The organism is Streptomyces sp. NPDC088762, assembly GCF_044750905.1.
GTDB lineage: Bacteria > Actinomycetota > Actinomycetes > Streptomycetales > Streptomycetaceae > Streptomyces.
Genome location: NZ_JBIVKT010000005.1, coordinates 108,886 through 335,682, shown reverse-complemented (window position 1 = coordinate 335,682; position 226,797 = coordinate 108,886). Strand labels below are relative to the sequence as shown.

At 73.0% G+C, this 226,797-nt stretch carries 190 protein-coding genes and 3 pseudogenes (2 of these 193 cut by a window edge); 88 read left to right on the top strand and 105 right to left on the bottom strand.

Annotated features, from left to right (window positions below):
- Window positions 1-201, bottom strand: the 5' portion of a protein-coding gene (locus ACIP5M_RS15730) for an FHA domain-containing protein (RefSeq protein WP_401197016.1). 2,172 nt of this gene lie to the left of the window's left edge; 201 of the gene's 2,373 nt are visible here — the first part of the coding sequence; the start codon lies at window positions 199-201; its stop codon lies off the left edge, out of view.
- A gap of 151 nt (window positions 202-352) precedes the next feature.
- Here ACIP5M_RS15730 and ACIP5M_RS15725 point away from each other — a divergent pair, with 151 nt between their 5' ends.
- The 5 genes from ACIP5M_RS15725 (at window position 353) to ACIP5M_RS15705 (ending at window position 5,604) form a co-directional block, all read left to right on the top strand.
- Window positions 353-1,375, top strand: coding sequence for a cation diffusion facilitator family transporter (locus ACIP5M_RS15725; RefSeq protein WP_401197013.1), 1,023 nt, complete (start codon window positions 353-355; stop codon window positions 1,373-1,375).
- A 129-nt stretch (window positions 1,376-1,504) separates the two neighbouring features.
- Window positions 1,505-1,984 carry an NUDIX domain-containing protein gene (locus ACIP5M_RS15720; protein ID WP_401197012.1) on the top strand — a complete coding sequence of 160 codons (480 nt, stop codon included), beginning with the start codon at window positions 1,505-1,507 and terminating at the stop codon, window positions 1,982-1,984.
- Window positions 1,985-2,032: 48 nt separating this feature from the next.
- Complete coding sequence (locus ACIP5M_RS15715) at window positions 2,033-3,289, top strand: Tm-1-like ATP-binding domain-containing protein (RefSeq protein WP_401197010.1); 1,257 nt, start codon at window positions 2,033-2,035, stop codon at window positions 3,287-3,289.
- Between the two features lie 126 nt (window positions 3,290-3,415).
- On the top strand, window positions 3,416-5,029 hold the full coding sequence (locus tag ACIP5M_RS15710) for a protein kinase (protein WP_401197008.1): 1,614 nt from the start codon (window positions 3,416-3,418) through the stop codon (window positions 5,027-5,029).
- Window positions 5,026-5,604, top strand: coding sequence for a hypothetical protein (locus ACIP5M_RS15705; RefSeq protein ID WP_401197006.1), 579 nt, complete (start codon window positions 5,026-5,028; stop codon window positions 5,602-5,604). Before ACIP5M_RS15710 ends, ACIP5M_RS15705 begins: the two co-directional genes overlap by 4 nt.
- 387 nt (window positions 5,605-5,991) lie before the next feature.
- On the opposite strand, the gene ACIP5M_RS15700 is transcribed toward ACIP5M_RS15705, so the two are convergent.
- Window positions 5,992-7,281: an ATP-binding protein gene (locus ACIP5M_RS15700; protein ID WP_401197004.1), complete on the bottom strand. Its 1,290-nt coding sequence runs from the start codon at window positions 7,279-7,281 to the stop codon at window positions 5,992-5,994.
- A 160-nt stretch (window positions 7,282-7,441) separates the two neighbouring features.
- Here ACIP5M_RS15700 and ACIP5M_RS15695 point away from each other — a divergent pair, with 160 nt between their 5' ends.
- Complete coding sequence (locus ACIP5M_RS15695) at window positions 7,442-8,905, top strand: hypothetical protein (protein WP_401197003.1); 1,464 nt, start codon at window positions 7,442-7,444, stop codon at window positions 8,903-8,905.
- Window positions 8,906-9,020: 115 nt separating this feature from the next.
- The gene (locus ACIP5M_RS15690) at window positions 9,021-9,803 is read left to right on the top strand and encodes a trypsin-like serine peptidase (RefSeq protein WP_401197001.1); all 783 of its coding nucleotides are present in this window, start codon (window positions 9,021-9,023) and stop codon (window positions 9,801-9,803) included.
- A 10-nt stretch (window positions 9,804-9,813) separates the two neighbouring features.
- Here the strand turns inward: ACIP5M_RS15690 and ACIP5M_RS15685 are convergent, their stop codons facing one another.
- The 5 genes from ACIP5M_RS15685 to ACIP5M_RS15665 all read right to left on the bottom strand — a co-directional run bounded on the left by ACIP5M_RS15685 (window position 9,814) and on the right by ACIP5M_RS15665 (window position 15,141).
- Window positions 9,814-11,019, bottom strand: coding sequence for an acyltransferase family protein (locus ACIP5M_RS15685; RefSeq protein WP_401196998.1), 1,206 nt, complete (start codon window positions 11,017-11,019; stop codon window positions 9,814-9,816).
- 150 nt (window positions 11,020-11,169) lie between these two features.
- Entirely contained in the window at window positions 11,170-11,655 is a 486-nt protein-coding gene (locus tag ACIP5M_RS15680; RefSeq protein WP_401196996.1) for an NUDIX hydrolase, read from the bottom strand.
- A 55-nt stretch (window positions 11,656-11,710) separates the two neighbouring features.
- On the bottom strand, window positions 11,711-13,327 hold the full coding sequence (lnt, locus tag ACIP5M_RS15675; protein WP_401196994.1) for an apolipoprotein N-acyltransferase: 1,617 nt from the start codon (window positions 13,325-13,327) through the stop codon (window positions 11,711-11,713).
- A gap of 79 nt (window positions 13,328-13,406) precedes the next feature.
- Window positions 13,407-13,922: a hypothetical protein gene (locus tag ACIP5M_RS15670; RefSeq protein ID WP_401196992.1), complete on the bottom strand. Its 516-nt coding sequence runs from the start codon at window positions 13,920-13,922 to the stop codon at window positions 13,407-13,409.
- A 151-nt stretch (window positions 13,923-14,073) separates the two neighbouring features.
- On the bottom strand, window positions 14,074-15,141 hold the full coding sequence (locus tag ACIP5M_RS15665) for an FAD-dependent oxidoreductase (protein ID WP_401196990.1): 1,068 nt from the start codon (window positions 15,139-15,141) through the stop codon (window positions 14,074-14,076).
- Between the two features lie 83 nt (window positions 15,142-15,224).
- Between ACIP5M_RS15665 and ACIP5M_RS15660 the strand changes: the two genes are divergently transcribed.
- Both ACIP5M_RS15660 and ACIP5M_RS15655 read left to right on the top strand, forming a co-directional pair.
- A complete protein-coding gene (locus tag ACIP5M_RS15660) occupies window positions 15,225-15,815 on the top strand; it encodes a TetR/AcrR family transcriptional regulator (protein WP_401196987.1) in 591 nt (196 codons plus the stop codon).
- Entirely contained in the window at window positions 15,812-16,738 is a 927-nt protein-coding gene (locus ACIP5M_RS15655; RefSeq protein ID WP_401196985.1) for an ADP-ribosylglycohydrolase family protein, read from the top strand. The genes ACIP5M_RS15660 and ACIP5M_RS15655 overlap by 4 nt, the downstream gene beginning before the upstream one ends.
- A 23-nt stretch (window positions 16,739-16,761) precedes the next feature.
- On the opposite strand, the gene ACIP5M_RS15650 is transcribed toward ACIP5M_RS15655, so the two are convergent.
- The 3 genes from ACIP5M_RS15650 to ACIP5M_RS15640 all read right to left on the bottom strand — a co-directional run bounded on the left by ACIP5M_RS15650 (window position 16,762) and on the right by ACIP5M_RS15640 (window position 20,286).
- The gene (locus tag ACIP5M_RS15650) at window positions 16,762-18,525 is read right to left on the bottom strand and encodes an ABC-F family ATP-binding cassette domain-containing protein (RefSeq protein ID WP_401196983.1); all 1,764 of its coding nucleotides are present in this window, start codon (window positions 18,523-18,525) and stop codon (window positions 16,762-16,764) included.
- Between the two features lie 132 nt (window positions 18,526-18,657).
- Complete coding sequence (locus ACIP5M_RS15645) at window positions 18,658-19,353, bottom strand: hypothetical protein (RefSeq protein WP_401196980.1); 696 nt, start codon at window positions 19,351-19,353, stop codon at window positions 18,658-18,660.
- Between the two features lie 138 nt (window positions 19,354-19,491).
- The gene (locus ACIP5M_RS15640) at window positions 19,492-20,286 is read right to left on the bottom strand and encodes a glutamate racemase (protein WP_401196978.1); all 795 of its coding nucleotides are present in this window, start codon (window positions 20,284-20,286) and stop codon (window positions 19,492-19,494) included.
- Between the two features lie 1,167 nt (window positions 20,287-21,453).
- Between ACIP5M_RS15640 and ACIP5M_RS15635 the strand changes: the two genes are divergently transcribed.
- The 5 genes from ACIP5M_RS15635 to ACIP5M_RS15615 all read left to right on the top strand — a co-directional run bounded on the left by ACIP5M_RS15635 (window position 21,454) and on the right by ACIP5M_RS15615 (window position 27,654).
- Window positions 21,454-22,632 (top strand): glycosyltransferase, encoded by a 1,179-nt coding sequence (locus ACIP5M_RS15635; RefSeq protein WP_401196975.1) that lies wholly within the window; start codon window positions 21,454-21,456, stop codon window positions 22,630-22,632.
- 245 nt (window positions 22,633-22,877) lie between these two features.
- Window positions 22,878-23,390 carry a DUF6643 family protein gene (locus ACIP5M_RS15630; protein WP_401196973.1) on the top strand — a complete coding sequence of 171 codons (513 nt, stop codon included), beginning with the start codon at window positions 22,878-22,880 and terminating at the stop codon, window positions 23,388-23,390.
- Between the two features lie 55 nt (window positions 23,391-23,445).
- On the top strand, window positions 23,446-24,270 hold the full coding sequence (locus ACIP5M_RS15625; protein ID WP_401196970.1) for an MOSC domain-containing protein: 825 nt from the start codon (window positions 23,446-23,448) through the stop codon (window positions 24,268-24,270).
- A gap of 239 nt (window positions 24,271-24,509) precedes the next feature.
- A complete protein-coding gene (locus tag ACIP5M_RS15620) occupies window positions 24,510-25,121 on the top strand; it encodes a hypothetical protein (RefSeq protein WP_401196967.1) in 612 nt (203 codons plus the stop codon).
- Between the two features lie 79 nt (window positions 25,122-25,200).
- On the top strand, window positions 25,201-27,654 hold the full coding sequence (locus tag ACIP5M_RS15615) for a right-handed parallel beta-helix repeat-containing protein (protein ID WP_401196965.1): 2,454 nt from the start codon (window positions 25,201-25,203) through the stop codon (window positions 27,652-27,654).
- On the opposite strand, the gene ACIP5M_RS15610 is transcribed toward ACIP5M_RS15615, so the two are convergent.
- Window positions 27,605-30,100 carry a hypothetical protein gene (locus ACIP5M_RS15610; protein WP_401196962.1) on the bottom strand — a complete coding sequence of 832 codons (2,496 nt, stop codon included), beginning with the start codon at window positions 30,098-30,100 and terminating at the stop codon, window positions 27,605-27,607. The two genes, ACIP5M_RS15615 and ACIP5M_RS15610, sit on opposite strands and share 50 nt — an antisense overlap.
- A 65-nt stretch (window positions 30,101-30,165) precedes the next feature.
- Here ACIP5M_RS15610 and ACIP5M_RS15605 point away from each other — a divergent pair, with 65 nt between their 5' ends.
- Window positions 30,166-30,654, top strand: a complete 489-nt coding sequence (locus ACIP5M_RS15605) for an SRPBCC family protein (RefSeq protein ID WP_401196960.1) — start codon at window positions 30,166-30,168, stop codon at window positions 30,652-30,654.
- A gap of 109 nt (window positions 30,655-30,763) precedes the next feature.
- On the opposite strand, the gene ACIP5M_RS15600 is transcribed toward ACIP5M_RS15605, so the two are convergent.
- Complete coding sequence (locus tag ACIP5M_RS15600) at window positions 30,764-31,927, bottom strand: PLP-dependent cysteine synthase family protein (protein ID WP_401196957.1); 1,164 nt, start codon at window positions 31,925-31,927, stop codon at window positions 30,764-30,766.
- Between the two features lie 198 nt (window positions 31,928-32,125).
- Between ACIP5M_RS15600 and ACIP5M_RS15595 the strand changes: the two genes are divergently transcribed.
- A complete protein-coding gene (locus ACIP5M_RS15595; RefSeq protein WP_401196954.1) occupies window positions 32,126-32,674 on the top strand; it encodes an ATP-binding protein in 549 nt (182 codons plus the stop codon).
- Window positions 32,675-32,871: 197 nt separating this feature from the next.
- Here ACIP5M_RS15595 and ACIP5M_RS15590 read toward each other — a convergent pair.
- The 3 genes and pseudogenes from ACIP5M_RS15590 to ACIP5M_RS15580 form a co-directional block, all read right to left on the bottom strand.
- Window positions 32,872-33,362: pseudogene (locus ACIP5M_RS15590) on the bottom strand (transposase family protein); the annotation flags it as partial.
- Between the two features lie 36 nt (window positions 33,363-33,398).
- Window positions 33,399-34,763, bottom strand: a complete 1,365-nt coding sequence (locus tag ACIP5M_RS15585) for an ROK family protein (RefSeq protein WP_401196952.1) — start codon at window positions 34,761-34,763, stop codon at window positions 33,399-33,401.
- 121 nt (window positions 34,764-34,884) lie between these two features.
- Window positions 34,885-35,538, bottom strand: coding sequence for an alpha-ketoglutarate-dependent dioxygenase AlkB family protein (locus tag ACIP5M_RS15580; RefSeq protein WP_401196949.1), 654 nt, complete (start codon window positions 35,536-35,538; stop codon window positions 34,885-34,887).
- Window positions 35,539-35,587: 49 nt separating this feature from the next.
- Between ACIP5M_RS15580 and ACIP5M_RS15575 the strand changes: the two genes are divergently transcribed.
- Window positions 35,588-36,331 (top strand): maleylpyruvate isomerase family mycothiol-dependent enzyme, encoded by a 744-nt coding sequence (locus ACIP5M_RS15575; RefSeq protein ID WP_401196946.1) that lies wholly within the window; start codon window positions 35,588-35,590, stop codon window positions 36,329-36,331.
- 32 nt (window positions 36,332-36,363) lie between these two features.
- Here ACIP5M_RS15575 and ACIP5M_RS15570 read toward each other — a convergent pair whose 3' ends face one another.
- Together ACIP5M_RS15570 and ACIP5M_RS15565 are read right to left on the bottom strand one after the other, a co-directional pair.
- The gene (locus ACIP5M_RS15570; protein WP_401196943.1) at window positions 36,364-37,323 is read right to left on the bottom strand and encodes a spherulation-specific family 4 protein; all 960 of its coding nucleotides are present in this window, start codon (window positions 37,321-37,323) and stop codon (window positions 36,364-36,366) included.
- A gap of 168 nt (window positions 37,324-37,491) precedes the next feature.
- Window positions 37,492-38,190: a TetR/AcrR family transcriptional regulator gene (locus tag ACIP5M_RS15565; protein ID WP_401196940.1), complete on the bottom strand. Its 699-nt coding sequence runs from the start codon at window positions 38,188-38,190 to the stop codon at window positions 37,492-37,494.
- Between the two features lie 149 nt (window positions 38,191-38,339).
- Here ACIP5M_RS15565 and ACIP5M_RS15560 point away from each other — a divergent pair, with 149 nt between their 5' ends.
- Window positions 38,340-38,822 (top strand): nitroreductase/quinone reductase family protein, encoded by a 483-nt coding sequence (locus tag ACIP5M_RS15560; protein ID WP_401196938.1) that lies wholly within the window; start codon window positions 38,340-38,342, stop codon window positions 38,820-38,822.
- A 445-nt stretch (window positions 38,823-39,267) separates the two neighbouring features.
- Here ACIP5M_RS15560 and ACIP5M_RS15555 read toward each other — a convergent pair whose 3' ends face one another.
- Complete coding sequence (locus ACIP5M_RS15555; protein ID WP_401196935.1) at window positions 39,268-40,611, bottom strand: geranylgeranyl reductase family protein; 1,344 nt, start codon at window positions 40,609-40,611, stop codon at window positions 39,268-39,270.
- 179 nt (window positions 40,612-40,790) lie between these two features.
- On the opposite strand from ACIP5M_RS15555, the gene ACIP5M_RS15550 reads away from it, so the two are divergent.
- Both ACIP5M_RS15550 and ACIP5M_RS15545 read left to right on the top strand, forming a co-directional pair.
- Window positions 40,791-42,155: a dipeptidase gene (locus ACIP5M_RS15550; protein WP_401196933.1), complete on the top strand. Its 1,365-nt coding sequence runs from the start codon at window positions 40,791-40,793 to the stop codon at window positions 42,153-42,155.
- Between the two features lie 185 nt (window positions 42,156-42,340).
- Window positions 42,341-43,045 carry an MBL fold metallo-hydrolase gene (locus ACIP5M_RS15545; RefSeq protein WP_401196930.1) on the top strand — a complete coding sequence of 235 codons (705 nt, stop codon included), beginning with the start codon at window positions 42,341-42,343 and terminating at the stop codon, window positions 43,043-43,045.
- Window position 43,046: 1 nt separating this feature from the next.
- Here ACIP5M_RS15545 and ACIP5M_RS15540 read toward each other — a convergent pair whose 3' ends face one another.
- Window positions 43,047-44,084 carry an NUDIX domain-containing protein gene (locus tag ACIP5M_RS15540; RefSeq protein WP_401196927.1) on the bottom strand — a complete coding sequence of 346 codons (1,038 nt, stop codon included), beginning with the start codon at window positions 44,082-44,084 and terminating at the stop codon, window positions 43,047-43,049.
- 188 nt (window positions 44,085-44,272) lie between these two features.
- On the opposite strand from ACIP5M_RS15540, the gene ACIP5M_RS15535 reads away from it, so the two are divergent.
- On the top strand, window positions 44,273-45,262 hold the full coding sequence (locus ACIP5M_RS15535; RefSeq protein ID WP_401197220.1) for a LacI family DNA-binding transcriptional regulator: 990 nt from the start codon (window positions 44,273-44,275) through the stop codon (window positions 45,260-45,262).
- On the opposite strand, the gene ACIP5M_RS15530 is transcribed toward ACIP5M_RS15535, so the two are convergent.
- On the bottom strand, window positions 45,252-45,506 hold the full coding sequence (locus ACIP5M_RS15530) for a hypothetical protein (protein WP_401196925.1): 255 nt from the start codon (window positions 45,504-45,506) through the stop codon (window positions 45,252-45,254). The genes ACIP5M_RS15535 and ACIP5M_RS15530 overlap by 11 nt on opposite strands.
- Before the next feature lie 189 nt (window positions 45,507-45,695).
- Here ACIP5M_RS15530 and ACIP5M_RS15525 point away from each other — a divergent pair, with 189 nt between their 5' ends.
- Complete coding sequence (locus ACIP5M_RS15525) at window positions 45,696-48,083, top strand: WD40 repeat domain-containing protein (RefSeq protein ID WP_401196923.1); 2,388 nt, start codon at window positions 45,696-45,698, stop codon at window positions 48,081-48,083.
- A gap of 45 nt (window positions 48,084-48,128) precedes the next feature.
- On the opposite strand, the gene ACIP5M_RS15520 is transcribed toward ACIP5M_RS15525, so the two are convergent.
- From ACIP5M_RS15520 to ACIP5M_RS15495, 6 genes are all read right to left on the bottom strand, one after another.
- Window positions 48,129-49,427, bottom strand: a complete 1,299-nt coding sequence (locus ACIP5M_RS15520; RefSeq protein WP_401196920.1) for a DUF6986 family protein — start codon at window positions 49,425-49,427, stop codon at window positions 48,129-48,131.
- 174 nt (window positions 49,428-49,601) lie between these two features.
- Window positions 49,602-50,564: an electron transfer flavoprotein subunit alpha/FixB family protein gene (locus ACIP5M_RS15515; RefSeq protein WP_401196918.1), complete on the bottom strand. Its 963-nt coding sequence runs from the start codon at window positions 50,562-50,564 to the stop codon at window positions 49,602-49,604.
- 60 nt (window positions 50,565-50,624) lie between these two features.
- On the bottom strand, window positions 50,625-51,410 hold the full coding sequence (locus tag ACIP5M_RS15510; RefSeq protein ID WP_401196915.1) for an electron transfer flavoprotein subunit beta/FixA family protein: 786 nt from the start codon (window positions 51,408-51,410) through the stop codon (window positions 50,625-50,627).
- Between the two features lie 201 nt (window positions 51,411-51,611).
- Window positions 51,612-52,142 carry a flavin reductase family protein gene (locus tag ACIP5M_RS15505; RefSeq protein ID WP_401196913.1) on the bottom strand — a complete coding sequence of 177 codons (531 nt, stop codon included), beginning with the start codon at window positions 52,140-52,142 and terminating at the stop codon, window positions 51,612-51,614.
- Between the two features lie 61 nt (window positions 52,143-52,203).
- Entirely contained in the window at window positions 52,204-52,284 is an 81-nt protein-coding gene (locus tag ACIP5M_RS15500; protein WP_356870695.1) for a putative leader peptide, read from the bottom strand.
- Between the two features lie 122 nt (window positions 52,285-52,406).
- Window positions 52,407-52,736 carry a TlpA family protein disulfide reductase gene (locus ACIP5M_RS15495; RefSeq protein WP_401196910.1) on the bottom strand — a complete coding sequence of 110 codons (330 nt, stop codon included), beginning with the start codon at window positions 52,734-52,736 and terminating at the stop codon, window positions 52,407-52,409.
- 234 nt (window positions 52,737-52,970) lie between these two features.
- Between ACIP5M_RS15495 and ACIP5M_RS15490 the strand changes: the two genes are divergently transcribed.
- Complete coding sequence (locus tag ACIP5M_RS15490) at window positions 52,971-53,693, top strand: lysophospholipid acyltransferase family protein (protein ID WP_401196906.1); 723 nt, start codon at window positions 52,971-52,973, stop codon at window positions 53,691-53,693.
- 122 nt (window positions 53,694-53,815) lie between these two features.
- Here the strand turns inward: ACIP5M_RS15490 and ACIP5M_RS15485 are convergent, their stop codons facing one another.
- Window positions 53,816-54,340, bottom strand: a complete 525-nt coding sequence (locus tag ACIP5M_RS15485; protein WP_401196903.1) for a hypothetical protein — start codon at window positions 54,338-54,340, stop codon at window positions 53,816-53,818.
- A 136-nt stretch (window positions 54,341-54,476) separates the two neighbouring features.
- Window positions 54,477-55,679, bottom strand: coding sequence for an alginate lyase family protein (locus ACIP5M_RS15480; RefSeq protein WP_401196900.1), 1,203 nt, complete (start codon window positions 55,677-55,679; stop codon window positions 54,477-54,479).
- A 178-nt stretch (window positions 55,680-55,857) separates the two neighbouring features.
- On the opposite strand from ACIP5M_RS15480, the gene ACIP5M_RS15475 reads away from it, so the two are divergent.
- On the top strand, window positions 55,858-57,093 hold the full coding sequence (locus ACIP5M_RS15475) for an MFS transporter (RefSeq protein WP_401196898.1): 1,236 nt from the start codon (window positions 55,858-55,860) through the stop codon (window positions 57,091-57,093).
- Here the strand turns inward: ACIP5M_RS15475 and ACIP5M_RS15470 are convergent.
- The 5 genes from ACIP5M_RS15470 to ACIP5M_RS15450 form a co-directional block, all read right to left on the bottom strand.
- Window positions 57,038-57,637 carry a transglutaminase family protein gene (locus ACIP5M_RS15470; RefSeq protein ID WP_401196895.1) on the bottom strand — a complete coding sequence of 200 codons (600 nt, stop codon included), beginning with the start codon at window positions 57,635-57,637 and terminating at the stop codon, window positions 57,038-57,040. The two genes, ACIP5M_RS15475 and ACIP5M_RS15470, sit on opposite strands and share 56 nt — an antisense overlap.
- An 85-nt stretch (window positions 57,638-57,722) precedes the next feature.
- A complete protein-coding gene (locus ACIP5M_RS15465) occupies window positions 57,723-58,817 on the bottom strand; it encodes a threonine aldolase family protein (protein ID WP_401196892.1) in 1,095 nt (364 codons plus the stop codon).
- Window positions 58,796-59,557, bottom strand: a complete 762-nt coding sequence (locus tag ACIP5M_RS15460) for an SDR family NAD(P)-dependent oxidoreductase (protein WP_401196890.1) — start codon at window positions 59,555-59,557, stop codon at window positions 58,796-58,798. Before ACIP5M_RS15460 ends, ACIP5M_RS15465 begins: the two co-directional genes overlap by 22 nt.
- A gap of 26 nt (window positions 59,558-59,583) precedes the next feature.
- Window positions 59,584-60,981, bottom strand: coding sequence for a DUF6421 family protein (locus tag ACIP5M_RS15455; protein ID WP_401196888.1), 1,398 nt, complete (start codon window positions 60,979-60,981; stop codon window positions 59,584-59,586).
- A gap of 236 nt (window positions 60,982-61,217) precedes the next feature.
- Complete coding sequence (locus ACIP5M_RS15450) at window positions 61,218-62,339, bottom strand: LLM class flavin-dependent oxidoreductase (protein ID WP_401196885.1); 1,122 nt, start codon at window positions 62,337-62,339, stop codon at window positions 61,218-61,220.
- Window positions 62,340-62,397: 58 nt separating this feature from the next.
- Here ACIP5M_RS15450 and ACIP5M_RS15445 point away from each other — a divergent pair, with 58 nt between their 5' ends.
- Complete coding sequence (locus tag ACIP5M_RS15445) at window positions 62,398-63,045, top strand: PadR family transcriptional regulator (protein WP_401196883.1); 648 nt, start codon at window positions 62,398-62,400, stop codon at window positions 63,043-63,045.
- A gap of 180 nt (window positions 63,046-63,225) precedes the next feature.
- Window positions 63,226-63,909, top strand: a complete 684-nt coding sequence (locus ACIP5M_RS15440; protein ID WP_401196881.1) for a glycerophosphodiester phosphodiesterase — start codon at window positions 63,226-63,228, stop codon at window positions 63,907-63,909.
- 9 nt (window positions 63,910-63,918) lie between these two features.
- Here ACIP5M_RS15440 and ACIP5M_RS15435 read toward each other — a convergent pair whose 3' ends face one another.
- On the bottom strand, window positions 63,919-64,461 hold the full coding sequence (locus ACIP5M_RS15435; RefSeq protein ID WP_401196878.1) for a GNAT family N-acetyltransferase: 543 nt from the start codon (window positions 64,459-64,461) through the stop codon (window positions 63,919-63,921).
- A 146-nt stretch (window positions 64,462-64,607) separates the two neighbouring features.
- Between ACIP5M_RS15435 and ACIP5M_RS15430 the strand changes: the two genes are divergently transcribed.
- The 5 genes from ACIP5M_RS15430 (at window position 64,608) to ACIP5M_RS15410 (ending at window position 69,083) form a co-directional block, all read left to right on the top strand.
- Window positions 64,608-65,144, top strand: coding sequence for a DUF5134 domain-containing protein (locus tag ACIP5M_RS15430; RefSeq protein WP_401196875.1), 537 nt, complete (start codon window positions 64,608-64,610; stop codon window positions 65,142-65,144).
- Between the two features lie 81 nt (window positions 65,145-65,225).
- A complete protein-coding gene (locus ACIP5M_RS15425) occupies window positions 65,226-66,164 on the top strand; it encodes a M56 family metallopeptidase (protein ID WP_401196872.1) in 939 nt (312 codons plus the stop codon).
- A gap of 95 nt (window positions 66,165-66,259) precedes the next feature.
- Complete coding sequence (locus ACIP5M_RS15420) at window positions 66,260-66,907, top strand: phosphatase PAP2 family protein (protein ID WP_401196869.1); 648 nt, start codon at window positions 66,260-66,262, stop codon at window positions 66,905-66,907.
- A 103-nt stretch (window positions 66,908-67,010) separates the two neighbouring features.
- Window positions 67,011-67,640, top strand: coding sequence for a TetR/AcrR family transcriptional regulator (locus tag ACIP5M_RS15415; RefSeq protein ID WP_401196867.1), 630 nt, complete (start codon window positions 67,011-67,013; stop codon window positions 67,638-67,640).
- 84 nt (window positions 67,641-67,724) lie between these two features.
- Window positions 67,725-69,083, top strand: a complete 1,359-nt coding sequence (locus ACIP5M_RS15410) for an FAD-dependent oxidoreductase (RefSeq protein WP_401196865.1) — start codon at window positions 67,725-67,727, stop codon at window positions 69,081-69,083.
- Between the two features lie 78 nt (window positions 69,084-69,161).
- Here the strand turns inward: ACIP5M_RS15410 and ACIP5M_RS15405 are convergent, their stop codons facing one another.
- The 3 genes from ACIP5M_RS15405 to ACIP5M_RS15395 all read right to left on the bottom strand — a co-directional run bounded on the left by ACIP5M_RS15405 (window position 69,162) and on the right by ACIP5M_RS15395 (window position 72,165).
- The gene (locus ACIP5M_RS15405; RefSeq protein WP_401196863.1) at window positions 69,162-69,518 is read right to left on the bottom strand and encodes an ArsR/SmtB family transcription factor; all 357 of its coding nucleotides are present in this window, start codon (window positions 69,516-69,518) and stop codon (window positions 69,162-69,164) included.
- Window positions 69,519-69,629: 111 nt separating this feature from the next.
- A complete protein-coding gene (locus ACIP5M_RS15400) occupies window positions 69,630-70,739 on the bottom strand; it encodes an NADH:flavin oxidoreductase/NADH oxidase (protein WP_401196860.1) in 1,110 nt (369 codons plus the stop codon).
- Between the two features lie 82 nt (window positions 70,740-70,821).
- The gene (locus ACIP5M_RS15395; RefSeq protein WP_401196857.1) at window positions 70,822-72,165 is read right to left on the bottom strand and encodes a wax ester/triacylglycerol synthase family O-acyltransferase; all 1,344 of its coding nucleotides are present in this window, start codon (window positions 72,163-72,165) and stop codon (window positions 70,822-70,824) included.
- Between the two features lie 210 nt (window positions 72,166-72,375).
- On the opposite strand from ACIP5M_RS15395, the gene ACIP5M_RS15390 reads away from it, so the two are divergent.
- Both ACIP5M_RS15390 and ACIP5M_RS15385 read left to right on the top strand, forming a co-directional pair.
- Window positions 72,376-73,467 carry a WD40/YVTN/BNR-like repeat-containing protein gene (locus tag ACIP5M_RS15390; protein WP_401196855.1) on the top strand — a complete coding sequence of 364 codons (1,092 nt, stop codon included), beginning with the start codon at window positions 72,376-72,378 and terminating at the stop codon, window positions 73,465-73,467.
- A 37-nt stretch (window positions 73,468-73,504) separates the two neighbouring features.
- Window positions 73,505-74,467: a MerR family transcriptional regulator gene (locus tag ACIP5M_RS15385; RefSeq protein ID WP_401196853.1), complete on the top strand. Its 963-nt coding sequence runs from the start codon at window positions 73,505-73,507 to the stop codon at window positions 74,465-74,467.
- Window positions 74,468-74,479: 12 nt separating this feature from the next.
- Here ACIP5M_RS15385 and ACIP5M_RS15380 read toward each other — a convergent pair.
- The 3 genes and pseudogenes from ACIP5M_RS15380 to ACIP5M_RS15370 all read right to left on the bottom strand — a co-directional run.
- Window positions 74,480-75,016: pseudogene (locus tag ACIP5M_RS15380) on the bottom strand (RNA polymerase sigma factor); the annotation flags it as partial.
- A 142-nt stretch (window positions 75,017-75,158) separates the two neighbouring features.
- Window positions 75,159-76,529 (bottom strand): cryptochrome/photolyase family protein, encoded by a 1,371-nt coding sequence (locus ACIP5M_RS15375; RefSeq protein ID WP_401196850.1) that lies wholly within the window; start codon window positions 76,527-76,529, stop codon window positions 75,159-75,161.
- A gap of 152 nt (window positions 76,530-76,681) precedes the next feature.
- Window positions 76,682-78,298 (bottom strand): SDR family oxidoreductase, encoded by a 1,617-nt coding sequence (locus ACIP5M_RS15370; protein WP_401196848.1) that lies wholly within the window; start codon window positions 78,296-78,298, stop codon window positions 76,682-76,684.
- A 330-nt stretch (window positions 78,299-78,628) separates the two neighbouring features.
- On the opposite strand from ACIP5M_RS15370, the gene ACIP5M_RS15365 reads away from it, so the two are divergent.
- The gene (locus ACIP5M_RS15365) at window positions 78,629-79,177 is read left to right on the top strand and encodes a DUF1062 domain-containing protein (RefSeq protein WP_401196845.1); all 549 of its coding nucleotides are present in this window, start codon (window positions 78,629-78,631) and stop codon (window positions 79,175-79,177) included.
- A 57-nt stretch (window positions 79,178-79,234) separates the two neighbouring features.
- On the opposite strand, the gene ACIP5M_RS15360 is transcribed toward ACIP5M_RS15365, so the two are convergent.
- Window positions 79,235-79,912, bottom strand: coding sequence for a uracil-DNA glycosylase (locus tag ACIP5M_RS15360; protein WP_401196841.1), 678 nt, complete (start codon window positions 79,910-79,912; stop codon window positions 79,235-79,237).
- 221 nt (window positions 79,913-80,133) lie between these two features.
- Between ACIP5M_RS15360 and ACIP5M_RS15355 the strand changes: the two genes are divergently transcribed.
- Entirely contained in the window at window positions 80,134-81,048 is a 915-nt protein-coding gene (locus ACIP5M_RS15355) for a sirohydrochlorin chelatase (protein ID WP_401196838.1), read from the top strand.
- 74 nt (window positions 81,049-81,122) lie between these two features.
- Here ACIP5M_RS15355 and ACIP5M_RS15350 read toward each other — a convergent pair whose 3' ends face one another.
- The 3 genes from ACIP5M_RS15350 to ACIP5M_RS15340 all read right to left on the bottom strand — a co-directional run bounded on the left by ACIP5M_RS15350 (window position 81,123) and on the right by ACIP5M_RS15340 (window position 84,209).
- Window positions 81,123-82,202: a lactonase family protein gene (locus ACIP5M_RS15350; protein WP_401196835.1), complete on the bottom strand. Its 1,080-nt coding sequence runs from the start codon at window positions 82,200-82,202 to the stop codon at window positions 81,123-81,125.
- A 54-nt stretch (window positions 82,203-82,256) separates the two neighbouring features.
- The gene (locus tag ACIP5M_RS15345) at window positions 82,257-83,405 is read right to left on the bottom strand and encodes a nitric oxide synthase oxygenase (protein WP_401196832.1); all 1,149 of its coding nucleotides are present in this window, start codon (window positions 83,403-83,405) and stop codon (window positions 82,257-82,259) included.
- Window positions 83,406-83,633: 228 nt separating this feature from the next.
- Window positions 83,634-84,209 carry a GNAT family N-acetyltransferase gene (locus tag ACIP5M_RS15340; RefSeq protein ID WP_401196830.1) on the bottom strand — a complete coding sequence of 192 codons (576 nt, stop codon included), beginning with the start codon at window positions 84,207-84,209 and terminating at the stop codon, window positions 83,634-83,636.
- Window positions 84,210-84,350: 141 nt separating this feature from the next.
- On the opposite strand from ACIP5M_RS15340, the gene ACIP5M_RS15335 reads away from it, so the two are divergent.
- Entirely contained in the window at window positions 84,351-86,642 is a 2,292-nt protein-coding gene (locus ACIP5M_RS15335) for a HelD family protein (RefSeq protein WP_401196827.1), read from the top strand.
- On the opposite strand, the gene ACIP5M_RS15330 is transcribed toward ACIP5M_RS15335, so the two are convergent.
- From ACIP5M_RS15330 to ACIP5M_RS15310, 5 genes are all read right to left on the bottom strand, one after another.
- On the bottom strand, window positions 86,632-88,125 hold the full coding sequence (locus tag ACIP5M_RS15330) for an FUSC family protein (protein ID WP_401197218.1): 1,494 nt from the start codon (window positions 88,123-88,125) through the stop codon (window positions 86,632-86,634). The two genes, ACIP5M_RS15335 and ACIP5M_RS15330, sit on opposite strands and share 11 nt — an antisense overlap.
- A gap of 289 nt (window positions 88,126-88,414) precedes the next feature.
- Entirely contained in the window at window positions 88,415-90,493 is a 2,079-nt protein-coding gene (locus tag ACIP5M_RS15325) for a SpoIIE family protein phosphatase (RefSeq protein WP_401196824.1), read from the bottom strand.
- Between the two features lie 82 nt (window positions 90,494-90,575).
- Entirely contained in the window at window positions 90,576-91,001 is a 426-nt protein-coding gene (locus tag ACIP5M_RS15320; RefSeq protein ID WP_401196821.1) for a universal stress protein, read from the bottom strand.
- A gap of 12 nt (window positions 91,002-91,013) precedes the next feature.
- Window positions 91,014-92,543, bottom strand: coding sequence for an APC family permease (locus ACIP5M_RS15315; RefSeq protein WP_401196819.1), 1,530 nt, complete (start codon window positions 92,541-92,543; stop codon window positions 91,014-91,016).
- 92 nt (window positions 92,544-92,635) lie between these two features.
- Window positions 92,636-93,229: a histidine phosphatase family protein gene (locus tag ACIP5M_RS15310; RefSeq protein WP_401196817.1), complete on the bottom strand. Its 594-nt coding sequence runs from the start codon at window positions 93,227-93,229 to the stop codon at window positions 92,636-92,638.
- A gap of 104 nt (window positions 93,230-93,333) precedes the next feature.
- Between ACIP5M_RS15310 and ACIP5M_RS15305 the strand changes: the two genes are divergently transcribed.
- Genes ACIP5M_RS15305 through ACIP5M_RS15285 form a run of 5 tightly spaced genes read left to right on the top strand, consistent with a single transcriptional unit; the run spans window position 93,334 to window position 97,830 of the window.
- Complete coding sequence (locus tag ACIP5M_RS15305) at window positions 93,334-94,023, top strand: YoaK family protein (protein ID WP_401196815.1); 690 nt, start codon at window positions 93,334-93,336, stop codon at window positions 94,021-94,023.
- Window positions 94,024-94,065: 42 nt separating this feature from the next.
- A complete protein-coding gene (locus ACIP5M_RS15300) occupies window positions 94,066-94,545 on the top strand; it encodes an Lrp/AsnC family transcriptional regulator (protein WP_401196813.1) in 480 nt (159 codons plus the stop codon).
- A gap of 46 nt (window positions 94,546-94,591) precedes the next feature.
- Window positions 94,592-95,269: an HAD family hydrolase gene (locus tag ACIP5M_RS15295; RefSeq protein ID WP_401196810.1), complete on the top strand. Its 678-nt coding sequence runs from the start codon at window positions 94,592-94,594 to the stop codon at window positions 95,267-95,269.
- Window positions 95,270-95,319: 50 nt separating this feature from the next.
- The gene (locus ACIP5M_RS15290) at window positions 95,320-96,690 is read left to right on the top strand and encodes a cytochrome P450 (RefSeq protein ID WP_401196809.1); all 1,371 of its coding nucleotides are present in this window, start codon (window positions 95,320-95,322) and stop codon (window positions 96,688-96,690) included.
- 45 nt (window positions 96,691-96,735) lie between these two features.
- Window positions 96,736-97,830 carry an FAD-dependent oxidoreductase gene (locus ACIP5M_RS15285; RefSeq protein ID WP_401197216.1) on the top strand — a complete coding sequence of 365 codons (1,095 nt, stop codon included), beginning with the start codon at window positions 96,736-96,738 and terminating at the stop codon, window positions 97,828-97,830.
- Between the two features lie 28 nt (window positions 97,831-97,858).
- On the opposite strand, the gene ACIP5M_RS15280 is transcribed toward ACIP5M_RS15285, so the two are convergent.
- Both ACIP5M_RS15280 and ACIP5M_RS15275 read right to left on the bottom strand, forming a co-directional pair.
- Complete coding sequence (locus tag ACIP5M_RS15280; protein WP_401196807.1) at window positions 97,859-98,677, bottom strand: hypothetical protein; 819 nt, start codon at window positions 98,675-98,677, stop codon at window positions 97,859-97,861.
- 197 nt (window positions 98,678-98,874) lie between these two features.
- Window positions 98,875-100,737 (bottom strand): ABC transporter ATP-binding protein, encoded by a 1,863-nt coding sequence (locus ACIP5M_RS15275; protein ID WP_401196804.1) that lies wholly within the window; start codon window positions 100,735-100,737, stop codon window positions 98,875-98,877.
- 86 nt (window positions 100,738-100,823) lie between these two features.
- On the opposite strand from ACIP5M_RS15275, the gene ACIP5M_RS15270 reads away from it, so the two are divergent.
- The 4 genes from ACIP5M_RS15270 to ACIP5M_RS15255 all read left to right on the top strand — a co-directional run bounded on the left by ACIP5M_RS15270 (window position 100,824) and on the right by ACIP5M_RS15255 (window position 108,035).
- Complete coding sequence (locus tag ACIP5M_RS15270; RefSeq protein WP_401196802.1) at window positions 100,824-101,285, top strand: MarR family winged helix-turn-helix transcriptional regulator; 462 nt, start codon at window positions 100,824-100,826, stop codon at window positions 101,283-101,285.
- 48 nt (window positions 101,286-101,333) lie between these two features.
- Entirely contained in the window at window positions 101,334-104,270 is a 2,937-nt protein-coding gene (locus ACIP5M_RS15265; RefSeq protein ID WP_401196799.1) for an FAD-binding and (Fe-S)-binding domain-containing protein, read from the top strand.
- Window positions 104,271-104,418: 148 nt separating this feature from the next.
- Window positions 104,419-106,257 carry an ABC transporter ATP-binding protein gene (locus ACIP5M_RS15260; RefSeq protein WP_401196798.1) on the top strand — a complete coding sequence of 613 codons (1,839 nt, stop codon included), beginning with the start codon at window positions 104,419-104,421 and terminating at the stop codon, window positions 106,255-106,257.
- Entirely contained in the window at window positions 106,254-108,035 is a 1,782-nt protein-coding gene (locus ACIP5M_RS15255; RefSeq protein ID WP_401196795.1) for an ABC transporter ATP-binding protein, read from the top strand. The genes ACIP5M_RS15260 and ACIP5M_RS15255 overlap by 4 nt, the downstream gene beginning before the upstream one ends.
- Here the strand turns inward: ACIP5M_RS15255 and ACIP5M_RS15250 are convergent.
- Together ACIP5M_RS15250 and ACIP5M_RS15245 are read right to left on the bottom strand one after the other, a co-directional pair.
- Entirely contained in the window at window positions 108,032-108,817 is a 786-nt protein-coding gene (locus tag ACIP5M_RS15250) for a hypothetical protein (RefSeq protein WP_401196793.1), read from the bottom strand. The genes ACIP5M_RS15255 and ACIP5M_RS15250 overlap by 4 nt on opposite strands.
- Window positions 108,818-108,880: 63 nt before the next feature.
- Window positions 108,881-109,672 carry a metal-dependent hydrolase gene (locus ACIP5M_RS15245; RefSeq protein ID WP_401196790.1) on the bottom strand — a complete coding sequence of 264 codons (792 nt, stop codon included), beginning with the start codon at window positions 109,670-109,672 and terminating at the stop codon, window positions 108,881-108,883.
- A gap of 145 nt (window positions 109,673-109,817) precedes the next feature.
- Between ACIP5M_RS15245 and ACIP5M_RS15240 the strand changes: the two genes are divergently transcribed.
- The 3 genes from ACIP5M_RS15240 to ACIP5M_RS15230 all read left to right on the top strand — a co-directional run bounded on the left by ACIP5M_RS15240 (window position 109,818) and on the right by ACIP5M_RS15230 (window position 113,735).
- On the top strand, window positions 109,818-112,340 hold the full coding sequence (locus tag ACIP5M_RS15240) for a DEAD/DEAH box helicase (RefSeq protein ID WP_401196789.1): 2,523 nt from the start codon (window positions 109,818-109,820) through the stop codon (window positions 112,338-112,340).
- Between the two features lie 79 nt (window positions 112,341-112,419).
- Entirely contained in the window at window positions 112,420-113,325 is a 906-nt protein-coding gene (locus ACIP5M_RS15235; protein ID WP_401196787.1) for an acyl-CoA thioesterase, read from the top strand.
- A gap of 8 nt (window positions 113,326-113,333) precedes the next feature.
- The gene (locus ACIP5M_RS15230; RefSeq protein WP_401196785.1) at window positions 113,334-113,735 is read left to right on the top strand and encodes a YchJ family protein; all 402 of its coding nucleotides are present in this window, start codon (window positions 113,334-113,336) and stop codon (window positions 113,733-113,735) included.
- Here the strand turns inward: ACIP5M_RS15230 and ACIP5M_RS15225 are convergent.
- The 7 genes from ACIP5M_RS15225 to ACIP5M_RS15195 all read right to left on the bottom strand — a co-directional run bounded on the left by ACIP5M_RS15225 (window position 113,699) and on the right by ACIP5M_RS15195 (window position 120,290).
- Entirely contained in the window at window positions 113,699-114,577 is an 879-nt protein-coding gene (locus ACIP5M_RS15225) for a DUF6397 family protein (RefSeq protein ID WP_401196783.1), read from the bottom strand. The genes ACIP5M_RS15230 and ACIP5M_RS15225 overlap by 37 nt on opposite strands.
- Window positions 114,578-114,669: 92 nt before the next feature.
- A complete protein-coding gene (locus ACIP5M_RS15220; protein ID WP_401196781.1) occupies window positions 114,670-115,068 on the bottom strand; it encodes a roadblock/LC7 domain-containing protein in 399 nt (132 codons plus the stop codon).
- A 143-nt stretch (window positions 115,069-115,211) separates the two neighbouring features.
- Entirely contained in the window at window positions 115,212-115,871 is a 660-nt protein-coding gene (locus ACIP5M_RS15215) for a GTP-binding protein (protein WP_401196778.1), read from the bottom strand.
- Window positions 115,871-116,251: a DUF742 domain-containing protein gene (locus ACIP5M_RS15210; protein WP_069919003.1), complete on the bottom strand. Its 381-nt coding sequence runs from the start codon at window positions 116,249-116,251 to the stop codon at window positions 115,871-115,873. Before ACIP5M_RS15210 ends, ACIP5M_RS15215 begins: the two co-directional genes overlap by 1 nt.
- 17 nt (window positions 116,252-116,268) lie before the next feature.
- A complete protein-coding gene (locus ACIP5M_RS15205) occupies window positions 116,269-116,712 on the bottom strand; it encodes a roadblock/LC7 domain-containing protein (RefSeq protein ID WP_401196776.1) in 444 nt (147 codons plus the stop codon).
- On the bottom strand, window positions 116,709-119,384 hold the full coding sequence (locus tag ACIP5M_RS15200) for a nitrate- and nitrite sensing domain-containing protein (protein ID WP_401196774.1): 2,676 nt from the start codon (window positions 119,382-119,384) through the stop codon (window positions 116,709-116,711). Before ACIP5M_RS15200 ends, ACIP5M_RS15205 begins: the two co-directional genes overlap by 4 nt.
- Window positions 119,385-119,510: 126 nt before the next feature.
- A complete protein-coding gene (locus ACIP5M_RS15195) occupies window positions 119,511-120,290 on the bottom strand; it encodes an MHYT domain-containing protein (protein ID WP_401196771.1) in 780 nt (259 codons plus the stop codon).
- A 168-nt stretch (window positions 120,291-120,458) separates the two neighbouring features.
- Between ACIP5M_RS15195 and ACIP5M_RS15190 the strand changes: the two genes are divergently transcribed.
- Complete coding sequence (locus ACIP5M_RS15190; protein WP_401196769.1) at window positions 120,459-121,058, top strand: class I SAM-dependent methyltransferase; 600 nt, start codon at window positions 120,459-120,461, stop codon at window positions 121,056-121,058.
- A 63-nt stretch (window positions 121,059-121,121) separates the two neighbouring features.
- On the opposite strand, the gene ACIP5M_RS15185 is transcribed toward ACIP5M_RS15190, so the two are convergent.
- Entirely contained in the window at window positions 121,122-122,036 is a 915-nt protein-coding gene (locus ACIP5M_RS15185; RefSeq protein ID WP_401196767.1) for an oxygenase MpaB family protein, read from the bottom strand.
- Between the two features lie 135 nt (window positions 122,037-122,171).
- Between ACIP5M_RS15185 and ACIP5M_RS15180 the strand changes: the two genes are divergently transcribed.
- Window positions 122,172-122,951: a hypothetical protein gene (locus ACIP5M_RS15180; RefSeq protein WP_401196765.1), complete on the top strand. Its 780-nt coding sequence runs from the start codon at window positions 122,172-122,174 to the stop codon at window positions 122,949-122,951.
- A 49-nt stretch (window positions 122,952-123,000) separates the two neighbouring features.
- Window positions 123,001-123,456, top strand: coding sequence for an SAM-dependent methyltransferase (locus ACIP5M_RS15175; RefSeq protein WP_401197214.1), 456 nt, complete (start codon window positions 123,001-123,003; stop codon window positions 123,454-123,456).
- A 52-nt stretch (window positions 123,457-123,508) separates the two neighbouring features.
- On the opposite strand, the gene ACIP5M_RS15170 is transcribed toward ACIP5M_RS15175, so the two are convergent.
- Window positions 123,509-123,691 (bottom strand): hypothetical protein, encoded by a 183-nt coding sequence (locus tag ACIP5M_RS15170; protein ID WP_401196763.1) that lies wholly within the window; start codon window positions 123,689-123,691, stop codon window positions 123,509-123,511.
- 198 nt (window positions 123,692-123,889) lie between these two features.
- Between ACIP5M_RS15170 and ACIP5M_RS15165 the strand changes: the two genes are divergently transcribed.
- On the top strand, window positions 123,890-125,227 hold the full coding sequence (locus tag ACIP5M_RS15165) for a flavin-containing monooxygenase (RefSeq protein ID WP_401196761.1): 1,338 nt from the start codon (window positions 123,890-123,892) through the stop codon (window positions 125,225-125,227).
- Between the two features lie 15 nt (window positions 125,228-125,242).
- Here the strand turns inward: ACIP5M_RS15165 and ACIP5M_RS15160 are convergent, their stop codons facing one another.
- From ACIP5M_RS15160 to ACIP5M_RS15125, 8 genes are all read right to left on the bottom strand, one after another.
- Window positions 125,243-126,424, bottom strand: a complete 1,182-nt coding sequence (locus ACIP5M_RS15160) for a tryptophan dimethylallyltransferase family protein (RefSeq protein ID WP_401196759.1) — start codon at window positions 126,422-126,424, stop codon at window positions 125,243-125,245.
- Window positions 126,425-126,649: 225 nt separating this feature from the next.
- Window positions 126,650-127,999: a cytochrome P450 gene (locus tag ACIP5M_RS15155; RefSeq protein ID WP_401196756.1), complete on the bottom strand. Its 1,350-nt coding sequence runs from the start codon at window positions 127,997-127,999 to the stop codon at window positions 126,650-126,652.
- Between the two features lie 9 nt (window positions 128,000-128,008).
- Window positions 128,009-128,602 (bottom strand): GTP-binding protein, encoded by a 594-nt coding sequence (locus ACIP5M_RS15150; protein WP_401196753.1) that lies wholly within the window; start codon window positions 128,600-128,602, stop codon window positions 128,009-128,011.
- Window positions 128,577-128,954, bottom strand: a complete 378-nt coding sequence (locus ACIP5M_RS15145; RefSeq protein ID WP_401196751.1) for a DUF742 domain-containing protein — start codon at window positions 128,952-128,954, stop codon at window positions 128,577-128,579. Before ACIP5M_RS15145 ends, ACIP5M_RS15150 begins: the two co-directional genes overlap by 26 nt.
- Entirely contained in the window at window positions 128,951-129,352 is a 402-nt protein-coding gene (locus tag ACIP5M_RS15140) for a roadblock/LC7 domain-containing protein (RefSeq protein WP_401196748.1), read from the bottom strand. Before ACIP5M_RS15140 ends, ACIP5M_RS15145 begins: the two co-directional genes overlap by 4 nt.
- Window positions 129,349-130,566: an ATP-binding protein gene (locus ACIP5M_RS15135; protein WP_401196745.1), complete on the bottom strand. Its 1,218-nt coding sequence runs from the start codon at window positions 130,564-130,566 to the stop codon at window positions 129,349-129,351. Before ACIP5M_RS15135 ends, ACIP5M_RS15140 begins: the two co-directional genes overlap by 4 nt.
- A 447-nt stretch (window positions 130,567-131,013) precedes the next feature.
- Window positions 131,014-133,446, bottom strand: coding sequence for a SpoIIE family protein phosphatase (locus ACIP5M_RS15130; RefSeq protein WP_401196743.1), 2,433 nt, complete (start codon window positions 133,444-133,446; stop codon window positions 131,014-131,016).
- 118 nt (window positions 133,447-133,564) lie between these two features.
- A complete protein-coding gene (locus ACIP5M_RS15125; RefSeq protein WP_401196740.1) occupies window positions 133,565-134,224 on the bottom strand; it encodes an HAD family hydrolase in 660 nt (219 codons plus the stop codon).
- Between the two features lie 164 nt (window positions 134,225-134,388).
- Here ACIP5M_RS15125 and ACIP5M_RS15120 point away from each other — a divergent pair, with 164 nt between their 5' ends.
- The 7 genes and pseudogenes from ACIP5M_RS15120 to ACIP5M_RS15090 all read left to right on the top strand — a co-directional run bounded on the left by ACIP5M_RS15120 (window position 134,389) and on the right by ACIP5M_RS15090 (window position 139,237).
- Window positions 134,389-135,054, top strand: coding sequence for a nucleotidyltransferase family protein (locus ACIP5M_RS15120; RefSeq protein ID WP_401196738.1), 666 nt, complete (start codon window positions 134,389-134,391; stop codon window positions 135,052-135,054).
- Window positions 135,051-135,305, top strand: a complete 255-nt coding sequence (locus ACIP5M_RS15115; RefSeq protein WP_401196735.1) for a hypothetical protein — start codon at window positions 135,051-135,053, stop codon at window positions 135,303-135,305. The genes ACIP5M_RS15120 and ACIP5M_RS15115 overlap by 4 nt, the downstream gene beginning before the upstream one ends.
- On the top strand, window positions 135,302-136,066 hold the full coding sequence (locus tag ACIP5M_RS15110) for a metallophosphoesterase (protein ID WP_401196733.1): 765 nt from the start codon (window positions 135,302-135,304) through the stop codon (window positions 136,064-136,066). The genes ACIP5M_RS15115 and ACIP5M_RS15110 overlap by 4 nt, the downstream gene beginning before the upstream one ends.
- A 9-nt stretch (window positions 136,067-136,075) precedes the next feature.
- On the top strand, window positions 136,076-137,086 hold the full coding sequence (locus ACIP5M_RS15105; protein ID WP_401196732.1) for a glutathione S-transferase family protein: 1,011 nt from the start codon (window positions 136,076-136,078) through the stop codon (window positions 137,084-137,086).
- A 72-nt stretch (window positions 137,087-137,158) separates the two neighbouring features.
- Window positions 137,159-137,683, top strand: a pseudogene (locus ACIP5M_RS15100) (type 1 glutamine amidotransferase domain-containing protein); the annotation flags it as partial.
- A 376-nt stretch (window positions 137,684-138,059) separates the two neighbouring features.
- Window positions 138,060-138,602 carry a hypothetical protein gene (locus ACIP5M_RS15095; protein ID WP_401196730.1) on the top strand — a complete coding sequence of 181 codons (543 nt, stop codon included), beginning with the start codon at window positions 138,060-138,062 and terminating at the stop codon, window positions 138,600-138,602.
- 5 nt (window positions 138,603-138,607) lie between these two features.
- Window positions 138,608-139,237, top strand: a complete 630-nt coding sequence (locus ACIP5M_RS15090) for a hypothetical protein (protein ID WP_401197211.1) — start codon at window positions 138,608-138,610, stop codon at window positions 139,235-139,237.
- 131 nt (window positions 139,238-139,368) lie between these two features.
- Here the strand turns inward: ACIP5M_RS15090 and ACIP5M_RS15085 are convergent, their stop codons facing one another.
- Entirely contained in the window at window positions 139,369-139,524 is a 156-nt protein-coding gene (locus ACIP5M_RS15085; RefSeq protein WP_401196727.1) for a DUF6131 family protein, read from the bottom strand.
- Window positions 139,525-139,787: 263 nt separating this feature from the next.
- Between ACIP5M_RS15085 and ACIP5M_RS15080 the strand changes: the two genes are divergently transcribed.
- From ACIP5M_RS15080 to ACIP5M_RS15060, 5 genes are all read left to right on the top strand, one after another.
- Window positions 139,788-142,076, top strand: coding sequence for an MMPL family transporter (locus ACIP5M_RS15080; protein ID WP_401196725.1), 2,289 nt, complete (start codon window positions 139,788-139,790; stop codon window positions 142,074-142,076).
- 32 nt (window positions 142,077-142,108) lie between these two features.
- Entirely contained in the window at window positions 142,109-146,962 is a 4,854-nt protein-coding gene (locus ACIP5M_RS15075; protein WP_401196722.1) for a type I polyketide synthase, read from the top strand.
- A 10-nt stretch (window positions 146,963-146,972) separates the two neighbouring features.
- On the top strand, window positions 146,973-147,647 hold the full coding sequence (locus ACIP5M_RS15070; RefSeq protein WP_401196719.1) for a 4'-phosphopantetheinyl transferase family protein: 675 nt from the start codon (window positions 146,973-146,975) through the stop codon (window positions 147,645-147,647).
- A gap of 115 nt (window positions 147,648-147,762) precedes the next feature.
- Entirely contained in the window at window positions 147,763-150,210 is a 2,448-nt protein-coding gene (locus ACIP5M_RS15065; protein ID WP_401196716.1) for a SpoIIE family protein phosphatase, read from the top strand.
- A 189-nt stretch (window positions 150,211-150,399) separates the two neighbouring features.
- Window positions 150,400-150,633 (top strand): response regulator transcription factor, encoded by a 234-nt coding sequence (locus ACIP5M_RS15060; RefSeq protein ID WP_401196713.1) that lies wholly within the window; start codon window positions 150,400-150,402, stop codon window positions 150,631-150,633.
- Between the two features lie 75 nt (window positions 150,634-150,708).
- On the opposite strand, the gene ACIP5M_RS15055 is transcribed toward ACIP5M_RS15060, so the two are convergent.
- Complete coding sequence (locus tag ACIP5M_RS15055) at window positions 150,709-151,701, bottom strand: serine/threonine-protein kinase (RefSeq protein ID WP_401196710.1); 993 nt, start codon at window positions 151,699-151,701, stop codon at window positions 150,709-150,711.
- A 438-nt stretch (window positions 151,702-152,139) separates the two neighbouring features.
- Between ACIP5M_RS15055 and ACIP5M_RS15050 the strand changes: the two genes are divergently transcribed.
- The 4 genes from ACIP5M_RS15050 to ACIP5M_RS15035 all read left to right on the top strand — a co-directional run bounded on the left by ACIP5M_RS15050 (window position 152,140) and on the right by ACIP5M_RS15035 (window position 155,378).
- On the top strand, window positions 152,140-152,865 hold the full coding sequence (locus ACIP5M_RS15050) for a TetR-like C-terminal domain-containing protein (protein ID WP_401196707.1): 726 nt from the start codon (window positions 152,140-152,142) through the stop codon (window positions 152,863-152,865).
- 42 nt (window positions 152,866-152,907) lie between these two features.
- The gene (locus ACIP5M_RS15045) at window positions 152,908-154,059 is read left to right on the top strand and encodes an MAB_1171c family putative transporter (protein ID WP_401196704.1); all 1,152 of its coding nucleotides are present in this window, start codon (window positions 152,908-152,910) and stop codon (window positions 154,057-154,059) included.
- Between the two features lie 297 nt (window positions 154,060-154,356).
- On the top strand, window positions 154,357-154,803 hold the full coding sequence (locus ACIP5M_RS15040) for a helix-turn-helix domain-containing protein (protein WP_401196701.1): 447 nt from the start codon (window positions 154,357-154,359) through the stop codon (window positions 154,801-154,803).
- The gene (locus tag ACIP5M_RS15035; protein WP_401196699.1) at window positions 154,800-155,378 is read left to right on the top strand and encodes an ImmA/IrrE family metallo-endopeptidase; all 579 of its coding nucleotides are present in this window, start codon (window positions 154,800-154,802) and stop codon (window positions 155,376-155,378) included. Before ACIP5M_RS15040 ends, ACIP5M_RS15035 begins: the two co-directional genes overlap by 4 nt.
- A 10-nt stretch (window positions 155,379-155,388) precedes the next feature.
- Here ACIP5M_RS15035 and ACIP5M_RS15030 read toward each other — a convergent pair whose 3' ends face one another.
- From ACIP5M_RS15030 to ACIP5M_RS15005, 6 genes are all read right to left on the bottom strand, one after another.
- A complete protein-coding gene (locus ACIP5M_RS15030; RefSeq protein ID WP_401196696.1) occupies window positions 155,389-158,757 on the bottom strand; it encodes an aminotransferase class I/II-fold pyridoxal phosphate-dependent enzyme in 3,369 nt (1,122 codons plus the stop codon).
- Window positions 158,754-159,692, bottom strand: a complete 939-nt coding sequence (locus ACIP5M_RS15025) for an NAD-dependent epimerase/dehydratase family protein (RefSeq protein ID WP_401196693.1) — start codon at window positions 159,690-159,692, stop codon at window positions 158,754-158,756. The genes ACIP5M_RS15030 and ACIP5M_RS15025 overlap by 4 nt, the downstream gene beginning before the upstream one ends.
- Window positions 159,693-159,790: 98 nt before the next feature.
- On the bottom strand, window positions 159,791-161,809 hold the full coding sequence (recQ, locus tag ACIP5M_RS15020; RefSeq protein WP_401196690.1) for a DNA helicase RecQ: 2,019 nt from the start codon (window positions 161,807-161,809) through the stop codon (window positions 159,791-159,793).
- A 62-nt stretch (window positions 161,810-161,871) separates the two neighbouring features.
- A complete protein-coding gene (locus ACIP5M_RS15015) occupies window positions 161,872-162,717 on the bottom strand; it encodes a pyridoxamine 5'-phosphate oxidase family protein (protein ID WP_401196687.1) in 846 nt (281 codons plus the stop codon).
- On the bottom strand, window positions 162,714-164,204 hold the full coding sequence (locus tag ACIP5M_RS15010) for a globin domain-containing protein (RefSeq protein WP_401196684.1): 1,491 nt from the start codon (window positions 164,202-164,204) through the stop codon (window positions 162,714-162,716). The genes ACIP5M_RS15015 and ACIP5M_RS15010 overlap by 4 nt, the downstream gene beginning before the upstream one ends.
- Before the next feature lie 396 nt (window positions 164,205-164,600).
- Entirely contained in the window at window positions 164,601-165,029 is a 429-nt protein-coding gene (locus ACIP5M_RS15005) for a MarR family winged helix-turn-helix transcriptional regulator (RefSeq protein WP_401196682.1), read from the bottom strand.
- Between the two features lie 133 nt (window positions 165,030-165,162).
- Between ACIP5M_RS15005 and ACIP5M_RS15000 the strand changes: the two genes are divergently transcribed.
- On the top strand, window positions 165,163-166,047 hold the full coding sequence (locus tag ACIP5M_RS15000) for an MBL fold metallo-hydrolase (protein WP_401196679.1): 885 nt from the start codon (window positions 165,163-165,165) through the stop codon (window positions 166,045-166,047).
- An 11-nt stretch (window positions 166,048-166,058) separates the two neighbouring features.
- Here the strand turns inward: ACIP5M_RS15000 and ACIP5M_RS14995 are convergent, their stop codons facing one another.
- Window positions 166,059-166,484: a Fur family transcriptional regulator gene (locus tag ACIP5M_RS14995; RefSeq protein ID WP_401196677.1), complete on the bottom strand. Its 426-nt coding sequence runs from the start codon at window positions 166,482-166,484 to the stop codon at window positions 166,059-166,061.
- 350 nt (window positions 166,485-166,834) lie between these two features.
- On the opposite strand from ACIP5M_RS14995, the gene katG reads away from it, so the two are divergent.
- The 3 genes from katG to ACIP5M_RS14980 all read left to right on the top strand — a co-directional run bounded on the left by katG (window position 166,835) and on the right by ACIP5M_RS14980 (window position 171,152).
- Window positions 166,835-169,066 (top strand): catalase/peroxidase HPI, encoded by a 2,232-nt coding sequence (katG, locus tag ACIP5M_RS14990; protein WP_401197209.1) that lies wholly within the window; start codon window positions 166,835-166,837, stop codon window positions 169,064-169,066.
- A gap of 204 nt (window positions 169,067-169,270) precedes the next feature.
- Window positions 169,271-169,978, top strand: coding sequence for a tRNA-dependent cyclodipeptide synthase (locus ACIP5M_RS14985; RefSeq protein ID WP_401196674.1), 708 nt, complete (start codon window positions 169,271-169,273; stop codon window positions 169,976-169,978).
- A complete protein-coding gene (locus tag ACIP5M_RS14980) occupies window positions 169,968-171,152 on the top strand; it encodes a cytochrome P450 (RefSeq protein WP_401196672.1) in 1,185 nt (394 codons plus the stop codon). Before ACIP5M_RS14985 ends, ACIP5M_RS14980 begins: the two co-directional genes overlap by 11 nt.
- Before the next feature lie 54 nt (window positions 171,153-171,206).
- Here the strand turns inward: ACIP5M_RS14980 and ACIP5M_RS14975 are convergent, their stop codons facing one another.
- Together ACIP5M_RS14975 and ACIP5M_RS14970 are read right to left on the bottom strand one after the other, a co-directional pair.
- Complete coding sequence (locus ACIP5M_RS14975) at window positions 171,207-172,529, bottom strand: M1 family metallopeptidase (RefSeq protein WP_401196670.1); 1,323 nt, start codon at window positions 172,527-172,529, stop codon at window positions 171,207-171,209.
- 63 nt (window positions 172,530-172,592) lie between these two features.
- Window positions 172,593-176,558 (bottom strand): Pls/PosA family non-ribosomal peptide synthetase, encoded by a 3,966-nt coding sequence (locus tag ACIP5M_RS14970; protein ID WP_401196667.1) that lies wholly within the window; start codon window positions 176,556-176,558, stop codon window positions 172,593-172,595.
- Between the two features lie 328 nt (window positions 176,559-176,886).
- On the opposite strand from ACIP5M_RS14970, the gene ACIP5M_RS14965 reads away from it, so the two are divergent.
- Both ACIP5M_RS14965 and ACIP5M_RS14960 read left to right on the top strand, forming a co-directional pair.
- On the top strand, window positions 176,887-179,454 hold the full coding sequence (locus tag ACIP5M_RS14965) for a molybdopterin-dependent oxidoreductase (protein ID WP_401196664.1): 2,568 nt from the start codon (window positions 176,887-176,889) through the stop codon (window positions 179,452-179,454).
- Window positions 179,451-180,407, top strand: a complete 957-nt coding sequence (locus ACIP5M_RS14960) for an FAD binding domain-containing protein (RefSeq protein ID WP_401196662.1) — start codon at window positions 179,451-179,453, stop codon at window positions 180,405-180,407. Before ACIP5M_RS14965 ends, ACIP5M_RS14960 begins: the two co-directional genes overlap by 4 nt.
- Before the next feature lie 171 nt (window positions 180,408-180,578).
- Here the strand turns inward: ACIP5M_RS14960 and ACIP5M_RS14955 are convergent, their stop codons facing one another.
- The 6 genes from ACIP5M_RS14955 to ACIP5M_RS14930 all read right to left on the bottom strand — a co-directional run bounded on the left by ACIP5M_RS14955 (window position 180,579) and on the right by ACIP5M_RS14930 (window position 188,330).
- The gene (locus tag ACIP5M_RS14955) at window positions 180,579-182,663 is read right to left on the bottom strand and encodes an FUSC family protein (RefSeq protein ID WP_401196659.1); all 2,085 of its coding nucleotides are present in this window, start codon (window positions 182,661-182,663) and stop codon (window positions 180,579-180,581) included.
- Between the two features lie 55 nt (window positions 182,664-182,718).
- On the bottom strand, window positions 182,719-183,759 hold the full coding sequence (locus ACIP5M_RS14950) for a hypothetical protein (RefSeq protein WP_401196656.1): 1,041 nt from the start codon (window positions 183,757-183,759) through the stop codon (window positions 182,719-182,721).
- Window positions 183,756-185,072: a hypothetical protein gene (locus tag ACIP5M_RS14945; protein WP_401196654.1), complete on the bottom strand. Its 1,317-nt coding sequence runs from the start codon at window positions 185,070-185,072 to the stop codon at window positions 183,756-183,758. The genes ACIP5M_RS14950 and ACIP5M_RS14945 overlap by 4 nt, the downstream gene beginning before the upstream one ends.
- Window positions 185,069-186,247, bottom strand: coding sequence for a caspase family protein (locus ACIP5M_RS14940; RefSeq protein ID WP_401196652.1), 1,179 nt, complete (start codon window positions 186,245-186,247; stop codon window positions 185,069-185,071). The genes ACIP5M_RS14945 and ACIP5M_RS14940 overlap by 4 nt, the downstream gene beginning before the upstream one ends.
- A gap of 305 nt (window positions 186,248-186,552) precedes the next feature.
- Window positions 186,553-187,998 carry a glyceraldehyde-3-phosphate dehydrogenase gene (locus tag ACIP5M_RS14935; protein WP_401196649.1) on the bottom strand — a complete coding sequence of 482 codons (1,446 nt, stop codon included), beginning with the start codon at window positions 187,996-187,998 and terminating at the stop codon, window positions 186,553-186,555.
- A gap of 131 nt (window positions 187,999-188,129) precedes the next feature.
- Window positions 188,130-188,330 (bottom strand): DUF5988 family protein, encoded by a 201-nt coding sequence (locus ACIP5M_RS14930; protein ID WP_401196646.1) that lies wholly within the window; start codon window positions 188,328-188,330, stop codon window positions 188,130-188,132.
- A 116-nt stretch (window positions 188,331-188,446) separates the two neighbouring features.
- On the opposite strand from ACIP5M_RS14930, the gene ACIP5M_RS14925 reads away from it, so the two are divergent.
- Both ACIP5M_RS14925 and ACIP5M_RS14920 read left to right on the top strand, forming a co-directional pair.
- Complete coding sequence (locus ACIP5M_RS14925; RefSeq protein ID WP_401196644.1) at window positions 188,447-189,541, top strand: hypothetical protein; 1,095 nt, start codon at window positions 188,447-188,449, stop codon at window positions 189,539-189,541.
- A gap of 263 nt (window positions 189,542-189,804) precedes the next feature.
- Complete coding sequence (locus ACIP5M_RS14920) at window positions 189,805-191,355, top strand: cytochrome bc complex cytochrome b subunit (protein ID WP_401197206.1); 1,551 nt, start codon at window positions 189,805-189,807, stop codon at window positions 191,353-191,355.
- Window positions 191,356-191,371: 16 nt separating this feature from the next.
- Here ACIP5M_RS14920 and ACIP5M_RS14915 read toward each other — a convergent pair whose 3' ends face one another.
- Together ACIP5M_RS14915 and ctaD are read right to left on the bottom strand one after the other, a co-directional pair.
- Window positions 191,372-191,761 (bottom strand): cytochrome c oxidase subunit 4, encoded by a 390-nt coding sequence (locus tag ACIP5M_RS14915; RefSeq protein ID WP_401196641.1) that lies wholly within the window; start codon window positions 191,759-191,761, stop codon window positions 191,372-191,374.
- Window positions 191,758-193,425 (bottom strand): cytochrome c oxidase subunit I, encoded by a 1,668-nt coding sequence (gene ctaD, locus ACIP5M_RS14910; RefSeq protein WP_401196638.1) that lies wholly within the window; start codon window positions 193,423-193,425, stop codon window positions 191,758-191,760. Before ctaD ends, ACIP5M_RS14915 begins: the two co-directional genes overlap by 4 nt.
- A 265-nt stretch (window positions 193,426-193,690) precedes the next feature.
- On the opposite strand from ctaD, the gene ACIP5M_RS14905 reads away from it, so the two are divergent.
- A complete protein-coding gene (locus ACIP5M_RS14905; RefSeq protein WP_401196635.1) occupies window positions 193,691-196,078 on the top strand; it encodes a polysaccharide lyase 8 family protein in 2,388 nt (795 codons plus the stop codon).
- Window positions 196,079-196,080: 2 nt separating this feature from the next.
- Here the strand turns inward: ACIP5M_RS14905 and ACIP5M_RS14900 are convergent, their stop codons facing one another.
- From ACIP5M_RS14900 to ACIP5M_RS14870, 7 genes are all read right to left on the bottom strand, one after another.
- Window positions 196,081-196,965, bottom strand: a complete 885-nt coding sequence (locus ACIP5M_RS14900) for a carbohydrate ABC transporter permease (RefSeq protein WP_401196633.1) — start codon at window positions 196,963-196,965, stop codon at window positions 196,081-196,083.
- Window positions 196,962-197,888, bottom strand: coding sequence for a carbohydrate ABC transporter permease (locus tag ACIP5M_RS14895; RefSeq protein WP_401196630.1), 927 nt, complete (start codon window positions 197,886-197,888; stop codon window positions 196,962-196,964). The genes ACIP5M_RS14900 and ACIP5M_RS14895 overlap by 4 nt, the downstream gene beginning before the upstream one ends.
- Before the next feature lie 97 nt (window positions 197,889-197,985).
- Window positions 197,986-199,293, bottom strand: a complete 1,308-nt coding sequence (locus ACIP5M_RS14890) for an ABC transporter substrate-binding protein (RefSeq protein ID WP_401196628.1) — start codon at window positions 199,291-199,293, stop codon at window positions 197,986-197,988.
- Window positions 199,294-199,412: 119 nt separating this feature from the next.
- Complete coding sequence (locus tag ACIP5M_RS14885; RefSeq protein ID WP_401197203.1) at window positions 199,413-200,396, bottom strand: hydroxyacid dehydrogenase; 984 nt, start codon at window positions 200,394-200,396, stop codon at window positions 199,413-199,415.
- A gap of 152 nt (window positions 200,397-200,548) precedes the next feature.
- On the bottom strand, window positions 200,549-201,937 hold the full coding sequence (locus ACIP5M_RS14880) for an NADP-dependent succinic semialdehyde dehydrogenase (protein ID WP_401196626.1): 1,389 nt from the start codon (window positions 201,935-201,937) through the stop codon (window positions 200,549-200,551).
- 37 nt (window positions 201,938-201,974) lie between these two features.
- Entirely contained in the window at window positions 201,975-202,223 is a 249-nt protein-coding gene (locus ACIP5M_RS14875; RefSeq protein ID WP_401196624.1) for a hypothetical protein, read from the bottom strand.
- A 97-nt stretch (window positions 202,224-202,320) separates the two neighbouring features.
- Entirely contained in the window at window positions 202,321-203,544 is a 1,224-nt protein-coding gene (locus ACIP5M_RS14870; RefSeq protein ID WP_401196621.1) for an MFS transporter, read from the bottom strand.
- Window positions 203,545-203,768: 224 nt separating this feature from the next.
- On the opposite strand from ACIP5M_RS14870, the gene ACIP5M_RS14865 reads away from it, so the two are divergent.
- Window positions 203,769-205,832, top strand: coding sequence for a discoidin domain-containing protein (locus tag ACIP5M_RS14865; RefSeq protein WP_401196618.1), 2,064 nt, complete (start codon window positions 203,769-203,771; stop codon window positions 205,830-205,832).
- A 71-nt stretch (window positions 205,833-205,903) separates the two neighbouring features.
- A complete protein-coding gene (locus ACIP5M_RS14860) occupies window positions 205,904-206,521 on the top strand; it encodes a TetR/AcrR family transcriptional regulator (protein ID WP_401196615.1) in 618 nt (205 codons plus the stop codon).
- An 81-nt stretch (window positions 206,522-206,602) separates the two neighbouring features.
- On the opposite strand, the gene ACIP5M_RS14855 is transcribed toward ACIP5M_RS14860, so the two are convergent.
- Window positions 206,603-208,288: an FAD-dependent oxidoreductase gene (locus ACIP5M_RS14855; protein WP_401196612.1), complete on the bottom strand. Its 1,686-nt coding sequence runs from the start codon at window positions 208,286-208,288 to the stop codon at window positions 206,603-206,605.
- A gap of 147 nt (window positions 208,289-208,435) precedes the next feature.
- On the opposite strand from ACIP5M_RS14855, the gene ACIP5M_RS14850 reads away from it, so the two are divergent.
- Window positions 208,436-209,548, top strand: a complete 1,113-nt coding sequence (locus ACIP5M_RS14850; RefSeq protein ID WP_401196609.1) for a SchA/CurD-like domain-containing protein — start codon at window positions 208,436-208,438, stop codon at window positions 209,546-209,548.
- A 13-nt stretch (window positions 209,549-209,561) separates the two neighbouring features.
- The gene (locus ACIP5M_RS14845) at window positions 209,562-209,822 is read left to right on the top strand and encodes an acyl carrier protein (RefSeq protein WP_401196607.1); all 261 of its coding nucleotides are present in this window, start codon (window positions 209,562-209,564) and stop codon (window positions 209,820-209,822) included.
- Window positions 209,823-209,893: 71 nt separating this feature from the next.
- Here ACIP5M_RS14845 and ACIP5M_RS14840 read toward each other — a convergent pair whose 3' ends face one another.
- Both ACIP5M_RS14840 and ACIP5M_RS14835 read right to left on the bottom strand, forming a co-directional pair.
- Window positions 209,894-210,979, bottom strand: a complete 1,086-nt coding sequence (locus ACIP5M_RS14840) for a methyltransferase (RefSeq protein ID WP_401196605.1) — start codon at window positions 210,977-210,979, stop codon at window positions 209,894-209,896.
- 35 nt (window positions 210,980-211,014) lie between these two features.
- A complete protein-coding gene (locus ACIP5M_RS14835) occupies window positions 211,015-212,034 on the bottom strand; it encodes a nitrous oxide reductase family maturation protein NosD (RefSeq protein WP_401197200.1) in 1,020 nt (339 codons plus the stop codon).
- Between the two features lie 447 nt (window positions 212,035-212,481).
- Here ACIP5M_RS14835 and ACIP5M_RS14830 point away from each other — a divergent pair, with 447 nt between their 5' ends.
- The gene (locus ACIP5M_RS14830) at window positions 212,482-216,234 is read left to right on the top strand and encodes a helix-turn-helix domain-containing protein (RefSeq protein ID WP_401197197.1); all 3,753 of its coding nucleotides are present in this window, start codon (window positions 212,482-212,484) and stop codon (window positions 216,232-216,234) included.
- Window positions 216,235-216,250: 16 nt separating this feature from the next.
- Here ACIP5M_RS14830 and ACIP5M_RS14825 read toward each other — a convergent pair whose 3' ends face one another.
- The gene (locus ACIP5M_RS14825) at window positions 216,251-216,754 is read right to left on the bottom strand and encodes a DUF3291 domain-containing protein (RefSeq protein ID WP_401196603.1); all 504 of its coding nucleotides are present in this window, start codon (window positions 216,752-216,754) and stop codon (window positions 216,251-216,253) included.
- Between the two features lie 32 nt (window positions 216,755-216,786).
- The gene (locus ACIP5M_RS14820) at window positions 216,787-217,473 is read right to left on the bottom strand and encodes a helix-turn-helix transcriptional regulator (RefSeq protein WP_401196600.1); all 687 of its coding nucleotides are present in this window, start codon (window positions 217,471-217,473) and stop codon (window positions 216,787-216,789) included.
- A gap of 178 nt (window positions 217,474-217,651) precedes the next feature.
- Here ACIP5M_RS14820 and ACIP5M_RS14815 point away from each other — a divergent pair, with 178 nt between their 5' ends.
- Both ACIP5M_RS14815 and ACIP5M_RS14810 read left to right on the top strand, forming a co-directional pair.
- Window positions 217,652-218,305: a molybdopterin-dependent oxidoreductase gene (locus ACIP5M_RS14815; RefSeq protein WP_401197194.1), complete on the top strand. Its 654-nt coding sequence runs from the start codon at window positions 217,652-217,654 to the stop codon at window positions 218,303-218,305.
- Window positions 218,289-218,909 (top strand): cytochrome b/b6 domain-containing protein, encoded by a 621-nt coding sequence (locus tag ACIP5M_RS14810; RefSeq protein ID WP_401196598.1) that lies wholly within the window; start codon window positions 218,289-218,291, stop codon window positions 218,907-218,909. Before ACIP5M_RS14815 ends, ACIP5M_RS14810 begins: the two co-directional genes overlap by 17 nt.
- Window positions 218,910-218,960: 51 nt before the next feature.
- Here the strand turns inward: ACIP5M_RS14810 and ACIP5M_RS14805 are convergent, their stop codons facing one another.
- From ACIP5M_RS14805 to ACIP5M_RS14795, 3 genes are all read right to left on the bottom strand, one after another.
- Complete coding sequence (locus ACIP5M_RS14805; protein WP_401196595.1) at window positions 218,961-220,529, bottom strand: hypothetical protein; 1,569 nt, start codon at window positions 220,527-220,529, stop codon at window positions 218,961-218,963.
- A 178-nt stretch (window positions 220,530-220,707) separates the two neighbouring features.
- Window positions 220,708-220,902: a hypothetical protein gene (locus ACIP5M_RS14800; protein WP_385179762.1), complete on the bottom strand. Its 195-nt coding sequence runs from the start codon at window positions 220,900-220,902 to the stop codon at window positions 220,708-220,710.
- A 164-nt stretch (window positions 220,903-221,066) separates the two neighbouring features.
- Window positions 221,067-221,798 carry an SDR family NAD(P)-dependent oxidoreductase gene (locus ACIP5M_RS14795; protein ID WP_401196592.1) on the bottom strand — a complete coding sequence of 244 codons (732 nt, stop codon included), beginning with the start codon at window positions 221,796-221,798 and terminating at the stop codon, window positions 221,067-221,069.
- Between the two features lie 100 nt (window positions 221,799-221,898).
- Here ACIP5M_RS14795 and ACIP5M_RS14790 point away from each other — a divergent pair, with 100 nt between their 5' ends.
- The 3 genes from ACIP5M_RS14790 to ACIP5M_RS14780 all read left to right on the top strand — a co-directional run bounded on the left by ACIP5M_RS14790 (window position 221,899) and on the right by ACIP5M_RS14780 (window position 226,023).
- Window positions 221,899-222,750: a LysR family transcriptional regulator gene (locus ACIP5M_RS14790; protein ID WP_401196590.1), complete on the top strand. Its 852-nt coding sequence runs from the start codon at window positions 221,899-221,901 to the stop codon at window positions 222,748-222,750.
- Window positions 222,751-222,898: 148 nt separating this feature from the next.
- Window positions 222,899-223,864, top strand: a complete 966-nt coding sequence (locus tag ACIP5M_RS14785) for a fibronectin type III domain-containing protein (protein WP_401196588.1) — start codon at window positions 222,899-222,901, stop codon at window positions 223,862-223,864.
- Window positions 223,865-223,926: 62 nt separating this feature from the next.
- Window positions 223,927-226,023: an ATP-binding protein gene (locus ACIP5M_RS14780; RefSeq protein ID WP_401196585.1), complete on the top strand. Its 2,097-nt coding sequence runs from the start codon at window positions 223,927-223,929 to the stop codon at window positions 226,021-226,023.
- A 182-nt stretch (window positions 226,024-226,205) separates the two neighbouring features.
- On the opposite strand, the gene ACIP5M_RS14775 is transcribed toward ACIP5M_RS14780, so the two are convergent.
- Window positions 226,206-226,391, bottom strand: a complete 186-nt coding sequence (locus tag ACIP5M_RS14775) for a DUF5999 family protein (RefSeq protein WP_401196583.1) — start codon at window positions 226,389-226,391, stop codon at window positions 226,206-226,208.
- 155 nt (window positions 226,392-226,546) lie between these two features.
- On the opposite strand from ACIP5M_RS14775, the gene ACIP5M_RS14770 reads away from it, so the two are divergent.
- On the top strand, window positions 226,547-226,797 hold the 5' portion of the coding sequence (locus tag ACIP5M_RS14770) for an SRPBCC family protein (RefSeq protein ID WP_401196582.1). Its footprint extends 187 nt past the window's final position; 251 of the gene's 438 nt are visible here — the first part of the coding sequence; it begins with the start codon at window positions 226,547-226,549; its stop codon lies beyond the right edge, outside the window.

Sequence of the window (226,797 nt, the reverse complement as noted above, 5' to 3'; positions counted from 1 at the left end):
GCCCTCGTCCTCGACGGTCCAGTGGTCGCCGTCGGGGCGCAGGACGGCGTGGTGCCAGGAGACGCGGGGATCGTCGAGGCAAACCTCGCAGTGGGGGTCCCGGCCGACGTGGTAGATCCGGCCCGGGCTCATCTCGGTGGAGCCCCGGGCGGTCTCCAGGACGAGTTCGGGCGCGGTCGGCACACCGGGGCGCTGAACCATGAACAGATTTTCCCACGATCCGACCGGACCGGCATAACCGCAGGTCAGGAGGGTCTTATAGGGAATGACAACGGTCCCCGTTGCAGCCTTTGCCGATCGCGGCGAGGTGCGCTTCACTTCACGCGTCGGAACCGAACAAACGGGGGATGCCATGAGTGGGCACGACCACGCGCACGACGGCCACGGCCACGGCCACGGAGGTCACGGCCACGGCGTGGCCGCCGACGCCGACCGGCGCTGGCTGGCGATCGCCCTCGGCCTGATCGGCGCGTTCATGGCGGTCGAGGTGGCCGTCGGCATCGTGGCCCGGTCGCTGGCCCTGATCTCCGACGCCGCCCACATGCTGACCGACGCCGTGTCGATCGTCCTCGCGCTGATCGCCATGCGGCTGGCCGCCCGCCCGGCGCGGGGCGGTTTCACGTACGGCCTCAAGCGGGCGGAGATACTCTCCGCGCAGGCCAACGGCCTGACCCTGCTCCTGCTGGCGGTCTGGCTGGCGTACGAGGCGGTGCGGCGGCTGATCGACCCGCCGCCGGTGGAGGGCGGGCTGGTCCTGGTGACGGCCCTCGCGGGCATCGTCGTCAATGTGGCCGCGGCCTGGTGCATTTCGAAGGCGAACCGGTCCTCGCTGGCCGTCGAGGGGGCCTACCAGCACATCCTCAACGACCTGTTCGCCTTCATCGGGACCGCCGCCGCCGGTCTGATCGTGCTCACCACCGGCTTCCGGCAGGCCGACGCGATGGCCACCCTCGTGGTGGTGGCGCTGATGGTCAAGGCGGGCTACGGGCTGGTGCGCGAGTCCGGCCGGATCTTCCTGGAGGCGGCCCCGGCCCATGTGGACCCGGACGCGGTGGGCGACCGGCTCGTCGGGCACCCGCCGGTGACCGAGGTGCACGACCTGCACATCTGGACCATCACCTCCGGGCAGGCGGCGCTCTCGGCGCACGTACTGGTGGAGCCGGCCGGGGACTGCCACGCCGTCCGCCGGGACCTGGAGCGGCTGCTGGCCAAGGAGTACGGGATCACCCACACCACCCTGCAGGTCGACCACGAGCAGGACTCCCTCCTCACGGTCGGCCGCGCGGGCGAGGCGGCCGCCTACGACGGGAGCGCCGACCCGCACTGTGCGGACGCGCACGGGCCGGTCCACCGGGAGGGCCCGCACGCCCACTGACCCCGCGCGGACACCGGCCTCCGGTCCGCTCGGACACCGGCCTGCGGTCCGTGCGGACACCGGCCTGCGGCCCGCACGAACACCGCCGCCGCGCGATGACCCGTCCGCGTACGGGGCATAGATGCACCCATGACGAACAAGCGCAGTGCCGGGCTGCTCCTCTTCCGCCGGACCGGCCGGGCGTCCGACGGCGGGGTCGAGGTCCTGCTCGGGCACCTGGGCGGCCCCCTGTGGGCCGGGCGGGACGCCGGCGGCTGGGGCATCCCGAAGGGCGAGTACGCGCCGGACGAGACACCGCGGGACGCGGCCCGCCGGGAGTTCACCGAGGAGCTGGGGCTGCCGCCGCCCGAGGGGGATTACCTGCCGCTCGGCGAAGTGCGCCTGAGCAGCGGGAAGCTGGTGACGATCTGGGCGGTGGAGGCGGATCTCGACCCCGCGCTGATGGTGCCGGGGACCTTCACCATGGAGTGGCCGCCGCACTCCGGGACCGTGCAGGAGTTCCCCGAGCTGGACCGCGTGGCCTGGTTCGCTCCGGAACTGGCCGAAAAGAAGCTGATTGCCTCTCAAGTGCCTTTTCTGGAGCGTTTGTTGGCGTTACTGGAGGGTTGACTCGACCTTTACTTGCCAACAAACCCCACCTGCATGGACATTGCACATATGACGAACGTCGTGCTGGTGGGAACCCTGGACACCAAGGGTGTGGAGTACGGCTGGCTGCGCGAGAGGCTGCTGCGCGCCGGCGTCGAGGTGGTACTGGTCGACACGGGAGTGATGGGAGAGCCGCGGGTCCCCGCGGACGTGCCGCGTGACGCGGTGGCCCGGGCGGCCGGGACGGAACTGTCGGAACTGCAGACGGCCGCCGACCGGGGCGCGGCCGTCACCACGATGGCCCAGGGCGCGGAGGCGACCCTGTTACGCCTGCACGCCGAGGGCAGGCTGGACGGGGTGCTCGCGATCGGCGGCAGCGGCGGCACCTCCATCGCCACGCGGGCGATGCGCGCGCTGCCGCTGGGCGTACCGAAACTGATGGTGTCGTCGATGGCGTCCGGGGACGTGGCGCCGTACGTCGGCTCCTCGGACATCACGATGATGTACAGCGTGGTGGACATCGCGGGGATCAACAGCATCTCCGAGCCCGTCCTGGCCAACGCGGTGGAGGCCATCGCGGGAATGGCCAAGGCCTTCGCCCGTGCCCCGGTGCAACTGCGCCGCCCGGCCCGGCTGGGAGCGGGCGGCCGCCCGCTGATCGCCGCGAGCATGGCGGGCGTGACCACGACCGGTGTGGACGCGGCCCGCGAACGGCTGACCGAGCTGGGCTACGAGGTGCTGGTCTTCCATGTCAGCGGCACCGGCGGACGCACCCTGGAGACCCTGGCCGGCCAGGGGATCTTCGCGGGGGTCCTCGACCTCACGCTCAGCGAGCTCGCCGACGACCTGTGCGGGGGCATCCTCACAGCGGGCCCCGACCGGCTCAGCGCGGCCGGGCGGGCCGGGATTCCGCAGGTGGTGAGCCTGGGAGCGCTGGACATGGTCAAGTTCGGCCCGCTGGAGACACTGCCCGAGCAGGTCCGCTACCGAAGGGTCCGCGTCCACAACCCGTCCATCACGGTGATCCGTACGACCGAGGCCGAGTGCGCGGAGCTGGGCCGGCGGGTCGCCGCCAAACTCCGTACGGCAACCGGCCCCACGGCGGTCTGCATCCCCCTGCGCGGACTGTCCACGCTCGGCGCGCCGGGCGGCCCCTACCACGACCCCGGAGCGGACGGGGCGCTGTTCTCGGCGCTGCGCGAAGGACTGCGCGGGAGCGGCGCCGTGCTCCACGACTACGACACCCACATCAACGATCCGGCGTTCGGCCGTTCGGCTGCGGACCGGCTCCATGCGATGATCTGCGCGCAACAGGCCGCGGCCTGAGACACACCCCTCCGACAGCGGGAACCGGCCACGTCGAAAACCGTGTCCTGGGGGGTGGCCGGTCGGTACAGGACGACCGGGCCGCGTGGACCTGGGGCACGGTGACGCCATGGGTGGGGGAAGACGATGAAGAAGACATGGGCGGTGCCCGGTTACACGGAAGTCCGGGAACTGGGCTCGGGCGCCAGCGGCCGCGTGGTACTCGCCGTCCATGAGGCGACGGGCACGGCCGTCGCCGTGAAGTACCTCAGCGACCGGCTGCGCGAGGACCCCGCGTTCGTCGGGGAGTTCCGGGCGGAGGCCCGGCTCCTCGGCGCCCTCCACTCGCCGTACGTGGTGCGGCTGTACGAGTACGTGGAAGCGCCGGACGGCGCCGCCATCGTGATGGAGCTGGTCGACGGGATCTCCCTGCGCGCGCTGCTCAAGCAGGCCGGGCAGGCCGAGCCGGAGGCAGCTCTCGTCGTGCTGAAGGGCTCCCTGCTGGGACTGGCCGACGCGCACCGGGCGGGTGTCGTCCACCGCGACTACAAGCCGGAGAACGTACTGGTCGCGGTGGACGGCTCCTCGCGCCTCGTGGACTTCGGGATCGCGGCCCGCCGCGGTACCACACCGGGCGTGGCCGGCACCCCCGCCTACATGGCCCCCGAGCAGTGGCAGGGGCAGGCGGCCTCGCCCGCGGCCGACGTGTACGCGGCGACGGCGACGTTCTTCGAGTGCCTGACCGGGCGCAAGCCCTTCGACGGGGAGAACTTCGCGGAGCTGGCGGTCCAGCACGTCGAGGCACCGGTGCCGGAGACCGAGGCCCCGGAACCGGTGCGCCCGCTGATCCGGCGGGGCATGGCCAAGTCCCCCGAGCAGCGGCCCGAGAACGCCGAGGCGTTCGTCGCGGAACTGGAGGGCGTGGCGCTGGCCGCGTACGGGCCGGACTGGGAGGAGCGGGGCCAGCGCAAGCTGGCGGCGCTGGCGGCCCTGCTGCCCCTGCTGTTCCCCTCCGCGGGCGCTCCGGCCTCGGGGACCACGGCTCTGGCGTCGACCACGTTGCACGCGCCGCCGGGCAGGTGGATGCCGGGCCGGCGGGGCGCGGTGGCCGCGGGCGCAGCCCTGGTGCTCGGGGCGATGCTCGTGTTCGCGGCGCAGGCGGCAGGGGAGACGGGCGGGTCCGCCGCGGTGAGCGCGGTCGCCACGACCGGCCCGGCCCCGGGTGGCGGCTTCCCGACTCCCGTGCCGGGTTCCTCGGCCTCGCCGTCGGCCTCGTCCTCGTCCTCGTCGTCGGCGTCGCCGTCCGCGTCCGCGTCGCCGTCCGCTTCCGCCTCCGCCTCGCCTTCGGCGAGCCCCGGCTCCTCCCCCACGGTCACGCCGACGCCGACCGGCCCGACGACGGCGCCGCCGACCACGCCGCCGCCGAGCACGCGGCCGACGGTGGTGGTCGGGGCGGTCCGGGTGGACCTGCGGCAGGCGGACTTCACGGTGGGCGAGGCGAGCATTTCGATCGACGCGAAGGGAACCGCTCCGGTGGCCGTCACCGTGGAGTGGTTCAGCGGCAACCAGTCCGGCGTGCTCGGCGCGGCCGACGGGCGCGCCGACACCGTGACCTACCAGCCGGGCGGCGGCACGCTCGTCAGGAGGCACACCTTCACCGGGCAGGGCTGCTACTGGGGCGTGCGCGTCACCACCAGGCCGGCCGCCGGCAACGGCTCCGCAACCGACCAGGTTTGGCTTTCGAGGTGTCAGATCCGATGAGCGACGACGACTACAGCGCCACCGTCCTGGGCAGCCACTGGTTCAGCGGTCCCGCGCAGCCGCAGGAGGCCGTGCCCGACCGGGTCGAGGGATCGGTCCTGCGGTTCGGGCCCGGCGTGACGGCCTCCATGCCCGCACCGTTCCCGGTGACGGCGCCGCCCGCGCCGCAGCGCCGCGGCGCCGGCGGATGGCGGCGCTACACCCTCGCAGCGGTCGTGCTGCTCGCGGTCCTCGCGTACCTGGGGTGGCAGCGGTTCGGTCCCGGCGTCGAGGTCCGTGAAGTGGCCGTGACCACCGATCCGCAGGGCCCGGCCTGCGATGCCGCGGCCGACGTGGTGGCCGTCGTACGGACCGACGGGCGCCCGGGGACCCTCAGGTACCGCTGGCTCCGCAACGACGGCACGCGCTCCGAGGAGCTGACCGAGCGGGTGCCGCGCGGGCAGCGGGAGGCCCGGCTGCACCTGCTGTGGACCTTCCAGGGCGCGGGGACCTACCCCGCGAAGGCCGAGCTCGAGCTGCTGTCGCCCGCGCGGCGCACCGCCGCGGTGGAGTTCACGTACCGCTGTTCCCGGTAACCGGACCGTTCGCCAGGCGGACCGGAAGCGGCATGAAGGTGACAGAGCACGTGGCCGGACGCGGTCCGGCCGGCCCTTCGGGCCGATGATGGGTCCCGAACGGCCGTCCTTCCGGCCAGGGAGGGTATGGCCGTGCGGCCGACGCGCGGCCACCCCGCCCCCTGGTTGACTCGGTCATGTGTTGAGAGGGCTTTCCGGACGACCTCCGGCACCCTTTCGCGCCACGTTCCAGCCGGCGACACACCCCCACCGGAACGTGGCCGTCCCGCGCCGGGACCACAAGTCCGCGCGGGAGGCCCGCAGCCGCTTTGGGGAGTGGCTGCGGGCCCTTCGCCAACCCGCCCCCCGCCGCAACCGGGGGACGGAGTCCTGAACGGCGGGCCGGGTTCAGAACCGGGCGTGGGCCGTGATGTCGGCCTCGAACTCGCCCGTCATCGCCGGGGTCACCGTCGGCCGGCACTGGCGGGCCGCCGCCAGGTAGTCCTCCGTGGTCGCGCCGAGCTGCGCGGCCGCCGCGCCCCGTGCGCCCACCGCCTCCAGGTCCCGCTCGAAGGACACCTGCGCCGCGATCCGCGCCGCGTGCTCGATGTCGGCCGGGGTGAACAGCTCGGTCGCCGCCACCAGCGCCGCCACGTCCACGTCCGCGCGCCCGGCCGTGTAGCGGGACCAGATGGCGGCGCGCGCGCCCGCGTCGGGGGTGCCGATCGGGATCAGGTAGTCGAAGCGCCCGGGCCGCAGGAAGGCCGGATCGAGGGAGCGGATGGAGTTCGTCGCGCAGACCAGGAGCCGCTCGTCGCCCTCCCGGAAGCCGGGTATCAGCTTGAGCAGCTCGTTCGTCACCCCGTGGATCCCCCCGGGCTGCGCCGGCTCGGTGCGTACGGGCGCGATCTCCTCGACCTCGTCGATGAAGACCAGGACCCGCTCCAGCTCGGCGATCCGGGCGAAGGCGTCGCGCAGGGCCGCCGCCAGGTTGCCCTCGTCGGCGAGGCGGGAGGGCAGCAGTTCCACGAAGGGCCAGCCGAGGCGCGAGGCGATGGCGCGGGCGAAGGTGGTCTTGCCCGTGCCGGGCGGGCCGAAGAGGGTGATGGCGCGCGGGGGCCGCACGCCGTGGGAGGCGGCCCGCTCGGGCTCGGCGAGCGGCAGCACCACGCGCCGCTCGATGAGGTCCTTCTCCTTCTCCATGCCGGCGACCTTGGTCCACAGGTCGTTCGGCAGGAACCGGCCGCCGAGGTCGGCGAGGAGCCCGGCCGCGGGTCCGTGCAGCGGCTCGGTCTTCTCGAAGTAGGCGACGGCGGGCTGGCGCGTGTAGCCGGCGTTGAGCAGGCCCTCGCCGAGGAGGTCCTCCTCCGGCAGCACGTACGCGATCCGCCCGACGCGGGCGGCGATGAGCCGCCGCTCCAGCTCGACGAGCAGGGCACTGGCCAGGCCCCGGCCGCGCCAGCCGGCGGCGATCGCGATGCGCATGACCCAGGCCCGCTCGCCGGTGACGCAGGCCAGGGCCGCGCCGATCGGGACGCCCTGGTGGACGGCGACGACGCAGGGCTGCCGGTCGGTCAGGGCGCTGATGCACTCGGCGAGCGAGAAGACGGACTCCTGGCCGAGCTCGGCCGTCGTGTCGATCAGATGGACCACAGCGGCGAGATCGCTCTCGCGGTAGTCGTGGATGAGCCAGTTCACCGGGTACCGCCCCTCGTTCGTGCTCCTGCGGCGAGGCTAGGGGCGAGGGGGCCGGACGATCACGCTCCGCCGTGCACAACAGCCGGTCCGGAAACCCTCCGTGTCGTCCATAGACTGGTACCTTCCGCCCACGCCCAGCACCGAGGACCCGCGCAGCTTCATGACTTCCCACATACCCGGCGCCCGGCGGCGCTTCCCCGTCTGGCCGGTCCCGGTGCTGTGGACCCTCGCGCTCGGCCTGTGGGGGCTCTCCCGGCAGGACAGCGTGTGGCGGGACGAGGCGGCCACCTGGCAGGTGGCGGGGCGACCGGCGGCCGAGATATGGCGCATGCTCGGGAACGTCGACGCCGTGCACGGGCTGTACTACCTGCTGATGCACGGCCTCTTCGAGGTGTTCGGCGCGAGTACGACGACGCTGCGGCTGCCGTCCGTGCTGGCGGTCTGCGCCGCCGCGGCGTGCGTGGCGGTGATCGGGCGCCGGCTGGCCGGGTTCTGGGCCGGGCTCGGCGGCGGGCTGGCCCTCGGGCTGCTGCCGGCCGTGCAGTTCCACCTCCAGGAGGGCCGGCCGTACGCGCTGGTCACGGCCGGTGCCGGGCTGTCGACGCTCCTTCTGGTGTCCCTCCTCGGGGAGGGCCGGCCCGGGCGGCGGGCCTGGCCGCGCTGGGCGGCGTACGGGCTCTGCGTGCTGGTGTGCGCCCTGCTGAACTGGCTGTCGCTGCTGATCCTGCCCGCCCACGCCGCGACCCTGTGGTGGGTGCGGGCCGGGCGGCCGGTGTGGCTGCGCTGGGCGGCGTACGGTGCGGGCGCGGTGGCGGGAGCGCTGCCGCTCGTCCTGTTCAGCCGGGGGCAGTCCGACCAGGTGTCGTGGATACCGCCGCTGACCTGGCACATGCTGATCGGGCCCGGGATCCTGCTCGCCATCGGCGGCGCCGGCGCGCGGGCGGACCGCTCGAGGGGGCGCCGGCTCTGCGCGGCCTCCGTCGGGCTGCCCCTGCTGGCGGTGCCCGTGCTGGGGCTGATCGGGCTGTCGCTGGTGCAGCCGCTGTTCCTGGACCGGTACGTGCTCTTCTCCATGGCGGGTCTGGCCCTGCTGATCGGTGCGGCTCTGGGCGCTGCCGTACGGGCCCTCGAGCCCCGCTTCCCGCGGGCGTCGGGACTGCTCGTGCCGGGGGTGCTCGGGGCGGCGGTACTGGCGCTGCTCCCGGTGGAGCTGGGCAAAAGGGCGCCGGCGAGCCGGGTCGACGACGTCCTGGCGGTGGCCGGTGAGGTGGCCCGGCTGAAGCGGGACGGCGACGCGGTGCTGTTCGTCCCGGCCGCGCGGCGGGACACCGCGCTGGTGTCCCCGGGCGCGTTCGCGGGGCTGGCGGACGTGGCGCTGGCCGAGACCCCGGCGGCCTCCGCCACCCTCAAGGGCGAGGAGGCGGACCCGGCGCGGATACGGGAGGCGCTGCTCGCTCAGCGGCGGGTGCTGCTGGTGACGGACGCGGCGAAGGTGGCGAAGGCGCCGTCGGCGGAGCGGGACAAGGCGAAGGCGGCGGTCCTGCGGGAGCGGTTCACGATGGTGGAGGACCGGCAGGTCAGGGGCCGGCGGGTGACGCTCTACGAGCGGCGCGGCCCGCAGTAGCCCGGGCCGGTGGCCGCCGTGGATGCCCGGGTTTCACACCGGGTCCACGGGATTCACAGCGGATTCATACGGAATTACGGGCTCCGGACACAGGTTCGCCGGGCAGGCTCGCCTCATGATCCACCGCACCCACCCCGGACCGGGCCGCCGCTCCCGCTCCCGCGCCCGCCGGGCGTCACGGATCCTGCTCGCGTCGGCCGCCGTGGCGGCGCTGCTGGGCGTCGACCTGCCCGACGCGATGGCCGGGCCGCCGCTCGGCGTCACCGCGCAGGCCCCGCCGGACGCCGAGGCGGACCGGGTGGGCGCCCTGTTCGCGGGCGGGCTGGACGGCGGGCACTTCTGCACCGCCGCGGTGGTGCGCAGCGACGGCCACGATGTGATCGCCACCGCCGCGCACTGCGTGGACCGCTGGGACACCACCGTCTTCGCACCGGGATACCGGGACGGCGAGGCCCCGTACGGCGTGTGGAAGCTCACCGGCGTGTACGTGGCCCCGGGCTGGCGGGACGGCGGGGACCCGGATGCCGACATCGCCTTCGCGACGGTGGCTCCGGTGGACGGCGGGCGGACCGGGGCCGTCGAGGACCTCGTGGGCGGCTTCCCGGTGGCCGCGGAGCAGGCGCCCGACGCCACCGTGAGGGTGATCGGTTACCCGCGCGGCCAGGAGGCCCCGCTGCGCTGCGCCAACACCACCGCGCTGTTCTCCGACACCCAGCGCCGGATCGACTGCCCGGACCTCAGCAGCGGGACCAGCGGCAGCCCGTGGCTGGTCGGCGGGGCGCTGGCGGGGGTGCTCGGCGGGCACGAGGCCGGCGGGAGCGTTCCGGAGGTCTCGTACAGCGCGGTGATGGGCGACCAGGCGGTGGAGCTCTACCGCGAGGCATCCGTCACCGACTGACGACGGGACGTCAGGCCGGGATGCGCTCCGCCTCCGGGGCGGACGGCTGCGCGGGCAGCCGTCCGAGGCCGAGCGGAGGCCGGACGGGAGTCTCCCGGCGGATGTCCTGTATCCCGCGGCGCAGGCTGCCGCTCAGCCGGCGGCCCAGGGGGCGTTCGACGAGCCGGTGGACGAGCCAGGCGAGGAACAGCATGAAGGCGGTGACGCCGAGGGCCAGGGGGATGGGCGCCACCTGGTCGCGGAAGTGGTGGATGATCGTCAGCCCGACCATCATGTGGATCAGGTAGAGCGGGTAGGTGAGCGCTCCGGCATGCGGGAGCCAGCGCCAGCGGATGCCGTCGAGGGCACCGAGCGCGAGGGCCGCCATGAGGACGAAGCCGAGCAGGATGATCACGTGGGCGGGCCAGGAGGGCGTCTGCTCGGTGGCGCTCTTGCCCAGGCTGGACAGCATCCGGGCGTGCACGTAGTGCTGCGCGAGAAGGAACTGGACGCCGACGATGCCCCACAGGACCGCGTTCGGCCGGAAACGGCGCATCAGGTAGAAGGCCATCCCGGCCGTGAAGTACGGGGACGCGGAAGGTATCGCGAAGAAGGACAGCACGCCGCTGTCGGCCGTCGGGGCCACCACTCCGGCAAGGGTCCAGAGCCCGCAGAAGAGGACGCAGTTGCGGTAGGTCACGCCGCACATGACCACGACCGCGAAGAGCACGTAGAACTTGAGCTCCACGAAGAGGGTCCAGTACGCGTCGTCGATGTGCGGGACCCCCAGTCCGCCCTGGAGCATCGAAAGGTTCACGAAGACGTCGCTGTACTTCTTGATGCCCCTGACCTCGGGCCACAGGAACAGCACGAGCGAGGTGAAGGCCACGGCCGCCCAGTAGGCGGGGAAGAGCCGGGAGACCCGGGACACCGCGAAGTCGCCCAGGCTGCGGCCCCAGGTGCTCATGCATATGACGAAACCGCTGACGAGGAAGAAGATCTCCACGCCGAGCCAGCCGTAGACGGCGAACCGGTGGGCGACCGGGAAGAGACCCGCGGGCGGTTCACCCCAGGCGCTCGCGAGCACCACGTAGTGGTAGAAGAGCACCGCGAGGGCGGCGAGGACCCGCACGCCGTCGAGAACCGCCAGGCGCCCGCCGGGAGCTGCGCCCCGCGGATGGGTGCCCGGCTGCGGCTCTCCGCGTGAGGACTCTCCGCCTGCACTGCGCGCGCCCATCCCTCGACCGCCTCCTTGAACGTACTGCTGTCCGATTACCGCCCTCAGATCAGCGCACTGTACACACCCACAGGCGGCCCACAGCGAGCCCGCACGGCAGGCCGGACGCCGGAGGCCGGCCGCCCGGTCCGGGTCGTGCCGTGTGACGGGCTACTCCGCGATCCCGGCGGGGACCGCGAACCAGGTCGGTTCGTCACGCAGGGCCTGGCGGATGCGGAGCAGGGAGAACTCCGTCAGCGGCGGCAGCGCGTCCACCTCGAACCAGGCCACCTCCAGCGACTCGCTGTCGTTCGCCCGGGCCTCGCCGCCGGTCGCCCGGCAGCGGAAGGTGATGTCCTGGAACTGGCAGACGTCGCCATTGGGGTAGACGGTCGGCTCGAGCATCTGGACGAGGACCACGCGCTCGGGCACGCACCGCACGGCCGTCTCCTCGTACACCTCGCGCACGGCGGTCTCGGCGGGCTGCTCGCCCGGTTCGGCGATCCCGCCGACCACCGACCAGAGCCCGGTGTCGGAGCGCCGGCCGAGCAGGACCCGGCCCCGCTCGTCGAGGACGATGGCCGTGACCCCTGGCAGCAGGAGCAGCCGGTGCCCGGCGACGGCGCGGATCTCGCGTATGTAATCGGGTGTGGTCATCCCCCGACCCTACGGGGCGCCCCCCGACGCCACGGGGCCGGCGGCGGCTCCCGCGTCAGGCGGACCGGCGGGCGCGGATCCGGCGGGTCAGCAGCCCGCCGAGGCCGGCGGCGGCGAGGAGCAGCAGCGCGTACTCCGGCAGGGGTCCGGCCACGGTGGCCGGGGTGCGGCCGGAGCGCAGCGGGATCTCGGCGACCAGCGCGTCCGCGGTGAACATCTTCGTCTGCCGCACGATCCGCCCGTCGGGCCGGATGACCGCGCTGACCCCGCTGGTGACGGGGACGAGGACGGTGCGGCTGTGCTCGACCGCGCGGATCCGGTCCATGGCGAGCTGCTGGTAGGTCATCTGGGTCCGGCCGAAGGTGGCGTTGTTGCTGGGTACGGCGATCACCTTGGCGCCGTCGCGGACGGTGGAGAGGACGGCGTCGTCGAAGGCGGCCTCGAAGCAGGTGACCATGCCGACACCGCTGCCGGCCATGTCGAAGACGCCGGGGTCCTTGCCGGGGCCGAAGTCGCGGCGCACGCGGTCCACGTCGGAGCTGAACAGCCGGGCGAAGGAGCGCATCGGGATGCGCTCGCCGAAGGGCTGGATCTTGCGCTTGTCGTAGGTGGAGGTCGGGCCGGCCACCGGGTCCCAGAGGATCATCGTGTTGCGCAGCGGGCCGGTCTCCGGGGCCACGACGGCGCCGATGGCGACGGGCACGCCGATGGCCTTGACGGCCCGGTCGATGGCCGCGTACGCGTCGGGCTGGGAGTACGGGTCCAGGTCGGAGGAGTTCTCCGGCCAGACGACGAAGTCGGGCTTCGGGGCGCGGCCGGCCTTGACGTCGTCGGCAAGCTGGATGGTGCGGTTGACGTGGTTGTCCAGGACCCGGCGGCGCTGGGCGTTGAAGTCGAAGCCCAGGCGCGGCACGTTGCCCTGGATGACGGCGGCCACGACGGTGCCGTCCTCGGCCGCGTCGGAGACCAGGGGCCGGGCGGCGAGGCCGGCGCCGATCGGGGCGGCGACGGTGAGGGCCGCCAGGGCGGCGGTGGCGCGGCGGGGGTGGGCGCGGGCGGTGCGCAGGGCTTCGTAGAGGCCGAATCCGCAGAGGGCCACGGCGAAAGAGAGCAGGGGCGTGCCGCCGACGGCGGCGAGCGGGGTGAAGACGCCGTCGGCCTGGCCGAAGGCGAGCTTGCCCCAGGGGAAGCCGCCGAAGGGGGCCCGGGCGCGCAGGGCCTCGCCCGCGACCCAGACGGCGGCCGCGAACAGCGGCCAGGCGCGAAGGCGGCTGACGAGGGCGACGCCGAGGCCGGTGAGGCCGATGAAGAGGGCTTCGACGGCGGCCAGCGCCAGCCACGGCACGGGGCCGACCTCCTCGCCGGTCCAGACGAGCAGCGGCACCAGGAACCCGAGCCCGGCGAGGAACCCGAGGCCGAAGCCGGCCCGGGCACGGCGGCCATGCAGGCAGCCGGCCAGCAGGGCGAGCGCGAGGGGGGCCAGCCACCACAGGGGGCGGGGCGGGAAGCTGAGGTAGAGCACCACGCCGGCGAGGGCGGCCGCCAGGGCGCGGACGAGCCCGGCGCCCTTCCGCTCGTGCAGGGCGGCGGGTGGCGCCAAAGTCTCGGACCGGGCTCCGTCGGCGGGCTTCGAGGGCTCGTTCCGGGCCGCGCTGGTGACACTGCTGCTCATCTGGCGGAGTGTACGTCCCCGAGGTCACGGGGCCGCCAACAGCCGGGCCGTCTCCTGGGGGTGCCTTGGGGATAACCCCCTAGCGCGCCAGGGCTCGGAGGTGGGTCCGGATGACCCGGACGGCGTTCTCGGCGTCGTCGACGGTCACGGTGAAGATCTTTCCGTCGCCGAGTCGTAGTTGCAGTCCCTCGCCGCGGCGGACGATGACCGCCGTGCCCCGTTCCGGACGCCAGCGGTAGCCCCAGCCGCCCCACTGGTGCGGGGTGATCCGGGGGATGAACTCGGCGGAGGTCACCTCGGCGAGCCGGATCGTGCGGCGCGGCAGCCCTATGTGGCCGCAGCGCACTTCCAGGGCCTCGGAGTCCACCGTGACGGCGACGTGCACGAAGGCGAGGGTGCCGTAGAGGATGAGCAGGCCCACGGCGAGGCAGCCGATCACGGACATGAGGAGCGGAACGATGCCTGCGGTCCAGGCGCTGTCCACGGCGAGCTCGATGCCGAGGGCGAGACAGGCCGCACCGGCCGCTGCGAGCACCCACTGCGCCCGGTTGGAGGCCCGGCCCGTCCAGAGCGGGCCCGGCGGGTGAACCTTCATGTGTAGCAGCGTACGCACGTTCCGCATGCGTGCCACTGTCTCTCGCCCAGTCGGTTCATCAGTGGCACGCGAGCGGGTGAGCGGCGCCGGGAGCTCGCGGGCTGCTCGGCGGTGGGCAGCGCCCTGCGCACCGCCCGGCCTGGCTCCTCCCTCAACCGGGGAGCAGGCCCACCAGGGCGTTGCGCAGGGCGGGGCGTCGCACCGTCATGAAGCGGTGCAGGTTCCGGGAGCCGAAGGCGACGCGCTGGGCGCTGCGCCGGCGTTCGGCGTCGTACGCGCGCAGGGCGGCGGGCAGTCCGGCCGGGCCCCGGGCCGCGACGGCGCGGGTCAGTGCCTCGGCGTCGAGCAGGGCGGTGCAGGCGCCCTGACCGAGGTTGGGGGTCATGGCGTGGGCGGCGTCGCCGACGAGGGCGACCCGGCCGTCGGCGACGAAGGCGGGCAGCGCGGGGTACAGGTGGCGCATCTCGTACCGGATCCAGGTGGCGGGATCGGTCTCCGCCAGCAGGCGCGGGATGGGGTCGTGCCACCCGGCGAACGCGCTGCGCAGTGCGTGGGGGCCGGCGGCTCCGGCGGGGGTGTCCTCGGGGACGGTGGCGTACCAGTTGGTGCGGCCCGGCTCGACGGGGGTCGTCCCGAAGAAGCGGCCCTCGCCCCAGGTCTCGCCGTACACCCCGGTCTCGAACCCGGCGATGCCGATCCAGGCGACCGTGCCGACGGGGCGCGGGCCGCTGCGCCGGCCGAAGCAGGCGGTGCGGACGGTGCTGTTGATGCCGTCGGCGCCGACGAGCAGGTCCGTCCCGACGTCGGCGGGACCGGAGAGGCGCTGCCCGTACGCGATCTCGACGCCGCCGAGGCGGTCCAGTTCGGCGAGCATCGCGTCGATCAGGTAAGGACGGGAGATGAGCAGTTCGGGGCGGCCGGTTGTGCGCTCGATCCGTTCGAGCGGGAGAGCGGCCAGCACCTTGCCGTCGGGGCGCCGGATCCGGGCGTCTCGGTACGGGACGGCGCGCGCCCGCAGCGCGTCACCGAGGCCGAGCCGGTCGAGCGCGGCTTGCGCGGTCGGGTGGATCCCGAAGGCCGTTCCGTACCGTTCGAGGGCGGTGCGGCGCTCCAGGACCGTCACCGTCCAGCCCGCGCGCCGCAGCCCGATGGCGGTGGCCAGCCCGCCGACCCCCGCCCCCACGACGACGGCCTCCCCTACCCCTGACCGGACTCGCATGGCCACCCCTCCACTCCCTCACACCCACCACCACATCCGTGGTACTACATCTGTGGTACCACGGATGTGGTTAAGCTGGCAACGTGAATCAGGACCGGAGGGACCGGCTGCGGGACGCGGCCATCGCCGTACTGGCGGAAGCGGGCGGGCGCGGGCTGACGCACCGCGCCGTCGACGCGGCCGCCGACGTGCCGACGGGCACGGCCAAGAACTACTTCCCGACCCGCGACGCACTCCTGCGGGCGGTGGCCGAACGCTGCCTGGAGCAGTACCGGGCGGTGGCCGAGGACCTGGCGGGATCCGGACCCGGGCCGGCCGACGCCCGGCAGGCCGCGGCACTGCTCGCGGGTCTGCTGCGGAACGTGGCCGGCCCCGGACGGCCGCGGGTCCTCGCCTATCTGGAACTCCAGACGGAGGCGACGCGACGGCAATGGCTGGCCTCACTGCTGGACCCCATCGCGGCGTCGGACTTCGCGGCGTACGCACACCTGCTGCGCTCGGCGGGCCTGCCGGCCGGCCCGGACCAGGCTCGCGCCCTCACCCTCGCCCTGCACGGCGCGATCCCCCACCTCCTGGCCGGCGCCCCGGCCACCCTGGCCGCGTCCGGCCTGGACGACCTCGACCGCTTCGCCCAGGACCTGCTGGGCTCCGTACACCCCGGGGAGACCCGATGACCTCCCGCTCCGACCGGGCCGAAGGAGCCGTCCTCGGCTCGGCGACGGGCGACGCGCTGGGCGCACCCTACGAGTTCGGACCGGCGGGACAGTTGACCGCGCGGGGCGAGGAGATGCGGGGAGGCGGCGGCTGGGATCCGGGCGAGGCCACCGACGACACGCAGATGGCCGTCCTGGTCGGGGAGTCCCTGCTGGAGCGGGGCGGCCTCGACCTCCCGGATGTTTTCGGGCGGTTCCGGCGGTGGGCGGCCGGGCAGCCCAAGGACATCGGGCTCCAGACCGAGGACGTGCTGACGAGCGGCGAGCCGTGGGATCTGGCGGCCGCCCTGCACTTCCAGGTCAACCTGCGGGCGGCGGGCAACGGTTCACTGATGCGCGCGGCCACCTCGGCGGTGTACTTCGCGTCCGCCGGACGGGAGCGGACCATGGACGCCGCCCGGCGGATCGCGGCCCTGACGCACGGGGACCGGGCCGCCTGGGAGGGCACGGCCGTCCTGCACGAGCTGGTGAGGGTGGCCCTGGACGGGGCCGGTCCGGTGGCCTCCCTTCCCGCCACGCTGGCCTCGGTCCACCCGGAACACCGTGAGCGGTACGGGATCGTGCTCGCCCCCGACTGGCATCCCGGCCTGGCCACGGAATTCAACGGGGCGGTGTGGCCCTGCTTGGGCTCGGCGGTCTGGGCGCTGCGGACCACCACCGGCTTCGCGGAGGCCGTTCGGGCCGCCGTTGACCTGGGCGGGGACACCGACACGGTCGGCGCGGTGACCGGCGCCCTGGCCGGGGCGCGGTACGGGGCCCAGGCGATCCCCGGCCACTGGACGGCAGGGCTGCACGTCCCGCTGCCGGGGTTCGGGGACCGCGTCCTGGACGCCGGGGACCTTCGGGGCCTGGCTCAGCGGCTCGCGGCGGCGGGCGCCCGCTGACCCGCCGGGGCTAGGGCCTGTCGTCAACTCCCGTCGTCGCCCGGAGGGCGGCCACGCGGCGTCTGGTGCGTGCTCTCGGCGTGCCGGGGGGAAGCCCTCGTACTGGACGTACCCGGGATTCCGCCCGGTGCGGCGAGAGCGCGTGCCAGACGCCGCGGGGCAGACGGGAGTTTGACGACAGGCCCTAGCTCGAGGCGGCGGCCGCGGAAGGCCGCGCGCAGCCGCCGGTCGTGGGTGACCAGCACCAGGGTGCCGCCGAAGTGGGCCAGGGCCGCCTCCAGTTCCTCCACCACGGCCGGGGCCAGGTGGTTCGTCGGCTCGTCCAGCAACAGCAGGTCGAGCGGGCGCTCCACCAGCGTGGCGAGTTCCAGCTTGCGGCGCTGACCGGCCGAGAGGGCGCGGACGGGCCGGGTGAGGTCGGCCGGGGTGAGCAGGCCGTGGGCGGCGGCCCGCTCGGCCTGCTCCGGGCCCAACAGCTCGACCGCCGACCGCGGTTCGCGGAACCACGGGTCGTCCTGCCGGAGCAGGCCCGCCCGAGCGGGCGTCTGTACGAGGCCTTGCCCGGGCTCCAGTTCACCGGCCAGCAGCCGCAACAGGGTTGACTTGCCAGCGCCGTTGGGCCCGGTGACCAGGAGCCGCTCCCCCGGCTCGAGCCGCAGCGACACGGGCGCGAGCCGCCCCGGCAGGGCCGCGTCGACCACCCGCACCTCCGCCGCCTCACCGGCACCGGCGGCTCCGGCGCCCGTCGTGAACCGGCCGGTGAAGACGAGCGGGCGCGGGGGCTGCGGTACCGGGTTGTCGGTCAGCCGCCGCAGCCGCTCGCGGGCGGTGCGGATCCGGCTCGCCGCGCCGTGGGTCCGGGAGCGGGCCCGGAAGGCGCCGGCGCCGCTGAACCCGCGGGGCAGCTTGCGCGGGATCCCCTCGAACCGCCCGATGTTGATGTCGGCGAGCCGCTCGGCGCTGCGGACGTCCTCGCGCCACTCCTCGTACTCCCGCTCCCAGCGCGCCCGTTCGGCGGCGCGTGCGGTGCGGAAGCCGGCGTAGCCGTTGCCGTAGCGGCGCACCGTGCGGCGGGAGTCGTCCACCTCCAGGATCGTGGTCGTGACACGGTCGAGGAAGAGCCGGTCGTGGGTGACGGCGACGACGGTGCCGCGGTGGCCGCGCAGGCGCTCCTCGAGCCAGGCGACGGCTTCGTCGTCGAGGTCGTTGGTGGGTTCGTCCAGCAGCAGCAGTTCCGGCTCGGAGGCGAGGGCCGCCGCGAGCGCGAGCCGGGAGCGCTGCCCGCCGGACAGGGTCCCGAGCGCACGGTCCGGGTCGAGCGCGGCGCGCTCGCCGAGCCTGCGCAGGACGGTCGCGACCCGCCGGTCGGCGTCGCGGCCGCCGCGAGCCTCGTAGGCGGCGAGGAGGTCCCCGTACGCGGCGAGCTCCGCGGGCCCGGCCCGGTGCAGCTGCGCTTCGGCCCGGCGGATCCGGCGCTCGAGGTCGCGCAGGTCGGCGAGGGCGAGGTCGACCGCGTCACCCACGCGGGCGGTGGGCGGGAGGTCGAGGGTCTGGGCGAGATGGCCGACCCCGCCGGGCGCGGTGACGGCGACCTCACCGCGGTCTGGCCGCTCCCGCCCGGCGAGGAGCCGGAGCAGGGTGGACTTGCCGGAGCCGTTGTCGCCGACGACTCCGACCCGCTCGCCGGGCCGGACCGTACAGCTGACGCGGTCCAGGACGACGCGGGTGTCGTAGCTCTTGGCGACGTCGGAGAGGACGATCTGGGTGGGGCCGAGTGGAGCACGCAAAGGCGATTCCTTCCCTCGGTTGACGAGACGGATCGTACCGTCTCGCACCGCTCTCAACCGTAGGCGCCTCCCTCGCGCAATGCAAGACGTTACGTCTCGTCAAGGCTGTCGGCCGATGCCGCGCGACACCGTCTACGCGGCGGGACCCGTGTTGTCGTCGACGGGTTCGGGGAGTCGCTCCGCAAGGCGAGCGCCGAGACGCTCGGTGAGGGCATCGAGGTGCTCCGGCTGCGCCAGCACGGACATCGCCGCTTCCTGCCTGCGATGGAGCGCGGCGACGTCCCGACGCAACACGCGAAGGCGCACGCGCATCCACGACCGCGCCTGCCACGGGTGCCACAGCGCCCGGAGCAGGAGCTGGGTTGTCGCCTGCCGGTATTCCTCACACTGCGTCACGAGTTCGCCCAGCGACTCGCCCAGGACACCGCCCAGGCGGAGATCGATCACGCTGAGGACCTCGCACTGCAGGGCAAGTTCCTCGCCGCCGCCGGCAAAGTCCAGGACCCTGCGGGGTATGCCGGCCGAGAGCGCAGCCACCACGAGGTCCGAGATCGCTTCCCGCTGGGCGTCCTCGGCGTCCCGGCCGTCCTCCAGGACCACCGCGACGCCGAACCGCGCGGTGACAGACGGCCGTATCCCGACCAAGTGCCGCGACGGACTCGCCCTCCGGCTCGGCACGACGTCGCATACCCGGTCGCGCACCGCTGCGACGTGCAGGAGCTGTTGCATGACCGCTGCCCGCAGCTGTCGGCGTTCCTGGTTCCTGGAGAGGTAGTTGGTCACCGCGGCACCGACGACACCGCCGGCCGTGGTGTATGCCAAGTCCATCCATCCGGGCACGGAAACCGCCTCACTGCGCCGAGAGCAGCACATCGCTTCGCGCCGAAACGGTCCGAGCGTAAGCGGGTTGCCGAGCGCGGGGGAAGACCGGGCCGGACTCGCGGCCTGATCCGCAAGACCCCCCGTCTAGCCGACGGCGGCCGCGCCCTGGCCGGCGAGGAGCCGCCCCTCGGCGTACTCGAGTGCGGCGGCGGGGAGCGTGCCCGGGCGACCGCTGCGCAGGACGGTCAGGCCGCCGGTGGGGGGCAGGCCGGGCTCGGGCAGGGCGCCGATCCGGCGCAGCGCCTGCACGGCCACGGGCTCGGCGGAGCCGTGGAAGACGAGGTCGGCTCCCCCGGTGCGCGCGGCGAGGGCGGCCCGGATCGCGGTCTCGACCAGCTCGTAGTGCGTGCAGCCGAGCACCACGTCGGTGACGTCGGCCGGGGTCAGCGCGGCGGCGGCCGCGACGGTGGCCTTGACGGCGGCGTCGTCGACCGCCTCGACGGCGTCGGCGAGCCCGGGACAGGGCACCTCGGTGACGGGGACCCCGGCGGCGAATTCGCCGATCAGCCCGCGCTGGTAGGGGCTGCCGGTGGTGGCGGGGGTGGCCCAGATGGCCACGCGGCCGCCGGCGGCCGCGGCGGGCTTGATCGCCGGTACGGTCCCGATGACCGGGATGGCGGGCTCCAGCTCGGCACGCAGGGCGGGCAGGGAGTGCACGGAAGCGGTGTTGCAGGCGACGATCAGCGCCTCGGGGCGGTGCGCGGCGGCCGCCCGGGCGACGGCGAGGGCCCGCTCGGTGAGGTCGGCGGGGGTCCGCGGTCCCCAGGGCATCCCGTCGGGGTCGGAGGAGATGACGAGATCGGCGTCCGGCCGCAGCCGCCGCATCGCGGCGGCCGCCGCAAGCAGGCCGATTCCGGAGTCCATGAGCGCGATCTTCACCCGGCCACCTTAGTCGACGCCCCCGCCCACCCCCAGCGCCACCACCCCTCCCACCCTCCGGAATCCCCCGCCGCCACGGACCGCCGCAACGAGGCAGCCCGGCCGGCGGCACCCCGCGAAACGAGCCCCGCCGGACACCGCCCCTCCGTCGGACCGCGCACCACCCCACTCCGACGGGCCGATCGACACCCCCCCACCCGGGGCCGGCACGCCGGCACCACCTGCCGGGGCTGACGGGGCTGACGGGGGCGACACCCTCCCCTCCACACGCTCGGGGCGGGTCGCCCGACCTCCCCCCACCGCCAGGCGGGGCCGCGCATTCCCGGCAGAACGGGTGGGCCGGCGCCGCTCCGGAGTGTCTCCTCGGCTCGCGCACGAAGCCACCGCTTCGACGGTTCACGGGGGTTGCGCGCTCGTCCTGCGGGGACCCTCCTGCACGTCCCCGCCCCACGGCAAGCCCCGACACCCAGGCCCCAGCCGGCCTAGGGACCTTCACCGGATCGGGACTCACTCGTCCTGCGCGAACCCCTGCACGTCCCCGCCCCAGGCCAACTCCATCACCCCGGCACCACCCCGGCTGAGGGGCGTTCGTCGGGTCGGGGCTCACTCCTCCTGCGGGCCCCCTGCACGTGCCCGCCCCCACGGCGAACTCCGACAACCAGGCACCACCCCGGCTGAGGGGCCTTCGTGGGATGGGGCCGCGAAGGGGAGCGGGGGTCCTCCGGGGTGTCCCCGCAGGACGAGCGCGCAACCACCCTGAACTTCACACCAAGGCTTCGTGCGCGAGCCGAGGAGACACCCCGGAGGGGCCCCGCGGACCGACCCTCGCGCCACGGACGCGCCCGGCCTCGGCTGCACGGCGGAGCACCGCTCGACGACGGCCCGGGCCCCGGGTGGAGGCGTCCGCGCCCCCGCCAGACGGGAGGACCGCTCCACGACCCGGCCCCGTCACGGGTGCAACCGGCTGGCCCCGCCTGGCAGGGGTACCGCTCCACAGTCCACCCCGGGGGGTACCCCCGCCGGGTAGGCGCACCGCTCCACACCCCGCGGTACGGGCAGCCCCCGCCGGCCCCCTCGGGTCTCCCGGGTCCCCCCAGCGGCAAGGGCGACGAAGCCCGGGCGGCCGGGGTGCGCGACATGCCCCGCAGGGCCCGGCACACTGCGGGCATGGGCCTCCTCACTGCCGCCGTCGCGGCCTACGCCTCCCTCGCCGCCTGGCTCTGGCTCACCCTCGCCCAGGGCATGTTCTGGCGCACCGACGTCCGCCTCCCCCCGCGCACCGCCCCCATCCACTGGCCGTCCGTCGCGATCATCGTCCCGGCCCGCGACGAGGCCGAGGTGCTGCCCCGCAGCCTGCCGTCCCTCATCGCCCAGGACTATCCCGGCGAAGCGGAGGTCATCCTCGTCGACGACGGCAGCACCGACGGCACCGGCACCCTCGCCCTGCGCCTGGCCCGCGAGCAGCCCGGGCTGCCGCTCACCGTCTCCTCCCCCGGCGACCCCGCCCCCGGCTGGACCGGCAAGCTCTGGGCCCTGCGCCACGGCATCGCGCTCGCCCGCACCGCGCACGCCACCGAGCCCGACTACCTCCTCCTCACCGACGCCGACATCGCGCACGAACCCGACAGCCTGCGCGAACTGGTCGCCGCCGCCACCTCCGCCGACCTCGACCTCGTCTCCCAGATGGCGCGCCTGCGCACGGTCGGCTTCTGGGAGCGGCTCGTCGTGCCCGCCTTCGTGTACTTCTTCGCCCAGCTCTACCCCTTCCGCCGCGTCAACCGCCCCGGCTCCCGCACCGCGGCCGCCGCCGGCGGCTGCGTCCTCCTGCGCACCGAGGCCGCCGTACGGGCCGGGGTCCCCGACGTCATCCGCCAGGCCGTCATCGACGACGTCTCCCTCGCCCGCGCGGTCCAGCGCTCCGGCGGCCGGATCTGGCTGGGGCTGGCGGAGCGGGTGGACAGCGTGCGCCCGTACCCCGCGCTCGGCGACCTGTGGCGGATGATCTCGCGCAGCGCCTACGCCCAACTGCGCCACCAGCCCCTCCTCCTGGCGGGGACGGTCGCCGGTCTGGTGCTCGTCTACCTCGTGCCCCCGGCCGCCCTCCTGGCGGGGCTCGCGACCGGGCACCCCGCCCTCGCGTGGCCCGGCGGCCTGGCCTGGCTGCTGATGGCCGCCACCTACCTCCCGATGCTGCGCCACTACCGGCAGCCCGCGGCGCTGGCCCCCCTGCTTCCGCTCACGGCGCTGCTGTACCTCCTGATGACCGTCGATTCGGCCGTCCAGCACTACCGGGGCCGAGGCGCGGCGTGGAAGGGCCGTACCTATGCCCGCCCCAGCGACGCCTGAAACCGCGAACTGCCGCCCGAAACAGCGTCATCCGAGGTCACCGCGTTGTGACGCTGCGTCAACACGAAATCGGTGCACGGCACAACCGGTGGGTACGAGTTGGACAAGCTGGGGCGGAAGTGGTGAATCGTGCACGTGAACGTGAAGTGAAAGCTGTGGCCCTGACCTGCGAATATGCAGGTCAGGGGGGTGTTCGGAGCACCTCGCTATGGACCCGGTGAAGCCGTGGGCTTAACTTAGGTCCCATGACCTCCCCCCGCTCCACTTATGGCGGCGGTTACTACTCCGCGCCCTCCTTCCCGGACACCCCCATCTACGACTCCCTCGTCGCCGAACGCGGCACTCCGCAGATCGCCCCGATCCGCGTTCCGGCCGCCTACGACTCCCCGAGCGCCGGTTATTCGAGCGGTGGGTACCTGCCGGCCCTCGCCTCGTCGCTCCCCGCGCTGCCCGCGGCGGTTCCCCAGCAGCAGAGCGCCCCGGCGTACGGATACCCGTACCCGCAGCAGGCCGCTCCGCAGCCGATGCCGCTGCAGCACGCGCCCGCCCCCTACATTCCGCAGCAGCAGCCGCTCGCGGCCCGTGCGGGCTACGTACCGCAGCCCCAGCCGCAACAGCCCCGTCCGGTCGCCGCCGGCACCGGCTACGAGGCCATGCGGCCGGCCGCGCCGCGCCCGATGCAGGCTCCCGCGCCCGTGCCGGCCGCCGCGTACGAGGACCCGTACGGCGGCCGTCCGTACCAGGGACGCGGCTACTGATCCGAGCGCGGATACCCGCTGGGGCGGAGCAGGGGGCGGCTGAAAGGATGCCCCCATGTCGAATCTGTACGTCCAAGAGCTCCACGTCCATCCCGTCAAATCACTGTCGGGGACCGCACCTGCCGAGGCGGCCGTGGAGCCCTGGGGTCTGTCCGGGGACCGCCGGTGGGCGCTGGTGGACTCCGGGGGCACGGTCATCACCCAACGCCAGCAGCCGCGGCTTGCCTTGGCGACGGCCCGTCCGCTGAGCGGCGGAGGAATCGCGGTGTCGGCGCCGGGCATGGCGGAGCTGATCGTGGAGGTGCCCGAGCCTTCGGCGCCGGAGCCGGTCGTCCTGTTCGGGAAGAAGGTCGAGACCGTGGCCGCGGCGCGCGCCGCGGCCGACTGGTTCAGCGCGTACCTCGGTGTGCCGGCCCGGCTGGTGCACCTGGACGATCCGGCCGTACGCCGGCCCGTGGATCCGGATTACGGGCTGCCGGGCGAGACGGTGAGCCTGGCCGACGCCTATCCGCTGATGATCACCACCCTCGCCTCGCTGGACGCGCTCAACTCGCTGATCGCGCAGGGGGACCATCCGCAGGAGGGTCCGCTTCCCATGAACCGCTTCCGCCCGAATGTGGTGGTCTCGGGGGCCGAGGCATGGGCGGAGGACGGCTGGCGGCGCATCGCGATCGGTGACGCCGTCTTCCGCGGGGTCCGGGAATGCGGGCGCTGCATCATCACCACCACCGACCAGCGGACGGCGGAGCGGGGCAAGGAGCCGCTGCTGACCCTGGCCAGGCACCGGCGGATCGGCAAGTCGCTGGCCTTCGGGCGGCAGCTGGTGCCGGTCCGGCTGGGCACGGTGCGCGTGGGCGACGAGGTCCGCGTCCTGGAATGAGCGGGACGCGCGGCGTGACCGCGATCGGCCGACCGGAATGACACCTTCGAGGGGCTCCGCGCCCAGGCTGGAACCAACCGCCCCGACCAGGCCGTTGGATCAGTCAGGACACGTGAATGCCCTGCCGGCAACCGGAGCCGGCTCGGTGGCACCGGTCCCAGGCGTCCCGGAATGCGCGTCCCCGGGACGTGCGGGAGGCTGGACGCGCAGACAGACGGAGGCAAAGGGGGTGCCGGACCGTGCAGACAGCAATGGGTGTGTGGCGTTGGCGGCGCAATCCGCTGCGCCGGCCGACCGATCTCTTCGAGGCGTGGGTGGCGTTCGCCGCGCTGGTGTGTGTCGTGCTGGTGGCTCCGGCCATCGGCTGGGTGGCAGGACTGCAGGTGGACGGGCAGCTCCAGCGGGCCGCGGTGGAGCAGCGGCACGAGCGGCATCTGGTTCCGGCGGTGGTGGTCCGGCAGGCCACCGAGTCGGCGGCGAGGGCGTCCGCCGATCCGTCGGCGCAGCAGGGAGCCCCGTACCGGACCAGGATCGTGGCCGCGTGGACCGCGCCCGACGGCAGCAGCCACGAGGGCACGGTGCCGGCCGCGGAGGAACCGCCGCTCCCCGGCGACCGGTTCCGGATATGGACCGACGCGCACGGCCGACTGGTGAGTCAGCCGCTCGACCCCTCCGCGGCCGCGTTCCACGCGGGGGTGGCGGGCCTGGCCTCGGCCATCGGCGCGGCCGCGCTGGTGGAAACCGTCCGCCGGCTGGTCGTACGCAGGCTCATGCATCGGCGGTACATACGGCTGGACCGCGCCTGGGCGGCGGCCGGGCCGGACTGGGGCCGGGCGGGCGCGGGCAGTTGACCTGGCAGCTCGCCGGCGTCCCGCGCGCTACGGTGGGGCATCGGCAGCGCGAATTCGAGGGTGGGGGCACGACAGCACCATGGCTCAGGGCACGGTCCAGGTGACGCACGGCGGGGCCTCGCGGTGGCGCCGCCGCTCCGGTGAGTATCCGACGCTGACCGCCGCACTGGCCGTCGCGGGCGACGGGGACGTGCTGTCCATCTCCCCCGGCACCTACCGGGAGAACCTGGTGCTGCACCACGCCGTCACCCTGCGCGGGCCCGAGGGCGGCCTGGGGTCGGTGCGGATCGCCCCGCTCGACGGGGTGGCGCTGACGGTGCGGGCCTCCGCCGTGGTCCAGGACCTGCACCTGGAGGGCCAGGACCGGGCCGCTCCCGCGCTGCTCGTCGAGGACGGCTGCCCCGAGCTCACCGATCTGCGCGTGAGCACCCGGTCGGCGGCCGGCATCGAGGTCCGCGGCAGCGGGGCCCGGCCGCTGGTGCGCCGGTGCACCGTGGAGAATCCGACGGGTGTCGGGATCGCCGTTCTGGACGGCGGCGGCGGAGTGTTCGAGGAGTGCGAGGTCGTGGCCGCCGGGCAGAGCGGCATCTCGGTCCGCGGCGGCGGCCGCCCGCGGCTGGAGCGCTGCCGGATCCACCATTCCGCCGGCGCCGGCATCGGGGTCACCGGCGAGGGTTCGGGCCTGGAGGCGCTGGGCTGCGAGGTGTACGAGATCAAGGGCACCGGCGTGCAGGTCGCCGCGCGCGCCACGGCCCGGCTCACGGACTGCGCGGTGCACCGCACCACGGCGGACGGGGTCACCCTCGACACCGACGCGGTGCTCACCCTGGCCGGCTGCGACATCCACGACATCCCGGAGAACGCGGTCGACCTGCGGTCCCGTTCGGTCCTCACGCTCAGCCGCACCACGGTGCGCCGCTTCGGCCGCAACGGCCTGTCGGTGTGGGACCCGGGCACGAGGGTCGAGGCCGAGTCCTGCGAGATCCACGACAGCACGGGCGACTATCCGGCGGTGTGGGTCAGTGACGGCGCCACGGCCTCGCTGGAGAACTGCCGGGTGCACGACGTGCCGGACGCGCTGTTCGTCCTCGACCGCGGGTCGCGCGTCGACGTGGTGGACAGCGATCTGTCCCAGGTGCGGAACACGGCGGTCTCGGTGAGCGACGGGGCCACCGCGCAGCTCGACGACTGCCGGATCCGGGAGGCGGCGACGGGGGCCTGGTTCCGCGACCACGGCAGCGGCGGCACCCTCGCCAACTGCACCATCGACGCCGTGCAGACCGGCGTGATCGTCACCAAGGGCGCCGACCCGGCCGTGGAGCGGTGCACGGTCACCTCCCCCGCCGAAGCCGGGTTCTACGTCTCGGCGGGCGGCCGCGGCACGTTCACGGCATGCCGGGTGACGGGCAGTTCCGGCTTCGGCTTCCACGTCATCGACGGCTGCCGCACCACCCTGTCCCGCTGCCACACCGAGCGCTGCGCGCGCGGGGGGTACGAGTTCGCCGAGGACGGGCCGGTCGCCGAGGACTGCACCGGCGACGAGTCCGGCTCGCGGACGGCGGCCCAGACGGCCGCGGGCGGCGGGTTCGCCGGGGCTGGGGCGGGGACCCGTACGGCCACGGCAGCCCAGAGCCCCACGGCGCAGCAGGCCGCCCCGGTGCCGGTGGCCCGGCCCGCGGACCTGCCGGAAGCGGGCGGCGCGGCCGCGGGCGCCCGCGGATCCGGTGAGGTGCTGGGCCAGCTCGACGCTCTCGTCGGCCTGGACAGCGTCAAGCGCGAGGTGCGGGCGCTCACCGACATGATCGAGGTGGGCCGGCGGCGGCAGCAGGCGGGCCTCAAGGCCGCCTCGGTGCGCCGGCACCTCGTCTTCACCGGTTCCCCCGGCACCGGCAAGACCACGGTCGCCCGGCTGTACGGGGAGATCCTGGCCTCCCTCGGGGTGCTGGAGCGCGGGCACCTGGTCGAGGTGTCCCGCGTGGACCTGGTCGGCGAGCACATCGGCTCCACGGCGATCCGCACGCAGGAGGCCTTCGAGCGGGCCCGCGGCGGGGTGCTGTTCATCGACGAGGCGTACGCGCTGGCTCCGGAGGACTCCGGCCGGGACTTCGGGCGCGAGGCCATCGACACGCTGGTGAAGCTGATGGAGGACCACCGGGACGCGGTGGTGGTGATCGTCGCCGGCTACACGGCGGAGATGGAACGCTTCCTGACGGTCAATCCGGGTGTGGCCTCGCGGTTCTCCCGGACCATCACCTTCGGCGACTACGGGCCCGAGGAGCTGCTGCGGATCGTGGAGCAGCAGGCGGAGGAGCACGAGTACCGGCTCGGCGAGGGCACGGCCGAAGCCCTGCTGGCGTACTTCACGGAACTGCCGAAGGGGCCCGCCTTCGGCAACGGCCGCACCGCGCGGCAGACCTTCGAGTCGATGGTCGAGCGGCACGCGGGTCGGGTGGCGCAGCTGTCGGAGCCCAGTACGGACGAACTCACGCTGCTGTTCCCGGCGGATCTGCCGGCGCAGCCGGCTCCGTGCTGAGCCGCTGCGGCGGCACGGAGGGCGGTTCGGCGGCGCCCAACCGCCGGAGCAGGGCGTCGCGTTCGGCGGCGAAGGCCGGGTCGGCCTGGTAGTCGGAGTGGCCGAGGATCGGCGCCGGCAGTGGATGCAGCGCGCTGCGCCCGTAGGCGACCGGGTCGGGGAGCGGGCCGCGGTCCACGCCCTCGGCGGTGCCGGGCAGGACGGGACCGCCGATCGGGTCGGTGGCCCGCCACAGGTTGCGCCAGCAGTCGACCTCCCCGTGCAGGACGGCGAGCGGACCGCGGCCGAAGTAGGCGGGGAACCAGCGCCCGTAGAGGCGGCCGAGCGGGGAACCGTAAGTGAGCAGGGCTACCCTGCGGCGGGCGGGCGGCGGCAGCTGCCAGACGGCCGCCGCGGCGAGCACACTTCCCTGGGAGTGGCCGGAGATGACCAGGCGGCCGCCGGTGCGGGCGGTCCAGCCGGTCATCCGCCAGGTCAGGTCGGGGACGGCGCGCTCGGCGTAGCAGGGCGGGGCGAAGGGGTGGGCGGCGCGCGGCCAGAAGGTGCCGACGTCCCACAGGATGCCGATGGTGCGGCGGGCGGCGGGATCCCGGTAGGCGCGGCGGCCCCAGGTGATGAAGAGGACGAACCCGAAGCCGATGAGCCAGGACCCGCTGTCCTGGGCGGCGCGCGCGGCGGCCTCCAGCAGCGGGCCGCTCCCGCGGGCCGCCTCGCCGGGGACCTGCCCGCTGAGCCAGGCTCCGGCGAGTGCGCCCGCACCGAGCAGCAGCGTGACCCCGCAGACGGCCGCCACGAACCACGGCGCGGAGTCGGTGAGCGCCGCGGCGGCCCGCGCCCCTGCGATCCGGCGGCTCCGGGCCCCGTCGGGGGCCTCGCCGGGGTACTCGGCGGCGATCCCGGCGGCCAGCCGCCGCCTGGCCCGGGACCCGCGCACGGCGAACCGGACGGCGAGCAGGGCCAGTACGAGGAGCAGCGGGGGCAGTACGGCGGCCTGCCACGACAGCAACACGGGCGGCCCGGGCAGCGGTGCGCCGGCCATCCCGGGGGTCCCTCCCCCGTCCAGCCAGTCGGCGACGCGCTGGGCGACCCCGCCGGACATCACCCCGCCGAGCGCACAGCCGAGCATGGCGACGGCGGGCCCGCCGAGGCCGCGCAGGGCCGCTGCGGGATCCGGGGCCCGGCGGTGCAGGTACCGGGCGACGGCGGCGAGGGCCAGCACGCAGCAGCCCTGACCCAGCATCAGCACCCCGAAGGCGAAATCTCCCGGGAGCCGCCCGGCGGAGGTCCAGCCGGGGCGCGACCAGCACGCGTGGAGGAGGACGGCGAGCAGCAGGGCGAGGGCGGCTCCGGGCAGCAGGGTGACGGCGGCCCGGTCCAGCCGGTGGTCGGGCCGGGCCTCGGTACGGCCGCGCCGGCAGACGACCCACGCCACGGTCAGCACCCCGGCGGCGAGCAGCAGGTGCAGGGCCCAGCCGAGGGCTTCGAGTACGGGGGCGCCGGCCCGGCGGTCGTGGCGGAGGGTGGGAGCGGCGACCGCCGCGGCCACCGTGAGCAGTCCGGCGGCGGTGTGCGCGGCCCGCAGCCGGGCCACGAGCCTGCGCCCGTACCAGAATCCGGGGCGGCCGAGCGCGGGCGCCGTGTCCGAGGCGGTGTCCGGATCGGGGGCGCCCGCGGGCGGCGGCTGGGACTCGTAGGCGCTCCACGTGCGGTTGGACAGCAGCCAGAGCAGCCCGGTCAGCGCGGCGGGGACCAGGGCGCCGAGGGCGAGCCGGCGCCCCGGCTGCGCCCACCAGCCGCCGTCCGCGAGGAACCCCGCCCAGGAGCGGTCGGCGGTGCAGGGGGCGGAGCCCGCGCACTGCCAGGCGAAGAGGTCGAGCGCGACCTCGCAGGCGGCCGCGATCAGCAGCACGGTCAGGCTGAGCGCGAGGACCCGTACGAGGACGCCGTACGTGCGCACCGCGCGCGGCGCCGGATCGGCGGCGGGGGCGGCCGGCCGGGCCCAGTGGGCGAGGTTGGCCACCATGAAGGGCAGCAGCAGGAGCCACAGGGCGCGCGCTCCGTTGCCGGAGGTGAGCCGGGACCAGCAGTAGGCCTCGGGGACGGGCCGCCCGGCGTACCGCTCGGGGTGGTTTTCGGCGTCGGCGTCCTCGGTGCGGCGGAAGACGGCGGCGGTGGAGTCGCCGGTGACGCGCACGGTCCGCGGGTCGCCGAGCAGCTCGGCGGGGGCGGCGCCGGCGACTCCGTGGACCAGGAGCTCGAGGGCGAGGGGCGTGCTCTTGTGCGGCTTCCCTTTCGGGTTCCCTTCGGGGTTGCCTTGCGGGCTGTCCGTCACGGCGGCCTCCGTGAACGTCCCGGATGCGACGGCCCCAGCATCCCGCACCCCGGGGCACCTGCCCAGTCCCCGCGCCGGGCCCGGTGGACTTCCGTTCCCCTCCGCAGCGGACATCTCACGGGCACCCGGCTATGGTGACGCGCACGCACGTCCGGTTCCGGATCCCAGGGGGTACCGCCATGGCTCGCCGACTCCGCCCGGTGGGGCTGGACTTCATCGAGGACGCGCCGGTCCGGCTGGCCTTCAGCGCCGTGGCCGCGGCGCCGCCGGAGGCGGTGTACCGGGCACTGGCCGACGAAGTCGAGGGCTGGCCGCGCTGGTTCAGGGCGGTCACGCTGGCCCGACCCACCCACGGGGGTGCGGGCCGGGAGATCGGGCTGATGGGCGGAGTGCGCATGCAGGAGACCGTCATGGCGGCGGAGCCGGAGCGGCGTTACGCGTACCGGGTGGACGAGACCAACGCCCCGGGTGTGCGGGCCCTGTTGGAGGAGTGGCGGCTGACGCCGGCGGGTTCGGGCACGAACGTCCGGTGGACCTTCGCCGCGGACGGCCCGGTCCCCTTCCGGCTGGCCCTGAAGGCGTTCCGCCCGGGCCTGGGCCACTCCTTCCGCTCGGCGGTCCGCACACTGGACGGCCGCCTCGCCGCCCGTCGCGCGGCGGATCAGTAGCCGGGACGGGCCGGCGGTCCTCGCCGCCGCGCGGCGCCCGTCACGCGTGGCCCACCGCCCGTCGTCCACCGCCCGCCGCGCCCCGGGCGCGTCAGGCGCGTCAAGGGCGTCAGGCCGAGGGCTCGCGCCAGACTCCCGTCGACAGCAGCGTCTCCAGCGTCTTGGCGTACGGGGCGATGTCGAGGCCCTGCGCCGCCAGCCAGGCGTCGGAGTAGTACTTGTCGAGGTAGCGGTCGCCCGGGTCGCAGAGCAGGGTGACGACGCTGCCGGTACGGCCCTCGGCCACCATCTCCGAGACGATCTTCAGGGCGCTCCACAGCCCGGTGCCCGTGGAGCCGCCCGCCTTGCGGCCGATGGCCTGTTCCAGGGCGCGGCAGGCGGCGACGCTCGCCGCGTCCGGCACCTTCATCATCCGGTCGATGGCGCCCGGCACGAAGCTCGGCTCCATGCGCGGCCGCCCGATGCCCTCGATGCGCGAGCCGCAATCGCTGCTCGCGAGCGGGTCGTTGCGGGTCCAGCCGTCGAAGAAACAGGAGTTCTCCGGGTCCGGGACGCAGATGCGGGTGTCGTGCTGCATGTAGTGCACGTAGCGCGCGATGGTCGCGGAGGTGCCGCCGGTGCCGGCGGTCGCGACGATCCAGGCGGGCTCGGGGAAACGTTCCAGCTTCAGCTGCTGGTACATCGATTCCGCGATGTTGTTGTTGCCCCGCCAGTCGGTGGCCCGCTCCGCGTAGGTGAACTGGTCCATGTAGTGGCCGCCGGTGCGTTCGGCGAGCCGCGCAGACTCCTCGTACATCTTCATCGAGTCGTCGACGAAGTGGCATTCACCGCCGTGGAACTCGATGAGACGGCACTTCTCGGGGCTGGTCGTGCGCGGCATGACGGCGATGAAGGGGACGCCGATGAGCTTGGCGAAGTAGGCCTCGGAGACGGCGGTGGAGCCCGAGGAGGCCTCGATGACGGGGCGGCCGGGACGGACCCAGCCGTTGCAGAGGGCGTAGAGGAAGAGCGAGCGCGCGAGACGGTGCTTGAGGGAGCCCGTGGGATGCGTGGACTCGTCCTTGAGGTAGAGGTCGATGCCCCAGGCCTCGGGGAGCGGGAAGCGCAGCAGGTGCGTGTCCGCGGAGCGGTTGGCATCGGCCTGGACCTTGCGGACGGCCTCCTTGAGCCAGGCGCGGTACTCCGCGTCGCTGCGGTCGACGTCGAGGGTCGTGGCCGACGTACCGGTGGTGGCTGTGGTGCCGGTGGTGCCGGTGGTGCCGGTGGTGCTCATGCGCCGTGCTCCTTCGTGCGTGTATTCGCCCCCTGCTTTCGCAATGTACCTCCCTCACCTGCGCAAACAGTCACTTTGGGTTTCCATGCACATCGCTTTCGATCGCGTTCGGTTGCACTGCGGCGCACCGTGGGTGACCCTGGTGGAGCATTACTGAGGGTGCAGCACCCGTAACACTCATGTCGGGGAGTCGCAGCCGTGATCAGTCATTCCCGCAGGCACTGTGTCGTCGAACTGCAGGCGTTGCCGTGCCGGATCGGTCAGATCCGCAGAATCGTTTCTGCGCAATTGCGCCACTGGCAGCTCGATCCGCTCATCGACCGGGCCGCGCTCGGTGTGACGGAGCTGCTCAGCAACGTCCACCTCCACGCGCAGCCGGACAAGACCTGCGTCGTCGAGATCGAACTCCGCCTCGGGCGGCTCACGGTCTCGGTCATCGACAGCGATCCGCGCCTGCCGGTGCTCCGGGCTCCGCATGGGGAGTCCATGGAGACCGGCGGGCGCGGACTCGCGCTCGTGGAGGCGCTCAGCGAGGCATGGGGCGCGCGGCCCCGGGCCGACGGATCCGGCAAGGTGGTGTGGTTCTCGCTCACGGCGGCGCCGGCGCCGGCCGCGAAGCCGGTGCCGGTACGGATCGACGTGAAGCCCGTACGAGAACCCGCCCGGTCGGCACTCGTCGCCGTGGACCCCGGAGCCGTCACGACGGGCCTGTCGGTAGCCGCCTCGGTCAGCACCGGGCCCGGCTGACGCATGGCCGCCGGCCCCCCGAACCGCCCCCCGCCGCACACCCGGCACCCCGGCGAGCCACCCGCGCCCCCGGCACCACACGGCCCGACCCCGCCCAGGCCGCCGGCCGGGGGCGGTCCGGCCCCAGACGGCCGACAGCCCGGAGCCCGAGCCGCGCCGGCCAGGCGGGACTTTGACGACACGACCCAAGGCCTGGCGTCGCCCTTTTGGCGGCAGTCGCGGAGAGTCTTCCAGTTCTTCATGCGGGCGAAGGTGTGCTCGACGCGGGCCCGGACCCTTCGGTGTTCGGCGTTGTCCTCCTCCTGTCCGCGCAGGAGGGGGCGTCCGGCCCTTCTGCGGTGGGGGACGATCAGGCCGGTGCCGAGGTAGGCGCCATCCGCGATCACCGTGCTCCCCGCGGCTTTGGCGGGCAGGTCCGACTCGCACCAGACGTGGGCGTCGGCTTTGTGGCCTGGTGCCGGGCGGGACAGGCGACGACCCGGTAGTCGCGCGAGGGGGCGCCCACCTTCCGGTCGCGGACCGGTATCAGGGTGCCGTCCGCGGTCCATAACCGCTAGACGGCGGTGACCGGCCGCGGAGCCGGCTCCAGCGCGAGCAGCCGGCGGGGCTGCTGGACGACCCGGCAGACGGTGGCCGGAGAGATCCCGAAGAGCGGTGCGAGCTGCCACATCGTGAGGTTGGTGCGGTACTAAAACGCCCAACAGGGAGCCTTCTGCAACACCCTTCAGGCCAAGGTGCCCAGCGGGTCGTCCAGCACCGGCTGCCAGGCCAGCTCGGCGGCGCCGACCAGGCTGTTGTGGTCCAGGGTGCACGGCAGGATCGGGACGCCCCCGCTGCGCCCCCACAGGCTGCGGTCCGCGACCACCGCGCGCAGGCGTTCCGGGTCCGCGTGCAGCAGCTCCCGGTGCAGCCCACCCAGGATGATCCGGTCCGGGTTCAGGATGTTGACCAGGCCCGCGAGGCCGAGCCCGAGGCGGTCGATCAGTTCCTCGGCGGCCGCCCGGACCGCGGGCTCCTCGTACTCCGCGCTCAGCAGATCGCGCGCCTGCTGGAGCAGCGACACCTCGGGCCCGGGCGTGCGGCCGGCCGCGGTGAGGAAGGCCAGCGGGTCCGCCTCCACGTCCAGGCAGCCGCGGCCGCCGCAGTGGCAGGGTCGCCCCTCCGGGTTGACGGTGAGGTGGCCGACCTCCAGGGCCAGGCCCGAACTCCCGCTGTGTAGGCGCCCGTCCAGCACCAGGGCGCCGCCCACGCCGCGGTGCCCGGTGGCCACGCACAGCAGGTGCTGCGCGCTGCGCCCTGCGCCGTGCCGGTGCTCGGCCAGCGCCGCGAGGTTCACGTCGTTGCCGGTCAGCGCCGGGCCGTCGATCCCGGCCGCCTTCACGCACTGCGCGAAGATGGCCCGTACGGGAGAACCGGGCGGCCAGGCCAGGTGCAGCGGGTTCAGCGCCGTGCCCTCCGGCTCCGCGACCGCCGAGGGCACCGCCAGCCCGGCGCCGACACAGCGGCGGCCCGTCTCCTCGAGCAGCGCAGCCCCGGCGTCCACCACCGCGCCGAGGACCTGCGCCGGGTCGGCGGACACGGTGATCTTGCCGGGGGCGGTGGCCACGATCCGGCCGCCGAGGCCGACGAGAGCGGCCCGGAAACCGTCCGGGTGGACCTGTGCGGCGAGTGCCACGGGGCCGTTCTCGTCGATCGAGAGGCGGTGCGAGGGCCGGCCCTGGCCGCCGCCCGCGCCGCGGCCCTGGGCAGCGCCCGCGCCACCGGGCCGGGAGTCGACCCGGATCAGCCCGAGCGCCTCCAGCTCGGCGGCGACGGCTCCGGCGGTGGCGCGGGTGACGCCGAGCTCGGCCGTCAGGACGGCCCGGGTCGGTGCGCGGCCGGTGTGGACGAGCTCCAGCGCCGGGCCGAGCGCACCACGGCCACGTTCCAGCTTGGTCCTCGTCGAAGTCGAAGGCGAAGCCGAAGCGGAGGCGGAGGCGGAGGCGGAGGCAGAGGCGGCGGAGGCAGGGGCGGGCGCCGACGCCGAAACAGACGCAGTGGACACCGTGGTCACATCCTCCACCCGCTGCGGGGCCCCGTTGCCGTTCATGCTCCCGATCCTCGCATGATCGGAGCGTGCCGGGCGCCGCCCCCGGAGGTATCCGGCCGATCATGGCCGGGCCCGGGGCGCCGGGCACCGCCGGCTGCCCGACCCGGTCCGCCGGACACCGCTAGCCGAGACCGCCGACCCGGAGGGTGATGTTCAGCCGGCCGATCAGGCCGAGCCCCGGCGGGCCCGTGCCGGGCAGCACCCTGGGCACCCCGTGGTAGGCCAGCCGGCTCGGTCCGCCGAAGACGAACAGATCCCCGCTGCGCAGTTCCACGTCCTGGTACGGGCGACCGCGCGAGGCGGTGTTCCCGAAGCGGAAGACGCAGCTGTCGCCGAGGCTGAGGGAGACGACCGGGGCCCCGGACTTCTCCTCCGCGTCGCGGTGCATGCCCATCCTGGAGGCGCCGTCGTAGAAGTTGATCAGGGCGATGTCGTACTCCACCCCGGGTTCCAGGGGCTCTCCGTACGCCGCCGCGACCGCTTCCCGCCCCAGCTCGGCGAGCCGGCGCGGCATCGGCTTGACCGGGGCGCCGTCGCCGTCGACGGCGGTACGGGCATAGCCGTACGGGTACCAGTGCAGCCCGAGGCACACCTGCCGCGCGGTCATCGTGCCGCCGCCGGGGGTGTGGACCGTGCGCAGCCCGGCGGGCGGGCGGGCCCAGGCGCGGCAGTCGGCCAGCAACTCCCGCTGTGCCGCGTCGGCGAGCCAGTCGGGCACGTGCACGGCGCCCGGAGCGATCACGGTCCGCTCGCGCGGGAAGAGTTCCCCATTCACCCGTCCATTGTCCGGCGCGCGGCCGGGACCCGGCTGGCAGAATCCCGCCATGGAGATCACCACATTCGTAAAGACGCTCGAACGGGACGGGCAGCTGCTCGCCGACGTGGCCGAACGGGCCGGGACGGATGCCCCCGTGCCGACCTGTCCGCCGTGGCGGATCGCCGATCTGCTGCAGCACACCGGTTCGGTGCACCGCTGGGCGGCCGGCTTCGTCGGGGAGGGGCGGCTGGAGCCCGTGCCGTTCCCGGACGCACCGCAGCTGACCGGGGCGGAGCTGCTCGGCTGGTTCCGCGAGGGGCACGCGGCCCTGGTGCGGACCCTGATCGAGGCGCCGGCGGCCGTGCAGTGCTGGACGTTCCTTCCGACTGCCCCGCCCTCGCCGCTGGCGTTCTGGGCGCGCCGACAGGCCCATGAGACGGCCGTGCACCGGATGGACGCGGAGGCGGCCCTCGGGGTCCCGTTCTCGCCGGTGGAACCCGGGTTCGCGGAGGACGGGGTGGACGAGCTGCTGACGGGCTTCCACGCACGGCCGCGCAGCCGGGTGCGCACCGCGGAGCCGCGGGTGCTGCGCGTACGGGCCACCGACACGGGCGCGGTGTGGACCGTACACCTGTCGGCGGAACCGGCCCGCACGGTGCGGGGCGCCACGGACGACCCGGTGGACTGCGAGCTGTCCGGTGAGGCGGCCTGGCTGTACGCGGCGCTGTGGAACCGGCTCCCGCTGACGGGACCGGGGGTGACGGGCGACGCGGAGCTGGCCCGGCTGTGGAGCGAGACGGCCGGGATCTGAGCCCGGCGGGCGCCGCCCCGCGAACGATCGCGTCAGCCGAGGGTGGCCGCGTAGCGGGTCTGGTCGCGGAACGCCCAGGCCGGCGAGCTGTCCCAGGGGTTGGGCATGGCCGCGCTGGTCGCGTACGCGTAGCCGGCGCCGCGGCCGAAGGCGGTGCGCAGGGTCTCGCGCATCGCCCCGGCGTCCGGGACGTCGTGGACCAGGTGCCAGAACGCGGTGCCGCTCGGGTCGAGTTCTGTGCCCGGGCGGTAGCCGTTCACGGGGTCGAAGACGTTGCCTCCCGGCCATCCGCCGCCGGTGTAGGCGGCGTAGGTGTCCTCGTACGTGACGAACACGTCGGCGGTCCGGTGCCCCGGCTCCAGATAGCAGTCGGCGATGGCCGTGCCGGGGTTGTCGACGACGAAGTCGGTGGCGGCCGGGTCGACGGCCCGCATGGTGTCCTGGACGTGGCGACGCAGCTCCGCGTAGTGGTCGCGGGTGGCGTTGCCGGGGCCGCAGTCGCGGCTGACGACGTCGAAGAAGATGCCGTCGACGTGGAGGCGGCCGTCGGGGGTCCGCAGGTAGTTGTCGACGGAGGCCTTGACGGCGGCGATGTCGCGGTTGCCGTGGTCGGTGTGGACGTAGCCGAGCACTTTGGTCTTCTCGCCGGTGGCGGTGGTGGACCGGCGCAGCGCGTCGGCGCGGGCCCGCCACGGGGCGTCGAACGGGGCGTCGCCGTTTCCGGGGTTGAGGACCACCACGGAGGCCGCCGGCTCGGTGGCGGTGAGCTCCGCCAGCATCCGGTCCTTCGCCCCGGCGTACGCGGGAACCGCGATCTCCACCCCCCGCACGCCGGGTACCCGGGGTGCGGCCCTGGAGGTGGCGGGGGACCCCGCGCTCTCGCGTTCCGCGGTGCGCGCCGGCTCGGTGGCCGCGGGCGCGGTCGCCGGGGCCGGCGCGGCGAGTAAGGCGGTGACCACGAGCGCGTACAGGGCCTTCACGGCGCGGGGCATGACGATTCCTCCGGCGGGCGGCTGGGGGGGCGACCCGAGGAAGACTAGACGGACGGCCCTCCGTGCAAGGGGCAACCGCCTGTTTTGGCCCGGGAAACGGGCCGGGAACAGGCGAACGACCGCCCGCCCAACGGCACGTGAAACCCCGTCAGTCCCCGCCCGGCCCGCTCATACGGCGGACAGCCCGACCCCGTGGGCGAGCCGGCCCGCAGCGTGGGCGAAGAAGGCGTCCCGGTCCTCGACGACCCGGTTGAACTGGCCGAACAGCTCGAAGGAGACGAGGCCGACCAGCTGCGCCCAGGCGGCGACCAGGGCGGCCGTGACCTCCGGGGGCAGGCCTTCGCCGAAGTCGGCGGTCATGCGGTCGGCCTCGGGGCGCAGGGCGGCCGGCAGTGGCGGCAGGGCGAGGCCGCGGCCCTCGTAGGCGGAGCGGAGGACGGCGATCAGGGTGTTGCCGACGCGGGATGCGGGACCGACGGTGTCCTGGGGGGCGCTGTAGCCCGGGACCGGGGAACCGTAGATGAGGGCGTACTCGTGCGGGTGCTCCAGCGCCCACGCGCGGACGGCCTCGCAGACGGCGATCCAGCGCGCGTGGGGCGTGGCCCCGGCGGCGCGGGTGCGGGCGTCGGCCTCCTCGGCGGCGGCGCCGACGCTGTCGTAGGCGTCGATGATGAGCGCGGTGAGGAGCTCGTCGCGGCTGGGGAAGTAGCGGTAGAGCGCGGAGGAGACCATGCCCAGCTCGCGGGCGACGGCGCGCAGGGAGAGCTTGGCGGCGCCCTCGGCCGCGAGACGGCGGCGGGCCTCGTCCTTGATGGCGGCGGTGACCTCGATGCGGGCCCGTTCCCTGGCTCCCCGGACGGTGTTCATGCGGCTCAGTGTGCCATGCGGGCGGAGCGGTGCCCAAAACTCGGAGCGGCGCCCATTAGCACTGCTCTTGTTTCAGCGCACCGATCCGTGCACACTGATCTCAAGCGAGAGCAGTGCTCTCTCAACGACGAAAACACCGGGAGACACCCATGACTGCCGACGCAGGCCGCCCCTCCACCCCGTCCACCCCCTACTACGTCCAGGCCGGTCCGCTCGCACGGCGCTTCAATTCCCTCCTCGGCAAGCTGGCGCGGATCGGCATCAGCCTGGCCGGCTCCGCCGAGCTGTCGGTCCGCGGCCGCACGTCGGGCCGGATGCAGCGGATCCCGGTCAATCCTCACCTGCACGAGGGCGCCCAGTACCTGGTCTCGGCCCGCGGCCACTCCCAGTGGGTCCGCAACATGCGGGTCGCGGGCGGCGGCGAACTGCGCGTGGGGCGCAAGGTGCGCACCTTCACCACCACCGAGATCACCGACCCGGTCCAGCAGGCCGCGATCCTGCGCACCTACCTGGAGAAGTGGGGCTGGGAGGTCAACGCCTTCTTCCAGGGCGTCAGCGCCCAGTCCTCCGACGCGGAACTCCAGGCGGCCGCAGCCGACCACCCGGTCTTCCGCATCGTGGTGTCGAACTGACCCGCCTCCCCCACCGCGGCCACAGGTCCGAGCTGCGGGCGGCACACCCGGCCGGCCGCTCCGAGAGCAGTGCTCACGGCCGCGCGTCCGGAAGCGGGCACGGGCGCTGCCGCCGATGCCATCAGCGCGCGATCACAGGTCGCGGGCAACGGCACGGGGCGGCCACGGGCACGGCCGCCGACGCGATCAGGGCCGCGGAACGGGCACGGGCACCGGCAAGGGCGCTGGCGCGGGCACGGCCGCCGATGCGATCAGCACGCGATCACAGGTAGCGGCAAAGGCACAGGCACGGCCGCGGGCTCGGCCGCCGATGCGATCAGCGCGCGATCACGGAACGGGCACGGGCACAGGCAAGGGCGCGGGCACGGGGCGGGTACCAGCCGGGCCACCCGTTCGCCCTTGCGGCAGCGCCTCGCCCCCACCCCGCCCGCCCCGCCGAGGCCGCCTACGCCGACTCCTGCCCCCCGCCGGCCCCCGCGCCGCGGGACGCCTGCCTGGCGTCCAGGAGGTGCAGTGCCCTGCGCGCCAGCGGGTACGTGCGCACCATGTCCGCCAGGGTCGTCGAGCCCCGCGTGATGCGGGCGAAGGCCCGCCACGCCGGCCGGAAGCCGGTGATCGCCGCGTGCAACAGTCCCGGCCGGGCCTCGAAGACGGTCAGCATCCGCCTGCCGACGCCCATCTCCACGCCCAGGCCCGCCTTCACCGCGAAGGCGTAGTTCAGCGCCTGGCGGCGCGCGTCCACCGCGTCCTGCGCCTCGGAGATCTTCACCGCCCACTCCCCCGCGAGGCGCCCCGAGCGCAGCGCGAAGGAGATCCCCTCCCGGGTCCACGGCTCCAGCAGCCCGGCCGCATCGCCCGCGACCAGCACGCGGCCGCGCGAGAGCGGCGAATCCGGCTTGCGGCAGCGGGTCAGGTGCCCCGAGGACACGGCCGGTTCGAAGCCGGCCAGTCCGAGCCGGGCGATGAAGTCGTCCAGGTACCGCTTGGTCGCGGCGCCCTCCCCCTTCGCCGAGATGACCCCCACCGTCAGGGTGTCGCCCTTGGGGAAGACCCAGCCGTAACTGCCGGGCAGCGGTCCCCAGTCGATCAGGACGCGCCCCTTCCAGTCCTCCGCCACCGTCTCCGGGACGGGGATCTCCGCCTCCAGGCCGAGGTCCACCTGCTCCATCTCGACGCCGACGTGCCCGCCGATCCGGCTCGCGCTGCCGTCCGCGCCGACCACCGCCCGGGCCAGGACCGTCTCCCCGTCCGCGAGCACCACGGCCACCGTGCGCCGGTCGGGCACGGCAGCCCCGTGCTGTTCGACGCGGGCCACGGCCGTACCGGTACGGACGGTGGCGCCCGCCTTCTCGGCCTCGGCGACCAGCCCGGCGTCGAACTCCGGCCGGTTGATGAGCCCGAACAGCATCTGCTTCGAGCGCCGCGTCCGGGTCAGCTTCCCGTCCATCGAGAAGGTGACGGCGTGGATGCGGTCCTTCAGGGGCAGCACGAACCCCGGGGGCAGGGCGTCGCGCGAGGGGCCGATGATGCCGCCGCCGCAGGTCTTGTACCGGGGCAGCTCGGCCTTCTCCAGCAGCAGGACGCGCCGCCCCGCGCTCGCCGCCGCGTACGCGGCGGAGGAGCCGGCCGGTCCGGCCCCGACCACGACCACGTCCCACACGTCGCCGGTCCCCCCGGTCCCCCCGGTCCCCCCGGCCACCTCGTCACCGGCCGCCTGCGCGGCCTGTTCTGCGCTTGCGTCGCGGGCCTGTCCTGCGCTTGCGTCGCGTACGTCGTCGTCGCTGCTCACGATGTGCTGCTGCTCCTGATCACCCGGTTGCTCCGATGCCGGGCAAATCCTACGGCGAGACTCCGCCCCGCTCTGTTGTGCGAGGATCGACTGTCTTCGCCGTACCCGGCATACGCCGACCCCGCGGATCCGGGCGGCGTATCACTGAGAACAACGTCGCACCCAAGAGGAGCGTGCCCATGTCCCAGAATCCGATCGCCGAGACCGTCGCCTCGCTGATGCCCCGCGCGAAGCAGGAGCTCACCGAGTTGGTGGCGTTCCAGTCGGTGGCGGACTGGGCGCAGTTCCCCAAGAGCGAGAGCGAGGCCGCCGCGAACTGGGTGGCGGACGCCCTGCGCGTCGAGGGTTTCCAGGACGTGGCGCTGCTCGACACCCCCGACGGCACCCAGTCGGTGTACGGCTTCCTCCCCGGCCCCGAGGGTGCGCCGACCGTTCTGCTCTACGCGCACTACGACGTGCAGCCGCCGCTGGACGACGCCGCCTGGATCTCCCCCGCCTTCGAGCTGACCGAGCGCGACGGCCGCTGGTACGGGCGCGGCGCCGCGGACTGCAAGGGCGGGTTCATCATGCACCTGCTGGCGCTGCGCGCCCTGAAGGCCAACGGCGGCGTGCCGGTCAGCGTGAAGGTGATCGTCGAGGGCTCCGAGGAGCAGGGCACCGGCGGCCTCCAGCAGTACGCGGAGGCGCACCCGGAGCTGCTGGCCGCGGACACCATCGTCATCGGCGACGCGGGCAACTTCCGCCTCGGCCTGCCGACGGTGACGGCCACCCTGCGCGGGATGACCCTGCTGAAGGTGAAGATCGACACGCTGGGCGGCAACCTGCACTCCGGCATGTTCGGCGGCGCCGCGCCGGACGCGCTGGCCGCGCTGATCCGCGTACTCGACTCGCTGCGCGCGGCGGACGGTTCGACCACCGTCGACGGGCTGGACTCGAGCGCGGTGTGGGAGGGCCTGCAGTACCCGGAGGCGGACTTCCGCGCCGACGCGAAGGTGCTGGACGGTGTCGAGCTGATCGGCGACGGCACGATCGCGGACCGGCTGTGGGCCCGTCCGGCCGTGACGGTGCTGGGCATCGACTGCCCGCCCGTGGTCGGCGCGACCCCGTCGGTACACGCGAGCGCCGGCGCGCTGATCAGCCTGCGCGTGCCGCCGGGCGTGGACACCTCGGCCGCCATCAAGCTGCTGGAGGCGCACCTGGTGGCGCACACGCCGTGGAAGGCCCGCCTGGAGCTGGAGGTCGTCGGGCAGGGCCAGCCCTTCCAGGCGGACACGAGCAGCCCGGCGTACGCCTCGATGGCGGCGGCGCTGCAGACGGCGTACCCCGGCCAGCAGATGCAGATCGCCGGCATGGGCGGCTCGATCCCGCTGTGCAACACGCTGACGGAGCTGTACCCGCAGGCGGAGATGCTGCTGATCGGCCTGAGCGAGCCGGAGGCGCAGATCCACGCGGTCAACGAGAGCGTGTCGCCGCAGGAGTTGGAGCGCCTGTCGGTGGCGGAGGCCCTCTTCCTCGTCAACTACGCGGAGTCCAAGCGCGGATGATCCCGGCGGGGCCCGTGTTGAGGTGCGGGGTCCGGGGCGGCGGCGCGCAGGCGGCCCCGGGCTCCGCCCCGGGCCCCACGCCCACACGCAGGCGGGGCCGGAGTCGGCCCCGTCCGCTCTCGGCGGACTCCGCTCCCGGTGAATTCGTGTGCAGGGGGCGGGCCGGCGGCCGTAGCGTCGGGCGCATGGATCTTGTAGAAGTCATCCCGAACCGGCTCCACATGCTCCGCTTCCCGATCGGCCAGGCGTACCTCTGGCAGGACGGAGAAGCCCTCACCCTCATCGACGCGGGTTACGCCGGCCAGGCGGACGCGGTCGAGGAGGCGATACGCTCCCTCGGGCTGCTGCCCGAACGGCTGGAGCGGATCGTCCTGACGCACTGCCACGGCGACCACTTCGGCGGTGCCGGCGAGCTCGCCGCGCGCCACGGCGCCCGCATCATGGCGCACCGGCTGGACGCGCCCGTGATCCGGGGCGAGCAGCCGGTGCCCGAACCGGTGCTGCTGGACTGGGAGGTGCCGCTGTACACCCACGCCCTCGACGTCGTCCCCGAGGCCCCTCCCACCCCGGTCGACCAGGAGCTGGAGGACGGCGACGCCCTGGGCTTCGGGGACGGGGCGTACGTGGTCCACGCCCCCGGACACACGGACGGCAGCATCGGCATCCATCTCCCGCACCACGGCGTGCTGTTCGCGGGGGACTGCATCGCCGCCGTCGGCCCGCTGATGCTGGGCGTCTTCAACGTGGACCGCGCGCGGGCCGTCGAGTCCTTCCACCGCCTGGCCGCGCTCTCTCCGTCCACGGCCTGCTTCGGTCACGGCGATCCCCTGACGGCCGACACAGCGGCCGCCCTCGCCAAGGCCGCGGCCGACACCCCGGCCCAGGCCTGACTCAGCCGGTCGGGACGCCCGCCTCCAGGTACAGGGGGCGGCCGCGTTCGCGGGCGCGCAGGGCCCAGCGCAGGCGCTCGTAGCGGTGCTGCGGGAGGAGGTCGGCGGCCTCGGCCTCCGTGACGAAGCGCCAGGCCCGCAGTTCCGGGCCGGGGAGCCGTAGGCGCTCGGCCGCGCCGTCCGGGAGGCGGCCGCCGTCGAAGAGCAGGCGCAGCCCGCCGTAGCCGGGGGGCTGCGGGGGCTCCCAGTCGACGACCAGCAGCCCCGGCGCACGGTCCAGTTCGAGTCCCAGTTCCTCGGAGACCTCCCGTACGCCCGCACAGGCCGGTGCCTCTCCGGCTTCGACGACGCCGCCCGGGAACTCCCAGCCCGCCTTGTACGTCGGATCGACGAGCAGGACCCGGTCCTGCTCGTCGAAGAGCAGCACGCCGGAGGCCACGGTCTCCCGCGTGGGCTCCGGGCTCTGCACGATCTCGCTGACCCGTGCCGTGTCCGTGCGGACGGCCTCGGCGATCCGCTCGGCCGTCTCCCGCGGGGACAGGGCGCCGTTGTCGACGACGTGCGCGTCGGCGGTGAGCCAGCCGAGCGCCTGCCGGTAGGCCGGGATGTGGTCGTACGCCCACTGGCGGACCCGGAGGTCCACCTCCTGCGGTGCCCCGGGCTCCTCCCGGGTCGCGATGCGCTCGCGCAGGATCGTTTCCGCCGGGGCCAGCAGCACATGGCGCACCGGGATCCGACGGGCCGCCAGCCCGCCGAAGATCTCGTCCCGGTACTCCTGCCGGAGCAGGGTCATCGGTACGACGAGCGTCCCGCCCACCTCCGCGAGCATCGCCGCGGCCGTGTCGACCACCAGCCGCCGCCAACTCGGCAGGTCCTGGTAGTCGGAGACCTCTGCCAGGCGTTTGCGCGGCAGCAGCACTCGCAGCGCGTCCCCCACGAACTCCGGGTCGAACAGGGTGCTTTCCGGCAGGATTCCGGTCAGTTCGCGGGCCGTGCTGGTCTTTCCGGCGCTGAATGTGCCGTTGATCCAGACAATCACGTCTACCCCTCTCCCCATGGCTCGTCCGGAGCCCCCAGTGGCTTGCCCGCACCACCCTGCCACGGAAACCTCACTCTCGGCCTACTGCTTATCCTCAAGGTCAGAGCGCTGCCCGATACCTCCGGAGGTTTCCCACCGTGCCCCACAGCCGCCGCCCGTCCGATCCCCGCTACGGCAACCGGCCGACCATGAAGGACGTGGCGGCCCGGGCGGGCGTGGGCCTGAAGACGGTGTCGCGGGTGGTCAACGGTGAAGCGGGGGTCACCCCCGACACCGAGCGGCGGGTCCAGGAGGCCATCGACGCCCTCGGCTTCCGCCGCAACGACAGCGCGCGCGTGCTGCGCAAGGGCCGTACCGCCACCGTGGGCCTGGTGCTGGAGGACCTCGCCGACCCCTTCTACGGTCCGCTGAACCGTGCCGTGGAGGAGGTGGCCCGCGCACACGGCGCCCTGCTCATCAACGGTTCCAGCGCCGAGGACCCGGAACGGGAGCGCGAGTTGGCGCTCGCGCTGTGCGCACGCCGGGTGGACGGGCTGATCGTGATTCCGGCCGGTGACGACCACCGCTACCTGGAGCCGGAGATCCGGGCCGGCGTGGCCACGGTGTTCGTGGACCGCCCGGCCGGCCGGATCGAGGCGGACGTCGTGCTCTCGGACAGCTTCGGCGGCGCCCGGGACGGGGTGGCCCACCTGATCGCGGGCGGCCACCGCCGGATCGGGTTCATCGGCGACCACCCGCGCATCCACACGGCGACGGAGCGCCTGCGCGGCTACCGGGCGGCGATGGCGGACGCGGGCCTGCCGGTGGTCGGATCCTGGGTCTCCCTCGGTTCCACGGCCCCCGACCGCGTCGCGGCGGCGGCCCGCGCGATGCTCGCGGGCCCGGAGCCGGTGTCCGCCGTCTTCGCCGGCAACAACCGGGTGACGGTCACGGTGGTACGGGTCCTCGCCGACCGGGACCGCCCGGTGGCCCTGGTCGGCTTCGACGACTTCGAGCTGGCCGACCTCCTGCGTCCCGGCGTCACGGTGGTCGCCCAGGACGCCGCCACCCTCGGCCGCGTGGCCACGGACCGCCTCTTCCAACGCCTGGCCGGAAGCGACCTCCCCCCGACCCGCATCGAACTCCCGACCCGGCTCATCGCCCGCGGCTCGGGCGAGATCCCCCCGGTCAGCGGATGAGGGCGCGCAGCACCGGCACAGCCCCACCGGCGGCGGTGAGCCCGGCCAGCACCGCCAGGGCCGGGTGCACGCCGCCGAGGTGGCCGAGGCCGCCCACCACGATGCCGATCAGTACGGCGCCGAGGAGTACGACGGCGGAGTGCAGAGACAGGAACGGCTCGTCGCCCGGCTGCGCGGGCGGCGGGCAGGGCGGGGGCGCCGCGGAGGAGTGAGACGGCTGCGAGGGCTGCTGAGAAGTGGTCATGACCCCATTGCAGCGGTTGCCGCCCCTCGGCCCACGCCGATGGAACGAACCCGTAGGGAAGCGAACCGGTACCGAAGTCCCGCGAACCGACCGTCGGTTCCTCGTTGTTCCGTCCTGTTCGGGAAAGTCCGGGACCGTTCGGCGAACGGGCCATAGCCTGGTGTTCCGTACGGCACGGAAGGGCCGAGGATGGACCCGCAGGGCACATTCGAAGAGGAACTGGCTCGGCTCGCAGGGGACTTGAGGGCGCTGCGCCTCGACCGAGGGGCGCCCACCTACCGAAGGGTGCAGGCCCGGGCGGCCGATTGCCTGACCGGTATCCGACTGCCCGCCGCCACCCAGAGCGACGCCTTTCGCGGCAAACGCCTGCTGGGTTTCGACCTGCTGATGGGGCTCGTGCGCGTCCTGCTCGCCTACGACTCGTACGGCCGGGAACGGCCCGTTCCCCCGCACAACTCCGCCGCCCTGCAACCCTGGCGCGACCGCTGGCGCGCCGTGGCGGCGCTGCGGCCGCCCCGCGGGGCCGGCCCGGCCGCCCGGTCCAAGGCCGCGCCGGCCAAGGCCGGGGACTCCGATCCGCTCCCGGTCCTCGCCCCGGTACCGGCCGCGGTACCGCCTCCCGTGGCCGCGCTCACGGCCCGGCCCACGCCGATCCCCGTAACCACCGCGACCCCACCCCCGGCGGCGGCTCCGGTACGGTCCGCCCACGAGAGCGGCTTCGCCCTGGCCCACCTGCTGACCGCCGACAACGGCCACGTATGGGGGCTGACGTTCTCGCCCGACGGCCGCAGCCTCGCCGCGACGGACCAGCCCGGGAACGTCCGGCTGTGGGACCTGGTGAACGGCCGGCCGGCCGGCGCGCGGCACACCGGCAAGGCCCACGCGCACTGCCTGGCGTTCTCACCCGACGGCCGGATCCTGGCCGTCGGCCACGGCGACCACTCCGTACACCTCTGGGACGCCGCGACACTGGATCCGCTGGGGCCGCCCCTGCGCGGGCACACGGGGACCGTCTCCGCGCTGGTCTTCTCCCCCGACGGCCGCACCCTGGTCTCCGGCGCTGCCGTCGACGGCACGATGCTCCGCTGGGACGTGTCCACCGGCGAACCCACCGGGCCACCCCTGACGGGCCATCGCGGCAGGATCCTCGCCCTGGGCCACCTCCGGGACGGCCGGCTGCTGGCCGCGATGTGCGGCAACAGCCTGGTCGAGCTGTGGGACCCGGTGGCGGGCACCACCGTCGGCGAGGCGGCCCTCAGCCACGGCGGCGAGGTCGTCGCCGCGGCCTTCAGTGCCGACGGCCGGCTGCTGGCCACCGCCGGCGAGGGCGCGCACGCCCGGCTCTGGGACACCGTCACCGGCCGGCCGGTGGGGCCGGCTCTGGCCTGGGCCGCCGGGCTGGTCTGGGACGTGGCCTTCAGTCCGGACGGACGGCTGCTGGCTGCCGCCGACAACGGCGGTACGGTCCAGCTGTGGGACACCGGCACCGGGACCCCGGTCGGCCGGCCCCTGAGCGGCGATGCCGGCCGCCTCCAGAACGTCGTGTTCTCCCCCGACGGCCGCTCACTCGCCGCGAGCGGCGAGGGCGACACCGTGGTGGTCCACAGCCTGGACCGGCCCCTGCGGCCCGCCCCCCTCCCGCCGCTCGCGGCCAGAGCGCTGGGCGGCCTCCTCTACGGGGGTACGGCGGTTCCCCTGCCGGCACTGGCCGGCGGCACCGGGGAGTCCCTGGGGAGGCTCGCCTTCTCCCCCGACGGGAACCGGATCTTCGCCGTCGGGGGCAGCCGACGCCTCACCGTCTGGGATCCGGTGGCCGGCCGGAACCTGCCCGACGACACCCTGGCCTGCCCGCCCGGCAACCGCTGGGGACTGACGTTCTCCCCCGTTGGCGGGCAGGCCGCGATCTGGACCCGGATGGCGGACCCGTGGACACCCCTGCGCGACCGGCTCTCCCTGATCAAGGAGTTGGCCTTCGCGCCGGACGGGCGGTTCGTGGCCGTGGTCGAGGCGGACGGCCGGATGCGGTTGTGGAACGGCGCCGGTGACCGTCCGACCGGCGAGGGCTTCGCCGGGACGGAGGAGGTGACCGGAGTCATCTGCGTGCCCGACGGCAGCCTGCTGGTCCTTGCCGTCGGCGACGGCGTCGTGCGGTGGGACCCCGCCACCGGACTGCAGCGCGGACTGGTCATGCAGCGCCACGAGGCCCCGGTGCGGGCACTGGCCTGCTCGCCGGACAGCCGGCTGCTGGCCTCCGGCGACGCGGCGGGCACGGTCCTGTTGTCGGGCACCGACGGCAGGTACCACCCCGGCCCGGACGGCCACCCCGGCGAGATCAACGATCTGGCGTTCTCGCCCGACGGCACCGTCCTCGCGATCGCCGGCTCGGACGGCCTGCGGCTCTGGAATCCCCTCACGAGGGAGCCGGTGGCCGTCCTCCTGGGCCACGGCTGCCCCGCCCACGGCGTCGCCTTCTCCCCCGACGGCGGTCTGCTGGCGGCCACCGGCCCGGACGGGACCGTACGGCTCTGGCTGTCGCCCCGGTCCCCCCGGGACACGGGTCGCGGCCCGGCCCCGTGAACGGGGCCGGGCCGCGGGACACCCCCTAGCGCAGGGGCGGGCGCGTTACGACGTCGCCGTCAGCGTCGCCGAGCGGCGCGGGATCGCGAAGGCGTCGAGTTCGGCGCGGGTCAGGCCGGTGAGGGCGGTGACCTCCTCGGCGCCGACGGCGCCGCAGTCGAGGCCGCGGACCAGGTAGCCGGCCAGGGCCTTGGCGGTGGCGGGCTCGTCCATCACGTCGCCCTCGATCTTGGCGACGTACGCCTTCAGGCGGGCGGCGGCGGTTTCGAGGCCCTCGCGGTAGAAGGTGAAGACGGCCGCGTAGCGGGTCGGGAGGTGCGCCGGGTGCATGTCCCAGCCCTGGTAGTACGCACGGGCCAGGGCGCGGCGGGTGAGACCGTAGTGCAGCTTCCAGCCCTCGTGGACCTTCTCGGTGGTGCCGATCGGCAGCACGTTGGTGGAGCCGTCGGAGACGCGTACGCCGGTGCCGGCGGCCGCGACCTGCATGATCGCCTTGGCGTGGTCGGCGGCGGGGTGGTCGCTGGCCTGGTAGGCGGCGGAGACGCCGATGCAGGCGCTGTAGTCGAAGGTGCCGTAGTGCAGGCCCGTGGCACGGCCCTTGGAGGCCTCGATCATGCGGGCGACCGTGGCGGTGCCGTCGGAGGCGAGGATGGACTGGCTCGTCTCGATCTGGATCTCGAAGCCGATCCGGCCCGGGCGCAGGCCGCGGGCGGTCTCGAAGGCCTCCAGCAGCTTGACGAAGGCGGTGACCTGCTCGGCGTAGGTGACCTTGGGGAGGGTCAGGACCAGGTTGTCCGGGAGGCCGCCGTGGGCGAGCAGGCCGGACAGGAAGATGTCGGTGGTGCGGATGCCGCGGTCGCGGACGTTGGACTCCATGCACTTCATGCGGATGCCCATGTAGGGGGCGTTGGTGCCGTTGGAGTACGCCTCGGAGATCAGGCGGGCCGCGCGGGCCGCCGCCTGGTCCTCCTCCTCGTCGGAGCGGACGCCGAAGCCGTCCTCGAAGTCGACGCGGAGGTCCTCGATCGGCTCGCGCTGGAGCTTGGCGCGGACGCGGTCGTAGACCGGTACGGCCAGCTCGTCGGAGATGCCGAGTACCTTGGCGAAGGTCGCGGCGTCCGGGGCGTGCTCGTCGAGGGCGGCGAGGGCCTGGTCGCCCCAGGAGCGGATGGTGTCCGCGGCGAACACGTCACCGGGTACGTAGACGGTGTGGATGGGCTGGCGGGTGCCGGGGTCGCCCGGGTAGTGGCGCGCGAGTTCCGCGTCCACCGGCGCGAGGGAGGCACTGATGCCCTCACTGACCGCGCCTGCGAGGCTCGTCGCCACCTTCTCCTGCTGACCCATCGTGCACTCTCCTCTTTTCCGCTTCACGGAAGCTTAGATCCGCATTGCAGAATTTAGTCACGGGGTTCCGCTCAGTCAATGGTCCCTCCGCTCTCCTGGACAAACGACTCGGGGCCGTGCGGTGAGAAACACCACACGGCCCCGAGTACGTCAGGCTGGGAAGAGAAGCGCAGGTCAGCCCTTGCGCGCCTTGATCTCCTCGGTCAGCTGCGGGACGACCGTGAAGAGGTCGCCGACCACGCCGTAGTCGACCAGGTCGAAGATCGGGGCCTCGGCGTCCTTGTTGATGGCCACGATGGTCTTCGAGGTCTGCATGCCGGCCCGGTGCTGGATCGCGCCCGAGATGCCGGAGGCGATGTACAGCTGCGGGGAGACCGACTTGCCGGTCTGGCCGACCTGGTTGGTGTGCGGGTACCAGCCGGCGTCGACGGCGGCGCGCGAGGCGCCGACGGCCGCACCGAGGGAGTCCGCGAGCTCCTCGATGATGTGGAAGTTCTCGGCGCCGTTGACGCCGCGGCCGCCGGAGACCACGATCGCGGCCTCGGTCAGCTCGGGGCGGCCGGTCGACTCGCGCGGGGTGCGGCCGGTGACCTTGGTGCCGGTGGCCAGGGCGCCGAAGGTGACGGCGAGCGCCTCGACGGTGCCGGCGGCCGGAGCGGCCTCGACCGGAGCCGAGTTCGGCTTCACGGTGATGACCGGGGTGCCCTTGGAGACGCGGGACTTGGTGGTGAAGGACGCGGCGAAGGCGGACTGCGTCGCGACCGGACCCTCGTCACCGGCCTCCAGGTCGATGGCGTCGGTGATGATGCCGGAGCCGATGCGGACGGCCAGACGGGCGGCGATCTCCTTGCCCTCGGCGGAGGACGGGACGAGCACGGCGGCCGGGGAAACGGCCTCGTAGGCGGCCTGGAGCGCGTCCACCTTCGGCACCACGAGGTACTCGGTGAACTCGGGGGCGTCGGCGGTGAGGACCTTGACCGCGCCGTGCTCGGCGAGCACCGCGGCGGTGGCGTCGGCACCGGCGCCCAGGGCGACGGCGACGGGCTCGCCGATGCGGCGGGCCAGCGTCAGCAGCTCGAGGGTGGGCTTGCGGACGGCGCCGTCCACGTGGTCGACGTAGACGAGAACTTCAGCCATGGGACTGCTCTCCTGCGATTGCGAAGTGTCTGGGGGCTATGGAGGGGTTGGCCGAAGCTCTTAGATGAACTTCTGGCCGGCCAGGAACTCGGCCAGCTGCTTGCCGCCCTCGCCCTCGTCCTTGACGATCGTGCCGGCGGTGCGCGCCGGGCGCTGCGCCGCGGAGTCGACCTTGGTCCAGGAGCCTTCGAGACCGACCTCGTCGGCCTCGATCTCCAGCTCCTCCAGGTCCCAGGACTCCACCGGCTTCTTCTTGGCGGCCATGATGCCCTTGAAGGAGGGGTAGCGCGCCTCGCCCGACTGGTCCGTCACGGAGACCAGCGCGGGGAGGGAGGCCTCCAGCGTCTCGCTCGCGGTGTCGCCGTCGCGGCGGCCGGTGACGGTGCCGTCCTCGACCTTGACCTCGGAGAGCAGGGTGACCTGCGGGACGCCCAGGCGCTCGGCCAGGATCGCCGGGAGGACACCCATGGTGCCGTCGGTCGAGGCCATACCGGTGATGACCAGGTCGTAGCCGGCCTTCTCGATCGCCTTGGCGAGCACCAGCGAGGTGCCCATGACGTCGCTGCCGTGCAGGTCGTCGTCCTCGACGTGGATGGCCTTGTCGGCGCCCATGGACAGCGCCTTGCGCAGGGCGTCCTTCGCGTCCTCGGGGCCCACCGTCAGGACGGTGATCTCCGCGTCGTCGGCCTCGTCGGCGATCTGCAGCGCCTGCTCGACGGCGTACTCGTCGAGCTCCGACAGCAGGCCGTCGACGTCGTCACGGTTGACGGTCAAGTCCTCGGTGAACTGCCGGTCGCCGGTGGCGTCGGGCACGTACTTCACACAGACAACGATCCTCAGGCTCACGCCGGCTCTCCTACCGCATCGTCTTTTCTGATACCGCCTTGTGCAGGCAGCATAGGCGCCTTGTCGGGCGGATCCCGGTCGGGGCGGCCCGCGCTCCGAAGGGAATGTTACTCGTCAGTACACCGTGGGTCCTGCCCAGGTGCAAGGCCGGTGAACTGTGATCTGTCCAACGCCGCCCGAATGCGCCCCAGCAGGGACGATTCAGTCGCGCAGCGCGTTGAAGCGACCCTGGTGGTAGAGCAGGGGACGACCTTCCCCGGCCGGATCCCCCGCAACCGCCTCCGCGATGATCACACGATGCTCGCCGGCCGGCACCCGGGCCACCACCCGGCACACCAGCCAGGCCAGTACGCCGTCCAGGACGGGCACCCCGTGCGGTCCGGCACTCCAGTCGGTGGCCGGGCCGAAACGGTCGGCTCCACTGCGGGCGAACAGGCCCGCCAGTTCCCGCTGGTGCTCGCCGAGTATGTGGACGCCGAGGTACTCACTGTCGCGCACCGCGGGCCAGCTGGAGGCCCCGGTGCCGATGGTGAAGGAGAGCAGGGGCGGGTCCGCGGAGACGGAGTTGAGCGAGGTCGCGGTGAATCCCGCCGGCCGTCCGCCGGTCTCGGCGGTGATCACGGCGACTCCGGCGGCATGCTGCCGGAACACGGAGCGCAGGAGGTCGGGCGAGCCGGGCAGTCCGGTGCCGAATCGGGGGGACGGAGCCGTCGGGGCCGCAGGAGCGGTCATCGGGGTCTTCCTTCTGCCGCGCGGGGCGCGGGCACGGTCGGGGATCAGGGGTCGGGTGCGTTCAGTGATCCCAACAGCGCGCGCTCGCGTAGCGGACGAGGTCCACGTGGACCCGTCCGTAGAGCAGGAGTTCATACCGCATGTCGCCAGCCTCGCGATTTCCCGTGTACACAGTCAAGCGGGATCCGTCAGATGTCAGGCGCGTCACGCTGCGTGCGGGCGCGCGCACCGGCGCTCGCGCCGCCGCGCTGTCGTACGGCCGAGTCATACGGCGGCTCCCAGGGCGGCGATCACATCCGCCTTGCGGGGCATCCCCGCGGCCCGCCGGACGATCCGGCCCGCCGCGTCGAGGACGAGCACGGTCGGGGTCTTCTCGACCCCCAGGGCCCGCACCAGGTCGAGCCGGTCCTCGGCGTCGATCTCGATGTGCGCGACCCCCTGCACCATCCCCGCGACCTCGGCGAGGATCCGCCGGGTGGCCCGGCACGGCTGGCAGAACGCGCTGGAGAACTGCACCAGGCTGGCCCGCTCCCCCGGTTCCCGGCCCAGTTCCGCGGCGCCCAGCACGGGCCGCCCGTCATCCTGTCCGAGCACGCCTGCTCCCCTCGTCACCCTCCGTACGGGTACATGATTCCCGTCGGCACATACGCTGGGGGCAGCGCCCGGGGCCCCGGGCGCATTCCCGGCGTGACGAGGATCTCGCCGGGCGGGGGCGTCCGGGCTGGCCAGCAGCCCTCGTTTGGGGCACGATCCCATGGTCGCGTACCTACGCTTCCGTAACTTCCGGCCGGGAGCTCCTCCCCAGGCAGAAAGCGGTGTCTCCCCACCATGGCTGAGCTCGTCTACCCTCCCGTCATCGGCGCCGCGCACGGGCTCTTCCGTGCGCTGGACATCCGCATCGACATGCAGGGCACCGAGAACATCCCGCGCAAGGGCGGGGCGGTCCTGGTGTCGAACCACATCGGATACCTCGACTTCATCTTCGCCGGCCTGACCGCCCGGCCGCAGAAGCGCCTGGTGCGCTTCATGGCGAAGGAGTCGGTGTTCCGGCACCGGGTATCGGGCCCGCTGATGCGCGCGATGAAGCACATTCCGGTGGACCGTACGCAGGGTGAGACGGCCTACCAGCACGCCCTGGACTCGCTGCGGGCGGGCGAGATCATCGGCGTCTTCCCCGAGGCCACGATCTCCCAGTCCTTCACCCTCAAGAGCTTCAAGTCGGGTGCGGCGCGCATGGCCCAGGAAGCCGGCGTTCCGCTGATCCCCGTGGCCCTGTGGGGCACCCAGCGGCTGTGGACCAAGGGCCGCCCGAAGAACCTCAAGCGCAGCCACATCCCCGTGACGATGCGGGTGGGCGAACCGCTGGAGGCGCCGACGGACCAGTACGCGGGGGCCATCACGCGCCGCCTGCGCGAGCGCGTGCAGGAGCTGCTGGACGCGGCGCAGCGCGCCTACCCGGACAAGCCCAAGGACGCCGCCGACTCCTGGTGGCTGCCGGCCCACCTGGGCGGCACCGCGCCGACGGCGGCCCAGGTCCGCGAAGCGGGCTGAGTCACGTCGCGAAGCGGGCTGAGAACACGTCGCGAAGCGGGCTGAAGTCACGTCGCGAAGCGGCCCCGCCCCCGAAAGGGACGGGGCCGTGATCACTCCCCAGCTGCGGGCGCCGGGGCGCCTCAGGTCGGGGCTACGTCGCCGCGCTGCACCTCCGACTCCTCCACCAGAGCGGGCTGGTTGGCCTTGTCCGGCTCCTCCACCAGGGCCGGCTGGTTGCGGTTGGCCTTGTCCGGTTCCTCCACCAGGGCGGGCTGGTTGCGGTTGGCCTTGTCCAGCTCCTCGGGGGGACCACAAGGGGCGGTGATGCACTGCCACTCGTGCTTCCCGGGCTTGACGACGATCCTGTCGTCGGAGGAACCGCCCTTGCCGGGATGCTTCTTGCCCCCCTTGCCGGGCCGGTCCTTGGCGGGCCGGTCCTCGTGGGGGGTCACCTTGATACTGCCCTCGCTGTCGGCCGGCACGATCAGGAGAAGGTTGGACTTGCTGCCGTCATTGGGGTCACCGGCGTCACCGGCGTCGGCCACGACCGTGTGCGGTGCCGTCGGCGTGGCCGCGAAGGCGGTCGTGGGGACGAGCACACCTCCGGCGACTACGGCGGTCGAGGCGGCGAACAGGACGAACTGCTTTCGAAAGCGGTGGGTCATGGGCTCTCCTTGTGCGAGTGAGCGGATGGGGTCGTAGTCCCAGTACGCCCCGCCGCCCGCATCGCGTCACGCCCCTGGATCCCGTGGCTTGACCGGCTGCCGTGACCCTGCTAGCCGGCCGGCGCCAGCTGCCGGCTCAGTGGGGGTTGCCGGCGTGGGTCAGGGTCTCCCAGGCCTCGAAGTGGTTCTCGGTGCCCGCGGGGCGCCGCCCCTCGGTGAGCCTGCGGGTGTTCTCCATGGTGACGCCGAGCCGGGTGTGCAGGGCGTTGTAGCCGACCTCGGTCGCGGGGCCGATGCCCTTGGTCAGGCTCCCGCCGCACAGCCAGGACGGCACCGCCGCGCCCAGCTCGTAGGTGGCGTGGAAGCCCAGCGCGTGCCGGAAGCGGTCCTTGAACTGCGGGTACAGGTCGCGGCCCTGGATCCGTGAGGTCTCGGCGACGTGCATGGCCGCCGCGATCCCCATGCCGGTGTGGCCGAAGTCCCGGCAGGTCTCCTGGGCGAGGCCGTTCACGAAGGTGCTCTGGCCGTGCCAGTAGTCGATCAGCTCGCTCTTCGTGTCGATGCTCGAACGCGGCGGGTAGAGCGGCTGCGCGCCGTCGGAGGCCAGGTAGAAGTAGGCGGGGACGCGGCCGAGGTAGATGTTCATCGCCTTGTCGTAGCTCGCGCGGTCGTCGAGGTGGACCGCGATGCCGACGGCGGCGTCCATCATGATCAGTTCCCAGTTGCCGTTGCTGTTCGGCTTCCCTCCGATCACCTCGGGGAGGTAGACGTCGCGGAGCATGATCGCGAAGCGTCCCTGGTTCGGCCAGCCGCCGGTGTACGTGTGCTTGATGATCTCGGCGGCGCGCGGCCAGGTGGAGCCGGCCCAGCCGCTCTGCAGCGGGGCGTTGCTGTTGGTGTGGTCCTTGATCCTCGCGGACCAGGCGTCCATCAGCTCGATGGACTTCCTCGCGTACGCGGGGTCCCGGGTGACGTACCAGGCGAGCGCGTGGCTGTAGGCGGCGATGGCGTCCTCACGCTCGTCGGAACAGCCGATGTCCGGGTTGGAGTAGGAGCCGCACTCGACGACCTCGCGCGGCTTCGGCGTGCGCGAGAGCGAGGCGTACTTGCTCGCGAGCATCTGGTCGTACGCCTCCTTCCAGGGCTGCCGGCCGGCCTGCACCTGGGTGCGTACGAAGTCCAGCTGGGCGCGGCTGTTGAGTACGCCGGGGTGGGCGAACTGCGCGGGGGCGGCCGGGGGCGCAGCCGGAGCCGGCGCTGCGAGGGTGGGCGCGGGGAGCAGGGTCGCGGCTAAGCCGAGGGCCATCGCGGCGAGTGCGGCGGGGATTCCGAAACGCATGGGGGGCCTTCCGGTGGGAGGGGTTCCGGTGGCCCGAAGATACTCATGCCCATGCCAAACTGACAACGATGTCCGACAAGAAAGTTTCCTATCAACTGCCGGGGAGAGGACTGCCGTAACGTCTTGACGTCGTGTCCGACGTCCAACGATCGAGTCGCACGGGTTCGGGGGGTTCGAGATGGGTGGGTTCGGCCGGTACCTGGCGGCGGCCTTGGCCGCGCGGTTCGCCTCGGAGGGCATGGCGATGGCCGTGGTGCTCCTCGCCCTGGAGCGCACCGGGAGCGCGTCGTACGGGGCCTTCGTGCTGACCGCATGGCTCGCTCCGCACGTCCTGGCGGCTCCGCTCGCGGGCGCCGCCGCGGGCCGGTCCCGCCGGCCGCGGCTGTTCCACACCGGCGCCCTGGCCGGCTTCGCGGCCGCCGTGGCGACGCTGGCCGTACTGCTGGGGCGGGCCCCCACGCCGCTGGTGCTCGCGGTGGCGGTGCTCGGCGGCAGCTGCGGGCCGATGATCACCGGCGGGCTGTCCAGCCTGGTCACCGGCCTGGTCCCGGCAGGTCCCGGCCGGGACCGCGCGTACGGGTGGGACGCCTCGACCTACAACGCCGCGGGCGTCACCGCACCGGCGGCGGTCAGCCTCGCCACGGCACTGTGGTCGGGCGGCCCGGCGATGGCCGTGCTGGCGGTGTCGGCCGCGCTGGCCGCGACCCTGGCGGCCACCCTCCCGTACGAGGATCCCCGCGCGGGCGCGCCCGCCGGCGCACCCCGGGCCGGGCTGGGGGCGGGGCTCGCGGCCCTGTGGCGGGTCCGCGAACTGCGGGCGGTCACCGCGGCGACGACGCTGGCCTTCGTCGGCATCGGCTCGCTGACCACCACGGCGGTACTGCTGGCCGCCGCACTGGGCAGCCCGGGTGCAGGGGGCGTGCTGATGACGGCCTTCGCGGTGGGTGCGCTGGGCGGCTCGCTGACGCTGGGCCGGATGACGTCGGTGGAGCCGGGCCGCCTGGTGCGGTGGGCCCTGGCCGGAACCGGAGTGACCCTGGTCGCGGCGGCGTTCACGCCGTCCGTCGCCGCGACGGCGGTGCTGTTCGCGGTGGCGGGCGTGTGCGACGGGCCGCTGCTCACGTCCACGCTGCGGATCCGCGCGGAGCACGCACCGGACGGGGTCCGCACGCAGGTGTTCACCCTGGGCGCGGGCCTGAAGGTGACGGCGGCGTCGACCGGGGCCGCCCTGGTGGGGTTCGCGGCCGACGCGCCCGCCTGGACGCTGCTGACGGGGATCGCCGGTCTGCAGCTCGCGGCGGCCCTGCTGCACGCGCTGGCGGCGCCTCGGGGGCCCGTACCGCCGCCGGCGGTGGCGGCTACAGGGCCGTCGGCAGGTTCCGCCACAGCTCCGGCCGGTCGGCGGACTCCTTGAGGGCCCTGAGGGTGGCCGGGTGCGGGGCGGCGTACAGCTCGGGGTAGTCGGCCTCGCCGAGCTCCGGCCGCACCGGGAAGGCCAGTTGCTCCACATCGAGGCTGAACCGGGCGTCGACCCCCGGCTTGTTGCCGCGCGGGTCGATCCGGGCCCAGTCCTCACTGCCGGGCAGCCGGACGGCGACCAGGCCGTGGACCACGGGGTTGCTTCCGTCGTCGTCGGCGAGGAGCTGGTAGCACAGGCCTGCCGGGATGCCCTGGGCCCGGAGCAGGGCGACGAGGGCGTGGGACTTGGCGTAGCAGATGCCGTTGCGCGTACCCAGCACGTCGGAGGCGCGCCAGGAGACCCGCAGGTCCCCGGAGTCGGCGGAGTGCGGGATGGTGTCGCGGACGAACTCGAAGGCGGCTTTCGCGTATGAGTATGCGTCTCCGGTGGCGGACCAGAGGGCATCCGCGGTTTCCTGCACGAGGGGATGCCAGTGGTCGATCGCCTCATCCGAAGCCAAATAGGCATGGATGTCTGGGTTCTGTGGGATCAGTTGCATGGCCCGGAGCATAGGCAAACCCTCGGCCGTAGATCAATAGATTTACGGCCGAGGGTATAAATATTCACCACACGAGGTCGCTCGACTAGCGGGACAGCTCTTCCTTCAGCGCCTGGAGGAAGCCGTCCACGTCCTCCTCCTGGGTGTCGAAGCCGCACATCCAGCGGACGTCGCCGGCGGCCTCGTCCCAGAAGTAGAAGCGGTAGCGCCTCTGCAGCCGCCGCGACACCTCGTGCGGCAGCCGCGCGAAGACCGCGTTCGCCTGCACCGGGTAGAGGATCTCCACGCCGTCCGTCTCGCGCACCCCGGCGGCGAGCCGCTGCGCCATCGTGTTGGCGTGGCGGGCGTTGCGCAGCCACAGGTCCTTGGCGAGCAGCGCCTCCAACTGGACCGACACGAACCGCATCTTGGAAGCGAGCTGCATCGACATCTTGCGGATGTGCTTCATCTGCCGGACCGCGTCCGGATTGACGACCACCACGGCCTCGCCGAACATCATGCCGTTCTTGGTGCCGCCGTACGACAGCACGTCCACGCCGACCGAGTTCGTGAAGCTGCGCATCGGCATGTCGAGCGAGGCCGCGGCGTTGGCTATCCGGGCGCCGTCGAGGTGCACCTTCATGCCGAGGCCGTGGGCGTGGTCGCAGATGGCCTTAATCTCGTCCGGGGTGTAGACCGTGCCCAGTTCGGTGTTCTGGGTGATCGAGACGACCTGCGGCATCGCCCGGTGCTCGTCCTCGAACCCCCAGGCCTCGCGGTCGATCAGCTCGGGGGTGAGCTTGCCGTCCGGGGTGGGGACGGCGAGCAGCTTGATGCCCGCCATCCGCTCCGGCGCGCCGCCCTCGTCCACGTTGATGTGGGCGCTCTTGGCGCAGATCACGGCGCCCCACCGGTCGGTCATGGCCTGCAGGGCGACGACGTTGGCGCCCGTGCCGTTGAAGACCGGGAAGGCTTCCGCGTACGGCCCGAAGTGGCTGCGGAAGATCTTCTGCAGGTGTTCGGTGTACTCGTCCTCGCCGTACGAGACCTGGTGGCCGCCGTTGGCCAGCGCGACGGCGGCGAGGATCTCGGGGTGCACCCCCGCGTAGTTGTCGCTTGCGAAACCGCGTACCGCCGGGTCGTGGTGGCGCCGGGCGTCGGTCTTCCCGGCATCGGCTGTCACGGTTGCGGAGTGAGCCACAGACGCTGTCCGTTCACATCGATGGCGGGCCGCTCCCAGACGCCGGCGATGGCCTCGGCCAGCTCCTTGACGTCCGTGAAGCCCGCGAACTTCGCATTGGGACGCTCGGCGCGCATCGCGTCGTGCACCAGTGCCTTGATCACCAGGATCGCAGCCGCCGCGCCCGGGCCGTCGTCGCCCCCCGCCTTGCGGAAGGAGTCCGCCAGGGCCAGGGTCCAGGCCTCGGCGGCCGCCTTGCCCGCGTTGTAGGCGGCGTTGTTGGCGACCGGCTTGTGCGCGCCGGACTGGCTGATCAGGACGTAACGTCCCCGGTCGCTGCGCAGCAGTCCGTCGTGGAAGGCCAGCGAGGTGTGCTGGACCGTGCGGATGAGGAGCTTCTCCAGGAAGTCCCAGTCCGCGAGGTCGGTGTCGGTGAAGGTGCTGCTGCCGCGCCAGCCGCCGACGAGGTGGACGAGGCCGTCGATGCGGCCGAACTCCTTCTCGGTGCGCTCGGCCCAGGCCTTGGTCGCCTCCAGGTCGAGCAGGTCCACGGTGTCACCGGTGACGGTGGCGCCGCCGTGGGCGTAGCGCGCCGCGTCGACGGCCTCCGCGAGCCGCGCCGCGTCGGCGTCGGACGCGACGACCACGGCGCCCGCCTCGGCGAGGCGGAGCAGGGTGGCGCGGCCGGCGGGCCCGCCGGCCCCGGCCACCGCCACCACCGCTCCGTGCAGCTTTCCGTTGCCGTTCCCGGAGCCGTTCATCTGTGCAGCCTCCTGAGGGCGAGTGCTCACGCGGCGACCCGCTCGGCGTTCAGGGCGGTGATGCCCTTGGTGGAGGCGATCACTCCCTTGAGCTTCTTGGCGAGCGCCTCATAGAACATGCTGAGCGGAAACTCGTCCGGAAGCACGTCGTCGACGAGCTTGCGCGGCGGCTGCGTCAGGTCGAGGGCGTCGGGGCCCTTGGCCCACTTGGAGCCCGGGTGCGGGGCCAGGTAGGTGGAGACCAGCTCGTAGGCCTTGAACCAGTGGACGAGCTTCGGGCGGTCGATGCCGGCCCGGTAGAGGTCCTCGATCTCGGCGCACAGCTGGTTGGTGACCTGCGGGGCGCGCATCCAGTCGATCTTCAGCTTGTTGTCCGTCCAGCGCACGACGTCGTGCTTGTGGAGGTACGCGAAGAGCAGCTGGCCGCCGAGCCCGTCGTAGTTGCGGTTGCGGTCACCGGAGACCGGGAAGCGGAACATCCGGTCGAAGAGGACGGCGTACTGCACGTCGCGGCCGTGCTCGTTGCCCTCGGACTCCAGCTTCACGGCCTCCTTGAAGGCGGTGAGGTCGCAGCGCAGCTCCTCCAGGCCGTACATCCAGAACGGCTGGCGCTGCTTGATCATGAAGGGGTCGAAGGGCAGGTCGCCGTGGCTGTGGGTGCGGTCGTGGACCATGTCCCACAGGACGAACGCCTTCTCGCAGCGCTCCTGGTCGGTGACCATGGCGGCGATGTCGGCGGGCAGATCGAGGCCGAGGATGTCGACGGCCGCCTCGGTGACCTTGCGGAAGCGGGCCGCCTCGCGGTCACAGAAGATGCCGCCCCAGGTGAAGCGCTCGGGCGCCTCACGGACGGCGATGGTCTCCGGGAACAGCACGGCGGAGTGGGTGTCGTAGCCCGCGGTGAAGTCCTCGAAGGTGATGCCGAGGAAGAGCGGGTTGTCGTACCGGGTGCGCTCCAGCTCGGAGAGCCACTCGGGCCACACCATCTTGAGCGCGACGGCCTCCAGATTGCGGTCCGGGTTGCCGTTCTGCGTGTACATCGGGAAGACGACGAGGTGCTGGAGCCCGTCGGCGCGCTCGGCGGCCGGCTGGAAGGCCAGCAGGGAGTCGAGGAAGTCCGGCACGCCGAAGCCGCCCGCGGCCCACTTGCGCAGGTCGGCAACGAGCGCCTCGTGGTACGCCGTGGCGTGCGGGAGCAGCGGGGACAGCGTCTCGACGGCGCGGATCACGCGCCCGACGGCGGCCTCGGCGGTGTGCCGGTCGGGTGCGCCCTCCGCCTCGAAGTCGATCGAACCGTCCTTGGACTGCCAGGGGCGGATCTCCTCCACGGCGGCCTTGAGCTCGGGCCACGCGGGGTCGTCGACCACCCGCGTCCCGGCGGTTATCACGGCACCGCCGACACCCGGCACAAGAGTTTCCGTCATGTCACTTCCTCCACAGGAGAACCTCACGTCAAGGCAGGGTAAACGGCTGAGGCTCTCCCACTCAAGAGGGAACTCGGGAAATTATCCTGTGACACCCCCCGCTTCACCGAAAGTCTTCCCGTTCGCCGGGGTGGAATCCGTGGCTCCGCCCAGGTGCGCCAAGGCCCGCCGGGCCCGTGGCGGCAGGGCGACCGGCGCCGGGCGCGGCCCGCGGGGGCGGGGGCGTGCGCGGTACGTCACAGTGCCCTGAAGTGCGGGATGACCTTTTCGCCCCATTGCCGCAGCGTCTCCAGGCAGGCTTCCTGCCCCACGGTGCCCATCTGCATCAGGCACATGACCTCGTCCGCCCCGGCCGCCCGGAGCCGCTCCACGTAGGCGATGGCGTCGTCCGCGCTCCCGTAGGCGTGGTCGGCGTTGAAGGTGGCCGTCGAGGTCGGCCGGACCGGGATGTCCAGCTCGTGCAGCCGGGCCACCACCTGCTCGGCCGCCTTGCGCATCTCCGCCGCCTCGTCGGCGCCCGCGACCACGGCCTCGTCGGGGATGCCCGCACCGCCGTACCAGTGGCCGATGGACTGGGCGAAGAACCGCTGCCCGCGGATGCCGGTGCGCCGCGCCTCCTCGGGGTCGTCGAGCACGATGGTGGGGCAGAGCACCGAGAAGTGGTCGTTGACCACGGAGGACACGAACCGGCTGCCGTCCCGCCCGGCGATCGCGGCGTCGTAGACGGACCGCATCCCGGCGATCGACTCGGGTCCGGCGAAACCCATCACCAGCGCCCCGATCCCCAGCTCGGCGGCCTGCACCAGGGTCTCGCTCCGGCTGCAGGCAAGGAACAGCGGCGGGTGCGGGGTCTGCCGCGGCCGCGGGAGGATCGGGTGCGGATCGATGTCGAGCAGCTCTCCGTGGTACTCCAGCTCCTCCTCCTGCCAGGCCCTGCCGATGATCCGCAGGGCCTCCTCGACCTCCGCCGTGGTGCGCTCCTTGTCCACCCCGCACAGCGAGGTCTCCTGAGCGGTGCCGCCGCGCCCGGCCCCGAGGTCGAGCCGCCCCCCGGAGAGCAGGTCGAGCATGGCGGCCCGCTCGGCGACCCGGACCGGATGGTTGAAGTTGAAGGGCATGCACACGACGCCGTGGCCGATGCGTATGGTGTTCGTCCTGGCCGCGACCCAGGTCAGGAAGATCTCGGGAGCGCTCATGTGGGCGTACCACTTCAGGGAGTGGTGCTCCACGGCCCAGATCCGGTCGAAACCCATACGCTCGGCGAGCACGGCCTGCTCCACGCAGTCGCGGATGACCTGGTGCTCCCGTTCCACCGTCGGGTCGGCAAGCTGAGCTTCGAAGATCACGGAGAATTCCACAGTGCCTCCAGGTGTGCGTCCCGTGCGTCCCGTGCCCGGTCTCACTTCGATTCGAAATATGACTAGTAGTCAGAAGGCGAAGAAGCAAGAGCTGCCGCCGACCGCGTGGGCGGTTCTCGGGCTGCTCTCCTTTCCCGGAGAGCGGACCGGCTACGAGCTCAAGAAGTGGGCGGACTCCTCGCTGCGCTTCTTCTACTGGTCACCGGCCATCAGCCAGATCTACGCGGAGCTGCGCCGGCTGGAGGAGCTGGGTTACGCCTCCTCCGCCCGCTCGGGCCCCGAGGAGGCCCGCGCCAAGCGCCGCTACGTCATCACGGACGCGGGCCGCGAGGCGCTGGCCGGCTGGGCCGCCGACACGGCCGAGGCCGGACCGCCGGTGCTCAAGCACGGGCTGCTCCTGCGGGTCTGGCTCGGGCACCTGGCCGAGCCGGAGCGACTGCGCGCGATGGTCGGGGAACACGTGGAGCGCACCCGGGAGGAGCTGGCCGCCGTACGGGAGGCCATGGAGCACGCGGCCGGCGTACCGGAATGGGCCTTCCCCGCGCTGGCGCTGCGCTGGAGCGAGCGGCAGCACCTGGCCGAACTGGAGCTGGCGCAAGCCCTCTTGGCCGACCTGCAGGGCCTCGGCGAAGGCGGCGGGCACACCGCCCCGCAGACCGGCGGGCCGGGCCGTCAAGCCGGCGGGGACGCGCCCACCCCCGGGTGACGCGGCAGGCGGGTCAAGAGCGCGGACAAGCCCGGCGGGAAGCGGCCGGTGCGGCTTTCCGGGGCGCTGCACGGGCGGTCCCATCGCACGGTCGGCGCACTAGCATGCGTCCTCATCGCGCGCGGCCGGTCGGGACACCGCGACCGCGCGGGAGCCGCCGTCGACGGAAGCGAGAGAACCTTGACTTTCCTCACCATCGGTCACCGCGGGGTCATGGGTGTCGAGCCGGAGAACACCCTCCGGTCGTTCGTCCGCGCGGAACGTTCCGGCATGGACGTCATCGCTCTGGATCTCCAACTGAGCAAGGACGGCGCACTCGTCGCCCTGCACGACCCCGAAGTGGACCGCACGACCGACGGGTCGGGGGCCGTCGCCGATCTGACCGTCGCCGAACTGCGCGCGCTGGACGCCGGTCAGGGTGAGCGCGTGCCGGTCTTCGAGGAGGCGCTGGACGCCGTCCGCGTCCCGCTCCAGGTGTCGGTACGGGACCGGGCCGCGGCCGAGGTGCTCGCCGGGCTGATCCTGCGCCGCGACCTGACCGGCCGGGTGGAGGTGGCCTCCTTCGACGACGCGGCGCTCGTCGAGACGGCCCGGCTGGTGCCGGGCGTGCGGACCGTGCTGCGCGCGAGCCCGCACGGGGACGACATCGTGGACCGGGCGCTGGCCGCGGGCGCCGCAACGATCGCCCTGGACATCCGCCGGCTCGCCCTGGAGACCGTGGAGGCGGCGCACGCGGCCGGGCTCCGGGTCACCGGCTGGACGGTCAACACCCTGGACCACCTGCGGCTCGCGCGGGCGCTCGGGCTGGACGGCGCGGCCACCGACTTCCCGGAGATCCGCAGCACGGGCCGCTTCACCGCCTGACGGATCCGCCTACAGCGCCTTCACCAGCAGCTCGAAGGCCAGGTCGGCGCGGCGCGGGACGCCGAAGCGCTCGTCGCCATACGGGAAGGGGCTCAGCTCGCCGGTACGCCGGTAGCCGCGGCGCACGTAGTAGGCGATGAGCTCCTCCCGTACGTTCACCACCGTCATCCGCATCTCCTTGGCGCCCCAGGTCTCCCGGGCGCGGCGTTCGGCCTCGGCCAGGATCTCCTTGCCGAGGCCTGCGCCCTGGAGCCCGGGACGGACGGCGAACATCCCGAAGTAGGCGTGGTCCCCGCGGTGTTCGAGCTGGCAGCAGGCGACGAGTTCGCCGGCGCGTTCGACGACCAGCAGGACGCTGTCAGGGGCGTCGATGATCCGCCGGACCTCGCCCGGGTCGGTGCGCTGCCCGTCGAGGTAGTCCGCCTCCGTGGTCCAGCCGGCGCGGCTGGCGTCACCGCGGTACGCCGACTCGACGAGCGCCACCAGCTCGCTTACGTCCGCCTCCACTGCGCTGCGGAAGCTCAGGGCTGCGGGGTTGGCGGTCGAGGACATCGCGGGCTCCGTTCTACGCGGTGGCATATGACATGCCGGGTGGGGCAAGGAGAGCCTAACCCGGGGCCGCGTGAGCGCCGCGTGAGAAGGGCATCTCTTCCCGTGACGCCGACGAACCGGGAGGTTCTGCCGTGCACGGTTCCGCCATGTCCCCCTCCCTCTCCTCCAGCGTGTCCTCCTGGCTGCTGGTCCTGCTCTGCGCGGTGAGCGGTGCGTACTGCCTGCGGCAGGTGTCCAGAGCGGGCGGCGGCGCAGCGGGCGAGGCCGTGATGGGGTTCGGCATGGCACTGATGGCGGTCCCCCTCTGGGGCGCCGGCGGGTGGCAGGCCCCCGCGCTGGGGGTGCTCTTCTGCGGGGCCGCCGTGCACGCCGTGTGGCTGCTGCGCGGCGGGGTGCACCACGCTCACCACCTGGTGGGCTCGCTGACGATGGTCTACATGTCCGTCATGGCGGCCTCCGGTCACGGGCACGGGGCCGGACTGCCGCTGCTGACCGGGCTGCTGCTCCTCTACTACGCCGGGTACGTGGTCCTCGGAGGGGCCCGGCTGGTGACGGCCGGCGGTTCCGCCGCCCCGCCGCCGGGGCCGGGCGAGCCGGGCCGGCGGGGCGGCTCGGCCGAGCTGACCCGTGCCTGCCGACTGGCCATGGGAATCGGGATGTTGGCCATGCTGCTCACCATGTGACGGCGCCGGCCGACGTGTCCTGCGTCACCAATCCCCCCGGGCCGTACCCGCAGGTAGGCCCGCGCTCATAGGCTGGCGGCCATGATGGTCCCCGCCGCTCTTCTGATGCTCGGCGCCCTGACCGCGGTGCTCGCCCCCCGTCTGCTGGCCCGGGCCCGATGGCCCGAGCGTGAACCGGTCGTCGCCCTGTGGGTGTGGCAGTGCGTGGTCGGTGCGGTGCTGCTGTGCCTCGGACTGTCGATGCTGCTGAGCGCGGCGGCGGCCTGGCAGGCCGTACGGGGCCGGCTGTTCGCCGCCGCCCCGCGCGGGGTGGTCGACGCCTACGCCCTGGGCGCCTCCGGCGGTCCCTGGGCCGCGGGCACGGCCCTGGCCCTGGCGGGCGGTGCGCTGTGGACCGCCGCGCTGCTGGCCCGTGAGGTGCTGCGGACACGGGCGGGCCGCCGCGCACAGAGCGCCGAACTGCGCGAACGGGCCCCGCTGCTGCCCGGCGAAGACCCCACCGGCGCGCGGCTCGTCGTCCTGGAGGGCCCGCGGCCCGAGTCCTGGTGGCTGCCGGGGGCGGCCCCGCAGCTGGTGGTCACGACGGCGGCCCTGGGCCGGCTGAAGGGCAGTCAGCTCGATGCCGTACTGGCACACGAGCAGGGGCACGCGGCGGCCCGGCACGACTGGCTGCTGCACTGCTCGCGGGCCCTGGCGGTGGGGTTCCCGCAGGTGCCGGTCTTCGCGGCCTTCGAGGCGGAGATGCACCGGCTGGTCGAACTGGCCGCCGACGACGTGGCCTCGCGGCGGTACGGGCGGCTGACGGTCGCGCTGGCCCTGGTCGGGCTGAACGAGGACCGCGGGGTGTTCGGGCCCTGCTCGCACCCGCAGGCACACGTCCGGCAGCGGGTGCGGCGGCTGTTGTCGGCCGCGCCCCGCCTGTCGGCGACGCGCAGGCTGCGGCTGACGGCGCTGGCCACGCTGTTGCCGGCGGTTCCGCTGCTGGTGGCCTTCGTACCGGGGCTGAGCGCCCTGGCGTAGGGGTGCGCGCGGGTCCCGGCCGGCCGTGATCCGCGGGACGCCCCCGCGGGGGTGTCCCGCGCCCGACCGCTCCCGGGCGGTGCGAGGATCCCCGTATGCGGAGCGATCGCGTGCTGTGGACGGGCATCTGCTGTGCGCTGCTCGCGGCCGTCCTGACAGCACTGGTCGTCGCGGAGTGGCCGCCGCTCCTCGCGTACGACGACCGGGTCGCCCGGGAGCTCCACGGCCACGCCGTGTCCCATCCCGGGGTCACCCACGCCGCGCGGATCCTCACCGACTGGGTGTGGGACCCCCTGACCATGAGGGCCCTGGCCGCCGTCGCCTGCGTCGGACTGTGGTGGCGCGGGCGGCGGGAGCGTGCGGTGCTGGTCGCCCTGATCACCGTGGTGGCCCTGGCGGTTCAGCAGGGGCTGAAGGCACTGGTGGGGCGGGCGCGGCCTTGGTGGCCCGATCCGGTGGACACGGCGTTCTTCTCGGCCTATCCGTCGGGCCACGCCATGACCGCGACCGTGGTGTGCGGGCTGCTGCTGTGGCTGCTGCCGCGGCAGGCCCCGCGCCGGGCCGTGTGCTCCGCCTGGGCCGCGGCGGCGGTGTCGGTGCTCGGGGTCGGCTTCACCCGGCTCTACCTCGGGGTGCACTGGCTGTCGGACGTGGTCGCGGGCTGGCTGCTGGGCGCGGCCCTGGTGGCCCTCGCGACGTGCCGGTCCGGTGCCCGCCGACGGGCCGGCTCCACGGAACGATGAGGCTGCGGGTGTGCCTGCTCTGGGCGATCCCCCGTGTCACCCAGAGCAGGCGACCCCGTGCGCTGAGTATATTGGCTCCGAGCCAGTCAACGCAGGAGTAAGCATGTCCCCGCGCAGCGCATCGGTCAATGAAGAATTGCGCAGACGTTCCCGGGAGCGGCTGCTCCAGGCCACGGTCGAACTCGTCGCCGAACGGGGCTACGAGGCCACGACGCTCGGCGACATCGCCGACCGGGCAGGCACGGCCCGCGGCCTGGTCTCGTACTACTTCCCCGGGAAGCGCCGGCTGCTGCAGTCCGCCGTGCACCGGTTGATGCACCTGACGCTGGAGGCGGCGCTGGAGCGCGAGCCGCGCAGCGAGGACGGGCGCGAGCGGCTCGCGCGCGCGGTGGACGCGATCCTCGGGCTCGCCCGCGACGAGCCGCTCCTGATGCGGACCCACATGGCGGGCATCCTCACCGACGGGGGGTTCGTGCAGTGCCCGGAACAGCAGCGGCTCGCCGAGCTGTTGCGGGACACCGTCGCCCGGTACGGCTCACCGGACGTGGACACCGACTACCCGCTCCTGCGGGCGCTGCTGATGGGCGCCGTGGTGGCGGTGCTGCTGCCGGGTGCGCCGATGCCGTCGGACCGGCTGCGGGCCGAGCTCTTCCAGCGCTACGGGCTGGACTGGGAGCTCGGATTCCCGCCGCCCGGGGGGCCTCCCGCCGCAACGTTTCCGCCACCCGGCTGACCCGGCTCCGCCGGATGCGCGCGAGGGGCTGACGGCCGCCCGGCCGGGTGGCATGCTGAAACCACCCGCGGGAGGAGCTCCGCCGTGCTTCGTATCGCCGTCGTCGGATCGGGCCCCAGCGGGGTCTATGCGGCCCAGACGCTGGTCCAGCAGCGTGAGGTGCCCGGAGTGCGGGTCGACGTACTGGACCGCCTGCCGGCGCCGTACGGGCTCGTGCGGTACGGGGTCGCCCCGGACCACGAGAAGATCAAGTCGCTCCAGGGCAGTCTGCGCACGGTGCTGGAGGACGAGCGGATCCGCTTCCTCGGGAACGTCGAGGTCGGCGGGGAACTGCTGCCCACCGACCGGCTGCTGGAGCTGTACCACGCGGTGATCTACTGCGTCGGCGCGGCCCGGGACCGGCTGCTGGGGATCCCGGGCGAGGAGCTGGCGGGGGTGCACTCCGCGACGGCCTTCGTCTCCTGGTACAGCGGACACCCCGACGCGGTGGGCGAGACGTTCGAGCTGCCCGGCGTGGACTCCGCGGTGGTGGTCGGGGCGGGCAACGTCGCGGTGGACGTGACGCGGATCCTGGCCCGCGGCCCGGCGGAGCTCGCGCCGACCGACATGCCGCAGCCCGCGCTGGGCGCGCTCGCGGACAGCGGGGTGCGTCGGGTGTCGATGGTGGCCCGGCGCGGCCCCTCACAGGGAAAGTTCACCACCAAGGAACTGCGGGAGCTGGGCACGCTGCCCGGGGTGGAGGCTCGCACGGACCCCGCCGAGCTGGCCCTGGACCCGATGTACACCGATCCGGCCGCGGCGGCGGCGCTGCCCGCGGTGGCGCGGCGCAACCTGGAGGTGCTGCGCGGCTGGGCTGAGCGGGGCCCGGGCGACGCGGAGCGCCACATCGACCTGCGGTTCTACCTGCGCCCGGTGGAGGTCCTGGGCGGCCCCGGCGGCCGGGTGACCGGGATGCGGTTCGAGCGGACCGCCCCGGACGGCAGCGGCGGAGTGACCGGGACCGGCGTGTACGAGGACGTCGAGGCGCAGTTGGTCCTGCGCTCGGTGGGGTACAAGGGGGTCCCCCTGGCCGGGCTGCCCTTCGACCCCGCCACGGGCACGGTGCCGCACGCGGCGGGCCGGGTCCTGCGCGCCGGCCGGGCCTCGGTGGGCGAGTACGTGGCGGGCTGGATCAAACGGGGCCCGACGGGAGTGATCGGCACGAACCGGCCCTGCGCCAAGGAGACCGCGTCCTCCCTGCTTCAGGACGCGGCCGCGCTGGCCCGGCGCGAACTGCCCGGGGATCCGCTCGACGCGTTGCAGGCGGCCGGCCTGCACCCGGTGCAGTGGCCGGGGTGGCTGGCCATCGAGACGGCGGAGGCCGACCTGGGGCGCTCGCTGGGCCGCCGCTCGGTGAAGATCCCCGACTGGGCCGGCCTGCGCGGCGCCGCGGGCCTCGCGTAGGGAGGCGGGCAAGAGCCTCACCACACGGCCCGGGCGGATGCCGTCCGCCGTCCTCGACCAGCCCTGCGCCGGCTCTCCCTACCGGGCGTGTTCCGCGAGGCGGCCCTCTTCGGCGGCGGCGGCCGCGAGGACGCTGTCCAGCAGTCCCGGGAAGACGGACTGGAGTTCCTCGCGGCGCAGGGTGTTGAACTTGGTGGTGCCGCGGTACGTCTGGCGTACGACACCGCTCTCGCGCAGGACGCGGAAGTGGTGCGTCGTCGTGGACTTGGTGACCGGCAGGTCGAAGGCGGAGCAGGCCAGTTCCGTGGAGGAGCCGGCCAGGTCCCGCACGATGGACAGCCGGACCGGGTCGGAGAGCGCGTGCAGCACTCCCTCCAGGCGGATGTCGGCTGCCTCGGGATGGGCAAGGGCGCGGGCCGTGTCACGTTCCGTCATGTCCCTGCTCCACTCACTCGGCTCGGTCCTGGCCCCATCGTACGAGAGTCGTCGTAGGACGGACCGGGGAGGTGCGGCCCGGGCCCGCGGAGGGTCCGGGCCGCACCGGGGTCACCAGGCCCGGTGGTACGGGGAGGGCGTCGGGATCTCCGCGCCCAGTTCGGCGGCGGCGCGGCGGGCCCAGTACGGGTCGCGCAGCAGCTCGCGGCCCAGCAGGACCGCGTCCGCCTCTCCGTTGGCCAGGATCTTCTCGGCCTGCTCCGGTTCGGTGATCAGGCCGACGGCGGTCACGGGCAGGCTGGTCTCGGCCTTGACCCGGGCGGCGAAGGGCACCTGGTAGCCGGGGCCGACGGGGATCTTCGCGTGCGGGGAGAGCCCGCCGGTGGACACGTCGAGCAGGTCCACCCCGTGCTCCTGGAGGAGCCCGGCCAGCCGGACCGTCTCATCGGCGGTCCAGCCCTCCGCCTCCAGCCAGTCGGTGGCCGAGATCCGGAAGAACAGCGGGAGCTCCTCGGGCCACACCGCCCGTACCGCGTCCACGACTTCGAGGGCGAAGCGGGTGCGGTTCTCGAAGGAGCCGCCGTACGCGTCGGTGCGCTTGTTGCTGTACGGGGAGAGGAACTCACCGATCAGGTACCCGTGCGCGCCGTGGATCTCGAGGACCTCGTAGCCCGCGGCGAGCGCGCGCCGTGCCGCCGCGGCGAACCGGCCCGTGATCTCCCCGATCTCATCGGTCGTCAGCTCCTTCGGTACGGGGTGCCCTTCGGCGAACGGCACCGCGCTCGGGGCGACCGGCTGCCAGCCGTGCGCCTCGGGCCCGACCGGGCCGCCGCCCTTCCAGGGCCGGTCGGTGGAGGCCTTGCGTCCGGCGTGGCCGATCTGGATGCCGGGGACGGTGCCGTGGGCCTTGAGGAAGGAGGTGATCCGGCGCAGCGCCTCCACCTGGGTGTCGTTCCAGATGCCGAGGTCGTAGGGGGTGATCCGGCCTTCCGGGGAGACCGCGGTGGCCTCCTGGATGATCAGGCCGGTGCCGCCGACGGCGCGGGCCGCGTAGTGCGCGAAGTGCCACTCGTGCGCGACGCCCGCCAGGGGACCGAAGGCCTCGGCGCTGTACTGGCACATGGCGGCCATCCACACGCGGTTCGGGAGCGTGACCGAGCGGAGGGTGTAGGGGGCGAACAGGGCGGCGAAAGCGGCGGGGGCAGCGGGGGCAGCGCTCATCTCAGGGCTCTCCAGACGTCACCGGGGGCGCCGGGGATCGGCGGCCGCGTACGAGAACCACCGTACTACGAAATCTCTCGTACTACGACACCTCTCGTACAAGCGCGTCCAGCTCCGCCCGCAGGGCTGCGGCCAGGGCCGGCAGGTCCGGGACGGCGGACGCGTCGGCGACCAGTCCGTAGTGGACCGTCCCCTTGTACGTGGAGACCGCGACGGCCAGCGACTGACCGGCGGCCAGCGGGGCGAGCGGATAGACCTCGCGGACCCGGCTGCCGCCGAGGGAGAAGGTGAGGCCCGGCAGCGGGACGCTGGTGACGAGGATGTCGAAGAGCAGCCGGGCGGCCTGCGCGACGAGCGGGCCGCCGAGGCGGTGGCCGAGCGGGTGGACGTGGTCGGCGAGGAGGGCGACGGCCCCGGCGCCGCGGGCGGGGCCGGCGTCCTTGTTGCGGTCCATGGCCACGCGGACGCGGTCCAGGCGGCGCAGCGGGTCGGGCTCGGCGAGCGGGAGGCGGAGCAGGTATCCGGAGAGCCGGTTTCCGGCACCGGCCGTACGTCCGGGGCCGCGGCGGCGCGACACGGGGATCAGGGCGCGCGGTCCGGCGCCGTGGGGCTCGGGGTCGCCCCGGCCGGCGAGCCAGCGCCGCAGTGCGCCCGCGACCACGGCGATCAGTACGTCGTTGACGGTGCCCCCGGCGCCCTTGCGGACCAGGTTGACCTCGTCCAGGTCGAGGGCGAGGCCCGCAGTCGTACGAGCTCCCGCGCCGGCGGTGTCGGCGGTGAGCGCCTCGGGCACGCCGAGCGGCAGCCCGGCGCGGGCCACGGCGGCGCCGATCTCCAGGGCCTGGCCGACGTCCTGGACCCGTGCGGCGAGGACTCCGGACAGCCGGCGCAGGGCGGAGCCGGGCCGCTGCTCCGGGACGGGGCGCTGCTCGGAGGCGGGCCGCGCCGGGGCCGTCCGCAGGGAGGGGCCCTCGTCGAACAGGGCAGCGGCGAGCGCGAGCGCGCCCAGGCCGTCGGCGAGGGCGTGGTGGAACTTGAACAGCACCGCGAAGGACGCCGGATCGGGCCCGGCCAGCACGTGCGCCTCCCAGGGCGGCAGTTCCCGGTCCAGCGGCCGCGCCATGAGCGGCCCCGCGGCGGCGTGCGGGTCGGCGGTGTCCGTGCGGACGAGGAACACGTGACGCGCCGGGTCGAAGTGCGGGTCCGGCGACCATGCGGCCGCGCCGACGGGCAGGAGCACGTCGCGGATCCGGCGGCGCAGGCCCGGCACGGCGGCGCACCGGGCGCTGAGCAGTTCGGCGGCATGTCGGGCGGCGCCGGCTCCGGCGGCGGTGAAGACGGCGAGGGCGCCGAGGTGCATGGGGTGGGCGGAGGATTCGATCCGCCAGAAGGCGAGGTCGAGCGGGGACAAATGCTCGGTGGCCACGTAGGTCCTCTCGCATGGGACGGCAGTGGCCTGAAGTCAACCCATTGCGAACACCCATAAGCAAGCAGCAACCATTTCTGGAGGGTAAATGATCGGTATCGATCAGCAGCGCAGGGCGCCGCTGCGCCCCCCGGGCCACTGTCAGTGGGCGGGTGCAGACTGGCCGAAAAGCCCGAGACACGTGGACCACGAAGTCCGGAGGTGCCGGCCATGGCCGAGGTACTGCTGCTCGCGGGGACCCGCAAGGGACTGTTCATCGGCCGCCGACGAGGCGACGGCCCCTGGGAGTTCGAGGGCCCCCATTTCAACGCCCAGGCCGTGTACGCGGCCGCCGTCGACCGGCGGGGCGCGGTACCCCGGCTGCTGGTCGGCGCGGACAGTCAGCACTGGGGGCCGTCCGTCTTCAGCTCCGACGACCTCGGCGCGACCTGGCGGGAGCCGGCAGCGGCCGCGGTGAAGTTCCCCAAGGACACCGGTGCTTCGCTGGAGCGGGTCTGGCAGCTCCACCCGGCCGGCCCGGAGGCCCCGGACGTGGTCTACGCGGGGACGGAGCCCGCCGCGCTGTTCCGCTCGGTGGACCGCGGCGAGTCCTTCCAGCTGGTCCGCCCGCTGTGGGAGCACCCGAGCCGCGACCAGTGGGTGCCGGGCGGCGGCGGTGAAGGGCTGCACACGGTGATCACCGACCCCCGTGACCCGGACGCGGTGACGGTGGCCGTCTCCACCGCCGGGGTGTTCCGCACCAAGGACGGAGGCGCCAGCTGGACCCCGTCCAATGAGGGCGTGTCGGCGGTGTTCCTGCCCGATCCGCACCCCGAGTTCGGCCAGTGCGTGCACAAGATCGCCCAGGACGCCGGGGACACGGACCGGCTGTACCTGCAGAACCACTGGGGCGTCTACCGCAGCGACGACGCCGGCGGGCAGTGGACGGACATCGGCGGCGGGCTGCCCTCCGACTTCGGCTTCGCGGTGGCGGCCCACCCGCGCCGGCCGGACACCGCCTACGTCTTCCCGCTCAACGCCGACTCCGACCGGGTCCCCGCCGAACACCGGTGCCGGGTCTTCCGCACCCAGGACGCCGGCGCCACCTGGGAGCCGCTCTCGAAGGGGCTGCCGGACGGCGACCACTACGGCACCGTCCTGCGGGACGCGCTGTGCACCGACGACGCGGACCCGGCGGGCATCTACTTCGGCAACCGCAACGGCGAGCTGTACGCCAGTCACGACGACGGCGAGAGCTGGCAGCTGCTGGCCGAGCACCTGCCGGACGTCCTGTGCGTTCGGGCGGCGACCGTGGGCGATTGACGCGGGGCGCAGCGTTGGTGCGTCGTATCGTGAGGGCATGTCCTCCGGCACCGCCCACGGCCTGACCACGGGAGCGGTGGCACGCCGCCTGGGCGTGTCGCCGACCACCCTGCGTTCGTGGGACCGGCGCTACGGCATCGGCCCGGCGGCGCGCGAGGGCGGGCACCACCGGCGCTGGGCACCCGCGGACATCGCACTGCTGGAGGAGATGTGCCGGCTCACCTCCTCCGGGGTGCCGCCCGCCGAGGCGGCCCGTGCGGCCCTGGACGGCCGCGTCGGCCCCGGGCGCCCGGCGCCCGACCCGGATCCGGGGCCTGCCGGGCCCACGGCGGGCCCGGGGCCCGCGCACGCCGGCGCCGGGGACGTGCGCCAGGAGAGCCGGGGGCTGGCGCGCGCCGCCGTACGCCTCGACGGCCCGGCCCTCGCGACGCTGCTGGGCGGCCTCGTCGCGGACCACGGGGTCGTCACCGCCTGGGAGCAGGTGATGGTCCCGGCCCTGCACGCCGTGGGCCGCAGGTGGCAGACCTCCGGCGACCGCTACGTCGAGGTGGAGCACCTGCTGTCCTGGCACGTGTCCACCGCCCTGCGGCAGGTGGCGCCCGCCGCCGCGGGGGCGCGGGCCTCCGCTCCCCCGGTGCTCCTGGCCTGCGTTCCCGCCGAGCAGCACACCCTGGCGCTGGAGGCACTCGCCGCCGGGCTCGCCCAAGACGGGCTGCCGACGCGGATGTTCGGCGCGGCCGTGCCCGCCGAGGCGCTCGACGCCGCCGTACGGCGCACGGGGCCGGCGGCGGTCGTGCTGTGGTCGCAGGCCCGCTCCACCGCTGACCACGCCCTGGCCCGGCACGTCGCCGGGAGCGCGTTCGGGGTCCGCGGAGCGCGCACCCGGCCGCTGACGCTGCTCGCGGGTCCCGGCTGGGCGGGCCGCCCTCCCGGAGCCGGGATGTCGCGGCCCTCCGGCCTGCGCGAGGCGCTCGACGTGCTCGGCCGCCTCTACGGCTGAGGAGGCCGGGCCGCGGCGCAGCCGTTGGAGCCCGCGGCGCGCGTGGCTCTTGACCGTGCCCAGGGGCAGGCCGGTGCGGTCGGCGATCTGGACCTGGGTCAGGTCTCCGTAGAAGGCGAGGGCCAGCACCTCGCGCTGCAGCCGCGGCAGCCGCGCCAGTTCGCGGGCGACCACGAGACGGTCGAGGACGCGCTCGCACCCGTCGGAGGCCCCGCCGGCCGGTGGCACGGCGGCGGTGGCGGCGGCCGCGGCCGCGGCCGCCGCGGCGAGGTCGCGCCGTCGGGTGCGGGCGGCGAGCGCGTCGGCCGTCTTGCGGCGGGTGATGCCCACCAGCCAGGCGGGGACGGGACCGCGCTCGGGCCGGTAGCCGGCCCGGCCGGACCAGGCCGCGAGGAACACCTGCTGGGCGACGTCCTCGGCCTCCCCGGCATCGCCCAGCGCCCGGGCGGCCAGGTGGTGCACGAGCCGGCCCCAGCGCCGGTGGGCCAGTTCGAAGCAGTGCGCGTCGCCCCGTGCGATCCCCCGGCCCACCTCCTCGTCGGACAGCATGCCGCCTGCGCCTCCTCGCTGCCGGGGCCGGGGCGTGCGGCCCGGCCCCTTCAGGCTCCGGCGCGCGAGGGGCGCGGTACAACTCGCATCGATCGTGCGTCGGTACGTCCCGCAAGGCCCGGCGGGTTCAAGCCCGCCGCGCTCAGTACCCGGCCCTGGCGTGGCGGAAGCGGGCCAGGCCGTCGGCGAGGCTCACGACCGGGTCGGGGTAGTCGCGGGCGGCCGCGTCGGTGCCGGTGAGCTTCCACGGCTCGTGGATCACCCCGGCGGGCACATCGGCCAGCTCGGGGATCCAGCGGCGGACGTAGGCGCCGTGGGGGTCGTACCTCTTGCCCTGGAGCACGGGGTTCAGCACCCGGTTGGGCCGGGTGTCGGTTCCCGTCCCCGCCACCCACTGCCAGTTGAGCTGGTTGTTGGCGACATCGCCGTCCACGAGGAGGGCGAGGAAGTGCCGTGCCCCCTCGCGCCAGTCGACGTACAGCGTCTTGGTGAGGAAGGAGGCGGCGATCAGGCGCCCCCGGTTGTGCATCCAGCCCTCGTGGGCGAGTTGCCGCATGGCGGCGTCGACCACCGGGTAACCGGTGCGCCCCTCCCGCCAGGCGCGCAGGTCGTCCTCCGCCGCCCTGCCGCGCCGCCAGCGGTCGTTCCGGCGGCGGTAGTCGGCCGTGGCCGCCTCCGGGCGCGCGGCGAGCACCTGGTAGTGGAAGTCACGCCAGCACAACTGCCGTACGAAGGCCTCGGCACCCGGCCCGCCGCGGGTCCGCGCCAGGTGGACCGCCTCGGCTGCCGAGACGGCGCCGAAGTGGAGGTACGCCGACAGGTGGGAGGTGGCGTCGCCCGCGAGGTCGTCCTGGCGCTCCTCGTATGCGTCGGCGTGCAGGGACAGCCACGTCCGGAGCCTGCGGCGGCCCTCCGTCTCCCCTCCGGCGGGGAGCCCCGCGGACACGTCCGCCACCCGGGAGCGCGCGGGCAGCTCCCCGGACCGCACCCCGGCGGGCACGGGGACCTTGCGGGGGGCCGCGAGCGGTGTCCGCGGCGGGTGTGCCTGCCAGCGCCTGAAGTACGGGGTGAAGACGGCGAAGTGGTCCGATCCCTGCGGGGTGAGCTCGCCGGGCGGCACGGCCGTGATCACGTCCTCGTGCACGTGGAGCCGGCGCCCGTCGGCCTCCAGGGCGCTGCGCAGCCGCGCCTCGCGGTCCTGGGCGAAGCGGGAGTGGCCGGCCGCCATGTGCACCTCGTCGGCATCCGCCTGCCGTACCACGGCACAGACCTCGGCCACGGTGTCACCGCCGGCGACCACGAGCCGGCCGCCGCGGTCCCGCAGGCCGGCGTCGAGGTCGGCCAGGCAGTCGGCGAGGAAGGCGAGGCGGTTCGGCGCCGCGAAGCCGGCCCGGTCCACGGCGGGGTCACGGATGAACAGCGGCACGACCCCGTCCGCCGACTCCAGGGCGGCGCGCAGGGGCGGATGGTCGTGCAGGCGGAGGTCCGAGGTGAACAGGACGACGGAGTTCATGGCGCCACTCCCGGCGGTCGGTCGTTCCGGGCGCCGCGCGGGGACGGCGGCCGGACGGGCTGTTGTACTGGCTTACCGGCGTCCTTCCGGCCGGGGCCGTCTCACGGATGCGCGCCGGCCCGGGCGCCTCCAGGCTGCCTGCGGGCGCCCGCTCACTGCGCACCTCCCGCCGGCTGCCCGCCCCCGTCCGCGGTCCCCGCGGCCTGTGCCGCCTCCGCGGCCCCCGCGTCGCCCGACGGCTCGTCCGCCGACTCGGCCGCCGTCCTCTCGGCGGTCCGAGCGATGTTCCTGGCCATACCGCCGAAGACCACGGCGTGGAACGGAGCCACGCTCCACCAGTACAGCTGTCCCGCCAGGCCGCGCGGGTGGAAGAGGGCCCGCTGGTGGTAGCGGGTGGCGCCCGCGGCGTCGCGCTCGACGCGCATCTCCAGCCAGGCGAGCCCGGGCAGCCGCATCTCGGCGCGCAGGCGCAGGAGCCGCCCCCGCTCGATCTCCTCGACGCGCCAGAAGTCGAGCGCGTCGCCGACCCGCAGCCGCCGGGCGTCGCGCCGCCCACGGCCCAGGCCCACCCCGCCGACGAGCCGGTCGAGCCGGCCCCGTACCGCCCAGGCCAGCGGGAAGGAGTACCAGCCGTTCGCCCCGCCCACCCCTTCGATGACCTGCCAGAGCTGCTGCGGGCTCGCCGCGACGGCCCGTTCGCGCTCGTCGGTGTAGAGGCTGCCGCCCGCCCAGTCGGGGTCGGTGGGCAGCGGGTCGCTGGGGGCGCCGGGCAGCGAGGCGTTGGACCAGCGGGTGGTGACGCGCGCCTCCTTGACCCGTTCCAGGGCGAGGGCGAGGGCGCGGTCGAAGGGGACGGGTGTGCCGGGGCCGTCGGGCACGTACTGCCCGATGTCGTGTTCGGCGCAGACGACCTCGTGCTTCAGTGACTCGGCGAGCGGGCGGGCGAGCGCGGCCGGCACGGGCGTGACCAGGCCGATCCACTGGCTCGACAGGCGCGGGGTGAGCATGGGCACGGGCAGGATGAGCCGCCGCGGCAGCCGGGCGACGGCCGCGTAGCGGAGCATCATGTCGCGGTAGGTGAGCAGGTCGGGGCCGCCGATGTCGAAGGCCCGGCTGACGTGCGGCGGCATGTGTGCGCTGCCGACGAGGTAGCGCAGCACGTCGCGTACGGCGATGGGCTGGACGCGGGTGCTGACCCAGCTCGGCGTCACCATGACGGGGAGCCGTTCGGTGAGGTAGCGGAGCATCTCGAAGGAGGCGGACCCCGAGCCGATGACCACGGCGGCGCGCAGGACGGTCGTGGGCACCCCCGAGTCGAGCAGGATCCGGCCGACCTCGGCGCGGGAACGCAGGTGCGGGGAGAGGTCCTGCTCGGGCACGCCGCGCGGGGTGAGACCGCCGAGGTAGACGATGCGGCCGACGCCGGCGGCGCGTGCCTCGGCGGCGAAGGTGGTGGCCGCGCGCCGGTCGGTTTCCTCGAAGTCGCGGCCGGAGGCCAGCGAGTGGACCAGGTAGTAGGCCACGTCCACGCCGCGCAGGGCGGGCCGCAGGCTCGCCGCGTCGGTGACGTCGCCGCGGACCACCTCGGCGCGCCCGGCCCAGGGATGGTCCCGCAGGTGGGCCGGAGTCCGGGCCAGGCAGCGCACGCGGTGGCCCGCGTCGAGCAGCTCGGGGACGAGGCGCCCGCCGATGTAGCCGCCCGCGCCGGTGACCAGGCAGCGCAGACCGGTGGCAGGGGCGGGGGCCGGGTTCGGGGGGTACGTGCTCACGGGCTGTGCTCCGTTCGTTCCGTCCCGGGACGCCGGCCGGAGGTGCCGCAGTCCCGTGCACCCATCCTTCGCCGCCTGCGCCCGGAACGGATGCGCCGGGCCGGTTGCCGCACCGGGGGTCGCCCGTACGCCCCGACGGCGGGGCACGCGAAAAACCGGTGGAACGGCGCGGCTGTGCCGCATTACCGTGCTGCCGCCCCCAAGTCGTCTGGTGAAGGACGTGCCGTTGTACACCGTGTGAGACCTCCCGAGCGCTGATTCGTCGCGCGTCGCGCCTGCGCGCCGCGCTGCTTTTTGCTGCGGACTTCTCACTGAAACCGGTGTACTTCTGTGCTCAATACCTGGGTGGTCGTGCCCACCTGCCTGCCGCTCGTTCTGCGCCGTTGCCACACGTGCGCGTCCGGGCGTTTTCGTCCGAGCGGTAAATTCCGCGTCAACGCACACCACAAGCTCCTCGACGCCTGGCTCCTCGTGCTCTGTGCCGGCTGCGGGGAAACGGCGAAGCTTTCGGTCCTGGAGCGGGTGAACGTGCGCTCCGTACGACCGGATCTGCTGGACCGGCTGCACGACAACGACCCTGGCCTGACGGCCGAGCTGCTGCGGGATCCGGTCGTGCGGCGCCGCAATCGCATCGCCCTCGACTGGGACGACGCCTGGCGCCTCGACACGGGCGGATCGGATCACCTGGACCGCGAGGTGATCGACGTCTCGGTCCGCTTCGCGGAGCGGATCCCCATCCGGCCGGTGCGGCTGATCGCCGAAGGCTGCGGTCTTTCGCGAGCCGAGGTCGGGCGACTGGTCGCGGAGGGGAAGGTCGTCTCGGCGGTCCGGCTGAGCGGCAGGCTCTCCGACGACTTCACCTTCACGCTCAAGCGCTGAGCCCTCCCCGGGACCGGGGCCCGTCCGGCACCATCCGCCGGGCGGGCCCCGGCTCCCTTACGGGAGTCGCCAGTCGACCGGCTGCGCCCCCTGGCGGGCCAGCAGGTCGTTGGCCCGGCTGAACGGGCGGGAGCCGAAGAAGCCCCGGTCCGCCGACATCGGGGAGGGGTGGGCCGACTCGATCGCCGGGAGGTCTCCGAGCAGGGGCCGCAGGTTGCGGGCGTCGCGGCCCCAGAGGATCGACACCAGCGGGGTGCCCCGCGCGGCGAGGGCGCGGATCGCCTGCTCGGTGACCTCTTCCCAGCCCTTGCCGCGGTGCGCGTTCGCCCGGCCCGGGGCCGTCGTCAAGGACCGGTTGAGGAGCAGCACGCCCTGCCGGGTCCACGGGGTGAGGTCCCCGTTGGAGGGCCTGGGCAGCCCGAGGTCGGTGTGCATCTCCCGGTGGATGTTCTCCAGGCTCGGGGGAAGCCGGCGGACCTCCGGGGCGACGGCGAAGCTGAGGCCGATGGCCATGCCCGGCGTATGGTACGGGTCCTGTCCGACGATCAGGACGCGGACGTCGTCGAAGGGCTGCTGGAAGGCGCGCAGTACGTTCGCGCCCGAGGGCAGGTACGTCCGTCCGGCGGCGATCTCGGCCCGGAGGAAGTCCCCCATGGCCGCGATCCGTCCGGCGACGGGTTCCAGGGCCTTCGCCCAGCCTGCTTCGACGAGTTCGTTCAAGGGTCGTGGTGCCACGCTGCGTCACTCTACTGGTCCAGCGCGGGCCCCGGCGTTGCGCCGTGTGACCGGTTCGCTCCGTTATGCTCGTCACCCCACTCTCGCGCCACCCCGCGGACTGGTGCACGCCGCCCACCAGTTGACCGTGTCTGCTCTTCAACGGATAAATGCGGACAGATGCCGCCCGATAAGGCCCTGCCCAAACACCCGGTTCCGATAAGCCAGTAGCATGCGGCGCCATGAGCTCCCCCACTGGCCCCGCAAATGGCCTGCCCGTACGAATGCCGCGACCCCGCCAGACCGGACGGCACCGCCGGCCCGAGCCAGCGGCGGCGCCCCAGGGCGCGCCCGCGCTGGTGCTCGCCGTGCCCGGTGCCCCCTCATCCGCCTCGCGGGGGCTGGCGGAAGAGATCATCAGCATCGGCCGTTCCGAGCTGCCGGGCCTCGACGCCCGGATCGGCTTCCTCGAGGGTGACGACGCCTCCGAGTTCCCGTCCCTGTCGGGCGTGCTGACCGCCGTCGCGACCGAGCGTGCCGAGCGTGCGGAGTTCGCCCGCGCCGCCGGGCACGAGGTTTCCGAGCCGACCGGCCCCGACGCCGTGGTCGTGCCCTTGCTGGCCGGTCCCGACGGCGATCTGCTGCGCCGCGTCCGCCAGGCCCTGATGGACTCCTCGGCCGCGGCCGAGCTGGCCGACGTACTCGGCCCGCACCCGCTGCTCGCCGAGGGCCTGCACGTGCGGCTGTCCGAGGCGGGCCTGGCCCGCGCCGACCGCGCGCGGCTGTTCACCGTGACGACCGCCGCCGACGGCATCGTGCTGGCCACCACCGGTGGCGAGGAGGCCGTCCAGGCCGCCGGGATCACCGGCATGCTGCTCGCCGCCCGGCTCGCCGTGCCCGTCAAGGCCGCCGCGCTGGACCAGGAGGGTTCGGTGGCCGCCGTCGCCGAACAGCTGCGCCGCGAGGGATCCACGCAGCTCGCGCTCGCCCCGTACCTGATCGGCCCGGAGGCCGCCGAGGGGCTGCTGGACACCGCGTGCAAGGAGGCCGACTGCGCCGCCGCCGAGGTGCTCGGCGCCTACGGTGCGCTCGGCAAGCTGGCCGTCGCGCAGTACTCCGCGGCGCTGGGGATCACTCTGGGGGCCGCCGCGCACTGACGACCGTGCGCCGCTGACGCGAGGGGCCCCCGCCGGTCGGCGGGGGCCCCTCGCGTCGTGGGAGGCCGGCCGGGTCAGCCGAAGACCACGCAGGCGGCGCCCGGCACCTCCGCCTGACCGGACCGGTGCGGCTGACCCGTCTGCGGGTCGATGTCGAACCACGTGACGTTTCCGGACCACTCGTTGGACACGTACAGCCGGCGGCCCGACGGGTCGGCCACGAGGTCCCGGGGCCAGCTGCCGCCGCACGGCTCGGTGTGCGTGAGCTGCGGCTTCTCGGCGCGGCCGGACAGCGTCAGCGTGGCGATGGCGTCGGCGCCGCGGATCGCCACCCAGAGGAACCGCCCGTCGGACGAGACGACGAGCGTCGAGGGATAGTCCCGCTCGGCCCCTGGAACGCCCCCGGAGGTCACCGGAACTTCTCCGACCGGTTCCAGTTGCCCGGAGGCCGCGTTCCAGCGGCAGACCGTCAGCTGCGGCTCCAGCTCGTGGACGACGTAGACCAGGGTGCCGTCGGGGTGGAAGGCGAGGTGGCGCGGTCCGCTTCCGGCGCGCAGCGCGGTCTCGGTGTGCGTGCGCAGCGCCCCGGTCCCCCGGTCCGGTGCGCACACCCGTACCGAGTCGGTGCCCAGGTCGACGCTGAGCACCCAGCGGCCGCTGGGGTCCGGCAGCACCTGGTGGGCGTGCGGGCTCTCCTGCCGGTCCCGGTCGGGTCCGGAACCATGGTGGGTGAGGACGGCCGGCGGGCCGCCGGGGCTGCCGTCCGCGGTCAGCGGGAGGCTGCTGACGCTGCCGGAGGTGTAGTTGGCGGTCAGCAGCCGCTGCCCGGCGAGGCTGAGATGGGTGGGGCCGGAGGCGTCGACGGTGACGGCGGCGCCGAGGGGCTCCAGCCCCGCGGCCGTGGGCCGGAAGGCGGCCACCATCCCGTCCTCGGTCTCGCTCACCGCGTAGAGCAGCCCGGTCGCCGGGTCGAGGGCCAGGCTGGAAGGATTGGGCAAGGCGTCGAGGGAGGCGATCGGGGTCAGCGCCCCGGTGGCCGGATCCACGGCCGCGGTGGTGATGCCGCGGCCGCCCCCCGAGGTGAACGAGCCGATGTACGCCCGGTGTTCGCCGTGCTGGTCCGTAGTGTGGTCCACCGTGTCCACGTCGCCCACCGGTTGCCCTCTCCGCCGTTCCGGATCCGTCCGGAGCCGACCGTAACAGAAGGTCTAGACCAAGTCCCGTCCTTGCGCGCGTTCGGACGCGCCCGGGTGGTGCTCGTACGCCGGATGGCTCTGCCGGTCCTCGTACGTGCGGTGGAACACGGGCGTCGCGGAACCGGAGATCGGCGGCACGATCCACGACCAGTCGGCGCCCACCTCGCGCCCCTTGCGCTCCTCGCGCTCCAGGTGGGACAGGAACCGCCGGGACTCGGTGTGGTGGTCGGCGATGGTGACTCCGGCCCGGTCGAAGGAGTGCAGGACCGCCCGGTTGAGCTCGACGAGCGCCCGGTCCTTCCACAGCGAACGGTCGCTCGCGGTGTCCAGGCCGAGCCGGCGGGCCACGGCGGGCAGCAGGTTGTAGCGGTCGCTGTCGGCGAGGTTGCGGGCGCCTATCTCGGTGCCCATGTACCAGCCGTTGAACGGGGCGGCCGGGTAGTGGATGCCGCCGATCTCCAGGCACATGTTGGAGATGGCGGGCACGGCGTGCCAGCGCAGGCCCCAGTCGGCCCAGCCGTCGCCGCCCTCCTCACCGTCCGGGTGCTCGATCGGCACCTCCATCACCGCGTCGGCGGGGGTGTCGAACCAGCGGGGCTTGTCGTCGACCCCCTGGACCACCAGCGGGAGGAGGTCGAAGGGAGTCCCCGGGCCGCCCGGCCAGCCGAGCCGCAGCAGGGCCTCGGTGAGCGGGGCGTTGCGGGCGTCGCCCACGGTGACGGACGGGTGGTCTCCGTAGCCCGCGTACCGGACGAGCTGCTCGCTCCAGATCAAGGGACCGGGGCGGTCCGGGGCGTCGGGGGCGAAGACCGTGATCGTGGGCCGCACCCGGCCGCCGTTGGTCGCCTCGCGCAGGTGCTCGAAGCACTCGGCGGCGATGCCGTCGGCATCGGTGATCCCGCGGCGGTCACGGACCCGCAGGGAGTTCCAGTACAGCCTGCCTATGCAGCGGTTGCTGTTGCGCCAGGCCACACGGGCCCCGTGGACCAGCTCCCCGGGCGTGTGGCGGTAGGTGCCGGTCTCCGCGAGCTCGGCCCGTACGGCGGCGAGCCGGACCCGCGGATCACCTGCGTCCGGGTTCTCCCTGTGGAAGAGTCGGATGAACTCCTCGGCCGCTTCCCACACCTGAGCGGTGGTGGAGCGCTGTTGAAGTATTTCCATTCCGGGCCGTTACCCCCTGTCCGACCAGATCCACCCTGTACATGCCGGATGAATGTGCAATCAACAATCACCCGTTGTACATGCCGCAGGTCAGCGGCGGGCGGTAGCGGAGCCCGCAACACCCCTCCGGGTGATCTTCGCGGATCGGACTGCGCGGCGGCGCCGGGCGGGCGTACGATCCACCGCAGTCCGGGAGTTGGCGCGACTTCCGGTGCCCGCTGCCCCGCGTCAGCGACAGGGCCGGCTCATGAACAGCGCCTGCTCCCCCGCGGCGGGCGTGCCGTCGTACAGAGTGGTGTCGAGGCCGCAGAGGGTGAAGCCCATGCGCCGATAGGCGTGCACGGCAGGGGCGTTGACGGAACTGACCTCCAACCACAGGTGGTCGGCGCCCCGTTCGCGGGCGAAGTCGGCCGCGCACTCCATCAGGGCGCGCCCGATGCCGCGGCCCCGGTGTTCCGGGGAGACCTCGATGTCCTCGATCGTGACGCGCCGGTTCCAGGCGGCGTAGCCCGCGGCGACGAAGCCGCAGAGCCGGCCGCCGTCGAGGGCCACGAAGGTGCGCGCCTCCCCCTCCGCACCGGAGCCGCGACCGAGCCCCTGTTCGTCGTGCTCCTCGGGCGGGAAGTCCTTGTACACCGGCGGGTCCGCCGGGACCTCGCGAAGGGTGAAGCCGGTTTCGGAGGCGGCCACCTCGAAGACGGTATCGGTGGTGAAAGAGCTGTCCAGGGCCTCGATGGCCCCCGCGTCATCGGGGCGGGCGGGGCGGTAGACGATGCCGGCGGCAGAGCCGTGTGCGGTGGTCATGAGCACCACGGTACGCAAAAAATCCCCCGGCCGAATTGGCTACCGAGGGAGGAGAGAGAGTATATTGGTTGGTTCGTGACTTCACTGTGAACGAAGACGTGAACTACCTTACGAAGACACCGTATCGCGGCAGGAGTGCAATTGTCAACCGAGGAATTCCGGAAAGAGCAGCAATTCGTCACGGACCTCTATCGACGCCTCGACCACCTCCGTGACCAGGCCGAACGCGCGGTGGAGGGTGCCTTGCGCGATGTCGGCAACGGATTGCAGGCGCGCCTGGAGCGCGATGTCCTGGTCGCCGAGCAGTCCGGGCTGCTCTCCGCACTGAATGCGGGTGAGAACGGTCTGTGTTTCGGCCGTCTGGAGTTTTCCGACGGGCGCGACCACCACATCGGCCGCCTGGGAATCCGGGCGGACGACGCCGAGCGGACCCCGCTGGTCCTGGACTGGCGCGCCGAGGTGGCCCGCCCGTTCTACCTGGCGACCGGCCACACCCCCATGGGGCTGCGCCGCCGCCGGCACATCACCAGCCGTGAGCGCGTGGTCACCGCGCTGCACGACGAGATCCTGGACCTGACGGACGCCGAACGCACCGGATACGAGGGCACCGACGCGGACGCCGTGCTGCTGGCCGCGCTCGACGCCGCCCGGACCGGCCGGATGCACGACATCGTGCAGACCATCCAGGCGGAGCAGGACCGGGTCATCCGCTCCTCGCACCGCGGCGTGCTGGTCGTCGAGGGCGGTCCGGGCACCGGGAAGACGGCGGTCGCGCTGCACCGGGCCGCGTACCTCCTCTACGCGTACCGCGAGCAGCTCGCCAAGCGCGGTGTCCTGATCGTCGGCCCCGGCCCCGCCTTCCTGGGCTACATCGGCGGGGTGCTGCCGGCGCTCGGCGAGACGGGGGTGCTGCTCGCGACCCCGGGCGAGCTGTTCCCCGGGGTGCACGCGACCGGGACCGACCGCCCCGGCGCCGCCGCCGTCAAGGGCCGGGCCGCGATGGCAGAGATCCTGGCCCAGGTCGTCGCCGACCGGCAGTGCCTGCCGGAGGACATGCCCGCGGACAGCGGCGAGGAGTACGACAAGGTCCCCGAGCCGGCGCTCGAGATCGACCACGACGACTACGGCACCCTGCTGCTGGACCGCACCATGGCGTACGAGGCGCGCGACCGGGCCCGGGCCACGGGGCTGCCGCACAACCAGGCCCGGCCCACCTTCGCCTTCCGGATCATCGACGCGCTCACGGCGCAGCTCGCCGACCGGCTGGGTGCCGATCCGTACGGCGGCCCGAACCTGCTCGGCTCGGACGACGTCGCCCAGCTGGGCAAGGAGATCGCGATGAGCCCGGCCGTGCACGCCGCGATCGACTCGCTGTGGCCCTCCCTCACCCCCGAACGGCTGGTCGCCGACTTCCTGGCGGATCCCACGCACCTGACCGCCCAGGAGGCGGAACTGATCCGGCGCGCGCCCTCGCAGCGCCCGGACTGGACGCCGGCCGACGTACCGCTGCTGGACGAGGCGGCCGAACTGCTCGGGGAGGACGACACCGCCCGGCGCGCCGCCGAGGAGCGGGAGCGGCAGCGGCGTATCGCCTACGCGCAAGGGGTGCTGGACCTGTCGCAGGGCTCGGAGTCGTACGAGTTCGAGGACGAGGAGAGCGAGTACCTCGCGGCGCACGACATCATCGACGCCGAGCGGATGGCCGAACGGCACGAGGAGGCCGACCACCGCAGCACGGCCGAGCGGGCCGCGGCCGACCGCACCTGGGCCTTCGGGCACGTCATCGTGGACGAGGCGCAGGAGCTGTCGGAGATGGCGTGGCGGCTGCTCATGCGGCGCTGCCCGACCCGGTCGATGACGCTGGTCGGCGATCCCGCGCAGACCGCCGACGAGGCGGGGTGCGGTGCCTGGGAGCGGATCCTCGGCCCGTACGTCGGCGAGCGCTGGGAGCTGGTCCGGCTGGGGGTCAACTACCGTACGCCCGCCGAGATCATGGAGGTCGCGGCGTCCGTGCTGCGGTCCCGCGATCCCGGGTTCGAACCGCCGAGCTCGGTGCGGTCCACCGGGGTGCGGCCGTGGGCGCGGGCGACCGGTGACCTGGCGGCGGCCGTCGGGGAGGCGGTGGAGCGGGAGCGGCCGGCCGAGGGGCGGCTCGCGGTGATCGCGCCGCGGGCACTGCACGGGCCCCTGGCCCCCGTACTGCCGGGGGTGCGGGCGGGTGCGGAGCCGGATCTGACCCGGGAGGTCGTCCTCCTCGACCCGCGCCAGGCCAAGGGGCTGGAGTTCGACACGGTGATCGTGGTGGAGCCGGCCGACCTCCAGCCGAGCGACCTGTACGTGGCGCTGACCCGGGCCACCCAGGCCCTCGGAGTGGTGCACACCGAGGGCCGGCTGCCGGCGGGGCTGGACCCCGAGGGACTGCTCAGGCGCTGATGACCAGCGGGGCCCGCGGGTCGGTGCGCAGCGGGGTGGCGAGCGCGACGAGCGCGTGCTCGATGCCGTGCAGGTGGGCGAGGGCCGGCTCGGCGGGGGCCGGGCGCAGCGGCACCGGGGCGGTGGGCTGCGAGGCGCTCCGTGGAGCGGTAAGGGCCTCCACGGCCGCCTCCACGCGCCAGCAGGCGGCGGCCAGCCGGGCGTCGTGCGAGGCCTGCGGGTCGGCGGCGACGGCCACCAGCCCCCGGACCTCGCGGGCGCAGTCGTCGAGCAGGGTCAGGACCTGGCGGGCCCTGGCCTTGCGGGCACGCAGCGGGCTCAGCGGGTGGACGAGGGGCGCGAGCGCCATCCGTACGCGGCCGAGGAGCAGTTCGAGCTCGGCGGCGTGGGGGGCGGGGTCGGCGTCGGGGTTCCCGGCGAGCCGGTCGAGGGAGGCCGCGGTGGAGGCGCGTACGCAGTGCAGGGCGCGCTGGATCCAGGCGTCGTTGGCGGCGTGCGTGGTCACCGGGAGGATGATCACGACGGCGAGGGCGGCGCCGAGGGCGCCGATCGCGGTCTCCTGGAAGCGCAGGAGCAGCAGCCCCGGGTGGAGCACGCCGAGCAGCCCGTAGAGCAGCCCGGCCATGACGGTCACGAAGAACATCATCCAGGAGTACGACGGGGCCGCGGTGTAGAAGATGCCGAAGACGCAGACGGCGACGAGCACGGCGGTGGGCAGGGGCGCGCCGTGCAGGGGTACGGCGATCAGCAGTCCGGCGGCGATGCCGAGGACGGTGCCGAGGACCCGGCGGAAGCCGCGGACGAGGGTCTCGCCGCGGGAGGCGGTGTTGACGAAGATCCACCAGGCGGTGCCGACGGCCCAGTACCAGCGGTCCTCGGAGAGCGCCTGGCCGATGCCGAGCGCGAAGGCGCAGGCGGCGGTGGCCTGGAAGGCCTGGCGGGTGGTGGGCCGGGCGAGCCCGGTGCCGGGCAGGCCGGGCGGAGCCGCGGCGGGCGGGGTGCGCCGCTCGATGGGCCACAGGACGAAGCGCACGGTCCCGGCGGCCAGGAGCGCCAGCCCGACGGCGGCGTACAGCTCGGGCAGCTGCCCGGGCTGGGCGTGCAGGAACTGGGTGACGAAGAACATCATGAAGCCGAAGATCCCGAGGGCGTGTCCGCGCGGCCCGAAGCGGCGGGCGTAGACCCCGGCGAACACGACGGCGAGGAAAGCGGCGTCACGGACGAGCGGCATGCCGTGCAGGGTGGTGGCCAGCGCCAGGACGGGGAATCCGGCGAGCGGCAGCAGGGCGGTGGTGGCCCGCTGGGCGCGGACGGTCACCTCGAGCACGGTGAAGAGGGCCAGCAGGGCGGCGAGGCCCCCGGTGATGGAGGCAGTCAGGGAGAGGCCGCACAGCTCGGCGAGTGCGACGGCGGCGGCGACGCCGATGACCGCGCGGGCCGAGTTCCTCAGTCTCATTCGCCCCGGGTCCGGAGCCACGAACATCCTCTTCACGGCGGTGTGCCGCCCCCCTTGCAGTGGTGCGCGCCGGCCCGGCGGCCGCCCGGGGGTGGTGGGCGGCGTACGGGCACGGCGAAGGCGCCGCGCTCCGGACCGGCCTCGTTGCCGGGGTCCGGCGCTGCGCGGCGCCGTAAGTACATGGATATGACACAGATAACCAGCTGGAGGCCCACTGGTTCAACCGGACGCCGGACGACTGGGCCATTGGCACAGTGAGGCAGCGCGGCCCCATGCCATGGAGGGCCAACGGACCGGGTCTCCGGCCTGGGGGCCGTCAGCCCCCGGAGGCCGGCAGGCGGCGGACGCGGGCGAGCACGAGGACGGTGTCGTCGTCCGGCGGGCCGGGGAGCATGCGGGCGAGGACCCGGTCCGCCATGGGTTCCAGCGGGCCGTCCGATCCGCCCAGTTCGGTGCGCAGCGTCCGCAGGCCCGCTTCGATGTCCTGGCCGCGGGTCTCGATGAGGCCGTCGGTGTAGAGGACGAGGGTCGCCCCGTCGGGGATTTCGATCTCGGTCGTCCGGAAGGGGACGCCGCCGACGCCGAGCGGGACGCCCAGGACCTCGTCGACGGTGTCGACTCCGCCGTCCTGGCGGAGCACGAGGGGTGGTGGGTGGCCGGCGTTGGCGATGCGGGCCCGGCCGGTCCTCGGGTCGTACACGATGTACAGGCACGTGGCCAGCTCGATGCCTGCCTCGTCGGCGCACGCGTCGAGCTCGGCGAGCAGGGCGCCGGGGTCGCCGGTGTGCCGGGCCAGTGCCTTGGTGGTGATCCGGAGGCGGCCCATGGCCGCGGCGGCCGGCACCCCGTGGCCCATCACGTCGCCCACCACGAGGGCGACCCGGTCGTCCGGCAGCCTGATCACGTCGTACCAGTCGCCGCCGACCTCGGTGATGTGGCTGCCGGGCAGGTAGCGGTGCGCCACCTCCACGTACGGGGTGCTCGCCAGTGCGGTGGGCAGCAGGGCCCTCTGGAGGGTGAGGGAGATGTCCTGGACCCGGCTGTACAGACGGGCGTTGTCGAGGCAGATCGCGGCGCGTGAGGCGAGTTCGCCGGCGAGGCCCAGATCGTCCCGGGTGAAGGCGGGCCGGTTCGCGGACCGTCCGAACATGGCGAGGCCCTGGACCGTGCCCCGGGCGATGAGCGGGGCGACCAGGACGCAGGCCAGCCCGCTCTCGGCGAAGAGCCGCGCCCGTGACTCCACGAGGACGGTCCGGGCCAGGAACTCCTCGTCCACCACGGCCGAGATCGGGCGGTTCGTGCGCAGCATGTCGTGGATGACCGAGCCGGGCGGGTAACGCACCTTCTCCACTCCGCTCACGAGCTCGGTCGCCGGGGGCGGGAGGATCGTCCCGGAGGCGATACGGCGGGTGATCAGTGGCCGCGCCGGGTCGAAATCCTCGTTGGCGTCCATCCACTGCACGATCTCGACCACGGCGCCGTCGCAGAACTCCGGCATCGCGACGTCGACCAGTTCCTGTGCCGTGAGGTTCACGTCCAGGGTGGTCCCGATGCGGGCGGAGGCCCGGTCCAGCAGGGCCAGCCGGCGGCGGCCGGCCGTCGCTTCGACGATGGCCTGCTCCCGGTCCGTCACGTCCACCATCAGCCCGCCCACGCCGGGACTCGAGCCGGCCGCCTGGCTGAGGGGGAAGAAGCTCACCGACCGCACCTGCTCGCGGTCGAGGCGACCGCGCGGGCGCATGCCCACGAGCGCTCCGACGACCGGGGCTCCGCCCGCGGCGACCGCGCGCAGCATGCGCTGGTACTCGCCGCCGTCGGACAGGATCACGACGTCGTCCGTGCGCAGCCCCAGGTGCGCCTCGATGGGGAGCCCGTCCATGTCGGCCAGCGCCTGGTTGAGATGGACGAACCGGAGGTCCTGGTCGAGCATGACCAGCCCGATGGGGCAGGTTTCGAACAGGGCGTCGAGGAAGGCGAGGTTGGTCTTGACCCGGTCCAGTTCGTCGCTGCGGCTGGCGAGGGCCATCACCACCGGGCGTCCGTCGGAGCCCTTCAGGGGGAAGACCCGGAATCCGCAGCCGAAGGCGGTGCCGTCGCGGTGCCGGGCGGTCAGCCGGCCGCGCCAGTACCCCAGGGTCCGCGCCCGTTCCACCAGGTCGGCGCACGTCTCCGAGGCGTTCCGCGAGGGTGTGTCCGCGAAGAGCAGGGCTCCGGGGCGGGTCAGGGCGGCGGCGGAGTCGTGGCCGAAGAGGTCCTGCGCGCCGGGTCCCCAGTAGGCGACGAGCCCGTCGTCGTCGATGCCGAAGACGGCCACCGGTACGTGCTCGAGCAGCGTCCCGGGCTCGGACCGGAACGGGCCGTGGGCCTTCTCGCCCCCAGGCTGGACCGATGGCACGACACGTCCCCTTCCACCTGCGGACCTGTCCATTCAGTATGCGGACACCGCGGTGGTCCCGCCGTGGCGCCCGCGGCCGTGGCTACCCCACGTCGCCGTCCGTCGGTACGCACAGGACCGGGATCGGCGACAGGTGCAGCAGCTTGTGCGGGGTCGAGCCCAGCAGCGCGCCCCGGATCGGGCTGTCGCCCCAGGTGCCGACGATGATGACCCGCGCGTGGTGGCGCTCGGCGGCGTCGAGCAGGGCCTGGGCCGGTTTCTCGTCGACCACCTCGACCGCCGACGGCACTCCCGCCTCGTCGGCGGCCTCGACGGCGCGCGCCAGCGCGATGCGGCCCGCCTGGCGGACGGCCTCGCGGTGGGCGAGGTACTCCTCGCCGGTCGGCCCGGGGGCGGCCACGCCGTACACGAGGACGAGGGGCTCGCCGAAGGCGGCCGCAACCTCCAGCGCCACCCGGAGGGCGCGTTCGGCGCCGGGCGACTCGTCGTACCCCAGGACCACGGACATCCGGCCTCCTCCTCAGGTCTTCCGGCCGTGGACGACGTCCGGGTCGACGACCCCACGGCGCTCGCGCCAGAACCTGCCGTCCCGCACCCGCCAGAAGCACATGACGGCCACGCCCGCGGCCGCGATCGCGATGCCGATGACCAGCGGCGGGCCGAGCCCGAACCACGAGACGCCGCCCGCCGAGTTCTCGGGGTTCGACATGTCGTGGACGGACTCCACCAGGAGCCAGGCCAGCAGGCCGGCGCCGACGACCGGTCCGGCGCCGATCAGCAGGAAGTTGTGCGCGCTCTCCAGCAGGTGGCGCCGGTAGTAGACGGCACAGGCCAGGCCGGTGAGCGCGTAGTAGAAGGCGATGAGCAGGGAGAGCGCGGTCAGCGAGTCGAGGAGGGCGTTCTCGCTGATCTGGTTGACGACGAGGTACCAGCCGATGGCGATGGCGGCCACCCACCAGGTGCTCACGTGCGGGGTGCGGAACCGCGGGTGGATGTGCGCGAGCGCCGGCGGCAGCGCGTGGCGGCGGGCCATGGACAGGGCGGTGCGGGAGGCGGGGATGATCGTGGTCTGGGTGGAGGCGAGCGCGGAGGTGCACACGGCGAGGAGCACCATCCAGTCCCAGCCCCCCATGACCTCGTGGGCGAGCACCGCGAAGATCGCCTCCTCCTCGCCCGCGTGTGCGGCGAGGAAGGCGGTGCCCGCATAGCCGACGACGGCGAAGCCGACGGACAGGTAGGTGACGAGCAGGACGACGGTGGACCAGATGCCGGCCTTGCCGGGTGCGGTCGCCGAGTTCTCGACCTCCTCGGTGAGGTTGACCGCGGATTCCCAGCCCCAGTAGATGAACACGCCGAGCAGCAGTCCGCCGGTGAGGGCGGCGCCGCCGGCGCCGAAGGGATTGAGCCAGTCGAGGGACGGCTCGATCGCGTCGAGGGTGCTGGTGCCGGCGTAGATGCGGTAGATGGCGACGACGGCGAAGGCCAGGAGGAAGAACACCTGGGCGAGAATGAGGATGTCCTGGAGGTGGGCCGACAGCTCGGTGCCGATGACGCAGACGGCGGTCATGGCCAGGATGACGACGACGGTGAGGGTCTGGCGGACCACCGTGTTCGCGGCCCAGCCGTCGAGGCCGGCGGCGAGCAGGCCGAAGTTGACGGCCACGTCGGCCAGCGAGCCGATGACGAGGACGCCGGTCATCGTGATGGCCCAGCCGCCGAGCCAGCCCGCCCAGGGGCCCATGGCGCGGGTGACCCAGGAGAAGGTCGTTCCGCAGTCCTGGTCGACCTTGTTGAGGTAGTAGAAGGCGGCGGCGATCAGCAGCATCGGCACGAAGGACGCCAGCATGACTCCCGGCGCGTAGATCCCGGCGAGGGCCACGATCGGCCCGAGGACGGCGGCGAGGGAGTAGGCGGGGGAGGTGGAGTTCAGGCCGATGACGAGCGCGTCGAGGAAGCCGATCGCGTTGGCCTTGAGCCCCGGTTCCTCGAGCCCCGGTTCCGGGGTCCCGCTCCCGGGGGCGCCGCCATCGCTCGCACCGTCGTGGGCCATGTACGCATCGTCACGCACCGGGCGCCGCGCCGCGAGGCGGCAGCGGCCGGTTGCGGGACGGCGTGCGGCGGGTGGCGTGCGGCGGGTGGCGGTCAGGGGCGGGTGTTCCACCCCGCGATCACCGGGAGCCCGTGCTCGGTGGAGAGCACGCTGACCGTGCCGGTGCGCAGGAGGAAGAGCCGGCCCTCGGCGGGTTCCAGGCCGAGGTAGCGGGCGGTGAGGACGCGCAGGAGGTGGCCGTGGGCGACGATCACCACGTTGCCGCGGTCGGCGCGGAGCACGGGGGCGACCCGGGCGAGGGCCCGGTCGGCGCGGGCGCCGACCTCGGCGGCGTTCTCACCCGGGTGCGCGGCGTCGCCGGGCGGGACTCCGTGGGTCCACAGGGACCAGTCGGGCACGGTCCGCCGGATCTCCTTGGTGGTGACGCCCTCGTAGCCGCCGTAGTCCCATTCGTACAGGTCCGGGTCGGTGAGCCCGCCGGTGAGTCCCGCGAGTTCGGCCGTGGCGACGGCCCGGCGCAACGGGCTGGTCAGCACCAGCGCCGGGTGCCGGTCCCGGAAGAAGGGAGCGAGGGAGATGGCCTCCTCGACCCCGCGCGCGGTCAGCGGCACGTCGGTGCGGCCGGTGTGCCGCCCGTCCGCGCTCCACGCCGTCTCGCCGTGCCTCACCAGCAACAGGTCGCTCATCCCAGGGACCCTAATCCCCTCGGCATACCGGCTCGGCATGTCGGCGCCTCGGGAGCGGGGCGGGCGTGTCACTGTCGGGCCTCATGAAGGTGGGTGGGCACCCGGTGCAGCCGTCCGTGACGGGGCTGATGATCGTCCTGACCGCGGTCACCGGGCTGATCGAGGCGGTGAGCCTGCTCGCCCTCGGGCCGGTGTTCACCGCGATGCAGACGGGGAACGTGCTCTTCCTGGCGTTCGGGCTCGCCCGGGAGGGGAACCTGCCCGCGCTGTCGGCGGCGCTTTCGCTGGGGTCGTTCGCCGTGGGCGTCCTGTTCGGGGCGCGGCTGGAGTCGGCCGGGGAGGCCCGGCGGCGGCGCTGGCTCGGGCTCGGCCTGTACGCCGAGGCCGCGCTGATCCTGACCGGTGCGGCCGTCGGATGGGGCGTGGCGCCGCGGTACGGGAGTCCGGGCGGTGCGCACCTGGCGGTGACCGGGCTGCTGGCGACGGCGATGGGCATCCGCACGGTGACGAGCATGCGGGTGAACGTGCCCGGGGTGCCGACCACCCTGCTCACCCGGTCCATGACCGCGCTGATCGGCAGCTCGGCCCTGGGTCGGGACAGCGCCTTCGGCTACGGGACAGGTGCCTGGGCCCGCCGGGCCGTGGCGGTCCTGGCGATGTTCACGGGCGGGCTGACCGGGGCCCTGCTGATCCGGGCCGGGTGGACCGTGGGCGAGCTGCTCCTGCCCGCCGTCGCGGTGGTGCCGGCGGTGGCCCTGGCGCACCGGACCCTGCCGCCGCTGCACACCGGATAAGCTGCCACCCCGGATGAACTGGACCATTGGTACAGTCGCGGCATGGCGGTGGACGAACTCGACACCCGGATCCTGCGTCTGCTGATCGAGCAGCCGCGCACCAGCGTCCGCGAGTACGCCCGGATCCTCGGGGTCGCGCGCGGCACCCTGCAGGCCCGGCTGGAACGGCTGGAGCGCACCGGGGTGATCACCGGGACGGGTCCGGTGCTCTCGCCCGCCGCGCTCGGCCATCCGGTGCTGGCCTTCGTGCACATCGAGGTGACCCAGGGGCACCTCGACGAGGTGGGTGATGCGCTGGCCTCCGTACCCGAGATCATCGAGGCCTTTTCGATCACGGGCGGCGGGGACCTGCTGACCCGCGTGGCGGCCCGGGACAACGCGCACCTGGAGGACGTGATCCAGCGGCTGATCCGGCTTCCGGGCGTGGTGCGCACCCGCACGGAGGTGGCGCTGCGCGAGCGGGTCCCGCACCGGCTGCTGCCGCTGGTCGAGGCCGTGGGACGGGCTGCCCGCAAAGCCTGACAGGATGGCTGGGGACAGGACACGACCGGCAGGACGGGCACAACGGATGATCTCCGTCATATTCGATCTCGACGGCACTCTCGTGGACAGCGAGCCGAACTACTACGAATCGGGGCGGCGCACGCTGGCGCGGCACGGGGTCCCCGACTTCACGTGGGAACAGCACTCCCGTTTCATCGGGATCGGCACCCTGGAGACGCTCGAGATCCTCAGGGAACGGTACGGGATCCAGGCACCGGTCGAGCAGCTGCTCGCCGAACAGAACGCCGTCTACCTGGAGTTGGCCCGCACCGCGACGGAAGTGTTCCCCGAGATGCGGAAGTTCGTGGAGCGGCTGCACGCCGAGGGCGTGCCGATGGCGGTGGCCTCGGGCTCCTCGCGCGAGGCGATCGACGCGGTGCTCGTGGGCACCGGCCTGGACTCCCTGCTGACGACGGTGGTCTCCGCCGAGGAGGTCGCGCACGGCAAGCCCGCCCCCGACGTGTTCCTGGAGGCGGCCCGTCGGCTGGGCGCCGAGCCCGCCGAGTGCGTGGTCGTCGAGGACGCGGCGCCGGGCGCGCTGGCCGCCCGGGCAGCGGGGATGGGGTGCGTGGCCGTCCCGTACGTCGTGCAGAGCGCGGACGACGCCGCCTTCGCGGGAGCCGGGCTCCTCTTCCGGGGCGGGCAGCGGGAGTTCACCGCGGACGCCGCGCACGACTGGCTGACGGCGCGCCTCGCGCGCTGAGGGTTCCCCGCCCCCTGGTGCCCTGCGGGGGTCGCTGTCACCATGCCGACGTGACCTCGACCCCGTCCCAGGGCACCCGGGCCGGCGGGCCCCGTCCCTGGCCGCTGCTCGGCAACCTGCCCGCCTTCGCCCGCGATCCGCTGGCCTTCTTCGAGTCGCTGCGCGACGACTACGGGGACTGGGTCCCCTGGGCCCTCGGCCCGCAGCGCAACGTCCTGGTTTCCCGGCCCGAGCACGCGGGTGAGCTGCTCGGCGCCGTGGAGGGAACCTTCGAGCCGCGGGAACTGGGCTGGGCCTTCCGCCAGTTGCTGGGCGAGGGGGTGGTCGTCGCCACCGGGGAGGACTGGCGGCGCAAGCGGGCGCTGGTCCAGCCCGCCGTGCGGCCGCGCCAGGTCCGCTCGTACGCCGCCACGATGGTGGAGTGCGCGGACGCGCTGGCCGGGACCTGGCGCGAGGGCGATCGCGTCGACGTGCACCGGGAGATGGCCGGACTCACCCAGCGGATCGCCGTCCGGACGTTGTTCGGGAGCGACGCCGCCGGCCGGGAGGCGCCCATCAGCGCCGCCATGGCCACGGCGCAGCGGGAGTTGGGCGCCGAGTTCCGTGGACTGACGCTGTTCCTGCCGCCCTGGGTGCGCACGCCCGGGCGGCGCCGGATGCGGCAGGCGGTGGCGGTCCTCGACCGGGAGATCGAGCACGTCATACGGGAGCACGAAGCGGCCTCGGCGGCCGGCGCTGAGCGGGACGACCTGCTGAGCCGGCTGCTCGCCGCCCGCGACGAGCAGGGCGGCCCGTTGTCCCGCAAGGAGCTGCGGGACGAGTCGATCACCCTCTACATCGGCGGCCACGAAACCACCTCGACCACTCTGACCTGGGCCTGGCAACTGCTCTCGGGGGCGCCCGAGGCGCGGGCCCGGCTGACGGAGGAGCTCGACCGGGTGCTCGGCGGGCGCCTGCCCGTCTACGACGACTACGCGCGGCTGCCCTGGACCCGGCAGGTGGTCAAGGAGGCCCTGCGCATCTATCCGCCGATCTGGCTCATCTCGGCGGTGGCCGGGCAGGGCGCCACGCTGGGCGGCCGGCCGGTCCCGGCGGGGACCGCGGTGTGGACCAGCCCCTGGTCGATGCACCGCGACCCGCGCTGGTTCCCGGACCCGGAGGCCTTCCGCCCCGAGCGGTGGGACGAGGACGCCGCTCATCCGGCGCCCGAGCACGCCTGGTTCCCGTTCGGCGGCGGTCCGCGGGCCTGCCTGGGGGCGCGGTTCGCGCTGGTGGAGGCCGCGCTCGTGCTGGCCGTGCTGGGGCAGCGCTTCCACCTCGACAGCGGCAGCGAGCGGGCCGGTGTGTTCCCGGGGCTCACCCTGCAGCCGAAGACTCCCATCCTGGCGACCCTGCGGCGGCCGGGGGCGGGTGTGCGGTAGGGGAAGATGCCGCCGCCCCCACGAGTTAGTAGAACCGTGAACGATATGGTGCGCGACGCGGCGCAAGCGGCGGCAGACGTGGACGTGGACGTGGTGGTCATCGGCGCCGGTCAGGCGGGCCTGTCCAGCGCGTACCACCTCACTCGGGCCGGGCTCGGTCATGTGGTTCTGGACCACGCGCCCCGCCCCGGCGGGGCCTGGCAGTTCCGCTGGCCCTCGCTCACCTACGGCAAGGTCCACGGGATGCACGCCCTGCCCGGCATGGAGCTGACCGGCGCAGACCCGCTGCGGCCCTCGTCGGAGGTGGTCGGGGAGTACTTCGCGGCCTACGAGGACCGCTTCGACCTGCGCGTACGGCGACCCGTGGACGTCTCGGCCGTACGCGAGGGGGTCGACGGGCGGCTTCGGGTGGAGTCCGCGGACGGGGTCTGGTCCGCCCGGGCCCTGATCAACGCGACCGGCACCTGGGACCGGCCCTTCTGGCCGCGCTACCCGGGGCAGGAGACCTTCCGCGGCCGTCAACTGCACACCGCGGACTACCCCGGGCCCCGCGCGTTCGCCGGGGCCCGCGTGATCGTGGTGGGCGGCGGCACATCGGCGGTGCAGCACCTGCTGGAGGTCTCGGAGGTGGCGGCGGCCACCACCTGGGTGACCCGGCGGCCCCCGGTCTTCCGGGACGGGAGCTTCGGCGAGGCCGAGGGCCGGGCGGCGGTGGCCCTGGTGGACGACCGGGTACGCCGGGGACTGCCGCCGCAGAGCGTGGTCAGCGTGACGGGACTCCCGCTGAACGAGGCCGTCCGGGCCGGGCTCGATTCGGGGGTGCTCGACCGCCGGCCCGTCTTCGACCGCATCACGCCCACGGGCGCCGTCTGGGCGGACGGGAGCCGGGTGGAGGCGGACGTCATCCTGTGGGCCACCGGATTCCGCGCGGCCGTGGACCACTTGGCCCCGCTGCGGCTGCGCGAGCCGGGCGGCGGTATCCGGGTGGAGGGGACGAGGGCGGTCCGCGACGAGCGGATCCACCTGGTCGGATACGGCCCGTCGGCGTCGACCATCGGCGCCAACCGCGCGGGCGGTGCGGCGGTGCGGGAGATCCGCCGCCTCCTGGCGCGGGAACGGGTGGGCTCGCCGGCAGCCTGATCGGTGGCGGGCCCTGCCCCGCAGCCCGTCAGCCCGCTGCCGGCGGCTCGACGGGGAACTCCCGGTCCGGGGTGCCGGCCGCGCACGCCTCCGGGGTCGCGTACACGTAGCCCGTCCCGTTCCGCACGCGCAGGACGGGCTCGGTCCAGTCCTCGGTGTGGTCAGGGATGAAGACCTGCGTGGTGCTCCGGTCCGCGTCGTGGACCAGGAGCGAGACGATGGCGTGGAGCTGGGCACCCATGTGACCGAGCCCTTGGCGAGGATGGTCCTGTGGCCCTTCGACGCGGATGACGAAGAAACGCTCCTCTTCCCAGAGGCCGCCCTTGTCCAGCTGCAGGCCCTCGCCCACGGGCACTCCGTCCACCCAGAGCCGCGCCTGGCTCGGGGCGCCCCGGAACAGGAGGACCGAGCGGTGGCGGTCTGCGGCGGTGAAGTCCACCTCGATCTCGTGCCGGCTCCAGCAGTCGATGAAACCGGAACACGCCCCGGGCACCTCACCGTGGCGGTAGCTGGAGATTTCTCCGCCCGGCGGCGGGACGGGATCCAGCCCGCACACCTCGGGGAAGCGACAGGCCCGGTCGACACGGCGGTTGCAGCCGACCCCCATCGCCGCGACATCGCGCGGCGACGCCTTGGAGAGCAACTCGGCCAGGCGTTCCACGTACCGCTCCTCGCCGACGAGGGCGGTCAGATCGGCCTCGTCGAACCACCAGTGGAGCAGGTCGACCCCGACGGGGGAGCGGGCCAGCCAGTGCCTCCACCCCGCCGCGCTGCGGCCCCACCGTTCGGTCACGCGCTGCTGCGCCGCGCGTTCGGCGGCCGCGGCGGCCACTGCAGCGGCGTCCACCGGCGGTGAAGCGTCCTGTACCTCGCCGTCGGGCAGGCGCTCCGGCACCTCAGCCCCGGCCTTCGCTCCGGCTTTCGCTTGTGCTTCGGCTTTCGTTTTCCATGGCCACTTCACGGCTCGCCCCCCTGGCCCACGTGTCCGGCAGGCCGCCGATCGTAGGACCAGCCCCGGGGCCGCCGCGCCTCATTTCCCGGCGGTCACACATTCACGGGAGCCAGCTCGGCGCCCGGCACGGCTTCAGGGGTCTGCGCGGCGTCCCGGTCGCGGCGCACCAGGGCCGCGTACCGGCCGTCCGCGGCCAGCAGTTCCTCGTGCGTGCCGCGCTCGGCTATGCGCCCCCCGTCCAGGACCACGATCTGGTCGGCATCGCGGACGGTCGAGAGGCGGTGCGCGATGGTGATGGTGGTGCGGCCCTGCGACAGGTTGTCGATGGCCCGCTGGACGGCGTGCTCGGTCCGGGTGTCGAGGGCGCTGGTGGCCTCGTCGAGGATCAGCACCGGCGGGTCCCGCAGGATGGTCCGGGCGATCGCGAGTCGCTGTTTCTCACCGCCGGAGAAGCGGTAGCCGCGCTCGCCGACCAGGGTGTCGTACCCGTCGGGAAGGGAGGCGATGTGGTCGTGGATCTGGGCCGCGCGGGCCGCCTCGACTATCTCCTCGTCGGTGGCGTCCGGCTTGGCGAAGCGGAGGTTGTCCGCGACCGAGGCGTGGAAGAGGTAGGTCTCCTGGGAGACCACGCCTATGGAGCGGGCCAGCGAGTCGAAGTCGAGGTCGCGCACGTCCACGCCGTCGAGGGCCACCCGCCCGCCGGTGACGTCGTAGAGCCGGGGTACCAGGTAGCTGAGCGTGCTCTTGCCGGATCCGGTCGGGCCGACCACGGCGAGGGAGCCGCCGGCGGGGACGGCGATGTCGATCCCCGAGAGGGTCGGGCCGTTCTTCTGGTCGTAGGCGAAGTGGACGTCCTCCAGGCGGATTTCCCCCTTGGCCCGGTCCAGGCGTACCGCGTCCTCGCGCTCGGTGATGTCCACCGGCAGGTCGAGGTACTCGAAGATGCGGGCGAACAGGGCGAGCGAGGTCTGGATCTGCACCCCCGTCGAGAGCAGGCTCACGGCGGGCCGGAACAGGCCCTGCTGGAGGGTGACGAAGGCGACGAGGGTGCCGACGGACAGCGAGGGGGCGCCTGTCTGCAGGGCTATGCCGGCGGCCCAGTAGATGAGCGCGGGCATGGCGGCCATGACGATGCCGATGGTGGACATCCGCCAGCGCCCGGCCATGCTGGAGCGCACCTCGAGGCCGACGAGCTTCTCGGACTCCTCGGAGAAGGCGTGGGTGAGTGACTCGGAACGGCCCATCGTGCGGCCCAGCAGGATGCCGCTGACCGACAGGGACTCGGTGACGGTGGCCGCCATCGTGGCCATCTGCCGCTGCCGCTGCGCGGTGATCTTCTTGCGCTCGCGGCCGACGCGGCGGCTGATCCACACGAAGACGGGGAGCAGGAACAGGGAGACGAGGGTGAGCCGCCAGTCGAGCGCGAGCATCGCGACCACCGAGGCGATGACGGCCGTCAGGTTCGAGACGAGCGAGGTGGCGGTGGAGGTCACGGTGGCCTGCATGCCGCCGATGTCGTTGGCTATGCGGGACTGCACCTCGCCGGTGCGGGTCCGGGTGAAGAAGGCCAGCGGCATCCGCTGCAGCTGCGCGTAGACGGCGGTGCGCAGGTCGTGCATGACGCGCTGGCCGACGGTGGTGGAGATGAGGGTCTGGAGCACGCCGAAGACGCTGGTGACGACGGCGGTGAGGATCATGCCGAGCGCGAGCAGGCTGAGCAGCCCGGTACGGCCCTGCGGGATGGCGACGTCGAGGATCTCCTTGAGCAGGAACGGCGAGGCGACGCCGACGAGCGAGGAGGCGCCGACGAGCAGGCCGACGACGGCGAGCCGGCCGCGGTAGGGGCGGAAGAGGCCCACGATGCGGCGCAGTTGCCGCGGCTGGTCGGCGGGAGCGGGTCGGTTGGGATCGAGGGATTCTTTCGATGGAGTCCACTTCGGTTCTTCGGGGCGCATGGGCCTCCTTCTGACGAGACTCAGATGAGCATAGCTCATTGTTACCTATACTCACAATGAATCTGGTCCTGGTACTGTTTCCCAGTATGAGGACCCCTTCCGAGACCGACACCACAGACGGCGTGCTCGCCGAGCAGTTGCTGCGCCTGACCCGTCGGCTCCACCGCATCCAGAAGCGCCATCTGGAGCCGCTCGGGATCACTCCGGCCCAGTCCCGGCTGCTGCGTCTGGTCTCTCACTACGAGGACGGCGACCCTCCCCGAATGGCGGAACTCGCCACCCGCCTGGAGGTCGTCCCGCGCGCCGTGACCACCCTCGTGGACGGCCTGGAGGCCGCCGAGTGCGTGCGCCGCGCGCCCGACCCGGCCAACCGCCGCGTCATAAGGATCGAACTCACCGAAACCGGCCGCGCCACGCTGCGCCGTCTGCGCAACGCGCGAACCGACGCGGCAGAGGAGATCCTGGCTCCGTTGACCGCCGAACAGCGCGAGGTGCTCGGCGGCCTGCTGAACGCCCTGTCGGACACCCCGGCGGAGCGCCGCTGCTGAGAGGACGGCCGCGCCCGCGCGCGCCGCGAATGAGGCGAGGGGTCGCACATGCCGCTGCTGGAACCGAAGCCGGGAGCCCTGCGCCCCCGCGGCATCAGCGGCCCCGCGCCCGACCGGATGCCCGAGCACCGGGCCTCCGGCACCCCGGAGCCGCTGCGCGGCGAGCTGACCGAGCTGCTGGGCCCCGAGAAGGTGCTGTGGAAGGCCTCCGACCTGGTCCGCTACGCCACCGACGCCTCGCCCTACCGCTTCATCCCCCAGGTCGTGGTGATCGCCGAGGACATCGACGACGTCTCCGCGGTCCTCTCCTACGCCCACGGCCGGCAGCGCGACGTCGTCCTCCGCGCCGCCGGGACCTCGCTCAACGGCCAGGCTCAGGGCGAGGACATCCTCGTCGACGTACGCCGCCACTGGGCCGGGATCGAGGTGCTGGACGGGGGCCTGCGGGCCCGGATCCGGCCCGGCACCACCGTGCTGCGGGCCAACGCCGCCCTGGCCCGCCACGGCCGCGTCCTCGGACCCGATCCGGCCAGCGCCATCGCCTGCACCCTCGGCGGAGTCGTCGCCAACAACGCCTCGGGCATGACGGCGGGCACCACCAGGAACTCGTACCGCACGCTCTCCTCCCTCACCTTCGTGCTGCCCGGCGGGACCGTCGTGGACACTGCGGACCCGCTGGCCGACGAGGAACTGGTGCGCGCCGAACCGGCCCTGTGCCACGGGCTGATGGAGATCAAGCAGGAGATCGAGGCCGATCCCGAGCTCGTCCGGCGGATCCGCTCCAAGTACGAGATCAAGAACACCACCGGCTACCGGCTCGACGCCTACCTGGACGGCAACACCCCGGTGGAGATCCTGCGCGGCCTGATGGTCGGCTCGGAGGGCACCCTCGGCTTCATCTCCGAGGTCGTCTTCGACACCCTCCCGCTGGACCGGGAACTGTGCTGCGCCCTCCTGTTCTTCCCCTCGCTGCCCGCCGCGGCGGCGGCCGTGCCCCTGTTCAACGAAGCGGGCGCGATGGCCGTCGAGCTGATGGACGGCAACACCCTGCGCGCCTCGGTCAGCGTCGCGGGCGTCCCCGCCGACTGGGCGGGCCTGCCCCGGGACACCACTGCCCTGCTGGTGGAGTTCCGCGCTCCGGACGAGGCCGGCAGGGAGGCCTACGAGCGCCGCGCGGCCCAAGTCCTCGCCGGGCTGGACCTGGTGGCTCCGGTTCCCTCCGTCACCAATGCGTTCACCCGTGACGCGCACACCATCAGCGGCTACTGGAAGGCCCGCAAGGCCTTCGTGACCGCCGTCGGCGGAGCCCGCGCCGCCGGCACCACGCTGATCACCGAGGACTTCGCCGTACCGCCGTCGCGGCTGGCCGAGGCCTGCGAGGCGCTCCTCGAACTCCAGGCGCGGCACGGTTTCGACGCGGCCGTCGCCGGTCACGCGGCCCACGGCAACCTGCACTTCCTGCTCGCCTTCGACGCCGCCAACCCCTCCGACGTCCAGCGGTACGCGGCCTTCATGGAGGCCTTCTGCCGGCTGACCGTGGAACGGTTCGACGGCTCGCTGAAGGCCGAGCACTCCACCGGCCGCAATATGGCCCCCTTCCTGAAGCTGGAGTGGGGCCCCCGGGCCACCGAGCTGATGTGGCGCACGAAGCGGACCGTGGATCCGGACGGGGTGCTCGCCCCGCGGATCCTGCTGGACCGCGACCCGCAGGCGCATCTGCGCGGCCTGAAGACGATCCCCCGGGTGGAGGCGGTGGCCGACCCGTGCATCGAGTGCGGCTTCTGTGAACCGACGTGCCCCAGCGAGGACCTGACGACCACTCCGCGCCAGCGGATCGTGCTGCGCCGCGAGATGGTGCGCCAGGCGCCCGGCTCCCCGGTGCTGGACGGGCTGCTCGCGGCCTACGGCTACGACGCCGTCGACACCTGCGCGGGCGACTCCACCTGCAGGCTCGCCTGCCCCGTCGGGATCGACACGGGCGTGCTGATGAGGGACTTCCGTCACCGCCGGCACGGCCCGCGCGAGGAGAAGGCCGCCGAGCTGGCCGCGCGGCGGTTCCGGGCCGTCGAGTCCGCCGCCCGGCTGGCCGTCGCCGCCGCAGGGAAGATCGACAACCCGGTCGGGGACGCAGTCCTCAGGGCCGTCACGGGGGCGGCGCGCAAGGCCGTGCAACCCGACCTGGTTCCGCAGTGGCTGCCGAGGATCCCCGGCGCGGCGCCGCGGAAACTGCCCGCCACCCGGCGGGTGGGCGCCGCCGCCGTGTACTACCCGGCGTGCGTCAACCGGATCTTCGGCGGCCCCGAGGGGCGGCCCGGGCCTTCCCTGCCGGAGGCCGTGGTGGCCGTCTCGGAGCGGGCCGGCAAGCCCGTGTGGATCCCCCGGGACGTCACCGGCACCTGCTGCGCGACGATCTGGCACTCCAAGGGCTACGACGCCGGGAACCGGGTGATGGCCAACCGGATCGTCGAGGCCGCGTGGGGCTGGACCGCCGGCGGGCGGCTGCCGCTGGTGGTCGACGCGTCCTCCTGCACCCTGGGCATCGCGCGCGAGGTGGTCCCCTGGCTGACGGACGACAACCGGGCGCTGCACGCCCGGTTGCAGATCGTCGATTCCGTCGTGTGGGCGGCCGAGGAGCTGCTCCCCCGCCTGGAGATCCTCCGCACGGCGGGCTCGGCGGTGCTCCACCCCACCTGTTCGATGCGCCACCTGGACGACGAGGCACAGCTGCGGGCGGTCGCCGAGGCGTGCGCCGACGAGGTGGTGGTCCCCGACGACGCGGGCTGCTGCGCCTTCGCGGGCGACCGGGGAATGCTGCACCCGGAGCTCACCGCCTCGGCGACGGTGCGCGAGGCGGCGGAGGTGACGGCCCGGCCCTTCGACGCGCACCTGTCGGCGAACCGGATGTGCGAAGTGGGCATGGAGCGGGCCACCGGCCGCGGTTATTACTCGGTCCTGCTCGAACTGGAGCACGCCACCCGTCCCTGACCGACGTTCCCGACCTGCGGCTACGCCATCCAGCGGGCCCGTAAACCTGCGCGCGCGCAGGCTCGTCCGACGGAAAATCGATTGCCCGGAGCCCGTCCGGAAGGCGAACCTTGCACGGTTTGAACCACTCGACCAGTCATGGGGCGTCATGCAGATCAGCGATCTTCCGTATCCGGATCCCGGGGTACCCGACGCCCGTTCCGGTCCCCGGTTCCTGATCTGGCTGGGCCGGGGTCAGCTCGGCGGTCAGTTCAAGAGCCTGGGCTGGGGGCTGCTGCACTTCTCCGGCATCGCCGGGCTGCCGTACGCGGTCGGGCTGGGCGTGGGCGCGGTCGTCGACCACGACGCCGGCCGGCTGCTGCTCGTCGGCGGGCTGCTCGTCCTGCTGGGCGTCGCGATCTCGCTCGGCGATGCCATGCTGCACCGGACCGCCGTCACCAACTGGATCACCGCCGCGGCACGCGTGCAGCAGCTGCTGGCGCGCAAGACCGCCGAACTCGGGTCCGCCCTGACCCGGCGGGTCGCCGCGGGCGAGGTGGTCGCCGTCTCCACGGGCGACGTCGAGAAGATCGGCTGGTTCGTCGAGGCGGTCTCCCGGTTCCTCGCGGCCGCGTTCGCCGTCGTCCTCGTCTGCGTCGGCCTGCTGTTCTACGCACCCGCGCTGGGCGTGGTCGTGGCGATCGGCGTGCCACTGGTCGCGCTGGCCGCACTGCCGCTGCTGCCCCGCGCCACCCAACGGGCCGACGTGCAGCGGGAGAAGGCGGGCAAGGCCACCGAACTGGCCTCCGACACCGTCGCGGGACTGCGGGTGCTGCGCGGCATCGGCGGCGAGGAACTCTTCCTCGGCCGCTACCGCGAGGCCTCGCAGGAGGTCCGCAGGGCGGCGGTGCGTAGCGCCCGGATGTGGGCGCTGATCTCCGCGATCCAGGTGCTCCTGCCGGGAGCCCTGCTGATCACGGTGGTCTGGTACGGCGCCACGCTCGTCGTGGACGGCCGGATCGCGGTGGGCGAACTGGTCGCGGTGTTCAGCGCGGTGGCCACGCTGCTCTATCCCCTCCGGCACTTCGAGGAGATCGCCATGGCGTACTCCTTCTCGCGGCCCTCCGCGCAGCGGGCCGCGAGGGTGCTGTCGCTGACCCGCACGGAAGCCGCCGGGCGGCCCGGGGCAGCCGAGGTGCCGCAGGCCCCGGCGCCGGGCGGGGATCTGTACGACCCGCAGACCGGGCTCCTGGTTCCCGCGGGCCGGTTCACCGCCGTCGTGTGCGGGGACCCGGACCTGGCGGGCCGCCTCGCGGAACGCCTCGGCGGCCATCCGATGGACGCGGAGGAGGGCTCGGCCACCGGGCCCTCGGTGCTCCTCGGCGGGGTCGCGCTGGACGAGCTCCCACTGGACACCGCGCGCACGCTGGTCCTCGTACAGGACAAGGATCCGGTGCTGCTGTCCGGCACCCTGCGCGAGCTGTTCGACGTACCGGCCTCCGGGGCGGTGGAGTCCGGTGCGGCTCTGGAGGCGGCCCAGTGCGGCGACGTGCTGGACGCGCTGCTGCAGTCGGCCCCGGAAGGGGTCGGCGATCCGATGGACGCGCGGATCACCGAGCGGGGCCGGTCGCTGTCGGGCGGACAGCGCCAGCGGCTGGCGCTGGCGCGCTCGCTGGTCACCGATCCGGAGGTACTGGTGCTGGACGAGCCGACCTCCGCGGTCGACTCACACACCGAAGCACGCATCGCGGACGGGGTCGCGGCCCTGCGCGCCGGCCGCACCACGGTGGTCCTGGCCTCCTCACCCCTGCTGCTGGACCGCGCGGACCGGGTGGTCCTGATCGACGGGGGGAAGGTCGCGGCGATCGGTACGCACCGCGAGCTGCTGCACGGCGAGCCGCTCTACCGGGCGGTCGTCACCCGCGAGACGGAGGAGGAACAGCGGCTCGCCCGGGTGGAGATGACCCGGCTGGAAGAGGAACTCACAGAGATCGAGGAATCCGCATGATCGGCGTGGCGCCGCCGGAATACGATCCGGCGGCCCCCGAATCGGCCGCGACCCTGCCCGTGGGCACGTCGGCGACCGTACGGGGTTATGTGCGCGGCCTGTTCCGGCGCCACCGGCGGGCCTTCGTGGTGCTGGTGAGCGTCAACGCGGTCGCGGTGACCGCCTCCATGGTCGGCCCCTCCCTGCTGGGCCGGGTCGTGGACGACCTCACGGCGGGGGCGCGCGAGCTCCACCTGGGGCGTGTGGCGCTGCTGTTCGCGCTGGCGCTCGCGGTGCAGACGTTCTTCGTCCGGCTGGTCCGGCTGCGCGGGGCGATGCTCGGCGAGCAGATGCTGGCCGATCTGCGCGAGGACTTCCTCGTACGGTCGGTGGGGCTTCCGCCCGGCGTGCTGGAGCGCGCCGGCACCGGTGACCTGTTGTCGCGGATCACGACCGACATCGACCGGCTGGCCAACGCGATGCGCGAGGCCGTGCCGCAGCTGGCCATCGGTGTGGTGTGGGCGGGGCTGCTGTTCGGGGCGCTCGCCGTGACGGCCCCGCCGCTGGCGCTCGCCGCGCTGGTGGCGCTGCCCGTGCTGGTGATCGGCTGCCGCTGGTACTTCCGGCGGGCGCCCTCGGCGTACCGCTCGGAGGCGGCCGGCTACGCGGCGGTCTCGGCCGTGCTCACCGAGACGGTGGACGCGGGCCGCACGATCGAGGCGCACCGGCTGGGCCAGGACCGGATCGCGCTGTCGGAGCGGCGGATCAGAGAGTGGACGGCCTGGGAGCGGTACACGCTGTTCCTGCGGACGGTCCTCTTCCCGGTCGTCAACGTCACCTACGTGACCATCCTCGGCGCGGTGCTGATGATCGGCGGCTTCTGCGTGATGCGGGGCTGGATGTCGGTGGGGCAGCTGACCACGGGCGCGCTGCTGGCCCAGATGATGGTCGATCCGATCGGTCTGATCCTGCGCTGGTACGACGAACTGCAGGTGGCCCAGGTCTCGCTGGCCCGCCTCGTGGGTGTACGGGAGATCGAACCGGACGCGGGCGACGCGAAGGTGGGGCCCGAAGGCCGGGACGTCCGCGCGGAGGAGGTCCGCTTCGGATACCGGGAGGGCGTGGACGTCCTGCACCAGGTGTCGATGTCCGTGCCGCCGGGCACCCGGATGGCGCTCGTCGGCCCTTCGGGCGCGGGCAAGTCCACGCTGGGACGGCTGCTGGCGGGCATCTACGCGCCCCGGACCGGTGAGGTCACCCTCGGCGGGGCACGGCTGTCGCAGATGCCGGCGGAGCGGGTGCGCGAGCACGTGGCGCTGGTCAACCAGGAGCACCACGTGTTCGTGGGCACGCTGCGGGACAACCTGCGCCTCGCCCGGCCGGGCGCGGGGGACGCGGAGCTGTGGGCGGCACTGGGCGCGGTGGACGCGGAGGGCTGGGCGCGCGCCCTCGGGTCGGGGCTGGACACGGAGGTCGGCTCCGGTGGTACGGCACTGACGCCGGCGCAGGCCCAGCAGATCGCGCTGGCCCGGCTGGTGCTGGCCGACCCGCACACCCTGGTGCTGGACGAGGCGACCTCACTGCTGGACCCGCGCGCGGCCCGGCACCTGGAGCGCTCCCTGGCGCGGGTCCTGGACGGCCGCACGGTCATCGCCATCGCCCACCGGCTGCACACCGCGCACGACGCGGACGTGATCGCGGTGGTCGAGGGCGGCCGCATCAGCGAACTCGGCTCGCACGACGAACTGGTCGCCGCCGACGGCGCGTACGCGGCCCTGTGGCGCTCCTGGCACGGCTAGCCGGTCCAGGGCAGTCGGACGGCCTCGATCACCGGGTCCCGGAGCAGTGCTTCGACCAGGTGCTCGGGGCCGGCGACTTTGGTGGCCCACAGGTCGTAGTCGGTGTAGACGATCCAGGACCGGTCCTCAGCCCACAGGTTCGAGGGACTGAAGTCCGCCTCCGGATTCTCGTAGAGCGCATGGGCGTCCCCGAGCCGGCCTGCCCGGACATGGAGGTTGTCGAAGTCGACGTCGCGCAGCATCAGCGGGTTGTAGTAGGCGAGGCAGCGGGTGTCCGGGCCGCTGGAGCCGTGGGCGATGAGGAGGTCGACGAGCCGGTCCCAGGTGGGCCGGTCGAGGCTTCCCTCCGTGGGCGGCCGGATCCCGATGGGCCGGCTGTCGGCGGACTTCGCCGAGGGGAAGCAGTGGAGGGACGGGTACTTCCCCTCCGGGACCATCGGGTCCCCGCACCGGGCGGACAGCTCTGCCCAGCGCAGGCGGCGGTACTGCGGTCCGGGGTGTTCCGCGCGTCCCAGGCCGCCGCCGGTGGCCGTGCCCAGCTCCAGGTCGATGTCGCCCAGCCGGTCCGGCCGGAGGGCACCGGCCGCGAGCGCGGCCTGACGGGCCTCGTGGTGGGAAATGCCGACGATCCCGCCGGTGTGCTCGTACATGGCGTTCAGCACCCACGCCGCGTCCGGTCTGCGGGGCGGTTCGAAGCCGGTGGTCCCGTCCCCGCAGAGTTCGGTCAGCCAGTCGGTCTCGGAGGAGGGCACCACCGGCCACAGCGCGTGTGTTCCAGCCATCCCGCCAGGCTCCGGGGAGGCGCCGAACGCACCGCGAGCCCGGCCTGATCCGTAAGACACCCCCTAGAGGAAGCCGAGGGCGGAGGCGCCGCCGAAGCCGCCCAGGAGGACGAACACCGGCATGAGGAGCTTGAGCTCCACCCAGCTGCCGGCCCGGAAGCGCATCGGCTTCGGCGGGCCGATCGGGTACCAGCGCTTGCCGCCGATCGGGAGGGGCCACAGGATCGGGCAGCCGGAGACGGTCAGGGCGTCGCCGATGTCGTGGACGAGCGCGCCGAGCAGGATCGGCAGGCCCAGCCAGAGGTACTCCTGCCCGGGCTCGGTGAACAGCCAGCCGGCGCCGCTGCCGGGCTGGTCCAGCACCCCGGCCAGGATCCACGCGCTGGTCGCGCCGAGGAGCCAGACCAGGATGTCGCTGGACATCCGGGCGGCCCGCCACAGCAGGCCTTCCACGGCCAGCACCAGGTGGACGAAGAGCAGCGCGAGCACGCCCCAGCGGTCGGCGGTCACGGCGAGCACGGAGGAGCCGCCGCCGATCAGGACGGCCCAGAGCCAGGTGTGCGTCAGGGTGCGGTGGCCCCCGGTGCGGCGGGCGTCCCTCGGCGAGCGGGTCGCCTTGTAGACGGCGTAGGAGATCTTGTCGACCACCTCGCACAGGCCGCGGGACAGCGGGCCGAAGGCGCGCGAGATCGTGGCCGACTTGTGGTCGAGGTCGGGTGCGAGGGCGGCTCCCGCGCAGATCAGCGCGCCGACGACGAGGACCGGCCACGGCATGGGGTGTCCGGCGGCCGCGGTCGCCGCGCCCACCCCCAGCCAGGCCGCTGCCCCTGACAGTGAGTGCGCCGGACCCATCATGGTCGTTCCCCGCCCCGGTTCTGTGGTGCTCAGGCCCAGTTGAGGGTTTCGTTCGGGCCGCGTCGACGGCACAGCGTACCGTCGGTGATCTTCCTTCCGTCCGCCGGTTCCCTGATCCGGGGGGAAGCCAGGCAAGATGGGGGGTGTGACCCTCATTGATCAGCTCCCGCCGAACGCCTACCCCGATGCCCTCTTCGAGGCTTTCTCCTCGTGGGCGGAGGACCAGGGCATCACCCTGTACCCGGCGCAGGAGGAGGCGCTGATCGAGGTCGTCTCCGGGGCCAACGTGATCCTCTCCACCCCGACCGGCTCCGGCAAGAGCCTGGTGGCGGCGGGCGCGCACTTCACGGCCCTGGCCCAGGACAAGGTCACCTTCTACACCGCCCCGATCAAGGCGCTGGTGTCGGAGAAGTTCTTCGACCTGTGCAAGCTCTTCGGCACCGAGAACGTCGGCATGCTGACCGGCGACGCCTCCGTGAACGCGGACGCGCCGGTGATCTGCTGCACCGCCGAGGTCCTGGCCTCCATCGCCCTGCGCGACGGCAAGCACGCCGACATCGGCCAGGTCGTGATGGACGAGTTCCACTTCTATGCCGAGCCGGACCGCGGCTGGGCCTGGCAGATCCCGCTGCTGGAGCTCCCGCAGGCGCAGTTCGTCCTGATGTCGGCGACCCTCGGCGACATGAAGCGGTTCGAGGAGGACCTGACCCGGCGCACGGGCCGTCCCACCTCGGTGGTCCGCTCCGCGACGCGGCCCGTCCCGCTGTCCTACGAGTACGTGACCACGCCGATCACCGACACGATCACCGAGCTGCTGGAGACCCGGCAGGCTCCCGTCTACATCGTGCACTTCACGCAGGCGCAGGCGGTCGAGCGGGCTCAGTCCCTCATGAGCATCAACATGTGCACCCGTGAGGAGAAGGACAAGATCCAGGAGCTGATCGGGAACTTCCGCTTCACCACGAAGTTCGGTCAGAACCTCTCGCGCTACGTCCGGCACGGCATCGGCGTGCACCACGCCGGCATGCTGCCCAAGTACCGCCGTCTGGTCGAGAAGCTCGCCCAGGCCGGCCTGCTGAAGGTCATCTGCGGAACGGACACCCTCGGCGTCGGCGTCAACGTCCCCATCCGCACGGTGCTGTTCACCGCGCTCACCAAGTACGACGGCAACCGGGTCCGCACCCTGCGCGCCCGCGAGTTCCACCAGATCGCCGGCCGGGCGGGCCGGGCCGGCTTCGACACGGCGGGCTATGTGGTCGCCCAGGCGCCCGAGCACGTCATCGAGAACGAGAAGGCGCTCGCCAAGGCCGGCGACGACCCGAAGAAGCGCCGCAAGGTGGTGCGCAAGAAGGCTCCCGAGGGCTTCGTCGCCTGGTCGGACACCACCTTCGAGAAGCTCATCGCCGCCGACCCGGAGGCGCTGACCTCGCGCTTCAAGGTCACCAACATCATGCTGCTGTCGGTCATCGCCCGGCCGGGCGACGCCTTCCAGGCCATGCGCCACCTCCTGGAGGACAACCACGAGCCGCGCAAGGCCCAGCTGCGGCACATCCGTCGGGCCATCGCGATCTACCGCTCGCTGCTGGACGGAGGCGTCGTCGAGAAGCTCGACACCCCGGACGCGGAGGGCCGCACCATCCGGCTCACCGTCGACCTCCAGCAGGACTTCGCGCTCAACCAGCCGCTGTCGACCTTCGCACTGGCCTCCTTCGACCTGCTGGACCCGGAGTCCCCCTCCTACGCGCTGGACATGGTGTCCGTCGTGGAATCCACGCTGGACGATCCGCGCCAGATCCTGGCCGCCCAGCAGAACAAGGAGCGGGGCATCGCGGTCGGCCAGATGAAGGCCGACGGGATGGAGTACGAGGAGCGGATGGAGCGGCTCCAGGACATCACCTATCCCAAGCCGCTCGAAGAGCTGCTCTCCCACGCCTACGACGTCTACGCCAAGAGCCACCCGTGGGTCCGCGACCACCCGGTCTCCCCGAAGTCGATCATCCGCGACATGTACGAGCGCGCGATGACCTTCACCGAGTTCACCTCCTTCTATGAGCTGGCCCGCACCGAGGGCATCGTGCTGCGCTACCTGGCCGGCGCGTTCAAGGCGCTGGACCACACCATCCCCGACGACCTCAAGTCGGAGGACCTCGAGGACCTGATCGCCTGGCTCGGCGAGCTGGTCCGCCAGGTCGACTCCAGCCTGCTGGACGAATGGGAGCAGCTGGCCAACCCGGAGGTGGAGACGGCGGAGGAGGCCCAGGAGAAGGCCGACCAGGTCAAGCCGGTCACCGCCAACGCACGCGCCTTCCGCGTCCTGGTCCGCAACGCCATGTTCCGCCGGGTGGAGCTGGCCGCCCTCGACCACGTCGACGCGCTGGGCGAGCTCGATGGCGAGTCCGGCTGGGACGCCGACGCCTGGGGCGAGGCCATGGACGGCTACTGGGACGAGTACGACGACCTGGGGACCGGCCCCGACGCGCGCGGCCCCAAGCTGCTCCAGATCGAGGAGGACCCGGCGCACGGCCTGTGGCGCGTCCGGCAGACCTTCGCCGACCCCAACGGGGACCATGGCTGGGGCATCAGCGCCGAGGTCGACCTCGCGGCCTCCGACGAGGAGGGCCGGGCGGTCATCCGGGTCACCTCCGTCGGTGAACTCGGCGCGCTCTGACCACACCACCGATCCCGCCGGACCCGCCGGCGCCCGCACCCCGCGGGCGCCGCCCGGACCTGACAGTGGAGAACCTCTGATGACGAACCCCGCCGAGAGACTGGTCGATCTGCTCGATCTGGAACAGATCGAGGTCAACATCTTCCGCGGCGCCAGCCCCCAGGAGTCCCTCCAGCGCGTGTTCGGCGGCCAGGTCGCCGGCCAGGCGCTGGTGGCGGCCGGCCGCACCACGGAGAGCGAGCGCCCGGTCCACTCCCTGCACGCGTACTTCCTGCGCCCCGGCATCCCCGGGGTCCCGATCGTGTACCAGGTGGAGCGCGTGCGCGACGGGCGGTCCTTCACCACGCGCCGCGTCACCGCGGTCCAGCAGGGCAAGACGATCTTCAATCTCACCGCCTCCTTCCACCATCCGGAGGAGGGCAGCATCGAGCACCAGCTGCCGTCCCATCACGTTCCCCATCCGGACACGCTCCCGAAAGTCGCGGACGAGATCCGCGAGCACCTGGGTGCGATGCCCGAGGCACTGGAGCGGATGGCCCGCCGCCAGCCCTTCGACATCCGTTACGTGAACCGGCTCCGCTGGACCCCCGAAGAGCTCAAGGGCGCCGATCCCCGCAGCGCGGTGTGGATGCGGGCGGTCGGCCCCCTGGGCGACGACCCGCTCGTGCACACCTGCGCCCTCACCTACGCCAGTGACATGACCCTCCTCGATGCCGTGCGCATCCCGGTGGAACCCCTGTGGGGAATGCGCGGATTCGACATGGCGAGCCTGGATCACGCCATGTGGTTCCACCGGCCGTTCCGGGCGGACGAGTGGTTCCTCTACGACCAGGAGTCCCCCATCGCACACGGCGGCCGGGGCCTGGCCCGCGGCCGCATCTACGACCTGGAGGGCAGGCTGCTGGTCTCCGTGGTCCAGGAAGGCCTCTTCCGCCCGTACTCCGCCAAGCCGTCCCGGCCGGCCCCCTCCTCCCCCGAGAACTGAGCACGCCCATGCCCACCCCGGCCCTCCCCTGTCCCTGCGGACTGCCCGCCGCCTACGCCGAGTGCTGCGGCCGTTTCCACTCCGGCGCGCAGCAGGCACCCACCGCCGAGCGGCTGATGCGCTCGCGCTTCAGCGCCTTCGCGGTCGGTGACACGGCCTACCTCATGCGGTCCTGGCATCCCTCCACCCGCCCGCCCCGGCTCGACCTGGATCCCGGCCAGCGCTGGGAGCGTTTGGATATCCTCGCCACCGAACGGGGCGGGATGTTCGAAACGGAGGGCTCGGTGGAGTTCCGGGCGCACTACCGCGAGGGACGGCACACCGGCTCACTGCACGAGCACAGCAGCTTCTCCCGCGAGAACGGGGCCTGGGTCTACGTCGGCCCCCTCTCGCCCGTCGACTTCGACTGACGCGCCCCGGTCAGCGCGAAGTCGAGACTGGTGCGGTACCAGTGGACCTCCTCGGGCGGCTCGGCCTTCAGCAGCCGGAGCGCCACGGCCGCGGCCGCCGGAGCCTGCGGGTGCCCGTACGGCAAGGGCGGGGCGAGAGCGGCCAGGACGATCCGCTCCGCCGGGTCGGGCACGGCCCGGTGCAGCTCATCCTCGGGAAGCACGGAGGCCAGCACGGCCGCGCGTTCCCAAGGATCGGCGGTGCGTTTCAGCAGCAGCCCGACGTGCCGCCCCCGCCACTTCAGCGGGCGCAGATCCGCCCCGGCCGCCATCAGCTCCCGGTCCGGCGGCGGCGCCGTCCCCCGCAGCATCATCGGCTGCCGGGCCGCGAACTCCCGTAGTTCCGCAGTCAGGTAGAGCCACACCACCGCCCGGTACCGGTTGATCCGATAGGCCACCGGCGTGATGTGCCCGCAGCGTGCGAGCCGGGTGAAGCGGCTCGGGCCGACCCCCACCACCTCGGCCGCGGCCTGCGCTCCGGCCACGGTCTCGATCCGGTCGCGCAAGCCGCCCGGCCGCGCCTCCGCGGACCTGACCCGCTCCAGCTCGGCCCTCGCATAGCGCGCGGCCCCGCCGGACGCCGGCGGCCCCGCCCGCACGATCCCCAGCTGCACGGCCCTGGCGAACTCCCCCCGGCCCAGCCCCAGCTCCCCGGCGGCCTGCGCACCGCCCACCAGCACGTCCCCGGGGACACCGGCCTCCGCGGCCGCTCCGTCCCGCGGCACCGTCGTCCGCGGTGCCGTCGTTCGCAGCGCCGTCCTTCGCGGTGTCGTCATCTGCATCGTCATCTGTGTCGTCGTCATGACGGTCCTCCCCCACCAGCAGCGATTACTCTGTGTGAAGACCGTAACTCAGCGCAACGACGACCGGCGAGGCCTGTGGATAACTTCCGGTGTCAGCCGCCCGTGACGCGACGCTCCGCGACCCCCAGGTGCTCGCCCACCCGGTTGACCAGCAGCGTCATCTCGTACGCGACGTGGCCTATGTCAGCCTCGGACGCGCTCAGCACGCACAGACAGCTCCCCGCCCCCGCCGCCATGACGAAGAGGACCCCTTCGTCGTACTCCACCATCGTCTGCCGGACCTCCCCGGCCCTGAAGTGCCGCCCGGACCCCTTGGCCAGGCTCTGGAGCCCCGCGGCCACCGCCGCCAGGTGTTCCGAGTCCTCCCGCGCCAGTCCGGCGCTCGCGCCCGTCACCAGGCCGTCGTTGGACAGCACCACCGCGTGCCGCACCTGCTGGACCCTGCGCGTCAGATCGTCCAGCAGCCAGTCGAGCTGCTTGTCCAGTGCCATTCCCAGCCCCTCCCCGTGACGCGGCCGACGTGACCGCGCCTCACCCCGCGTAGTAGTGGCGCAAGCCTTCCCCACCAGCGCCTTTCCGGCAAGAAGGAGGTCCCTCTGGCCAAGAAGATGACGCAAGAGGAACCCGGGCCGGTTCACACCGAATCGGCCTGCGGTTCCACCGAGTCCAGCAGCCGGGCGGTGTGCACCCGCCCGGCGTACTCGACCAGCCTGATCAGCACTTCCTTCCCCGAGTCCTTGTCCCGCGCGTCGCACAGCACCACCGGTGTCCCCCGGTCCAGGTCAAGCGCCCGCGACACCTCGTGCGCGCCGTACCGCCGCGCGTCCGTGAAGCAGTTGACGGCCACCACGAACGGGATGCGGCGGTGCTCGAAGTAGTCCACGGCCGGGAAGCAGTCCTCCAGCCGCCGCGTGTCGGCGAGGACCACCGCGCCCAGTGCCCCCTGCGACAGCTCGTCCCACAGGAACCAGAACCGGTCCTGCCCCGGCGTGCCGAAGAGGTACAGCGACAGACCGGACCGGATGGTGATCCGCCCGAAGTCCATGGCCACCGTCGTGGTCGTCTTCTGGTCCACCCCGCCCGTGTCGTCGACCAGTTCGCCCGCCTCGCTCAGCAGCTCCTCCGTCCGCAGCGGCCGGATCTCGCTCACCGCGCCCACCAGCGTGGTCTTGCCGACCCCGAACCCGCCCGCCACCAGGATCTTCAGGGCGAGCGCGGCCAGTTCGCCGTCGTCCCCGGGATCGGCTGCCGTGCCGGGGGCCGGCCCGAGGGGCCCGTTGTCGTGTTGTCCCATCACAGCGCTCGCAATCCCTCGATGACTTCCCGCAGAATCCGCTCGTCCGGCAGCTGTGCGGGCGGCACGGGCCGGCTGACCTTCACGTGGCCGCCCTCCAGCAGGTCGCCGAGGAGCACCCGCACGACCCCCACGGGCAGGTCCGCGTCGGCGGCGAGCTCCGCCACGGACTGCGTCTCGGACCGGCAGAGCCCGAGCAGCGCCCGGTGTTCGGGACCGAGCAGCGACTCGGCCGCCGCGTCGGTACCCTCCGGATCCACCACGACCAGCGCGATCAGATCGAACCGGACCCCGTGGGGCCCCGGCTTCGTACGCCCGCCAGTCATGGCGTACGGACGGACGAGCGGGCCCGCGTCGGCGTCGTACCACTGGCCGTTCATGTACCGGACCGCCGCCCTCAGCCGGCGGCCGGCGGCCGCGCCGCGAACCGTGGCGGGGTGTACAGGTGCTCGCCGACCCGTTTCACCAGACGGGCCATCTCGTACGCGATCAGCCCGATGTCCGCGCTGGCGGCGCTGAGCACGGCCAGGCAGGAGCCGTCCCCGGCGGCCGCGACGAAGAGGAAACCCTCGTCCATCTCCACCATCGTCTGGCGCACGCCCCCCGCGTGGAAGTGCCGGCCCGCGCCCTTGGCCAGGCTGTGGAAGCCGGAGGCAACGGCGGCCAGGTGCTCGGCGTCCTCACGGCTCAGCGCGCTGGAAGCGCCGACCGCCAGACCGTCGTTGGACAGGACCACGGCGTGCCGGACCTCGCGGACCCGGACGACGAGGTCGTCCAGCAGCCAGTCGAGCTCGCCGGACCTGCGGGCTGCGTTGAGGTCGATCCTCTGGTGTTCGATCATCGCTCTTCTCCTTCTCTGCCTGCGTGGGGGGAGTTCTCCTGTGCTCCGCGGACCCAGCCGGCCCGGTAGGCCGCCATCCGGTCCCGCGCCTCCTCCGGGCTGCGTCCGGGCGGGTCCTCGGGGAGGCGGGCGCCGGCCGGGGCCTGGGGGGCCGGGGCCTCCCTCAGCTGGGGGACGAGGCTGGCCTGGCGGACCCGGCGCGGCAGTTCCGTCACCGACGCGGGCGCTGCGGGCCCGGGGACGGGGGCCGCCGCGAACGGTGTACGGGTGACCGCGCCGCCGGGAGCGCGCGGCCGCAGCGCGGCCACCGGGGCGGGGCGGGGCTCCTCCGGTACGGGGGCGTGCTCCGGGAGCGGGAGGCCGCGCGGCTCCCGGCCGGCAGGGCCTCCCGACCCGGGCACGTGCTCCCGTACGACGGTCATGGCGGGCTGCTCCTCCGCGGCCACGACCGGCCCGGCGACCGCCTCAGGCGAGGGAGCGGACGCCGAGGCCGGCGCATGCCGTGCCCCGTCCCCGAGCCGCGTCCCGGCCGGCCCAGGCCCGGGCCCCGGCCCGTGCTCCACTGCCGGTTCCGCGGCCCGTTCCGCAGCCGGGCCGGCTGCCTCGATCGCGCCCTGGAGCATGGAGTTCGGCATCAGCACCACGGCGGTGGTACCCCCGTACGGTGACGTGCGCAGGTGCACCTTCACCCCGTGGCGGGCCGACAGCCGGCTGACGACGAAGAGGCCGAGCCGGTCGCTGTCGAACAGGTCGAGCGCCTCGGACTGTTCGATGCGCCGGTTCGCGTCGTTCAGTGATTCGCGGCCCATGCCGAGGCCCCGGTCCTCGATCTCCAGGACGTACCCGGCGCCCACCGGCTCGCCGCTGACGGCCACCTTGGTGTGCGGCGGTGAGAACTGGGTTGCGTTCTCGATGAGTTCGGCGAGCAGGTGGGTGAGGTCGGCGACGGCCCCGCCGACGACGGCTGCCTCGGCGAGCCGGCGGACCTCCACGCGCGGGTAGTCCTCGATCTCGGAGACGGCGGCCCGTACGACGTTCGTGAGCGGGACGGGCATCCGCCACGCCCGGCCGGGGGCCGCTCCCGAGAGGATGATCAGGCTCTCCGCGTGCCGGCGCATCCGGGTGGTGAGGTGGTCGAGGCGGAAGAGGTCGCCGAGTTCGTTCGGGTCGTCGGCGCGCCGCTCCATCGAGTCGAGCAGGGTGAGCTGCTTGTGCACGAGGACCTGGCTGCGGCGGGCGAGGTTGACGAAGACTCCGGAGACCCCGCTGGCCAATTCCGCCCGTTCGACGGCCGCGCTGAGCGCCGCGCGGTGGACGGTGGCGAGCGCCTCGCCGACCTGGGTGATCTCGTCGTCCGCCGGTGGCCCGGGCGGGGCTTCGGCATCGACGTCGATCTCGTCGGCCCGGCCGGCCCGGAGCCGCTCCATGGCGTGCGGGAGCTTGCGGTGGGCGATCTCCAGGGCGGTGTTGCGCAGCGAGACCAGTTCCACGACGAGGGCGCGGCCGATGCGCACGGAGATGACGAGCGAGGCGGCGACGGCGGCCAGGCCCAGCAGGACGGCGGCTCCGGCCGGGCTGAGGGCCCCCTCGGCGAAGGGGTCGGCCCGGTGGGCGGCCGCGGCGTGCGCGGCCTCCTCGATCTCCCGCATCGAGGCGCCGATGGCGGCGTGGGCGGCCTCCCAGCCGGTGGGCGCCCCGCGGGCCTCCTTGGCGGTGCCGAGGGCCACCGCGCGGTCCTCGGCCGCGGTGAGTTCGGCGTAGGCGGCGCTCTTGGCGACGGACTGCCAGGCGGCCTGCTGGGCGGCCGGGAGGTCGCCGGCCGCGCCGGCGGTGAGGGCGCGGCGGGATTCGATGGTGCCGGTCAGCTGCCGGAGCGTTTCGGCGGTGCGCTGGCCCGGTGCGGCGAGCAGGGCGTCCTCCCGGGAAAGGAGTTCCGCGGCGCGGGCGAATTCCAGCAGGACCCGGGAGTCGGGGCCGAGTGCCGCATCCTCGCCGCCGGTGAGGGAACCGCCGACGGCCAGGGCCGAGTCGACGACGCGGGTGTAGATCTCGTAGGCCGCCTCGGGAGTGGCGCGGCGGCCGGCGATGTCCTTGCGGGCCGCGCCGAGCGCCTCGGCGTCGGCGACGAACGCGCCCAGGCGGACCACGATGTCGGAGCGGTAGCCCCCGGAGTCGGCGACGGTGTTGCGGTCCCCGAGCCGCAGCCGCCGGACGGCGGCGTCGGTGCGGCGGACCTGCTGGTCGAGGGCGGCCCCCGGGTCTGCGGCGGGGTCGGCGAGGAGGCGGACGGCGGCGCGCCGTTCGGCCTGGAGCTCGGTGATCGCGGCGGCGACGGGGGTGCGTATCTCGGTGTCGGCCCGCTGGACGCGGCTGAGCCGGGCGACGTCCTGGGCGGTGCTGACGGTGGCGAAGGCCCACAGGGCGAGGAGCGAGACGACCGGGACCATCAGCAGGGAGACGATCTTCGCGCGCACGGTCGCGGGGCGCAGTCGCAGCCGGGGGCCGCGGTCGTGCGGAGCGGGCCGTGGGGAGCGGAGGTGCTCGTGCCCGGCCGGTTCCTCGGCCGGGGGCCCGGCATGGGCGCGGCGGCCCGTGCCCCTGCCGCCGCGGCCGCCCGCAGGCGCGAGCGACCGCGGCGCCGCTGCTTCCGGTGTTCTGCGGGGTGTGCGCATGGGTTCCTCGTTCCGGGGTGGTGCCTACGGGTGCGGTCGTACGGGGACGCGGCGGGGGCGGGCGGCGCAGGGGCCCCGCGCGGCTGTACGGGCGGTACGGGCTCGGGACCCGGGCGCCGGCCCCGCTCAGCGCACGGTCGCCGCGCGGTCCCCCAGGTACCGGGCGGACGCGGAGGCGGCGCGCTCGTCAGCCGTCGGGGAGAGCGCGACGAAGGCGGCGGTGATGAACAGGTAGGAGCCGAGCCCGACGGCGAGCGGGAAGATGAACTGCATGGCCGTGGCGCCGGGCAGGGCCGTGTCCGCGGGGCTGACGCTGACCGCGACGGCCATCATTCCGGTGTAGTGCATGCTGCTGACGGCGGCGCCCATGACGAGCGAGGCGACGGCGACCGCCAGGGGCGACCTGATGTTGAGCGCGGCCCACAGGGCGGCGGTGGCCGCGACCACGGCGATGGCGACGGAGAGCGCGACGGTGAGCGGGTCGTACGAGACGGCGCCGTGCAGCCGCAGGGCCGCCATGCCCAGGTAGTGCATGCTGGCGACGCCGAGGCCGGTGGTGAGCCCGCCCACTACGAGCGCCCGCCCGCGGTCCTTGCCGTAGCCGACGGCGAAGACCCCGGCGCCGACGACGAGCATGGCGACGAGGAGGCTGAGGAGGGTGAGCGGCACGTTGTAGTGGATCTCGGTGCCGGTGACGTCGAAGCCGAGCATGGCGACGAAGTGCATCGTCCAGATGCCGGTGCCGATGGCGGAGGCCGCGGTGAGGAGCCAGTTGCGGCGGGAGGATCCGGTCGCGGCGAGCGCGCGGACGGTGCAGCGCAGCCCGAGGGCGGCGCCGATCGATGCCATCACGTATGACAGCGCGGGTGTCAGCCAGCCATAGGCGGCGTGGTCCAGGTGTCCCATGGCCACCGGACGCTAGTCCGGGTGAGGGCGCGAACAAGGGGCGCATTTCGAAAGCAGCTGGAACTGCTGGAATATGACAGAGCTACGTTCATCTTCGATCACGCCGCGTACCACCTTGCACACGGTCCGCAGGCGCATGCCCGCGCAACGGTGGGGGATCATGGGCGCATGAGCGAAGACCACACGCACGTGCAGGAGTTCTTCGGGGTGCGCGCCGCCGACTGGGACCGCAAGTTCCCTGGGGACGGGGCCGCGTTCGCGACCGCCGTGGCCGAGTTCGGGCTGCGGCCCGGGGACCGCGTGCTCGACGCCGGCTGCGGCACCGGGCGGGCCCTGTCCCCGCTGCGGGCCGCCGTCGGGCCCACCGGGCTGGTGGTCGGCGCGGACCTCACCCCGCAGATGCTGGCCGCCGCGCAGCGGGCCGGGCGGGCCGCGGAGGGCGCGCTGCTGCTCGCGGACGTGGCGCGGCTGCCGCTGCGCGACGGGGCGCTGGACGCGGTGTTCGCGGCCGGGCTCATCGCCCACCTGCCCGACCCGGTCGCGAACCTGCGCGAGCTGGCTCGGGTGGTCCGGCCCGGCGGACGGCTCGCCCTGTTTCACCCGATCGGGCGAGCCGCCCTGGCCGCGCGGCAGGGTCGCGAGCTGACCCCGCAGGATCTGCGGGCCGAGCACAACCTCGGCCCGCTGCTGGCGGGTTCGGGCTGGGACATGACCTCGTACGCGGACGAGGACGCCCGCTTCCTGGTACTGGCCACACGTCACCGATGACATACGACACCCGACAAGCCTGTACGTCGGCCCCACGTCCGGGACCCGCGGACGTCCCCGGGATCACGCCGGAGGCTGAGCCTCGGCTCCGGCGGGCCGGCGGGGATGCGGCACGGGGCACCCGCCCGAGCCGGGCACGGGGAACGTGCCGAGCTCGCCCACGTCGTAGCCGCCGGGATAGCTCTTGATCTCCGGGTTCTGGCGAGCGTAGTGCGGGGCCCTGCGCGGAGGCAGCAGCCGCACGGCGCGGCCGCGCAGCCGCAGGGCGCCCCGGACCAGCCGCCGCACGCGGCGCCGTGGGGGGTCGTACCGGAAGGCGGTCAGCAGCGGTTCGTCGAGGAGGGCGAGGCTCGCACCGCGCACGGCGGGGGCGAGCGGCGCCGGATACCAGGAGGCCATCAGGTCGAGGGTGGAGTCGGCGACCTTCCGGGCTCCCTCGTCCCATCCGAAGTGGGCCTCCTCGTAGGCGTTCAGGGTGTCCTCGAACTCCTCGAAGGAGCCCGGGATGTCCGTGATGCCCAGATGTCGGCCGAGGGTGGCGTAGTAGTTCGCGCACGCCCGGCGCTCGTGATGGGTCAGCGGACGCCAGCCGTACGCGTCCAGCCAGCGCGCCGGAATCACCACGAAAGTGCACAGGACGTAGCGCATGTCGTCGTTGGAGATGTCGTAGCTGCGGTGCATCTGGTTGACGCGGCGGATCGCGGTGCGCGCGGTGTCGCTCTCGAAGCCGTGCTCCAGGACCGCGTCGAGGAGCAGCGCGGTGTCGTCGTAGCGCTTCTGCGCACGGTCGGTGAACTCGGCGGTCTCGGCCAGCAGGCCGCCGATGGCGGGAACGGCGTACGTGCGGAACAGGGCGAGTTCCAGGGCGCGGGTGAAGTCCCAGGGGAACTCGTAGGTGGCGGTGAGCCGGTAGATGGCGAGGAAGTCCTTGTCGGGGTCGAGACGGAGGATCTCCCTCAGCCGGTCGTAACGCTGCACCGGGTGTCCCTTTCTGTGGCGGGCTCCCAACTCTACGTGCAGGTAGTGGGCTTGGAAATCGTGGGCCGCAGGCTCTCGACGGGCGGGTTACCCGCTGGTTAAGGTGCGCCGACGAAAGAGCTACCGGGAGGCCAGGTGTCCGACGACGAGGGTGGCGGCTCGCTGTACGTGCTGACCGCCGTGCTGCTGACCCCCGCGCAGTTCCCGAGCATCCTGGGCGACGACTTCCCCGAGGCCTGCTCCCTGCTGGGCGTGGAGCCGGGCGGGGACGGGTACGGGCTGGTGCTCGGCCAGGACGAGGACGGCGCCCGCTGGACGGTCGTCGTGGACGACGTCTCGCTGGTGGCCACGGCCATCGCCTCCTGGGACTGCGGGATGGACTATGACCTGTCCCCCGACGAACGGTCGATCGTGATCTCGCTGGCCGGCTGGCCGCTGGAGCTGTCGGTGGCCGCTTCCGGGATTCCGGAGCCGCACGATCCGGAGCAGGGTGCGGACGGCACGGGGCGGGTGCCGCTGGCACCGCCCTCGGCGGAGGCATGGGGTCCCGTGCAGCGGCGGATGGGCGCCGACCAGATCGCGCGGGAGTGGGCCGACTGGCGCGAGCGCGAGGCGACGGACGGCGGGGCGGCGGCCGCCGCGCATCCGGGGCTCGCCCGGGCGCTCGAGCAGGCCCTCGCGTACACGCGGACCCCGCCGCCGCCCGGGCGCGTGCGTTCCTCCTTCGCGGGCGAGGGGGCCCGTACGCTGCGGGCGGACGGGCCGGGGTGGTCACTGGTGGCCCGTACCGGGGAGGCGGCCTTCGTCCTGCTGGACGAGGAGCCCGGCGAGGTCCTCGCGGTCCCCCGGGAGGGGGATCCGGACCTGCCGGGTCTGCTGGAGGCGCTCGACCGCGTCGCGGTACGCCCGGCCTGAGGCCGGCGCCAGGATGCCGAGGGGAAATAGTGAAGGTGGAATCGTGAAGGTGGAAGCGGAGCCGGTGGGCGTGGTGGTGGGCGGCCGCGCGGAGGTGGTCGACGACGACTGGGGGCGCGAGAGGGCGGTGATCCGCCTGGACGGCCGGCGGTTCGGCCCCGAGGCGCTGTACGGGCTGGAGGACTTCTCGCACATCGAGGTGGTCTACCACTTCGACCGCGTGCCGGTGGAGAAGATCGAAACGGGCGCACGGCACCCCCGGGGCAATCCGGAGTGGCCGCTGGTCGGCATCTTCGCCCAGCGCGGCAAGAACCGGCCGAACCGGCTCGGCCTCTCGCGGTGCCGGGTGGTGAAGGTGGACGGTCTGGACGTCCACGTCGAGGGCCTCGACGCCGTGGACGGCACGCCGGTGCTCGACCTCAAGCCGTACATGGCCGAATTCGGCCCGCGCGGGGAGCTGCGCCAGCCGGAGTGGGCGACCGCCCTGATGCGCGACTACTACTGAGCGAGGGCGCAGGGCAGCGCAGAACACCGCCTGCCCGCGCCGCGGCAGCCCGTCAGCGGCCGATCTGCTTCCTGGACACACCCCGCAGACGACGCCGCTGGGAGGAGTCCAGCAGGAAGTAGGCGGCCGTGGGCACACCGATCAGGACCAGCAGCCCCGCCCAGAACCCGACCGTCCAGAACAACACGATGGCTGCCACGACTCCGGCAACCGCGACCTTTCCGCTGGTGGACATCCGCGGACACCTCCTCCTGTCGTGGACCTCTCACCCCCTCAACGCACCGCCGCGACCGTCCGTTCCCCTCCGCGGGAACGGCCTGCGCACGCTCTTCGAGTCTGCGGCGCCCCGCCTCGGAAGCTCCGCCCCGACCGTGATCGCTATCGTGTGGCATTCGGGTTCCCGCAGGGGACCGCCGCGACGTGAGGGGGATCCTTGAACGGGTCAGGCGCTGCCGACGTTTCCACTGCTGCGACCGTGTGCGTCATCGGCGCGGGCTTGTCGGGGCTGGCGACGGCCCACGCCCTCTCCGCCAGGGGCATCGACTTCGTCTGCCTGGAGAAGGCGCCGGACGTCGGCGGGATCTGGCGGCAGCCGGGGGCGGGCGAGCGGGGCCCGGCCTACATGTCCCTGCATCTGAACAGCGCCAAACAGCTGACCGGTTACGCCGACTTCCCGATGCCATCCGAGCTGCCCCTCTACCCCGCGCACGGCGATGTCGCCGCCTATCTGCGGTCCTTCGCCGAGTGGGCCGGACTGCTGCCCCGGATCGAGCTGCGGACCGAGGTGCTCTCCGTACGGCAGGACAGCAGCGGCGGCTGGACGGTCGTCAGCCGCAACGGGCGCGGGGAGACGGTGGAGCGACGCTTCGAGCAGGTGATCGTCGCCTCGGGCCACAATACGGAGGCGGTGCTGCCGGAGAAGCTGCCGCCGGGCGCCGACTCCTTCGCAGGAACGATTCTCCATTCGATGGACTACCGCGACGGCAGCGACTTCGCCGGGCAGCGCGTCGTGGTCGTGGGCATGGGGGCCTCGGGGGTGGACATCGCCGGGGACCTCTCCCGGCACGCCGCACGGACCGTGCTCTCCGTCCGCCGGGGGCTGCACGTGGTGCCCAAGCAGCTCTTCGGCATGTCCGTGGACCTGATCGCCGACGCACCGTGGTTCACGAGCATGTCCTTTCCCGAACGGCGGCGCTTCGTGGAACAGGCGCTGCTCGTGGCCCGGGGCCGGCTGGGCGACTACGGCCTGCCCGAGCCGGACCACCCGATCTTCTCCTCGGCCGTGACCATCTCGGACGAGATCCTCAGCCGGATACGGCACGGCGCGGTGACACCCCGGCCCGCGATCGAATCCCTCGACGGCAACCGCGTCGCCTTCGCCGACGGCACCTCGGTGGAGGCGGACGCGATCGTCTACTGCACCGGCTTCCGCATGGCCTTCCCCTTCCTTCCCGACGGGTTCCCGGCGGGTCCGGGGCGGCCGGCGGTCGAGCTGTACAAGCGGGTGGTCGCACCCGACCGGCCCGGGCTGCACTTCGTCGGCCTGATCCGCCCCGTGGGCTCGATCACCCGCCTCGTGGAAGCCCAGGCCCGGTGGGTGGCCCGGATCGTCGACGGCGACCTCGCCCTGCCCTCCGCGGAGGTCATGCGCGAGGAGATCGCCACGTACCTCAGCGGAATCCGGGAGCGCTACGGGCGGACCCAGGGCGCCTCCATCCAGGTGGACGTCGGCACCTACCTGCGCGAGCTGCGGGAGCTGCAGGACGCGTAGGGGGTGTCGTACGGATCAGGCCGGGACGCTGACGGCGGGGCCGCGCGGGGTCGGTGCGGGCAGCGGCGGCTTGACCTCGTACGCCTCGGAGGAGATGTAGACGGTCACCCGCGGGGGCCGGCCCTGCTGGTGGGCGAGCCCGAGGTAGGCGATGAGCCCCACCCCCTCCTGCAGCCGCCGCGAGGTGACCGCGGACAGGGACCGGGCGAGCGGGGCGGGGTCCGCTCCGTACCGGCCGAGTACGGCCACCGCCCGGTCCAGGGCCTCGCCGTCGTGCTGCGCGTAGTCGCGGACCGGGATGTAGAGGGTGAAACCGCTCGGACGGCCGGTCGCCGTCTCGGTGAAGGCGTGGCAGGACTGGACGGGCCGGAGGCCGAGCCGCGGATCCTGTCCGTCCTGCGCCTCGGAGTCCGCGGCTCCGGTGCCGTGGCCGGCCGCCATGCCGAAGAACCTCTTGATCTCCGTCCGTCCGGGGCGTCCGGGTCCGCCACCCACGCGGGACAGACCGGCAGCCTCCGTGGCCGACAGGTCGTGGTGGGCGAGGTAGACCTTGACCCGGGGTTCTTCCCAGTCACCGAGGTCCAGCGCGAAGAACAGGTGGCGGTCGCCCTCGGGCAGGGCCGTGAACGCCTGCCGGTGGCCCAACCGGTCCAGCGCCTCCCGCACCGTAGCGGCGGAACGTTCCTGCCCGGACGCCGCGGGGTTCAGGTACACCTTGACCCGGGGGACCCCGCCGGGAACCAGTTCGAGCGCGCACCAGAGCGCGAGGGGGCCCTCGGGGTCCGGCGGGAAGAACAGGTCCTCCAGCTCGTCCAGCCGTTTGGTACTGAACCCCCAGCGCTGTGCCATCTCGCGGACGACCCTCAGTCCGGTGCGCCCGTTCTCCGCCAGGTTCTCGGCACCGCACCCCGGTTCCAGCAGCACCCGCAGGGTCGGATCCGCGTCCGGCACGAAGGCGAGTGAGAACTCCACCGGAGTGTGGTCGTCGGAGAGGAAAGAGTGATCGGGGGGCGGCAGGTCGAGCGACCGCTCGGCGACGGGGCCCAGCGCCGTCAGCACCGTCCGCGCGTAGGAGGCGGAATCGGCCCCGTTCAATCCCGCGGCCTCGCAGAGCCGCAGCACCTGTCTCGCCGTATGGCCGCCCAGTGTTTCCGCCCTTGGGGACTTCTTCGGGACGTCGGGCGGGACCGCGGTCACCGGCCCTCCCACCGCGAGCCCGGGCGCCCAAGAAGATACCCGCCCCGGGGGGCGGGTATCGAGGGGGTTCAGCTCGGTGGGGTGTTGCATGAAAGCGGCGTCGGCGGATATGTGCTCCACGAACACCTCCTTTACCTCGTAGGCAGCAGACGACAACGCGTTGCTCACTACCCCCGGGAATGATCTTTCATGCGGTGGTGGAGGAGCCGTTCGGTGTTGCGTGGATCACTTGGTGAGCCAGTTGAGGAACTGGCTCCACTTGCCCCCGCGTTCGCGCTTGGGGTCCGCCTGCGTCTGGTCGGGGGACGCGGGTGCCTCCGGGCGTGCCTGCGGGACGCCCCGGTGGGCGGTCCCGACCTGAGTGAACCGGGCAGGCAGGGTGACGAGCCCCCGGTTGAAGGGCCCGGGCCGCCAGGTGAGGCTGTCCTCCGGCACGGCGAGTTCGACGTCGGGGAGCCTGTTCAGCAGGTTCTCGATGGCGGTCACCGTGATCTGGCGGGCCGGATCCTTCGACGGACAGGCGTGCGGGCCCGCGCTCCACGCCAAGTGGGCCCGGTTGCTGCCGGACTGACGCGCGGCCGTCAGCGCCGGCCCGGTGTTGGCGGCCGCGAAACTGACCAGCACGAGATCACCCGCCCGCAGCTTCTGCCCCGCCAACTCCAGGTCGGACGCCGGGTAGTGCGCCGCGAGGTTCTGCATGGGCGGGTTTTCCCACAGCGTGTCGTCGACGGCTTCGTCGATGAGGCCGCCCTTGTACGCGTACTCGTCGTGGGTGAGCAGCCGGTGCAGGGTGTTGCCGATGAGATTGCGCAGCGGTTCGTTGCCCGCGATCAGCAGGAGGGCCAGCTGGTGGACCATCTCCTCGTCGGTCAGCCGGGCCTGGTGCTGCATCAGCCAGGAGGTGACGTCATCGCCCGGTGTGGCCCGCTTGAGCGCCACCAGTTCGCGGACGGCTCCGAACAGCACCTCGACGGCCTTGTCGGCGTTGATGCCGTCGAACATGCCGGTGATGCCGAACACCACGCGGTCGCCGATGTCGGCGGGGCAGCCGAAGAGTTCGTTGAACACGAACAGCGGAAGCTGCTTGGCGTAGTCGCCGAGCAGGTCGGCGGAGCCCCGCGACCCGAACTGGGAGATGAGGTAGTCCGAGACCTGCTCGGTGCTCCGGCTCAGTCGGCGCACGTCGACGCGGGCCATGCTGTCCGTCACGGCCTGGCGCAGCCGCAGGTGCGCGGCACCGTCGCTGAACATGCAGTTCGGCCGGTACGCCAGCACGGGCACGACCGGGTTGTCCGGGCTGATCCGGCCTTCGGCGAGGTCCCGCCAGCGGCGGGCGTCCTTGCGGAAGGAGCCGGAGTCCTGGAGCAGTTGGAGGGCGGCCGCGTAATCGGTGACCAGCGTGGCCTCCACCCCCGGAGCGAGCTCCACGGGTGCGGTCGGGCCGAAGTGGCGCAGGTAGGAGTAGTACGCCTGCGGATCGGCGGCGAACTCCGGCCCGTGCAGGGGCACCCGGCCACCGGGCGTGTGGGCCGGGCACCCGGGCGGGGGCACGGGGGCCGTGGGGTGAGTGTCCATGTCTGCTTCCTAGCGAGCGCGGTCCAGCAGGTGCCGGACGAGGGTGATCAATGCGTCGGCGGACGACTTCTCGTCGCGCGCGTCGCAGGTGACGACCGGGGTGTCGTCGAGCAGGTCCAGCGCCTCGCGCAGGGCCCGTACCTCGCGGTCCGGTGTGCCGTCGAAGCGGTTGATGGCGATCGCGTAGTCGAGGCCGTACTGCTCGATCAGGTCGATCACGGCGAAGGAGTCGGCCAGCCGCTCGGGATCGACCAGCACCAGCGCTCCGAGCGCGCCGCGCGCCATGTCCTCCCACATCTGCACGAAGCGCTGCTGGCCGGGCGTGCCGAACAGGTAGAGCACGACGCGGTCGCTGATGGTCAGACGGCCGAAGTCCATGGCCACCGTGGTGGTGGTCTTGCCGCGGACTCCCCCGAGGTCGTCGAACGACTCGCCGGCGCGCGTCATCGTCTCCTCGGTGGACAGCGGGGGGATCTCCGAGATCGCACCGATGAAGGTGGTCTTGCCCACCGCGAAATGGCCGACGACGAGGATCTTCACCGCCGTCTTCGTCGCCCCGCCACGGACGTACGCCCGCTCATCCAAACTTGGTGCGGAGTGCATGCAGCACCTCCTCGAGGATCTGTGTGTCCGCCAGCGGGGCACGCTGCACGGGAGGCCGGGTGATGAGGTAGCCGCCCTCGGTGAGGGCGGAGAGCAGGATCTTGACCACGCCCATGGGCAGCCGCGTGTGTCCCGCGATCTCGGCGACGGAGAGGTAGCCGACGCTGCACAGGTCCAGCAGGTTCTGCTCCTCCGGGGAAAGCCGGGTCGGGCGCTGCTGGTGGTCGCTCACCGCGGTGACCAGGGTGATCAGGGACAGCTGCTCCTCGGCGGGCAGGCCGCGTCCCTTGGTGATCACGTAGGGGCGTACTAAATCGGGTGCCTCGGGGCCCAGTTCGTCGAAGCCCCTCATGAGCGGGCGCCGAGGTTCTCACGCGGCGGCGTCATCAGGACCTTGCCCAGCTGGCTGACGAGCTGCTGCATGCGGAAGGTGATGTCCTGCATGTCGACGTCCGGTGAGGCCGAGACGCCGAGGTAGGCGCCCTGCCCGGCGGAGATCAGGAAGACCCAGCCGCCGTCGAATTCGACCAGCGTCTGGCGCCACTGCTGGTTGCCGCCCTCGACGAAGAACCCGAGCGAGCGGCTGAGCGACTGCACGCCGCTCATCGCGGCGGCGACGGTGTCCGCGTTGTCCCTGTCGAAGTCCTTGGTCCGCGCCATCAGCAGACCGTCGGCGGAGATGAGGACCGCGTGCAGCGCCCCTGGTATCTCCAAGGCGCTGTCAAGCATCCATGACAGATCGTCGTTCACGACACCTCATGCCCTTCACTGCTCGCATCGCGTGCGTCACGCGTGCTGCTCGTCTGATCCGCCTCGTGCGAGGGGGTGGCCCGGCCGAACTGCGTGCCTCGCTGGAAGGCCCCCATGATCGCCGCGGCTTCCTCGCCGGAGCGGTTCGGCAGGGGCGTGGGCGTGGCCGGCGTGGTGCCGGGCACGATGGCCATCGGCCGCTTGCGGCGGCGCCTCGGCAGACCGTCGACGGTCGCGGAGGCGGCCACCGCGGGTTCGGGGCCGCGCGGCTCGGTGGCGAAGGCCGGGGCGGCCATGGGGGCCACGGGGGCGGCGGCCACGGGGGCGGCCGGCGCCGGGGCCTTCCTCTCCGGCATCGCGGTGAGCAGCTCGTGCGGCAGGAGGAGCACCGCGCGGACGCCTCCGTACGGCGAATCGGAATCCACGGACGCCTCGAAACCGAAGCGCTCGCAGAGCACGCCGGTCACGGCGAAACCGAACTGCGGCGGGCTGCCGAGGCCCGAAACGCCGGAGACCCGCTCGCTCGACAGGAGCTTCGCGGCCCTGGCCCTTTCCTCTTCGTTCATACCGACGCCGGCATCGTCGACGACGATGCAGATTCCCTTGGGAACGGTGCGGATATTGATTTCGACCACGGTGTCCGGGCTGGAATAGCTGGTGGCGTTGTCGAGGAGTTCGGCGAGGGCCAGTGCCACCGGTTCGACGGCTCGGCTGGTAATGCCGAAGTCGACCTGCGAAAGGATCTCCACACGCCGGAAGTGACGGATACGGCCCTGCGCGCTGCGCACCACGTCGTAGACCGAGGCGACCTCGCGCTGCCGTCCCAGCCACCCGTCACAGAGCACGGCGATGGACTGCGCGCGCCGCCCGAACTGCGAATTCGTGTGGTCGATCTCCAGGAGGTCCTGGAGGATGACCGACTCGCCGTACTTGTTCTGCAGACCGGAGATGATCAGCTGCTGTTCGGCGGCGAGGCCCTGGAGCGTCCGCATCGCGGACTTCAGGACCGTTTTCGTCGCGTCCTGGGCCCGCTCCTTCTCCGCTTCGACGGATTGCGCGTAGCTGTTCTCCAGCTCGGAATAATGGCCCCTGAGTCCTTGGATCTCCCGCTGTAAAGTCCGCGCCGCTCTGCGTTGGCGAACAATGACGGCGACTGCGCCGAGGACGGCGGCAAGGAGGACCCAGACCACTGGGTTCTGTATGTAGTACGTCATAAGACTCTCTTCAGGCGACCGACGACCAGCTGCCGCATTCCGTCAATGCGGGCGGACCGGCGGACCGTCCGTACCGGGGTACCGCCCGGATGTCCCCCATGGCCGGAGATGTCTTCTTGCGCCCATCCGCCACTCGTAAGCGCGATGATCGTATCACCGGCCCGAACACTTGACTGTTCGTCAATTCATGCATTTACGGTCCATATTGCTCCAACTCGGCCGCGCTCTGGCCCCGTGCCGAACGTTCGCTTCCGGCCACGAGGGCGCCACAGGCGCCGACTTGCGGCGACCTGCGCTGATGACCGAACGGCCCACGCGGCGGGGAGAGTCGGCGGACATGCGCCAGGTGGCCGCCGAAACGGCGCAGGAGCGGCGCGAGTTCACGCCAACGGGCGCCCGACCGCGCGCGTTCGGAAATGAGCCGCATTCACTGCGGGTATTCCACCGTCAGGATCCGTCGGGGAGATGGAGGTCCAGGACGCAGATGTCGTCCCGGTGTCCCGGCCGCAACGTGGCCAGCGTACGGGCGAGCCTTTCGTCCCGGCCCTCGCCCAGGAGCCGCAGGGCCGTCTCGGCGAGCCGGTCGAGCCCCAGGCCGATGTCCTCACCCGGCTCCTCCACCAGGCCGTCGGTGTAGATCAGCAGGTGGTCTCCGGGCAGCAGGTCGAGCGTCTCCTGTCCGTACGCGGAGTCGAAGTCGGCCCCGAGGAGGGTCCCCTCGGGCTGGTCCAGGAAGCGCGCCTCCCCGTCCCGGATCAGCAGGGGCGGCAGATGGCCGGCCCGCACCCAGGTCAGGCGGTGGTCCCAGGGCTGGTAGCGCCCCATGGCCATGGTGGCGGTGGCACCGTCCGGATCCGAAGCCGTGTGGCACAGGAGGGTGTTGAGCCTGCCGAGGACGTCCGGCAGGGCCGAGCCGGTGACGATCATGCCCTTGGTGGTGAACCGGAGCTGCGCCATCGTGCCGACGGCCGCCAGACCGTGGCCGGCCACGTCGCCGACGACGAACAGTGCGCTCCTGTCCGGCAGTTCGATCGCGGAGTACCAGTCGCCGCCGACGTTCAGCCCGCTGTCCGCGGGCATGTAGGCCACGTCGACGCACAGGCCCGCGAGTTCCATCGACTGTTCGGGCATCGGCAGCAGGGTGTCCTGGAGCCGGGCGGCGAGCGCGCGTTCGGCCGTCAGCATGCCGCGCTGGACGAGGTTGGCGCGTTCGCTCTCGAGCAGAGCGAGTTCGGCCTCCCGCAGCGGTGTGAGGTCCTGGAAGAAACCGTGCACTTCGACGGGTGTGCCGTCCACGTCCCGCTGCGCCTCCGCGACGATCCGCAGATGCCGTGTTCCCTGGCTCGTGGTGATGCGGAAGGGCTGGTCCACGGCCTTGCCGTCGCCCAGCAGGCTCCGGACGGCCGCGCCCAGCTTCGGCAGGTCCTCCGGCACCAGGTGCTCGGGCAGTTCCTCCAGCCGCATCGGCCCCAGGGCCGGGTCGCGGTCGAAGATGGCGTAGACCTGGTCGGACCAGGTGATGGTGTCCGTGACCAGGTTCCAGCCCGCCCAGCCGAGGTTGCCCAGCCGCTGGAGGTCGGTCAGCCTGCGCGTCTCCCGCTCGCTGGTGTCGTGGCGGATCCAGGACACGACCAGCCGGTCACCGAGCCGGGACGCCCGGACCGAGTACACGGACCGCTGGGGAACTCCGGCGGTCACTTCCTCGTAGGTGAAGGGATCGCCCTCGTAGGCCGTCCCCGTGGCCAGCGTGTCCAGGTAGCCGTCCCACAGGGCGGTGGCCGCCACCGTGGGATAGGTCTCCAGGACCCGCCGGCCGACCAGCTCCTTGCCCTTCCGGCCGGCCACGTCGACCGATTCCGGCGCCGCCGCGTCGATCCGGTAGTCCTCCACCTCCCCGGAGTGGCTCCGCAGAGGGGTGAGCAGCACCGCGGGCCCGGACAGCGCGTCCAGCACCCGCTGGACGGCCTCGACGTCCTCGTTCAGGGGGACGAGTCCGTGGGGGCCGCGGTCCTCCCGGAGAGGCACCCCGCAGAGCCTGACGGCCCGCCGGAGCAGGGTCCGGGTCCGGGCGTCGAAGGGGCCGGGCACGGTGCGGAAGAACCCCACGACCGCGGTCATCGGCCGGTGGCCGGGTACGGGCACCCATGCGCGCGAAGGCCAGCGCTCGGGCGGGTCCCCGATCAGCAGGTACCGTGCGGCGTCCGGTCCGGGATCCTCGAGCCACACCGCCGCCTGGGCGGAGACGGCCTCCAGCGCGGCGACGCCGCTGAGCGGGGGGATGTGGCTCCACTGCTCGGCCAGCGCATCGCTGACTCCGGCCCGGCCGGCCAGCTGCAGGGTTCCCGCGACCGCCACGGTGTAGATCATCACCGCGTCCACGCCCGCCGCGTCGCCCAGCACCGCCCGGAGGAGTTCCGCCACGTCGTCCGCGGTGCGCGTGCCGGCGAGACCCTCCGCCAGCCGTGCCAGAAGGACCCGGTGGCCGGATTGCCACGCTCCGCCGCGGACGTAGCGGCTCGTACGGAAGGGCGAAAGGTCCGGTTGCGGCCCACTGTGCAGCGTCCCGGGCCGGTCCCGGCCGGCCGGTACCGGCGCCGGGACGGGAGCCGAGCCGGTCCGGCCCACGGTGATCCAGCACTCCTCGAGCAGGGTCCACCGGCGCTGCAGGGCACGCGACTGCAGCAGTTCGTAGGCCGCGTCCGCCGATACGCCGGCCTGGCCCATGACCACGCCCTTGGCCCGTTCCACGACGGCGGTCGTCGAGGCGAGCCCTTCCAACTCCGCGACCTCGGCGCGGAGCCGGGCCACGACTTTGGCCAGCGCGAGCACCTCGTGTGCCGCGCCATCACCCGCATCGGCCGGTACGGGGTCGCGTTTCATATATTGAGGATGCCACTTCCGGGGTGGGGTGGGCCCTTCCGGAACGTGGCCGTACACGGGCTGTGAACTGCGGTGACGGGCTGGAGCGCCGGAGGATGGTGCCCCGTGACCGGAGCGGTCAAGGACCGAACGGGCTGTCGTCCAGGCGGGCCAGGAGGTCGGCCGGGTCCCGGTACACGGCCCCGGCCCCGGCCTCTTCGAGGTCGGCGCGCGGGATGCCGCCGCACAGCAGGCCCACGCAGGCGACACCGGCCCGGGTGGCAGCCTTCATGTCCCACACGGTGTCACCGACGAAAACGGCGCCCCGCGCGGGCGCGTCGACGAGGCCCAGGGCGTGGTGCACCGGGTCGGGTGCGGGCTTGCCCTCGCTCACGTCGTCGGAACTCGCCGTCGCCGCGATGGCGTCGTCGGCGTCAACGGCCCGCCGCAGCGCGTCCAGTTCGGCCTGCTGCGCGGAGGTCACGAGGACCACCCGCCAGCCGCGCCGGTCCAGCTCGCGCAGCAGCTCGGCCGCCGAGTCCAGCGCGGGCAGCCGGTCGAAGTACGTGCCGTAGAGAGTGTCGTGGGCGGAAGTCAGCGAGTCGTCCTCGTCCGTGTCACGGTCCTCTCCCAGCAGGTGCGCGAGCAGGTCCTCGCCGGGCAGGCCGATCGCCCGGTGGATGTCGTGCATGGCGACGTCGTGGCCGGCCTGTCTCAACGCCTCCCACCAGCAGGTGACATGGAGGTGGTTGGTGTCGGCGAGCGTGCCGTCGACGTCGAACAGCGCTGCCCGGTTCATGGGCGCCTCCCGCCGGATCGGAACATGCGGGACGCCTACCCGCTGCCTTCCCCGGCACTCCTCCCCCTGCATCCGCACCATTCGGGAGGCGAAGGGTGGTTTTGGCGGCCCCGGACGGGTTAGGTGCCCGGTGCCGACAGTCACACGCATACGTGAGGCGCTCCGTGACCCGTGAAACCATCCCGCGCACCGCCGCGGGGATCCAGCCTCCGGAAGGCCTGAGCCCGCCGGAGCCGTCCGGCAGTCCGCTGCCCAGGGACCACACCCAGGCGATCCTCGAGACCACCAAGCACGTGGCGGCGCTGCTGAAGCGCACCGGGAAGCCCTTCGCCCTGGCCGGCAGCGTGGCCGCCTTCGCGCACGGCCTGCCCGCCCGCTTCCAGCACGACACCGACTTCTGTGCCCGGCCCGAAGACGCCGACGTGATGATCGAGGCCATGGAGGACGGGGGCATCTCCATGCGCCGCGCCCCGGAGGACTGGCTGGTCAAGGGGCGCTCGGGCGGGGAGGAGATCGACCTGATCTTCGAGCTGGCCCGGCGCCCGGTCAGTACGGAGCTGCTGGAACGGGCGAGCGTCAAGGCGGTGGACTCGGTGTGGATGCCGGTGCTGGCGCCCACCGACCTCATGGAGAGCCGCCTCGCCGCGCTCTGCGAGCACTACTGCGACTTCGGCGACCTGCTGCCCATGGCCCGCATGCTGCGCGAACAGATCGACTGGGACCGGCTGGACCGGGACCACCGGGCGGCCCCGCTGTCCGACGCCTTCCTCTACCTGCTCGAACGGCTCCACGTCATCGACCGCCCGCAGCGGACGGAGGGAGCGTCATGACCGGCTCCGAGTTCATCGAATACCGCATCCAGCACCTGCTCGACCGGCTGGCACGCGGGGAGACCGCCGAGATCGGCGTACGGGTCGAGATGCACGGAGCCCGGGCCGTCGTACGGGGCCGCGTCACCGACGAGGAGTGCCGGGCGGCCGTTCTGCGCGTGGCCGGCGAAGAGCTGGCCGGCCTGGACTGGTACGACGACCTCTCGGTGAGCCGCCCCGGCCCGCCCGACCACTCAGAGGAGCTGTCATGATCCGCGTGGCGGCGGTCGGAGACATCCACCTCGGACCCGACAGCGCAGGGCTGCTGCGGCCGGCCTTCGACACCCTCGGCGACTGCGCCGACGTGCTGCTCCTGGCGGGCGACCTGACGCGGCACGGCACCGCGGAGGAGGCCCGGGTGGTGGCCTCGGAGGTGGCCGGGCTGCCGGTGCCCGTGGTCGCGGTCCTCGGCAACCACGATTACCACAGCGACCAGCAGACGGCCGTAGCCCGGGAACTGCGGGCCGCGGGCGTGCACGTCCTGGAGGGCGAGGGCGTGCTCCTCGACCTGGGCGGCCGCAGGGTCGGCGTCGCGGGCACCAAGGGCTTCTGCGGAGGCTTCGTGGGGCGCAGCGGCAGCGAGTTCGGCGAACCGGAGATGAAGGAGTTCATCCGCTGCACCCGTTCCTATGCCGAGGGGCTCGGCCGGGCGCTGCGCGAACTGCGCGAAGCCGGCAGCACGCTGCGCATCGCGCTCACCCACTACGCGCCGGTACCCGACACGCTGGCGGGTGAGCCACGGGAGATCTACCCCTTCCTCGGCAGCTACCTCCTGGCGGAGGCGGTGGACGAGGAGGGAGCCGACCTGATGGTCCACGGACACGCCCACCAGGGCACCGAACACGGGATGACGGCGGGCGGCGTCCGCGTGCGCAACGTCGCCATGCCGGTCATCGACCGGGCCTTCGCCGTCTACCACGTCAGCCCCGACGGGCACGGGCCCGACGGGGGTGGGGCCTGGGGTTTGGGGTAGGCGCCCGGCGTGAACTACGTCAGTCCCGGCAAGGAGTACTCGCGCGACAGCCGGTACATCACCACCCGCATCACCGCCGACGGACGCGACGGCTACGCAGTGGAGCCGGGCCGCTACCGCCTGGTGGTGAGCCGGGCCTGTCCGTGGGCGAGCCGGGCCGTGATCGTACGGCGGCTGCTCGGACTGGAGCAGGCCCTGCCGATGGCGATCGCCGGGCCCGTGCACGACGAGCACAGCTGGACGTTCGACCTCGATCCGGGCGGGCGTGACCCCGTACTGGGCATCGAGCGGCTGGAGGAGGCGTACCTGGCCCTCGACCCGGGATACGACCGCGGCATCACGGTGCCGGCGATCGTGGACGTGCCGACCGGGAAGGTGGTGACCAACGACTTCCCGCAGATCACGATCGACATGTCGCTGGAGTGGGCGCCCCACCACCGGGCGGGGGCCCCCGTGCTGTACCCGCCCGCGCTGCGGGCGCACATCGACGCGGTGAACGAGGTGGTCTACCGGGACGTGAACAACGGCGTCTACCGGGCCGGTTTCGCCGGGTCGCAGGAAGCGTACGCCGACGCCTACGAGCGGTTGTTCGCCCGGCTCGACTGGCTCTCCGACCGGCTCGCCGGCTCCCGGTACCTCGTCGGGGACACGATCACCGAAGCCGACGTACGGCTGTTCACGACCCTGGTCCGCTTCGACGCCGTCTACCACGGCCACTTCAAGTGCAACCGGCGCAAGCTGAGCGAGATGCCGGTGCTGTGGGCGTACGCGCGGGACCTGTTCCAGACGCCCGGTTTCGGCGACACCGTCGACTTCGACCACATCAAGCGGCACTACCACCTGGTGCACTCCGACATCAATCCCACCGGCATCGTGCCCGAGGGCCCCGATCTGGCGGGCTGGACGGCGCCGCACGGGCGCCACGCGCTGGGCGGGCGGCCGTTCGGCGACGGCACGCCGCCGGGGCCGGTCGCCCCCGGGGAAACGGTGCCGGCCGGCCACACCGCGCCCGGTGCTTGAACGGCTCCTGCCGGGGCAGGCGCCGAGCGTGCAGTCCTAGCCGTGTCCGGGGGGAAGAAGGAGGTGGATCAGGTGCGCATCGCTTTCCTCACCGCACCCGAAGGCGTCGAAGAAGTCGAGCTCACCGAACCGTGGAAGGCCGTCGAGGGCGCCGGCTGGAATCCCCAGCTGGTCTCGACCGCATCCGGGCAGGTACAGGCCTTCCGTCACCTGGACAAGGCCGGCCGCTTCACCGTCGACCACATCCTCGCGGGTGACACCTCGGAGGCCTTCGACGCGCTGATCCTTCCGGGCGGGGTCGCCAATCCCGACGCCCTGCGGATGAACGAGCGCGCCGTGGGGTTCGCCCGGAGCTTCTTCACCGAGGGCAAGCCGGTCGCCGCGATCTGCCACGCCCCCTGGCTGCTGGTGGAGGCGGACGTCGTACGGGGCCGGACGCTGACCTCCTGGCCGAGCCTGGCCACCGACATCCGCAACGCCGGCGGCACCTGGGTCGACGAGCCGGTCCACGTCTGCCGGGCGGCGCCGACCACTCTGATCACCAGCCGGAAGCCGGACGACCTGGACGTCTTCGGCGCCACCGTCGTCCGGGAGTTCGACGAGCACATGCGGCGGGGCGACACGGACGACACGCTGATCGGCTACCGGGTCGAGGCGTCCGACGGGCACATCGGCACGGTGGACCGCCACTCGCCCGAGGCGGGACGGGAGCACCTCGTCATCGACACCGGTCCGTGGATCTTCGGGCGCCACGTGCTGGTTCCGGTCGGCGTGGTGGGCCGGGTGGACACCGGGAACCGGACGGTCCATCTCGCCGCCACCAAGGCCGAGGTCAAGGACTCTCCCGACTTCGAGAGCGGACGCCACGAGGACGATGTGGCCGCCATCCGCCTCATCGAGCAGTACTACGCCAACCGGCACATGTGAGGCCAGGCCGTCATGCAGGCCGAAGGCCCCGGGACGGAGGCCCACCATGTCGACGAACACGCTCATAGCCGTCATCGCGGCCGCGGTGGTCGTGGTGATCGTCCTTTCGGCCATTCTGTGGCTGCTCGCGCGCCGACGCCATCTGCGCGACCGCTTCGGTCCGGAGTACGAGCGCGCGGTGGAGGAGAAGGGCGGCACGCTGGCCGCCGAGCGCGAGCTGCACGCCCGTGAGGAACGGCACGACAAGCTCGACATCAAAGAACTCCCCCCCGAACGGCGGCGCCAGTACTCCGAGGAGTGGAGCGGCGTCCAGGAGCACTTCGTCGACCGTCCTGCGGGCGCCGTCGACGAAGCCGACGACCTCGTGTCGAGGCTGATGACGGAGCGCGGCTATCCGACCGAGGGATATCAGGGAGCGGTCCGCGACCTGTCGGTCCGGCACAGTCGCACGCTCGACCACTACCGGTCCGCGCACGACGTGCGGGTGCGAAGCGCGAAGGGACAGGCGACGACGGAGGAACTGCGCGGGGCGATGGTGCACTACCGCGCCCTGTTCGAGGAACTGCTCACGGATCAGAGGAGCCGGTGAGTGACATGCAGACCCACGACGACGAGAACCGGGAGACCACGTCCGGACTGAGCACGGAGGATCTGGCCCAGGTGGACCAGACGGACGAGGAGCGGCAGACGGCGGTCTACCCGGGCGAGGCGACCGGGGACGCCATGCCCGGCGGGACCACGACGGACCGGGACGCCGGCGAGACCGCCGGCGATGAGGAGTTCGGCGGCGGGAGCGCGGCCGACCGGGACGTGGACGACACCGCGACCGACCGGGACTTCGGCGGCACCGCGACCGCCGGCGACCGGGACTTCGGCGACACCGCCGCCGCCACGGAGCGGGACGAAGGGGCTCCTGCCGACCGGTCGGCCGGAACGGGCGCCGGTGGCGACGAGGAACAGCCGCTGCTCTCCACCGGGGACGCGGAGCGGTACCGCACTGCCTGGAGCGAGATCCAGGGCCGCTTCGTCGACGACCCGCAGGACGCGGTCACCTCCGCCGACACGCTGGTGGCCGAGGTCATGCAGAGCCTCGCAGGGACCTTCGCCACGCACAAGCGGGAGCTGGAGGGCCAGTGGCAGGGCGGCGGCGAGGTCGCCACGGAGGACCTGCGGCAGGCGCTGCAGCACTACCGCTCGTTCTTCAACCGCCTGCTGAAGACCTGAGCCCCTGCCCCGGGCCGCCACAACCACAAACAAGCTGCACAACGCCCGGCAGACTGCCTCCCACGCGGAGTGGGAGGCAGTCTGCCGGGCGTTGTGGCGCCTGAACGCGCCGGGGCCGATGCCGGGGGCGTTCACCAATAGTGCCGTCGGCCTCCGACCGCGTGCCCCACCGCGCCGAGCACCCACAGCACCAAGCCGATCAGTACGAGGATCAGGCCGATCGTCCACAGGATCGATATCCCGAAGACGAAGCCGAGGATCAGCAGAATCACGCCGAGGATGATCATGAGTATCTCCTTGTCCTACACAAGCCCGGACACCCTGCGTGTACCACTTTTGAGGCGGTTCACGCCTCTGCGGACAAACTCCGGATCTCCGCATACCGGCATCTCCGCATACCGCCCCATCGGCTCCTGTCAAGTAACGAACAGCAGGGGCTACGACCCCGGCCCTCCTCCCGGCACGGTGGAAATCCACCGCCCTGCACCAGAGCAGGAGCGGACCACCGTCCGGATCAGAGGCAGCCATGTCCCGTCGCGCAGGGGTCTTCGTGACCCGTCGCCCCCGACTCGTGCTGCTGGCCGCGCTGGTGTTCCTCGTACTCTCCGCGGTGTTCGGCGCGGAGGCGACCGGCCGGCTGAAGTCACAGGGCTACGACGACCCGCGGTCCGAGTCGAGCCGCGCGGCCGTCGTGGCGGCCGAGCGTCTGGGGGCGTCCCCCAATCTGGTCGTCGTCGCGCAGGCCCGCGGCGGTTCCGTCGACGGTCCGGCGGCCCGGGCGGCCGGTGAGAGCCTGACCAGGTTCCTCGCGGCCCGCCAGCACGTGAGCCGGGTGGCCTCGTACTGGACCGGCGGCGCGTCGGAGCTGCGCAGCCGTGACGGCCACGCGGCGATGCTGGTCGCGCACGTGGACGGCGAGGGGGAAGAGCTCGCAGCGCGGGTCAAGCGGCTCGGCAGCGAGCTGACCGGCCCGGAGGCCTCCACGACGGCCCTGACCGTGCACGTCGGGGGCACGGCCCTGGTCGACGCGGAACTCCAGGACATCTCGGAGTCCGACCTGAAGCGCGCCGAGTCCGTCGTCCTGCCGGGGACCCTGATCCTGCTGGTCCTGGTGTTCGGCAGCGTGGTGGCCGCTGCGCTGCCCCTGCTGATCGGGGTCCTGGCCATCGCCGGGACTCTGCTGGTCCTGAGCGTTCTCGGCTCCGTCACGGACGTCTCCGTGTTCGCGCTCAACCTCACCACGGCGCTCGGCCTGGGGCTGGGCATCGACTACGGACTGCTGGTCGTCTCGCGGTTCCGCGAAGAGCTCGCCCTCGGCTACCGGCCGCGCAACGCGGCCATACGGACCGTGCGCACCGCGGGCCACACCATCGGGTTCAGCGCGGCGACGGTCTCCGCCGCCCTCGCGACGCTGCTGGTGTTCCCTCCGTACTTCCTGCGCTCCTTCGCCTACGCGGGCATCGCGGTGGTGGCCATCGCGGCAATCAGCGCCATGACCGTGCTGCCGGCCCTGCTCGCGCTGCTCGGGCACCGGGTGAACGCCTGGGCCATACCGTGGCGCCGCAGGGCCCGGGAGGGCTCGGAGTCGCGCTTCTGGAAGGGGCTGGCGCGGTACGTCGTACGCCGCCCGCTGATCGCGGCGCTGCCGGTGATCGGGCTGCTGGTGGTGCTCGCCGGGCCGTTCGCGCACGCCGGGTTCGCCACCCCCGACGACCGGGCGCTGCCGGTGAGCGCTTCCAGCCGGCAGACCGGGGACCTCGTGCGCGGCGCGTTCGACATGAAGGGCTCCAGCGCGCTCACGGTCGTCCTCACGGGTACGCCGTCCGCGCCGGCGCAGGAGGACTACGCCCGCCGGTTGTCCGCGCTCCCCCAGGTCGCCCAGGTCGCAGGGCCCGCAGGCGGCTTCCGGCACGGCGAGCGAGCGGCAACCTCCGGCCCCGCCGCACCCACGGCCCCCGCCGGATCCACGGCCGAGCCCGCCGGACACGGCCCGGCCCTGCTGTCGGTGGTCCCGCTGGCCGACCCCCGCTCGCACGCCGCCCAGCAGCTCGTGCACGACATCCGCGCGACTCCCGCCCCGGCGGGCGCCGACGTCCTCGTCGGCGGACCGAGCGCGGTCCTCGTCGACGCCAAGGACACGGTGGGGAACCGGATTCCGCTCGCGCTCTGCGTGATCACTCTCACCACCTTCGTGCTCCTGCTCGGCTTCACGCGCAGCCTGCTGCTGCCGCTGAAGGCCATCGCGCTGAACGCCCTGAGCCTCGTGGCCGTCCTGGGAGCCATGGTGTGGATCTTCCAGTCCGGCCACCTGAGCGGCCTGCTCGGCTTCACCCCCGGACCGCTCAGCACGACCATGCCGGTGCTGCTGTTCTGCATCGTCTTCGGGCTCTCCGTGGACTACGAGGTCTTCGTCCTCGCGCGCATCAAGGAGGCGCACGAGGCCGGGGAGGACAACGCCGGCTCGATCGTCTCGGGCATCGCGCACACGGGCGGAATCGTCACGACCGCCGGTTCCCTGCTCGCCTTCACCCTCCTGAGCTTCGGCACCTCCCGGGTCTCCCTCCTGCAGTTCTTCGGGATCGGCGCGGGCCTCGGGGTCCTCCTCGACGCCACGCTCGTACGGGGCGTCCTCGTACCGGCGCTCATGCGCCTGGCGGGCGACCTGAACTGGTGGGCACCGCGGCTGCTGCGGCCCAGGGTGCCGCGCCCGGCTCCCCGCCCGCCCCCGGCCACCGCCGGGAACCGCCCTCCGGGCCGGTGCCCACCGGGCCGCATCCCCGGCCGTACCCCCGCCAGACCCCACCCGCACACCCGCACCCCCGTCCACGCGCGCCGCTGACCGTCACGGCGCTACCACAAGGAAGATCCCTCATGACCGACATCGCCATCACCGGACTCGGCTGCCGCTTCCCCGGCGCCCCCGACATCCGCGCCTACTGGAAGCTCCTGATGAGCGGCGAACGCCAGTTCTCCGCCGTCCCCCCGGAGCGCTGGAACCACGCGACCTTCCACTCGCCCGGCAATCCGTCGGCCCGCAACGCCGCCTACACCGACCAGGTCGCCTTCCTGGACGACGTGGACCGCTTCGACGCCCTGCACTACGGGGTGCCGCCCGCCCATGCCAAGGCGATGGACCCGCAGCACCGGCTGATGCTCGACGTGGCCCGCGAGGCCCTCGACGACGCGGGGATGGGCCGCCGTGACTTCGACCGGGAGAACACCGGGGTGTTCATCGGAATGTCGGTGTCCGACTACAAGGACCTCATGGCGCTCCCGCTCCGGGCCATCGCCATGGCCGAGGAGTCGCGGGAGGCGGACGACCCCGAGGCCCTCGACGCGGCCAAGAAGCGGGCGGAGCAGCAGCTCGGCGTCATCCACTCCTTCAGCCTGCCCGGGAGCCTCCTCAACATGGCGGCCGGCACCGTCAGCCGCCGGTTCGACCTCGGCGGCCCCAGCATCGCCGTCGACGCGGCCTGCTCCAGCTCGCTGGTCGCCCTCGACCAGGCGATCGCCCAGCTGCGCCAGGGCAACTGCCGGATCGCCGTCGTCGGCGGGGTGTACCTCAACCTCACCCCCGACAGCCTGGTCGGCTTCTCCAAGCTCCGTGCGCTGTCCGCCGCCGGGGTGTGCCGCCCGTTCGACGAGAGCGCCGACGGCTTCGTCCTGGGCGAGGGCGCCGGCGCCGTGATCGTACGGCCGCTGGCCGACGCCCTGGCCGACGGCGACCGCGTGTACGCGGTGATCAAGGGCATCGGCTCGGCCAACGACGGTGCCTCTCCCGGACCGGTGGCCCCGACCCCCGAGGGCCAGCTGCGCGCCATGCTCCGGGCCTACGACGACGCCGGGGTCGCCCCCTCCTCCGTGGGCTTCCTCGAGGCCCACGGCACCGCCACCTCCCTCGGGGACCGTGCCGAGGTGGAGGCGCTGCGCCGGCTGCGCACCGAGTTCCCGGACGACGACCCCTCCCTGTGCTACCTCGCCTCCGGCAAGGCCCTGATCGGGCACTCCCTGTCCGCGGCGGGCATCGCGGGGCTGATCAAGACGGCACTGGTCGTCCACCACCGCACGATCGTGCCGCAGCCCGACACCACCCCCCATCCGGAGCTGCGCATCGCCGCCGCGGGCCTGCGCATCGCCGACACCGCGCGGGAGTGGCCGAGCCCGGGCGCCCCGCGGCGGGCCGCCGTCAGCTCGTTCGGCTTCGGCGGCACGAACGTCCACGTGGTCCTGGAGGAGCCGCCCGCGGTGCCCTTCTGCCACCCCTCGGCAGGCGCCGGAGGCACGGGCGGCGCGGACGTCACGGACGGCGTCGCACCGCAGCTCGTCCTGCTGTCGGCCGGCAACATCCAGCTGCTGGACCGGCACATCGGCGAGGTACTCGACGCGGTGGAGGGCTCCCCCGGGATGACCATCGCGGCCCTGGCCCACACCCTGGGCTCGCGCGAGCCGCTGACGGCCCGGCTCGCGATCGTGGCCGCCGACACCGACACCTACGTCCAGCGCCTGCGCCTCGCCCGTCAGCAGCTCCAGGACGGCGCCCGGGGCGACCTCGGCGACGGCGCCTTCGCGGCCGACGCCCCCCTGCCGGCCGCACGGCGCCGCATCGCCTTCCTCTTCCCCGGGGCGGGCAGCCAGGGGCCGGGGATGATGCAGGACCTCTACGAGCGCTTCACCGGCTTCCGGTCGACCGTCGGCCTCCTCAGCGCCGTGGCCCGCCGGGACACCGGCTGCGACCTCACCGACCTGGTGTACGGGGAGGCGGCGAGCCCCCGTCGCGACGACGAGGAGCTCCGGCGACGGCTGGCCGCCACCGATGTGTGCCAGCCCCTGCTCGGTACCGTCCAGATCGCCGCCACCCACCTCCTGGCCGGCTGCGGCGTCACCCCCGACCTGACCCTCGGCCACAGCGTCGGAGAGTTCGCCGCGGCCGCGGCGGCGGGAGCCCTCACCGACGAGGACACCGTCCGGCTGCTGGTCCACCGGGGCGCGACCCTCCGTGAGACGGAAGCAGGCTTCCCGGGCGGGCTGCTCGCCGTACAGACCGACGCGGAGAGCTGTCGCGGGCTCATGAACGGCATCGACGAGGTGTGGCTGGCCTGCTTCAACCAGCCGCGGCAGGTCGTGGTCAGCGGTACGCCGCACGGGCTCGACGCCATGCGGCGGTCCTGCGCAGAAGCCGGCATCGTCACCGTGACGCTCGAGGTGTCCAACGCCTTCCACTCGCCGCTGCTGGCCCTCGTCGAGGAGCCCCTGCGCGCCGACCTCGCCGAGCGCACCATCACCAGCCCCGTCCTGCCGTTCGTCTCGTCCGTGAACGCGGAGGTCTGCACCGACCCCGAGCGACTGCGCCACGTGTGGGCCCGGCACGCGTCCGCGCCGGTCCACTTCGACGACGCCGTGCGCACGGCCTACGACCAGGGAGCCCGCGTTTTCCTCCAGGTGAACGGCGGCAACTCGCTCCTCTCCTCCGTCCGCCGCAACCTCGTCGGCCACGGTGACGTCCACGTCATCCCCGTCGCGGGGGCGGCGCCGGACGGCGGACGCAGCTTCGTGCTGGCCCTGGCCCGGCTCGCGGTCATGGGCGTCCCCGTCGACCCGCGCGCCCTGGTGCCCGAGGCGGACCGCCGACTGCTGGACCTGCCGGTGGCCAAGCTCGACGCCCAGTCCTACTGGACGTCGCCCAAGCGCCCCGCGAAGAAGGGCACGCCCTCCACCTCCTCCCCCCGCACGCCCCGGCCCGCACCTCCTCAGGAGAGCTCGATGAACGACCCCGTGAACGAAACGCCCGACCACCCCGAACTGCTCCGGCTCATCCAGCACCAGGTGGCGCTGCTCAGCCGCCTCACCGAGGCGCTCTCCGAGCCGGGCGCCGCCCCGCCGACGGCCGAGGCCGTACCAGCGCCCGCCTCACCGGCCGTCGTCCCCGAGCCGGAGACCCCCGTGCTCCAGGAGAGCCCCACGGTCAGCGAGGTCCTTGAGGTCCCCGAGTCCGTTGATGTCCTCGAGTCCGTTGAGGCCCCCGAGTCCGTTGAGGTCCTCGAGGCCCCCGAGGCAGCCGCCGACCCGCCCGTTTCCCTCGCACCGGCCGGCGAGCCCTCGCCGACCGGGAGCATCGACGAGGTCACCGACGTCGTGTTGGACCATGTGGCCCGGGTCAGCGCGTTCCCGTTGGATCATCTGCGCCACGACCAGCTGCTGATCGACGATCTCGGTTTCGACTCGCTGATGCTGACCGACCTGTTCGTCTCCCTGAAGCGGCAGTGGCCGCAGTGGAGGTTCGACGAAGCGGCGGCCGACCGGCCGACCGTCGGGAAGATCGCCGCGTTGATCGCGACGGGCCCTTCGGGCGCCCCCGCCGCAGCCGTGCCGGCCCAGGGCTCCGACGACCACGTCGACGAAGCCCCGCCGGCGCCGCCCGTCCACCTGAGCGTGGTCCCCGCGCCCGCCGGCCCGCCGCACACGGACCGTTCGGCTCCGGCCGACTCCCCGGCGTCCCCGCTGCCCGAGGAGGACACGCGCATCGAGTGCTTCCCGGAGGTCGCCGCCCACGCCGAGCGCATCGCCGCACTCGCCCGGGTGGAGCTGCCCAACCCGTACTTCCTCGTCCACGAAGGCGGCATGACGGCCACGACCGTCATCGACGGCCGGGAGCTCGTCTCGTTCTCCGGCTACAACTACCTGGGCCTGGCGACGCACCCCCGGGTGAACGAGGCGGCCAAGGACGCCGTCGAACGCTACGGCACGTCGGTGTCGGCCAGCCGGCTGCTGTCCGGCAGCCGTCCGCTCCACCTGGAACTCGAGGCGGAACTCGCCGACCAGCTCGGGTGCGAGGCCTCGATCACCCTGGCCAACGGGCACGCGACCAACGTCACCGTGATCGGGCACCTCGTCGGGCCGGGGGACCTCGTCATCCACGACTCCCTGTCCCACGACAGCATCCTGCAGGGGTGCAAGCTCTCCGGCGCGACCCGGCGGCCGTTCCCGCACAACGACGCGGCCGCCCTCGACGCCCTCCTCACTCGGATTCGTCACCAGTACCGGCGGGTGCTCGTCGTCATCGAGGGCGTCTACAGCATGGACGGCGACATCGCCGACCTGCCCGCCCTCGTCGAGGTCAAGCGCCGGCACGGCGCGCTGCTCATGATCGACGAGGCGCACAGCATCGGCACGATCGGCGCGAGGGGCCGCGGGATCGGGGAGTACCACGGCACGGAGCGCTCGGCCGTCGACCTGTGGTCGGGCACGCTGTCGAAGGCGCTGGGAAGCTGCGGCGGCTACGTCGCCGGGGACCGCTCGGTGATCGAGTACCTGCGCTACACCGTTCCGGGCTTCATCTTCAGCGGGGGCATGACGCCGGCCGACACGGCGGCGGCGCTGGCGGCGCTGCGCGTGCTGCGGGCCGAGCCGCAGCGGGTGGCACGTCTCGCGGAGAACGCCGCGCTGTTCGCCCGCCTCGCGCGCGATGCGGGCATCCCCATCGGGGACAGTCACGACACGCCGATCGTGCCGTGCATCATCGGGGACTCGCTGAAGACCCTGCAGCTCGCGGAGCGCCTGTTCCAGCAGGGCATCAGCGTCAACCCCATCCTCCACCCGGCTGTACCGGAGGAACTGGCCCGGCTGCGCTTCTTCGTCACCTGTGAGCACACGCCCGATCAGATCCGGGACACCGTGACCGCGCTGGAGCTCGGGCTGCGGCACCCGGACACGGCCCGCGCCGCCTGAGGCCTCCGCCATGGACACCATGTTCCGCCCGATCGCGCCGGGCCCCGTCCACCGCTGGGGCGGAGCCGCCCTCATCGTGGCCCGGCGCCCCGACCTCCATGGGACACCGGTCCTCTCACCGGCCGAACAGCGCGTGGTCCGGGCGCTGCCCGCCTGGCGGCAGGCCGAGTGGGCGGCCGGGCGGCTGCTCGCCAAGCGCCTGGCCGGCGAGGTCGCCGGCGCTCCGGCGGCGGGGGTGGAGGTCCTTCCCCGGGACGACGGCAGCCCGTGCGCCTTCGTCGGTGGCAGCCCGCTGCCGGGCGTACACCTCTCCATCAGCCACACCGCCCATCACGTCGCCGCGGCACTCGCACCGGAACCGGTCGGAGTGGACCTGTGCGAGACGGCCTCGGCCGCCGCGGTACGCCGGGTCGCCGACCACGCGCTCTCCCCCGAGGAGCTCCGCCTCGTCGGCACGGACCGGCCCGAAACCTTGGCCGGCGCGTGGGCGCTGAAGGAGGCCGCGGTCAAGGCCGACCGGAGCGGTGTCTTCGGTGCCGCTCCGCGCCGCATCGTGATCCTCGGCCTGCGGCCGCCCGTACTGGGCGGGCGGCGCCGCGCGATGGTGTGGCGGGCGGGGGACGCGGTCCTCGCCCTCGTCCTCGCGCGCGGCCGTGCCGCGGACGCTCCCCGCGGCCCCTCGTGACGGCACTGCGTTGGTGCTCACTGCCCCGCCGGATCATGCTTGTCAGTGGAGCCCCTGGCCGTGCAGGTTCCCGTGGGACAGCGGGCAAGAACTAGCGAGGGCGAGATGAGCTGCGATGGAGCGACTTCCCACCTCTCCTGGTGAGCGGCCGGAGGCGACGGACCCGTCCCCCGAGCCGGCGTACTCGGCCACGGCCACCGTCAACGAGCAGGGCATCGTCACGGAGTGGAGCGAGGGTGCCCGTCGACTGCTCGGCTACGCGCCCTCCGAGGTCGTGGGGACCTCCGCCGCCGGTCTGCTCGCCGAAGGGGCCGGGGACGCGGCGCAGCCGGACCCGGCCGGACAGGAGCGGTGGAGCGGCACCGTGGCGCTGCGGCACCGGGACGGGCGGCGGCTGGAGGTGGGGCTGATCGCGCACCGCTGGACGTCCACCGGCGGGACCGCCAAATGGACCGTGGTGTGCGCCGTGGGAGGCGAGCCCGACACTCCCTGGGACGCGTCACTGAAGGAATGGGCGTTCACCCAGTCCCCCTGCTTCCTGGCCGTCTTCGATGCGGACCTGCGGCTGGTGCGGGCGAATGCAGGCATGGAGCGCACCCTGTCCCTCACGGAGGCCGAGATGCGCGGGCTGCGGCTGCCGGAGATCGCGCCGGATCCCGTGAGCGACGAGACCGAGCGGAAGATGCGGCTGGCGCTGGAGACGGGTGAGCCGCAGTACGCGGACGCCTTCGTACGCCCCACGGGCGGGAGCGCGGAGCACGGCTGGGCGACCTCGCTGGCGCCCTTGCGGGACCCGGACGGCCGGGTCCGCGCCGTGTACCTGGCCGCGCACGACCGGACGGAGATCGAGGGCGATCTGCCGCAGATGCTCGTTCCGAACGTCGCCGCCGCCCGCATCGGCACCACCCTGGACAGCGCCCGCACCGCGCAGGAGCTGACCGACGCCGCGGTCCCCCGGCTCGCCGACTTCGCGGCCGTCGACCTGCTGGACCCGCTCCCGCGCGGGGACGAGCCGTCCTCCCGGACCGTGGCGGGGCCGGTCACCGTGTGCCGCACCGCGGTGCGGTCGATCCTCGAAGGAACTCTCGAAGGAACTCCGGAGTCCCAGGTCGCGGTCGGGGAGACGACCGTCTATCCGGCGCTGTCGCCTCCCGTCGAGTGTCTGGCCACGGGCCGTGGCGCCGTGTTCGCGGCGACCGACCCGGCCATCACCCGCTGGGTGGCCGAGGACCCGGGGGCCGCCTGGATCGCCGCGTACGGGACCCACTCGATGATGGTGGTGCCGCTGCGTGCCGGCGGTATCACCCTCGGCCTGGCCGTTTTCGGCCGGCACCAGAGCCGGGAGCCCTTCCAGCCGGACGACCTCTCACGGGCGGAGGAGCTCACGGACACGGCGGCCGTCAGCATCCACAACGCGCGCCGCTACCCCCGCGAGCACACCTCCACCATGACGCTGCAGCGCAGCCTGCTCCCGCACACGCTGCCCCCGCAGGCGGCGCTCGTGGAGATCGCCTCCCGCTACCTGCCCGCCGGGACCGAGGCCGGCGTGGGCGGCGACTGGTTCGACGTGATCCCGCTGTCGGGCGCCCGGGTGGCCCTGGTGGTCGGCGATGTCGTCGGCCACGGCATCCGTGCCGCGGCCACCATGGGGCGGCTGCGCACCGCGGTCCGGACCCTGGCGGACGTCGACCTGCCGCCCGACGAGCTGCTCACGCACCTCGACGACCTGATCATCCACCTGTCCGCCGACGACGCTGACCGGGACGGCTCCGGAGAGGCCGCGGGGGGCATCGGCACCACCTGCCTGTACGTGGTCTACGACCCGGTCACCCGCCGGTGCACGGTCGCCCGGGCCGGCCACCCACCGCCCGCCGTGGTCTCCCCCGAAGGCTCCGTCTACCTCCTCGACGTGCCGGCCGGCCCGCCGCTGGGCCTGGGGGGCCTGCCCTTCGAGACCCTCGAGGTCGAGCTCCCCGAGGGCAGCGTCCTGGCCCTGTACACCGATGGTCTGCTCAAGGCCCGCGACCACGACATCGACGAGGCCCTGGACATCATGTTCGCGGCCCTCGCCCGTCCGGCCTCCACGCTGGAAACGGTCTGCGACCGGGTCCTGACCGCCCTGTTGAGCCACCGTCCCGACGACGACGTCGCCCTGCTGGTCGCCCGGACCCAGGCCTTGCATTCCGACAAGGTGGTCGTCCTGGACCTGTCCTCCGACCCCTCCGTCGTCGCCCACGCCCGCCGGCACACCACCGACCAGTTGACCGCCTGGGGGCTGGAGGAGGCCGCCTTCGTCACCGAGCTGCTGGTCAGCGAACTGGTCACCAATGCCATCCGCTACGGCGAGCCGCCCATCCAGCTGCGGCTGATCCACGAGGACACCACGCTGATCTGCGAGGTCTCCGACGCGAGCCACACCGCCCCGCACATGCGGCGGGCCCGGATCTTCGACGAGGGAGGACGGGGCCTTCTGCTGATCGCCCAGCTGGCCGAGCGCTGGGGCACCCGGCACGCCCCCGTGGGCAAGACCATCTGGGCCGAGCAGTCCCTCGTCGGGTTCTGAGGGCGGCGAGGGGCCGCCACCCACGGGTGCGCGAGTCCCTGTGACACGGCTGTGACAGTCGACGGACACGCTCATGAAGTGGCGCGGTCAAGGTTTTCTCAGGGACAAAAACCGACATTCCGGTAAATGTCCCTCTGCTTCCGAGGAAGTGAGCAGCGATGACCTGACCGATCCGTCGGAGGAAATCCCATGAGCCTCACCCTCACCGCGCCGCACGTCGCCGAAGCCCCCGCATCCGCACTGGCCCCGCGCGAGCAGGAGGCCCTGCGCCACATCGCCTCAGGCTGCACCTACCTGCAGACGGCCCGCCTCATGGGACTCTCCAAGCACACGGTCGACGCCTACCTCCGGCGCATCCGGGCCAAGCTGGGCATCAACACCACGGCCGAGATGACCCGACTGGCCATCTCCCTGGGCCTGTGACATCCGGCCACCCCCGTCGTCACAAGAGCGCCGGCCGCCCCTGAGGGCGGCCGGCGCTCTTGTGACGCCCGGGTCTCAGAAGACCGCCCAGGCCCAGTCCGGCGGCTCCGGTGGGGGCACGGGTTTCGGCACGGAGCCGGCAGGCACCGCGTCCTCGCGGGCGTGCGGGTCCGCGCCCGCGCCGGCTCCGCTCATGGTGGCGGCGCGCAGGGCGGCCACGAATTCCAGGCAGGACTCGTAACGGTCCTCGGGGACCTTCGCCAGGGCCTTCGCCATGACCTCGTCGGCGGCGGGCGCGAGGCCCGCCTCCCGCTCCGTCAGCAGCGGAGCCGGGTCGTACTGGTGCGCCCACAGCAGCGCCATGTCCTCTTCCCGCTGGAAGGGCGGCGCCCCGGTGAGACATTCGTAGACGACGCAGGCGAGGCTGTAGAGATCGCACCTGCCGTCCACCGGCCGACCGGAGATCTGCTCCGGCGCCATGTAGTCGAGGGTGCCGACGATCTCGCCCGCGGTCGTGATCCCGCTCAGGGAGAGCGACTTCTTCGTCAGTCCGAAGTCCGTGAGGTAGACGTGTTCGGGGTGGTCGAGGTCGGTGCCGGCCGCGATCAGGACGTTGCCGGGCTTGACGTCGCGGTGCACCAGATCGTGTGCGTGGGCCGCGTCGAGCGCGGAAGCCACCTGGGCGGCGATGCGCAGGGCGGTCGCGGCGGGGAGCGGGCCCTCCCGGTCCAGCATGGCCCGCAGGTCCAGGCCGGACACGTAGCGCATGGCGATGTACAGGACGCCCTCGGTCTCCCCGGCTTCGTAGATCGGCACGATGTGCGGGTGGTCGATCTTCGCGGCGACCCGCGATTCATGGGTGAAGCGGCGGCGGAAGGTGTCGTCGCGGGCCCGCTCCGGGGCGATGAGCTTGAGCGCGACCGTCCGGTCCAGGCGCAGGTCCTTGGCGCTGTAGACGACGGCCATGCCGCCGCGGCCGATCAGGCGCTCGATCCGGTAGCCCGCGATCTGCTGGCCGATCAGGCCGGAGGGCCGGCCCGTGTACTGGCTGAGGTTCGATGTCGTCACGCTCGGGCACCTCCCGCGCCCGGCCGGCGCGACAACGGCTCAGCGTCGCTGCGGTGCCCACGGGCGAAGGTGCCGATCATGTCGATCCCGTCCTCGGTAGTCGGACGACATGGCTCATTGGAAAGTCTATCCAGTGATCCACACGAATGCCCGGTCGGCTGGTCAGCCTTTGCCACCGTCGCCACCGGGCAGCCCCGGGGATTCGGGGTGGTGCGGGGATTTCTCTTTCCGTTTTCCGGTGAGTCCTTTCCCGCTGACACAAGTAAGCCCCGGCCGGCACATCCCGGTCATGCTGCGAAAAGTCGGGGCTTGACACACCCATGCGTCTTCGGTAAAAAGCCGCCGACGCGGCCGACCGTGGCCGGATCGGATCGCCCTGGCGGGGTCGCCGGCAGCCCCCACTCACGGCTGTGGGCCCCGGCCGGTACGGTTCCGCCCATGGATTCCGCAACGAGTTCGACCGCCGACCACTCGACGCCCTCGGCGGTGATCAAGGACACCGCACGTCAGCAGCTGGAGAAGCTGGGTGGCGCGGGACTCTCCCTGGAGGACCTCGCGCGCGACAGCGGGCTCCCCCTCACGGACGTGGAAGCGGTCTTCCCGCACCGGGACGATCTGCTGACCGCGCTGGTCATAGACGCCTACAACGGCTCCGGCGCCGCGATGGAGCAGGCCGACCAGGCCGCCCGGGACGCCGGGGCGTCAGCGGGGGCGCGGCTCCTCGCGGTGACGCGCGCGCTGCGCCGGTGGTCCTTCGACCACCCGGCCGAGTTCACGCTGATCTACGGCTCCCCCGTCCCCGGCTACCACGCCCCGCAGGACACGGTCCCGGCCGCCGCGCGCACGCCCGGGGTGCTCGCGGGCATCGTGCGGTCGGCGCTCGTGGACGGCGCCCTCACCCCGCCCCGGCGGGCGGTGCCCGGCCCGCCGCTGCTCCTGCCCGCGGCCGTGGAGGCCTTCGGCGGAGTACCCGAGGCTCCGTTCTCGGACATCATCGAGCGCGGCATCGTCCTGTGGAGCAATCTGATCGGCCTCCTGGTGTTCCAGGTCTTCAGCCGTACGCACGACAGCGTCCGGGACGAGGCGGCGTTCTTCGACTACGCCATCGCCGTGGCGGCCGAGAGCATCGGGCTCGAGGTACCCCTGGGCGAGAACACCGACTGAACCGTCCGCCGCGCCCGCGCGGCACGTGCAGAAAACCAGGTCGTGAACACCACCAGAACCCTCTGCTTCGTCATAGCGGCGCTCTCGTCGTACGCCGCGCTCGTCTACCGGCTGTCCCAGGCGCGGCGCAGCTGGAGGGACAGCGCCTACCGCACCCTGATCGCCACCCTGCTGCTCCAGTGCCTCACCTTCACGATGGGCGCCGTCGCGATGGGGGGCAGCAGCTTCCTGGGGGTCGGCAACCTCGCCATCCTCCTGATGCACCTGTCGGCGGTGGCCTTCTGCGTCAGCGCGCAGATCATCCTGCTGCGATGGGCGGCCGCGGACGAGGAGACGGTGCGCCGGACGCGCTACTGGCTGATCACCGGGATCGGCCTCGACGTGCTGCTGACAGCCCTCTTCTTCCTCGCCGACGGCGCCGGCCGGCCGGCCTCGGACTTCGACGGCACCAGTGAGCCGCTGCTCCTCACGTACCTCCTGGCCTTCATCGTCTCCCAGGCCGTTCCGTGCGTCTCCATCTACCGCCAGTGCGGCCCCTACGCCCGGATGACCGACAACGCGTCGCTGCGGCAGGCGCTGCGGCTGCTCTCGGTCACCGCGGTGGTGCTGTTCCTCTACTGCCTGGCCAGGACGGTCAACATCCTCACCGCGGCGGCCGGGGTCGACATCGGCGCCTGGAAGGTCACCGCTTCCGTCTTCAGCGCGGCGGGCATCGTCATGCTCTCGCTCGCCCTGACCATGTCCTCGTGGGGGCCCTCGGCCACCCGGCTCCTGGGATGGGCCCGCAGCTACCGGTCCTACCGGGCGCTGTACCCGCTCTGGCGGGACCTGTACGAGTCCTCCCCGGACATCGCCCTGGAGCCGCCCGGCTCCTCGGTCTCCGACCTCGACTACCGCCTCCACCGGCGGGTCGTCGAAATACGCGACGGATGGCGGGACTTGCGCCCGTACATCGACCGCACCGCCCACGGCGCCGGCGCACCGGATGCGGAGGCGAGCGAGGAGTCGCGGCAGGCGTTCACGGAGGCGGCGCAGATCAGGCAGGCCCTGCTCGCCAAGCGGACGGGGACCGTCCCGCAGGACAGCAAGGACGCGGGCGAGTTCGACGACCGCGACACGGACAACTTCGGTGCGGAAGTGGCCTGGCTCACCAAAGTCGCGGCCGCCTACAGTAAACTCGGCACCGCGAGTTGAGGGTTCCCGCCCGGTTTGCATCCCCCGTCAAACCGGGCGGGACTTCCCCCGTTCCCCCGTTTTCCTTGCGGGCCGGACGGGTGGCTCCCGCCCGGACTGGCCCGGCCTCTCCCCCGAGGGCCGGGCCAGTCCGATGTCCGCAGCCAACTTGGCAACCCCCGTCGGTCAAGTTAGCTGACAGCTATCGGCGAGACCCAACGGTGGCGGAGTCCAGGCCAATTGTCAACTGACCGCTAATCTGTGAAACTGCCGTATAGCCAAGGGCTATACAGGGAGGTGACGGGAGGAAGATTCACCATGACCGATACCGAGGCCGACGACCGGCCCCTGCTCGCGGCGCGCCTCGACGACCTGTTCAAGACGGTTCGTCCCAAGGGCAGGCACTGGACCAACGCCGAGGTGGCGGAGGAGCTGAAGCGGGCCAACCCCGAACTCAAGGTGGGGGGTGTGTACCTGTCGCAGTTGCGGACGGGGAAGCGCTCCAACCCCTCACCCGACCTCCTGGCCGCCCTCGCGCGCTTCTTCGGAGTTTCGGTCGCCTACTTCTTCGACGACCAGGTCGCCGAGTCGGTGCTCAGCCAGCTCGCCGCCATCGAGGCGCTGCGGCAGTCCGGGGTCCGCGCCGTGGCGATGCGGGCAGCCGGGATGAAGAAGGAGAACCTCCAGGCCATCACGGCCATCATGGACCAGTACCGGCAGATGCAGGGCCTTCCGCCCGTCACCGACTCCTCCGAGCCCGAATGAGGGGCGCCAGGAAGGAGCGGGCGGCCGATCAGGACCGCCGCAGCCGGCTCAAGAAGCTCCGGAAGGCCGGCGCCCAGCGGATCGCCGAGCTCGATCTTCCCCAGGCGACCGACGTGGCCGAACTGTGCCGCCACCTCGGTGAGGTGCGCGGCCGTCCGATCATCCTGGTCCCGATGCAGATGCCCTCGTCGCATCCGTGCGGCATGTGGGTCGCCGCGCGCGACGAGGACCTCATCTTCTACGACGCCAACACGACCGGCGCGCATCAGGAGCACATCATCTTGCACGAGCTGGGCCACATCATCTGCTGCCATCGCGGGGCGGGCGGGCTGGACGAGGCGGCGGCCCGTCTCCTGTTCCCCGACCTCGACCCCGACCTCGTACGCGACATGCTCCTGCGGGCGACGTACGACGACGTCCAGGAGCAGGAAGCGGAGATCATCGCCTATCTGCTCGCGCAGCGGATGGGCAACGCCGGGCAACGGCACGGGGCGTCACCGGTCGCGGAAGCGGGAGACGACGCCGATCCCGGAACGAGCGCGATGCTCAGCCGGATCGAACGCACCCTGATCTGAGGTGGTTCACTCACCGCGCGACCGCCGCCACCTCCTCGGCCAGGACCGAGACCGCGCGCCGGATGTCTTCCTCGCGGTGCTCGCTGGTGAGGAAGAAGCGCAGCCTCGACAGTCCCTCCTCCACGGCCGGGTGGAAGATCGGATCGGCGATGACGCCCCGGTCGAAGAGTCGGCCCGCGACGCGCAGGGTCTTCGCCGAGTCGCCCAGGATGCACGGCACGATCGGGGTGCCCCGGCTGGAGCCGGTCGCCAGCCCGGCCGAGGCCGCCAGGTCGAGGAAGAGCTCGGCATTGCGCCTCAGGGCGCGCACCCGGTGCGGTTCTGCGGTGATCAGCTCGGTGGCGGCCAGCGCCGCGGCCGCGTTGGGCGGGGTGAGGCCGACGCTGTAGACGAATCCCGGGAGCGTGTGGCGCAGCCAGCGCACCATCCGGGCCGAGCCGCCGAGGTAACCGCCGCAGCCGGCGAAGGCCTTGGAGAGGGTTCCCATCCACAGGTCCACGTCCGACCGGTCGACACCGAAGAACTCGCCGACGCCCCGGCCGTGTTCGCCGACGGTGCCGATGCTGTGCGCCTCGTCGACCATCAGCAGGGCTCCGTAGCGCTTCTTCAGGCCGATGACGGCCGGGAGGTCGACGAGATCGCCGTCCATGCTGTAGGCGCCCTCGACGGCGATCAGGACCCGCCGGAACCGGGAGCGGTTGAGCCGCAGCATGTGCTCCAGGCTGTCGATGTCGTTGTGGGCGAAGGGGCGTCGCGCCGCCCCGGACAGGGCGCAGCCCTGGAGGATGCTGTCGTGGGCGAGGGCGTCGTGCACGACGAGGTCGCCGGGGCCGATGAGGTGTCCGATCGCGGTGACGTTCGTGGCGTGGCCGCTCACCAGCGTCAGGCAGTCGCCCACGCCGAGGAAGTCGGCCAGTGCCCGCTCCAGGCGGATCGTCAGGTCCCGTTCGCCGGAGAGCACGCGGCTCGCGGAGACCGAGGTGCCGTACCGGTCCACGGCCCGGTGCACCGCCTCGCTGACCGCGGGGTGCCCGGAGAGCCCCAGGTAGTTGTAGCTGCCGAAGGAGAGGTACGGGCGCCCGCCGATCACCGTCGTGTCGCGGATGTTGCCCTCGTGGACCCGGAAGTACGGGAAATCCACCCCGCTGCCGGTGATCGACTCCAGGCGCTGCTCGAACTCGGCCACTTCGGGGAAGTCGTCGATGTTCGCCGTCCCGTCCCGCCATTCGGAACGCGGACGCGGGAGGGACGGTTCGGCGGGGGGCCGTCCCTCCGTGTGGTCCGGATCGACGAGCTCGATCAGCCGGCCGACGGTGAGGTCGCGCGAGAACAGTTCTTCGGTCCGGAAGTCCGGTACGCGTGTGGCGATGGCGGCTTCCAGCTCCTGCAACATCAGGGAGTCGAAACCGAGATCGGCCACCAGGGTCATGTGCTCGGCCACCTCGGAGAGGGGGAAGACCCCGGTCCGCGACACTTCTTCGCGCACGAGGGACGCGGCGGACCCGGCACCGGTCCGCGGCGTCGCTCCGGGTGCCGCCGCGTGCGCCGGGCCGGGCAGGTCCACCGGCCCGACCGGGTCCGTCACCTCGCGCTCCGACTCGTCCACGACCCAGTGCCGGCGCGGGGCGAGCGGACTGGGCGGCAGGGTGCAGGGCGGTATGCGTGCTCCGGCCGGACGGAACTGCGGGCCGGTGTCGCCGCGCTCCGGCTCCGGGTCGCGGCTGCGGCCCGCCTCCAGGTCCGCGGCGGCCTCGGTCAGCCGGGCGGCGGCGTCGGCCGAGTCCCGCGCCACCACGGTGAGGCGCTCGGCGAGCGGGGCCCGGCGGGCCAGGGTGTCCGCCACCGCGGCCGTCGGGGGCCGGTCCTCGGCGAGGGTCTGCGCCAGTTCCCGGGCGTAGCGGGCGAGGCCGGGCCGGTCGCGGGCGCTGAGGACCAGGAGGTGCGGCCCCCCGGCCGACGCCTCGGGGACGGCGGGTGCCACGGGGGGCTCCTCCACCACGAGGTGGACGCCGGTACCGCCGAAGCCGAAGGCGCTGACGCCCGCCCGGCGCGGCCGGCCGGTCGCGGGCCATGGGGTCGGTGTGGTCGGGACGGTCAGCCGCGCGGCGTCGAGCAGGGACCGGTCGGCCAGGTCGAACTCCGGTTGCGGCGGTATCACTCCCCGGTGCAGGGCCAGGACCGACTTGATGAGCCCCGCCAACCCGGCGGAGTTCAGGGAGTGTCCGACCACCGCCTTCACCGCGCCGAGGAAGGCGGGCGCGGCCTGCTCGCCGCGCAGTTCGCGCAGCACGCCGAGCTCGACGGGGTCGCCGACCGTGGTGCCGGTGCCGTGCGCCTCCAGATAGCCGACGGCGTCCGGGGGCAGGCCCGCGTCCCGGTAGGCGCGGCGCAGCGCTCGGAGCTGTCCGGCCGCCTGGGGGTGCATGCCGCCTTGGACGGTGCCGTCGTTGGCCGTTCCCACCCCCCGGATCACCGCGTAGACCCGGTCGCCGGCCGCTTGCGCGTCGGCCAGGGGCCGCAGGACGAGTACGCCGCCGCCCTCCCCCAGGACGAAACCGTCGGCCTGTGCGCCGAACGGCAGGCACCTGCCGCTGCGCGAGAGGGCGCCGATGCGGCACAGCCCCACCAGGAGGTCGGGGGCGAGGACGAGCTGGGCGCCGCCCGCGAGGGCGATGCGGGTCCGGCCCGCGCGCAGGGCGTGCACGGCGTTGGCCACGGCCATGAGTCCACCGGAGCAGGCCGCGTCTAGCGCGTAGCTCTCGCCGTGCAGGTCGAAGACCGAGCTGATCGTGTTCGGTCCCATGTTCAGCAGGAGTCCGGCCACGGACGTGCCGTGCAGCTCGTCGACCGCGCGGACCGTCTGCGGCCAGTGCGGGTCGCTCGCCCGCGCCCCGAACTCGCCGGCGGCCAGCTGGCGCATCCGTATTTTCAGGGTGCTGAGTTCGCGGTAGCCGCTCTCGGTGAGTGCCGTGATCACCGAGGTCTCCTCGCGGTCGAAGCCGTCGGCTTCCCATCCCGCGTCCTGGATCGCCTCGCGGGCGAGGTCGATCAGCAGCCGGGCCTGCGGATCCATCGCCCTGGCCCGCCGCGGCGGTATGCCGTAGTGCGCCGCGTCGAAGAGGTCCACGTCCGGCAGCAGCGCCATGGTGTCGGTGTAGGCCGAGGAGGCGTCACGGAAGTTGTCGCTGAGGAAGGCGGCGGCGCGCCAGCGCGAGTCCGGTATGCCGGAGAACTGGGCCTGCGGGGCGGTCAGGAGCCTCCAGTACTGGTTCACGTCGCGCGCCCCGGGGAACCGGCACGCCATCCCCACGACGGCGATGTCGTCGGGCCGCGTTCCCCTCGGCTCCGGCGCCGGATCGACCCCCGTCACAGCGGTCATGCCGTGGCCAGTCGCTCGCGCCACCAGTCCACGGTCTCCTTGACCTGCTCGTCCACGGGGGTGGCCCGTACCGCGAACGCGGCCTCGTAGGCGCTCGAGTCGACGACGAACGGACGGTCGAACTGGTAGCGGATCTCCTTGAGTTCGCGCAGGAGCGGGGAGAAGAGTGAGCCCACGCCCAGCACGGCCGGCGGGAGCCCGCGCACCGCGACCGGGCCCGTTCCCGCCTGGGCCGCGAGGCGGTCGACCATCTCGCGGACCGACAGCGCGGGCTCCGTGGGAACGTGCCAGGCGCGCCCCCAGGCCCGCTCCTCGGCCGCGACCTCGACCAGCGCCTTGGCCACGTCCGGCAGGTAGGTCCAGCTGTGCGGGGCGTCCGGGTCCCCCAGTGTGGAGACCGGCTTGCCGCGCAGCAGCGCGGGCACGACCCGTCCGGCCAGGTGGCCGCCGTCGGTCACGCCGGGTCCGAAGAAGTCCGAGGCCCGCACCTCGACCGCCTTGAGGCGGCCCTGCTCGTGCAGGGTCCGCGCGCGTTCCCACACCTCCGCGCGCACCCGCCCCTTGGTGCCCGTCGCGGCGAGCGGCAGGTCTTCGGTCATGGGGCCGCCGACCGGACCGTAGCCGTAGAGGTTCCCGAGCATGACCAGGACGGCCCCGGTGGCCTCGGCCGCGGTGCAGAGCGACGCGGCCAGGGGCGGCCATTGCGCGGCCCAGCGGTGGTAGGGCGGCGCGGCGCAGCTGTGGATCGCGGCCGCGTCGCGCGCGGCCTCGGTCAGCCGCTCGCTGTCCCTCGCGTCCAGCGCGAGGTGTTCGATTCCGGGTTCCGGGCTTCTGCCCGACGTGGTGATCACCCGTACCGAATGGCCCTGTTCGGCCAGCAGCCGAGCAGTGGCGGCGCCGGCGGGTCCGAAACCTATGACGATATGAAGGCTCACACGCGCACACTAGCGCGCACGGGGACCGTGCAGACCATGCACATCGGCCTCGTTTGGGATACCCGCCGGACAGGCGCGCGTCGTCGTCCGGTCGGCCCCTACTGCCAGTCGTCCCAGGGCGGGTCCATCTCGTCCAGGTCGAAGGGCGGCTCGTCCGGATCCGGCGCGGCGGGCCGGGCCGCCGGCACGGGCGCCGCGAGGACCGGCCCGGCGGGGTCCGGGGCCGCGGCCTGGGCGGGGACCGCGGCGGGGGCGGGTTCGCCGGCGCCGCATTCGGCCAGGGTGTCGAGGACGCCCTCCGCGAACTTGGTGAGCTTGGCCTCGCCGACACCGCCGATCGTGGCGAGCTCCTCGACCGTGGCGGGCAGCCGCGTCGCGATCTCCCGCAGCGTCGCGTCATGGAAGACGACGTACGCCGGTACGCCCTGCTCGCGCGCCGTCGCGGCCCGCCAGGCGCGCAGCGCCTCGAAGACCGGCACGGCGGCCGCCGGCAGGTCGACCGGCACGCGGGCGGCCTTGCCGGGGCGCGATCCGGACTCCTTGCGGGAGGGGGCGGCCGGCGCCTTCTCCTTCCGCATCAGGACGGTGCGGCGGCCTCCCAGCACCTCGCCGCTGTCGTCCGTCAGCACGAGCGTCCCGTAGTCGCCCTCGACCGTCAGCAGTCGCTGCGCCAGCAACTGCCGTACGACCCCGCGCCATTCGGCGGTGCTCAGATCCGCGCCCACGCCGAAGACCGAGAGCGCGTCGTGGTCGAACTGGATGACCTTGGCCGTCTTCTTGCCCTGGAGGATGTCGATGATCTGGCCGGCGCCGAACTTCTGCCGGCGTTCCTTGGCCAGCCGCCACACCGTGGACAGCAGTTTCTGGGCCGCGACCGTCCCGTCCCAGGACTCGGCCGGCGTCAGGCACGTGTCGCAGTTGCCGCACGGCTCGCCCGACTGCCCGAAGTACGCCAGCAGCCGGACCCGGCGGCAGTCGACCGTCTCGCACAGCGCGAGCATGGCGTCCAGGTGCATGCCCAGTGACCGGCGGTGCGTCTCGTCGCCCTCGGAGCCTTCGATGAGCTTGCGCTGCTGGACCACGTCCTGGAGGCCGTACGCCAGCCACGCCGTGGCCGGTTCGCCGTCGCGCCCGGCACGGCCGGTCTCCTGGTAGTAGCCCTCGACCGATTTCGGCAAGTCGAGGTGGGCCACGAAGCGCACGTCCGGCTTGTCGATGCCCATGCCGAAGGCGATCGTGGCCACCACCACGACCCCGTCCTCACGCAGGAAGCGCGACTGGTTCGCCGCGCGCGTCCGGGCGTCCATGCCCGCGTGGTACGGCACGGCGTCGATGCCCTGCGCCACCAGGAAGGCCGCGGTCTTCTCCACCGAGGACCGCGAGAGGCAGTAGACGACTCCGGCGTCCCCGTCGTGCTCGGTCCGCAGCAGCTCCAGCAGCTGCTGGAGCGGGTTGTTCTTGGCGACGATGCGGTACTGGATGTTCGGCCGGTCGAAACCGGCGACGAAGTGCCGGGCGTCCTCAAGCCCGAGCCGCGCCGCGATCTCCGCGTGGGTGGCCTCGGTGGCGGTGGCGGTCAGCGCGATCCGCGGCACCTTGGGCCAGCGCTCGTGCAGCATGGACAGGGCGAGGTAGTCGGGCCGGAAGTCGTGGCCCCACTGGGCGACGCAGTGCGCCTCGTCGATCGCGAAGAGCGCGACCGTGCCCCGGTCGAGGAGCCGCTGGGTGCTCTCGGTGCGCAGCCGCTCGGGAGCCAGGTAGAGCAGGTCCAGCTCGCCGGCGAGGAAGGTCTGCTCGACCACCTGCCGCTCGTGCGGGTCCTGCGTGGAATTGAGGAATCCGGCCCGCACGCCGAGGGCGGTGAGCGCGTCCACCTGGTCCTGCATCAGCGCGATGAGCGGCGAGATGACGACGCCCGTGCCTTCCCGGACGAGCGCCGGGATCTGGTAGCAGAGCGACTTGCCGCCGCCGGTCGGCATGAGGACGAGGGCGTCACCGCCGCCGACGACCTGCTCGATGATCTGCTGCTGCTCACCGCGGAAGGAGCTGTAACCGAAGACGCGGTGGAGCACCTGCAGAGCATCGGAGATCTCGGGGGAAGCGTCCGAAAGGGCCATTCACGTAGCGTAACGGCACCCGCCGACACCCCGGCCCCGGTCACCCGAACCTGTGGACAACCTCACCTCGCCTGGTGACGCCCCCGCTCGGCGCGTGATCCCCGGGAGCTCAGGGCGGGCAGGGTCCTGCGGAACCAGCCGCCGAACGCCTGCTTGGCGGCCGAGCGCTGCTCGGCCTCCTCCAGGACCCGCTCGGCCTGCGCCAGCCAGGTCGCCGCGTCCGCCCGGGGCGGCGGCAGGAAAAGGCCCCGCCCGGGCGCCTCGGCGGCGGCCCCGAAGAAGTCGCCGCCCTTGCGCTTGTGGTCGTCCGTGCCCCACGCGCGCCCGGCACCCTGGAGCGGCACCTTCTGCAGATGGGGGATGTGCTTGGCGCAGTGGATGTACGCCTCTTCCACGAAGACCTGCACCCACACCTGGGTGCGGCGGCCGGGCACCGGGTCGACCGCGAGCCCGGGGTAGGCGACGCGCATGTCGTCATCGGCGACGACGCGCGCCCGGCCGTTGACGTGGAGCCCGATGCGGTCCCGGACGAAGTCCACCATGAGGATGCCGACGTGCGGGTTCTCCTCGATGTTGCCGAGACTGGCCTGCACGCCGTTGCCCCGGTACTCGGGATAGGCGAGCGTCGCCTCGTCCAGGACGTGGAGGAAGCCGGGCGGGCCGGCCCGGAAGGTGTTGTCGCACTCACCGTGGCGGTCGGAGGTCGCCAGGAAGAACATCTCCTGGCGCGCCACGAACTCCCGCATCCGGGGATTGAGCCGGTCGAGGACCTGCTCGGCGTAGAACTTGTCGGCCCGCGCCGTGGTGCCCGCGCGCTGCTGGACCAGGTGCTCGCCGTCGCTGCCCGGGCGGGTGGTGCGTACCGGAGCCGGCGCCTGCCGGTCCCCGGTCTGTTCGAATGTGCTCAATTCCTTGCCCCGACCAGTTCCTCGATGGAGTCGTGCCGTATGCGGTGGGTGGGAATGCCGATGCCGAGCAGGGTGTCGACCCCTCGGCGGATCATGCCGGGCGGGCCGGACAGGTACGCGTCGTAGGTGTGCCAGGGGCCGTATTCGCACACGGCCTCCGGGAGGCGGCCGCACAGGTCCTCGCCGGGGCCGTCGTCGACGACCGGACGGACCGACAGCCAGGGGTGCGACTGCTGCATCCGGAGCATGGTGTCGATGTCGTACAGGTCGTGGTCGCGGCGGGCTCCGTAGAACACCTGGACCGAACGCCGGCGGCCCTGCCGGGCCACGTCCTCGACCAGGGCCTTGATGGGCGCTATGCCGGTGCCGCCGCCGACGCACAGCAGCCCGTTGTCGGTGGTGTGGTCCACCGTCATGGACCCGGTGGCGGCACCGAGCCGGATCACGTCCCCAGGGCGGGCGCGGTGCACGAGGGCGTTGGAGACCCAGCCCGCCGGAACGGCCTTGACGTGGAAGGAGATCAGCCCGTCGGAGCGGGGCGCGGAGGCGAAGGAGTAGTTCCGCCACACCCGCGGCCACCAGGGGGTCTCCACGGCGGCGTACTGGCCGGCGAGGAAGGGGTAGGGCGCGTCGGGCCGGAACGTCACGACGGCGATGTCCCGCGTGCGCATCTCGTGGGCGACCACCTCCGCCTGCCACCAGGCGGGTGCGCGCAGCTCGTCCTGGGCCGCCGCGTCGATCATGATCTGGGAGATCACGGTGTACGCGCCCACCCAGGCGGCCTCGGTCCGCGGGCCCCAGGTCTGCGGGGCGAAGTGGGCGAGGGCTCCGAGGAGGCACTCGCCGACCGCCGGGTAGTGCTCGGGGAGCGTGCCGTACTTCCGGTGGCCGCGGCCGAGGTGGCTCAGGTACTCGGTCAGGGCGGCGGTGTCCTCCACGTGGGTCGCGGCGGTGAGCAGCGCTTTGAAGAGGCGGTCGCGCTGGGTGTCCATCGCCGCGGGGAAGAGGGCGCGCAGGTCGGGGTGGCGGAGGAAGAGCAGGGAGTAGAAGTGTGAGGTGACCTTGTCGGCGATGGGCTCGATCTCGGCCATCGTCCGGCGCAGGAGCCCGCCGTCGGAGGTGTCCTCGGGCGCCGCGGCCGGCCCGGGTGACGGCGCCATGGCGGGGGGCGCTGCGGGGGCGGGGGCCGGTGCGGGTGACGGCGCCGGTGCGGGGGGAGCCGCGGGAGCCGGTGTGGGTGGGGCGGCCGGCGCGGGCGTCCGGGGTGCCGTACGGCTCCGGTCGGCGCCGCTGCCCACGGGACGGATCGGGGTGACGGGCCGGCTGGGTATGGGGCCGCCCTCGTCGCCGCGCGCGTCCTGGGGATGCCGGTCCGTTCCGGCCACGGTCCCCGCCGCGTCGCGCGGGCTCCGGCCGAACCAGCCCCCGTCCCGACTGCTGCCGCCGGTTCTGTCGCCATCAGCCGACGCGGTGGTCGGAGCATCCATCGGTTTGCCTCGCCTCGAACGTCTTTCAGTCGGTCCTCGCACGTGGGCCGGAGTGTGCCCCGATTTCCCTCCCCCAACGAAATTCCCGGTGATTCACACCCAACCACCGGCGTGCGAACGGGCTCGACCATACCCGGAGCGCCCGAATCCGCGCATGCGGTCCTCCTGCCGTGGGGCGTGCCGAGTTCTGGCTGGTCAGCGCCCCGCAAGGTCACGAGCTCGGGTTTCGTCAGGAGTTACCGACGAGTTCAAATGATGCGACGAACGCTTACCCGCCGCGTGGTGCGAATTCCATGACGAAAAAGCTGCGGAGCAACCCGATCATCCTCACGCCATGCACACAGAACCTCCACACCAACACGTCCGTCGACGGACCTGGAGGGCGGGATTTCCGGCTCAACGACGGTCGATCGCCCGCTCCAGCAGACCGTGAAGGACGCGCTGCTCCTGCGGGTCGAGGCCGGACAGCGGGGCGTCCACGGCGAGGAGTTCGAGGAGACGGGCGCGCAGTGCGGTGCCCTCGGCGGTGAGGACGAGGTGCTTGGCGCGGCGGTCGGTGGGGTGCGGGTGGCGCTCGATCAGGTGCTGCTTCTCCAGCTTGTCGACGACGAAGGTGGTGTTGGAGGGTTCGCAGCTCATGCGTTCGGCGAGCTCCCGCATGGTCATCGGCCCGCTCATCTCCCGCAGCGCGGTGGCCTGGGACGCAGTGATGCCCAGCGCGCCCGCGCACTCCCGTACGTGCTCGGCGATCCGCTGGGCCAGGCCGCTGACCAGCCCGCACAGCTGTCGCTCGGCGATGGCCTGCCGTTCCGGGGGCGTCGTCATGACACCACCCTAACAAGTCCATGAAGCCAGAATATTTATAACTTGAATGATTCGAACTTGATGCATATGGTGGCGTCGCCGCTGCGGAAACGCGGCGGCGGCATACCTGATGACCACTCACAAGGGAGCAATCATGGGCGACTTGGCGCTGGACCAGGACGTACGGCTGCGCCGGCCGGCGGGGATCCGCTCGATATGGCTGGGCGACACGAAGGTGTCGTACGTGCCGGACGGGGACGTACGGCTCCGGCCGCTGGAACTGCTCCAGGACACGACCGACGAGGTGTGGGCCGCCCACCCGGAGTACCTGGACGCCACGGGCCACCTCGTGGGCAGCGTCGGCGGCCTGCTCGTGGAGCACGGCGGGCGCGCGCTGCTGATCGACGCCGGCTTCGGCCCCAGGACGCTGGAGGTCCCGGGCGGCCCGCTCGGCGTGATCAGCGGAGGTGCGCTCCCGCAGAGCCTGGCCCAACTGGGCCGCAGCCCGCAGGACATCGAAGCGGTGGCCTTCACGCACCTGCACTCCGACCACCTCGGCTGGGCCTGCCACCCCGCCCCCGGCGGGGAGCTGCCCCTGCTCGCCCACGCCGAGTACCTGATCTCCGAGCCGGAGTGGGACCGGCGCGACCTCCTGGAGGCCCAGGGCATGGGCGAGGAGGTCGCGGCCCTCGCCCCGCGGGTCCGCACGGTCACGGACGGGCAGGAGATCTTCCCCGGAGTGCGCGTACGGATCACCCCGGGACACACCGTGGGGCACGCCGAGTACGTCATCACCGGGGGCGGCCGGCGTCTGATCGCCTTCGGCGACGCCGTACACTCACCGGTGCAGATCGACCACCCCGACTGGTCCTCGGCCTTCGACCACGACCCCGCCCTGACCGCAGGCCACCGCCGGCGCCTTGTCACCGAGCTGGCGCAGCCCGGCACCATCGGCTTCGGCGTCCACTTCGCCGACGTGGTGTTCGGACATGTCCGTCAGGACGCGGACGGCCCGGCCTGGCGGCCCGTGGACGCCTGAGTCACACGACCTCAGGAGGGGTCCGGCTGAGCGCACGCCGGGCACAGCCCCCGGTAGGTGACCTCGGCCGCGGAGACGGTGAACCCGAAACGTCCCTCGGCCGGGAGGTCGGCCAGCGGGTCGCCGGTCGGGTGGACGTCGCGGATGAGGCCGCAGCCGGAGCACAACAGGTGCTGGTGCGGCCGGTGCGCGTTCGGGTCGTAGCGCTTCGCGCGGCCGTCCGTGGAGACCTCCACGACCTCCCCCAGGGAGACCAGTTCGCCCAGGGCGTTGTAGACCGTCGCCCGGGAGATCTCGGGCAGCCGCTCCGACGCACGGGCGTGCACCTCGTCCGCCGTCAGGTGGGTGTGGTCGCCGTCGAGGACCTCCGCGACGACCCGCCGCTGCGAGGTCATCCGCCAGCCACGTGCGCGCAGTCGCTCCAGCAGGTCACTCATATCGGCTCACCTGTTTCAGGTCGGCGGGGTCACCCCGGAAGAGCGGGGCGAGGTCCGGAATCCGATGGGATGGAGGCTTGGTGTGCTTCTTGACTTGGATTGCGTCCATCGTAGGATCGGTTCGGTAGATGGCCAAGGGACAGGAAGGCCCCAGAGCGGCACCCGGCACCCACGTTCCGGCCGCTCTCGTCCCGTGGCTCCAGACCGTCCGGGACGGTGACCACCTCGGCTTCGGGGCCGCCCACGAGGCGACCGACGAGACCGAGACCCATGACCGGGAGCCCGAACCCCGGCAGTTCCACAGCATGCAGTTCCTGAGCACCGTGATCCGTTGGTCCGGAAGGATTCCCATGTCTGAGAACCACGACGCAATCGTCACCGACGCCAAGGCCGAGGGCGGAGGTGGCTGCCCCGTCGATCACGGGCGCGCCGCGCATCCGACCCAGGGCGGCGGAAACCGCCAGTGGTGGCCTGAACGCCTGAACCTGAAGATCCTCGCGAAGAACCCCGCGGTGGCCAATCCCCTCGGTGAGGAATTCGACTACGCCGCGGCGTTCAACACCCTCGACCTGCCCGCCGTGAAGCGGGACATCGAGCAGGTGCTGACCACCTCCCAGGACTGGTGGCCCGCCGACTTCGGCCACTACGGCCCCTTCATCGTCCGGATGGCCTGGCACAGCGCCGGCACCTACCGGATCAGCGACGGCCGCGGCGGCGCCGGCGCCGGCCAGCAGCGCTTCGCCCCGCTCAACAGCTGGCCGGACAACGCGAACCTCGACAAGGCGCGCCGCCTGCTGTGGCCGGTGAAGAAGAAGTACGGCCAGAGCCTCTCGTGGGCCGACCTCATGATCCTCGCCGGCAACGTCGCCCTGGAGTCGATGGGCTTCGAGACCTTCGGCTTCGGCGGCGGCCGGGCGGACGTCTGGGAGCCCGACGAGGACGTGTACTGGGGTCCCGAGACCACCTGGCTCGGCGACGAGCGCTACACCGGCGACCGGGAGCTGGAAAGCCCGCTCGGCGCGGTGCAGATGGGCCTCATCTACGTCAACCCCGAAGGCCCCAACGGCAATCCGGACCCGCTCGCCGCGGCCCGCGACATCCGTGAGACCTTCCGCCGCATGGCGATGAACGACGAGGAGACGGTCGCCCTCATCGCGGGCGGCCACACCTTCGGCAAGACGCACGGCGCGGGCCCCGCCGACAGCGTGGGCGCCGACCCCGAGGCCGCCTCCCTGGAGGAGCAGGGCCTGGGCTGGAACAACACCTTCGGTACGGGCAAGGGCGGCGACACCATCACCAGCGGCCTCGAGGGCACCTGGACGAACACGCCGACGGCCTGGGACAACAGCTTCTTCGAGATCCTCTTCGGCCACGAGTGGGAGCTGTTCAAGAGCCCCGCAGGGGCGCACCAGTGGCGTCCGAAGAACGGCGCGGGGGCCGGCACGGTGCCCGACGCCCACGACCCGTCGAAGAGCCACGCCCCGACGATGCTGACGACCGACCTCTCGCTGCGCTTCGACCCGGCGTACGAGCGGATATCGCGCCGGTTCCTGGAGAACCCCGCCGAGTTCGCGGACGCCTTCGCCCGCGCCTGGTTCAAGCTGACCCACCGTGACATGGGCCCGGTCGTGCGCTACCTCGGCCCCGAGGTCCCGAGCGAGACGCTGCTGTGGCAGGACCCGCTGCCCCCGGTGACGCACGAGCTCGTCGGCGCGGCCGACATCGCCGCGCTCAAGCAGCAGGTCCTGGCCTCCGACCTGTCGGTGTCGCAGCTGGTCTCCACCGCCTGGGCCGCGGCCTCGTCCTTCCGCGGCAGCGACAAGCGCGGCGGCGCCAACGGCGCCCGTATCCGCCTCCAGCCGCAGAGCGGCTGGGAGGTCAACGAGCCCGACCAGCTGGCGACCGTACTGCGCACCCTGACCGGGATCCAGGAGTCCTTCAACTCCGCCCAGACCGGCGGCAAGCGGATCTCGCTCGCCGACCTGATCGTGCTGGCCGGCGCCGCCGCCGTCGAGCAGGCCGCCAAGGACGCCGGCTTCGACATCGAGGTTCCGTTCACCCCGGGCCGCGTGGACGCGTCGCAGGAGCAGACCGACGTGGAGTCGTTCGCCGCGCTCGAGCCGACCGCCGACGGGTTCCGCAACTACCTCGGGAAGGGCAACCGGCTGCCGGCCGAGTACCTGCTGCTCGACCGGGCGAACCTGCTGACCCTGAGCGCCCCCGAGCTGACGGTCCTCGTCGGCGGCCTGCGCGTCCTGGGCGCCAACCACCAGCAGTCGCGGCACGGCGTACTCACCGCCACCCCCGGTTCGCTGACGAACGACTTCTTCGTCAACCTGCTCGACCTGGGCACGAAGTGGACGGCCACCTCCGGGGACGCGAACACCTTCGAGGCCCGCGACACCGCCACGGGCCAGGTCAAGTGGACCGGCACCCGCGCCGACCTCGTCTTCGGCTCGAATTCGGAGCTGCGGGCGCTCGCGGAGGTCTACGCGAGCGACGACGCGAAGGAGAAGTTCGTGAAGGACTTCGTCGCGGCGTGGGACAAGGTCATGAACCTCGACCGGTTCGACCTCGTCTGATCACGACGTCCGTGTCGGCCGGGCCCGGGTCCGGCCGACGCGGACGGTCCGGGCGGCCGCCACACAACCGTGATCTTCGACAGGCGAGATGTCACTCAGAAGACATGGAACGCTGCACACCGTTCCGGTAGCTTCCTTCACGTCGCCGCCACACCTTGGGCACAGGGCCCCTGGGACTTGCGGCGCGGAGGATCCGACACCCTGTTGACGACAGCCACCGAAGTCTTCACAGTCCGTCCCTACACCCCGCACTGCCAGGTGATCCACACCGAAGGCGATCACGCCGTCATCGGCATTTCTCCGGGGAACAGCTACTTCTCGGCCCGCCGCGTCATGGACCTCGCCCACTGGGGCATGCGCAGCTTCCGGCAGGTCGACCTGATCTACACCGACCTGCACGTGGCCGAGATGTACGAGGCCCTCGGCTACGCCCCCGACGAAGCGCGCCGCAAGGCGGTGAAGAACCTGCGCGGCGTACGCGCCAAGGTCAACAACGCCGCCGCCGAAGCCGACCCCACCGGCATGCGGTTACGCGCCCGCCCGATGTCGTCCCTCACCGACATCCCCGCCTACCGCGCGATCCACGCCCACCTGAACACCCTGCTCGACAACGACCCGGAGTTCCGCACCACGTGCAACTCCCTGGTCGACGCGTTCCTCTCCTCCAAGGTCCTGGACGGGAAGGCCGCCACCACCCGGCAGCGCGAAGTCTGCCTCGAGTACGTCTGTGCGGAAGCGCCGCTCTTCCTGGACACCCCGGCCATCCTCGACGTGCCGTCCTCCCTCAACTGCTACCACCAGCTCCTGCCGATGGCGGAACTGCTCTACTCGCGCGGCTCGGGCCTGCGCGCCTCGCGCAACCAGGGCCACGCCGTCATCACCCCCGCCGGAGGAGAATCCGATGTCCACTGAAACCCTTCTCGACTTCCCCTTCTCCGCGCGCGGCGACCAGCTCCCGCACCAGGTCGAAGAGCTCCGGGGCGAACCGGTGAAGCGGGTCCGCACGATCGCCGGGGACCAAGCCTGGCTCGTCTCCTCCTACGAGCTGTGCAAGCAGGTCCTCGAAGACCCGAGATTCAGCCTGAAGGACACCTCCGCCCCGGGGGTGCCCCGCCAGTACGCGCTGACGATCCCGCCGGAGGTCGTCAACAACATGGGCAACATCACCGGCGCGGGACTCCGCAAGGCCGTCCTCAAGGCGATCAACCCGAAGACCGACGGCCTCACCGACTGGATGCGCGAGCACGCCTCCGCCCTCGTCGACGGCCTGCTGACCGACGGCTCGCCGGTCGACCTCCGCGGCCGGTTCACGAGCCCCTACGCCGAGCACCTCCACTGCCGCATCCTCGGCATCCCGCAGGCCGACGCCCCGCGCCTGGCCGCCAGCCTCGACATCGCGTTCATGAACTCGGCGTGCCCCATCACCGGCGCCAAGCTCAACTGGGACCGCGACATCGCCTACATGGTGGAACGCCTCGACGACCCCGCCACCACCGGGCTCATCGCCGAACTCGCCGCCCTGCGCGAGGATCCCGACTACGCCCACCTGACGGACGAGATGCTGGCCACCGTCGGTGTCACGCTGTTCGGTGCCGGAGTCATCTCCACCATGGGCTTCCTGACGATGGCGATCGTCTCGCTCATCCAGCACCCGGAGGTGTGGGAGCAGTTGCGCAAGGAGCCGCAGAAGATCCCGGCCGCCGTGGACGAACTCCTGCGCGTCAACCTGTCCATCGGCGACGGGCTGCCGCGCCTCGCCCTGGAGGACGTCACCCTCGGGGACGTCGAGGTGAAGAAGGGCGAACTCCTGCTGGTCCTGGTCGAGGCCGCCAACACCGACCCGGCCGTCTTCCCCGACCCGCACGTCGTGGACATCGACCGGCCCAACGCCGGCACGCACCTGTCCTTCGGCGGCGGAGCGCACTACTGCCCGGCCACCGCCCTCGGCAAGCGGCACACCGAGATCGCCCTCGAGGTGCTCCTGGAGAAGATGCCCGGTCTCCAGCTCGCCGTGCCGATCGAGCAGCTCGTCTGGCGCACCCGTTTCATGAAGCGCCTGCCGGAGCGCCTCCCCGTGCTCTGGTAGCGCCGCGGCTGTCCCCGGCCGATGCCGTCCGGCCGGGGGCGGCGGTTCCCGCCGCTACGCGGGCAGCGGCGGGAGGGCCGGCTGGTGGAGCCAGGCCGAGAAGAGGTCGTCCAGCGGCTGCGCCGCATAGCGGGCGGCGTGGCTGACGAAGCCGGTGGTGGTGACCACTCCGTGCCGGTGCACCGTGGCCCAGTCCCGCAGCATCGGGAAGAACGCGCCGTCGCCCAGGGCGCGGCGGACCGCGTGCACGGCGAGCCCCCCGCGCTGGTAGAGGCGGTCGTCGAACATCAGCTTGCGGCCCGGGTCGGCGAGCTTCAGGTCCTGCGGCCGGCCGGCGAGCAGCCGGTGCGCCGCGGCCGCCGTCTCGTGCGCGCCGCGGCCGCCGGAGCGTTCCGACCACAGCCATTCGGCGTACTTGGCGAAGCCCTCGTTCAGCCAGATGTGCCGCCAGTCGGCAATGGTCACGCTGTTGCCGAACCACTGGTGGGCGAGTTCGTGGGCGATGAGCCGCTCCGAACCCCGCACGCCGTCCACGTGGTTGGTGCCGAACAGGGACAGGCCCTGGGCCTCCACCGGGACGTCCAGCTCCTCGTCGGCGACGACGACCGCGTACTCGCCGAAGGGGTAGGGCCCGAACAGCTCCTCGAACAGCCGCATCATGGCGGGCTGCCGGGCGAAGTCCCGGGAGAACTGCGGCAGCAGGTGCGCGGGCACGTGAGCAGTCTGGGGAACGCCGTCGAGCCCCGGGTCGCCGAGCAGCACCGTGCGGTGCATGCCGATGGACAGGCCGACCAGGTAGCTGGAGGTCGGCGCGGGCTGCTCGTAGACCCAGGTGGTCGTGGAGGCCCTGGTCGTCCTGGTGAGCAGCCGTCCGCCCGCCACCACCGTGTAGGCGGAAGGGGTGGTGACGGAGATCTGGTACGAGGCCTTGTCGGCCGGCCGGTCGTTGCAGGGGTACCAGGACGGTGCGCCGACCGGCTGGCTGGCCACCAGCGCGCCGTCGGTCAGCTCCTCCCAGCCGAGCCCGCCCCAGGGGCTGCGCACCGGCCGGGGATTGCCCGCCCAGTGCACCTCCACGGTGAAGGCGGCGCCGGCGGGCAGCGCCTTGGCGGGCCGGACACGGAGTCTGCCGCCCCGGTGGGTGTAGTGCGGCGGCCGCCCGTTCACGAGGAGCCGTCCTGTTCTGAACTCGGCCAGGTTCAGGTGGAACTCGGCGAGCGGTTCCCGCCCGACGATGGCGCTGAGCCGGGCCGTCCCGGCCAGCCGGTTGGGGACGGGCCGGTAGTCCAGGGCGAGCTCGTACCGGTGCACGCGGTAGCGGGGGTCGCCGTTGGCCGGGAAGTACGGGTCCGATGCCGCTGTCTTCTGGCCGTTCACTGCACCATCCGCTCCCTGCGCTGTGCTCCTACGACGTGTCGTGCCGATGCCGGGACGGTCCCTTCAGGCCCGCCACGCCTCGATCGGATTGCCCAGCCAGCGGGTGTCGGCGGGGACGGACTCCCCTGCCATCACGAGGGATGCGGGACCCAGGGTGCTGCGTGCCCCGACCGTGCTCCCGGGCAGGACGATTCCGCCCGGGCCCAGGGTGGCGCCCTCGCGGAGGACCACAGTATCCGTCCTCAAGATCCGGTCGTGGAAGAGGTGAGTCTGCACCACACAGCCGCGGTTCACACTGACCGCGTCGCCGAGCACGACCAGGTCCGTCTCGGGCAGCCAGTAGCTCTCGCACCACACGCCCCGGCCGATCCGCGCCCCGAGCCCGCGCAGCCACAGGGACATCAGCGGGGTGCCGGGCACCGATCCCACCAGCCACGGCACGGCCAGCACCTCGACGAAGGTGTCGGCCAGCTCGTTGCGCCACACGAAACCGCTCCACAGCGGGTGCTCCCCCACCCGGTGGCGGCCCACCAGCAGCCACTTGGCGGCCACCGCGACCGTGCACGCGACCGCGCCGGCGGCGAGCAGGACGGCTCCGGACAGCAGCGCGGTTCCCCCGATCCCCAGACCGCTCGCCGTGGTCAGCGCGCAGAGCGCCGCCACGGTCAGCACGGCCAGGGCGGCCGAGCAGAACACCGGGAGGAGCCGGCACAGCTCCACCAGTCCCCGCGCCCAGAGCAGGCGGGCGGGCGGGTCGTAGGTCCGGCCGCGGTCGGCGTGCGCGGCGGACCGCGGCAGCCGGACCGGCGGCAGGCCCAGGTACGAGCTGCCCTTCTTGGCCTTCTTCGGGGTGGCGGACAGGACGCCGACCAGCCCGTCGTCCGGGACGGTACGGCCCGGCGCGGTCATTCCGGAGTTCCCGAGGAAGGCCCGGCGGCCGATCCGGGAAGGTCCGATCCTCATCCAGCCGCCGCCCAGTTCGTAGGGGGAGGTCAGGGTGTCGTCGGCGAGGAACGCACCCTCGCCCACGGTGGTGAGGCTCGGCAGGGCGAGCACCGTGGACACCTCCGCGCCCCGGCCGATCTTCATGCCGAGCAGCCGCAGCCACACCGGGGTGATCAGCCCGGCGTAGAGCGGGAAGAGCGTCTCCCGGGACAGGTCCATCAGCTGGGTGACCGTCCAGGCCTGCCAGCCGGTGCGGCTGTGCGTGGGATGGGTTCCCGTACGCAGTCCCAGGCTGAGCAGGCGTACGGAGACCAGCAGCAGGGCCGCGTACGCGAACCCGAAGGCGAGCGCCCCGGGCACCACGGCGAGCAGCGCCCCCTGCAGGGCCCGGGCCGGCCCGGCGCCGGCGGGCACGAACCGGCCCACCACCAGCAGGGCGGGCAGGGCCGCGAGGACCGGCAGGGCGGTGAGGCAGAATCCGCTCGCCCCGTACAGGGCGCGCCGGTGCACCCCGCGCGGCGGGCGCTCCTTGGGCCAGTCGTGCTTGGCCTTGCCGATTTTGACGGCGGGTGCGCCGGCCCAGCGCTGCCCGGTCGGGATCTGTCCGGCGACGGCGGAGCCGGGGGCCACCTCGGCCCGCTTGCCGACGCGGGCGCCGGGGAAGAGCATGCTGCGGGTGCCGACCACCGCGCCCGCACCGACCTTGACGGGGCCGATCTCCAGCCGGTCCCCGTCCAGCCAGTGCCCGGAGAGGTCCACCTCGGACTCCACCGCGCAGCCCCGGCCGAGCTTGAGCATTCCCGTGACCGGCGGCAGCGAGTGCAGGTCCACCTCGGGGCCGACCTTGGCGCCCAGCGCCCGGGCGTAGCGCTCCAGCCAGGATCCGGTGAGCGAGGTGGCGCCGACGCACTCGGCCAGCCGTTCGGCGGTCCACAGCCGCAGGTGCACTCTTCCCCCGCGCGGGTGGCGTCCCGTCTTCACCCCGCGCAGCAGCAGCCGGGCGCCGCCGGCCGCGATCGCGAGACGGCCGGGCGGGCTGAAGAACAGCGCCGCACCGGCGGCGACGAGCCACCAGGAGGCGGTCGGCGCCCACGGGTAGGGCCCGAGCCGGCGCAGTACGTTGCCGAGGGCGAGCAGCGCCACGGTCCAGCGCAGGCCGGCCAGGGTGAACAGCGGGAGCAGCAGCAGCGACTGGATCGCCTTGGCCCGGAGGGGAACCGGGGTGACGGTCCGGGCCCCGCCCTCGTCCTGTACGGACTTCTCCAGCCGGCGGGCCAGCTTGCGCAGGGTGGGCTGCTGGTAGATGTCGAGCACGGCCGCACCGGGGTAGCGGGTGCGCAGCCGGGTGGTGAGCTGCGCGGCGGCCAGGCTGTTGCCGCCGATGGCGAAGAAGTCGTCGGCGGCGCCGGTGACGGCCACGCCGAGGGTCTCGCTCCACTGCTCGGCGAGCCAGGCCTCGGTGCCGTAGAGCTGCTCCGCGGGGCCGGTGGTCTCCGCCCCGGGCAGCGGCCAGGGCAGGGCGTCGCGGTCGACCTTGCCCGAGGTGCGGGTCGGCAGTTCGTCGACGGGCGCGAGCAGCGGTACGAGGGCCGCCGGCAGTTCCGCGCGCAGCCGGGCGACGGCCGCCGCGCGGTCCCAGCCCTCCTGCGTGACGAGGTAGCCGACGAGGAGCTGGTTGCCGCTGCGGGCCGTGCGGACGGCGGCGGCCGCGCCGGCGACGCCGGGCAGGGCCTGGAGTGCGGCGTCCACCTCGCCCAGCTCGATGCGGCGGCCGCCCAGCTTGATCTGCTCGTCGCCGCGGCCGAGGAAGACCAGCCCCTCCGGTTCGGCGCGGACGAGGTCGCCGCTGCGGTAGGCGCGCTGCCAGCCGAGGGATTCCAGCGGGGCGTACTTCTCGGCGTCCTTGTCCCGGTCCAGGTAGCGGGCCAGACCGATGCCGCCGATGACGAGCTGGCCGCTGCCGCCCATCGGCACCGGCTCGCCGGACTCGTCGACGACGGCCAGCTCCCAGCCGTTCAGCGGGAGTCCGATGCGGATCGGTTCCGCGCCGGTGAGGAGGGAGGCGCAGGCGACGACGGTGGCCTCGGTGGGGCCGTAGGTGTTCCAGACCTCGCGTCCTTCGGTGACCAGACGCTGGGTCAGCTCGGGCGGGCAGGCCTCGCCGCCGAAGATCAGCAGCCGGACCTCACCCAGGTCCTCGGGCTCCCAGAGCGCCGCCAGGGTCGGCACGGTGGAGACCACGGTGATCTCCTGGTCCACCAGCCAGGGGCCGAGGTCGGCGCCGCTGCGCACCCGGGAGCGGGGTACGGGCACCAGGCAGGCGCCGTGGCGCCAGGCCAGCCACATCTCCTCGCAGGAGGCGTCGAAGGCGACGGACAGTCCGGCCATGACCCGGTCGCCGGGGCCGATCGGCTCCTCGGCGAGGAACAGCGCGGCCTCGGCGTCCACGAAGGCGGCGGCACTGCGGTGGCTGACGGCGACGCCCTTGGGCTTGCCCGTGGAGCCGGAGGTGAAGATGATCCACGCGTCGTGCTCGGGGCCCGGCCGCCGGGCGGCCGCGCCGTCACCGGCGGGGCCGGTGACCTCGATGCGCCGTCTGGCGCCCAGTACCGCGCGCACCCCGGCCTCGGCGAAGACCAGTTCGGCCCGCTCGTCCGGGTCCTCGGCGTCGACCGGCACGTAGGCGGCGCCGGCGGCGAGCACGGCAAGGACGGCCGCGTAGAGCTCGTTGGTCCCCGAGGGCACGCGTACGCCGACGCGGTCGCCGAGCCCCACCCCGGCGGCCGCCAGGGCGCGCCGCCGGCGCTCGACCTCGGCTGCCAGCGCGCGGTAGGTCAGCTGCTCGGTGCCGTCGTCCAGGGCGGGCTCGTCGGGGTGGGCCCGTACGGAGGCCTCGAAGACGTCGACGAGGGTGCGCGCGGGGGCGGCCGGCCCGGCGGAGAACCTGGCTGACTTGCCGGACTGCTCTCCGGACTGCTCTCCGGTCTGGTGGCCGGGATCCTGGCCGGACTCCTGACCGCATTCCCCGTACGCGTCCCCGTCGTCGAGCAGGCTGAGTTCACCGTGCTCTGGTGTGGCTGCCATCGGCCCTCGCGTGTCGCTCCCGGAACGGTCCGGGGCGCCGGCGGAGCCCGGGTCTGCCCGGGTTGTTCCGGTCCGGCGCCGAACAGCCCACCAGCCTAACGGGTCATCAGGATTTCTCCCGTCAAAGGCTTGCGCGTGGCCGGTAAGGAACGGTAATGCGCCGCGCCCGCGCGCAGGGCCCGCTTCGTCCGGACGGCCGTACACCGGGCGCGCGCCGAACTGCGCCGCCCCCGGGAGCGGGATATCAAGGAGCCTGAAGGTGAGCGAGGGGCCCGAAGGTGAGCGCGAGGCCCGGCGGTCGCCACACCACGGCTGAGGAGTACGTCGCGTGGAGTTCGAGGTCAATGGCGCCCTGCGCACGGTGGACGTGGACGAGGACCCGGCCGCCGTGGAGGTGGTGCGCGACGGGCTGGGTCTGACCGGCACCAAGCTGGTCTGCGGGAGCGGGGTGTGCGGGGCCTGCACCATCCAGGTCGACGGCGAGCCCCGGGTGTCGTGCCTGACTCCCGCGGTCCTGCTGGCCGGGCGGCGGGTGACGACGGTGGAGGGCCTGGCCGGACATCCGATGGCGCGGGCGTTCGCGGGCGAGGACGCCCTCCAGTGCGGGTACTGCACCCCGGGGTTCGTGGTCGAGGCGGCGGCGTTCTTCGACCGGTGGCGGGCCGCACACGGCCGCATCCGGCCGGGGCGGGAGCTGATCGCGGACGCGCTGGCGGGCCACCTGTGCCGCTGCGGCGCGTACGAGCGGATCTTCAGTGCGGTGGCCGCGGCCTGCGCGGGCGACTACGACGAGCCGCCGACCGGTACGGACGCGCCGGCGGTCCCGCGCGCCGAGGCCCCGGAGAAGGCCGACGGCTCCGCCCGGTACACCACGGACCTGCGGCCCGAGGGACTGCTGGAGGGGGTGATCATCCGCTCGCCGCACGCGCACGCGCACGTACGGTCCCTGGAGGCCGGAGACGTTCCGCTGGTGCCGCTGCTGCCTCCCGACGGCGTGGTGCGGTACGTCGGGCAGCCGGTGGCCGCGGTCGCCGCTCCGGACCGGGCCGCCGCACGGGCGGCCGCGGAGCGGGTCCGGGTGGACTACGAGGTGCTGCCGGCGGCCCTCGACGTCCGCCGGGCGCGGGCCGGCGAGGGCCCGTCGGTGTACGAGGACAAGGCCGCGCGCAAGCGGGCGCCGGGGTCCGGCGAGACGCCCCAGCTGCTGCCCGCCCGCTGGCGGGGCAACCTGCGGGGCCCGTCCGCCATGAGCAGGCGCCCCGCCACGGCCGTACGCCGCATCACCGAGGCCCGGGCCCGGAACCCCGAGCGGGTGGTGGAGGGCGTGTTCACCACCGCCGGGCAGACCCACACCCCGCTCGAACCACACGCCTGCCTCGCCCAGTGGGTCGACGGCACCCTTCACCTGGAGGTGTCCACGCAGTCGTTGAAGCACGTGGCCGAGCTCGCCGCCGAGCGCTACGGCGTACCCGCCGACCGGGTGATCGCGAAGGCCGTCCACGTAGGGGGCGGCTTCGGCTGCAAGATGGGGCTGACCACCGACGTCGTCGCGGCGGTGGAGCTGGCCCGGCTGCACGGCGCCCCCGTGCGGGTGGTGCTGGACAGGGACGAGGAGCTCGTCGACGGCGGGTACCGGCCGGCCACCCGGATCCGGCTGGCGATGGTCGCGGACGCGGCCGGCGAGCTGAGTGCGCTGGCCATGGACGCGGACAGCGACGGCGGGGTCGCGGTGGGCGGCTCCGTGGCGGCGCAGGCCCGGTTCATGTACGGCAAGGCCCCGCGCCGGCTCCGCGACTTCGACACCGTCACGAACCGGCCCCCCGGCGCCCCGTTCCGCGGCCCGGGCGGACCGCCGCTGTGCTGGGCCCTGGAGCAGGCCGTCGACGAGATGGCCCGCCGGCTCGGCGAGGACCCGATCGCCCTGCGCCGCCGCTGGGACGGCAACCCCAAGCGGCACGCCCTGTACGACCGGGCCGCCGCACTGCCGGTCTGGGCGGGCCCCCGTGGGGGAACGGGGCGCTACCGGCGCGGTGTCGGCGTCGCGGCGGCCAACTGGCTGTACTTCGTCGACCCCGTCGCCGAGGTCGAGCTCACCGTGGAGGACGGGGTCGTCGTCGCGCGCAGCGCCGTACAGGACATGGGCACGGGCGCGCGGACCGTGCTGCGCCGGGCGGTCGCCGAGGCACTCGGCGTGCCGGAGCGGCTGGTGCTCGCCGAGGTCGGCCGCAGCGGTACCGTCCACGGCCCCACGTCCGGCGGCAGCCGCACCACGCCCTCCCTCGCACCCGCCGCCGCGGACGCCGCCGCCCGGCTGCGCGAAGCGCTCGGCGGCGATGACGTCGCCGCCCGGCTGGAAACGGCGGACGGGGTACGGGTGACCGGCCGGCGACCCCGCGACCGCCGGGGCTTCGCCGTCCCCTTCTTCACGATGGGGGGTGTCGCGATCGGCCGCGGCTTCACCGGATCGGTGCAGGTCGCCGAGGTCGAGGTGGACACACGGCTCGGCCGGATCCGCCCGCTGAGCGTGTGGAGCGGCATCGCCGCGGGCCGTATCCACGAGGACCGGCTGGCCCGCAGCCAGTGCGAGGGCGCCGTGGTGCAGGGCCTCGGTTACGCACTGTACGAGGAACGGCGCGTCGACCCGGTGACCGGCCGGGTGCTGACCGACAACCTGGAGGACTACCGGCTCCCCGGGATCGGCGACACCCCCGAGATCACGGTCCACTTCCATCAGGAGGGCTTCGAGCACGTCCCCGGCGGCGGTGTCGGCCTCGGCGAGATCGCGACCCTGCCCACCGCGGCGTGCCTGGCCAACGCGGTCCGCGATGCGACCGGTTGGCGCCCGTACGACCTGCCCATCCGCCCCGACCGGCTCCTGGAAGGACTGGGTACGTGAGCACCGAGCCCACCCTCACCGACCTCTCGGCCGCCGTGCAGGCCCGCGGCGGGGAGCTGCGCGCCGGTGGCACCGACACCACCGCCCGGCAGCGCAGCGGGATCTCCCCGGGACCGTTCACCGACCTGGCCGGCGTGGCGCATCTGCGCGGTGTCGGCCCGCTGCGCGGCGGCGGGCTGCGGATCGGTGCGCTGACCTCCCTCGCCGAGCTGGCCGACGACCCGCAGGTGCGCGCCGGCTGGCCGGCCCTGGCGATCTCGGCCGGGACGGCGGCCACCCCGCAGATCCGCGCCGCGGGCACCCTGGGCGGCAACCTGCTGCAGCGCAACCGCTGTTGGTACTTCCGCAATCCGCACGTCAGCTGCCTGCAGAAGGGCGGCACCGACTGCCCGGCGCGTGAGGGCGACCACCACTTCGGCGTGGTCAGCGGCAACGGTCGGTGCATCACCCCGCACCCGTCCACCCTCGCCATGGCCCTGCTCACCTACGACGCCGAGGCCGAGATCCACGGCGAATCCCCGCGCAGCGTGGCCGCCTTGTACGGCGAGGGTGACCTGCTGGCCCGCACCGACCATCTGCTGCCGCCGCACCGCATCCTCACGGCGGTCCGGCTGCCCGCTCCCCTGCCCGGGGAACGCGCCGCCTGCCACCGGGCCACCAGCCGGGCCCACGCCGAATGGCCTCTGGTGGAGGCCACCGCCCGGCTCGCGCTCGACGGCACCACCGTCAGGCACGCCGCCGTGGCGGCGGGCGGGGTGGCGCGGGCTCCGCTGCGCCTGCCGGAGGTGGAGGCCGCCCTGATCGACCGCGAGGCCACCCCCGAGGTCCTCGCCGCAGCGGCCGCGACCGTGCTCGACCGCTGCCGGCCCCTGCCGCAGACCGGCTACAAGGCGACCCTGTTCCGCGACACCGTCCTCGAAGCCCTGGAACGGGCGGTGGGCCGCGCCCGCTAGGGCCTGTCGTCAAACTCCCGTCGTCGCCCGCAGGGCGGCCACGCGGCGTCTGGTGCGTGCTCTCGGCGTGCCGGGGGGAAGACCTCGTACTGGACGTACTCGGGATTCCGCCCGGTGCGGCGAGAGCGCGTGCCAGGCGTCGCGGGGCAGACGGGAGTTTGACGACAGGCCCTAGGGCGACACCCCCGGGGCAGTGATCCGCTCCAGGTCGCCCATCAGGGAGTCCAGCCACGACACCGTCGCGTAGTACGGCCGCGGCGCGCCGGCCGGTTCCGCCTCGAACCCGTCGAACCCCGGGTCGCGGAGCGGGACCGGCGCCGCCGGGGTGTCCCCGCCCGGGTCCAGCAGCGCCGAGACCAGCAGCATCCGACCGGCCACCCGGTCCCCGAGCCGGGTCAGTGCTGCGGCCGCCTCCCGGCCCAGGGGAGGTGCGGCCCGCCCCGGTTCCCCCGTCAGCAGCCGGTCGGCGCCCCACAGGACGTGGTGCCCCGCCATCAGGACGGCCTGCCAGTCGGCCCGCCGGTCTCGCCCGTCCGCCCTCGGTTTCCTGCCGGCGTCCCCGAAGCGGGTGGGCTCGCTGCGGAACTGCGCGTACGCCGACTCCGCCAGGACCAGCGCGTGCCGGAGGGACCGGTGGCCGGGGATCCGGCCGGCCTCCTCGCGCTCCCCGCCCGCCGCCACCGCGGTGCCGGTCGCGACCACGATCTCCGCCGCCGCGCGCAGCAGCCCGGCCGCCGCGCGTCCCAGCTCGTCGTGCGCGCCCCGGGGCCAGGCCAGGATCCCGAACACGGCGCCGATCGCGCTGCCGATCAGCACGTCCAGCAGGCGGAACTCGGCCAGTTGCCAGGTCGCCGGCGCCAACTGGACGAACACCAGCGCCACCAGCACCGTGAACAGCCCCTGCGCCCACCCCACCCCCCGGACCGGCCCGACGGTGAAGGAGAACAGCATCCACACCGGCAGCACGGCCGCGTACACCGCCGTGTCGGAGCCCGCCAGGGACAGCAGCCCCGCCGTCAGCAGCGCGCCGAGGAACGTACCGGCCAGCGCGACCCGGACCGTGCTCCACGTCTCGCCCGCGGTCGTGCGCGTCAGGCTCAGGGTCGCCAGCATCGCCCAGAAGCCGTGCGGCAGCGTGTCCAGCCCGGCGACCAGCCGGGCCGCCGTCAGGGCGAGGCTGATCCGCACCGCGTTCTGGAAGAACACCGACCGCTGCCCCGCGTGACCCTGGATCCGGTGCCACCACAGCCGCGGGGCGCTCATCCGGGCGTACCAGAACCGCCCCGCCGCCGCGTCCCCCGCCGCGGCCCGGCCCCGGACGGCGAGGTCGGCGGCCGTCGCCATCGCCAGCGCCGCATCCGCCACCTCCAGTACCGCCGCGTGCCGGCGCAGCACCGCGGGAGCGACGGGATCCGCCGGCATCCGGGCCAGCTCTCCCCGCGCCGCGACGAGTTCCCCGTACGCCTCCCCGGGCCCGGTGCCCACCCGCTGTCGCAGGCACTCGGCGGTCCGCTCCGCGAGGCGCTGCACGGCCCGCAGGACGGCCGGAGCGCCGCCCCCCGCTCCGCCGGGGAGCACCGACAGCCGGCTCAGCAGGGTCCGTGCGGCCAGGCCGGTGTGCGCCAGAGCCCGCTCTCGCACGCCCGGCCCCGCCGGGCGGTCGGCCTCCGGCACGCTCGGGAACCGCAGGTTCGCAGTCGCCTCGCGCGCCGCCCCGAGCACGGCGCGCGAGGGTGCGTACGGCGGCCCGGCCAGCTCCCCGGCGCAGCGCCCGGCGGTCTGCGCGGCGCGCGCGGCCAGTTCCCGGTAGGAGGGCGTCGGCGGTTCGGGGAAGAGGTGGCGCTCGGCGAGGAAGAGCAGGGCGAGGCCGACGGTCGTGCCGGTCAGCCGCTCGCCGAGCGAGCCCGGATCGTACGGCGGGAAGGACGGCAGGATGTAGAGCAGTTGCAGCCCCGGTCCGGCTCCCGCCGGTCGCGGTCCGCCGACGGCGGCGAAGGCCAGGACGAAGCCGACGATCAGCATGCCGGTCACCGCGCTCCACGTCCGGACGGACAGGTAGGTGCCGATCACGACGAGCAGCCAGCAGACCGGGAGCAGCCGCAGCACCAGGGAGGCCCGCTGGGGTCCCGTGCCGGGGATCCGCGAGAGCCCGGCCAGTGCCACGGCCGAGAACAGCGCGTACGTGGCGCCGGTGGCCGATCCGAAACCGTACAGGAACAGGTAGAACCCGGCGGTGCCGACCAGCGTCACCCGCACCGCGCGGCGCCCCGCGGCGAGGTACGCCGCGGGGATCCGGCGCCCGGGCCGGCGGTCAGAACTCCACGGTGACAAAGCCGTCCTCGTCGCCCGGTCCGGGTGCCAGCACGGTGTAGCCGAAGTCCTGCTTCAGGCCGTCGAGGTCCCAGTTCGCCGCCCGGTCCCGGTAGTTGAAGACGAGGTCCTTGGCCGGGCCGCCGTGCTTGAGGATCCGGGCGATGGCGACGTCGTCCGGGTGGCCGTGGATCCTTCCGTTGGTGGAGATGAGGTAGCGGCCGCAGTCGAGGAGTTCCAGGAGGTTGTTGGAGAGGTTCTTGGAGCTGCCGTGGTGGGCGACCTTCAGGGCGTCGATCCGCAGCCGTCCGCCCTCGGCTTCGGCGCGCGGGCGGATGGAGGCCACCAGGCGCGGATCGTCCGCGTCGCCGGTGAAGACGATCCGGGTGCCCTCGAACTCGAACAGCAGGGCAATGCTGGTCGGGTTGGTCGGGGAGCCGTCCCGTCTGAACGGGGTGGCGGCCAGCTCGTCGACGTCGATCGCGCCGAAGTGCTCGATGCCGGGCGCGAGCTCCCTCTCCATGGGGTCCACGCCCGGGATCAGCCCCGCCTGCTCGCACTTCGTCTTCCACGTGGGAATCAGCGACTCCAGCAGCCTGCGGTCCGGCGCGAGCACCTCCATCGAGGATCCGTCGTCGAACCAGGTGAGCGGGTGCCTCAGTTCGATGCTGCGGCCCTCGAAGGCCTTGTTCCAGGGAAGGTGCTGGGTGAGCAGCGCGGTGGTCACCTTCTCCCCCTCCACCGCGCCGAAGACCTCGCGGTCCTGGAGGTGGTCGAAGCCGTTGAACCAGACGTCGCCGAACTCCACGGTCCGGTCCGGGTCTTCCAGCAGCGCCAAGGCGCCGAGGATGTGGTCCTGGTCGACATGGGTCACCACGAGTACGTCGATCAGGCCGTCCAGTTCTGCGAGCAGGGGCTTGATCCGCCCGTACGTGCCGTGCCGCCCGCCGTCGAAGAGGATCCGCCGGACGAACGAGCCGTCGCCGTATTCGAGGAGCAGGCAGTCGCCGTCCTCCGCGGGCAGCATCCTGAGCCGGATCATCGGGCACTCCTTTGGCGCAGGTCGAGGATCAGGAACGGCTCGCGCATGTCGGCCAGCCACGACAGCCGGCGCGCCTCGTCGAGGCGGCGTGCGCATGCGGGGTCGTCCGGGAAGGCGGACAGGCCGTCGACGAGCCAGATCAGCCCGAGCGTGTAGTACGGGATGCCGCGGTCGAAGGCCTCGATCAGCCTCTCCCGCGCCTGCTCCCGGTCGGGCGAGGCGCGGCGCAGCAGCCGTACCGCTCGCAGGATCGCGCCGTCGCCGATCCGGGGGAAGGAGTCGGCGAGGTGCTCCAGCCACGGGTCCCAGTACGTCTCGCCCCTCGAGTGGTCGGTGCCGATGAGGACGTAGGCCCCGGCTGCCGCCGCGAGCGGGTTCTGGAACTTGGAGTAGAGCATCTCCTCGACGTCGGTGAAGAGCTCGGCCGCCATGTCGAGGGCGCCCTGGGACATGTACGCGAGCCCCGCTCCGACCGCCGGATCGCGGACGGCCACGGAGACGGCGCTGCCGGTCGGGCTCTGCCGGAGATTGACCAGGACTTCGACCTCTCTCCGGCGCCAGGGCAGCGGGAGGGTGACCAGCCGTACGGATCCGGCGAACTCCACGACCAGGAACTGCCGGTCACCAGGGGGCTCGCCGGGGGATCCGACCGGCCCGTCCGGACCGAACCGGTAGAGCGGTGTGACCTCCTCCCCGCGTACGTCGGGCGCCGGCAGGGGGCGGGGCTCGCCCCGGGCGAGCAGGCGGGCGACCGGGCGGTCCGGCGGGGCCTCGGCCAGTGCCAGCACCGCCGCGAAGGTGCAGCGCTCGGGTGCGGCGTCCCCGACCCAGGTGGCGAGCCCGGTCAGTTCCACGGCCGTCTCGGGGGCGGCGCCGTCCGGCCTCGCGGTGGAGGCGGCGGGCGGGGCGGTGCGCGAGGCGGCGGCCATGGAGCGCGAGGCGACCGACTCGGCGAGCGGGACCTCGGCGGGGCTGTGGTAGACCCGGCCCGGCTCGATGTTGCCCATGAGGTACTGCCAGGAGTGCGTCTCGTACGGCGAGTCCGTCATGACGAACTCCACCGGGGTCTCCTTGCCCGCCACCGCCACGGCGTTCTCCGTGAGCACCAGTCCGGACGGCAGGGTGGCCGACACGAGGTAGCGGCCGGGCGGCACCTCGTACGCCGTGGGGCGGGGTGAACTCCCGCACGGGATGAGGATGTTGCGCCGGCTTTCACCCGAGAGGTCGGCCGAGAGGATGTCGCCGACGATCACCGCGTCGTTGGACTCCCCGGCGGACGAGAGGAGGAGCCGGACGGCGAGCGTGGTGCTCATGGCCTGGCCAGTCCCATGCGGAACAGCGGCGGACGGGCGTCGAGTTCCTCCGTGCGCACGTCCCCGGGGCCGAGGACGGCTTCGACCTGGTACGTCCCGAAGGGCAGGTCCAGGGCCCACTCGCGCAGGTCGGGTTCTTCGCCGGGCTCGGGCGGCGGCCGCCGCCGCGGCTCCTGCCGGGGATGCCGGCAGAAGAACTCGGCGCGTGCGTTGTCCTCCGGGGGCCGGCAGCCGATGTACACCGGGACGACCGGGTCGCCCCTCAGTTCGTGGAAGTCGAAGTCGAAGGACTCGGGGCTGACCGGGGTGGGGGCGGTCGTGACGGATCCCCGGAACGCGGGCTCCTTCATGAAGCGGGTGATCGCGTGCTTCAGCGTGTCGGTGGTCACCCGCCACACCCGGCCTTCGACGTTCTCGCTCCCGGCCCCGTCGAAGCCGCGCAGCAGGGCGTCGGTGAATAGGCTCTTGGCCCCGGCGCGCGCGAAGGACTCTTCCCCGTGCAGGGTCGCGAAGATGACGGCGTGCTCGCGGGGCAGAAACCCGTCGGGCCTTCTGTTCCCGGAGACCGGGACCCGTCCCAGGTTGTCCGTGCCCACCGCGTGCAGGAGTCGGTCGGAGCCGGCCCGGCAGGCGTCGACGAAGAAGACCTGCTGGGCGGCGCGGCAGCTGCTCAGTCCCCGCCACAGTGCCTCGAAGTGCAGGGCTCCGTTCATCGGGCTGTTCTCGTCGGCGAACATGTCCGCCGCCAGCAGCGAGGTGTCGACACCCAGCGAGACGCCGTGGCCGCAGAAGTAGAAGACCAGGCGGGCCGGGTCGTGGTCGCCCCGGTCCTTCCACTCCGTGACGGCGGCCACGATGTTGTCGATGGCTGCCGCTTCCACGTCCTGCGGCGCGGCCGTCTTCGGGTGGACGAAGGGGGTGGGAGCCGCCTCGCTCAACAGGAGGGCCAGGCTCCCGAGCGGCCTGTCCCTGTCGTGGTATTGGTCGATCATCCAGGTGGCGAACGCGCGCGCCGAGACGGGTGGCGAGGACAGCTGCCGCATCCCCACGGCTCCCGCGTGATCCGTCGGCTCCGGGCCGCCGTCCAGATGCGCGTACGCCCCGACCCCGATGACGAGCGCGTGCGTGGCGCCGGGCCCCGCGTTCTCGTCGAGATGCACGGTGAAACGGGCCATGGGACCTCCGCGTGACGCACCGGCAGGCCGGTGGGAGGCTTTGTTCCTATTATAGGAATGAATGCGGCAACTGTCCCTCGGAGACCGTGACCGGCAAGAACGTTCAGCGACGACGACTGGGCAAATCCACGAATTCGCGGGCGCGTTCAGCAGGAAGGCGGACGAGCACACCGGCATCCCCGTCCCAAGGACTGGCTCACCCCGCACCCGGGCGCCGGCTGACCGCGAACGCGCCGCGCCCCGCCCCGGTGGTCAGGGGCGGGGCGCGGCGCCGTGCGGGTCGGTCGGTCCGTCAGCTGCGGGGATCAGACCGCCGGTACCGGGTACGTCGGGTACTCCACGCCGGAGACGTGCTGGACGACGCGGATGACCTGGCACGAGTAGCCGAACTCGTTGTCGTACCAGAGGTAGAGGATCGCGTTGTCGCCGTCGACCTTGGTGGCGCCGGCGTCGACGATCGAGGAGTGGCGCGACCCGACGAAGTCCATGGAGACGGCGTCGGGGGCGGTCGTGAAGTCGATCTGGCGCTTCAGCGGCGAGTGCAGCGAGACGTTGCGGAGGTAGTCGAGGACCTCCTCGCGGGTGGTCTCGCGGCCCAGGCGCAGGCTCAGGATGGCGATCGAGACGTCCGGGACGGGGACGCGGATCGAGCTGCCGGTGATGGGCGCCTTGAGTTCGGGCAGCGCCTTGGCGACCGCGGAGGCGGCACCGGTCTCGGTGATCACCATGTTGAGCGGCGCGGAACGGCCGCGGCGGTCGGCCTTGTGGTAGTTGTCCAGCAGGTTCTGGTCGTTGGTGAACGAGTGGACGGTCTCCACGTGGCCGCGCAGCACGCCGTACTCGTCCGCCATCGCCTTCAGCGGCGGGACGATCGCGTTGGTGGTGCAGGACGCGCAGGACAGGATCCGCTCGTCCGGCTTGATGGTGTCGTGGTTGACGCCGTGCACGATGTTCGGGACGTCGCCCTTGCCGGGCGCGGTCAGGACGACCTTGTCGATGCCGGGGCGCAGGTGCTTCGACAGGCCCTCGCGGTCGCGCCACTTGCCCGTGTTGTCGATGAGGATGGCGTCCTTGATGCCGTACGCCGTGTAGTCGACCTCGGAGGGGTCGTTGGCGTAGATCACCCGGATCGCGTTGCCGTTGGCGACGATCGTGCTGTTCGCCTCGTCGACGGTGATGGTGCCCTGGAACTGGCCGTGGATGGAGTCGCGGCGCAGCAGCGAGGCGCGCTTGACCAGGTCCTGCTCACCGCCGCCGCGCACGACGATGGCGCGCAGCCGCAGGCCGTTGCCGGAGCCGGCCTTCTCGATGAGCAGGCGGGCGACGAGGCGGCCGATGCGGCCGAAGCCGTAGAGGACGACGTCGCGCCCGTCACCGCGCTCGATCTTGTTGGCCCCGGTGGCGCCGGCGACGGCCCCGGCGGTGAACTCCTCGACCGACAGGCCGCGGTCGTCGGTCTTGTACGTCGCGGCGAGCATGCCGATGTCGATCTGGGACGGGCCGAGATCGAGCGTGGTGAGCGCCTGCAGGAACGGCAGCGTCTCAGTGACCGAGAGCTCCTCGCCGTCGATCTGCCGAGCGAATCGGTGGGTCTTGAGGAGGCTGACCACCGACTTGTTCACCAGGGAGCGGCTGTGGAGCAGGACCGTGACGTCCCGCTCCCGGTGCAGCTTCCCGATGATGGGGATCATCGACTCCGCGATCTCCTCGCGGTTTTTCCAGCTGGTGAACGAGTCCTCGTTGACAGTCACAGGTTTATCTTTCGAGCTAGGCGGTGCTCATATGCTAACCCGCCTCTTTTCCGGCCCATCAAGGGGGGCCGGATGCACCCGCGAGCGCCCGCGGGGGCCCGGGATCACGGTGCTCCGAACGCCGTCGGGGGCTATTCGGCGATCTCCGTGCGTTCCCACCACTCGTAGACCGGAAGCGGCCCCTCAGGGCCTTCCTGACGGCGGGGCGTGGCCTTGAAGTGCTCGTACCCGCCGCGGTGGGGGATCTTCAGGTCTTCTCCCGGAGCGGCCGCCGGGACGATCCGCTCGGGCAGATCATCGGGGCCGCCCACCAGCGCTGCCTTGTTCGCCATGCCCTCAGTGTTCCTGCCCGCCCCACGCCCCGCACGTCGGAGGGGGCCGTGGTTCGGCCGGCCGGGAGCGGGCAGGGGGCCAGTGAGACGTCCCGGCCCCGCCCCGGGAGGACACCGTGAAGCTGCAGTTCCTGGGCCCGCTCTACGCCCACCCCGGCCCCGTCGCCTCGGTCTGCCTCGACACCTCCCGGGACCAGGAGGATCCCGACCGGGCTCTCGACCTGCGCTGGCGCAAGCTGCGCCGGAGCCTGCTCGCGCACGAAGCCGACGAGGCCACCGTCGGAGCGGTCGAGGCCGCGGTCGGCACCGATGACGAGGTGGCCGGGCGGCACGGCCAGGCGATCTTCGCCGCCCACGGGAGCCTCCTCCTGGCGGAGCGGCTGCCCGAGCCGCCCGACCGCGACAGCGCCCGGTACGGGATGCTGCCCGACACCCTGGGGCTCGCCCTCCAGCACAGCCCGGACATCCCGTACGCGGCCGTCGCCATCCGCCGGGTGCACCTCGCCGAGGCCGCCGAGGAGGAGCTCCGGCTCGACCTCGAGACCGGCAGGTGGCCGATGAGCCGGGTCGCGCCGGGCACACACGTCCACCGCCGGATCCCGGTGGACGGGTGGCCCAAGGAGGCCGATCAGCTCCTGGCCGAGCTGGTGGCGGCCGTGGGCGCCGGCGGTCTCGAGCTGGTCGTGCTGGCCGGTGATCCGTGGTCCGTGAACGGCCTCGTGCGGTCGGCCCCGAAGAAGCTGCTCGGCCACTTCGTCAAGCTCAAGGACGGGCACTACCGGCGGCCGGAGCCCGGCCGGGCCCTGCTGGAGGAGGAACTCGGGCTCCTGTTCGAGGGCAGGCTCTCCGACCACGACCGGCACCAGCTGGACGCCTATCTCGGACAGCGCGCCCGGCACCCCGAGTACGTCGAGGGGCTCGCTGCCACGGTCGCCGCCTTCCAGCGCGGGCAGGCCCGGACCTTGATCCTCAACCGTCCGGTGCGGATCGACCGCCACCTGTGGGTCGGCGCCGCGCCCACCCAGCTGGCCCTCTCCGGCGAGGACCTGAGCGCCTTCGGCCTGAACTACTTCTGGGAGGAACCCGCCCCCGGGGCCGCCCTCGTCCGGGCGGCGGCCGGCACCCAGGCCGAGCTGATCGCCGTGCCCGAGGACGTGCTGCCCGTGGAGGACGGCGTCGCGGTCCTGCTGCGCTACATGCTCCCCGAGTGAGGCCGGCGGGCGCGCCCCGCAGGCGCGGCTCCACCCCGGTGGGGCTGCCGTTCCCCCGCTGCGCGCCTCCCCGGCAGCGGGCACCGCGCGCGGCATGCTCGGTCAGCACAGGCCGGATGCTCGTGGGCGCGCCGCCCGCGGGAGTCGGCGACCCGCGGCGGGAAGGCGTGGAGAGGGTGCCACCGGCAAAGGAGACAGCACGTGCGGCGGACCGGGTGCGCCACGCGGGCCTCGCACTCGATGCCCGGCTGCCGCTCGCGGAGATGGCGCGGGGCGGCGTCAGGAAGGCGTTCCCGGACCACTGGTCCTTCCTGCTCGGCGAGATCGCGCTCTACAGCCTCATCGTGCTCCTGCTGACGGGCACCTACCTGGCCTTCTTCTTCGAGCCGTCGATGGGCGACGTGCCCTACCAGGGCTCGTACGGCCCGCTGCGCGGGCTCTCGGTCTCCGAGGCCTACGCCAGCACGCTGCGGATCAGCTTCGACGTCCGGGGCGGTCTGCTGCTGCGCCAGATGCACCACTGGGCGGCGCTGGTGTTCGTGGCGGCCATCGGGGTGCACCTGCTCCGGATCTTCTTCACCGGGGCCTTCCGCCGTCCCCGCGAGGTCAACTGGACGATCGGGCTGACGATGTTCCTCCTCGCCCTGGTCGAGGGCTTCGCCGGCTACTCGCTGCCCGACGACCTGCTGTCGGGGACCGGGCTGCGCACGGCGCAGGGGATCATGCTGTCGCTGCCCGTGGCCGGCACCTACCTGAGCTTCTTCGTCTTCGGCGGCGAGTACCCGGGCGAGGACATCGTCTCCCGGCTGTACCCGGTGCACATCCTCCTCGTGCCGGGCCTGCTGCTCGGACTGGTGACGCTGCACCTGCTGCTGGTCGTCCACTTGAAGCACACCCAGTGGCCCGGCCCCGGAAGGACCGCCCGCAACGCCGTCGGGAAGCCGTTCTTCCCGCAGTACGCGGCCAAATCCGCCGGCCTGTTCTTCATGGTGGCCGGCGTGCTCGCGGTACTCGGGGCGCTGGCACAGATCAACCCTGTCTGGGCGTACGGCCCCTACCGGACGGACGTGGTCTCCACGGGCTCGCAGCCCGACTGGTACGTCGGCTTCCTGGAGGGGGCGCTGCGGCTCATGCCCGGGGTCGAGACCCGGCTGTGGGGCCACACCGTGACGTGGAACCCGCTCGTGGCCGGTGTCGTACTGCCCGGGGTGCTGTTCACCGGTCTGTACGCGTACCCCTTCTTCGAGCGGTGGATCACCCCGGACCAGGGGGAGCACCACCTGTGCGACCGGCCGCGGCACCGGCCGGTGCGCACGGCCCTGGGGGTGGCGGTGCTCGCGGCCTACGCGGTGCTGCTCCTGGCGGGCGCGCAGGACCTGCTCGCCTTCATCTCCGAGGTCAGTGTCCAGGCCGTCACCTGGGCGCTGCGGTGCGCGCTGGTCGTCCTGCCCCTCGGCGCCTTCTGGCTCACCAGGCGCATCTGCCTGGCCCTTCAGCGCGGGGACATCGAGCTGCTGGAGCACGGTGAGGAAACCGACGAGGTGCGCCAGACGGTCGAGGGCGGGTACCTCCCCTCGCACCGGCCGCTCAGCGGCGCACGGGCGCACGTGCTGCTCGTGCACCCGGTCACGGAGCCCGTCCGTCCGGAGCCGGCCGAACGGCCGCGCGGGGTCCGGCGCGCGGCCGGGCGGCTACGGGTGGCGCTGAGCCGGTGGTACTACCGGGACCAGCTGGTGCCGCCGATGACGCAGACGCAGCGCAGGCGGGTCGCCGAGATCCTGGCGGCTCCGCGGCGGACGGAGGAGGAGGACTGATCGTCGCCGACCGCCGTCAGGCGGCCTCGTCGGCGGACCCCAACACGAACCCGAAGATGCCCGGGGCGAGTACGCCGACGCCGATGAGCGCGAGCCACAGGCCCTGCACCACGCCCAGGCCGGTCAGTGCCGTCCCGACGGCCGTGATCACGGGAGCGTAGCTGCGGGCCGGGAAGGAGAACCGCCGGTCCGCGCTCTCCACCACCTCCCCGCCCTTGCGGTCCTCGGGGCGGCGGCCGCCGCGGTGGTACTGCCGCCACAGGAAGGCGGCGATGAGCGCCGACATGAGGAACGACACGGCGAGGGCGGCAATGCCGGCCGGATCGTTCGAGTACCGCAGGTAGACGCCGCCGGTGACCGCGAAGTGGAGGGCGGTTCCGCTGAACAGCCATGCCTCGGTCCTCACGGCGACTTCACCTCCGGGTGGTGCAGGTCGAAGGCCGGCGAGTCCGACCGGATGCGCGGCAGGGCGTCGAAATTGTGCCGAGGGGGCGGGCAGCTCGTGGCCCATTCCAGCGAACGGCCCCAGCCCCAGGGGTCGTCGACGCCGACGACCGTCCCGTGCCGGCCGGTCCGCACCACGTTGTACAGGAACGGCAGCGTGGACAGGCCGAGGAGGAAGGCGCCGATGCTGGACAGGGTGTTGAGGAGGGTGAAGCCGTCGGCGGCCAGGTAGTCGGCGTACCGGCGGGGCATGCCCTGCTCCCCGAGCCAGTGGTGGACGAGGAAGGTGAGCTGGAAACCGGTGAACAGGGTCCAGAAGTGGATCTTTCCGAGGCGTTCGTCGAGGAGCTTGCCGGTGAGCTTCGGCCACCAGAAGTAGAAGCCCGCGAAGGTGGCGAAGACGATGGTGCCGAAGAGCACGTAGTGCAGGTGCGCCACGATGAAGTAGCTGTCGGTGAGGTGGAAGTCCATGGGCGGCGAGGCGATCAGAACACCCGTCAGCCCGCCGAGCAGGAAGGTCACCAGGAAGCCGGTGCACCACAGCATCGGCGTCTCGAAGGACAGGGAGCCGTTCCACATCGTCCCGATCCAGTTGAAGAACTTCACCCCGGTCGGGACGGCGATGAGGAAGGACAGGAGCGAGAAAAACGGCAGCAGGACGGCGCCGGTGGCGAACATGTGGTGGGCCCACACGGTGGCGGACAGGCCGGTGATGGCCATCGTCGCCCCGACCAGGGCCACGTACCCGAAGATCGGTTTGCGGCTGAAGACCGGCAGGATCTCGCTGACGATCCCGAAGAACGGCAGCGCGACGATGTAGACCTCCGGATGCCCGAAGAACCAGAACAGGTGCTGCCAGAGCAGGGTCCCGCCGTTCGCCGCGTCGAAGACGTGCGCCCCGAACTTCCGGTCCGCCTCCAGACCGAGCAGCGCCGCGGTCAGGACGGGAAAGGCGAGCAGCGCCAGGATCGAGGTGAAGAGCACGTTCCAGGTGAAGATCGGCATCCTGAAGAGGGTCATGCCGGGCGCGCGCAGGCAGATGATGGTGGTGATGAAGTTGACCGAGCCCAGGATGGTGCTCAGCCCGGAGACGGCCAGGCCCATCACCCACAGGTCCGCGCCGACCCCGGGCGTGAAGACGGCGCCGTTGAGCGGCGCGTAGGCGAACCAGCCGAAGGACGCGGACCCGTTCGCCGTCAGGAAACCGCTGACCACGATCAGGCCGCCGAACAGGTAGACCCAGTAGGTGAAGGCGTTCAGGCGCGGGAACGCCACGTCCGGTGCGCCGATCTGCAGGGGCATCACCGCGTTGGCGAAGCCCGTGAAGGTCGGGGTGGCGAAGAGCAGCATCATGACCGTGCCGTGCACCGTGAAGAGCTGGTTGTACTGCTCGTTGGAGAAGATCTGGAGGCCGGGGCGGGCGAGCTCCGCGCGCATCAGCAGGGCCAGTACGCCCGCGAAGAGGAAGAACGCGAAGGCGGTGGCGAGGTACATGTTGCCGATCACTTTGTGATCGGTGGTCGACAGGATCCGCAGCACGGTGGAGCCGGACGCGACGCGCCGGTCGGTGGCGGCGTCGCGGACCGCCGCACTCGATGCTTCGTCGGTCTTGTCGACGGACACCATGGGGCCTCCAAGAGTTCCGCAGCGAAACTACGGGGCCGCGCGGGGCCGCGGCCGTCGCGCCTCGGCATCGGATCCCGGTGCCACCCGAACGGCCTCCTGCCACGCCGTCCGGCCGGTCCCGGCGGGCCGCCGCGTACGGGGGCTCCCTTCCGGTCCGATCGTTCGAGCGTATCGATCTTTACGCACCTCTTGAGCGTCATTTCGAGCGCGTGTTAGAAACGTTCAGCGCGGCTTCCTCCTCCCACGCCCCGGCTCTGGAGGCTCCATGTCCGGCTCATGGTCCCGCCGTTCGTTCCTGCGCCTCTCCGCCTGCGCCGCCCTGCCGGCCGGAGCCCCGTCCGCGGGTTCCGCCTCCGCCGCGGGTGACGCGTACGAGGCCCTGCGTCTCAAGTGGCGCGAGATGGTGCTGGGCAGCGGGTTCGACCCGGCGGCAGCGCCCTTCCGGGCGAAGCTGGCACTGACGGGCGGTCAAGCGGCCGAGCACCGCACGGCCATGGCGCCCGTGAGCGGCTCCCTCTGGCCGGATCTGCCCCTGAACCTCTCCGCCTCGATCACCGGCAGCTACTCCCGGCTGGCCACCATGACCCAGGCCTACGCCCAGCCCGGCACGGGTCTGACCGGCGACGCCGCGCTGCTCGCCGAGATCAAGACCGGTCTCGACCACCTCCACCAGCAGGCCTACAACCCGGCGAAGAGCCAGTTCGGCAACTGGTGGGACTTCCAGATCGGCTCTCCCCAGCTCCTGTTGGACATCACCACCGTCCTCCACGACCGGCTGTCCGCCGCGCAGCTCGCCAACCACCTCGCCGCCGTGGACGCGTTCGTCCCGGACTCCTCCGTCTCCCGCTACACCGGCACCAGTACGGGCGCCAACCGGGTGGACCTGTGCCGCTCGCTGGCCCTGCGCGGTGTCCTCGGCGGGAACGCGGCCAAGATCGCACTGGCCCGCGACGCCCTCTCCCCCGTCTTCCCGTTCGTCACCAGCGGAGACGGCTTCTACGCCGACGGGTCCTTCGTCCAGCACACCTACCTCGCCTACACGGGCTCGTACGGCGCGGTGCTCCTCGGCGGACTGGCCGGTCTGCTCGCTCTGCTCAACGGCTCGGCCTGGGCGGTCACCGATCCCGCCCGGCAGATCGTCCTCGACTCGGTGGAGGCCTCCTTCGCGCCGTTCCTCTTCAACGGTCTGATGATGGACGCCGTCTCGGGCCGCTCCACCAACCGCGGCAACCCGCGGACCGACTCCCACGGATTCCAGGGAGGCGACCACGGCCGCGGCCACGTCGTCATGGCCTCCATCGCCCAGCTCGGCACGGCCGCGAGCGGTACGGAGAACCGGCGCTGGCGCGGTCTGGTCAAGGGCTGGATGCAGCGGGACTACTACAGCCCGGTCCTGACCGACACGGACCTGAGCGTCGCGGCGCTGGCCCGGCTCAAGGCGGTGCAGGACGACGACACCGTCAGCGCCCTCCCCGAGCCGACCTCCCACCGGCTCTTCCCGAGCATGGACCGGGCCGTCCACCGCCGCCCCGGCTGGGCGGCCTCGATCAGCATGGCCTCCCGGCGGATGGGCTTCTACGAGACGGGCAACGGGGAGAACCTGCGCGGCTGGCACGCCGGGGCCGGCATGCTCCAGTGGTGGGGGGACACGTACGGCAACGGGCAGTACACCGACGCCTTCTGGGCGACCGTCGACCCCTACCGGCTGCCCGGCACCACGGTGTCCCACAAGGTGCTCGCCGACGCCGAGGGCGGCGCCTGGGGGCTGCCGAGGCCGGACGTGAGCTGGGTCGGCGGTGCCACGGACGGGGAGTACGCGGCCCTGGGCCAGTTCCTGCGGGGGCTGGCCGGCACGCTGTACGCCAAGAAGTCCTGGTTCTGCCTGGCCGACTCGGTCGTCTGCCTGGCGGGAGCGGTCCGCGCCACCGACGGCGCCGCCGTCGAGACGGTGGTCGAGAACCGCAACCTCGGCGCGAGCGGCGGGCAGGCCCTGACCGTGAACGGCGCCGCGCAGCCCACCTCGCCGGGCTGGTCCGCCACCTTCACCGGGGCCCGGTGGGCGCAGATAGCGGGCCACGGCGGCTACGTCTTCCCCGGCGGGGCCACCGTCAAGGCGCTGCGGGAGGCCCGGACCGGTTCCTGGCGCGACGTCAACACCGGAGGCACCGCGGATCCGATCACCCGCCGCTACCTGACCCTCTGGTTCGACCACGGCGTCGACCCCTCCGGCGCGGCCTGCTCCTACGTCCTCATGCCGGGCGCCGGTCCGGCCGCGACCGCCGCGCGCGCGGCCGACACCGGCTGGATGACCGTCCTCGCCAATGGCAACGACCGGCAGGGCATCGTGGTTCCCTCACTGGGCGTCACCGCCGTCAACTTCTGGTTCGCGGGGAGCGCCGGGGGCCTGACCGCCGACAAGCCCGCCTGCGTCCTCGTACGGGAGCACGGCGACGGCACGGCCACCCTCTGCGTCTCCGATCCGATGCGGATGCAGACCGGCCTCACGGTCACGTGGCAGCGGCCCGTGGCCTCCGTGCTGTCGAAGCCCGCCACCGTGGTCTCGGCCACCACCGGACCGGCCCTCACCCTCACCTTCGGGGACCTGACCGGCCTGGCCGGCGCCACCCAGCGCATCGAGGTCACCCTGGCCTGAGGCTATTTGACGGCGCCGGCGGTCAGACCCGAGCGCCAGAAGCGCTGGAGGGCGAGGAAGGCGATCACCAGCGGAACCACGGCGATGAGCGAGCCGGTGATGGCCAGCGCGTACATCTCGGGGCTCTCGGTGATCGAGACGTTCCACATGTAGAGGCCGAGGTTGACGGGGTACAGGTTCTTGTCGTTCAGCATGACCAGTGCGCCGTAGAAGTTGTTCCAGCTCGCGGTGAAGGAGAACAGGAACAGCGTCGTGAATCCCGGCGCGAGCATCGGCAGCACGATGGAGCGGAAGGTCCGCAGCTCGCCCGCGCCGTCCACCCGGGCCGCCTCGATCACCTCGTACGGCACGTAGCCCTCGGAGAAGACCCGGGCGAGGTAGACGCCGAAGGGATTGACCAGCGAGGGGATCAGCAGCGCCCAGTAGGTGTTGGTGATCCCCGCCTTGGAGGCCAGCAGGTACATCGGGAGGGTCAGGACCGCGCCGGGGACCAGCACCCCCGCCAGGACGACGCCGAAGAGCTTCTCCTTGCCCGCGAAGCCGTACTTGTCGAAGGCGTAGCCCGCCGCCACGGAGATGAGGGAGGACAGGGCCGAGCCGACGACGGCGTAGAGGAGGGTGTTGAGCAGCCAGCGGCCGTAGATGCCGTCGTCGTGGGTGAGAACGGCGTGGATGTTGGAGAAGAGGTTGAAGTCTCCGAAGCCGAAGCCGTCGGTGCCGAAGAGGTCGCGGCGGTTCTTGGTGGAGGCGATCAGGAGCCAGCTGACCGGCATCAGCGTGTAGAGCGCCAGGACGGCCAGCACCGTGTTGACGGCGGCCTTGGAGGCGCGGGCGTCGCGGCCGCGGCGGTTTCCCGCGGGGCGGCGGGAGGCGGGGGGCGTGCTCATGCTTCCTGCCACCTCTTGCCGATCCGGGTCACCACGAAGGACAGCGCCCCGGCCACGACGGCCAGCAGCAGCGAGGCGGCGGCCGCGCTCGCGTAGTCGTGGTCGACGAACGCCTTGCTGACGATGTACATCGTGGGTGACCAGTCGTTGCCGAGGCTCTGGGCCTGGTCGGAGAGCAGTTTGGGCTCGGTGAAGAGCTGGACGGCTCCGACGCAGGTGAACAGGACGGTCATCACCACCGAGGAGCGGATGATCGGCACCTTGACGCCGAGGGCGATGCGCCATGCGCCGGCGCCGTCCACCGTGGCCGCCTCGACGACCTCGCGGGGAACGGACTGGAGGGCGGCGAAGAAGATCACCATGTTGTAGCCGACCCACTGCCACACGGCGATGTTGACCACCGAGGAGAGGGCGTGGTCGGGTGAGAAGAAGTTCCAGCTGCCGCCCGCGGCGTCGATCCAGTCGATCACCGGGCTGAGGCCGGGGGTGTAGAGGTAGATCCAGGTGATCGAGGCGATCAGGCCGGGCACGGCGTGCGGCAGGAAGAAGGCGAGCTGGAAGAAGCGCCTGGCCCGGGCGTAGGCCGAGTCGACCAGCAGGGCCGCGGCCAGCGCCCCGCCGATCATCACGGGTATGTACACCAGGCAGTACGCGGCCACGTGCACGAACGAGGTGCGGAACGCCGGATCGGCCAGTACGGCCGCGTAGTTGGACAGTCCCGTGAAGGTGCGCTCGACGCCCCCGAAGCCGAGCCCCGAGGACCGTTCCCGGTACAGGCTCATCCAGCCCGCGTAGACCACCGGCGCCACCGTCACGACGGCGAACAGGACGAAGAACGGGGAGAGGAACAGGACGGCGGCGGCGCGTCGTCTGCGGCGCAACGTGCCGCCGGCGGGCGCCGGGGCGGTGGGCGGTGAGGCCACGGGAGTGCTCCTTGGCAGTGCGGCGGGTGCGGGAGCGCGGCGGTGCGCGGGGTCGCGGCGGGGGCGGCCGAGGTGTTCGGCGGTCGCCCCCGGCGGGTCACTCGGCGAGCGTGAGACCGCGGCTCCCGATCGCCGCGCGGGCCGATGCCTGGGCCTTCTCCAGACCGCTCACCAGGCCGTTCCTGGCGGCCTCGTCCTTGAAGTCGGCGTTGACCTTGCCCCAGACGGGGCCCCAGGTCCAGCCGGGGACGATGGTGGGGACCTGGTCCCCCGTCAGCTTGTAGAGGTCCTGGCCGCCGAAGTAGGAGGTGTCGAAGGCCTTGGCCGCCACTTCGGCCATGGCCGGGTTCGCGGGAAGGGCGCTGCTCGGGTTCTTCAGGGCGCCGATGCGGGCGGTCATGGCGGCCGGGTCGGTGGTGACCCACTTGATGAACTCGGCGGCGGCCTTGGTGTGCTTGCTCCCCTTGGGCACCGCGAAGCTCGTGCCGCCGTACATGCCGCTGGCCGGGGTGCCCCAGTGCGGGATGGGGGCGACGCCCCACTTGCCCTTCTGGTCGGGCATGGTGGCGATCATCGTGCCCGCTCTCCAGGGGGCGCCCAGGATCCCGGCGGTCGTCCCGTCGGCCTTGGACTTGCTCTCCTCCGGGGTGTCGGCGCCATGGTTGAAGACCAGGTCGTCCTTGAGCATCCCCTGCCAGAAGGCGGCGACCTTCCGGGAGGGGGCGTCGTCGATCGCGGGCTTCCAGCCGTCGCCCTTGACCTCGAACCACTTGGCGCCGGCCTGCCAGGACAGCGCCGCCTGCAGCGGGGCGTCGGTCGGGAAGGAGCCGATGCGCACCGCGGGGTCGGCGGCCTTGACCTTCTCGGCGGCCGCGCGGTACTCGTCCCACGTGGTGGGGACGGCCACCCCGTACTTCTCGAAGAGGTCCTTGCGGTAGAAGAACACCTGCGGGGTCGCGTCGAAGGGGACCGACCAGGTCTTGCCGCCGAAGGTCACCATGTTCTGGACGCCGGCGGGGAAACTCTTCTTCACCAGCTCACCGGAGGAGGCGGTCAGGTCCTCCAGGAATCCCTGACTCGCGAACTCCGGGACCACGTTGTACTCGATGGTCGCCACGTCCGGCGCGTCGCCCGCCTTGATCGCGTTGCTGATCTTGCTGTAGCCCTCGGCGCCGCCCGGTATCGGGGAGAAGCGCACCTGGATGTCGGTGTGCGTCCTGTTGAACTCGGCGGCCGCGGCTTCGGCGCCACCGGTCCAGGTCCAGTACGTGAGGGTGACGGGCTTGCCGTCGTCCTTGGCCGCGGACGAGTCGGTGGAACCGGAACCGGCACAGGCGGAGGTCAGCAGGGCGAGGGACACCGCTGTGGCCAATGCGCCGTAGGCACGCGAGGACTGAGCCTTCATGAGCTGCTCCTGTGGCGAGTGGGCTGAACGGGTTGAATCATTCGCCCCATGCATCTTGAACGTCAAGATGCATGTGAACTATTGATCAATACGATCAGTTCGGCGCTCGACCGAGGCTCTCAGGCGGTCCTGTCGAGGTCCTCGCGGCGCACGCCGTGCGCGAACGGCAGGCCCGCGGCGTAGCGGGCGATCTCCTCGATGGCGGAGTCCGCCATCCGGTGGAGTTCGTTGCCCAGGGACCCGGCGATGTGCGGGGTGAGCAGGACATTCGGCAGGTCGTACAGGGGGGATTCGGCCGGGAGGACCTCCGGCTCGGTCACGTCGATGACCGCCCGCAGACGGCCGGAGACCAACTCCTCGGTGAGGGCCGGCCCGTCGACCAGCGCACCGCGCGCCGTATTGATCAGGGTGACGCCGTCGCGCATCAGCGCCAGCCTCCGCCGGTCGATCATCGCCCGCGTCTCGGGCAGCGCCGGCGCGTGCAGGCTGACCACGTCGGAGGCCCGGCAGAGCTCGTCGAGCCCCACGCCGCGGGCGCCGAGCCGCTCGGCCTGCCGCCCGGTCAGGTACGGGTCGTACACGAGGAGCTCGAGGTCGTACGGGCGCAGCAGTTCGATCACGCGGCGGCCGATCCGGGAGGCGCCGACGATGCCGACGGTCCGGCGGTAGTTGCCGGCGTGACCGTACCGCTGGTGCCAGTCGTGCCGTAGGCCTCGGACGCTGCGGTACTCCTCGCGCAGCTCCAGCACGCGCTTGTTGGAGAGCAGCACCATGGCAACGGTGTACTCGGCTACGGGCAGGGAGTTGGCCAGGGCGGCGGAGGAGACGGTGATGCCGCGCTCCCAGCAGGCGTCCGTGACCAGGTGTTTGACCGATCCGGCGGCGTGCACGACGGCCTTGAGGCGGGGCGCCGCCGCGAGCGCCCGCGCGTCGACGGCGGGGGCGCCCCAGAAGGTGAGCAGGACCTCCGCCTCCGCGAGCGCCGCCGCCACCCCGGGTCTGCGGAAGTCGTCGGCCACGCATTCCGGGTCGAGAGCCGCCACCTCGTGGAGCCGGCGCGCGCCGGCGTCGTCCAGCAGGCGGGGCAGCAGCTCGGGGGCCATGGCGAGCAGGGTTCGCGGGCGGCGCACAGACATGTCGGGTGCTCCTTGCGGCTGGGTGAGGCCGCGCCGACTCTAGGGAGCCGTCAATCGATCGTCAAGATCTTCACACTCATATAGCTCGATATGATCGATACGATCGCGCAACTGCACCTTCAGCGCTGCCAGACAGTGGTGATGTTGCAGAACTCCCGGATTCCGTGGCCGGACAGTTCGCGGCCGTAACCGGACCGCTTGACGCCGCCGAAGGGGAGGGCCGGATGCGAGGCGGTCATGCCGTTGACGAAGACCCCGCCGGCCTGGAGGTCCTCCGCGAAGCGGGCGATGTCCGCGTCATCACGGGTCCAGACGTTGGAACTGAGGCCGAAGGGCGTGGCGTTGGCCCGCTCGACGGCCTCGTCCAGGCTGCCCACCCGGTAGAGCGTGGCGACGGGGCCGAAGGCCTCCTCCTGGTCGATGCGCATGACCGGGGTGACGTCCGTGAGGATCGTCGGCTCGTAGAACCAGCCGTTCTCGTGCCCGGCCGGGCGCCGGCCGCCGCACAGGACCGTCGCGCCGTGTTCCACCGCGTCGTCGACCAGCTCCTCCAGGTCGGAGCGGCCCGCTTCGGTGGCCAGCGGGCCCACGTCGGTGGACTCCTCCATCGGGTCGCCCACCGTGAGCGCCTCCATGCCCGCCGTGAAGCGTTCCGCGAACTCGTCGTGCACGTCGGTGTGCACGATGAAGCGCTTGGCGGCGATGCAGGACTGTCCGTTGTTCTGCACCCGGGCGGTCACCGCGGTGCGTGCGGCCTGGGCGATGTCGGCCGACGGCATCACGACGAACGGATCGCTGCCGCCGAGCTCCAGCACGGTCTTCTTGACCACGTCCCCGGCCACGGACGCGACCGAGCGGCCGGCCGGCTCGCTGCCCGTCAGGGTCGCGGCGGCCACCCTCGGGTCGCGCAGGACGTCCTCCACGGCCGCCGAACCGATGAGCAGGGTCTGGAAGCAGCCGCGGGGGAAGCCGGCCCGGTGGAAGAGGTCCCCGAGGTACAGGGCGGTCTGGGGCACGTTGGAGGCGTGCTTGAGCAGGCCCACGTTGCCGGCCATCAGGGCGGGCGCGGCGAACCGGACGACCTGCCACAGCGGGAAGTTCCACGGCATGACGGCGAGGATCACCCCGATCGGCCGGTAGGAGACGCGGACGGAGGAGGCACCGGAGTCGCTCACGTCGGCGGCGCTGGGCTGCTCGTCGGCGAGGAGGGACTCCGCTCGGTCGGCGTACCAGCGCATGGTCTTCGCGCACTTGGCGGCCTCGGCGCGGGCCGCCGCGAGCGGTTTGCCCATCTCGGTGGTCATGGTCCGCGCGATGTCCTGCGCGTCCTCCTCCAGGAGCCCGGCCGCGCGGATCAGGAGCTCGCGCCGCTCGGCGAAGGTGGTGCGCCGGTACTCGGCGGCCGTCTGCGCGGCGTCCGCCAGGCACCGCTCGATGCCGGCCGCGTCGAGCGCGTCGAAGGTGCGCAGCGTCTGGCCGGTCGTCGGGTTGACGGTGGCGATGGGCATGGTTCGGCCTTCCTGTGCAGGGGCTGCAGGGGTCTGCTCAGCCGTTGCCCACCGCGTCGTCGCAGGCGGGGCAGATCCGGTCCGCGTGCTCCGGGGCGTACCACGGGGCCCCTGGATCCGCGTTCGGCTCGGCCGGGGACGCTTCCATGGCGAAGGTGTCCTTGCCGCAGAAGGTCCTGGGGCCGGGGACCGAGGTCGTGCCCGGGGCGGCAGGGACGGCGTGCACGCGCAGGACCGACCGTTCGTCGTCACGCGACACCTCGTACACCACGAGAATCCCACTCATACCTCGACGGTAGGCCGCTCCGGTGGGACACGCCGTATCGGCGGCCCGTACGGCGCGCCGTACGCCCGGATGCGGACGGACCGGGCCGGCACCGGGATCAACGGGCGACCCCGGCCGGTCGCGCGCCGGACCGGGCGCGCGGCGCCGGCCAGTGCGCGACCCGGTCGGCGGCGGGGAGGAGCGCCACCGCCAGTACGGGGAACACCGCGGCCAGCGCGAAGGCCGGGGTGTAGCCCCGGCCGGCGATGAGCGCGCCGGCCAGCGGCGGTACGAGGACCACCGCGGCGTGCTGCCCCATGCCGTGCATCCCCAGGGCTCGGCCCGCCCAGTGGGGGCCGGCGTACTCGGCGACGGCCGTGTTGTGCAGCCCGTTGGTGCTGACCGTCAGGCCCGCGGCGAGCAGCAGGGCCGCCGTGCCGACGGGCGAGTCCCAGGCGGCTCCGGCAGTGAGCAGGGCCAGGTTCGCCGCCGTCGCCGCCGCGAGCAGCCGCATGGGCCGGATCCGGCCGCCGACGCGATCGGACCACCAGCCCGCCAGCAGCCGTACGCCCGCCCCGGCCAGGTTGGCCGCGGCCAGTACCCCGCCGGCGGCGGCGGGCGACCAGCCGCGCGCCCCGGTGAGGAAGAGCAGGGAGAATCCGGTCACCACGAACTGCGGCACGCACAGCACCGCGGCCGCGCCGTGCAGCCTCCACAGGTATCCGCCGCGGTACGGGGCGGGACTCCGTACGCCTGCCGGCCGGTCGGGGCGCGGCGGGTCGACGGCGAACAGGGCGACCGCCAGCCCCGCGGCCCCGCACAGCACGGCGCACAGGCCGAACGCCGCGGACAGCCCGGCGTGGTGGGCGAGCGGCGGCAGGGCGGCGGCGGCCATCCCCGTGCCGAGCGGCTGTGAGGCCTGCCGGACGCCCATCGCGATGCCGCGCCGGTCGGGCGGGAACCAGCCGATGACCAGGCGCCCGGAGGCCGAGTGGCCGGAGGATCCGGCGGCTCCGGTCAGGACGAGCAGGACGCCGGTCGCCCCCACCCCGTGCACGGCTGCCGCACCCGCCATCGCCCCTGCGGCGGCCAGCAGTCCGGCGGCCAGGGCCTTTTTCTCCCCGTACCGGTCGGCGACCGCTCCCCAGCCGATCAGGCCGAGCAGGATCCCGGCGATCGGACAGGAGACGAGGACACCGGCGGCGGCGAGCGAGAGCCCGAGCTCCTGCTGGAAGGCGGGGACCAGGAAGGGCGTCCCGTAGAGCGCCGTGGTGGCGGCGGTCTGGCCGCCGGTGCCCAGGGCCAGCATCAGCCAACTGCGCGCGATCCGCTCGTCGTTCATGTTTCCCACCTTAAGCAGCTCTCCGAAATGTGAGACGACTTGTTTCACATCGCGAGACATCGACCCTGCGCCGAATCCCTGCACGACGAGCCTTCGTGACGGGACATCAGGTCAACCGTCCCGGACTCCTGACCGGACTCTTGACTGTGTTACCGGCGGTAGCCATGCTCGTTCCAGAGCTTGTGCGGTCCATGACAATCCAGCCGAAGACGTGAGTGATGACCATGACCCGACCCCCCCACCGCAGGCGAAAGCCCTACGCGGTCCTGTCGTTGCTCCTCGCCGTGGTGGCCATGGTGCTCGGCCCCGCGCCCAGCTCCTCCGCCTCCGACGCCGGCTGGTGGAACCCCGTCGCGCGCCCCGCGCCCGACTCCGAGATCAACGTCACCGGCGAGCCCTTCAAGGGGACCGACGCCCAGGGGCGGGTCCGGGGCTTCGTCGACGCCCACGACCACATCATGTCCAACGAGGGCTTCGGCGGCCGGCTCATCTGCGGCAAGCCGTTCTCCGACCTGGGGGTCGCAGACGCGCTCAAGGACTGCCCCGAGCACTACCCCGACGGCACGCTCGCGGTCTTCGACTTCATCACCAAGGGCGGTGACGGCAAGCACGACCCCAACGGCTGGCCGACCTTCAAGGACTGGCCCGCCCACGACTCGCTCACGCACCAGCAGAACTACTACGCCTGGGTGGAGCGGGCCTGGCGCGGCGGCCAGCGCGTCCTCGTCAACGACCTCGTCACCAACGGGGTCATCTGCTCGGTCTACTTCTTCAAGGACCGCGGCTGCGACGAGATGACCGCCATCCGCCTGGAGGCGCAGAAGACCTACGACATGCAGGCGTTCATCGACAAGATGTACGGCGGCCCCGGAAAGGGCTGGTTCCGCATCGTCACCGACTCCGCGCAGGCCCGCGACGTGATCAAGCAGGGCAAGCTGGCGGTCATCCTGGGCGTCGAGACCTCCGAACCCTTCGGCTGCAAGCAGATCCTGGACGTCGGCCAGTGCAGCAAGGCGGACATCGACCGGGGCCTGGACGAGCTGCACCGGCTCGGTGTGCGCAGCATGTTCCTGTGCCACAAGTTCGACAACGCCCTGTGCGGGGTCCGTTTCGACGAGGGCGCGCTCGGCACCGCCATCAACGTGGGCCAGTTCCTGTCGACCGGCACCTTCTGGAAGACGGAGCAGTGCACGGGCCCGCAGCACGACAACCCCATCGGGCTCGCGGCGGCGCCCGCCGCGCAGAAGGAGCTGCCGCCGGGTGTGTCGGTCCCGTCGTACGCGGCGGACGCGCGGTGCAACTCCCGGGGTCTCACCGAGCTCGGCGAGTACGCCGTGCGCGGGCTGATGAAACGCAAGATGATGCTCGAGATCGACCACATGGGCGTCAAGGCCGCCGGCCGGGCCTTCGACATCCTGGAGTCCGAGTCGTACCCGGGCGTGATCTCCTCGCACAGCTGGATGGACCTCGACTGGACCGAGCGCGTCTACAAGCTCGGCGGCTTCGTCGCCAGCTACATGAGCGGCGCCGAGGGGTTCAGCGCCGAGGCCAAGCGCACGGACGCGCTGCGCGACAAGTACAACGTCGGCTACGGCTACGGCACCGACATGAACGGCGTGGGCGGCTGGCCCGGGCCGCGCGGCGCGGACACCCCGAACCCGGTGCGCTATCCCTTCCGCAGCACCGACGGCGGCTCCGTCATCGACAAGCAGACCACCGGCTCGCGCACGTGGGACCTCAACACCGACGGCGCGGCGCACTACGGCCTGGTCCCGGACTGGATCGAGGACATCCGGATCGTCGGCGGTCAGGGCGTCGTGGACGACCTGTTCAAGGGTGCCGAGTCCTACCTGACCACCTGGGGCGCCTCCGAGAAGCACAAGGCCGGCGTCAACCTCGCGACGGGCTCGGCGGCTTCCGCCTCCACCAGCCAGTGGTGGAACCCGTTCGTCGACTTCTCCCCCGGGCGCGCCGTCGACGGTGACTCGGGCAGCCGCTGGGCCAGCGAGTGGAGCGACGACCAGTGGCTGCGGGTCGACCTCGGTTCCGCGAACCTGGTGGGGCGCGTGACCCTCGACTGGGAGCGCGCGTACGGGAAGGCGTACCGCATCGAGGTCTCCACCGACGGCAGCACCTGGCAGAACGTCTGGTCCACGACCGCCGGTGACGGCGGCCTGGACACGGTCCGGTTCGCGGGGGTGCCGGCCCGCTACGTCCGCGTCCACGGCGTCCAGCGGGCAACGGAGTGGGGCTACTCCCTCCACGAGGTCGGCGTCTACAGCAGCTGAGCCGGACGGCAGGGGGGCGGGGGCCGGTCCCCCGCCCCCCTGCCGCTTCCCGGAAGCGCGAAGGGAACCCCATGGCACGGCAGTCCTTGGCCGAGCGGCGCCGACAGCTCACCGAGGCCGCGATCCGCGCGATGACCCGCGACGGGGTCGCCAGGACGACGACCCGGTCCATCGCGGCCGAGGCGGGCGTGTCGCTGAGCGTCGTCCACTACTGCTTCGACTCCAAGCAGGCCCTGCTGGAATCGGTCATCGAGGCGATCACGGAGCACTACATCACGGTGGTGAAGGAGGCGATCCGCCCCCGGACCACCCTCCGGGAGACCGTCCGGGCAGGCTTCCAGGCGTACTGGGACCACGTCCACGCCCATCCCGGCGAGCACATGCTCACCTACGAGCTCACGCAGTACGCACTGCGCCAGCCGGGCTTCGAGCACCTCGCGCGGCGCCAGTACGAGCTGTACGCCGACACCTACGCGGAACTCATCGAAGAGCTGGGCCGCAGCATGGGCTTCGCGCTCCGCGTCCCGGCCCCGGCGCTGGCCCGCTACCTGGCGGCCATGACCGACGGGCTGACGCTGAGCCTGCTCGTCCTCGGCAAGGACGCCGACCCCGCCTCGGCGGACATCCTCGACACGATCACCGACCATGTCGCGGGCCTCGTCGGCGACGAGGCGCGCCACACCGGATGAGCCCGGGCTACGCGGTCGCGGACGGGACCGCGTAGCGCCTGGGGAGTGCCGTACGGATCGGGCCGGGCTCACGGTGTCCGGTCAGGCCCGGGCGAGCAGCGTGGTCATGACCTTGTAGAGGACCGTCTCCGGATCGTCGACCGCCTCCTCCGAGCGCCAGGCCACGAAGCCGTCCGGACGTACGACCACCGCGCCGGCCGGCGTCGCGCCGTGTACCTCGGCCCAGTCGGCCCCGTCCTGCGGAACCAGGTCCGCCTCCGGACCGGTGCCGATCGCGTACGCCTCCATGGCCAGCTCCAGCCGCTTGGCGACCGAGCGTGCCGCCGCCCGCCACGGGGTGCCCTCGGAGCTGAGCACGACGAAGGACCGCTCGTAGAGGTCCACGGTGGACTTCCGCTCGCCGGACTCGGTCAGCCACATGTGCGGAGCGCGCGTGCCCGGATCACCGACGAGCCTCATCCGTTCGGGAACGACGGGCAGTTCCGGGTCGGCGCCCAGGACGGCGCCCTCCCGGTAGCGGTAGCCCATGGCCACGGACAGCACCCCGCCCTGTCGTCCGCCGGCGCGCGGACCGGCTGGGGAGCCGGCGGCCGGGCCGGCTGCGGTCTCGGCGGCCGGGTCGGGGTCGGGCTCGTAGCCGGGGTGGCTGTGCTCCGCCGAGCGGGCCGAGGCGCGCTCGGCGGTCGCCCGCGCGACCGGCAGCCGCTCGGCCTCGTACGTCTCCAGCAGCCCCTGGCCCGCCGCGCCGTTCAGTACCGCGGCCAGCTTCCACGCCAGGTTGTGCGCGTCCTGGATGCCGGTGTTCGAGCCGAACGCCCCGGTGGGGGACATCTCGTGGGCGGAGTCCCCGGCGAGGAACACCCGTCCCCCGGCCGCGTACCGCTCGGCGACCCGCTCGGCGGCGTGCCAAGGGGCCTTGCCGGTGATCTCGACGTCCAGGTCCGGCGCGCCGACGGCCCGGCGGATGTGCGCGACGCAGCGCTCGTCGGTGAAGTCCTCCATCGTCTCGCCCCGGTCGGGATGCCAGGGCGCGTGGAAGACCCACCGCTCGCGGTTGTCGACGGGCAGCAGGGCCCCGTCCGCGTCGGGTTTGGTCAGGTAGCAGACGATGAAGCGGCGGTCGCCGACCACGTCCGCGAGCCGGCGGGAGCGGAAGGTGACGCTCACGTTGTGGAACAGGTCTCCCCGGCCGCTCTGGCCGATGCGCAGCTGTTCCCGGACGGGACTGCGCGGTCCGTCGGCGGCGACGAGGTAGTCCGCGCGCACCGTGCTGTGTTCCCCGGTCTCCCGGTTCTTCACGATCGCGGTGACACCGGTGGCGTCGGGGGTGAAGGAGAGGAGCTCGGTGGAGAACCGCAGCTCCGCCCCGAGGGTGGGGGTCACGGACATCAGGACCGGTTCGATGTCGTTCTGGCTGCACAGGCACCACGCCGACGGGCTGAAGCGGGCGAGCGCGCCCCCGGGATCGATCCGCTCGAACAGCCACTCCTGGTCGTCGCCGGTCAGGGAGCCGCCCTGGAGGATGCCGTGGTTGTCGGCCAGGACCGAGGCGGCCTCGCGGATCCGGGCCTCCACACCGGCGACCCGGAACAGCTCCATGGTCCGTACGTTGATACCGCGTCCGCGGGGGTGCAGTGAGGTACCCGCGTGCTTCTCGACCAGCATGTGCCTGATGCCATGCCGGCCCAGAAAGAGCGAGGTGCACAGGCCCACCAGCGAGCCGCCCACGATGAGGACAGGGACGCGGTGGTCGACGTTTTCCTTCATGGATCTTCCATGCCCTGTACGAGGGCCGTTCCCTCGCCCGTTCACCCGCTTGGTGCTCCCCTCTCGCGCCGATGGCAGTACCGGACAACGATCGGGTTCGGGTGGCGCCGCCCCCGGCGACCGCGAAGTCTCGAAGGAGTGTGAACGATGACAACCTTGTCTGAACGGATATCCCAGTCCGCCTTCGACGGCTCGAGGCTTCGGGTCGTGCTGTTGCTGGACCTGTACGACGGGGCTCAGAACCAGTTCCTGGAGGTGTACGAGCGCCTGCGCAAGCAGGTGGCGTCCGTTCCCGGGCACATCAGCGACGAACTGTGCCAGTCGATCGAGAATCCTTCGCAGTGGCTCATCACCAGCGAATGGGAGAGCGCCCCCCGCTTCCTGGCCTGGGTGAACAGCGAGAGCCACGTCGCCTCGGTCCAGCCGTTGCACGGCTGTGTCCGCGACACCCGCTCGCTGCGGTTCAGCGTGATGCGGGTGACCGGCAGTGCCTCGACACCCTCGCCGGTCCCCGTCCCGGCCCCCGTCCCGCGGCGGGGCGACGGCATCGTGCGCCACGCCCTCACCTTCACCGTGAAGCCGGGCAGCGAGTCCGAGGTCGCGGAGCTGCTGGCCGCGTACGCCTCCCCGGAGGCACAGGTCGACGAGAAGACGCGGCTGCACCGCACCTCCGTCTTCATGCACGGCAACCGCGTCGTACGGACGGTCGAGGTCGAGGGCGACCTGCTCGCGGCCCTGCGCCACGTGGCCCAGCAGCCCGAGGTGCAGGCCGTGGAAAAGGCGATCAACCCGTATCTGGAGCAGGACCGGGACCTGACCGATCCGGGATCGGCCCGGCTGTTCTTCACGCGTGCGGCGCTCCCCGCGGTCCACCACGTGGCGGCCGTCGGGCGCGATGCCGAGGACGTCCGGCGCCACGCGCTCTTCTATCCGGCCAAGGACGGATGCGGCACGGCGCTCGCCCGGCTGCTGGCCGGCCAGGACGAGGCGGCCGTGGACGAGCCGGAGAGTCCGATCCAGGCCAGCACCGTCTTCCAGCGCGACGACATCGTCGTCCGGATGCTCGACATGCGCGGTCCGCTCGCCGCCCGGCCGGCTCTGGCGCTCGGTGTGGAGGGCGGCCACAAGGCGGCCGTGCTCGCCCGGCTGCTCGACAGCGCCAAGGACGGCGTTCCCACCAGTGACGTGGAGATCTCGCGGTTCCTCGCGCGCTCCGAAATGCGTCCGATCACCGACCGGCGTCCGCCGGTGCAATCCTGAGGAGATGGCCGTCATGACCGCTCGACTGACGATGGAAGAACTGGCCGCCCTGATGAAGAAGGGCGCCGGCGTGACCGTCGATCCCGCCGCCATGGCGAGCCGCCCCGACGCGGGCTTCGACGAGTGGGGTCTGGACTCCCTCGGGCTCCTGGGCATCGTCGGGGAGCTGGAGACCCGGCACGGCCGGCCGCTGCCCGCCGACGCCGAACGCTGCAGGTCCCCGCGGGAGTTCCTCGACCTCGTCAACGACAGCCTGGTGACGGGAACGACCTGACGCCACCCGCGCAACGCCCCCGGGACCGGCTCCGTGCCGGTCCCGGGGGCGTACGGCGTGGCCGGCGGGGATCAGCCGGGCACGGTGCACTCGAACGCGTGCAGGTAGGCGTTGACCGGCCGGATCTCGCCGAGCACCAGTCCGGCGTCCGACATCCGGCTGACCATGCTGTGCTTGGTGTGCTTCGCGCCGCCCACGTTGAGCAGCAGCAGCAGGTCCATGGCGGTGGTGAACCTCATCGACGGGGTGTCGTCCACCAGGTTCTCGATGACGACGACCCTGGCGCCGGGGCGGGCCGCCCCGATGACGTTGCGCAGGGTCCTGCGGGTGCTGTCGTCGTCCCACTCCAGGATGTTCTTGATGATGTACAGGTCGGCCTGGACCGGAATGGCCTCGCGGCAGTCGCCGGGAACGATGGCCGCCCGGTCGGCGAGCGGACCGCCTTCCCGCAGCCTCGGGTCCGCCTTGGCCGCCACTCCCGGCAGGTCGAACAGGACCCCCCGGACGGTCGGGTGCTTCTCCAGCAGGCTCGCCAGTACGTGCCCCTGGCCGCCGCCGATGTCCGCGACGACCGAGACGCCGGTGAGGTCGAGGAGCTCCGCGACGTCCAGGGCCGACTGCATGCTGGACGTGGTCATGGCCCGGTTGAACACGTGGGCCGACTCGTGCGCGTCCTGGTGCAGGTAGTCGAAGAACCCCTTGCCGTACAGCTCGTGGAACACGCTGCCGCCGGAGCGGACGGCGTCGTCGAGCCGGGGCCAGGCCTGCCAGGTCCAGGGCTCCGTGCACCACAGGGAGATGTAGCGCAGGCTGTGCGGGTCGTCCTCGCGCAGCAGGCGTGACATCTCGGTGTGGACGAACGTTCCGTCCGCCTGTTCCGCGAAGATCCCGTAGCAGGACAGGGCGCGGAGCAGCCGGTGCAGCGGCCGCGGCTCGGCGTCCACCGCCGCCGCGAGCTCGGCCGCGGTGGCCGCCGACTCCCCGAGCGCGTCGGCCACGCCGAGGCGGGCGGCGGCCCGTACCGCGGCGGCGACGGCCGCCCCGAAGACGAGCTCGCGCAGCCGCATGGCCGGCTGGGTGGCGGGGGTGTCGGTGGCGAGGGTGGAGGGAGCGGAGTGGGGGGTGGTCGTGGTGGGGTTGGGACTTACCGTGGTCATTCGGCCTCGATTCTCCTGAGCAGGGGGAACACCGGTCAGCACAGCCCTGCGGGCCGGGAGGTCTCGCACCGGTTGTCGATGAACCTGTTGCCGGACCCGGTCCCCTGGTTGACGAGATCCGCCGGCCGGTTGTCCCGTACGTCGTTGTTCCGGATGACGTTGTCGGTGTTGGTGGCGCCCACGAAGCTCTTGAAGAGCAGGATGCCGCCGGAGAGCGGCGAGGAGCCCACGTTGCCCCGGACCGAGTTCGAACGGATGATCGTCTCCTCGGCTCCGGTGAGGACGATGCCGACGCCCTGGATGTCGGGGAGGCGGGTGTTGCCCTTGCAGAACTTGTTGTTCTCGTGGATCTCGTTCCCGCTGATGGTCATGTCCCCGGCGCCCGGCTCGCCCTCGTCACCGACGACGAACACGCCGCCGCAGTTGCCGGTGAGGATGTTGTCGGTGACGGTGAGGTTCCTGACCCGGCGGACCGTGATCCCGATCCGGTTGCCGGTCATCATGTTGTCGTCGATGACCGTGCCCAGGGTGTCGGTGGCGCCGCCCTCGCGGTCGATGGTGTTGGCGACGAAGATGCCGGACTCCGCGTTGTCGCGGGCGAGGTTGCGGCGGAACACACCTCGGGTGGAGCGCTCCTGGGCGATTCCCCAGGTGCCGTTCCTCTGGGAGGTCACCCGCTCGACCTTCAGCCGGTCGGTGCGGGAGGCCCAGATCCCGCTCTTCCTGAAGCCCGTCACGGTCAGCTGCCTGATGGTCACCCCGTCGACGGTCTTCTCGGCCGTCCCTATGACGCAGATGCCGTTGCCCGACTGTGCGCAGGCGGTGTCGGCGCGCACGGGCGCGACCGGCGGCGTGATCACGGTCCTGGCCCCGGACCCCCGCAGGGTCAGCGGCTTCGTGATGTTCACGCTCTCGTGGTAGGTGCCGGCGAGCACGGTGATGCTGTCGCCCGGCTGTGCGGCGTCCACCGCTTCCTGGATCGATTCTCCCGGATGCACCGTGTGTCTGGCCGCGGCGGCGGCAGGCGGCGTTGCCACGCCGAGGCCCGCGGCCATGACGACGGAGATGCATGCGAGGACCGTGAACTGTCGGTTCGTCACCTTTCCGAAGTTATGGGCGATCTGCGCCTCTCGCCACATTCGGCAAGCGGATGGATACCTCCGCCAGGCAAACGGCCTCATTTTGAGGGCCGTCGGAGTGTACGGGCCGGCCGGCGCGTGGGCCGGATGCCGGACGGGGGTGGCGGTCCGGGTCCTCGACGACCAGTGCGGCGGTGCGACCGCAAACCCGTCCACGGGCTCCCCAGGGGCCGGCTGCGGCAATCCCGTCGCCGTGGTCACATCCCGTCATGACCGCTTCCGGGGCCGCCGCGCGGGCGGCTCCCGACGTTCCTGTTTTCGTCATACCACCCCCAAGACCGGGCCGTTAGCCCCACCCCCGCTGTAACCTGGCCCGGCCCTGCCGTTCCGCTGCCCGGACGGCGCCGTGCCATGGGGGATGCCGTGGGGGATCCGGACCGTCGTCGGAAGACCGATCACCAGCGCGAAGCAGCGGACACGACCGTCCCGCCCTTCCCCGCCCAGTTGCGCCGTCTGCGGGTGCAACGGGGAATGTCGCTGGCCGACCTGGCCCGCCGGACGCACTACAGCAAGGGCTACCTGAGCAAGATCGAGACCGGGGCGAAGCCCGTCACCCCCGATGTCGCACGCCGCTGCGACGAGGTGCTGGGGGCGGGAGGGGACCTGCTGCGGATGGCCCGCGAGACGGAGGCGCCGCCGCCGGAGGGCCCGTGTCCGTACCGCGGTCTGCCGGCCTTCACCGCACAGGACGCGCACTGGTTCTTCGGCCGGGAGCGGGCGACGGCCGAGCTGGTCGAGCGCCTCTTCGAACGGATCGGGCGCGGGCCGCTGGTGCTGGTGGCCCCCTCCGGCGCCGGCAAGTCCTCGCTGCTGAACGCGGGCCTCGTACCGGCCCTGCGGCGCCCCGGCGGGTTCCCGATGGCGGGGGCGCACACCTGGCCGGTCGTGCGGTTCACGCCCACGGCCCATCCGCTGCAGGAGCTGCTGGACCGCACCGCCAAGGTGCTGGGAAGCGATCCGGGCATCGGCGTACAGGAGGTGCGGGAGCGGCCCCGGGTCCTGCTCGACGCCGTCCGCCGGCCGGGGGGAGGCGAGCCGGACCCGGCGGCGCCTCCCGCCCGGCCTGTGCTGATCGTCGATCAGTTCGAGGAGCTGTTCACCCTCTGCTCCGACGAGGACGAGCGGCGCGCCTTTGTACGGGTGCTCTCGGTCCTGGCCACCACCTGCCCGGCGGGGACGGGGCCCGACCACCCGGCCGTGGTGGTGCTCGGCGTACGGGCCGACTTCTCCGGGAGCTGCCTGGACCTGCCGGAGCTGGCCTCCGCCTTCACCGAGGGGCTGTTCGTCCTGCCCCCGATGTCCGCGGCCGAGCTGCGGGAGTCGATCACGCGCCCGGCGGAGCTCGCCGGGCTCACCCTCGAACCGGGCCTGGTCCCGCTGCTCCTGCGCGACGCCGGGACGCCCTCCGGCGCGCTGCCGCTGGTCTCGCACGCGCTGATGACCACCTGGCGGCAGCGCACCGGCTCGACGCTGACGGTCGCCGGTTACGAGCACACCGGGGGCATCCAGGGAGCCATCGCGCACACCGCCGAGGAGGTCTTCGCCGCTCTGTACCCGGCCGAGCAGCGGACCATCCGCCGGATCCTGGTGCGGCTCGTGCACCTCGCCGACGGTACGGGCGCCACCCGGCGCCGGATGAGCCGGACCGCGCTGATGGAGCAGCTCGCCGACGCGGAGCGGGCCGCGGCCGCGCTCGACGCCTTCGTGCGGGCCCGGCTGATCACCCTGGACAGCGACACCGTCGAGATCACCCACGAGGCCCTGCTGCACGCGTGGCCCCGGCTGCGGGGATGGATCCACGCCGACCGGGAGGGCCTGCTGATCCACCAGCAGCTGTCCCACGCCGCCGCCGAATGGGAGCGCGAGGGCCGCGATCCCTCGGCCCTGTACCGGGGAACGCGGCTGGACACCGCCCTCTCCTGGGCGGAGGAGGCCGGGGCGGCCGGTGCCGGAGCCCTCGCCGCCGAGCCCGACGGCCGCAGCCGGCTCGCCCCGCTGGAGACGGCCTTCCTCCGGGCGAGCCGGGCCGCGGAGGAGGCCCGGGCGGGGCAGGCCCGGCGCCAGGTCCGGCTGCGGCAGGGGATGCTGGCCACGCTCGTCGTGCTGCTGGTCCTCGCCGTGGGCGCCGGCGGGCTGGCGTACCAGCAGCGGGCGGGGGCGCTGGGGCAGGAGCGGATCGCCCGCTCGCGGGCGCTGGCCCTGGAGTCGGCGGCGCTGGCCGCCGGCCGGCCGGAAGCCTCGATGCTGCTCGCCGGGGAGGCGTACCGGACGGCCCCGACGGCCGAGGCCCGGGGGGCGCTCCTGAGCACCCAGGCCCAGCCGTTCATCGCCCGGCTCGGCGGGCACGGCGGACCGGTGAACGCGGTGGCCTTCGCGCCGGACAACGGCACCCTCGCGACGGCCGGTTCGGACGGGACGGTGACGCTGCGGCGGGTGGCCGACCGGCGCACGGTCGCGGCCTTCACCCTGGCCGGGCGGGTGCGGGCGGTCGCCTTCAGCCCCGACGGCCGCACGCTCGCGGCCACGTCCGCGGACGCCCCGGCCCGGCTGTGGGACACCGCCGGCCACCGGACGGCGGGGGTCCTGCCCGCGAGCACCACCGGCGCCCGGGCCGTGGCCTTCGCCCCCGACGGGCGGACGCTGGCCGTGGCGGCGCCCGACGGGACCATCCGGCTGTGGGAGACCGGGAGCGGCCACCGGGCCGTGGCGACGCTCGCGGGCCATGCCGGCAGGGTCAACGCCCTGGCGTACGCGCCGGACGGCCGGACGCTGGTGTCCGCCGGGGCCGACCGCACCGCACGGCTGTGGGACCCGGAGGGAGGGCGTCCGCCGGTGGTGCTCGAAGGGCATACGGACGAGGTGCTGGGAGCCGCGTTCGCGCCCGACGGACGGACGGTCGCCACCGGCGGCGTCGACCGGACCGTGCGGCTGTGGGACGTGGCCGGACGGCGGGCGACGGCGACGCTGACGGGCCACAGCGACGACGTCAACGGCGTCGCCTACACCCCGGACGGGACCACGGTCGTCAGCGCGGGCGGCGACGGTACGACCAGGCTGTGGGACGTACGGGCCGGCCGGCCGGCGGCGACGCTCTCCGGACACACCGACTACGTGCTCGGCGTCGCGGTGGACTCCGCCGGCGCGGTGCTCGCCACGGCCGGCTTCGACCAGTCGGTGGTCCTGTGGGACCTGCGCGGCGCGGTGCTGAGGTCGCGCCCCTTCACGGAGGTCTGGCACGCCGCGTACAGCCCGGACGGCAGTTTGCTGGCCACCGCGGAGGCGGATCACGCGGTGCGGCTGTGGGACGTCGCGGGGCGCCGCGCCGTGGCCGAGTTCGCGGGGCACGGCGAGACCGTCTTCGCGGTGGCCTTCGCACCGGACGGCCGCACCCTCGCCTCGGCCGGCTCGGACGGCACGATCCGGCTCTGGGACGTGGCGGCGCGCGGTCCCTCCGCCACCCTCGCCGGCCAGGGCGGGACGGTGTTCTCGGTGGCCTTCGCACCGGACGGCCGCACCCTTGCCTCGGCCGGCTCGGACGGGACGGTCCGGCTGTGGGACGTGGCGGCGCGGCAGCAGATCGCCGCGCTGACGGGCCATACGGACTTCGCCAACGCCGTGGCGTTCAGCCCCGACGGGCGCACCCTCGCGAGCGGCGGGGACGACCTGACGGTCCGTTTGTGGGACGTGGCGGGCCGACGGCCGCTGGCGGCGCTCACCGGTCATACGGGCGCGGTACGGGGCGTGGCCTTCAGCCCGGACGGGCAGACGCTGGCCAGCAGCGGCAACGACGGCACCGTACGCCTGTGGGACGCCCGGCTGCACCGCCCGGAGGCATCGCTGACCGGCCACACCGGCTCGGCCCGGGGCATCGCCTTCTCCCCCGACGGCCGCACGCTGGCCAGCAGCGGCAACGACCGTACGGTGCGGCTGTGGGACGTGGCGCGCCGCCGCCCGGTGGCCGCGCTGACGGGCCACGCGAACGCGGTGTGGAGCGTGGCCTTCTCCCCCGACGGACGGACGGTGGCCAGCGGCAGCACCGACGGCACCGTCCGGCTGTGGAGCCTGGACATCGGGGCCCGGCTCGCGGCGGTCGACCGACTGCGGTCCGCTCCCTGAGGGGTGCTCCCGGCTCCTACGTACCGAGGAGCGGCGGCGCGGCCGCGAGGTGCCGGGCGGCCTCTTCGGCGGTGTAGGAGGAGACGAAGGTGAACGCGCGCGGGGACGGCCCGTGCGCCCGCAGGTGCGCCAGCCGTTCGAGGGCCTCGTCGACGGACGGGAGGTGGCCGGCGGGGACCCACCAGAGCACCAGGTGCGCCTCGGTGTGCCGCTCGAACCATTCGCGGCGGCGCCGCATGGCCTCCAGGTGCCCACTGCGGTAGGTGAAGTCCCACAGGGCCTCACGGGTCTCCCACACGGTCATGTTGACGATGACGTGCTCGCCCGCCGGGCGCAGGCCGGTGGCGTCGGCCACGCCCTCCTCGACGAGCCGCCACACGAAGCCGGGCGTGCCGTCGGCGGCGGCGTTGAGCGGGGCGAGCATCTCGACGAACGGCGCCATGCGCGGGTCGTCGAGGGGATGGCGCAGCGTGGCGACGTTGATTTGGGCGAGGTGGAAGGCAGGCGTGGATGCGGTCATGGCCACATCCCAGCACGACCCCCATTTCTATGTCAATGCCGATTGTTTTTAGAACTCTCGACCACCACGCAGCACTCCCCCGGCCGGGCGTCCATGCGGGCGCTCACCGGGCCGTCCGTACCGAGCAGCCCCTCCAGCAGCGCCAGGTTCATGCCGCAGACGAGCGGCGGGAAGCGTTCGGCGACGGAGTGGAAGGGGCAGTTGCGCATCCGGACGACGGCCGCGGCCGGCCCGGCCGCCCCGTCGGCGCCCTCCCCCTCCAGATGGGGTTCGTAGCCGCGCGCCGCCAGGACCTCCATGGCCTCCTCGAGGCCGCCGCAGGGCGCCGCCGAGCCCCGCAGGGCCTCGCCCCGGCGGCGTGCGGCCGCACAGAGCCCGGCGTCCAGCCCGGCGTGCTCGGCGGCCTCGGCGAGCAGCTCGGCGGCGGTCCGGTAGTCGCGGGCGGGCAGCGACACCGCCCACTCGGTCCGCGCTCGCGTGTACACCTTGGCGGGACGGCCCGCCCCCGGCCCCGAGCGGCCCGTCAGGCGGCGGCTGCCGCTCTCCAGCAGCCCGGCCTCGGCCAGCCTGTCCAGGTGGTGCGCGGCGAGCGTCCGGGCCACTCCGGCCGCCTCGGCGGCCTCGTTGCGTCCGACCTCGCGGCCCTGCGCCACCACGTACTCGTACAGACGGCGCCGTACCGGATCCTGCAGCACCGCGATCGTGTCGATGTCCTCCATCCGCCCATTCTACGAACAACGCAAGTTGGAGATAGAAGGGTGTGACGGAAGTCTGACGTGGCCCCGCGGCCCCTGGTGCCGCGGGGCGCGGCGGTGGTCGAATCGGCGGGTGAGCACAGAAGAACGTACGGACCCCGACGGGCGCGGCGCCCCGGTCGGGCGACGGCTGGTCCTGGGCATGCTCGGCCTCGGGGCGGCCGGGCTGGTCGGCGCCCCCTACCTCCAGCGCGGCTTCGAGGCCGTCGCGGACAAGGACCCCACCGGCCTCGGCGAGCTGCTGCCGAACGGCGGCGGGTTCCGCTACTACTCGGTGGCCTCCTCCGTCCCCGAGCGCGGCCCGGAGGACTACCGCCTCACCGTCGGCGGCCTGGTCGAGCGCCCGGCGCAGTACACGCTCGACGCGCTGCGCCGGCTCCCGCAGACCCGGGTGGTCCGGGACGTGCAGTGCGTGACCGGCTGGCGGGTCCCGGGCACCCCCTTCGAGGGGGTGCCGCTGTCGCGGCTGCTGGACGCCGCCGTGGTGCGGCCCGAGGCCGGGGCCGTCCGTTTCGACTGCTTCGACGGCACGTACACCGAGAGCCTCACCCTCCCGCAGGCCCGCCGCGACGACGTGCTGGTCGCACTGCGGATGCGGGACCGGCCGCTGGGCCACAGCCACGGCGGGCCGGTCCGGCTGTACGTCGCCCCGATGTACTTCTACAAGTCCGCCAAGTGGCTCTCCGGGATCACCCTCACCGAGAAGCCCGAGCCGGGCTACTGGGAGCGCCTCGGCTACGACGTCGACGCGTGGGTCGGCCGGTCGAACGGACGCGACGATGCCCCTACCGTCTGAACGGGCCGCGCGCGTGCGCCGCTTCAGCCGCGCCGAGCGCCTGGTCCACCGGAGCACCGCCGCGCTCGCCCTGGTGTGCGTGGCCGGCGCCGCCTGCCTCTACCTGCCGCCGCTCGCGGAACTGGTGGGCCGCCGGCACCTGGTCGTCACCGTGCACGAGTGGTCCGGGCTGCTGCTCCCGCTGCCCTTCCTGCTGGGTCTGGGCTCCCCCGCCTTCCGCGCCGACCTGCGGCGGCTGAACCGTTTCGGACCGCACGACCGGCGGTGGCTGCGGGCCGTACTGCGCCGGGACCGGCGCACGGGGTCGCGGCCCGCCGGGAAGTTCAACGCCGGGCAGAAGCTCTACGCGGGCTGGCTGGCCGGAGCGGTCCTGGTGATGCTCGGCACCGGGCTGCTGATGTGGTTCACCGGCATCGCCCCGCTGGTCTGGCGGACCGGCGCCACCTTCGTCCACGACTGGCTGGCCCTGACCCTCGGCATCGTGCTCGCCGGGCACATCGGCAAGGCCCTGGCCGATCCGGAGGCCCGGCGCGGCATGCGCACCGGCTCCGTCGGACGGGACTGGGCGGAGCGCGAGCACCCGCTGTGGCGGCCCGGGGACTGAGCCCCGCGCCGCACGGCGGGGCCCGCCGCCGGAACGTGCCGAGGAGCGCAATCAGCCGCCGTCGCGGACCGCGACGATGCCGTTGAACACGCCTACGTACGCGGTGCCGTCGGGTCCGAGGGTGATCGGAGCCCAGTTGTTGTCGTAGAGCGGGCCCGTGCCGGTCAGCTGCCGCCAGCGGCGCTCACCGGTGCGGAAGTCCACCGCGGTGAGGTACCAGGCGTCGATGCCCCAGACGTTGGGCTCCTTCTCGTAGAAGTAGAGCAGCCCGTTGGCGGTGGAGAGCTTGGGGACGACGGAGGGGGCGCGGATCGCGCTCTCCCAGACCGTGTCGCAGCCGCTGCCGTCGGCGCGGACGTCGATGCGGGTCACGCCTCCGACGACGGACTTGCCCAGCAGCAGGGTGGTGGGGTTCTCGTAGCCGTAGTTGTTCTCGACGACGATGCTGTTGCCCCAGGTGATCAGGGAGTTGTCGGTGGTCGAGGCGCCCCGTCCGAAGACGGGCACCTTGCACACGAGCCGCCGGTCGGCGGGGACGTCCGCGCCCCGTTTGTAGACCAGGACGTTCATCCGGTCGTCGGCGTTGTCGGTGATGGCGACGTAGCCGTTGCCGAAGAGGTCCGGGGTGGTGCCCGAACCCTGGTTCACGGAGCCGGGCTTGGTACCGGTGCCGCGGTCGTACGTCTGGCGCCACTGCACCTCGGGGGTGCCGTCGGCGGCGGCGCGGAAGCCGTAGAGCGCGTGGTCGCTGACGATGGAGACCCCGTCCTCGGCGACCGAGAAGGAGTTCTGGATCTCCTCGCCGTCGAGCCGGATGGAGCGGATCAGCGAGGTCGCCGGGTCCACGGTGCCGACGCGGCCCTGCCGGGTGACCCACCAGATGCGGCCGTTCCAGTCGGGCATGACGGAGGTGACGGGGTCGCAGGTGCCGCTGGGCCACAGGTTGGTCCAGCCGACGCAGTCGTGCGGGACCTGGCCGGTGAGGTCCCAGTCGTCGTCGACCGTGAACTTCCAGCTGCCGTCGGGGTTCTGGGTGTGGGCGAGCCGCAGGATGTGCTGGCGCGAGTCGGCCAGTACGGCGCGGTCCTGGTCGTCCAGGTAGAAGTAGGCGCCGCCCGAGGTGTCCTTGAAGATCTTCGAGAAGTCGAGCGAGGTGATCGCCTCGACCGTGGAGGAACGCTGCGGGAGCGGGTACTCCGCGAGTGTGGCGAGCGTTCGGGGCTCCAGGAGCTTGACCTTGAAACCCGCGAAGGTACCGCACACCGTGACCAGGCGGCCGGCCTTGTCGAAGGTGGCGGTGGCGCATTCGCCGCCGAGCGCGGCGATCTTCTCGCTGGTCACCCGGAGGTCCTTGCCGAGCGGCCCGGACCACGGTGAGGTGGCACTGCCCGCCGCGTCGGAGTGCATGCCGCTGCGGCCGTTGGGCGCGAGGAAGGGGTGCTGCGGGGGCGCTTGGCCGGGCAGCGGGGCGGCGGCCGCGGGGCTGCCGTCGTAATGGCTGACCAGGCGGTGGCCGGGGGCCTTGGGTATCTCCTCGGCCTGGGCCGGCGGGCCACCGTACATCACCGTGAAGGCGGCGACGACCGGTACCACCGCGCAGTTCAGCGCTCTTCGGAACATCCGGGCTTCCTCCCTGTCTCTTCAGTTTTATTGACAGTGCGTATGACATCGCGCCGCCGCCAGACGCTAGGTCGCACGGCCCGAGGAGTCCATGGAAGAGCCGGATGATTCACGAACGCGCAACAGTCGAGCAGCAGTTGGCGCCGGCCGGTCCCTACGTCCCGGCGTCCTGCCGTCCCTACGGCCTCAGCCCCGAGACCACGTTCGCGGTGGCCGTCAGGCCGTCGTGGATGGTCGCGGCCATGCTGCTGCTCGCCAGGTAGAAGCCGAGCAGCACGCAGACGACCGCGTGCGAGAACTTGAGGCCGCCGCTGCGTACGAAGATCCAGGCGAGGATGAGGAGCAGGACGACCACGGAGAGCGAAATCACCATCGAAACCTCCTTACTCGGCGCCATGGTGGCGCAGCGGGGGCGGCTTCCGGGCGAAAGACGTGTCCGCCGTACGGGTGTTGACCGTCCGTGACGGGCGGTCGGTCCTTGACGATCTCGTCCCCGCGGGTCGTGCCCGGCGGGTGATGGCCGCCGTGCGGCGCACATCACCAGGGCACTGGGCCGGCGTCGTCGAAGAACTGTCCGGTGGGGCCGTCGTCGGGCAGGGTCGCGAGTTTGATGGCGATCGCCGCGCCCTGTGCGGGGGTGCGCACGCCGCGGAAGCCGTTGAGGTCGGTGGCGACGTAGCCGGGGCAGCCGGTGTTGATCAGGATGTTCGTGCCGCTCAGCTCCCGGGCGTATTGGAGGGTGACGGCGTTCAGGAACGTCTTCGACGGCGCGTACGCCGCGGACACCGGACCTGTCGTCTGCTCGGCGGCGGGTCCTGACTGCCGGGTGAGGGAGCCGACGCTGCTGGACATGTTCACGATCCGTGGTGCGGCGGAGCGGCGCAGCAGCGGCAGCATCGCGTTGGTGACGCGGATGACGCCGATCACGTTGGTGTCCACGACCGTGTGGATGGTGGCGGGGTCGATCCGGGTGGGTTCTTGTGGCATGTCGCCTGCGATGGCGGCGTTGTTGACGAGCACGTCGAGGCGTCCGGCCCGTTCGTCGATCAGCCGTGCGGCGGCGGTCGCGCTCGCGTCGTCGGTCACGTCCAGCGGTACGGCGAAGGCGTCGATGCCGGCGGCGCGCAGTTTCTCCACCGCGGCGCTTCGGCGCCGGTCGTCACGAGCGCCGACGCCGACGCTCCAGCCGAGGGCGCCCAGGCCTGCGGCGATCTCGTGGCCGATTCCCTTGTTCGCGCCGGTGACCAGCGCGATCGTCCGTTCAGTCATGGGGACGATGCTGCCTTCGGACCTCGGCGGGGGTCCAAGACCGATCCAGTGCACGACGATACCGTCAGGGTATCGATCCGGGACGGGATAGCGTGGCCGGATGGAGACCCGGGAACTGCGGTATTTCGTCGCTGTCGCCGAAGAGTTGCACTTCGGGCGGGCCGCGCAGCGGCTCGGAATCGCGCAGCCACCGTTGTCACGGGCGATCCAGCGGCTCGAACGCCGGCTCGGGGCAGTGCTGTTGGACCGGAGCAGTCGCACGGTCACGCTCACCGAGGCCGGCTCGGTGCTGCTGGTCGAGGGCCGGGCGGCCCTCGACGCGGTCGAGGCCGCCGAGCGTCGGACCCGTCGCGCCGCCCTTGCCGTGACCGGCCGCCCCGGCCTGGTCCTGGTCACGAAGGCCAGCGCGTCCAGGGAACTGCTGGCGAGACTGCTCGACGCGTACGCCGCCGAACCCGGCGCGGTCCCCGTCGACGTCATCCTGTGCGGTCCGGCCGAGCAGGAACGACTCCTGCGCGAGGGACGGGCCGACGTGGCGCTGCTGCACCGGCCGTTCGACTCGACGGCCGGATTCCACACCGAAGAGCTCAGCACCGAGAGTCAGGTCGCGGTCCTGCCGGCCGGGCATCCGCTCACCGCCCGGGCCCATGTGCACATGGCCGACATCACCGGGCTGCCGGGCCTGCCCCTCCCACGCTGGCCCGGCCCCGACGGCACCTACCCGCCCGGCCCCGGCCCGCAGGTCCGCGACCATGCGCAGCTGTTGCAGCTCGTCGCGCTCGGCCGTGCCTGTGCGGTCTCACCGGAGTCGTGCCGGGCCCAACTGCACGGTGACCTCGCCGCCGTGCCCGTGCTGGACGCGCCGACCGTCACCACCGTGATCGCCTGGCCACCGCACAGCCGGTCCAGAGCCGTCGCCGACCTCGTCCGGACTGCGACACGTCTCCAGTAGCCCACCCGCCCGCCCGGGCTCCACCCCGCAGCATTCATCCACCACGGAAGTGGACCGCCGCATCCCGCAAGGGGGTTGCCCGGCTCGGCCCCCTCGTGCCATACATGTCTAGACCTTTACCCGGAAGGTTGCTCGGAAGGAGGACGGCATGCCCGTGCCCCACGCCCGACGCCGGCACGCCCCGGCGCTCGCGCTCGTCCTCCTCCTCGGCGGCGCAGCCGCATGCACCGCCCCCGACACCGATCCCCCGCCCGCCCCCGCCGGCCTCACCGCGCAGGCCGGCAGCGCCACCACCGTGCACGTCATGTGGAACGCGGCCGGGGAACACGACGGGGTGACCGGCTACCGCGTCTTCGAAGGCGACCGCCTGGTCCGCGAACTCCCGGCCGGCACCACCATGGTGGACGTCACCGGCCTCGCCCCGCAGACCGGCTACTCGTTCACCGTCAAGGCCGAGGACGCCGCCGGCAACCTCTCCCCGGCCGCCCCGGCCGCGCGGGCCACCACACCCGCCGCCAAGGCCGAGGACCACCGGGCGCCCACCGCGCCCGCGGTCACCACCGCCCGGGCGACCGGGCCCCGGTCCGCCCAGGTGACGTGGTCGGCGGCCACGGACGACACGGCGGTGACTGCGTACGACGTCTACCAGAGCGGCGTACGGATCCACACCGCCGGCCCCTCCGAGAGCACCACCGCGCTGAGCGGCCTCCAGCCGGACACGGTGTACACCTTCACCGTGCGGGCCCGCGACGGCGCGGACAACTCCTCGCCCGACGGCCCGCCGGCGGACGTGACGACCCCGCCCGCCTCCGGCGAAGGCCCGAACACGGCGCCCGCCGACTTCACGGCGGCCGCCTCCCCCGGCGCGGTCACCCTCGGCTGGACGGCGCCGGAGACCGGCCGCGAGACCAGCGAGTACGAGCTGTACGTCAACGGAAAGCCCACCACGGTCATCCAGTTCGGCGCCGGCGCCGTACCCGGCGGCCGGGCCGAGCACCGGCTCATCGTGACCGAGCCGGCCGGTACCGTCTGGGCCGTCAAACTGCGCGCCCGGCTGCCCGACGGCACCTGGGGGTCCTTCTCTGCGGAGCGCCGGATCACGCTCGTGGCCTGAGTCCGCGCAACGATCCGGCCTGAACGCCCTTGCTGGGAAAGAAGATCACGCACAATACATCCGTGTTCGGTGAGTACTCGGTCAACAACAATCAGGCAGATTCCTCGGACGGCGACCTCACGCCGGCCGCCGGCGCCACGTCGGGAAATCTGCCGCCGGAACCGGCCGGCTTCGTCGGCCGCAGTCACGAACTGGCGCTGCTCGAACGCCTCTTGCCCCACAGGCGGCTGATCACCCTCACCGGCGTGGGCGGTGTCGGCAAGTCCCGGATCGCCCTGCGGGCCGTCGCCGCCGCCGGCCGGGCGCGACCCGACGGCGTGTGGTGGGTGGAGCTGTCGCCGCTGCGCGACCCCGGACTGCTGACCGCGACCGTCTCCCACACCATGGGCCTCTGCGACCACTCCCCGCGCCCCCTCGACGAGGAGCTGTGCGCGTGGATGTCCGACAAGGAGCTCCTCCTCGTCCTGGACACCTGCGAGCACCTGGTGGCCGAATGCCGCCACCTCGTGGGCGAACTCCTCCAATCAGCGCCGGGGTTGACGGTCCTGGTCACCTCCCGGGAGCCGCTCGGCTCACCCGGCGAGGAGGTCGTCGAGATCCGCCCGCTGCCCTGTGAGGGACCCGACAGCGATGCCCTCGCCCTCTTCCGCGCCCACGCCCTCGCCGCCACCCCGCAGGCGGCGGCCTGCTTCGAGGACCCGGAACGGGCCACTGTCGCCGCCGAGTTGTGCCGCCGCCTCGACGGGATCCCGCTCGCCCTGGAACTCGCCGGAGCCCGGATGCGCCGCTGGTCGCTGGAGCAGATGGCCGAGCGGATCGGAGCGCGCTTCGACGTGCTCTCCGGCACCCGGGCCGCCGTGCTGCCCCGGCACCAGACGATGCGGACCGCGATCGGCTGGAGCCACGAGCTGTGCGAGCCGCTGGAACGGCTGCTGTGGGCCCGGCTGTCGGTCTTCACGGGGGACTTCGACGTCGCTGCGGCCCGCGCCGTGTGCGCGGGCGGCCCACTGCCCGCCTCCCGGGTGGAGCGGGTGCTGGCGGGCCTGGTCGCCAAGTCCGTGGTGCGCCGCACCGAGGAGCGGGGCGCCGGGACCCGCTACCGGATGCTGGACACGATCCGCGAGTACGGGCACGACTGGCTGGACGAGCTCGCCGAGACGCGGATCGTCGCCGACCGGCACGCCCACTGGTACGCGGCGCTCGCCCAGGCCGCGGACCGGGGCTGGCTGGGCCCCGGGCAGGTGGACTGGTACCGCAGGATGAGCGCCGAACACCCGCAGCTGCGCACCGCCCTGGAGCACCTGCTGCGCTCCGACCCGCCGACGGCACTGGAGATGGCCGGGGCGCTGTGGTTCCACTGGTTCTGCTGCGGGCACGGGCACGAGGGCCGCGGCTTCCTGGAACGGGCCCTGGAGGCCTCCCCGCCCACGGGGGCCGCGTACAACCAGGCCCTCTGGGCGCTGGGCCTCACCGCCCTGCTCCAGGGGGACATGACCGTCGCCCTGCGGGCCGGCGAGGAGTGCACGGGCGGCGCGGCCCGGCTGGCGGATCCGGAGCGGGAGCTGCGCGCGGCCTATCTGCGGGCGGTTTCCGTGCTCATGCCGGGCGATCCGGTACGGGCCCTCGCGCTCGCCGGTCCACGGGCGCGGGCGGGCCACGGCGGGCGGACGAGCGGCGCCGGCTGGCTGCTGTGCAAGCTGGCCACCGCCTACGCGCTGTGCGACCTGCGGCGCTTCGAGGAGGCGGCGCAGGAGGCGCTGGCCCTGCGGGAAACGTGCGCGGAGCTGGGCGAGCGCTGGCTTCGGGCGTACGCCGACTACGTCCTGGCGGTGGCCGCGCTGGGCCTGGGCGAGCACGGGGAAGCGGCCCGGCACGTCCGGGCCATGCTGTCGGGGAAACGGCTGCTCGGGGACCGTTTCGGGATCGCCCTGGGCCTGGACCTGCTGGCCACGGCGGTGGCCGCGCTGGGCGACGGGGAACTGGCGGCGCGCCTGCTGGGCACCGGGCACGCCGTGTGGCGCACGGTGGGCCGGCCGCAGATGGGCTCGCCCTCGCTGACGGCCCTGCGGGACCAGGGCGAACGGCAGGCCCGGGCGGCGATCGGCGACGCCGCCTACGAGACGGCCTTCCGGGGCGGGGCGGCGTCGCCCACCGGCTGAACACCGGCCGGTGGACGCCCTGTTGGCCCCCGGACCGTCACCTGGTCCGGCACATGATCCGTCACCTGTGCTCCCGTCAGTACGGGAGGGGTCTGCCCGACGGTGTGCGAAGGTCCAGGTCTCGGGGGGCGGGCTTGGGAACGGGCTTGCGGATCAGCTGCTGACGCATGCTGCCTCCTCGCTCAGACCAGGGCCGGGCGGCGGGGTTCCACCGTTCGGCCTTCGGGGAGCAGTTCACCGGTGTCGTCGAAGATCACCACGCCGTTGCAGAGCAGGCTCCACCCCTGTTCGGGATGGAAGGCCACGGTCCGGGCGGCATCGTGGTCTGGACTGTCAGCGGCAGGGCAGGGGGGCTGGTGGGAGCACATGGCGCACCTCCTCGCAAAGTGGGGCGGGAGGGCCGGTGGTCACCCGGTCGAATCCGCGATCCACGGTGGCGGTGAGTATTACTGATCGCCGCCCCCGGACGGAACCCATATTCCCGGTCCAGTTCAGGGTGTGTATGCCCGATTACCATGCGCTCATGCCCGTTATCCGGATCATTCGCCGTACGCATCTGCCGGCCGCCGAGACGTGGCTGCGGCTGACGGACTGGGAACGCCACGGGGCGCAGGTTCCCCTCACGCGGACGATCATCGCGACGCCGCCGCCGACACATGTCGGGACGATCTTCACGGCACGCACGGGCGTGGGCAGGATCACATTCGACGACCCGATGGAAGTCACCGTATGGCGTCCCCCGGCGCCCGGCATCCCGGGACTGGTCCGTCTGGA

Excerpts from the sequence above, each read along its gene's own strand:
- ACIP5M_RS15725 (WP_401197013.1), top strand. The coding sequence starts at position 353 with ATGAGTGGGCACGACCACGCGCACGACGGCCACGGCCACGGCCACGGA.
- ACIP5M_RS15720 (WP_401197012.1), top strand. The coding sequence starts at position 1,505 with ATGACGAACAAGCGCAGTGCCGGGCTGCTCCTCTTCCGCCGGACCGGC.
- ACIP5M_RS15715 (WP_401197010.1), top strand. The coding sequence starts at position 2,033 with ATGACGAACGTCGTGCTGGTGGGAACCCTGGACACCAAGGGTGTGGAG.
- ACIP5M_RS15710 (WP_401197008.1), top strand. The coding sequence starts at position 3,416 with ATGAAGAAGACATGGGCGGTGCCCGGTTACACGGAAGTCCGGGAACTG.
- ACIP5M_RS15705 (WP_401197006.1), top strand. The coding sequence starts at position 5,026 with ATGAGCGACGACGACTACAGCGCCACCGTCCTGGGCAGCCACTGGTTC.
- ACIP5M_RS15695 (WP_401197003.1), top strand. The coding sequence starts at position 7,442 with ATGACTTCCCACATACCCGGCGCCCGGCGGCGCTTCCCCGTCTGGCCG.
- ACIP5M_RS15690 (WP_401197001.1), top strand. The coding sequence starts at position 9,021 with ATGATCCACCGCACCCACCCCGGACCGGGCCGCCGCTCCCGCTCCCGC.
- ACIP5M_RS15685 (WP_401196998.1), bottom strand. The coding sequence starts at position 11,019 with ATGGGCGCGCGCAGTGCAGGCGGAGAGTCCTCACGCGGAGAGCCGCAG.
- ACIP5M_RS15680 (WP_401196996.1), bottom strand. The coding sequence starts at position 11,655 with ATGACCACACCCGATTACATACGCGAGATCCGCGCCGTCGCCGGGCAC.
- lnt (WP_401196994.1), bottom strand. The coding sequence starts at position 13,327 with ATGAGCAGCAGTGTCACCAGCGCGGCCCGGAACGAGCCCTCGAAGCCC.
- ACIP5M_RS15670 (WP_401196992.1), bottom strand. The coding sequence starts at position 13,922 with ATGAAGGTTCACCCGCCGGGCCCGCTCTGGACGGGCCGGGCCTCCAAC.
- ACIP5M_RS15665 (WP_401196990.1), bottom strand. The coding sequence starts at position 15,141 with ATGCGAGTCCGGTCAGGGGTAGGGGAGGCCGTCGTCGTGGGGGCGGGG.
- ACIP5M_RS15655 (WP_401196985.1), top strand. The coding sequence starts at position 15,812 with ATGACCTCCCGCTCCGACCGGGCCGAAGGAGCCGTCCTCGGCTCGGCG.
- ACIP5M_RS15645 (WP_401196980.1), bottom strand. The coding sequence starts at position 19,353 with ATGGACTTGGCATACACCACGGCCGGCGGTGTCGTCGGTGCCGCGGTG.
- ACIP5M_RS15635 (WP_401196975.1), top strand. The coding sequence starts at position 21,454 with ATGGGCCTCCTCACTGCCGCCGTCGCGGCCTACGCCTCCCTCGCCGCC.
- ACIP5M_RS15630 (WP_401196973.1), top strand. The coding sequence starts at position 22,878 with ATGACCTCCCCCCGCTCCACTTATGGCGGCGGTTACTACTCCGCGCCC.
- ACIP5M_RS15625 (WP_401196970.1), top strand. The coding sequence starts at position 23,446 with ATGTCGAATCTGTACGTCCAAGAGCTCCACGTCCATCCCGTCAAATCA.
- ACIP5M_RS15615 (WP_401196965.1), top strand. The coding sequence starts at position 25,201 with ATGGCTCAGGGCACGGTCCAGGTGACGCACGGCGGGGCCTCGCGGTGG.
- ACIP5M_RS15610 (WP_401196962.1), bottom strand. The coding sequence starts at position 30,100 with ATGTCCGCTGCGGAGGGGAACGGAAGTCCACCGGGCCCGGCGCGGGGA.
- ACIP5M_RS15605 (WP_401196960.1), top strand. The coding sequence starts at position 30,166 with ATGGCTCGCCGACTCCGCCCGGTGGGGCTGGACTTCATCGAGGACGCG.
- ACIP5M_RS15600 (WP_401196957.1), bottom strand. The coding sequence starts at position 31,927 with ATGAGCACCACCGGCACCACCGGCACCACCGGCACCACAGCCACCACC.
- ACIP5M_RS15585 (WP_401196952.1), bottom strand. The coding sequence starts at position 34,763 with ATGAACGGCAACGGGGCCCCGCAGCGGGTGGAGGATGTGACCACGGTG.
- ACIP5M_RS15575 (WP_401196946.1), top strand. The coding sequence starts at position 35,588 with ATGGAGATCACCACATTCGTAAAGACGCTCGAACGGGACGGGCAGCTG.
- ACIP5M_RS15570 (WP_401196943.1), bottom strand. The coding sequence starts at position 37,323 with ATGCCCCGCGCCGTGAAGGCCCTGTACGCGCTCGTGGTCACCGCCTTA.
- ACIP5M_RS15565 (WP_401196940.1), bottom strand. The coding sequence starts at position 38,190 with ATGAACACCGTCCGGGGAGCCAGGGAACGGGCCCGCATCGAGGTCACC.
- ACIP5M_RS15560 (WP_401196938.1), top strand. The coding sequence starts at position 38,340 with ATGACTGCCGACGCAGGCCGCCCCTCCACCCCGTCCACCCCCTACTAC.
- ACIP5M_RS15550 (WP_401196933.1), top strand. The coding sequence starts at position 40,791 with ATGTCCCAGAATCCGATCGCCGAGACCGTCGCCTCGCTGATGCCCCGC.
- ACIP5M_RS15545 (WP_401196930.1), top strand. The coding sequence starts at position 42,341 with ATGGATCTTGTAGAAGTCATCCCGAACCGGCTCCACATGCTCCGCTTC.
- ACIP5M_RS15535 (WP_401197220.1), top strand. The coding sequence starts at position 44,273 with ATGAAGGACGTGGCGGCCCGGGCGGGCGTGGGCCTGAAGACGGTGTCG.
- ACIP5M_RS15530 (WP_401196925.1), bottom strand. The coding sequence starts at position 45,506 with ATGACCACTTCTCAGCAGCCCTCGCAGCCGTCTCACTCCTCCGCGGCG.
- ACIP5M_RS15525 (WP_401196923.1), top strand. The coding sequence starts at position 45,696 with ATGGACCCGCAGGGCACATTCGAAGAGGAACTGGCTCGGCTCGCAGGG.
- ACIP5M_RS15520 (WP_401196920.1), bottom strand. The coding sequence starts at position 49,427 with ATGGGTCAGCAGGAGAAGGTGGCGACGAGCCTCGCAGGCGCGGTCAGT.
- ACIP5M_RS15515 (WP_401196918.1), bottom strand. The coding sequence starts at position 50,564 with ATGGCTGAAGTTCTCGTCTACGTCGACCACGTGGACGGCGCCGTCCGC.
- ACIP5M_RS15505 (WP_401196913.1), bottom strand. The coding sequence starts at position 52,142 with ATGACCGCTCCTGCGGCCCCGACGGCTCCGTCCCCCCGATTCGGCACC.
- ACIP5M_RS15500 (WP_356870695.1), bottom strand. The coding sequence starts at position 52,284 with ATGCGGTATGAACTCCTGCTCTACGGACGGGTCCACGTGGACCTCGTC.
- ACIP5M_RS15490 (WP_401196906.1), top strand. The coding sequence starts at position 52,971 with ATGGCTGAGCTCGTCTACCCTCCCGTCATCGGCGCCGCGCACGGGCTC.
- ACIP5M_RS15485 (WP_401196903.1), bottom strand. The coding sequence starts at position 54,340 with ATGACCCACCGCTTTCGAAAGCAGTTCGTCCTGTTCGCCGCCTCGACC.
- ACIP5M_RS15480 (WP_401196900.1), bottom strand. The coding sequence starts at position 55,679 with ATGCGTTTCGGAATCCCCGCCGCACTCGCCGCGATGGCCCTCGGCTTA.
- ACIP5M_RS15475 (WP_401196898.1), top strand. The coding sequence starts at position 55,858 with ATGGGTGGGTTCGGCCGGTACCTGGCGGCGGCCTTGGCCGCGCGGTTC.
- ACIP5M_RS15470 (WP_401196895.1), bottom strand. The coding sequence starts at position 57,637 with ATGCAACTGATCCCACAGAACCCAGACATCCATGCCTATTTGGCTTCG.
- ACIP5M_RS15460 (WP_401196890.1), bottom strand. The coding sequence starts at position 59,557 with ATGAACGGCTCCGGGAACGGCAACGGAAAGCTGCACGGAGCGGTGGTG.
- ACIP5M_RS15455 (WP_401196888.1), bottom strand. The coding sequence starts at position 60,981 with ATGACGGAAACTCTTGTGCCGGGTGTCGGCGGTGCCGTGATAACCGCC.
- ACIP5M_RS15445 (WP_401196883.1), top strand. The coding sequence starts at position 62,398 with ATGACTAGTAGTCAGAAGGCGAAGAAGCAAGAGCTGCCGCCGACCGCG.
- ACIP5M_RS15435 (WP_401196878.1), bottom strand. The coding sequence starts at position 64,461 with ATGTCCTCGACCGCCAACCCCGCAGCCCTGAGCTTCCGCAGCGCAGTG.
- ACIP5M_RS15430 (WP_401196875.1), top strand. The coding sequence starts at position 64,608 with ATGTCCCCCTCCCTCTCCTCCAGCGTGTCCTCCTGGCTGCTGGTCCTG.
- ACIP5M_RS15425 (WP_401196872.1), top strand. The coding sequence starts at position 65,226 with ATGATGGTCCCCGCCGCTCTTCTGATGCTCGGCGCCCTGACCGCGGTG.
- ACIP5M_RS15420 (WP_401196869.1), top strand. The coding sequence starts at position 66,260 with ATGCGGAGCGATCGCGTGCTGTGGACGGGCATCTGCTGTGCGCTGCTC.
- ACIP5M_RS15415 (WP_401196867.1), top strand. The coding sequence starts at position 67,011 with ATGTCCCCGCGCAGCGCATCGGTCAATGAAGAATTGCGCAGACGTTCC.
- ACIP5M_RS15405 (WP_401196863.1), bottom strand. The coding sequence starts at position 69,518 with ATGACGGAACGTGACACGGCCCGCGCCCTTGCCCATCCCGAGGCAGCC.
- ACIP5M_RS15400 (WP_401196860.1), bottom strand. The coding sequence starts at position 70,739 with ATGAGCGCTGCCCCCGCTGCCCCCGCCGCTTTCGCCGCCCTGTTCGCC.
- ACIP5M_RS15390 (WP_401196855.1), top strand. The coding sequence starts at position 72,376 with ATGGCCGAGGTACTGCTGCTCGCGGGGACCCGCAAGGGACTGTTCATC.
- ACIP5M_RS15385 (WP_401196853.1), top strand. The coding sequence starts at position 73,505 with ATGTCCTCCGGCACCGCCCACGGCCTGACCACGGGAGCGGTGGCACGC.
- ACIP5M_RS15375 (WP_401196850.1), bottom strand. The coding sequence starts at position 76,529 with ATGAACTCCGTCGTCCTGTTCACCTCGGACCTCCGCCTGCACGACCAT.
- ACIP5M_RS15355 (WP_401196838.1), top strand. The coding sequence starts at position 80,134 with ATGAGCTCCCCCACTGGCCCCGCAAATGGCCTGCCCGTACGAATGCCG.
- ACIP5M_RS15345 (WP_401196832.1), bottom strand. The coding sequence starts at position 83,405 with ATGGAAATACTTCAACAGCGCTCCACCACCGCTCAGGTGTGGGAAGCG.
- ACIP5M_RS15340 (WP_401196830.1), bottom strand. The coding sequence starts at position 84,209 with ATGACCACCGCACACGGCTCTGCCGCCGGCATCGTCTACCGCCCCGCC.
- ACIP5M_RS15330 (WP_401197218.1), bottom strand. The coding sequence starts at position 88,125 with ATGTTCGTGGCTCCGGACCCGGGGCGAATGAGACTGAGGAACTCGGCC.
- ACIP5M_RS15320 (WP_401196821.1), bottom strand. The coding sequence starts at position 91,001 with ATGTCCGTGGTCCTGGGGTACGACGAGTCGCCCGGCGCCGAACGCGCC.
- ACIP5M_RS15315 (WP_401196819.1), bottom strand. The coding sequence starts at position 92,543 with ATGGCCCACGACGGTGCGAGCGATGGCGGCGCCCCCGGGAGCGGGACC.
- ACIP5M_RS15310 (WP_401196817.1), bottom strand. The coding sequence starts at position 93,229 with ATGAGCGACCTGTTGCTGGTGAGGCACGGCGAGACGGCGTGGAGCGCG.
- ACIP5M_RS15300 (WP_401196813.1), top strand. The coding sequence starts at position 94,066 with ATGGCGGTGGACGAACTCGACACCCGGATCCTGCGTCTGCTGATCGAG.
- ACIP5M_RS15295 (WP_401196810.1), top strand. The coding sequence starts at position 94,592 with ATGATCTCCGTCATATTCGATCTCGACGGCACTCTCGTGGACAGCGAG.
- ACIP5M_RS15285 (WP_401197216.1), top strand. The coding sequence starts at position 96,736 with ATGGTGCGCGACGCGGCGCAAGCGGCGGCAGACGTGGACGTGGACGTG.
- ACIP5M_RS15275 (WP_401196804.1), bottom strand. The coding sequence starts at position 100,737 with ATGCGCCCCGAAGAACCGAAGTGGACTCCATCGAAAGAATCCCTCGAT.
- ACIP5M_RS15270 (WP_401196802.1), top strand. The coding sequence starts at position 100,824 with ATGAGGACCCCTTCCGAGACCGACACCACAGACGGCGTGCTCGCCGAG.
- ACIP5M_RS15265 (WP_401196799.1), top strand. The coding sequence starts at position 101,334 with ATGCCGCTGCTGGAACCGAAGCCGGGAGCCCTGCGCCCCCGCGGCATC.
- ACIP5M_RS15260 (WP_401196798.1), top strand. The coding sequence starts at position 104,419 with ATGCAGATCAGCGATCTTCCGTATCCGGATCCCGGGGTACCCGACGCC.
- ACIP5M_RS15255 (WP_401196795.1), top strand. The coding sequence starts at position 106,254 with ATGATCGGCGTGGCGCCGCCGGAATACGATCCGGCGGCCCCCGAATCG.
- ACIP5M_RS15250 (WP_401196793.1), bottom strand. The coding sequence starts at position 108,817 with ATGGCTGGAACACACGCGCTGTGGCCGGTGGTGCCCTCCTCCGAGACC.
- ACIP5M_RS15245 (WP_401196790.1), bottom strand. The coding sequence starts at position 109,672 with ATGATGGGTCCGGCGCACTCACTGTCAGGGGCAGCGGCCTGGCTGGGG.
- ACIP5M_RS15235 (WP_401196787.1), top strand. The coding sequence starts at position 112,420 with ATGACGAACCCCGCCGAGAGACTGGTCGATCTGCTCGATCTGGAACAG.
- ACIP5M_RS15230 (WP_401196785.1), top strand. The coding sequence starts at position 113,334 with ATGCCCACCCCGGCCCTCCCCTGTCCCTGCGGACTGCCCGCCGCCTAC.
- ACIP5M_RS15225 (WP_401196783.1), bottom strand. The coding sequence starts at position 114,577 with ATGACGACGACACAGATGACGATGCAGATGACGACACCGCGAAGGACG.
- ACIP5M_RS15220 (WP_401196781.1), bottom strand. The coding sequence starts at position 115,068 with ATGGCACTGGACAAGCAGCTCGACTGGCTGCTGGACGATCTGACGCGC.
- ACIP5M_RS15215 (WP_401196778.1), bottom strand. The coding sequence starts at position 115,871 with ATGGGACAACACGACAACGGGCCCCTCGGGCCGGCCCCCGGCACGGCA.
- ACIP5M_RS15210 (WP_069919003.1), bottom strand. The coding sequence starts at position 116,251 with ATGAACGGCCAGTGGTACGACGCCGACGCGGGCCCGCTCGTCCGTCCG.
- ACIP5M_RS15205 (WP_401196776.1), bottom strand. The coding sequence starts at position 116,712 with ATGATCGAACACCAGAGGATCGACCTCAACGCAGCCCGCAGGTCCGGC.
- ACIP5M_RS15200 (WP_401196774.1), bottom strand. The coding sequence starts at position 119,384 with ATGCGCACACCCCGCAGAACACCGGAAGCAGCGGCGCCGCGGTCGCTC.
- ACIP5M_RS15195 (WP_401196771.1), bottom strand. The coding sequence starts at position 120,290 with ATGGGACACCTGGACCACGCCGCCTATGGCTGGCTGACACCCGCGCTG.
- ACIP5M_RS15190 (WP_401196769.1), top strand. The coding sequence starts at position 120,459 with ATGAGCGAAGACCACACGCACGTGCAGGAGTTCTTCGGGGTGCGCGCC.
- ACIP5M_RS15170 (WP_401196763.1), bottom strand. The coding sequence starts at position 123,691 with ATGTCCACCAGCGGAAAGGTCGCGGTTGCCGGAGTCGTGGCAGCCATC.
- ACIP5M_RS15155 (WP_401196756.1), bottom strand. The coding sequence starts at position 127,999 with ATGGACACTCACCCCACGGCCCCCGTGCCCCCGCCCGGGTGCCCGGCC.
- ACIP5M_RS15150 (WP_401196753.1), bottom strand. The coding sequence starts at position 128,602 with ATGCACTCCGCACCAAGTTTGGATGAGCGGGCGTACGTCCGTGGCGGG.
- ACIP5M_RS15145 (WP_401196751.1), bottom strand. The coding sequence starts at position 128,954 with ATGAGGGGCTTCGACGAACTGGGCCCCGAGGCACCCGATTTAGTACGC.
- ACIP5M_RS15135 (WP_401196745.1), bottom strand. The coding sequence starts at position 130,566 with ATGACGTACTACATACAGAACCCAGTGGTCTGGGTCCTCCTTGCCGCC.
- ACIP5M_RS15130 (WP_401196743.1), bottom strand. The coding sequence starts at position 133,446 with ATGAAACGCGACCCCGTACCGGCCGATGCGGGTGATGGCGCGGCACAC.
- ACIP5M_RS15125 (WP_401196740.1), bottom strand. The coding sequence starts at position 134,224 with ATGAACCGGGCAGCGCTGTTCGACGTCGACGGCACGCTCGCCGACACC.
- ACIP5M_RS15115 (WP_401196735.1), top strand. The coding sequence starts at position 135,051 with ATGACCGGCTCCGAGTTCATCGAATACCGCATCCAGCACCTGCTCGAC.
- ACIP5M_RS15110 (WP_401196733.1), top strand. The coding sequence starts at position 135,302 with ATGATCCGCGTGGCGGCGGTCGGAGACATCCACCTCGGACCCGACAGC.
- ACIP5M_RS15095 (WP_401196730.1), top strand. The coding sequence starts at position 138,060 with ATGTCGACGAACACGCTCATAGCCGTCATCGCGGCCGCGGTGGTCGTG.
- ACIP5M_RS15090 (WP_401197211.1), top strand. The coding sequence starts at position 138,608 with ATGCAGACCCACGACGACGAGAACCGGGAGACCACGTCCGGACTGAGC.
- ACIP5M_RS15085 (WP_401196727.1), bottom strand. The coding sequence starts at position 139,524 with ATGATCATCCTCGGCGTGATTCTGCTGATCCTCGGCTTCGTCTTCGGG.
- ACIP5M_RS15075 (WP_401196722.1), top strand. The coding sequence starts at position 142,109 with ATGACCGACATCGCCATCACCGGACTCGGCTGCCGCTTCCCCGGCGCC.
- ACIP5M_RS15070 (WP_401196719.1), top strand. The coding sequence starts at position 146,973 with ATGGACACCATGTTCCGCCCGATCGCGCCGGGCCCCGTCCACCGCTGG.
- ACIP5M_RS15065 (WP_401196716.1), top strand. The coding sequence starts at position 147,763 with ATGGAGCGACTTCCCACCTCTCCTGGTGAGCGGCCGGAGGCGACGGAC.
- ACIP5M_RS15060 (WP_401196713.1), top strand. The coding sequence starts at position 150,400 with ATGAGCCTCACCCTCACCGCGCCGCACGTCGCCGAAGCCCCCGCATCC.
- ACIP5M_RS15050 (WP_401196707.1), top strand. The coding sequence starts at position 152,140 with ATGGATTCCGCAACGAGTTCGACCGCCGACCACTCGACGCCCTCGGCG.
- ACIP5M_RS15040 (WP_401196701.1), top strand. The coding sequence starts at position 154,357 with ATGACCGATACCGAGGCCGACGACCGGCCCCTGCTCGCGGCGCGCCTC.
- ACIP5M_RS15035 (WP_401196699.1), top strand. The coding sequence starts at position 154,800 with ATGAGGGGCGCCAGGAAGGAGCGGGCGGCCGATCAGGACCGCCGCAGC.
- ACIP5M_RS15030 (WP_401196696.1), bottom strand. The coding sequence starts at position 158,757 with ATGACCGCTGTGACGGGGGTCGATCCGGCGCCGGAGCCGAGGGGAACG.
- recQ (WP_401196690.1), bottom strand. The coding sequence starts at position 161,809 with ATGGCCCTTTCGGACGCTTCCCCCGAGATCTCCGATGCTCTGCAGGTG.
- ACIP5M_RS15010 (WP_401196684.1), bottom strand. The coding sequence starts at position 164,204 with ATGGATGCTCCGACCACCGCGTCGGCTGATGGCGACAGAACCGGCGGC.
- ACIP5M_RS15005 (WP_401196682.1), bottom strand. The coding sequence starts at position 165,029 with ATGACGACGCCCCCGGAACGGCAGGCCATCGCCGAGCGACAGCTGTGC.
- ACIP5M_RS15000 (WP_401196679.1), top strand. The coding sequence starts at position 165,163 with ATGGGCGACTTGGCGCTGGACCAGGACGTACGGCTGCGCCGGCCGGCG.
- ACIP5M_RS14995 (WP_401196677.1), bottom strand. The coding sequence starts at position 166,484 with ATGAGTGACCTGCTGGAGCGACTGCGCGCACGTGGCTGGCGGATGACC.
- katG (WP_401197209.1), top strand. The coding sequence starts at position 166,835 with ATGTCTGAGAACCACGACGCAATCGTCACCGACGCCAAGGCCGAGGGC.
- ACIP5M_RS14980 (WP_401196672.1), top strand. The coding sequence starts at position 169,968 with ATGTCCACTGAAACCCTTCTCGACTTCCCCTTCTCCGCGCGCGGCGAC.
- ACIP5M_RS14970 (WP_401196667.1), bottom strand. The coding sequence starts at position 176,558 with ATGGCAGCCACACCAGAGCACGGTGAACTCAGCCTGCTCGACGACGGG.
- ACIP5M_RS14950 (WP_401196656.1), bottom strand. The coding sequence starts at position 183,759 with ATGATCCGGCTCAGGATGCTGCCCGCGGAGGACGGCGACTGCCTGCTC.
- ACIP5M_RS14945 (WP_401196654.1), bottom strand. The coding sequence starts at position 185,072 with ATGAGCACCACGCTCGCCGTCCGGCTCCTCCTCTCGTCCGCCGGGGAG.
- ACIP5M_RS14940 (WP_401196652.1), bottom strand. The coding sequence starts at position 186,247 with ATGGCCCGTTTCACCGTGCATCTCGACGAGAACGCGGGGCCCGGCGCC.
- ACIP5M_RS14930 (WP_401196646.1), bottom strand. The coding sequence starts at position 188,330 with ATGGCGAACAAGGCAGCGCTGGTGGGCGGCCCCGATGATCTGCCCGAG.
- ACIP5M_RS14920 (WP_401197206.1), top strand. The coding sequence starts at position 189,805 with ATGGCGCGGGGCGGCGTCAGGAAGGCGTTCCCGGACCACTGGTCCTTC.
- ctaD (WP_401196638.1), bottom strand. The coding sequence starts at position 193,425 with ATGGTGTCCGTCGACAAGACCGACGAAGCATCGAGTGCGGCGGTCCGC.
- ACIP5M_RS14905 (WP_401196635.1), top strand. The coding sequence starts at position 193,691 with ATGTCCGGCTCATGGTCCCGCCGTTCGTTCCTGCGCCTCTCCGCCTGC.
- ACIP5M_RS14900 (WP_401196633.1), bottom strand. The coding sequence starts at position 196,965 with ATGAGCACGCCCCCCGCCTCCCGCCGCCCCGCGGGAAACCGCCGCGGC.
- ACIP5M_RS14890 (WP_401196628.1), bottom strand. The coding sequence starts at position 199,293 with ATGAAGGCTCAGTCCTCGCGTGCCTACGGCGCATTGGCCACAGCGGTG.
- ACIP5M_RS14885 (WP_401197203.1), bottom strand. The coding sequence starts at position 200,396 with ATGGCCCCCGAGCTGCTGCCCCGCCTGCTGGACGACGCCGGCGCGCGC.
- ACIP5M_RS14880 (WP_401196626.1), bottom strand. The coding sequence starts at position 201,937 with ATGCCCATCGCCACCGTCAACCCGACGACCGGCCAGACGCTGCGCACC.
- ACIP5M_RS14875 (WP_401196624.1), bottom strand. The coding sequence starts at position 202,223 with ATGAGTGGGATTCTCGTGGTGTACGAGGTGTCGCGTGACGACGAACGG.
- ACIP5M_RS14870 (WP_401196621.1), bottom strand. The coding sequence starts at position 203,544 with ATGAACGACGAGCGGATCGCGCGCAGTTGGCTGATGCTGGCCCTGGGC.
- ACIP5M_RS14865 (WP_401196618.1), top strand. The coding sequence starts at position 203,769 with ATGACCCGACCCCCCCACCGCAGGCGAAAGCCCTACGCGGTCCTGTCG.
- ACIP5M_RS14860 (WP_401196615.1), top strand. The coding sequence starts at position 205,904 with ATGGCACGGCAGTCCTTGGCCGAGCGGCGCCGACAGCTCACCGAGGCC.
- ACIP5M_RS14855 (WP_401196612.1), bottom strand. The coding sequence starts at position 208,288 with ATGAAGGAAAACGTCGACCACCGCGTCCCTGTCCTCATCGTGGGCGGC.
- ACIP5M_RS14850 (WP_401196609.1), top strand. The coding sequence starts at position 208,436 with ATGACAACCTTGTCTGAACGGATATCCCAGTCCGCCTTCGACGGCTCG.
- ACIP5M_RS14845 (WP_401196607.1), top strand. The coding sequence starts at position 209,562 with ATGACCGCTCGACTGACGATGGAAGAACTGGCCGCCCTGATGAAGAAG.
- ACIP5M_RS14840 (WP_401196605.1), bottom strand. The coding sequence starts at position 210,979 with ATGACCACGGTAAGTCCCAACCCCACCACGACCACCCCCCACTCCGCT.
- ACIP5M_RS14835 (WP_401197200.1), bottom strand. The coding sequence starts at position 212,034 with ATGGCCGCGGGCCTCGGCGTGGCAACGCCGCCTGCCGCCGCCGCGGCC.
- ACIP5M_RS14825 (WP_401196603.1), bottom strand. The coding sequence starts at position 216,754 with ATGACCGCATCCACGCCTGCCTTCCACCTCGCCCAAATCAACGTCGCC.
- ACIP5M_RS14820 (WP_401196600.1), bottom strand. The coding sequence starts at position 217,473 with ATGGAGGACATCGACACGATCGCGGTGCTGCAGGATCCGGTACGGCGC.
- ACIP5M_RS14815 (WP_401197194.1), top strand. The coding sequence starts at position 217,652 with ATGCTCGGCCTCGGGGCGGCCGGGCTGGTCGGCGCCCCCTACCTCCAG.
- ACIP5M_RS14810 (WP_401196598.1), top strand. The coding sequence starts at position 218,289 with ATGCCCCTACCGTCTGAACGGGCCGCGCGCGTGCGCCGCTTCAGCCGC.
- ACIP5M_RS14805 (WP_401196595.1), bottom strand. The coding sequence starts at position 220,529 with ATGTTCCGAAGAGCGCTGAACTGCGCGGTGGTACCGGTCGTCGCCGCC.
- ACIP5M_RS14800 (WP_385179762.1), bottom strand. The coding sequence starts at position 220,902 with ATGGTGATTTCGCTCTCCGTGGTCGTCCTGCTCCTCATCCTCGCCTGG.
- ACIP5M_RS14795 (WP_401196592.1), bottom strand. The coding sequence starts at position 221,798 with ATGACTGAACGGACGATCGCGCTGGTCACCGGCGCGAACAAGGGAATC.
- ACIP5M_RS14790 (WP_401196590.1), top strand. The coding sequence starts at position 221,899 with ATGGAGACCCGGGAACTGCGGTATTTCGTCGCTGTCGCCGAAGAGTTG.
- ACIP5M_RS14785 (WP_401196588.1), top strand. The coding sequence starts at position 222,899 with ATGCCCGTGCCCCACGCCCGACGCCGGCACGCCCCGGCGCTCGCGCTC.
- ACIP5M_RS14775 (WP_401196583.1), bottom strand. The coding sequence starts at position 226,391 with ATGTGCTCCCACCAGCCCCCCTGCCCTGCCGCTGACAGTCCAGACCAC.